Source organism: Mesorhizobium sp. L103C131B0, from assembly GCF_000502275.1.
Taxonomy (GTDB): domain Bacteria; phylum Pseudomonadota; class Alphaproteobacteria; order Rhizobiales; family Rhizobiaceae; genus Mesorhizobium.
Genome location: NZ_AYXC01000003.1, coordinates 230,687 through 460,776, shown reverse-complemented (window position 1 = coordinate 460,776; position 230,090 = coordinate 230,687). Strand labels below are relative to the sequence as shown.

General features: G+C 63.7%; 209 protein-coding genes and 5 pseudogenes (2 of these 214 running past the window's edge). 112 read left to right on the top strand and 102 right to left on the bottom strand.

Features of this window, described 5'->3' with window-relative positions; genetic code table 11:
• The 4 genes and pseudogenes from X730_RS01000000164280 to X730_RS155455 form a co-directional block, all read left to right on the top strand.
• Positions 1–239: pseudogene (locus tag X730_RS01000000164280) on the top strand (bifunctional aldolase/short-chain dehydrogenase); it begins 1,824 nt to the left of the window's first position.
• A 214-nt stretch (positions 240–453) separates the two neighbouring features.
• Positions 454–825 carry a hypothetical protein gene (locus tag X730_RS1000000165975; RefSeq protein ID WP_196814807.1) on the top strand — a complete coding sequence of 124 codons (372 nt, stop codon included), beginning with the start codon at positions 454–456 and terminating at the stop codon, positions 823–825.
• Positions 826–881: 56 nt separating this feature from the next.
• Positions 882–1,142 carry a type II toxin-antitoxin system ParD family antitoxin gene (locus X730_RS155450; RefSeq protein WP_023704832.1) on the top strand — a complete coding sequence of 87 codons (261 nt, stop codon included), beginning with the start codon at positions 882–884 and terminating at the stop codon, positions 1,140–1,142.
• On the top strand, positions 1,135–1,422 hold the full coding sequence (locus tag X730_RS155455; RefSeq protein ID WP_023704831.1) for a type II toxin-antitoxin system RelE/ParE family toxin: 288 nt from the start codon (positions 1,135–1,137) through the stop codon (positions 1,420–1,422). The genes X730_RS155450 and X730_RS155455 overlap by 8 nt, the downstream gene beginning before the upstream one ends.
• Positions 1,423–1,493: 71 nt before the next feature.
• Here the strand turns inward: X730_RS155455 and X730_RS155460 are convergent, their stop codons facing one another.
• The 3 genes from X730_RS155460 to X730_RS155470 form a co-directional block, all read right to left on the bottom strand.
• The gene (locus tag X730_RS155460; RefSeq protein WP_023687049.1) at positions 1,494–2,546 is read right to left on the bottom strand and encodes a substrate-binding domain-containing protein; all 1,053 of its coding nucleotides are present in this window, start codon (positions 2,544–2,546) and stop codon (positions 1,494–1,496) included.
• 46 nt (positions 2,547–2,592) lie between these two features.
• Positions 2,593–3,588, bottom strand: a complete 996-nt coding sequence (locus X730_RS155465; RefSeq protein ID WP_023668572.1) for an ABC transporter permease — start codon at positions 3,586–3,588, stop codon at positions 2,593–2,595.
• Between the two features lie 74 nt (positions 3,589–3,662).
• On the bottom strand, positions 3,663–5,174 hold the full coding sequence (locus tag X730_RS155470) for a sugar ABC transporter ATP-binding protein (protein WP_023825982.1): 1,512 nt from the start codon (positions 5,172–5,174) through the stop codon (positions 3,663–3,665).
• Positions 5,175–5,311: 137 nt separating this feature from the next.
• Here X730_RS155470 and mtnK point away from each other — a divergent pair, with 137 nt between their 5' ends.
• The 3 genes from mtnK to fba all read left to right on the top strand — a co-directional run bounded on the left by mtnK (position 5,312) and on the right by fba (position 9,052).
• The gene (gene mtnK, locus X730_RS155475) at positions 5,312–6,580 is read left to right on the top strand and encodes an S-methyl-5-thioribose kinase (protein WP_023820974.1); all 1,269 of its coding nucleotides are present in this window, start codon (positions 5,312–5,314) and stop codon (positions 6,578–6,580) included.
• A complete protein-coding gene (gene mtnA / locus X730_RS155480; RefSeq protein WP_023819031.1) occupies positions 6,577–7,671 on the top strand; it encodes an S-methyl-5-thioribose-1-phosphate isomerase in 1,095 nt (364 codons plus the stop codon). The genes mtnK and mtnA overlap by 4 nt, the downstream gene beginning before the upstream one ends.
• Positions 7,672–7,987: 316 nt before the next feature.
• On the top strand, positions 7,988–9,052 hold the full coding sequence (fba, locus tag X730_RS155485) for a class II fructose-bisphosphate aldolase (protein ID WP_023687044.1): 1,065 nt from the start codon (positions 7,988–7,990) through the stop codon (positions 9,050–9,052).
• Between the two features lie 161 nt (positions 9,053–9,213).
• Here fba and X730_RS155490 read toward each other — a convergent pair whose 3' ends face one another.
• The 5 genes from X730_RS155490 to X730_RS155510 form a co-directional block, all read right to left on the bottom strand.
• Positions 9,214–10,320, bottom strand: a complete 1,107-nt coding sequence (locus X730_RS155490) for an isopenicillin N synthase family oxygenase (protein ID WP_023825981.1) — start codon at positions 10,318–10,320, stop codon at positions 9,214–9,216.
• A 137-nt stretch (positions 10,321–10,457) separates the two neighbouring features.
• Positions 10,458–11,114: a methionine ABC transporter permease gene (locus X730_RS155495; protein ID WP_023668578.1), complete on the bottom strand. Its 657-nt coding sequence runs from the start codon at positions 11,112–11,114 to the stop codon at positions 10,458–10,460.
• A complete protein-coding gene (locus X730_RS155500) occupies positions 11,095–12,183 on the bottom strand; it encodes a methionine ABC transporter ATP-binding protein (protein WP_023825980.1) in 1,089 nt (362 codons plus the stop codon). The genes X730_RS155495 and X730_RS155500 overlap by 20 nt, the downstream gene beginning before the upstream one ends.
• An 83-nt stretch (positions 12,184–12,266) precedes the next feature.
• The gene (locus tag X730_RS155505; RefSeq protein ID WP_023668580.1) at positions 12,267–13,121 is read right to left on the bottom strand and encodes a MetQ/NlpA family lipoprotein; all 855 of its coding nucleotides are present in this window, start codon (positions 13,119–13,121) and stop codon (positions 12,267–12,269) included.
• 172 nt (positions 13,122–13,293) lie between these two features.
• Complete coding sequence (locus X730_RS155510) at positions 13,294–13,977, bottom strand: SDR family NAD(P)-dependent oxidoreductase (RefSeq protein WP_023668581.1); 684 nt, start codon at positions 13,975–13,977, stop codon at positions 13,294–13,296.
• Between the two features lie 213 nt (positions 13,978–14,190).
• Here X730_RS155510 and X730_RS155515 point away from each other — a divergent pair, with 213 nt between their 5' ends.
• Entirely contained in the window at positions 14,191–15,306 is a 1,116-nt protein-coding gene (locus tag X730_RS155515; RefSeq protein ID WP_023701528.1) for an anhydro-N-acetylmuramic acid kinase, read from the top strand.
• Here X730_RS155515 and X730_RS155520 read toward each other — a convergent pair.
• Both X730_RS155520 and X730_RS155525 read right to left on the bottom strand, forming a co-directional pair.
• Positions 15,303–15,722: a GNAT family N-acetyltransferase gene (locus X730_RS155520; RefSeq protein ID WP_023825979.1), complete on the bottom strand. Its 420-nt coding sequence runs from the start codon at positions 15,720–15,722 to the stop codon at positions 15,303–15,305. The genes X730_RS155515 and X730_RS155520 overlap by 4 nt on opposite strands.
• 60 nt (positions 15,723–15,782) lie before the next feature.
• The gene (locus X730_RS155525) at positions 15,783–16,961 is read right to left on the bottom strand and encodes an MFS transporter (RefSeq protein ID WP_023825978.1); all 1,179 of its coding nucleotides are present in this window, start codon (positions 16,959–16,961) and stop codon (positions 15,783–15,785) included.
• A gap of 48 nt (positions 16,962–17,009) precedes the next feature.
• On the opposite strand from X730_RS155525, the gene X730_RS155530 reads away from it, so the two are divergent.
• The 6 genes from X730_RS155530 to X730_RS155555 all read left to right on the top strand — a co-directional run bounded on the left by X730_RS155530 (position 17,010) and on the right by X730_RS155555 (position 25,075).
• Positions 17,010–17,549: an Lrp/AsnC family transcriptional regulator gene (locus X730_RS155530; RefSeq protein ID WP_023825977.1), complete on the top strand. Its 540-nt coding sequence runs from the start codon at positions 17,010–17,012 to the stop codon at positions 17,547–17,549.
• Between the two features lie 98 nt (positions 17,550–17,647).
• Positions 17,648–19,051, top strand: a complete 1,404-nt coding sequence (locus X730_RS155535) for an SWIM zinc finger family protein (RefSeq protein WP_023684463.1) — start codon at positions 17,648–17,650, stop codon at positions 19,049–19,051.
• Positions 19,048–20,481 (top strand): DUF5691 domain-containing protein, encoded by a 1,434-nt coding sequence (locus tag X730_RS155540; protein WP_023738416.1) that lies wholly within the window; start codon positions 19,048–19,050, stop codon positions 20,479–20,481. Before X730_RS155535 ends, X730_RS155540 begins: the two co-directional genes overlap by 4 nt.
• Before the next feature lie 19 nt (positions 20,482–20,500).
• On the top strand, positions 20,501–21,580 hold the full coding sequence (locus X730_RS155545) for an AAA family ATPase (RefSeq protein WP_023673899.1): 1,080 nt from the start codon (positions 20,501–20,503) through the stop codon (positions 21,578–21,580).
• A 4-nt stretch (positions 21,581–21,584) separates the two neighbouring features.
• A complete protein-coding gene (locus X730_RS155550; RefSeq protein WP_023825976.1) occupies positions 21,585–23,837 on the top strand; it encodes a DUF5682 family protein in 2,253 nt (750 codons plus the stop codon).
• 2 nt (positions 23,838–23,839) lie between these two features.
• Entirely contained in the window at positions 23,840–25,075 is a 1,236-nt protein-coding gene (locus tag X730_RS155555) for a VWA domain-containing protein (RefSeq protein WP_023687036.1), read from the top strand.
• Here X730_RS155555 and tssH read toward each other — a convergent pair whose 3' ends face one another.
• Entirely contained in the window at positions 25,076–27,850 is a 2,775-nt protein-coding gene (gene tssH, locus X730_RS155560) for a type VI secretion system ATPase TssH (protein ID WP_023709956.1), read from the bottom strand.
• A gap of 324 nt (positions 27,851–28,174) precedes the next feature.
• Here tssH and tssA point away from each other — a divergent pair, with 324 nt between their 5' ends.
• From tssA to X730_RS155635, 18 genes are all read left to right on the top strand, one after another.
• Positions 28,175–29,353: a type VI secretion system protein TssA gene (gene tssA / locus X730_RS155565; protein ID WP_023687034.1), complete on the top strand. Its 1,179-nt coding sequence runs from the start codon at positions 28,175–28,177 to the stop codon at positions 29,351–29,353.
• Positions 29,354–29,359: 6 nt separating this feature from the next.
• Positions 29,360–29,896, top strand: coding sequence for a type VI secretion system contractile sheath small subunit (gene tssB, locus X730_RS155570; protein ID WP_023673718.1), 537 nt, complete (start codon positions 29,360–29,362; stop codon positions 29,894–29,896).
• A gap of 3 nt (positions 29,897–29,899) precedes the next feature.
• Positions 29,900–31,405, top strand: coding sequence for a type VI secretion system contractile sheath large subunit (tssC, locus tag X730_RS155575; RefSeq protein ID WP_023682611.1), 1,506 nt, complete (start codon positions 29,900–29,902; stop codon positions 31,403–31,405).
• A 51-nt stretch (positions 31,406–31,456) separates the two neighbouring features.
• Positions 31,457–31,906 (top strand): Hcp family type VI secretion system effector, encoded by a 450-nt coding sequence (locus X730_RS155580; protein ID WP_023673716.1) that lies wholly within the window; start codon positions 31,457–31,459, stop codon positions 31,904–31,906.
• The gene (gene tssE, locus X730_RS155585) at positions 31,893–32,648 is read left to right on the top strand and encodes a type VI secretion system baseplate subunit TssE (protein ID WP_023673715.1); all 756 of its coding nucleotides are present in this window, start codon (positions 31,893–31,895) and stop codon (positions 32,646–32,648) included. The genes X730_RS155580 and tssE overlap by 14 nt, the downstream gene beginning before the upstream one ends.
• A gap of 3 nt (positions 32,649–32,651) precedes the next feature.
• A complete protein-coding gene (gene tssF, locus X730_RS155590; protein ID WP_023825975.1) occupies positions 32,652–34,526 on the top strand; it encodes a type VI secretion system baseplate subunit TssF in 1,875 nt (624 codons plus the stop codon).
• Positions 34,490–35,533, top strand: coding sequence for a type VI secretion system baseplate subunit TssG (gene tssG, locus X730_RS155595; RefSeq protein WP_023825974.1), 1,044 nt, complete (start codon positions 34,490–34,492; stop codon positions 35,531–35,533). The genes tssF and tssG overlap by 37 nt, the downstream gene beginning before the upstream one ends.
• Positions 35,530–37,011, top strand: coding sequence for a type VI secretion system-associated FHA domain protein TagH (tagH, locus tag X730_RS155600; protein WP_023825973.1), 1,482 nt, complete (start codon positions 35,530–35,532; stop codon positions 37,009–37,011). Before tssG ends, tagH (X730_RS155600) begins: the two co-directional genes overlap by 4 nt.
• Before the next feature lie 3 nt (positions 37,012–37,014).
• The gene (gene tssJ, locus X730_RS155605) at positions 37,015–37,467 is read left to right on the top strand and encodes a type VI secretion system lipoprotein TssJ (RefSeq protein WP_023673710.1); all 453 of its coding nucleotides are present in this window, start codon (positions 37,015–37,017) and stop codon (positions 37,465–37,467) included.
• A gap of 158 nt (positions 37,468–37,625) precedes the next feature.
• Entirely contained in the window at positions 37,626–38,960 is a 1,335-nt protein-coding gene (gene tssK, locus X730_RS155610; protein ID WP_023825972.1) for a type VI secretion system baseplate subunit TssK, read from the top strand.
• Positions 38,961–38,964: 4 nt separating this feature from the next.
• Positions 38,965–40,290: a type IVB secretion system protein IcmH/DotU gene (gene icmH, locus X730_RS155615; RefSeq protein ID WP_023825971.1), complete on the top strand. Its 1,326-nt coding sequence runs from the start codon at positions 38,965–38,967 to the stop codon at positions 40,288–40,290.
• A 1-nt stretch (position 40,291) separates the two neighbouring features.
• Positions 40,292–43,831, top strand: a complete 3,540-nt coding sequence (tssM, locus tag X730_RS155620) for a type VI secretion system membrane subunit TssM (protein ID WP_023825970.1) — start codon at positions 40,292–40,294, stop codon at positions 43,829–43,831.
• A complete protein-coding gene (tagF, locus tag X730_RS1000000165225; RefSeq protein ID WP_050588081.1) occupies positions 43,828–44,352 on the top strand; it encodes a type VI secretion system-associated protein TagF in 525 nt (174 codons plus the stop codon). Before tssM (X730_RS155620) ends, tagF begins: the two co-directional genes overlap by 4 nt.
• 5 nt (positions 44,353–44,357) lie before the next feature.
• Entirely contained in the window at positions 44,358–45,224 is an 867-nt protein-coding gene (locus X730_RS1000000165220) for a DUF4150 domain-containing protein (RefSeq protein WP_023682619.1), read from the top strand.
• Positions 45,225–45,227: 3 nt separating this feature from the next.
• Positions 45,228–45,677 (top strand): hypothetical protein, encoded by a 450-nt coding sequence (locus X730_RS155625; protein ID WP_023682620.1) that lies wholly within the window; start codon positions 45,228–45,230, stop codon positions 45,675–45,677.
• Positions 45,678–45,695: 18 nt separating this feature from the next.
• Complete coding sequence (locus tag X730_RS155630; protein ID WP_023682621.1) at positions 45,696–46,175, top strand: hypothetical protein; 480 nt, start codon at positions 45,696–45,698, stop codon at positions 46,173–46,175.
• 3 nt (positions 46,176–46,178) lie between these two features.
• A complete protein-coding gene (locus X730_RS0133430) occupies positions 46,179–47,270 on the top strand; it encodes a DUF2169 domain-containing protein (protein ID WP_023682622.1) in 1,092 nt (363 codons plus the stop codon).
• The gene (locus X730_RS155635; RefSeq protein WP_023682623.1) at positions 47,258–48,304 is read left to right on the top strand and encodes a hypothetical protein; all 1,047 of its coding nucleotides are present in this window, start codon (positions 47,258–47,260) and stop codon (positions 48,302–48,304) included. The genes X730_RS0133430 and X730_RS155635 overlap by 13 nt, the downstream gene beginning before the upstream one ends.
• Positions 48,305–48,337: 33 nt before the next feature.
• Here the strand turns inward: X730_RS155635 and X730_RS155640 are convergent, their stop codons facing one another.
• From X730_RS155640 to tssI, 3 genes are read right to left on the bottom strand one after another with little or no spacing between them, the layout of a single operon-like run.
• A complete protein-coding gene (locus tag X730_RS155640) occupies positions 48,338–49,501 on the bottom strand; it encodes a hypothetical protein (RefSeq protein ID WP_023825968.1) in 1,164 nt (387 codons plus the stop codon).
• A 10-nt stretch (positions 49,502–49,511) separates the two neighbouring features.
• On the bottom strand, positions 49,512–49,937 hold the full coding sequence (locus X730_RS155645) for a DUF6484 domain-containing protein (RefSeq protein ID WP_023682625.1): 426 nt from the start codon (positions 49,935–49,937) through the stop codon (positions 49,512–49,514).
• Positions 49,938–49,944: 7 nt separating this feature from the next.
• The gene (gene tssI, locus X730_RS155650; protein ID WP_023699764.1) at positions 49,945–52,278 is read right to left on the bottom strand and encodes a type VI secretion system tip protein TssI/VgrG; all 2,334 of its coding nucleotides are present in this window, start codon (positions 52,276–52,278) and stop codon (positions 49,945–49,947) included.
• A gap of 271 nt (positions 52,279–52,549) precedes the next feature.
• On the opposite strand from tssI, the gene tagH (X730_RS155655) reads away from it, so the two are divergent.
• From tagH (X730_RS155655) to X730_RS155690, 8 genes are all read left to right on the top strand, one after another.
• Entirely contained in the window at positions 52,550–53,569 is a 1,020-nt protein-coding gene (tagH, locus tag X730_RS155655; RefSeq protein ID WP_023687017.1) for a type VI secretion system-associated FHA domain protein TagH, read from the top strand.
• A gap of 250 nt (positions 53,570–53,819) precedes the next feature.
• Positions 53,820–55,346: a type VI secretion system protein TssL, long form gene (gene tssL, locus X730_RS155660; protein ID WP_023825967.1), complete on the top strand. Its 1,527-nt coding sequence runs from the start codon at positions 53,820–53,822 to the stop codon at positions 55,344–55,346.
• The gene (gene tssM / locus X730_RS155665; RefSeq protein WP_023825966.1) at positions 55,343–58,864 is read left to right on the top strand and encodes a type VI secretion system membrane subunit TssM; all 3,522 of its coding nucleotides are present in this window, start codon (positions 55,343–55,345) and stop codon (positions 58,862–58,864) included. Before tssL ends, tssM (X730_RS155665) begins: the two co-directional genes overlap by 4 nt.
• 157 nt (positions 58,865–59,021) lie before the next feature.
• On the top strand, positions 59,022–59,780 hold the full coding sequence (locus tag X730_RS155670) for a protein phosphatase 2C domain-containing protein (RefSeq protein WP_023692196.1): 759 nt from the start codon (positions 59,022–59,024) through the stop codon (positions 59,778–59,780).
• Entirely contained in the window at positions 59,777–62,146 is a 2,370-nt protein-coding gene (locus X730_RS155675; protein WP_023825965.1) for a serine/threonine-protein kinase, read from the top strand. Before X730_RS155670 ends, X730_RS155675 begins: the two co-directional genes overlap by 4 nt.
• An 11-nt stretch (positions 62,147–62,157) precedes the next feature.
• A complete protein-coding gene (locus X730_RS155680) occupies positions 62,158–62,619 on the top strand; it encodes a DUF1036 domain-containing protein (RefSeq protein WP_050588080.1) in 462 nt (153 codons plus the stop codon).
• Positions 62,616–65,009 carry a M23 family metallopeptidase gene (locus tag X730_RS155685; protein WP_023754014.1) on the top strand — a complete coding sequence of 798 codons (2,394 nt, stop codon included), beginning with the start codon at positions 62,616–62,618 and terminating at the stop codon, positions 65,007–65,009. The genes X730_RS155680 and X730_RS155685 overlap by 4 nt, the downstream gene beginning before the upstream one ends.
• A gap of 223 nt (positions 65,010–65,232) precedes the next feature.
• Positions 65,233–66,888, top strand: coding sequence for a caspase family protein (locus X730_RS155690; protein ID WP_023754013.1), 1,656 nt, complete (start codon positions 65,233–65,235; stop codon positions 66,886–66,888).
• A gap of 79 nt (positions 66,889–66,967) precedes the next feature.
• Here the strand turns inward: X730_RS155690 and X730_RS155695 are convergent, their stop codons facing one another.
• Positions 66,968–67,504 carry an OmpA family protein gene (locus X730_RS155695; RefSeq protein ID WP_023682635.1) on the bottom strand — a complete coding sequence of 179 codons (537 nt, stop codon included), beginning with the start codon at positions 67,502–67,504 and terminating at the stop codon, positions 66,968–66,970.
• Between the two features lie 229 nt (positions 67,505–67,733).
• Between X730_RS155695 and X730_RS155700 the strand changes: the two genes are divergently transcribed.
• Positions 67,734–68,297, top strand: a complete 564-nt coding sequence (locus X730_RS155700; RefSeq protein WP_023687008.1) for a hypothetical protein — start codon at positions 67,734–67,736, stop codon at positions 68,295–68,297.
• Between the two features lie 58 nt (positions 68,298–68,355).
• Here the strand turns inward: X730_RS155700 and X730_RS155705 are convergent, their stop codons facing one another.
• The 3 genes from X730_RS155705 to X730_RS155715 form a co-directional block, all read right to left on the bottom strand.
• Positions 68,356–69,600 carry a caspase domain-containing protein gene (locus X730_RS155705; protein WP_023695269.1) on the bottom strand — a complete coding sequence of 415 codons (1,245 nt, stop codon included), beginning with the start codon at positions 69,598–69,600 and terminating at the stop codon, positions 68,356–68,358.
• Positions 69,601–69,656: 56 nt separating this feature from the next.
• Positions 69,657–70,688 (bottom strand): OmpA family protein, encoded by a 1,032-nt coding sequence (locus X730_RS155710; protein ID WP_245261326.1) that lies wholly within the window; start codon positions 70,686–70,688, stop codon positions 69,657–69,659.
• 222 nt (positions 70,689–70,910) lie between these two features.
• On the bottom strand, positions 70,911–71,552 hold the full coding sequence (locus tag X730_RS155715) for a ThuA domain-containing protein (RefSeq protein WP_023754011.1): 642 nt from the start codon (positions 71,550–71,552) through the stop codon (positions 70,911–70,913).
• A 258-nt stretch (positions 71,553–71,810) separates the two neighbouring features.
• On the opposite strand from X730_RS155715, the gene X730_RS155720 reads away from it, so the two are divergent.
• Positions 71,811–72,455, top strand: a complete 645-nt coding sequence (locus X730_RS155720; RefSeq protein ID WP_023754010.1) for a YjbE family putative metal transport protein — start codon at positions 71,811–71,813, stop codon at positions 72,453–72,455.
• On the opposite strand, the gene X730_RS155725 is transcribed toward X730_RS155720, so the two are convergent.
• Entirely contained in the window at positions 72,452–73,855 is a 1,404-nt protein-coding gene (locus X730_RS155725) for an FAD-binding oxidoreductase (protein ID WP_023825963.1), read from the bottom strand. The two genes, X730_RS155720 and X730_RS155725, sit on opposite strands and share 4 nt — an antisense overlap.
• A gap of 225 nt (positions 73,856–74,080) precedes the next feature.
• Between X730_RS155725 and X730_RS155730 the strand changes: the two genes are divergently transcribed.
• Entirely contained in the window at positions 74,081–75,103 is a 1,023-nt protein-coding gene (locus X730_RS155730; protein WP_031196730.1) for a LacI family DNA-binding transcriptional regulator, read from the top strand.
• Here X730_RS155730 and X730_RS155735 read toward each other — a convergent pair.
• The 3 genes from X730_RS155735 to X730_RS155745 form a co-directional block, all read right to left on the bottom strand.
• On the bottom strand, positions 75,091–76,023 hold the full coding sequence (locus X730_RS155735) for an alpha/beta hydrolase (RefSeq protein WP_245261325.1): 933 nt from the start codon (positions 76,021–76,023) through the stop codon (positions 75,091–75,093). The genes X730_RS155730 and X730_RS155735 overlap by 13 nt on opposite strands.
• A 64-nt stretch (positions 76,024–76,087) precedes the next feature.
• Positions 76,088–77,236, bottom strand: a complete 1,149-nt coding sequence (locus X730_RS155740; protein WP_023825960.1) for a Gfo/Idh/MocA family oxidoreductase — start codon at positions 77,234–77,236, stop codon at positions 76,088–76,090.
• 255 nt (positions 77,237–77,491) lie between these two features.
• Positions 77,492–78,253 (bottom strand): DeoR/GlpR family DNA-binding transcription regulator, encoded by a 762-nt coding sequence (locus tag X730_RS155745; protein WP_023724284.1) that lies wholly within the window; start codon positions 78,251–78,253, stop codon positions 77,492–77,494.
• 163 nt (positions 78,254–78,416) lie between these two features.
• Here X730_RS155745 and X730_RS155750 point away from each other — a divergent pair, with 163 nt between their 5' ends.
• The 9 genes and pseudogenes from X730_RS155750 (at position 78,417) to X730_RS155785 (ending at position 87,346) form a co-directional block, all read left to right on the top strand.
• Positions 78,417–79,217 carry a class I fructose-bisphosphate aldolase gene (locus X730_RS155750; RefSeq protein ID WP_023825959.1) on the top strand — a complete coding sequence of 267 codons (801 nt, stop codon included), beginning with the start codon at positions 78,417–78,419 and terminating at the stop codon, positions 79,215–79,217.
• 3 nt (positions 79,218–79,220) lie between these two features.
• Complete coding sequence (locus X730_RS155755; protein ID WP_023825958.1) at positions 79,221–80,171, top strand: PfkB family carbohydrate kinase; 951 nt, start codon at positions 79,221–79,223, stop codon at positions 80,169–80,171.
• An 89-nt stretch (positions 80,172–80,260) separates the two neighbouring features.
• Positions 80,261–81,406 (top strand): ABC transporter ATP-binding protein, encoded by a 1,146-nt coding sequence (locus X730_RS155760; RefSeq protein ID WP_023825957.1) that lies wholly within the window; start codon positions 80,261–80,263, stop codon positions 81,404–81,406.
• A 115-nt stretch (positions 81,407–81,521) separates the two neighbouring features.
• Positions 81,522–82,845 (top strand): annotated as a pseudogene (locus tag X730_RS01000000164275) (sugar ABC transporter substrate-binding protein).
• Positions 82,846–82,984: 139 nt separating this feature from the next.
• Complete coding sequence (locus tag X730_RS155765; protein WP_023825956.1) at positions 82,985–83,881, top strand: sugar ABC transporter permease; 897 nt, start codon at positions 82,985–82,987, stop codon at positions 83,879–83,881.
• Between the two features lie 4 nt (positions 83,882–83,885).
• The gene (locus X730_RS155770; protein WP_023686993.1) at positions 83,886–84,728 is read left to right on the top strand and encodes a carbohydrate ABC transporter permease; all 843 of its coding nucleotides are present in this window, start codon (positions 83,886–83,888) and stop codon (positions 84,726–84,728) included.
• Between the two features lie 38 nt (positions 84,729–84,766).
• Positions 84,767–85,588: a sugar phosphate isomerase/epimerase gene (locus tag X730_RS155775; RefSeq protein ID WP_023825955.1), complete on the top strand. Its 822-nt coding sequence runs from the start codon at positions 84,767–84,769 to the stop codon at positions 85,586–85,588.
• Between the two features lie 4 nt (positions 85,589–85,592).
• Positions 85,593–86,318, top strand: a complete 726-nt coding sequence (locus X730_RS155780) for a ribulose-phosphate 3-epimerase (RefSeq protein WP_031196728.1) — start codon at positions 85,593–85,595, stop codon at positions 86,316–86,318.
• Positions 86,318–87,346: an ROK family protein gene (locus X730_RS155785; protein WP_023825953.1), complete on the top strand. Its 1,029-nt coding sequence runs from the start codon at positions 86,318–86,320 to the stop codon at positions 87,344–87,346. The genes X730_RS155780 and X730_RS155785 overlap by 1 nt, the downstream gene beginning before the upstream one ends.
• 78 nt (positions 87,347–87,424) lie before the next feature.
• On the opposite strand, the gene X730_RS155790 is transcribed toward X730_RS155785, so the two are convergent.
• The 3 genes from X730_RS155790 to X730_RS155800 all read right to left on the bottom strand — a co-directional run bounded on the left by X730_RS155790 (position 87,425) and on the right by X730_RS155800 (position 89,122).
• A complete protein-coding gene (locus X730_RS155790; RefSeq protein WP_023753998.1) occupies positions 87,425–87,760 on the bottom strand; it encodes a hypothetical protein in 336 nt (111 codons plus the stop codon).
• A 79-nt stretch (positions 87,761–87,839) separates the two neighbouring features.
• Complete coding sequence (locus X730_RS155795; RefSeq protein ID WP_023753997.1) at positions 87,840–88,115, bottom strand: hypothetical protein; 276 nt, start codon at positions 88,113–88,115, stop codon at positions 87,840–87,842.
• Positions 88,116–88,210: 95 nt separating this feature from the next.
• Positions 88,211–89,122: a LysR substrate-binding domain-containing protein gene (locus X730_RS155800; RefSeq protein ID WP_023699792.1), complete on the bottom strand. Its 912-nt coding sequence runs from the start codon at positions 89,120–89,122 to the stop codon at positions 88,211–88,213.
• Between the two features lie 102 nt (positions 89,123–89,224).
• Between X730_RS155800 and X730_RS155805 the strand changes: the two genes are divergently transcribed.
• The 3 genes from X730_RS155805 (at position 89,225) to X730_RS155815 (ending at position 91,419) form a co-directional block, all read left to right on the top strand.
• The gene (locus X730_RS155805; RefSeq protein ID WP_023825952.1) at positions 89,225–89,863 is read left to right on the top strand and encodes a DsbA family protein; all 639 of its coding nucleotides are present in this window, start codon (positions 89,225–89,227) and stop codon (positions 89,861–89,863) included.
• Positions 89,864–89,915: 52 nt separating this feature from the next.
• Entirely contained in the window at positions 89,916–90,524 is a 609-nt protein-coding gene (locus X730_RS155810) for an NAD(P)-dependent oxidoreductase (protein WP_023667893.1), read from the top strand.
• Positions 90,525–90,687: 163 nt separating this feature from the next.
• Entirely contained in the window at positions 90,688–91,419 is a 732-nt protein-coding gene (locus tag X730_RS155815) for an SDR family oxidoreductase (RefSeq protein WP_023753996.1), read from the top strand.
• Here the strand turns inward: X730_RS155815 and X730_RS155820 are convergent.
• The gene (locus X730_RS155820) at positions 91,370–92,302 is read right to left on the bottom strand and encodes a LysR family transcriptional regulator (RefSeq protein ID WP_023753995.1); all 933 of its coding nucleotides are present in this window, start codon (positions 92,300–92,302) and stop codon (positions 91,370–91,372) included. The two genes, X730_RS155815 and X730_RS155820, sit on opposite strands and share 50 nt — an antisense overlap.
• Before the next feature lie 264 nt (positions 92,303–92,566).
• Between X730_RS155820 and X730_RS155825 the strand changes: the two genes are divergently transcribed.
• The 4 genes from X730_RS155825 to X730_RS1000000165965 all read left to right on the top strand — a co-directional run bounded on the left by X730_RS155825 (position 92,567) and on the right by X730_RS1000000165965 (position 97,990).
• Positions 92,567–93,481, top strand: coding sequence for a dihydrodipicolinate synthase family protein (locus X730_RS155825; RefSeq protein WP_023692224.1), 915 nt, complete (start codon positions 92,567–92,569; stop codon positions 93,479–93,481).
• Between the two features lie 235 nt (positions 93,482–93,716).
• Positions 93,717–95,579: an ABC transporter ATP-binding protein gene (locus tag X730_RS155830; RefSeq protein ID WP_023695248.1), complete on the top strand. Its 1,863-nt coding sequence runs from the start codon at positions 93,717–93,719 to the stop codon at positions 95,577–95,579.
• A complete protein-coding gene (locus tag X730_RS155835; RefSeq protein ID WP_023699801.1) occupies positions 95,579–97,465 on the top strand; it encodes an ABC transporter ATP-binding protein in 1,887 nt (628 codons plus the stop codon). Before X730_RS155830 ends, X730_RS155835 begins: the two co-directional genes overlap by 1 nt.
• 360 nt (positions 97,466–97,825) lie before the next feature.
• The gene (locus tag X730_RS1000000165965) at positions 97,826–97,990 is read left to right on the top strand and encodes a DUF3309 family protein (RefSeq protein WP_023667887.1); all 165 of its coding nucleotides are present in this window, start codon (positions 97,826–97,828) and stop codon (positions 97,988–97,990) included.
• A gap of 314 nt (positions 97,991–98,304) precedes the next feature.
• Here the strand turns inward: X730_RS1000000165965 and X730_RS155840 are convergent, their stop codons facing one another.
• Both X730_RS155840 and X730_RS155845 read right to left on the bottom strand, forming a co-directional pair.
• Positions 98,305–99,486, bottom strand: coding sequence for an MFS transporter (locus tag X730_RS155840; protein WP_023753992.1), 1,182 nt, complete (start codon positions 99,484–99,486; stop codon positions 98,305–98,307).
• 102 nt (positions 99,487–99,588) lie between these two features.
• On the bottom strand, positions 99,589–99,816 hold the full coding sequence (locus X730_RS155845) for a DUF1127 domain-containing protein (RefSeq protein ID WP_023729208.1): 228 nt from the start codon (positions 99,814–99,816) through the stop codon (positions 99,589–99,591).
• Between the two features lie 252 nt (positions 99,817–100,068).
• Here X730_RS155845 and X730_RS155850 point away from each other — a divergent pair, with 252 nt between their 5' ends.
• Together X730_RS155850 and X730_RS155855 are read left to right on the top strand one after the other, a co-directional pair.
• Positions 100,069–101,586 (top strand): winged helix-turn-helix domain-containing protein, encoded by a 1,518-nt coding sequence (locus tag X730_RS155850; protein WP_031194617.1) that lies wholly within the window; start codon positions 100,069–100,071, stop codon positions 101,584–101,586.
• A gap of 529 nt (positions 101,587–102,115) precedes the next feature.
• Positions 102,116–103,612, top strand: coding sequence for an aldehyde dehydrogenase family protein (locus tag X730_RS155855; protein WP_023825951.1), 1,497 nt, complete (start codon positions 102,116–102,118; stop codon positions 103,610–103,612).
• Between the two features lie 25 nt (positions 103,613–103,637).
• Here the strand turns inward: X730_RS155855 and doeB are convergent, their stop codons facing one another.
• The 11 genes and pseudogenes from doeB to X730_RS155900 form a co-directional block, all read right to left on the bottom strand.
• Positions 103,638–104,642 carry a N(2)-acetyl-L-2,4-diaminobutanoate deacetylase DoeB gene (doeB, locus tag X730_RS155860; protein WP_023704767.1) on the bottom strand — a complete coding sequence of 335 codons (1,005 nt, stop codon included), beginning with the start codon at positions 104,640–104,642 and terminating at the stop codon, positions 103,638–103,640.
• Between the two features lie 5 nt (positions 104,643–104,647).
• Positions 104,648–105,826, bottom strand: coding sequence for an ectoine hydrolase DoeA (gene doeA / locus X730_RS155865; protein WP_023704766.1), 1,179 nt, complete (start codon positions 105,824–105,826; stop codon positions 104,648–104,650).
• Positions 105,827–105,864: 38 nt separating this feature from the next.
• Positions 105,865–106,857 carry a cyclodeaminase gene (locus X730_RS155870; protein ID WP_023704765.1) on the bottom strand — a complete coding sequence of 331 codons (993 nt, stop codon included), beginning with the start codon at positions 106,855–106,857 and terminating at the stop codon, positions 105,865–105,867.
• 232 nt (positions 106,858–107,089) lie between these two features.
• Positions 107,090–108,076, bottom strand: coding sequence for a hydroxyectoine utilization dehydratase EutB (gene eutB, locus X730_RS155875; RefSeq protein ID WP_023749754.1), 987 nt, complete (start codon positions 108,074–108,076; stop codon positions 107,090–107,092).
• A 5-nt stretch (positions 108,077–108,081) separates the two neighbouring features.
• On the bottom strand, positions 108,082–108,861 hold the full coding sequence (eutA, locus tag X730_RS155880) for an ectoine utilization protein EutA (RefSeq protein ID WP_023682672.1): 780 nt from the start codon (positions 108,859–108,861) through the stop codon (positions 108,082–108,084).
• An 8-nt stretch (positions 108,862–108,869) separates the two neighbouring features.
• Positions 108,870–109,268: pseudogene (gene ehuD, locus X730_RS1000000169220) on the bottom strand (ectoine/hydroxyectoine ABC transporter permease subunit EhuD); the annotation flags it as partial.
• A 1-nt stretch (position 109,269) separates the two neighbouring features.
• Positions 109,270–109,605 (bottom strand): annotated as a pseudogene (locus X730_RS1000000169215) (ABC transporter permease subunit); the annotation flags it as partial.
• On the bottom strand, positions 109,605–110,264 hold the full coding sequence (gene ehuC / locus X730_RS155885; protein ID WP_023667875.1) for an ectoine/hydroxyectoine ABC transporter permease subunit EhuC: 660 nt from the start codon (positions 110,262–110,264) through the stop codon (positions 109,605–109,607). The pseudogene X730_RS1000000169215 and the gene ehuC, both read right to left, overlap by 1 nt.
• Before the next feature lie 201 nt (positions 110,265–110,465).
• Positions 110,466–111,317 carry an ectoine/hydroxyectoine ABC transporter substrate-binding protein EhuB gene (gene ehuB, locus X730_RS155890; protein WP_023704762.1) on the bottom strand — a complete coding sequence of 284 codons (852 nt, stop codon included), beginning with the start codon at positions 111,315–111,317 and terminating at the stop codon, positions 110,466–110,468.
• Positions 111,318–111,381: 64 nt separating this feature from the next.
• Positions 111,382–112,167 carry an ectoine/hydroxyectoine ABC transporter ATP-binding protein EhuA gene (ehuA, locus tag X730_RS155895; protein ID WP_023682675.1) on the bottom strand — a complete coding sequence of 262 codons (786 nt, stop codon included), beginning with the start codon at positions 112,165–112,167 and terminating at the stop codon, positions 111,382–111,384.
• A 124-nt stretch (positions 112,168–112,291) separates the two neighbouring features.
• Positions 112,292–113,677 (bottom strand): PLP-dependent aminotransferase family protein, encoded by a 1,386-nt coding sequence (locus tag X730_RS155900; protein WP_023753984.1) that lies wholly within the window; start codon positions 113,675–113,677, stop codon positions 112,292–112,294.
• Between the two features lie 82 nt (positions 113,678–113,759).
• Between X730_RS155900 and X730_RS155905 the strand changes: the two genes are divergently transcribed.
• From X730_RS155905 to X730_RS155920, 4 genes are all read left to right on the top strand, one after another.
• The gene (locus X730_RS155905) at positions 113,760–114,248 is read left to right on the top strand and encodes an Lrp/AsnC family transcriptional regulator (RefSeq protein ID WP_023686966.1); all 489 of its coding nucleotides are present in this window, start codon (positions 113,760–113,762) and stop codon (positions 114,246–114,248) included.
• Between the two features lie 129 nt (positions 114,249–114,377).
• The gene (locus tag X730_RS155910) at positions 114,378–115,871 is read left to right on the top strand and encodes an NAD-dependent succinate-semialdehyde dehydrogenase (RefSeq protein WP_023753983.1); all 1,494 of its coding nucleotides are present in this window, start codon (positions 114,378–114,380) and stop codon (positions 115,869–115,871) included.
• A gap of 32 nt (positions 115,872–115,903) precedes the next feature.
• Positions 115,904–117,283 (top strand): aspartate aminotransferase family protein, encoded by a 1,380-nt coding sequence (locus tag X730_RS155915; protein WP_023682678.1) that lies wholly within the window; start codon positions 115,904–115,906, stop codon positions 117,281–117,283.
• A 9-nt stretch (positions 117,284–117,292) separates the two neighbouring features.
• Positions 117,293–118,402 (top strand): alcohol dehydrogenase family protein, encoded by a 1,110-nt coding sequence (locus X730_RS155920; protein ID WP_023753982.1) that lies wholly within the window; start codon positions 117,293–117,295, stop codon positions 118,400–118,402.
• A gap of 10 nt (positions 118,403–118,412) precedes the next feature.
• Here the strand turns inward: X730_RS155920 and X730_RS155925 are convergent, their stop codons facing one another.
• The gene (locus X730_RS155925) at positions 118,413–118,571 is read right to left on the bottom strand and encodes a hypothetical protein (protein WP_196814892.1); all 159 of its coding nucleotides are present in this window, start codon (positions 118,569–118,571) and stop codon (positions 118,413–118,415) included.
• Between the two features lie 88 nt (positions 118,572–118,659).
• Between X730_RS155925 and X730_RS155930 the strand changes: the two genes are divergently transcribed.
• From X730_RS155930 to X730_RS155955, 6 genes are read left to right on the top strand one after another with little or no spacing between them, the layout of a single operon-like run.
• Positions 118,660–119,319 carry an amino acid ABC transporter permease gene (locus X730_RS155930; protein ID WP_031196726.1) on the top strand — a complete coding sequence of 220 codons (660 nt, stop codon included), beginning with the start codon at positions 118,660–118,662 and terminating at the stop codon, positions 119,317–119,319.
• Positions 119,319–119,990 (top strand): amino acid ABC transporter permease, encoded by a 672-nt coding sequence (locus X730_RS155935; protein WP_023825949.1) that lies wholly within the window; start codon positions 119,319–119,321, stop codon positions 119,988–119,990. Before X730_RS155930 ends, X730_RS155935 begins: the two co-directional genes overlap by 1 nt.
• Before the next feature lies 1 nt (position 119,991).
• Positions 119,992–120,726, top strand: coding sequence for an amino acid ABC transporter ATP-binding protein (locus tag X730_RS155940; protein ID WP_023682682.1), 735 nt, complete (start codon positions 119,992–119,994; stop codon positions 120,724–120,726).
• A gap of 2 nt (positions 120,727–120,728) precedes the next feature.
• Positions 120,729–121,655, top strand: a complete 927-nt coding sequence (locus X730_RS155945) for an isoaspartyl peptidase/L-asparaginase (RefSeq protein WP_023667864.1) — start codon at positions 120,729–120,731, stop codon at positions 121,653–121,655.
• Between the two features lie 11 nt (positions 121,656–121,666).
• On the top strand, positions 121,667–122,458 hold the full coding sequence (locus X730_RS155950) for a transporter substrate-binding domain-containing protein (RefSeq protein ID WP_023682683.1): 792 nt from the start codon (positions 121,667–121,669) through the stop codon (positions 122,456–122,458).
• Positions 122,452–123,474: a LacI family DNA-binding transcriptional regulator gene (locus X730_RS155955; protein WP_023732245.1), complete on the top strand. Its 1,023-nt coding sequence runs from the start codon at positions 122,452–122,454 to the stop codon at positions 123,472–123,474. Before X730_RS155950 ends, X730_RS155955 begins: the two co-directional genes overlap by 7 nt.
• Positions 123,475–123,555: 81 nt before the next feature.
• Here X730_RS155955 and X730_RS155960 read toward each other — a convergent pair whose 3' ends face one another.
• The 6 genes from X730_RS155960 to X730_RS155985 are packed head-to-tail and all read right to left on the bottom strand — an operon-like array spanning position 123,556 to position 127,895.
• Positions 123,556–124,815 carry an ABC transporter substrate-binding protein gene (locus X730_RS155960; RefSeq protein ID WP_023667861.1) on the bottom strand — a complete coding sequence of 420 codons (1,260 nt, stop codon included), beginning with the start codon at positions 124,813–124,815 and terminating at the stop codon, positions 123,556–123,558.
• A 36-nt stretch (positions 124,816–124,851) separates the two neighbouring features.
• The gene (locus X730_RS155965; protein WP_023667860.1) at positions 124,852–125,280 is read right to left on the bottom strand and encodes a hypothetical protein; all 429 of its coding nucleotides are present in this window, start codon (positions 125,278–125,280) and stop codon (positions 124,852–124,854) included.
• Positions 125,277–126,332 carry an aldo/keto reductase gene (locus tag X730_RS155970; RefSeq protein ID WP_023667859.1) on the bottom strand — a complete coding sequence of 352 codons (1,056 nt, stop codon included), beginning with the start codon at positions 126,330–126,332 and terminating at the stop codon, positions 125,277–125,279. Before X730_RS155970 ends, X730_RS155965 begins: the two co-directional genes overlap by 4 nt.
• Positions 126,329–126,682 carry a TIGR04076 family protein gene (locus X730_RS155975; protein WP_023667858.1) on the bottom strand — a complete coding sequence of 118 codons (354 nt, stop codon included), beginning with the start codon at positions 126,680–126,682 and terminating at the stop codon, positions 126,329–126,331. Before X730_RS155975 ends, X730_RS155970 begins: the two co-directional genes overlap by 4 nt.
• Entirely contained in the window at positions 126,683–127,171 is a 489-nt protein-coding gene (locus X730_RS155980) for a DUF3830 family protein (protein ID WP_023667857.1), read from the bottom strand. It lies immediately after the preceding gene.
• Between the two features lies 1 nt (position 127,172).
• Complete coding sequence (locus tag X730_RS155985; RefSeq protein ID WP_023686960.1) at positions 127,173–127,895, bottom strand: GntR family transcriptional regulator; 723 nt, start codon at positions 127,893–127,895, stop codon at positions 127,173–127,175.
• A 124-nt stretch (positions 127,896–128,019) separates the two neighbouring features.
• Here X730_RS155985 and X730_RS155990 point away from each other — a divergent pair, with 124 nt between their 5' ends.
• Genes X730_RS155990 through X730_RS156010 form a run of 5 tightly spaced genes read left to right on the top strand, consistent with a single transcriptional unit; the run spans position 128,020 to position 132,743 of the window.
• Complete coding sequence (locus X730_RS155990) at positions 128,020–128,820, top strand: ABC transporter ATP-binding protein (protein ID WP_023692248.1); 801 nt, start codon at positions 128,020–128,022, stop codon at positions 128,818–128,820.
• A complete protein-coding gene (locus X730_RS155995; protein WP_023692249.1) occupies positions 128,817–129,566 on the top strand; it encodes an ABC transporter ATP-binding protein in 750 nt (249 codons plus the stop codon). Before X730_RS155990 ends, X730_RS155995 begins: the two co-directional genes overlap by 4 nt.
• The gene (locus X730_RS156000) at positions 129,563–130,471 is read left to right on the top strand and encodes a branched-chain amino acid ABC transporter permease (protein ID WP_023745643.1); all 909 of its coding nucleotides are present in this window, start codon (positions 129,563–129,565) and stop codon (positions 130,469–130,471) included. The genes X730_RS155995 and X730_RS156000 overlap by 4 nt, the downstream gene beginning before the upstream one ends.
• Positions 130,468–131,451, top strand: a complete 984-nt coding sequence (locus X730_RS156005; RefSeq protein WP_023825948.1) for a branched-chain amino acid ABC transporter permease — start codon at positions 130,468–130,470, stop codon at positions 131,449–131,451. The genes X730_RS156000 and X730_RS156005 overlap by 4 nt, the downstream gene beginning before the upstream one ends.
• Entirely contained in the window at positions 131,448–132,743 is a 1,296-nt protein-coding gene (locus tag X730_RS156010) for an FAD-binding oxidoreductase (RefSeq protein WP_023710024.1), read from the top strand. Before X730_RS156005 ends, X730_RS156010 begins: the two co-directional genes overlap by 4 nt.
• A 67-nt stretch (positions 132,744–132,810) precedes the next feature.
• Here X730_RS156010 and X730_RS156015 read toward each other — a convergent pair whose 3' ends face one another.
• The 8 genes from X730_RS156015 to X730_RS156050 all read right to left on the bottom strand — a co-directional run bounded on the left by X730_RS156015 (position 132,811) and on the right by X730_RS156050 (position 143,751).
• Positions 132,811–135,648 carry a nitrate reductase gene (locus X730_RS156015; RefSeq protein WP_023825947.1) on the bottom strand — a complete coding sequence of 946 codons (2,838 nt, stop codon included), beginning with the start codon at positions 135,646–135,648 and terminating at the stop codon, positions 132,811–132,813.
• Positions 135,649–135,651: 3 nt separating this feature from the next.
• Positions 135,652–135,981, bottom strand: coding sequence for a nitrite reductase small subunit NirD (gene nirD, locus X730_RS156020; protein ID WP_023825946.1), 330 nt, complete (start codon positions 135,979–135,981; stop codon positions 135,652–135,654).
• 5 nt (positions 135,982–135,986) lie between these two features.
• On the bottom strand, positions 135,987–138,437 hold the full coding sequence (gene nirB, locus X730_RS156025; RefSeq protein ID WP_023825945.1) for a nitrite reductase large subunit NirB: 2,451 nt from the start codon (positions 138,435–138,437) through the stop codon (positions 135,987–135,989).
• A gap of 4 nt (positions 138,438–138,441) precedes the next feature.
• A complete protein-coding gene (locus X730_RS156030; protein WP_023818582.1) occupies positions 138,442–139,239 on the bottom strand; it encodes an ABC transporter ATP-binding protein in 798 nt (265 codons plus the stop codon).
• Positions 139,240–139,249: 10 nt separating this feature from the next.
• Positions 139,250–140,140 (bottom strand): nitrate ABC transporter permease, encoded by an 891-nt coding sequence (ntrB, locus tag X730_RS156035; RefSeq protein ID WP_023682697.1) that lies wholly within the window; start codon positions 140,138–140,140, stop codon positions 139,250–139,252.
• A gap of 94 nt (positions 140,141–140,234) precedes the next feature.
• Entirely contained in the window at positions 140,235–141,563 is a 1,329-nt protein-coding gene (locus tag X730_RS156040; protein ID WP_031196724.1) for a CmpA/NrtA family ABC transporter substrate-binding protein, read from the bottom strand.
• Between the two features lie 344 nt (positions 141,564–141,907).
• Positions 141,908–143,146, bottom strand: coding sequence for a CmpA/NrtA family ABC transporter substrate-binding protein (locus tag X730_RS156045; RefSeq protein ID WP_031196722.1), 1,239 nt, complete (start codon positions 143,144–143,146; stop codon positions 141,908–141,910).
• 2 nt (positions 143,147–143,148) lie between these two features.
• Complete coding sequence (locus tag X730_RS156050) at positions 143,149–143,751, bottom strand: ANTAR domain-containing response regulator (protein WP_023667842.1); 603 nt, start codon at positions 143,749–143,751, stop codon at positions 143,149–143,151.
• Positions 143,752–144,033: 282 nt separating this feature from the next.
• On the opposite strand from X730_RS156050, the gene X730_RS156055 reads away from it, so the two are divergent.
• Positions 144,034–146,316: a mechanosensitive ion channel family protein gene (locus tag X730_RS156055; RefSeq protein WP_245261324.1), complete on the top strand. Its 2,283-nt coding sequence runs from the start codon at positions 144,034–144,036 to the stop codon at positions 146,314–146,316.
• A gap of 175 nt (positions 146,317–146,491) precedes the next feature.
• Here X730_RS156055 and X730_RS156060 read toward each other — a convergent pair whose 3' ends face one another.
• From X730_RS156060 to X730_RS156070, 3 genes are all read right to left on the bottom strand, one after another.
• Positions 146,492–147,979: an aldehyde dehydrogenase gene (locus X730_RS156060; protein ID WP_023825941.1), complete on the bottom strand. Its 1,488-nt coding sequence runs from the start codon at positions 147,977–147,979 to the stop codon at positions 146,492–146,494.
• On the bottom strand, positions 147,976–149,169 hold the full coding sequence (locus X730_RS156065; RefSeq protein WP_023825940.1) for a cytochrome P450: 1,194 nt from the start codon (positions 149,167–149,169) through the stop codon (positions 147,976–147,978). The genes X730_RS156060 and X730_RS156065 overlap by 4 nt, the downstream gene beginning before the upstream one ends.
• Before the next feature lie 63 nt (positions 149,170–149,232).
• The gene (locus tag X730_RS156070) at positions 149,233–150,681 is read right to left on the bottom strand and encodes an APC family permease (protein ID WP_023825939.1); all 1,449 of its coding nucleotides are present in this window, start codon (positions 150,679–150,681) and stop codon (positions 149,233–149,235) included.
• Between the two features lie 166 nt (positions 150,682–150,847).
• Between X730_RS156070 and X730_RS156075 the strand changes: the two genes are divergently transcribed.
• The 6 genes from X730_RS156075 to X730_RS156100 are packed head-to-tail and all read left to right on the top strand — an operon-like array spanning position 150,848 to position 157,281.
• Positions 150,848–151,603: an IclR family transcriptional regulator gene (locus X730_RS156075; protein ID WP_023825938.1), complete on the top strand. Its 756-nt coding sequence runs from the start codon at positions 150,848–150,850 to the stop codon at positions 151,601–151,603.
• Positions 151,603–152,883, top strand: a complete 1,281-nt coding sequence (locus X730_RS156080; RefSeq protein ID WP_023825937.1) for a Tm-1-like ATP-binding domain-containing protein — start codon at positions 151,603–151,605, stop codon at positions 152,881–152,883. Before X730_RS156075 ends, X730_RS156080 begins: the two co-directional genes overlap by 1 nt.
• Positions 152,880–153,542, top strand: a complete 663-nt coding sequence (locus tag X730_RS156085) for an HAD-IA family hydrolase (protein ID WP_023682706.1) — start codon at positions 152,880–152,882, stop codon at positions 153,540–153,542. Before X730_RS156080 ends, X730_RS156085 begins: the two co-directional genes overlap by 4 nt.
• 20 nt (positions 153,543–153,562) lie before the next feature.
• Positions 153,563–154,912 (top strand): aminotransferase class III-fold pyridoxal phosphate-dependent enzyme, encoded by a 1,350-nt coding sequence (locus X730_RS156090; protein WP_023825936.1) that lies wholly within the window; start codon positions 153,563–153,565, stop codon positions 154,910–154,912.
• Between the two features lie 33 nt (positions 154,913–154,945).
• A complete protein-coding gene (locus X730_RS156095; RefSeq protein ID WP_023825935.1) occupies positions 154,946–156,253 on the top strand; it encodes an aminotransferase class III-fold pyridoxal phosphate-dependent enzyme in 1,308 nt (435 codons plus the stop codon).
• The gene (locus X730_RS156100) at positions 156,250–157,281 is read left to right on the top strand and encodes a phosphotransferase (protein ID WP_023825934.1); all 1,032 of its coding nucleotides are present in this window, start codon (positions 156,250–156,252) and stop codon (positions 157,279–157,281) included. Before X730_RS156095 ends, X730_RS156100 begins: the two co-directional genes overlap by 4 nt.
• Positions 157,282–157,298: 17 nt before the next feature.
• Here X730_RS156100 and hpaH read toward each other — a convergent pair whose 3' ends face one another.
• From hpaH to X730_RS156120, 5 genes are read right to left on the bottom strand one after another with little or no spacing between them, the layout of a single operon-like run.
• A complete protein-coding gene (hpaH, locus tag X730_RS0133415; RefSeq protein WP_031196750.1) occupies positions 157,299–158,108 on the bottom strand; it encodes a 2-oxo-hept-4-ene-1,7-dioate hydratase in 810 nt (269 codons plus the stop codon).
• A complete protein-coding gene (locus X730_RS156105) occupies positions 158,102–158,977 on the bottom strand; it encodes a fumarylacetoacetate hydrolase family protein (RefSeq protein ID WP_023825933.1) in 876 nt (291 codons plus the stop codon). The genes hpaH and X730_RS156105 overlap by 7 nt, the downstream gene beginning before the upstream one ends.
• A 29-nt stretch (positions 158,978–159,006) precedes the next feature.
• The gene (gene hpaD, locus X730_RS156110; RefSeq protein WP_023667829.1) at positions 159,007–159,987 is read right to left on the bottom strand and encodes a 3,4-dihydroxyphenylacetate 2,3-dioxygenase; all 981 of its coding nucleotides are present in this window, start codon (positions 159,985–159,987) and stop codon (positions 159,007–159,009) included.
• 14 nt (positions 159,988–160,001) lie between these two features.
• Positions 160,002–161,519 (bottom strand): 5-carboxymethyl-2-hydroxymuconate semialdehyde dehydrogenase, encoded by a 1,518-nt coding sequence (hpaE, locus tag X730_RS156115; RefSeq protein ID WP_023667828.1) that lies wholly within the window; start codon positions 161,517–161,519, stop codon positions 160,002–160,004.
• 11 nt (positions 161,520–161,530) lie between these two features.
• Entirely contained in the window at positions 161,531–161,917 is a 387-nt protein-coding gene (locus tag X730_RS156120; protein ID WP_023825932.1) for a 5-carboxymethyl-2-hydroxymuconate Delta-isomerase, read from the bottom strand.
• A 201-nt stretch (positions 161,918–162,118) separates the two neighbouring features.
• On the opposite strand from X730_RS156120, the gene hpaR reads away from it, so the two are divergent.
• Complete coding sequence (gene hpaR / locus X730_RS156125; RefSeq protein ID WP_023695202.1) at positions 162,119–162,514, top strand: homoprotocatechuate degradation operon regulator HpaR; 396 nt, start codon at positions 162,119–162,121, stop codon at positions 162,512–162,514.
• A 10-nt stretch (positions 162,515–162,524) separates the two neighbouring features.
• Here the strand turns inward: hpaR and X730_RS156130 are convergent, their stop codons facing one another.
• On the bottom strand, positions 162,525–163,034 hold the full coding sequence (locus tag X730_RS156130) for a flavin reductase (protein WP_023692271.1): 510 nt from the start codon (positions 163,032–163,034) through the stop codon (positions 162,525–162,527).
• 6 nt (positions 163,035–163,040) lie between these two features.
• Positions 163,041–164,585: a 4-hydroxyphenylacetate 3-hydroxylase N-terminal domain-containing protein gene (locus tag X730_RS156135; RefSeq protein WP_023825931.1), complete on the bottom strand. Its 1,545-nt coding sequence runs from the start codon at positions 164,583–164,585 to the stop codon at positions 163,041–163,043.
• 92 nt (positions 164,586–164,677) lie between these two features.
• Between X730_RS156135 and X730_RS156140 the strand changes: the two genes are divergently transcribed.
• The 3 genes from X730_RS156140 (at position 164,678) to X730_RS1000000165955 (ending at position 166,830) form a co-directional block, all read left to right on the top strand.
• Positions 164,678–165,547 (top strand): helix-turn-helix domain-containing protein, encoded by an 870-nt coding sequence (locus X730_RS156140; protein ID WP_023699850.1) that lies wholly within the window; start codon positions 164,678–164,680, stop codon positions 165,545–165,547.
• 268 nt (positions 165,548–165,815) lie between these two features.
• Entirely contained in the window at positions 165,816–166,562 is a 747-nt protein-coding gene (locus X730_RS156145) for an IclR family transcriptional regulator (RefSeq protein WP_023825929.1), read from the top strand.
• 22 nt (positions 166,563–166,584) lie between these two features.
• Complete coding sequence (locus X730_RS1000000165955) at positions 166,585–166,830, top strand: helix-turn-helix domain-containing protein (protein WP_081731529.1); 246 nt, start codon at positions 166,585–166,587, stop codon at positions 166,828–166,830.
• Between the two features lie 68 nt (positions 166,831–166,898).
• On the opposite strand, the gene X730_RS156155 is transcribed toward X730_RS1000000165955, so the two are convergent.
• Positions 166,899–167,624: an SDR family oxidoreductase gene (locus X730_RS156155; RefSeq protein ID WP_023682721.1), complete on the bottom strand. Its 726-nt coding sequence runs from the start codon at positions 167,622–167,624 to the stop codon at positions 166,899–166,901.
• A 147-nt stretch (positions 167,625–167,771) separates the two neighbouring features.
• Between X730_RS156155 and X730_RS156160 the strand changes: the two genes are divergently transcribed.
• Positions 167,772–168,668 carry an AraC family transcriptional regulator gene (locus tag X730_RS156160; protein ID WP_023667819.1) on the top strand — a complete coding sequence of 299 codons (897 nt, stop codon included), beginning with the start codon at positions 167,772–167,774 and terminating at the stop codon, positions 168,666–168,668.
• Between the two features lie 70 nt (positions 168,669–168,738).
• On the opposite strand, the gene X730_RS156165 is transcribed toward X730_RS156160, so the two are convergent.
• On the bottom strand, positions 168,739–169,758 hold the full coding sequence (locus tag X730_RS156165) for an NAD-dependent epimerase (RefSeq protein ID WP_023834918.1): 1,020 nt from the start codon (positions 169,756–169,758) through the stop codon (positions 168,739–168,741).
• 31 nt (positions 169,759–169,789) lie between these two features.
• Positions 169,790–171,070 carry a nucleotide sugar dehydrogenase gene (locus tag X730_RS156170; RefSeq protein ID WP_023686926.1) on the bottom strand — a complete coding sequence of 427 codons (1,281 nt, stop codon included), beginning with the start codon at positions 171,068–171,070 and terminating at the stop codon, positions 169,790–169,792.
• 102 nt (positions 171,071–171,172) lie between these two features.
• Between X730_RS156170 and X730_RS1000000168115 the strand changes: the two genes are divergently transcribed.
• The 3 genes from X730_RS1000000168115 (at position 171,173) to X730_RS156185 (ending at position 174,773) form a co-directional block, all read left to right on the top strand.
• Positions 171,173–171,355, top strand: a complete 183-nt coding sequence (locus tag X730_RS1000000168115) for a hypothetical protein (protein ID WP_023667816.1) — start codon at positions 171,173–171,175, stop codon at positions 171,353–171,355.
• Positions 171,356–171,534: 179 nt separating this feature from the next.
• Positions 171,535–172,512 carry a UDP-glucuronic acid decarboxylase family protein gene (locus tag X730_RS156180; RefSeq protein ID WP_023667815.1) on the top strand — a complete coding sequence of 326 codons (978 nt, stop codon included), beginning with the start codon at positions 171,535–171,537 and terminating at the stop codon, positions 172,510–172,512.
• Between the two features lie 224 nt (positions 172,513–172,736).
• A complete protein-coding gene (locus X730_RS156185) occupies positions 172,737–174,773 on the top strand; it encodes a 3-hydroxyacyl-CoA dehydrogenase NAD-binding domain-containing protein (protein WP_023825927.1) in 2,037 nt (678 codons plus the stop codon).
• A 7-nt stretch (positions 174,774–174,780) separates the two neighbouring features.
• Here X730_RS156185 and X730_RS156190 read toward each other — a convergent pair whose 3' ends face one another.
• The 5 genes from X730_RS156190 to X730_RS156210 form a co-directional block, all read right to left on the bottom strand.
• Positions 174,781–176,052: a cysteine desulfurase-like protein gene (locus X730_RS156190; protein ID WP_023825926.1), complete on the bottom strand. Its 1,272-nt coding sequence runs from the start codon at positions 176,050–176,052 to the stop codon at positions 174,781–174,783.
• 45 nt (positions 176,053–176,097) lie between these two features.
• Complete coding sequence (locus X730_RS156195; protein WP_023667812.1) at positions 176,098–176,772, bottom strand: amino acid ABC transporter permease; 675 nt, start codon at positions 176,770–176,772, stop codon at positions 176,098–176,100.
• Positions 176,773–176,922: 150 nt separating this feature from the next.
• Positions 176,923–177,720, bottom strand: coding sequence for an ABC transporter substrate-binding protein (locus X730_RS156200; protein WP_023682726.1), 798 nt, complete (start codon positions 177,718–177,720; stop codon positions 176,923–176,925).
• A 76-nt stretch (positions 177,721–177,796) separates the two neighbouring features.
• On the bottom strand, positions 177,797–178,996 hold the full coding sequence (locus X730_RS156205; RefSeq protein ID WP_023667810.1) for a pyridoxal phosphate-dependent aminotransferase: 1,200 nt from the start codon (positions 178,994–178,996) through the stop codon (positions 177,797–177,799).
• 156 nt (positions 178,997–179,152) lie between these two features.
• Complete coding sequence (locus tag X730_RS156210; RefSeq protein ID WP_023825925.1) at positions 179,153–179,914, bottom strand: aldolase/citrate lyase family protein; 762 nt, start codon at positions 179,912–179,914, stop codon at positions 179,153–179,155.
• 121 nt (positions 179,915–180,035) lie between these two features.
• Between X730_RS156210 and X730_RS01000000164265 the strand changes: the two are divergent.
• Positions 180,036–181,137, top strand: a pseudogene (locus tag X730_RS01000000164265) (LLM class flavin-dependent oxidoreductase).
• 23 nt (positions 181,138–181,160) lie between these two features.
• Here X730_RS01000000164265 and X730_RS156215 read toward each other — a convergent pair.
• The 13 genes from X730_RS156215 to X730_RS156275 form a co-directional block, all read right to left on the bottom strand.
• Positions 181,161–181,556, bottom strand: coding sequence for a RidA family protein (locus X730_RS156215; protein WP_023753961.1), 396 nt, complete (start codon positions 181,554–181,556; stop codon positions 181,161–181,163).
• Between the two features lie 54 nt (positions 181,557–181,610).
• A complete protein-coding gene (locus X730_RS156220; protein ID WP_023753960.1) occupies positions 181,611–182,759 on the bottom strand; it encodes an acyl-CoA dehydrogenase family protein in 1,149 nt (382 codons plus the stop codon).
• Positions 182,759–183,571: an enoyl-CoA hydratase family protein gene (locus X730_RS156225; protein ID WP_023753959.1), complete on the bottom strand. Its 813-nt coding sequence runs from the start codon at positions 183,569–183,571 to the stop codon at positions 182,759–182,761. The genes X730_RS156220 and X730_RS156225 overlap by 1 nt, the downstream gene beginning before the upstream one ends.
• Positions 183,568–184,038, bottom strand: coding sequence for a MarR family transcriptional regulator (locus X730_RS156230; protein WP_023667803.1), 471 nt, complete (start codon positions 184,036–184,038; stop codon positions 183,568–183,570). Before X730_RS156230 ends, X730_RS156225 begins: the two co-directional genes overlap by 4 nt.
• Positions 184,032–184,805: an SDR family NAD(P)-dependent oxidoreductase gene (locus X730_RS156235; RefSeq protein WP_023753958.1), complete on the bottom strand. Its 774-nt coding sequence runs from the start codon at positions 184,803–184,805 to the stop codon at positions 184,032–184,034. Before X730_RS156235 ends, X730_RS156230 begins: the two co-directional genes overlap by 7 nt.
• Positions 184,802–187,096, bottom strand: a complete 2,295-nt coding sequence (locus X730_RS156240) for a bifunctional salicylyl-CoA 5-hydroxylase/oxidoreductase (RefSeq protein ID WP_023753957.1) — start codon at positions 187,094–187,096, stop codon at positions 184,802–184,804. Before X730_RS156240 ends, X730_RS156235 begins: the two co-directional genes overlap by 4 nt.
• Before the next feature lie 141 nt (positions 187,097–187,237).
• On the bottom strand, positions 187,238–187,837 hold the full coding sequence (locus X730_RS156245; RefSeq protein WP_023699864.1) for a VOC family protein: 600 nt from the start codon (positions 187,835–187,837) through the stop codon (positions 187,238–187,240).
• Between the two features lie 77 nt (positions 187,838–187,914).
• The gene (locus X730_RS156250; protein WP_023825924.1) at positions 187,915–188,745 is read right to left on the bottom strand and encodes an ATP-binding cassette domain-containing protein; all 831 of its coding nucleotides are present in this window, start codon (positions 188,743–188,745) and stop codon (positions 187,915–187,917) included.
• On the bottom strand, positions 188,738–189,616 hold the full coding sequence (locus X730_RS156255; protein WP_023686914.1) for an ABC transporter ATP-binding protein: 879 nt from the start codon (positions 189,614–189,616) through the stop codon (positions 188,738–188,740). Before X730_RS156255 ends, X730_RS156250 begins: the two co-directional genes overlap by 8 nt.
• Positions 189,613–190,461 carry an ABC transporter permease gene (locus tag X730_RS156260; protein ID WP_023825923.1) on the bottom strand — a complete coding sequence of 283 codons (849 nt, stop codon included), beginning with the start codon at positions 190,459–190,461 and terminating at the stop codon, positions 189,613–189,615. The genes X730_RS156255 and X730_RS156260 overlap by 4 nt, the downstream gene beginning before the upstream one ends.
• A complete protein-coding gene (locus X730_RS156265; RefSeq protein WP_023825922.1) occupies positions 190,454–191,461 on the bottom strand; it encodes an ABC transporter permease in 1,008 nt (335 codons plus the stop codon). Before X730_RS156265 ends, X730_RS156260 begins: the two co-directional genes overlap by 8 nt.
• A gap of 187 nt (positions 191,462–191,648) precedes the next feature.
• The gene (locus tag X730_RS156270; protein ID WP_023825921.1) at positions 191,649–193,178 is read right to left on the bottom strand and encodes an ABC transporter substrate-binding protein; all 1,530 of its coding nucleotides are present in this window, start codon (positions 193,176–193,178) and stop codon (positions 191,649–191,651) included.
• A 112-nt stretch (positions 193,179–193,290) separates the two neighbouring features.
• Positions 193,291–194,865 carry an NAD(P)/FAD-dependent oxidoreductase gene (locus tag X730_RS156275; protein ID WP_023825920.1) on the bottom strand — a complete coding sequence of 525 codons (1,575 nt, stop codon included), beginning with the start codon at positions 194,863–194,865 and terminating at the stop codon, positions 193,291–193,293.
• Between the two features lie 119 nt (positions 194,866–194,984).
• On the opposite strand from X730_RS156275, the gene X730_RS156280 reads away from it, so the two are divergent.
• Genes X730_RS156280 through X730_RS156300 form a run of 5 tightly spaced genes read left to right on the top strand, consistent with a single transcriptional unit; the run spans position 194,985 to position 201,629 of the window.
• On the top strand, positions 194,985–195,776 hold the full coding sequence (locus X730_RS156280; protein ID WP_023708108.1) for a cyclase family protein: 792 nt from the start codon (positions 194,985–194,987) through the stop codon (positions 195,774–195,776).
• 16 nt (positions 195,777–195,792) lie between these two features.
• Positions 195,793–197,364, top strand: a complete 1,572-nt coding sequence (locus X730_RS156285) for an NAD(P)/FAD-dependent oxidoreductase (RefSeq protein ID WP_023825919.1) — start codon at positions 195,793–195,795, stop codon at positions 197,362–197,364.
• Positions 197,364–197,846 carry a MarR family transcriptional regulator gene (locus tag X730_RS156290; RefSeq protein WP_023825918.1) on the top strand — a complete coding sequence of 161 codons (483 nt, stop codon included), beginning with the start codon at positions 197,364–197,366 and terminating at the stop codon, positions 197,844–197,846. Before X730_RS156285 ends, X730_RS156290 begins: the two co-directional genes overlap by 1 nt.
• Positions 197,847–197,890: 44 nt before the next feature.
• Positions 197,891–200,044: an indolepyruvate ferredoxin oxidoreductase subunit alpha gene (locus X730_RS156295; RefSeq protein ID WP_023825917.1), complete on the top strand. Its 2,154-nt coding sequence runs from the start codon at positions 197,891–197,893 to the stop codon at positions 200,042–200,044.
• The gene (locus X730_RS156300) at positions 200,037–201,629 is read left to right on the top strand and encodes an indolepyruvate oxidoreductase subunit beta family protein (RefSeq protein WP_023825916.1); all 1,593 of its coding nucleotides are present in this window, start codon (positions 200,037–200,039) and stop codon (positions 201,627–201,629) included. The genes X730_RS156295 and X730_RS156300 overlap by 8 nt, the downstream gene beginning before the upstream one ends.
• Positions 201,630–201,761: 132 nt before the next feature.
• Here the strand turns inward: X730_RS156300 and X730_RS156305 are convergent, their stop codons facing one another.
• On the bottom strand, positions 201,762–202,658 hold the full coding sequence (locus tag X730_RS156305) for a LysR family transcriptional regulator (RefSeq protein WP_023825915.1): 897 nt from the start codon (positions 202,656–202,658) through the stop codon (positions 201,762–201,764).
• A gap of 228 nt (positions 202,659–202,886) precedes the next feature.
• Between X730_RS156305 and X730_RS156310 the strand changes: the two genes are divergently transcribed.
• From X730_RS156310 to X730_RS156325, 4 genes are all read left to right on the top strand, one after another.
• A complete protein-coding gene (locus tag X730_RS156310; RefSeq protein ID WP_023667787.1) occupies positions 202,887–203,621 on the top strand; it encodes an SDR family oxidoreductase in 735 nt (244 codons plus the stop codon).
• Between the two features lie 50 nt (positions 203,622–203,671).
• Positions 203,672–204,424, top strand: coding sequence for a glucose 1-dehydrogenase (locus tag X730_RS156315; RefSeq protein WP_023667786.1), 753 nt, complete (start codon positions 203,672–203,674; stop codon positions 204,422–204,424).
• 32 nt (positions 204,425–204,456) lie between these two features.
• Positions 204,457–205,056 (top strand): NADPH-dependent F420 reductase, encoded by a 600-nt coding sequence (locus X730_RS156320; protein ID WP_023825914.1) that lies wholly within the window; start codon positions 204,457–204,459, stop codon positions 205,054–205,056.
• A 136-nt stretch (positions 205,057–205,192) separates the two neighbouring features.
• Positions 205,193–205,825: a class I SAM-dependent methyltransferase gene (locus tag X730_RS156325; protein WP_023753944.1), complete on the top strand. Its 633-nt coding sequence runs from the start codon at positions 205,193–205,195 to the stop codon at positions 205,823–205,825.
• Positions 205,826–206,094: 269 nt separating this feature from the next.
• Here the strand turns inward: X730_RS156325 and X730_RS156330 are convergent, their stop codons facing one another.
• On the bottom strand, positions 206,095–206,688 hold the full coding sequence (locus X730_RS156330; RefSeq protein WP_023686902.1) for a DJ-1/PfpI family protein: 594 nt from the start codon (positions 206,686–206,688) through the stop codon (positions 206,095–206,097).
• Positions 206,689–206,847: 159 nt separating this feature from the next.
• Complete coding sequence (locus tag X730_RS156335) at positions 206,848–207,546, bottom strand: GntR family transcriptional regulator (protein WP_023753943.1); 699 nt, start codon at positions 207,544–207,546, stop codon at positions 206,848–206,850.
• Between the two features lie 174 nt (positions 207,547–207,720).
• Here X730_RS156335 and X730_RS156340 point away from each other — a divergent pair, with 174 nt between their 5' ends.
• The 3 genes from X730_RS156340 to X730_RS156350 are packed head-to-tail and all read left to right on the top strand — an operon-like array spanning position 207,721 to position 211,278.
• Positions 207,721–208,947, top strand: a complete 1,227-nt coding sequence (locus tag X730_RS156340) for an iron-containing alcohol dehydrogenase (RefSeq protein WP_023745680.1) — start codon at positions 207,721–207,723, stop codon at positions 208,945–208,947.
• Between the two features lie 58 nt (positions 208,948–209,005).
• Positions 209,006–210,454, top strand: coding sequence for an NAD-dependent succinate-semialdehyde dehydrogenase (locus tag X730_RS156345; RefSeq protein WP_245261330.1), 1,449 nt, complete (start codon positions 209,006–209,008; stop codon positions 210,452–210,454).
• On the top strand, positions 210,451–211,278 hold the full coding sequence (locus tag X730_RS156350) for an alpha/beta hydrolase (RefSeq protein ID WP_023753941.1): 828 nt from the start codon (positions 210,451–210,453) through the stop codon (positions 211,276–211,278). The genes X730_RS156345 and X730_RS156350 overlap by 4 nt, the downstream gene beginning before the upstream one ends.
• A gap of 333 nt (positions 211,279–211,611) precedes the next feature.
• On the opposite strand, the gene X730_RS156355 is transcribed toward X730_RS156350, so the two are convergent.
• Complete coding sequence (locus X730_RS156355) at positions 211,612–212,508, bottom strand: NAD(P)/FAD-dependent oxidoreductase (protein ID WP_023667777.1); 897 nt, start codon at positions 212,506–212,508, stop codon at positions 211,612–211,614.
• Between the two features lie 129 nt (positions 212,509–212,637).
• Between X730_RS156355 and X730_RS156360 the strand changes: the two genes are divergently transcribed.
• The 3 genes from X730_RS156360 (at position 212,638) to X730_RS156370 (ending at position 215,529) form a co-directional block, all read left to right on the top strand.
• Positions 212,638–213,267, top strand: coding sequence for a TetR/AcrR family transcriptional regulator (locus X730_RS156360; protein ID WP_023753940.1), 630 nt, complete (start codon positions 212,638–212,640; stop codon positions 213,265–213,267).
• 527 nt (positions 213,268–213,794) lie between these two features.
• Entirely contained in the window at positions 213,795–214,970 is a 1,176-nt protein-coding gene (locus X730_RS156365; RefSeq protein ID WP_023667775.1) for a zinc-dependent alcohol dehydrogenase, read from the top strand.
• A gap of 10 nt (positions 214,971–214,980) precedes the next feature.
• Entirely contained in the window at positions 214,981–215,529 is a 549-nt protein-coding gene (locus tag X730_RS156370) for a hypothetical protein (RefSeq protein WP_023825913.1), read from the top strand.
• Between the two features lie 256 nt (positions 215,530–215,785).
• Here the strand turns inward: X730_RS156370 and X730_RS156375 are convergent, their stop codons facing one another.
• Positions 215,786–216,010 carry a hypothetical protein gene (locus X730_RS156375; protein WP_155922421.1) on the bottom strand — a complete coding sequence of 75 codons (225 nt, stop codon included), beginning with the start codon at positions 216,008–216,010 and terminating at the stop codon, positions 215,786–215,788.
• Between the two features lie 1,174 nt (positions 216,011–217,184).
• On the opposite strand from X730_RS156375, the gene X730_RS01000000164260 reads away from it, so the two are divergent.
• A complete protein-coding gene (locus tag X730_RS01000000164260) occupies positions 217,185–217,391 on the top strand; it encodes a hypothetical protein (protein WP_023825912.1) in 207 nt (68 codons plus the stop codon).
• Between the two features lie 282 nt (positions 217,392–217,673).
• Here X730_RS01000000164260 and X730_RS156385 read toward each other — a convergent pair whose 3' ends face one another.
• The gene (locus X730_RS156385) at positions 217,674–218,141 is read right to left on the bottom strand and encodes a hypothetical protein (protein WP_023667769.1); all 468 of its coding nucleotides are present in this window, start codon (positions 218,139–218,141) and stop codon (positions 217,674–217,676) included.
• 412 nt (positions 218,142–218,553) lie between these two features.
• Between X730_RS156385 and X730_RS0133395 the strand changes: the two genes are divergently transcribed.
• Positions 218,554–219,153, top strand: coding sequence for an EF-hand domain-containing protein (locus X730_RS0133395; RefSeq protein WP_031196712.1), 600 nt, complete (start codon positions 218,554–218,556; stop codon positions 219,151–219,153).
• A gap of 199 nt (positions 219,154–219,352) precedes the next feature.
• On the opposite strand, the gene X730_RS156390 is transcribed toward X730_RS0133395, so the two are convergent.
• Positions 219,353–219,517: a hypothetical protein gene (locus X730_RS156390; RefSeq protein WP_023667766.1), complete on the bottom strand. Its 165-nt coding sequence runs from the start codon at positions 219,515–219,517 to the stop codon at positions 219,353–219,355.
• Positions 219,518–220,527: 1,010 nt separating this feature from the next.
• Between X730_RS156390 and X730_RS156395 the strand changes: the two genes are divergently transcribed.
• Entirely contained in the window at positions 220,528–221,187 is a 660-nt protein-coding gene (locus tag X730_RS156395) for a L,D-transpeptidase (protein WP_023682764.1), read from the top strand.
• 10 nt (positions 221,188–221,197) lie between these two features.
• Positions 221,198–221,710 (top strand): OmpA family protein, encoded by a 513-nt coding sequence (locus tag X730_RS156400; RefSeq protein ID WP_023726224.1) that lies wholly within the window; start codon positions 221,198–221,200, stop codon positions 221,708–221,710.
• A 304-nt stretch (positions 221,711–222,014) separates the two neighbouring features.
• Here the strand turns inward: X730_RS156400 and X730_RS156405 are convergent, their stop codons facing one another.
• The 10 genes from X730_RS156405 to X730_RS156445 form a co-directional block, all read right to left on the bottom strand.
• Complete coding sequence (locus X730_RS156405; protein ID WP_023815136.1) at positions 222,015–222,884, bottom strand: SDR family oxidoreductase; 870 nt, start codon at positions 222,882–222,884, stop codon at positions 222,015–222,017.
• 1 nt (position 222,885) lies between these two features.
• Positions 222,886–223,050 (bottom strand): hypothetical protein, encoded by a 165-nt coding sequence (locus X730_RS1000000168110; RefSeq protein ID WP_023815135.1) that lies wholly within the window; start codon positions 223,048–223,050, stop codon positions 222,886–222,888.
• A 23-nt stretch (positions 223,051–223,073) separates the two neighbouring features.
• A complete protein-coding gene (locus X730_RS156415; RefSeq protein ID WP_023825909.1) occupies positions 223,074–224,840 on the bottom strand; it encodes a thiamine pyrophosphate-dependent enzyme in 1,767 nt (588 codons plus the stop codon).
• A gap of 10 nt (positions 224,841–224,850) precedes the next feature.
• The gene (locus X730_RS1000000168105) at positions 224,851–224,994 is read right to left on the bottom strand and encodes a hypothetical protein (protein WP_023692307.1); all 144 of its coding nucleotides are present in this window, start codon (positions 224,992–224,994) and stop codon (positions 224,851–224,853) included.
• Positions 224,995–225,072: 78 nt separating this feature from the next.
• Entirely contained in the window at positions 225,073–225,315 is a 243-nt protein-coding gene (locus tag X730_RS1000000167435; protein ID WP_023825908.1) for a hypothetical protein, read from the bottom strand.
• A gap of 175 nt (positions 225,316–225,490) precedes the next feature.
• Positions 225,491–225,736, bottom strand: coding sequence for a hypothetical protein (locus tag X730_RS156425; RefSeq protein ID WP_023825907.1), 246 nt, complete (start codon positions 225,734–225,736; stop codon positions 225,491–225,493).
• Between the two features lie 13 nt (positions 225,737–225,749).
• Positions 225,750–225,965 (bottom strand): hypothetical protein, encoded by a 216-nt coding sequence (locus X730_RS156430; RefSeq protein WP_023667757.1) that lies wholly within the window; start codon positions 225,963–225,965, stop codon positions 225,750–225,752.
• A 180-nt stretch (positions 225,966–226,145) separates the two neighbouring features.
• Positions 226,146–227,273, bottom strand: a complete 1,128-nt coding sequence (locus tag X730_RS156435) for an FAD-binding oxidoreductase (RefSeq protein ID WP_023825906.1) — start codon at positions 227,271–227,273, stop codon at positions 226,146–226,148.
• A gap of 60 nt (positions 227,274–227,333) precedes the next feature.
• Positions 227,334–228,875: an amino acid ABC transporter permease/ATP-binding protein gene (locus X730_RS1000000169075; RefSeq protein WP_023825905.1), complete on the bottom strand. Its 1,542-nt coding sequence runs from the start codon at positions 228,873–228,875 to the stop codon at positions 227,334–227,336.
• 94 nt (positions 228,876–228,969) lie between these two features.
• On the bottom strand, positions 228,970–229,812 hold the full coding sequence (locus X730_RS156445) for an ABC transporter substrate-binding protein (RefSeq protein ID WP_023825904.1): 843 nt from the start codon (positions 229,810–229,812) through the stop codon (positions 228,970–228,972).
• A gap of 213 nt (positions 229,813–230,025) precedes the next feature.
• Here X730_RS156445 and X730_RS156450 point away from each other — a divergent pair, with 213 nt between their 5' ends.
• Positions 230,026–230,090, top strand: partial view of a LacI family DNA-binding transcriptional regulator gene (locus tag X730_RS156450; RefSeq protein WP_023820868.1) — the 5' end (the start) only. Its footprint extends 1,030 nt past the window's final position; the window shows 65 of its 1,095 coding nt (coding positions 1–65); the start codon lies at positions 230,026–230,028; its stop codon lies beyond the right edge, outside the window.

The following is a 230,090-nucleotide window of genomic DNA, read 5'->3' as shown; positions in this document are numbered from 1 at the left end:
GCTCCAATGCGGTCAACGCCGACCGCATCCGCTCCGGCCTGTTGACCGACGCCATGATCGCCAGCCGTTCCGGCGCGCGCGGCGTGTCGGAGAAGGAATACATGTCGGGCAATCTGCTCGGACAGGAGGTGACGGCAGAAGACGTGGCGCAGGCCTTCCTGCACCAAGCATTGGCCGAACGCACCACCGCCGATGTGACGACGGTCGACGGTGGCAACATCGCCGCAGCGCTGCGCTAGACATAGACCTGGAGCGGTTCATCGTTCACCAAAACGACGAACCGCTCTCCCACCTGAAGGACTCCAGGCGGAGAACTGCTTTTGCAGGTCGTGCTGAAAAACTGCTCGAACTGGTCAAAATCCACTCCAATCCTTGGCCTATTGCTCGACCACTTTAGGGCGCGCCTTGTGTTTCGCATGCGAGCTCCGACCCTGATCCTTGGTGGAGTTGTCGATGGCTGCGAAGAGACTTCGTGTCGGCGTGCTGTTCGGCGGGCGCTCCGCCGAGCATGAGGTTTCGCTGCTTTCGGCAACCATGTCATGCGTACTCTGGATCGGCGAAATACGACTCGTTCCCACCTTCGTCACCCGCGAAGGCCAATGGCTGCTGAGCGATTTCAAGGACGGCGCGCTGGCGACACCGTCTGATGGGACGCAGCTTTGCCTGCCGCCGGGCGGGCATGGCGGATGCTGGCGATCCCGCCAAGGGCGCCGCATGACCTGCCTGCCATCGAATATGGTGTTCCGGTGCTGCACGCCTGCATGGCGAGGACGGCGCGGTGGCTGGTGCGCGTCGGGCGGTCATGATGCAGGGGCAGATTCCTAACAGATATTGTTAGATCTTGTTGGCTGCATTATAATGTGGGTATGAAAAACGAACCTATGCGCACCCTCACCATATCCCTTACCGCGCAGCAGATAGCTCGCCTGCAAAGCGCTATCGAAGGTGGCGGTTATGCTTCCAACAGCGAGATTGTCCGCGACGCCCTGCGCTTATGGGAGCAGCGCGAGGAATTGCGCACGCTCGAACTCCAGCACTTGAAGCGGGCCTATGCCGACGGGATGGGCAGCGGCAAGCCAGTGGCTGTCGACCACACCGAGTTCATTCGCAGCCTGAAGGCAGAACGCCGCGCCCGTGGCTAGCCATCGGCTCACACCGCGCGCTTCGCAGGATTTGCGAGACATCTGGCACACCATCGCCGCCGACAATGAAAAGGCAGCAGACAGACTGTTGATGCGCATTTTCGAAAGACTGGAGCTGGCGGCGCAGCACCCCAAGATGGGCAGCGCACGGCCCGAGTTAAGCGCAACGGCCCGCGTGCTCGTCGAAGACCGCTATATCATCATCTACGAGCCGCAGCCCGATGGTGTTATCGCTGTGGCGATTGTCCCCGGGATGCGCGATCCAGACCATTGGTTGTAGGCCGGCAGGCTTACCATCAATATGAAAAGAGCGGCCCATAGCCGCCCTTCGCATCTATCAGACGACCGATCCTACTTCGCGTTCGGGTTCGGCATCCAGGCCGGCATGGCGACATCGGCATGGGCGAATTGCGGCAGCTTGGCCGACAGGTCCTCCATGTTCTTGATGTCCTTGTCGATCAGGTCCTTCTGGGTGATCAGCGTCGGCGGCACGACGACGTTGTGGCCGGGATCTTCACCGGCGAGCAGCTGCGCCAGCGCGCGCACCGAGACCTGGCCGACGACGGCAGGGTTGGTGGCGGCGGTGGCGGCCCAGGCGCTGTCGGTCTCGCGCATGGCCGCGATGTCCGAGGTAGAGATGTCGGCGGAGTAGATCTTGATCTTCTTGTTCAGCCCCGCCTCGTCGACGGCGATCTTCACACCCTTGGCGAACTCGTCATAGGGCGCGAACATCACATTGATGTCGGGATGCGCCTGCAGCACCGAGCGCGCCTGGTTGGCGACCGAGTTGGCGATCGGGTTGTCGAGCGTGCCGAACATCGCGACTTCCTTGATGCCGGCATGTTTCTTCTTCACGTCGACCCAGGTCTCGTTGCGGCGGTCGAGCGGCGCGATGCCAGCGACATAGACATAGCCGGCGTTCCAGCTCTCGCCATTGTCCTTGACCGCCTGCTCGAGCGCCAGGCGCGCAAGGTCCTTGTCGGACTGTTCGATCTGCGGGATCTTGGGGTTTTCGACATTGACGTCGAAGGCGACGACCTTGATGCCGGCATCGACCGCGCGCTGGGCGGCGTCCTTCATCGATTCCGTCAGGCCGTGCTGGATGATGATGCCCTGCACGCCGAGTGCGATGGCCTGGTCGACCATGTCGGATTGAAGGGCGGCGTCCTGGCGGCTGTCGAGCACGCGCAGATCGATGCCGAGCGCCTTGGACTGGGACTCGACGCCCGAGAGATAGGCCTGGAAGAAATCGCCGGTCGAGAGATAGCGCACCAGCGCGATCTTGACGCCGGGCTTGTCGAACGGCGCCGGCTTGTCGGCGGCAAAGGCCGGGACCTGCATCAGCATTGTTGCGCCGGCCAATCCGAGCGCGACCTTCCCCAAAAGTCGTCTTGTGATGTTCACGTTCTTTCCTCCGTTTGTTGAACCCAAAACTGTCCCGGCAGCCATTCTATCTCCTGCCCCGGCCGGAAAGGGCGAAGGTAAAGACAAGGGCGACGACGAGAACCACGCCCTTGACGAAATCCTGCGTGTAGTAAGGCGCGTTCATCATCGTCAGGCCTTGCAGCAGGATGCCGACGAACAGCGCGCCGATGGCGGTGCCGAAGGCGTTCGGCTTGGCGGCGCCGAGCACCGCGTAGCCGATCAGCGCCGCGGCAACCGCATCGAGCAGCAGATTATTACCCGACGCGATGTCACCGCGTCCAAGCCGTGCGGCCAGCAAAATCCCGCCGATCGAGGCAAAAACTCCTGAAATGACGTAGGCCCAGATCTTGTATGCCTTGACAGGCGCGCCGGCGAGTTCGGCGGCCCGTTCATTGCTGCCCACGGCATACATCATGCGGCCGAAGCGTGTGTATTCGAGGAAGAACCAGATCAGCACGGCGAGCACGATCAGCACGACCACCGAGACCGGAATGAGGTTCGGGATGAAGAAGTCGAAGCGGTGGCGGCCGAGCGCCAGGAAGGCGTCGGAGAATTTGCCGTTGGCGACCGAGCCGTCCGGCATTGTCATACCGGTGGCGATGGAGCGTCCTTCAGTCGGGATGCGCTGCAAGCCGACGAGCAGGAACATCATGCCGAGCGTCGCCAGCAGATCGGGCACGCGCATATAGACGATCAGCCAGCCATTGATGAGGCCGACAAGGGCGCCGATGAGCAGGCAGATGAGGACAGCGACGACAACGTTCTGCTCCAGCACCACCATGACATAGGCAGCCGCCATCATGGCCGATGTGGCGACCGAGCCGATCGAGAGATCGAAGCCGCCGACAACCAGTGTGGCGGTGACGCCCAGCGCCAGCACGCCGGTGATGGCGACCGACTGGAAAATGAAGACGGCACTTTGCGGCGAGACGAACCCGTCGGCGGCGATGGCGAAATACGCGATCAGCCCGAACAGAAGCACGATGAACCCGTAGCGGATAGCGTAATCGCGCAGCGTCATTCAGCGCCCGCCGTCAATACCCAACTCAAACCCGTGCACTCCATTCCAACCCTCAGTTCTTCAATCATCGTGGCTCAGGCCGCACTGTGCAACGGCCCGCCCGCGACTTCGGCCAGCAGACGGTCGAGATCGACATCGGCGTTGCGGTGTTCGCCGACGATGGTCTGCTCGGACATCACCAATATGCGATCGGCCGTCTCCAGTGCCTCGTCGAGTTCGGTGACGAACAGCAGCGTGGCGCGGCCATTGGCGCTGGCCCTCAGCTTGGCGGCGATGTCGCGCCTGGCGGAGATATCGACGCCCTGGAACGGTTCGTCGAGAATGAACAATCGGGCGTCCTGCGCCATCCAGCGGGCCACCATCACCTTCTGCTGGTTGCCGCCCGACAGAGTGGTCATCTCGTCCTTCTCCGAGCGGCAGACGATGCCGAGATCCTCGATCTGCCGGCGGGCAATAGTGCGTTCAAGGCCGCGTTTGAGAACTGAAAAGCGCGACATGCGCTTGTGGAAGGGCAGGCTGATGTTTTCCTGGATGTTGAAGCCGCCGACGATGCCGTTTTCGCCACGGTCCTTGGCGACCAGAAACACGCCGGCGGCGATGGCTTCGCCGGTCGACGCGGGCGCATAGGGCTTGCCATATAAAGTCATCGTGCCGGACAGCGGTTTGCGCAAGCCGAACAGCGTCTCGGCGAGCGCGGTCTTGCCGACGCCGACGAGGCCGGTAATGGCAACGACCTCGCCGTCGCCGAGAGTCAGCGAGAATGGCCGGGCACCAGGGGCGATGCGGAAGGCATCGACGGTCAGGATCGGCTCGGCAGAACTCCTGGCTTCGATGCGGTCAAGATGGATCTTGCGGCCGAGCATGGCGTTAACGGCGCCCTCATAGTCGAGAGGCTTGCTGTCGAAGACGCCTGAGATGACGCCATCGCGCATCGAGACGATGCGGTCGGCCAGCCGCCTGATATCCGACATGCGATGCGAGATGTAGAGGATTGCGACGCCCTGCTCGCGCAAGCGGTCGAGCAGCGCAAACAGCCGGTCGGCCTCGGCGCTGGACAGCGACGAGGTCGGCTCGTCGAGGATCAGCACTTTCGGCTGGTGCGCCATGGCGCGCGCGATGGCCACCATCTGGCGATCGGCCAGCGACAGGTCGCTGATGCGGGCCTTGAGGTCAATGGCGAGCCCCATGCGGTCGGCCACCGCTTTGGCTTCGCGGCGCACCCGGCCGGGGTTGAACAGCAGCGGCGCGCCCTTGCCGCTCAGCCGGTCGAGCGTCAGATTGGTGGCGACATCGAGATCGGCGACGACGCCGTCATTGATGTTTTGATGCACGGTGACGACGCCTGCGCGGATCGCCTCGGCCGGCGTGTTCGGCGCGAAATCATGACCGGCCAGGTGCATGGTGCCGCCGGCATGGTCGTAGACGCCGCTGATAATTTTCACGAGGGTGGACTTACCGGCGCCATTGGCGCCCATCAGCACGGTGATCTCACCGGCATGCAGTTCGAGCGAGACGCCGCCAAGCACCTCGATATGGCCGAAGGATTTCCTCAGCCCGTCCACGCGGAACACGGCATCATTGCCCATTCGTTCCTCCCTGACTATGACGCTATGGGCTACGTGATCAATTGTCAACTCGATTGACAATTGCCAGTCAGCTTCCTAGCTTGGCCTCACCGCCATCGCTCCACTATGATTGGAGCGAGCAAGCGGGAGGGTGAGGAATGACTGCGAAATTGCCGTTTGAAGCACTGTCGGTGGAGACGCTTGCAACGCGCCTCGGTACGAACGAAGCGCTGTGCGCCAAAATCGGCAAGGGCCCTTGGAAGGTGCGCGAGGTCGGCGACGGCAATCTGAACCTCGTCTTCATCGTCGAAGGCGGCTCGGGTGCGGCCGTGGTCAAGCAGGCCCTGCCCTATGTTCGCCTCGTCGGCGACAGCTGGCCGTTGCCGCTCAAACGCTCCTTCTTCGAGTATCACGCGCTGACGCGGCAAGAGGCGCGCGCGCCGGGCTCGGTGCCGGCGATCCTCCATTTCGACGAAGCCCAGGCGCTGATCATCATGGAATATCTGGCGCCGCCGCACATCATCCTGCGCCGTGCCCTGATCGACGGCCGCGAGTTGCCAAATATCGCCCGCGACATCGGCCTGTTCATGGCCCGCACTTTGTTCCGCGGCTCTGATCTCTCCATGCCCACCAAGGACCGCAAGGCCGACCTGGCGCTGTTTGCCGACAATGTCGAGCTCTGCGGCATCACCGAAGACCTGGTGTTTTCCGACCCATATTTCGATGCCAAGCTGAACCGGCACACCTCGCCGCAGCTCGACGGCCTGGTTGCCGAACTGCGCGCCGACCGCGACCTCAAGGTCGAAGCGCAGCGGCTGAAGCATATCTTCGCCGCCAACGCCGAGACGCTGCTGCATGGCGACCTGCATTCGGGCTCGATCATGGTCACCGACACCGAGACGCGGATGATCGATCCGGAGTTCGCCTTCTACGGTCCGATGGCCTTCGATGTAGGCATGCTGCTCGCCAATTTCTGGATGTCCTACTTCTCGCAGCGCGGCCATGAACAGAAGGGCAAGCGTGACGCCATGCGTGCCTATCTGCTCGGGGTGACCAACGACACCTGGACGGTGTTCCGCGCCGAGTTCTCGCATCTATGGCGCACCGAGCGCACCGGCATGCTTTACCAGAAGAGCCTGTTCGAGGATCAGGGCGACATTCTCGCCTCGGAGCAGGCGCTCGACCATGTGCTGCACCAGATCTGGACCGACCTCTTGGGCTTTGCCGGCATCGAGGTGCACCGGCGCGTCCTCGGCCTCGCCCACAATGCCGATTTCGAGACCATCGAGGACGAGGATCTGCGAGCCTCCTGCGAGGCCAAGGCGCTGAAATTCGGCCGTCACATCGCCGTCAACCGGCGCCAGATTCACGGCATGGACGAGGTCAATAATCTGGCCGCTTTGATCGAACGGGAGAGCAGGATTTGAACGTCGGCGAGCGCCACTACCGCACCATCTGGCTGAGCGACGACCAGCGTTCGGTCGAGATCATCGACCAGCGCTGGCTGCCGCACGAGTTCCGGGTCGAGACGATCGGGAGCGTTGCCGGCATCGCCACCGCGATCCGTGACATGTGGGTTCGTGGCGCGCCGCTGATCGGCGTCACCGCGGCCTACGGCGTCGCCATCCAGATGGCGGACGATCCGTCTGACGAAGCGCTCGACGCGGTCTGGGAGACGCTGCACAAGACGCGGCCGACTGCGATCAATCTACGCTGGGCACTGGACGAGATGCGGCGGTTCCTCAGGCCGATCGTATTGGGACAGCGCGCGGAGGCGGCCTATAAGCGCGCCGCGGAAATCGCCGACGAGGATGTCGGTCTCAATCGCGCCATCGGCGAGAACGGGCTTGCCATCATCAAGGAGATCGCGGCACGCAAGAAGCCGGGCGAGCCGGTCAACATCCTCACCCATTGCAACGCCGGTTGGCTGGCGACGGTCGATTACGGCACCGCCACGTCGCCGATCTATCTCGCCGTCGAGGCCGGCATTCCGGTCCATGTCTATGTCGACGAGACGCGCCCGCGCAACCAGGGCGCCCAGCTGACCGCCTGGGAGATGGCCGGCCACGGCGTGCCGCACACGCTGATCGTCGACAATGCCGGCGGCCATCTGATGCAGCGTGGCGCGGTCGACATGGTGATCGTGGGCACCGACCGCACCACGGCCAATGGCGACGTCTGCAACAAGATCGGCACCTATCTCAAGGCGCTCGCCGCCTCCGATAATGAGGTGCCCTTCTACGTCGCTCTGCCCTCGCCGACCATCGACTGGACGGTGGGTGATGGGCTGACCGAAATCCCGATCGAGGAACGCTCCGGTGACGAGGTGTCGCTGGTCTGGGGCAAGACGGCGGACGGCAAGATTGCGCAGGTGCGGGTTTCGCCCGAAGCGACGCCGGCGGCCAATCCGGCGTTCGATGTGACGCCGGCACGGCTCGTGACAGGGCTGATCACCGAGCGCGGTGTGGCCAAGGCTTCGCGCGAAGGGTTGAAGGCGATGTTCCCCGAACGCGGATAATCTCCCCCCTTGAGGGGGAGATGTCGCCAAAGGCGACAGAGGGGGTCGGCGCGTCCTGACGCGACCTCCCAGCACCGACAGATGATGCTAGCGCTCCAGTCGAACCGCCCCCCTCTGGCCTGCCGGCCATCTCCCCCTCATGGGGGGAGATTAGCGCCTCACCGGCTGGCTACCGAATTTCGGCCATGCAACAAGAATTGCGGCCTCGATGGCCGCTGACGGTTGCGGTTCTGGCGAAATCCGGCCAGAAGCATCTAGGCCGGCAACCGGCCGGCCCGCGACGTTGCGCTTGAAACCAGATACGGGAGACTATTGGGTGGCTCGCATAACACTGAGACAATTGCTCGACCACGCCGCCGAATACGGCTACGGCGTACCCGCCTTCAACATGAACAATATGGAACAGGGCCTCGCCATCATGGAGGCGGCCGAGGAGACCAAGTCGCCGGTCATCCTGCAGGCCAGCCGCGGCGCCCGCGCCTACGCCAATGATGTGGTGCTGGCCAAGCTGATCGACGCGCTGGTCGAAATCCACCCCGACATTCCGGTCTGCATGCATCTCGACCACGGCAACAACGAAGCCACCTGCGTCACCGCCATCCAGTACGGCTTCACCTCTGTCATGATGGACGGCTCGCTGAAAGAGGACGGCAAGACGCCGGCCGACTATGCCTACAATTCCGGCATCACCCGGCGCGTCGTCGACATGGCGCATTGGGGCGGCGTGTCGGTGGAAGGCGAGATCGGTGTGCTCGGTTCGCTTGAGAGCGGCGGCGGCGAGCAGGAGGACGGCCACGGCGTCGAAGGCGCCATCAGCCACGACCAGCTCTTGACCGATCCGGAACAGGCGGTCGAGTTCGTCAAGGACACCCATGTCGATGCGCTGGCTGTCGCCATGGGCACCAGCCACGGCGCCTACAAATTCTCACGCAAGCCGGACGGCGCGGTGCTGGCGATGAACGTCATCGAGGAAATCCACCGCCGCCTGCCCAACATGCATCTGGTCATGCACGGCTCGTCCTCGGTGCCCGAGGACCTGCAGGAAATCATCAATAGATATGGCGGCCAGATGAAGCCGACCTGGGGCGTGCCGGTGGAAGAGATCCAGCGCGGCATCAAGCACGGCGTGCGCAAGATCAACATCGACACCGACAACCGCATGGCGCTGACCGGCGCCATCCGCAAGGTGCTGACCGAAAACCCGAGCGAGTTCGATCCGCGCAAATACCTGACGCCGGCCATGGCCGCGATGCGCAAGCTGTGCAAGGAGCGCTTCGAGCAGTTCGGCACCGCCGGCAATGCCCAGAAGATCAAGCCGCTGCCGGTGGCCGAGATGGCCAAGCGCTACAAGTCGGGGAGCCTTGATCCGAAGTTTGGGTGAAGTCCCCTGGCGCCTCTTCCTTCTCCCCTTGTGGGGAAGAAAGAAGAGCTATTGACATAAAAAAGGCCGGGCGCGAAAGCGGCCCGGCCAAAAGAAGGTCAAGAACCTTCAGAGGGGAACACCGCTCGGTGGAATGGGAGGAAACCGCCGAACGATAATTCCTATATGCGCGTATTCGCGGCAGATGGCGACGAACGGCTTTCTAAAACAACGCGAGATTCGGAAATTTCGTTCTCGTTTTGAAAGATTTCAGCCGGTGAGGCGTCGGTTTCCAGAAGATCGGCATAGTGCCGGCGCGCCACGTCGGGATGCGAGCGCAGGCGGCTCTTCAGCACATTGGTACCGACATTGCGAAACAGCGGATTGTCGGGATCGCTGGCCGGACCCCGCGCCTCGGCCGCCAGTTCCTCGGGCAGGTTGAGCAGCGGGATCGTGGCGTCCAGCCGGGCGCTGAAGAAGAAGGGCACCGAAATCCGCTCGACACCGGCCGGTGGCGTTACCACGCGGTGGACCGTTGCTCTCAGATACCCGTTGGAGGCCAGCTCGAGCAGTTCGCCGATGTTGACCACCAGCGTGTCGGGCAGCGGATCGACGTCGACCCAGGCACCGTCATATTCGACCTGCAGGCCCTTGCTCTCGTCCTGCAGCAGAAGCGTCAGGAAACCGCCATCCTTGTGCGCGCCGACGCCCTGGTCGTCGCCTGTGGCGTCGCGGCCGGGATAGCGCACGATCTTCATGCGATGGTTGGGCTCGGCCCGGTAGATCGGATCGAAGGCGTCTTCGGCCTGGTCGAGCGACAAAGCGAAGGCCCTAAGCAGCCGGATCGCCACCGCGGTCGCCTTGGCCTGCCATGCGAGCAGCGCCGGCTTCAGCTCCGGCAACGCCGCAGGCCACTGGTTCGGCCCCTGCAGCCGCGTCCAGGCGGGCACGCCGGGGCCTTGTTCGATGGCCGGGCGTTCGACGCCGATGTCGAGCTGTTCGCGCCAGTCGGCCTTGCCTTTGGTCAGTTCGCCGCCGGCGCGCGTGTAGCCGCGGAACTGCGAGGACTTCACCATTTCGATCGCCAGTTTGTCGGCTTCCGGCAAGGCAAAGAACCGGCGCGAGGCGTCGAGCACTTCTGCGGTATCCGCAGCCGATATGCCGTGGCCGGTCAAATAGAAGAAGCCGACATCGCGCGCGGCCGTGCGCAGGTCGAAGAGAAACGTTCGCCGTTCCGAAGCGCCCTGCTCGAGGCGGCCGAGATCAAGCACGGGTACGATCCTGGGCATGGTCAAGCTCCTTGTTTCGCTGTCACGGTGGCACGCAGGCCGGTCCGATCAAAGCAACGCGCAATCCAATCTCGGCGCCGATAGAGAAAGCCGGCGCTGCGTTTGGCAGCCTGCCGGCAAATAACGTTCGTGGCCGCTCATCCGCGCCGGTCCAGCCTGGCGACCAGCCGGTCGCCGACCCACTGGATGCCGCAAACGAGGATGATCAGCACAATGACCACGGCGACCATGACGCTGGTCTCAAAACGCTGGTAGCCGTAGCGGATGGCGAGGTCGCCAAGCCCGCCGGCACCGATGGCGCCGGCCATGGCCGAGGCGCCGATCAGCGTTACCAGCGTCACCGTGAAACCGGCGACGATGCCGGGCAATGCTTCGGGCACCAGCACCTCGCGGATGATCGTCCAGCGGTTGCCGCCCATGGCGCGCGCCGCCTCGATCAGGCCGCGATCGACCTCGCGCAGCGACACTTCGGCGATGCGGGCATAGTAGGGCGTCGCCGCAATCGACAACGGCACGATCGCCGCCCAGGTGCCGATCGAGGTGCCGACGATCAGCCGCGTCACCGGGATCAGCGCCACCAGAAGGATGATGAAAGGCACCGAGCGGAAGCCGTTGATGACGGCGCCGAGCGCGCGGTTCACCCACAGGCTTTCGGCAATGCCGCCGCGCTCGGTGGCAATCAATGCCAGGCCGAGCGGCAGCCCGAAGACGAGCGAGATGAGGCCCGATGCCGCCGTCATCAGGACCGTCTCCCAGATCGAACGCAGCAGAAGTTCAAACAGAACCGGCGACATGGCCAAGCACCTCCACCCGCGCGTCGCGGGCCTTCAGGAATGCGATTACTTTCGACAGATGTTTCGGATCGTTGCCCGCGACCGCAAGGAACAGCGTGCCGACCGGCTGCTGCTGGACATGGTCGATGCCACCATGGACGAGGCGGAAAGGCCCCGGCACCGCCACCGCAAGATCGGACAGCAGCGGACCGCGCGCGGCCTCACCTGCGACGTCGACCCTGAGGATGAGCTCGGCGCCGCCTCCGGGAGCAAGCCGGCCGCCAATCTCGGCCGGCAGTTGCGGGCGGATGCCGCCGAGCAGGCTCCTGGTGATTTCGGAACGCGGCTCGGCAAAGACCGACCACACCGGGCCTTGCTCGACGATGCGCCCGGCATCGATCACCGCGACGCGGTCGGCGATCGAGCGGATCACCTCCATCTCGTGGGTGATGAGCAGGATGGTCAGGCCGAGCTGCCGGTTGATGTCTTTCAGCAAGGCCAGGATGGAGCGCGTCGTCTCCGGATCGAGCGCTGAGGTCGCCTCGTCGGACAGCAGCAGCGCCGGCCGCGCGGCCAGCGCCCTGGCGATGCCGACGCGCTGCTTCTGGCCGCCCGACAGCGAGGACGGATAGGCCTTCGCCTTTTCCGACAGGCCGACGAGATGGAGCAATTCGGCGGCGCGCGCCAGCCGTTCGGCCTTTGGGCGGCCCTCGATCTTCAGCGGCAGCGCGACATTGTCCTCCACGGTCTTGGCCGACAGCAGATTGAAGTGCTGGAAGATCATGCCGATGCGACGCCGCAGCGGCTGCAATTCACGCTCGCCGAGCCGGCCGATCTCGCGGCCCTCGATGAAGACGTCGCCGGAGTCCGGCCGCTCCAGCCCGTTGAGGCAGCGGATCAGCGTCGACTTGCCGGCGCCGCTGCGGCCGATGATGCCGAGGATCTCGCCCTTGCGCACCGTCAGCGAGACACCGTCGAGCGCAGGCGTCGCGCCGAAGCGGCGCTTGAGGTCGACCAGGCGTACGACATCTTCCTGCCCGGCCGATATATTGACCGGACCGGATGCTTCGGCCGTGACGTGCTGGTTCATCTCACTGTCCGTTTCAACGCTCGACAAATGCGACAGCGGCCCGCTCAACAGCGGGCCGCCTGCTCCTGACAACCAGGCGCCAATCAATAGGCGCTGATCCCGGTGCCCTTGTAGACCTTGTCGAACTCGGCCTTGACCGCCTCGTTCTGGTAGGACGCGACCAGCGTCTTCACCCACGCCTCGTTCTCGTTGCCGGATTTCACGGCGATGAAGTTGCGGTAGGGGTTGTCGGCCACCGGCTCCTGGGCGATGCGGTTGTCCGGGCCGAGACCGCTCTTCAGCGCCCAGTCGGTGTTGACGACAGCCGCGTCGAGATCCTCGACCGAGCGGCCGACAATGCCGGCGTCCAGTTCCTTGATGACGACCTTCTTAGGGTTCTCGGCAATGTCGGCGGTGGTCGCCAGGATGCCGGTGCCGTCCTTCAGCTTGATCACGCCTTCGTTCTGCAGAACGCGCAACGCGCGGCCCTCATTCGAGGGGTCGTTGGGCAAGCCGATGACGGCGCCTTCGGGCAGGTCGGCAACCTTGGTGTATTTCTTGGAGTAGAGGCCGATCGGCCAGACGCCGGTGTAGCCGACGCGCACGATGTGGTACCCTTGGGTCTTGATCTGGTTGTCGAGATAGGGCTGGTGCTGGAAGGCGTTGGCGTCGATCTCGCCGCGCTCGAGCGCCTCGTTGGGCTGGGTGTAGTCGTTGAACACCACGGTCTCGACGGTCAGGCCTTTTTCGGCGGCCTGGGCGACGACGACGCGCCAGACATCCTCATCCTCGCCGCTGATGATGCCGACCTTGATAGACTTCTTGTCCTCGGCGAAGGACGGCGTCGGCTGAGCCAGACCGGCAAGCGTGACGGCCGAGGCAAAAAGTGCCGCAAGGGCAGCTCGCCGGCTGATGGCTGAAAAAAGAAGAGAGCTGGAAGCGTTTCCGCGTTCGGACATTGTCGATCCCTCGTAATCCTGAAGTCATTGCGGCGAGGTGGAATACCAAGCCTTGACGACATCATCGGCAATGCTGCTTGCCGGATCAAAGAACCGCATTTCTTCTCAAACACGAAGCCGGGAATATTCTCTCAAAGATTTCGCAATTGCGAGAACGGTCACGCCGGACCGGTCAGAATGTCTCGACAAAGGGCCGCAGCTCGACCTCGAAGCTCCAGGCGCTGCGATGCTGGCGATGGGTCGCGAGATAGGTCTGCGCGATCGCATCGGGCGACAGCTGGCTGTCCGGGCGCTCGGGCTTCGTCCCGACCGGCTCGATCTGGCCGTCGATAATGAAATGGGCGACATGGATGTTCTTCGGGAAGAGTTCGCGCGCCATCGACTGAGCCAGACCGCGCAGGCCGAATTTTGGCATGGCAAAGCCGGCGGAGTTGGGAAAGCCCTTGATGCTGGCGGAAGCGCCGGTGAAAAGAATCGAACCGGAGCCGCGCGCAAGCAGCCGCCGCGCCGCTTGCTGGCCGACCAGGAAGCCGCCATAGGCGCCGACAAGCAAGGCTTGTTTGACCGCATCGGGATCGACCTCGGCGATCGGGCCGCGCGTGCGGCCGCTGGCATTGAAGACGGCAAGGGCCAGCGGGCCTTGCTTGTCGGCGGCGTCAAACAGGCCGGCGACGGAGGCCGGATCGGCGACGTCGGTTTCGACGGCCAGCGCGCCGGTTTCCCCGACCAGCGCCGCGAGTTTGGCCGTGTTGCGGGCGGCCAGCACCACACGATAGCCTTCCGTGGTGAGAAGGCGTGCCAAAGAGGCGCTCAGGCCCGCACCCGCGCCGGCGATCACTGCGACTTCGGATGCCATGTCGTTTCTCCTTGGCGATGACGTGTTCGTCTCATAGCTGGCGTCTTGAGCGGCGAGACGCAAGAACGGCGTTGCTCGATTTTCGCTGTTCGGTAAAAAAACCTGCCGGCAGGTTCGGAGCAATCGACCGCGGCCAGGGTCTTGCCTGGCGAGACAATCCGTCCGACAGGTGATTGCGTTGGAATCGCAAACGGTGTCGCAAGGGAGTCGACCGTGGAACCAATCTGGGCCGTCGGCCTGATGACCGGCACCGTGCTTGACGGCAATATCGACGTGGCGCTGATCAAGACCGATGGCGAGCGGATCGCCGATTTCGGCACCTATACGCTGGCCCCCTACCCCGCAGCGATCCGTGCCTTGCTGGAGGAGACGCTGCGTCAGGCCCGGGTGTGGAATTTCGACGGGCCGGAGCCGGCGATCTTTGCCGAAGCCGAGGAGGCGCTGACGCGGGCGCAGTCGGCGGCGGTGAAGGACCTTGTCGAAAGCTACGGCCTGACCATGGGCGATATCGGCGTGGTCGGCTTTCACGGCCAAACCGTGCTGCATCGTGCCCCGCAACCCGGGCGGCGCGGCGATACGCGCCAGTTGGGCGATGGCGCGCTGATGCATTCCATTTTGGGCGCCAAGGTCGCCTATGATTTCCGCTCGGACGATGTGCGCGCTGGCGGCCAGGGCGCACCACTGGCGGCTGCCTACCACGCGGCGCTTTTGAGGGAAGCCGACGCCAGCGGGGACACCGCTGTGCTCAATCTCGGCGGTGTCGGCAACGTCACCTGGTGGGACGGCAAGGACAACATCGTCGCCTTCGACACTGGCCCGGCCAACGCGCCGCTCAACGATTTCATCAAGGCAAACGGCCTCGGCGAGATGGACCGCGACGGCGCACTGGGCGCGGCCGGCACCGTCGATGAAGTGCGGCTGGCCAAATTGCTCCAGCATCCGTATCTGACCAAGCCCTATCCGAAATCGCTCGACCGTTTCGACTTCGGCGCCGCCATGGCCGACGGCCTCAGCGCAGAGGATGGGGCGGCGACGCTGACGGCCTTCACCGTCTCGGCCGTCGGCAAGGCGCTCGATTTGTTGCCGCGCCGGCCGAAGCGCCTGGCGGTCAGTGGCGGCGGCCGCCGCAACCCGACGATGATGGCGATGCTGGCGAGGCGCGCCAACGTCGAGGTGGTGCAGGCCGAGACACTGGGCTGGAAAGGCGATGCGGTGGAGGCCGAATGCTTTGCCTTCCTTGCCGTGCGCGTGCTGCGCGGCCTGCCGATCAGCTTTCCCAGCACCACCGGCGTGCCGCGGCCGATGCAAGGCGGGCGGCTGGCAGGTTAGAGCTTCTTCTGCAGGAAGATGCGGCTGCGGCCGATGGGAAAGTCAGGCAGCTCGCCGAAACGCCGGTAGCCTTGCCGCTCATAGACTTTGGCCGCTGTCGGATTGAACGTGTCGATCCAGGCGTTCTGGCAGCCCCGGGCGACTGCTTCGCGCTCGTAAGCGTCCAGCATGTCGCCGGCCATATGCTGGCCGCGCAGGCGTTCGTCGACCCACAGCCATTGCACATAGAGCCAGCCCCAGGCGGTGTATCCCGAAATGCCGGCCACGACAGCGCCGTGCTCGTCACGAACGAAGACCGCGATCGGCTTGCGGCCGGAGGGGCCGACATCGCCGTCATTGAACGCCGTCAGCCGCTCGGCCAGGAAGGCGAGGTCGTCTGACGAGGGGTCGGCAGTGGTTTCAAGCGTCGTCTTCATCCGGGCGGGGCTCGCATGGCAAGCCAAGCTCTAGCGAAGGACGGGATGAGGACGCAAGCTTTACGGCTTGATGGGCGGAGGCGACCGCCATGACCCCGCTGCTGCCGCAACCAGCATCAGCACGGCGGCGACGATCGCGCAGATGGCAAAGCCGAACGATGAATAAAGCGGCCCGAAGCTGGTGGTGCCGATGAAGACGGCGAGGTAGGTGACTGAGCTGTTCAGGCCCATGATGGTGCCGCGGCGCGACGGATCGAGCGCGGTAAGGCGCATCACCAGCACGTTCAGGCCGAAATGATTGGCAAGGCCCCATATGGCGATCATAGCCAGGATCAGCACGAAATTGCTGCTTGCGAGCGCGATGGCGACATAGACGACGGCGACCAGCAGATAGGCGAAGGGCATGACGCGCCGCGCGCCGATGCGGTCGATGACGCCGTCGAGGAAGGCCGCGGCGCCGAAGCCGGCGCCATAGGCGAGCGCGGCCAGCGCATTGGCGCTGACGGGCTCGCCCAGATCCTGGTGCAGATGATCGCCGAGATAGCCGTAGACGCCGTAAAAAGCGGTCATGAAGGCGGTGCAGGCGATGAGCAGCGGCACGATCCCCGGAATGGCCAGCGCAACGAACGGCGACGGTGCCGGGCCGCTCTTCCTGACGTCGCTGAGCGAGGTCATCGACAAGGCAGCAAGCGCAATGGCGGAAAGCACCGCGACGGCGGCGAAGACGGCGCGCCAGTGCACGAGATCGGCAAGCACGGCCGACAGCGACACGCCGGCCACCATGGAGACCGTCCAGCCGGTCAGCACGACGCCGATCGTGCCGCTTTCGCGGCCGGGCGGCGCAATTGCCGCTGCACTGGCATAGATGGCCGGCATGGCGACGCCGGCGGCGATGCCGGCGACGGCCTGGGCCGCGACCAGCATGATCACCGTCGGCGCCAGCGCGCTGGCGAGAAGCCCGACCGCCAGCAACAGCAGAGCGCCCTGCAGCATGCGGCGGGCGCCGACGCCGTCGATATAGCAGGCGAGGAACAAAGCGCTGGCCGAAGTGCCGAGGCCGAAGGCAGCCGACGCGGCCATCACCGCCGGCACGCTGGTGCCGAAGGATGCGGCGACTGCCGGAGCAATTGGACCCAGGACCAGCGAGTTCGAGCCGATGACGGCGATGCAGCCGGTCAGGAGATAGGCCAGCGCCGGGATCGGCTGATGGAGCGTTGCAGCTTGATGCGCGTTCGTCATCGGGTCATAATGGCCGAACTGAATTCCGCGACAACAAGGAATTTCGATATGGACGAAGAAACAGATGGGGTTCTGCAGAACAAGGTAGCTCCCCGCGAGGTCGACGCAATCGACCGAAAAATATTAGGCGTGCTGGTCGAGGATGCGACGATCAGCTACGCCGAACTTGGCGAACGCGTCTGCCTTTCGCCGCCGGCGGCGCATGAGCGGGTCAAGCGCCTGCGGCGCAGCGGCGCCATCCGCGGCACGGCTGTGATCATCGACCCGAAGGCGGTGAAGAAGCCGCTGCTCACCTTCGTGCATATCGATACCAAGGGCTGGGGCAAGACACCGGAGCTGATGGCCGTCTCCCAATATCCTGAGGTCGAGGAAATCCATTCGGTGGCCGGCGACACCTGCATGCTTCTCAAGGTCCGCACCGAGGACACCAGGGCGCTCGAAGGCCTGCTGGCGCGTCTCTACGAAACGCCCGGCGTCACCTCGACGCGAAGCTATGTCGTGCTGTCGACCTATCTCGAGCGCCCGGTGCAGCCCGAGATCACGGCGCAATGGCCGACGCCCCGGCATATGGCCACGCCGTTGTACTGATCTGCGCTATCTTCGTCTTGCCGGGGCCACAACAATCCTTCACAAACGGCACCCTATATTGATGCCAGGCATTGATTTGGGGTGACGAGAGGCGCGGCTTGGAATTCGAACTGAAAACCATCGAGGCGCTGGCCCCCGATCAGGCGTCGCTAAGCGCCGCCTCGAAGCTCACCAAGCGCTCGAACTGGCCGCGGCTGGAGAAGAACGAGCAGCAGGCGCTGATCTGGGGCGAATGCCAGGGCTCGGGATCCAACCCCTATCGCACCGTCGTCGACACCGGCGACCACGGCTACAAATGCACCTGCCCGTCGCGAAAATTTCCCTGCAAGCACACGCTGGCGCTGATGTGGATCGCCGCCACGGCGCCGGCCAGCTTCACATCAGCCGAAACAACGCCGGAATGGGTCAATGACTGGCTTGGCCGGCGCAGGAAGAGTGCGCCCCCGCCGGTCGACGCAAAGTCTGGCAGGGGCGCGTCTGGCAAGAGCATTGGCGAGGCCTCGCAGGCAGAGGAAAGCACCGTCGATGACGCCGCCGCGACGGAGCGCCGCGAGACGGCGCAGCGCAAGCGGGCGGAAGATACGCGCACCGCGGTGGCAGGCGCGCTGGACGAACTCGACCAGTGGATTGCCGACCAGCTGCGGCTCGGCCTTTCCGCCTTTGCCGACGCCAGCAGCGAGCGCTGCCGCCGCATTGCCGCCAGGCTGGTCGACATGAAAGCAACGGCGCTTGCGGGACGCATCGACGAAATCCCGGCCCGGCTAATGGCGCTGCGCAGCGAGGAACGGCCGGACGCGGCGATCCGCGAACTCGGCAAGCTGGTTTTGCTGGCCAAGGCCTGGCGCTCGGCGCCAGACGATCCCGAATTGAAGCGGCTGGTGTCGGCATCCGAAACCCGCGACCAGGTGCTGGCCAATCCCGATGCAAGACAGGTCGACAGCCAGTGGGAAGTCATCGGCGAGAAGATCGAGACCCGCCGCGACGGCCTTGTCAGCCATTCTACCTGGCTGCTCGACCTGAAAAGCCCGACGCCGCAATTTGCGCTGCTACTCGATTTCTTTCCGGCCTCGGCCGGCCGCCGCTCTGCCGCGTTCACACCTGGCGACCGGTTCGATGCAAGGCTGGTGTTCTATCCGTCACGCCAACGGCTGCGGGCGCTGGTAGCGGAGCGCAAGGGCGATGTCGTGTCGGGCGCCTGGCCGGATTTCGGCCTCGGCATTGTCAAGGATCCGCTGGCGGCGCATGCGGCGCACCAGGACGCAGCACCCTGGTCGACCGATAGCCCGCTGATGCTGCCTGCCGGCGCGATCCTGCTCGATGAGCGCGGCACCGCCTGGTGGCAAGCGGCGCACGACCCGCAAGGGATCGCCCTGCCTGTCGCCGGAACCGTCGATCAAACCGTGCTCGGTCTCGACCTTTCGGCAACGGCAGCCCTGTGGAACGGCGCGCGGCTCGATCTGCTCGCCGCGCAAAGCGGCTTCGGGAGGCTCGATCTGTCATGAACGAGCTCGAGCAAACCGGCCTGGCGACGATGCGCGACTGCTGGATCACCGGCGGAACTGCGTTCGATCTGGCGCCAGCCGCGTGGAAGGAAATCGCCGGCGGCGCAAGCCCGGACGAACGGGAGCGGCTGTTGCTGGCCATCGCCGCGCAGGCGCTCGATGTGGGCTTAAGGCCAGCCGCGCCGAAGTCGCTGAAGCGGCGCCCGCCGCTGCCGAGGCTTGGCCTGCCGCTGCTGCCGGAGCGGTTGCGGCCGCTGTTGCGGGCTGCCTTGAAGAACACCGCCGATGCGCGGCGCAAGGCGCGCGTGGCGACGCTCGTCGCCGGCCGTGGCTACGTGCTGCATCCGATGGACTGGATGCCGTCGGCATCAGACCAGAACAGCCCTGACATCTATGCGCCGTGGATCGACTGGCAGGCCAGCGTCGAGGGGCTGAAGATTGCGCCGCAGGAGCAACTGACGGTGCAGAACTGGGATGACTTTTACCCCGCCGCGCGCCGTATCGCGTTGACCGAGATGCGCCGTCGCGATCCGGCCACGGCCCGCAGCCTGATGGAAGCGAAGGCGCCCGGCGAGCCGGCGGAAGTCCGGCTGGCACTGATCGAACTCATGCATTTCGGCCTGACGCCTGAGGACGCGCCGTTCCTGAAAAGCCTGGCCACTGACCGCTCCGGCAAGGTGCAGGAACTGGCGAGCCGGCTGCTGGCGAGGTTGGGCGAGCACGGTCGTGTTGGTGGCGGTGCCGACGATCCCGTTGCCGAACTTGCCGCCTTCATCGCAGAAGGCAAATCCGGCTTTATCCGCCGCCGCACCACCTACACCCCGGCAAAACTCAAATCCCCGGCGCAGGAAAAGCGCCGCGCCGAACTGTTCGAGACCTGCAATCTGGTCGACCTTGCTTCCCGATTTGGGGTCAGCGAACCCGATTTCATTGCAGCCTGGCAGTTCGGTGCCGACAACAATGCCGACATCCAGATCTCACGAATGGTCGCCGCGTCGGGCAGCGACGCTGCAGTAACGCAGATGGCCGACACGCTGATCGCCGAGGGTGGCAAGCCGGCACTGTTCGTGCTGCACCTGACACCGCGCCTGGATAGCCGCAGGAAGCGTGTCCTGGTCAGATTGATCCTGAAAGATACGCCGCAGTATGTTAGCACGCTCACCCTTGCCGAGGGCTTCGAAGCCAACTGGCTGGATTGGCCCGACCTGACGAACGGCCAGAGCTTGGCGGTGTTGCGTTCGGCTGTCGCCGGCAATGATGACGCGATGAAGCGAACCGTCGACGACCTGTTGGAAACTTTGGGCTTTCTGGCCACTGCGGCGACAGCGGAAAAATTGATCGAGCATGTCGTTGCGGCCGGCATGCCGCCGGCGGCAGCCTCGCTCGCTTTCCTGCGCCTCAACGCGGCCCTGACGGGAACCAACCCATGACAATCCGGAGAACAGCACCATGAACGCAGCCATCCGCCTCCCCGTCGAGCAGGCCTATGCCGCTGAACTGCAGGCGCTGGCGCGCAATGACGACAAGCAAAAACCTGCGGGATGGAGCCTCTCGCCAAAGGCCGTGCTGACCTATCTGCTCGGCGGCAAGGCAAGCGACGGCACCGTGATATCGCCGAAATATGTTGGCCGCCGCCGGCTGATGGAAACCGCGGTGGCGACACTCGCTACCGACCGCGCGCTGCTGTTGCTCGGCGTTCCCGGCACCGCCAAGTCCTGGGTGTCGGAACATCTCGCCGCCGCCATCATGGGCAACTCGACGCTAATCGTGCAGTGCACGGCCGGCACCGACGAGAACCAGGTCCGCTACGGCTGGAACTATGCGCAGCTTTTGGCCAAAGGGCCGAGCCAGGAGGCGCTGGTGCCGACGCCGCTCTACCGCGCCATGGAGAGCGGCAAGCTATGCCGCCTGGAAGAGTTGACGCGCATGGGCTCCGATGTACAGGATACGCTGATCACCGTGCTGTCGGAAAAGATGATGCCGATCCCGGAACTCAACACGTCGCTGTATGCCCAGCGCGGCTTCAACATCATCGCCACCGCAAACAACCGCGACAAGGGCGTCAACGAGCTGTCCTCGGCGCTGAAACGCCGCTTCAATGTGGTGGTGCTGCCGCTGCCCGAGGACATGGCGGAAGAGGTGGCGATCGTCTCCAAGCGGGTCGACGAGATGGCCGGCGGGCTCGACCTGCCGGTGCCGAAAAATGTCGGCGAGGAGATCGCTCGCGTGTTGACCATTTTCCGCGAGCTGCGCTCGGGCGCAACCGCCGACGGCAAGGTGACGCTGAAGACGCCTTCGGGTTCGCTCTCGACCGCCGAGGCGATCGCCACCATGGTCGGCGGCCTCAGCCAGGCGGCGTGGTTCGACAGCGGCAAGCTCGGCGCCGAAGGCCTCGCCGCCAGCCTTGTCGGCGCCATCGTCAAGGACCCGGTGCAGGACAAGGTGGTGCTGGAGGAATATCTCGAAACGGTGCTCAAGAAGCGGCCGGACTATGCCGGCTATTACGCGGCGCTGAACGCAGCGATCTGAGGTCATGAGCGACGTCGCCTATTTCGGCATCCGCCATCACGGGCCGGGCTCCGCCGACAGCCTGGTGCAGGCGCTGCGGGACTTGCAGCCGGTCGCGGTGCTGATCGAAGGGCCGAGCGACGCGTCCGCCCTGCTGCCATTGCTGGCGCGCCCGCAGATGCAGCCGCCGGTGGCGCTGCTCTGCTACCCCGAGGACGACCCGGCCGCGACAAGTTTCTGGCCGTTCGCCGAGTTCTCGCCGGAATACCAGGCGGCGGTGTGGGCGGTGGAGAACAAGGCGGCATTGCGGTTCATCGACCTGCCGTCATCGGCACGGTTCGCGGCACCGGCAACCGACGACACCGACAAAACGGCTGACGCCGACAAGCCCGAACCCAAGGACGAAACCGGTGAGGATGGCGAGCCCGCATCGCATCGCGACCCGATCGGCACGCTGGCTGCGGCCGCCGGCTATGAAGATGGCGAAAGCTGGTGGGCCGACATTATCGAGCAGAATCCGCAGCCGGGTCCAATCTTCGCTGCCATCACTGATGCGATGACGACGCTGCGCGACGGCGAAGGTGCGATCGCGCCGTTCGAGGCCAAGCGTGAAGCGCATATGCGATTGGAAATCGCCGCCGCGCGCAAGGAATTCGCCGGACCGATCGCCGTCGTCTGCGGCGCATGGCATGTGCCGGCCCTGCAGGCCGCGCACACGCAGAAGAACGACCAGGCGCTGATCAAGGGAATTGCCCGGCGCAAAAGCATCATGACATGGGCGCCATGGACCGGGCCGCGTCTTGCGCTGGGCTATGGTTATGGCGCTGGCGTCGTCGCGCCCGGCTGGTGCAAGCATCTGTGGCGCACACGAGGGCGGCGCGACGCCGCGACGCTGTGGCTGGCGACGATCGCGGCGGTGCTGCGGGCGAAGGGCCATCTGGTGTCGACCGCGTCGCTGATCGAGGCCGAGCGGCTTGCGCGCACACTGGCTGCCATTCGCGAGCGGCCGAAGCCCGGCTTCGAGGAATTGCGCGATGCCGCGATCGCGGCGCTGTTCAACGGCGAAGCGGTGCTGTGGGCGCTGGTCGAGGCCGAGCTGCTTTTGGGCGCGGATGTCGGCGAGATTCCGCCCGACACGCCGCTGGCGCCGCTGATCGAGGACCTGCAGCGCAACCAGAAGGCGGCGCGGCTGAAGCCGGAGGCGCTGGAACGCGAGCTGTCGGTCGATCTGCGCAGCGAAAGCGGACTGTTTCGTTCGACATTGCTGCACCGGCTGGACGTGCTTGGCGTGCAATGGGGCAGGCTGGCCGACGCCGGCCGCAGCCGCGGCACCTTTCGCGAAAAATGGACGCTGGCCTGGGAGCCGGAATATGCCGTGCGCCTGGTCGAGAACCTGATCTACGGCCCGACTATCGAAAAGGCCGCCAATGGCCGCCTGATCCAGATGCTCGGTGCGGCCGCGAGCCTCGACACGCTTGCCGCCCTTGTCCAGAGCGCCATTACGGCGGATCTGTCGGAGGCCGCGAGCGCCGGCCTTGTAGCGTTGGAGGCGCGCGCAGCGCACAGCAGCGAATGCCTAGAGATGCTGGCCTCGGTGCCGCCGCTTGCCGACATCATCCGTTACGGCGAGGCGCGCAAGACCGAAACCAACCGGCTGTCCGGTTTGTTGGAACGGTTGATCGTCGAAGGCGCGATCGCGCTGCCCTATGCGGTGCGCGACCTGGACGAGCAGGCCGCCACCACGCTGGTCGGTGCTGTGCGCAAGGCCGACACGGCCATCCGGCTGGTCGAGCCCGGCGAAGGCGTGCTCGATGCATGGCGCAACGGCCTGACCGGCGTGCTGGAAGGTCCGGGCTCGACGGCGCTGCTCGCCGGCTGCGCCGCGCATCTGCTCTATGAAGCCGGCCAACTGTCGGCAGAGGACGCCGCCGGGCTGCTCGGACGCAGGCTGTCGCCGGGGACGCCGGTCGCCCAGGCAGCGGGGTTCTTCGAAGGTTTCTTCAGCACTGCCGGCCAGCGGCTGATCTACGACGAGGGCCTGCGCGGCGCCGTCGATGGGTGGCTGAAATCGCTCGACGAGGACGCTTTCATCGCGCATCTGCCATTGCTGCGCCGCGTCTTCTCCAATCTGGACTCGATGGAGCGGCAGCGGTTGATCGAGGCCGTGCTCGGCCGCACCGCAAGGTTGCCGGCCGGCCTGACCCCGGCGCCGGATGGCGGCGAAGGCTGGCGCCGTCACCTGGAGCAGCTTGGGCCATTGCTGGCGGGCGGAGTGTGACAATGGATGACGAAGCCGAAGTGCCCGAACCCGGCCCAGCATCCTCCGATAGCGGGCGCGAGCGCCGCTGGCGGCTGGCGATCGGCGCCGATGACGAGGCTTCCTCCGCCCTTTCCAGTGATGACAAAAAACTGTCTTCGGCGCTCGATGCGCTTTACGGCGACGGCGCCAATGCCGATGCCGACCCGCGCAAGCGGCGCGGCGGGCTCGGCCGCTCGGCGCCACGCGTGGCGCAATGGATGGGCGATATCCGCTCCTTCTTTCCCGCCCAGGTGGTCCAGATCGTCCAGAAGGATGCCTTCGAGCGGCTGAACCTGAAGCAGATGCTGATGGAGCCGGAATTCCTCAAGGCGATCGAGGCCGACGTCAACCTCGTCGCCGACCTGATCTCGCTGCGTTCGGTGATGCCGGCCAAGACCAAGGACATTGCCCGCACCATCATCGCCGACATCGTCGCCAAGCTGATGCAGCGGCTGGAGCAGAAGACCGCCGAGGCGATCCGTGGCGCGCTCGACAAGTCGCGACGCACCAACCGGCCGCGCCAACGCGACATCGACTGGCCGCGCACCATCTCGGCCAATCTTCGCCACTACCAGCCTGAGCACAAAACCGTCGTGCCGGAAAAACTGGTCGGCTTCATGCGCAAGCAACGCCGGCTAGTCGATCTCGACGAAGTGGTGCTGTGCGTCGACCAGTCCGGCTCGATGGCGAGTTCGGTGATCTACGCCTCGATTTTCGCCGCGGTGATGGCGTCGCTGCCGGTCGTGCGCACCAAGCTGGTCTGTTTCGACACGGCCATCGTCGACCTGACCGAAGAGCTCAGCGACCCGGTCGAGGTGCTGTTTGGCGTGCAGCTCGGCGGCGGCACCGACATCAACCAGGCGGTCGCCTATTGCGCCGACCGCATCGAGCGGCCGACCAAATCCCACTTCGTGCTGATCACCGACCTCTATGAGGGCGGCAACGGCCAGGACTTGCTGCGGCGGCTTGCGGCGCTGGTCCGGTCCGGCGTCAATGTCATCGTGCTGCTGGCGCTGACCGATCAGGGCCGGCCGGGCTATGATCCGGCGATGTCGGCTTCGGTCGCGGCACTTGGCATACCGGTCTTCGCCTGCACGCCGGACCTGTTTCCCGACATGATGGCGGCGGCGTTGCGGCGCGAGGATATCGGCGCCTGGGCAGCCGGCGCCGACATCAAGCTGATCCGCGCCGAGACGGAGCCGAGCAGTCAGGCCTGACTATTCGAACGAATAGGCAAACCCGTCAGTGGAAGCGCTGACGGTCACCTTGGTCATCTTCTCGCCGTCGAGCGACCGGTTCAGCACGCCGCGGCTGAGTTCCGGCAACAGCGTGTTGGTGAGGATGGCGTCGATCATGCGGCCACCGGACTCGATTTCGGTGCAGCGCGCCTTGACCAGCGCCATGACGCCGTCGCCGATCACCAGTTCGGCGTCGTGGCTGGCGCGCAGCCGCCGCGCGATCTTGCCGAACTGATGGCGGGTGATGGCCTCGATCATCGAATCCGAAAGCGGATAGTAAGGGATGGTCACGACGCGGCCGAGGAAGGCCGCTGGAAACACCTTCAGCAGTGGAGCGCGCAGGGCAGCATCGAGGCCGTCGAGCCCTGCCCTCACCGTGCCGTTGCCGGTCCGCTCCATGATGACTTCGGACCCGACATTGGACGTCAGCAGGATCAGCGTGTTCTTGAAGTCGATGCGCCTTCCCTCGCTGTCATCCATCATGCCCTTGTCGAAGACCTGGAAAAAGATCTCGTGGACGTCGGGATGCGCCTTCTCGACCTCGTCGAGCAGGATCACCGAATAGGGTTTTCGGCGCACGGCCTCGGTGAGAATGCCACCCTTGCCGTAGCCGACATAGCCGGGCGGTGCGCCCTTGAGCGTCGAGACGGTGTGCGCCTCCTGGAATTCGGACATGTTGATCGAGATCAGGTTCTGCTCGCCGCCATAGAGCGTCTCGGCCAGCGCCAGGGCCGTCTCGGTCTTGCCCACACCGGAGGGGCCGCAGAGCAGGAACACGCCGACCGGCTTTTCCGGCGCTCCGAGCCCGGCGCGGCTGGTCTGCACGCGCTTGGCGATCATCTCCATGGCGTGATCCTGGCCGACGACTCGTTCGGACAAAGTGTCGGCGAGCTTGAGCGCCTTTTCGGTCTGGCTGGACAGCATCCGTCCCGTCGGGATGCCGGTCCAGTCCTGGACCACGGCAGCGACCGCATTGCGGTCGACCGATGGCAGGATCAGCGGCGTCTCGCCTTGCGCGGTGGCAAGCTCGGCCATGAGTTCACGCAGCCGCGCCAGATCGGCGACAGGATCTGACGGCGCAGCCTCGGCAGCCGGCGCTTCGGTCTCGGACGCTTCGGCCTTGGGCGTCTCGGCCTTGGGCACCTTGGTCTTTTCTTCGTCCGGCGCTGCCGGTTCGGCATCGGCCTCAGCTGTCGCCACCGCATCGAGCGGGACGCCGTCGCCGCGCAGCCGCGCGCGCAGTTCGAGGATCTCGGCAACCAGCGCCTTTTCGCGCTCCCAGCGCTCCTCGGCGGCGGCGAGCATGGTCCCCGTCTCAGTGAGCCCGGCCTCGACCCGCGCCTGCCGGTCAGTTACTTCGATGCCGATCGCTGCCTCGCGGCCGATGATGCCGCTTTCGACCTCGAGCGCCTGGCGGCGCCGCAAAATGTCCTCGACCTCGGCCGGCGTCGCATGCTGCGAGATCGCCACCCTGGCGCAAGCGGTGTCGAGCAGGCTGACCGCCTTGTCGGGCAATTGCCGCGCCGGGATGTAACGATGCGACAGGCCGACCGCCGCCTCGATCGCCTCGTCCAGGATCTGCACTTCGTGATGCTGTTCGAGCACGCCGGCTACACCGCGCAGCATGAGCACAGCGACCGCTTCCGACGGCTCATCGATCTTGACCACCTGGAAACGGCGGGTCAGCGCCGGGTCCTTTTCGATGTGCTGCTTGTACTCGGCCCAGGTGGTTGCGGCGATGGTGCGCAATTCGCCGCGCGCCAGCGCCGGCTTCAAGAGATTGGCGGCATCGCCGGTTCCGGCGGCACCACCGGCGCCGATCAGCGTGTGCGCCTCGTCGATGAACAGGATGACCGGCGTCTCGGATGACTGAACTTCGTCGATCACCGCCTTCAGGCGCTTCTCGAACTCGCCCTTGACGCTGGCGCCGGCCTGCATCAGGCCAACGTCGAGCATACGCACGCTGATGCCCTGCAGGGGCGGCGGCACGTCGCCCTGGGCGATGCGCAGGGCAAACCCCTCGACCACCGCGGTCTTGCCGACACCGGCCTCGCCGGTCAGGATCGGGTTGTTCTGCCGGCGCCGCATCAGGATATCGATGATCTGCCGGATCTCCGGGTCTCGGCCGACGACCGGGTCGATCTTGCCGTCATGGGCGCGCTGGGTGAGGTCTGTGGCGTATTTGGCCAGCGCGGAGTCCCCGCCCGGAGCTCGCCGCGGCGCCTCCGCGGTGGGAGCCACTGCTGCCGTGGCGCCGGCTTCGAGCGAACCGTCCACCACCTCGGCAAAGCGGGCGATGACCCCGTCGGCGTCGATCTTGTCGAATTCGCCGCTGATCTTCGCCACCAGGCCTTCCAGCACCGGCGTCTTCAGGCAGGCGAGCACGACATGGGCGCTGCGGACCTCCTCCATGCCGAATTCCAGCGTCGCCAGGTTCCAGGCCTCCTGGATGGCGTGAAAGATGTGGTCGGAAAATTCCTCGATCGAGGTGGCGCCGTAGGGCAGCTTGTCGACGGCGCGGGTCATTTCGCTGGTAAGCCGGCTGGCATCGACGCCGGCATCGGCAATGATCATCTGCACATCCGAACGCTCGGACAGCACCAGTTGTTCTATGAAATGGACGAGTTCGACGTAAGGATTGCCGCGCAGCTTGGCGCTGTCGGCGGCGGCCTTGAAGGCGCGCAGGCAGACCGGATTGAGCTTGCCAACCAGTTCCTTGCGTTTGAACCCCTGCGACGACCGGCGCTGTTCCATCGAACGTGCTCCTGCAATCTGCCCGTCGACAGCCTGCCACATAAGCAGCCGCTTGACAAAGCGCTTGATGCAGCCGGCCTTTTCCCTTTGTGGAGAGTCCCGCGCCGCCAAATGCAGACAACCACGATTTTTTCTAATCCTATGCGATGCGCTTCACATACGAGGTTGGCCAAGCACGCCATGAATTGCGCCATCCGAGACGCAGTTGCACCGACATTCATTAGCGCTCGTTAACTTTTGAGCGGATGGCGAATTGTGGGAATATGCAACCGTGTGCTAACGTTGGGTCACGTACGGTTTTAGAGCCGGTCGCCGGGGGTATCTGTGATCGATCTCGCACTCTGGCTTGCTCCGCTGGACGGTGAAAATCCGTCAGGCGAAGACTTGCGCAACGATCCGGCTTTTCATGAGCTGGAGCGGCTCACGGAGCCGCAGGTCAAGGTCGTCCATGACGGGCGCAACAAGCCAGCCGCGCAATCGACCATTCCGGTCGACTGGCCTGCCGTGCTCGGCAAGGCCGAGGAGTTGCGTTCGCATGGCCGCGACCTGCGCCTGCTCGTCATTGTCGCCCGGGCGCTGGCCAATGAAGAGGGATTGGCCGGACTGGCACAGGGCCTGACCCTGATTGCAAGGACCTTCGAGACGCATTGGGAGACGATGCACCCGGCGCTGCGGGCCAGCCCCCAACCACGCGAGGCCGCCTTGCGCCGCCTCAACGCGCTGGCCGACCTGCAGAACGGCCAGGAAGGCCTGCTGGCGAACCTCAGGCAGATGGTCTTCTTCGCGCCGCGTCCCATCGGGCCGATCAGCGGACGCGATCTCGAACAGGGTGCGCTCGACGATCGCGTCATGCTTCAGGAAGCGGCGTCGGGATTGAATGCCACGGAGAAGGCAGCACTGGTCAGCGCGCACGGACAGCTCCTGAACCGGGTGGGCAGCGGTTGTGCCGCCCATCAGGACCAGGCCGGTGAACAGATGACGGCGCTCATCGCCGGGGCGCACGCAGCGATCGAGGCGCTCGACGCGGTCGATGCGGCGCTGAATGCCCGCCTTGACAGCAACGGGGCCGCCGTCCCGGACCTGAAACGATTTTTGCAGCGCGTGCTGACGACGCTGGAACGCAATACGGCGGTCGAGACCACGGAAGAGGCAGCGACGAAGGGGGCGGCCAGCCCGGCTGCTCCCCCGGCAAGCCCGGCCGCGCCGGTCAGAAACGGTCATGGAGCCGAGACGATGGCAAGCTACGCGGAGACCGGTGCGGGGCTCCCGGACAGGATTTCCTCGCGCGACGATGTGGTGAAGTGCCTCGACCTTGTGGTCGCGTTCTACGACCGCACCGAGCCGTCGAGCCCGATCCCGCATCTCGCCCGCCGGGTGCGCAGGATGGTGCACATGGATTTCGTTGAACTGATGGAAGACCTCGCCCCGTCGGGGCTCAAGGAATTCCGGCTGCTCGCCGGCGTTCCCGACGCCAAGAAGACTGCCCAGAAGGATGAAAGGTAGCAACACATGCCAGCCGAAAGCAAAGCGAAGGTCATCGAGCGAAATCGCGCCCCGCGCGTGCAGATCGCCTACGATGTCGAAACCTACGGCAGCCCGACGACGATCGAACTGCCGTTCGTCATGGGCGTGATGGCCGACCTGTCGGGCGCATCGCAGACCAGGGAAGCGTCCAAGACGGTGCTCGACCGTTCCTTTGTCGAGACCGATGCCAACCGCTTCCCCAAATTCATGGAAGCGCTGGGACCCAGGGTCAAGGCGCGGGTGAAGAACACGCTGCCGCAGGCCGAGGGACAGGAGCGCGACGAAGAACTGGCGCTCGACCTGACCTTCACCAAGATGGGCGATTTCGCCCCCGACAAGATCGCCGAACAGGTCCCGCAACTGGCCGAAATCCTCAAGATGCGGCGCCAGCTCGAGGAGCTGCTCGGCTTCATGGACGGCCGCGTCGATGCCGAAAAGCGCATCGCCCAATTGCTGAACAACCAGCCGCTGCTTGGCCAGATCGCCGCCCAGGCGCTGTCCGACGACAAGGGTGAGGAATAGATCATGGCCGAACAGCAAAAGACCGCAGCATCCGTCGCCGAGGCCGAGGCCGTCGATCTCGGCGAATTCAGCCAGCTCTTGGAGAAGGACTTCAAGGTCAAGAAGGACGACAGCGAGAAGCTGCAGCAGCTGGTTCGCAACCTGGCTCTGGCGGCGCAGTCGCGCTCCGAGACGACGACGATTTCGTCCAACTCGATCAAGTCGATCAAGTCGTTGATCGCCGGCATCGACAAGATGCTGACGACCCAGGTCAACGAAATCCTGCACGCGCCGGAAGTGCGGCAGATGGAAGGCACCTGGCGCGGCCTCTGGTACCTCATCAACAACACCGAGACGGATCAGAAGCTGAAGATCCGGGTGATGAACATTTCCAAGGAGCAGCTGGCCGATACGCTCGAAGACTATGAAGGCCAGATGTGGGACCAGAGCCCGATCTTCAAGAAGGTCTACACCGACGAGTATTCGATGCTCGGCGGCGAACCGATCGGCTGCGTCATCGGCGCCTACGAGTTCTCCAACCACCCGCGCGACGTCGGCCTGTTGCGCAACATCTCCGGCATCTGCGCCTCGGCGCACACGCCATTCATCGCCGCCGCCTCGCCACGGCTGTTCCGCATGGACAGCTGGCAGGAACTGCCCAACCCGCAGGACCTGCAGCAGATCGTCTCCAACCCGGCCTACGCCTCGTGGCAATCGCTGCGCGAGAGCGAGGATGCGCGCTATATCGGGCTGACCATGCCGCGCGTGCTGGCGCGGCTGCCCTACGGCTCGGAGACAGTCCCGGTCAAGGGCTTCTCCTTCGAGGAGGAAGTGCAGGGCGATCACAACAAATATGTCTGGATGAACGCTGCCTTCCCGATGGGCGTCAACATCAACCGCAGCCACAAGCTCTATGGCTGGGGCACCCAGATCCGCGGCGTCGAAAATGGCGGCACTGTGCTTAACCTGCCGGTGCACTCCTTCCCGACCGATGACGGCTCGATCGCGATGAAATGCCCGACGGAAGTCGCCATCGACGACCGGCGCGAGGCGGAACTGGCCAAGCTCGGGCTGATGCCGATCCTGCACCGCAAGAACACCGATCTCGCGGCCTTCATCGGCGCCCATTCGCTGCAGGACGATGAGACGCGGGCGGGCCGCCTGGTCGACCCCGACGCCCAGTCCAACGAGCGGCTCTCCGCCAACCTGCCCTATCTGTTCCCGGTCTCGCGCTTTGCGCACTACCTCAAGGCGATTGCGCGCGACAAGGTCGGATCGTTCAAGGAACGCACCGACATGCAGATCTGGTTGACCGAATGGATCAACCGGTACGTGCTGGCCAACCCGGCCTTCGCCGACGACAAGGCGCGCGCCAAGCGTCCGCTTGCCGCCGCCGAGGTGCAGGTCGACAGCGTGGAGGGCCGGCCGGGCTACTACAACGCCCGCTTCTATCTGCGCCCGCACTACCAGCTGGAGGGCATCAATGCCTCGCTCAGGCTGGTGTCGGAATTGCCGTCCGTGAAGACCTGATTGCAGCAACCAAACCTTTGTTTGAAAGCGTGGAGAACGAAAATGCCCACAATGAAGATCGACGGTTTTCTGAAAGTTCCGGATATCAAGGGGCCCAGCACGCGCGACGGCCATGACGACGAGATCGAAATCCATGGCGTCGATTACAAGATGGTCGCGCCCTACGACCCCAATTCCCTCTCGCGCCGAGGCCGCGTGTCGATGGGCATGATCAAGTTCACCAAGCACTACGACAAGGCCTCACCCTATCTGGCCAAGGCCCTGTTCGAAAACAAGGCGCTGGACGAGGTCAAATTCTCCGCTCGGCGGACCATCGACGGCGAGAGCAAGGACTATCTGGTCGTTACCCTGACCGACGCCTCGATCATGGAATACGACATGTCGCAGGCCGATGATGAAGCCGACCTGATCCAGGAGGAAGTCTCCTTCGCCTACAAGAAGATCAAGTTCGTCTATGACGACAATGACGAAGCCGAAATGGATGTCTATGTCGGCAAGTGAGGGGCGAGCAAAGCGCCCTGCCGCCGACAAGGTACAGGCGGGCGGTTCACGGGCCAAGCGCGAGGCGGTACAGCCTTCGCTGTGGGACCGCCTCGTCAACGACCTGCCGGGCCTGAGCTCGGAGATAGACGGGCTCAGGCAGGCTCTGCAGGAGGAGCTTGGCGCAGAGCGCCTGGACGAGCTGCTGGCAGACGGACCGAGGCGCATCGACGCCGATGACGCATTGAACCCCGATCAGAAGCGCCGGCTGCACCGGCTGGCGTTTCAGAACCGGCACCGTGGCGAGCTTGAAAGCCGAGGCATCGTGGTGTCGCCCGATGTGCTGCGCGAGGCCGTGCGGCGCGACATCGAGGCGCTGTTCAACACCGAGCGTTTCGAATCCGCGCCGCTGCTATCCGATCTCGAGGCCGAGCAGATGACCGACAGTCCGACATCGCTGGCCGACTTTCCGGAGGTGCGCCGCAGCGTTGTCAATTATGGCGTGCCGTCCTTCTCCGGCCGGTCGTCGCGCGACTTCGATCGCGATGTTCTGGCACGCGAGATCCGCGCCGTGCTCGCCGCATTCGAGCCGCGGCTGAAGGAGAGCGCGACGAAAGTCACGGTCAACCTCGGCGACAAGACCGGCCTGAAGATCGAGATCGACGCCGTGCTGATCATGACGCCGACGCCCGAGCGCATGCGCCTGCGCACGACGATCAATCTCGACAACGGACTGGCGCGCACCGAGTTCAGGGAAGCCTGAGAGATGGACCGGGTCTTCGTAGAATATTACGAGGAGGAACTGTCCCACATACGCGGGCTGGCGGCGGAGTTCGCCGACATGCATCCGGCGGTTGCCCGCAATTTGTCGCTGGATACGGTGCCGTGTCCCGACCCCTATGTCGAGCGGCTGCTCGACGGCGTCGCCTTCCTCGCCGCGCGCACGCGCCTGAAGGTGGATGCCGAGCGCTCGCGGTTTGCGCGCAGCATCCTCGACGTGCTTTATCCCGATCTCGTCACGCCGGTGCCGGCAACCGCCATGGTGGTGCTGAAGCCCGGCCAGCAGGTGCAGACAATGCTTGCCGGCCACGTCGTCAAGCGCGGCACGCGGCTGGTCTCCAGCCTGCAGGCCGGCCTGTCGACACGCTGCACCTTCACCACCGCGCAGGACATGACGCTGTTTCCGATCGCGATCAGTTCGGTCGGCTATTTCCAGGACCGCAGCGCGCTTGCCGCCGCCGGCATCGGCCCGATCGCCGGCAAGGCCGGCGAAGCGGCACTTCGCATCACGCTGGCGCGGACCGGCAAAGGCAAGCTCGACGAACTGGCGCTCGACCGGCTCGACTTCTATTTCGCCAACCGCACCAAGGCGCCGCTAATCTTCGACGCCATCTTCGGAGTCTGCTCTGGTGTCGGCGCTCGACCGGAAGGCAAGACCAATCCATTGTCGCCGCTACCGCCGCCGGAGATGGTCGGCATTGCCGATGCCGAGGCGCTGATGCCGCGCACGCGGCCGACCTTCGAAGGCTACCGCCTGCTGCGCGAATATTTCATGATGCCCGAGCGCTTCCATTATGGGCGCGTCACCGGCTTGCTGCCGGTCGTGCGCAAATGCCAGGCCGGGCTCGAAATCATCTTCCTGTTCCGGCGTCCGGTGCCCGAACTCGCCGATCTGACGCCGGCGGATTTCGATCTCTTCGCCACCCCGATCATCAATCTCTTCGAGCGCGAGTGCAACATCGTCGAGCTCGACCAGCGCAAGACACGCCAGGTGCTGCATGCCGACCGCACGCGGGCGCGCGACTTTGAAATCTACCGCGTCATCCGCGTCGAAGACGCCGATGCCGAGGGACCCGACGCGGAGATACCGGAACTCTTCAGCCTTGGGCAAAATCGCGGCAGCGGCTGGGTCTATTCGACGGAGCGGCGGCCGCGCCGGCCGACCGAGGACGAGCGGCGCCAGGGCGTGACGCGGACCTCCTATGCCGGCGACGACGTCTTCCTGGCGATCTCGCGCCCGGTCCACAGTCAGGCCAACCGGCCGCTCAAGCGCGTCGACGTCGTGGCACTGTGCACAAACCGCGATCTTGCCATCCTCGACGACACGCCAACGCTGACGCTGGAAGCGGGCGACCCGGTGGAATCGGTCAGGCTGCTCGGCGCGCTGCGTTCGCCGCAGCCGGCCATCCCGGCAGCGCTGCCGACCGGCGCCGACAGCGAGTCGCGCGCCGACGATCTGGCCTGGCGGCTGGTGTCGCAGCTGGCGCTGAACTTCCTCAGCCTGGCCAAGGAAGGCCGCGGCGTCGATCCGCTGCATGCGCTGCTCGATCTCTATGCCGAACGCGGCGATCCCGGGCTTGCCCGCAATGTACGCTCGATCGTGCGCATCGATTCGCGCGCGGTGATCGAAAGGCTGGCGATCGAAGGACCAATGTGTTTTGGGCGCGGCACGGAGGTGACGCTGCATGTCGACCAGTCGGTGCTGGCGGGACAGAGCACTCTGCTGCTGTCGGGCCTGCTGTCGCGGCTGTTTGCCCGCCATGCCGGCATTAACGGGTTCGTGCGCACGCGCACGCGGTTGCTCCAGAAACAGGAGGATGTGCCATGGCCGATGACGCCCGGCAATCGCTACCTGATCTAGAGCGAGCCGCAACCCTGTCCGAGAGTTTCGACTTTTTCGAACTGCTGCGCCGGCTGGAGCGGCAAGGCGGCCTGTTCGGCCATTCCGGCCGGCCGGACCGCGAGCCGGCAAGGCTCGGCCAGAATGTGCGGCTGTCCTTCGCAGTGCAGGACGTGGTGGATTTCCGCGAACCGACGGACAAGTCGCCGGCGCGGGTGACGGTCAACAATCTCGGCCTGCTCGGGCCTGAAGGGCCGATGCCGCTGCATCTGACGCGCTGGGTGCTCGATCGGCTGTCGCAGCGCTGGTATGCGGGCGCCGAGGCGCGGCAGACGAGCGACACGACCTTCGTCGATTTCGTCAACATCCTGCAGCACCGGATGATCGCGCTTTATTATCGCGCCTGGGCGGATGCGCATCCGGCAGTGCAGGTCGAACGCGGTGTCGGCGGCCGAGTCCGTTCGATGCTGGAAGCCATGGCCGGCATTGGGCTGCCGGGCACGCAGGACGCCGTACTCGATGCGGTAAAGCTTCGCCAGGCCGCCTCGCTCGCTGCCCAAGTCGACGGCCCCGAGCGACTGAGGCTGTTCCTGGCCGAAGCCTTCAAAGTGCCGGTGGTGCTGAAGGAGTTCGTCGCGGCCTGGATGACCATCCCCAAGGCGCTGCAGACGCGGCTTGCCGGCAGCTATGCCACGCTCGGCCGCAGCGCCACCATCGGCCCGCGCAGCTTCAGCCGGCAGAGCCGCATCGAGCTGCGCATCGGCGCGCTCAGCTATATCGATTACAAGGCCTTCCTGCCGGGCGGTGAGCGGCTGAAGCTGTTGAAGCAGGCGGTGCGCGACCTGATCGGCGAGACCATCGATGTCGATCTCAGGATCGTGCTTGCGGCAAAGGCAGTGCCGCCGGCGAAGCTCGGCACCGTCCAGCTTGCCCGCACCACCTGGCTGGCGCGACCGGTCGAAAAGGGGGACGCCGACGACATGCGGTTGCGGACCATCGTCGGCTGGCGGGAAGAGGTGGCGGCATGAGCCTGCTTCTGACTCTCGAACAGGGACCACGCGCGCAAGTCACGCGGCAGGCGCGGCTGGACGAGGGCGAGCTGGTAATCGGCCGCAGCGCCGACGCCGACTGGCAGATCAACGATCCCGACATGTTCGTCTCGCGCGCCCACTGCAAGATCACCAGCAAGCAGGGCGGCTATTTCGTCACCGATACCTCCAGCAGTGGGTTGTTCATCGACGATGCCGCCAGCCCGCTCGGCGCGGGAAATACCGCGCGCCTGCAAAGCGGCATGCGACTGCGACTGGGCGACTATGTGGTGTGGGTCGATTTGCAGACGGCGAAGACCGAGGCGCCGGCCTCCAGGCCTTCAGCGCCTGCCAGTAAGCCGGCGGCGTCGCGGGCGCCGGTCAGCCTCGGCGGCGACGATTTCTTTTCGTCCACCACGGAAGAAGAGCCGGGACGGCCACGCCCTGCCAACCTGCCCGATCCATTCGAAAAGCCGGTGCCCGGCGCATTCGCGCGTGCGCGGTCCGATGAACGCAGCTCGCAGGCGTTCGACGATCCGTTCAGCCTCGACCCTGTGGCAACGCCGGTGGCCGAGACCGCCCCCGACAAGGGTGTTGGCAAGCCGCTGTTCGACGATCCCTTCGGCCTCGATTCCGCACCGCTGTCGAGAGAGCCGAGCAGATCCAGTTCCGAGCAGCCGCCGGCCTACGATGACGGGTTTGGTTTTGGCCCGGCCGAGTCCACCAGTCTCGACGCAGGCGCGACGGATGGCGGCGCAGTGGATGCGCCCTCGCCTGCCCCGGCGCCCTGGGATCTGCCGGTCCGCGCGGCCGAGGCATCGCCACAGCGGCCACCGCCAACCCCGCCTCCACCGCCACCACGTGCTCCTGTCCGGCAAGCTGCTGCGCGACCGTCGACCGGACAGGCGGACGCGGAATTGCGCGCCGCTTTCCTGCGCGGCATGGGCATGGACGAGTCCGATTTTCCCGGCGGCGATCCGGTGGCCGACATGGAAAAATTCGGCCGCGAGTACCGGCTGATGATGGAAGGGCTGATGCAGCTTTTGCGCAAGCGCGCCGAAGAGAAGGGCAACGCTCGCGTCGCTCAAACGGTGGTTGGCGCGTCCGAGGTCAACCCGCTCAAATTCCTGCCCTCGGTCGACGATGCGCTGGTAACCATTCTGGCCGAGCGCAGCCCCGGTTTCCTCGGCGCCGAAGCGGCGATCAAGGACGCGGTGCGCGATCTGGCGCAGCATCACGTTCGCGCCTGGCGCGGCGTGCAAGGCGCGCTCAAGCGCATGATCGACCGCTTTGATCCGGCGGCGATCGAGCAGGAACTGAAGTCGAGCTCGGCGATCGGCAATCTGCTGACCGGCGGGCGCGGCGCCAAGCTCTGGGAATTGTACCAGAAACGCCACCGTGAAATCGCTCACAGCGCCGAGACGCGCTTTCTGGGCGAGATCGGCGCTGATTTTCGTGATGCATATGAGGAGGACTGAGACATGATCGACAGACGCGAATTTATCCTTGCCATCGGGGCGACGGGACTGCTGACGGCTTGCCAGAGCGGCCCGCCCAAACCATCCGTCATCACAGTGAATCTTGCCGGCGGCGCCGGCATGAACCCGGGACCGGGCGGCGGCGACAGGCCGGTGACGGTGATGATCTTGCGGCTGAAAAGCACCGGCGCCTTCAATTCGGCCGATTATTTCGCCCTGCAGGGCGGTGCCGGCGCGGCACTTGGCGGCGATCTCATCGGCTCCGACACGGTTTCCGTCGGACCCGGCAAGACCGCATCGAAGACCATCACGGTCGAACCGGAAGTGGCAGCACTCGGCTTCGTCGCGCTGATCAGGGAACCCGGCGGACGCAACTGGCGCACGACCAAATCGGTTTCGCCGGGATCGAAGTTCACGGTCAATGTGAAGCTCGGCAGCGGCGGGATTTCCGCCTAAAGCGCGTCGCGTTTGAACAGATTCAGGCGACGCGCTTTAGATCTTTATTTTTATGCATGTCGTTCTCTCAAAACCGTGACCACTTTTGAGCGACATGCATTGGCGGCAAAAGTCCGCAAGCCGCGCAACATGATGAGCAGGAAGCAGAGAGTGCCGGCATGAGCGATGCAAACAGGGTGCTGTGGTCGGAGGGACTGTTCCTCCGCACCCAGCATTTCCAGCAACAGGACCGCTTCTTCGAAGCGACGGTGCGCGGCGCCTTGCAGGCCGGGCATCTGCATACGTTCGGCTTTCGAACGCTGATGCTCGATCAGGCACAGCTCGATGCCGGCCAGATCTCGGTGCTCTCGGCGCGCGGCATCTTTCCCGACGGGACGCCGTTCGCGATCCCTGAGACGATGGATGCGCCGCGGCCGCTGGCGGTGACGCCGGAGATGGGCGCGGGGCCAGTGCTGATCGCACTGCCGCTCGAACCGCCCGGCGGCGTCGGCTTCGACCCCGCTCACGCCGAGCCGTCCGGCGCGCGCTATCGCGGCCGGATCGTGTCGGTGCGCGACGCCGTGCATGGCGGCTCCGATCCAGAGGAAATCGAGATCGCACGGCCGCAGGCGCTGTTGCTGGCGCCGGGCACCGCCGTCGGCGGCTACACCGCGCTGCCGGTGGCCGAACTCAAGGGCGTGCGCGCCGATGGCGGCGTGGCCCTGGACGACACCTTCCTGCCGCCGACCTTGGTCATCGGCGCGGCGTCCTGGTACAGCCGGCTGCTGCAGGAAGTGGTCACCGGCCTCGACCAGATCGCCGAGGCGCATGGCAAGATGGTGCTGGGCGGCCCCGGGCGCAGCGTCGAAGACCTTCTGATCCTGAACCTGGTCAACGCCGCGCGGCCGCGGCTGGCGCACATGCTGGCGCAGGATGTCTTCCATCCAGCCGAGGTCTATATGGAGCTGGCTGGCTTAGCCGGCTCGATGGCGACCTATGGCTCGAGCGCAAGGCGGCTCGGCGAACTGCCTGTCTACGACCACATGGCGCCCGGACCCGCCTATTCGGCGCTGGCCGATGCGCTGCGTTCGCTGATCCTCAGCCTGCGCTACATCGAGCCGAAATCGCGCGCCCTGCCGGTCATGCGCCATGCCACCAATGTGTGGAAGATCCGCATCGACAACCCGAAACTTCTGGTGGCGAGCCGCATCGTGGTGCGGATCGGCTCCGAACTGTCGGAGGATGCCTTGCGCAAGATTTTCGTCAACCAGGCGACCGTCGGCTCGGCCAGCGAATTCGAAGGGCTGTGGAAATCACGCCTGCCCGGCATTCCGCTGAAGCCCCTGCATTCGCAACCGCGCGAAATTCCCTATGACGGCGACCGGCTGTGCCTCGAACTCGACCAGAAAAGCGAGCACTGGGCCTCGCTGCTCGAAGCGCCCGGTTTCGTGATCGGCGTTTCGGGCGTGCTGCCCAGCGAACCGCAGGTCGACTGCTACTCGGTCAACAGGTGAGATGATGAGCAGGGACGATCCATTCGGACTGTCCGAGGATCGGGAGCGGACGCGCATTCGGCTGAGCGGAGCGCCAACGCCGCGCGCCATGCCGCTGCCGGCGTCAGGGGTGACCGCGAAACGCTCCGCGCGCGCGCATCCGAACGTGCTCGTCAACGCGTTCTCGCCGCTGCTGGAATTTGCACCCGAACTCGAAAACGCGCAGCCGCCGGAGAACCCGGAAGCCCTGCGCACCAGGCTGCTCGACGAACTTGTGCGCTGCCGCGACGCCACCATGGCGCAGGGCTCCTCGCTCGAGCGCGCCGACCAGGCCGCGTGGCTGGTGGCTGCGTTGCTCGATGATCTGGCGCTGAATACGCCGTGGGGCGGAGCCAGCGCGTGGCCACGCCAGCCGCTGGTGGTGATGCTGCGCGGCGACGTCGATGCCGGCGCGCAGTTCTTCGCCCGGCTCGAAGAGTTTGAACGCCATCCCAATCGCGACCGCGAAATGCTGGAGTTGCAATATCATTGCATGGCGCTCGGCTTCCGCGGCAAATATCGCGTTCCGGGCCGCTCCGGCGACCGCTCGCTCAATGCCGTGCGTGTGGCCGCGGCGCGTTTCCTGCGCGATAGCGACGCCGAAGGCGCACCGCTTTCGCCCAACTGGAAGGGCGTGATCGCCTCCGACGAGCCGCAGCGCTTCATCGTGCCGATCTGGGTGATGGTTGCGGCAGCGGCGGTGATCGCCACGGCCATTCATATCGGGCTGTCGATGAGCCTGAGCAGCCAGGCGGTCGAGCTCTCGGCGCTGGTTCGCGCCTTGCCGCCGCCGACGCGTACGGATGTCACCCGCGCTTCGCCGAAGGTCGACGCGCCGCCGCCGGTGGCCGTGGATTTCGCGCTGCTGCCGGAATTCCAGGCGGCGGCGCCGGATGAGCTCAAGAGGGCGCTGAGCGGCACGGAGAGCGTGTCGCTGGCGCGGCTGGTCATCCAGGCCTCCAATCCCGAACTCTTCCAGTCGTCGCGAGCACAGCTGACAGACGGCTTCGATCCGCTCATCGCCTCGGTCGCCAAGGTGATCCTCGAGAACCAGGAGCTGATCGGCGATATCACGGTGGTCGGCCACACCGACGGCGTTCCCTTGCAAAAGACCAACCCACTGTCCACCAACCAGCGGCTGTCGGAAGCCCGCGCCGCGGAAATTGCCGATATCCTGGTTCAGAACGGCGTGCCTAAGGAGCGCGTGCGCTCCGAAGGCCGGGCCGCCACCGATCCGGTGGCCGACGACGGCACACGCGAAGGGCGGGCCTTGAACCGCCGAGTCGAAGTGCTGGTCGAAAAGAGGCTGTGACATGTTCATCCTGCGCTTCCTCTGGGCGGTCCTGACTTCGCGTTTCCTGTGGACGCTGATCGGCCTGGCGCTGCTGTCGCTGATCATCTGGGTGTTCGGCCCGATCGTACGGGTCGGCGACTATGTGCCGATGGCGTCGGAGACGGTGCGCATCGTCATCATCGCGCTTTTGGTGATCTTCTGGCTGATCTGGCTGATCGTCGCGCAGCGCCGCGCGATCCGCGCCAACCGCATGTTCGTCGCCGAGATTTCCGCCCCGGTCGAGGAAAAGCGGCTCAGCCCCGGCGAGGAAAACGTCGCCGCGGTTGGCGCCAAGTTCCAGGACGTCATGGTCGAGCTGAAGCGCCGCAAGCTCGGGGGCCGCAAATTCCTGCGCGAGATGCCGTGGTATGTGATCGTCGGCCCGCCGGCGACCGGCAAGACGACGGCCTTGCGCCAGTCCGGCCTCAACTTTCCGATCGACCTCACCGACGATCTGCAGGGCATCGGCGGTACGCGCAACTGCGACTGGTTCTTCTCCGAAAACGCAGTGATGATCGACACCGCCGGCCGCTATGTCCAGCAGGAGAGCCAGCCCGATGTCGACGCCGTGGAATGGCTGGGCTTCCTCGACCTGTTGAAGAAGCACCGTGGCCGCCGGGCGCTGAACGGCGTCATCGTTGCGCTTGGGATCGACGCGCTGTCCGAGGGCGACGAAGCCGTCAAGGCGCATGGCCGCAAGATCCGCAGGCGCCTGGCCGAACTCGAGGAGCGGCTGGAGATCCGCCTGCCGGTCTACCTCATGCTGACCAAGGCCGATCTGATCAGAGGCTTCGAGGCCTTCTTCGGTGGCCTGTCGACGCAGGCGCGCGAACAGGTGTGGGGGACGACCTTCCCGCTCGATGCGCGCGTCGACGCCAAGACGATCGCGGGCGAAATCACGACGCTGTCGAGGGAGCTGGAAAAGCGACTGGTGCCGCGGCTGGAAGACGAAGACAAGCTGGCCGAACGGGCCGAGATCTTCCGCTTTCCCGCACAGCTGCAAAGCCTGTCCGAGCCGATCCAGGTGCTGGTCGAGGCGATGTTCGGCGAGAGCCGCTACGAGGAGGCAGCCTGGCTGCGCGGCCTCTATCTGACCTCGGCGACCCAGGAAGGCGCGCCGATCGATCGGCTGACCGCAGCGCTGGCCTCCTCCTTCGGGCTGCCGGCACGACGCACGATGCCGGCGCAGCGCTTCGAGAAGCGCAGCTTCTTCCTCAAAAACCTTTTGACCGAGGTGATCTTCAAGGAGGCCGGGCTCGGCACTTTCGATCCGCTGGCGCAGCGCCGCCGCAGCTGGATCTGGCGCGGTGCCGCCGCTGCCTGCGCGGCTGCGGCCATACTCGCCGGCGGCCTGTTCACCTGGTCCTACTACGACAACCGCAACGCCATCGCCGCGCAAGCCGGCCAGTTCGAAGCACTGCAGGCGCCGCTGACGTCGACCGCCGCGACGCCCGCCTCGGTGCTGCAGCCGGCTATGGACGTTGCGCTGACCGCCATGGACGAAGTCGTCAATGCCAGGACTGCGCCTCCGAACAAGGCGCAGGACCTGCTCGGGCCATCGGCTTCGGCCGAGATGATGCGGGCGCAGACCGACACCTATGACCACGCTCTGCGCAACGTGTTGGAGCCGCGCATGGTGGCGTTGCTGGAAGCGACCATGTGGCGGCAGATCCGCGATCCGGACTTCATGCTGGGCGCACTCAAGACCTACCGCATGATGACCGGCCTGTCTCAGATGGACTCCGACTTCGTCGAGAATTGGTGGGTGAACGACCTGCCCGAATTCGCGCCGGCCGCGCCCTTCCCGACCGCCTATGCCGAAGAACACCAGTTGGCCGCGATCCGGCGCATGGCGGTCGACGACAGCTACATCGCGCCCGACCAGGCGCTGGTCGCCGAAGCGCTGAAAACGGTCTGCACGATCTCGCTGCCGGCGCGGGCCTACAAGCAATTGCTGGCCGATCCGGCGGTGGCCGGATTGAAGGAATGGATCCCCGCCAATTTCGCCGGGCCGAACGGCGCCAAGGTGTTTTCGCGACGCTCCGACAAGACGCTGCGCGTCGGCATATCAGGCGCCTTCACCTATGACGGCTTCCACGATGCGATCCTCGACCGGGTCGAGGATGTGGCCGCCCAGGCGGCACTCGACCGCGCCGTGTTTGCCGGCGGCTGCTCGGAAAATTCCGAGACGTCGGTGTCGGCGCTGTCGGAAGATATCCTGAAGCTCTACTATGACGACTATATCGCGCAGTGGGACAGTTTTTTGCGCGACATGCGGCTGGCGCCGCTCAGCGACCTCAACATTGCCAGCGAGAATCTGAAAGACCTTTCCAGTGCCGATTCCGCGTTGAAGCGGCTGTTGACGGCGGTGGTCCAGGAGGTCGACCTCACCCGCTCGGACGACGCGCCGGCCGGTGACGACAAGGCGGCGGCGAAGGGCGGCTCGAAACTGCTGGGCAAGCTCGGCAAACTGGGCAAGATCGTCAAGACCGGCGCCAAGCTGTTGCCGCGCGCAGGATCGGCCAGCGAAGTCGACCTGACCGGCACGTTGGTGGCCGAACACTTCAAGCCGCTCAAGAGCACGATTGCCGAGGTCGACGGCCAGCCGCCGGCGCTCGATGCCGCGGTCGTCGCGCTGACGGCGCTGTCCAACGTGCTGCAGACGGTGACCGCCAATCCCGACCCGCAGGACGCGATCAAGAAACAGGGCGGGCTTGCCGAACTGACCGGCGCCGTCGCCCGCCAGGCGCAAATCCTGCCCGACCCGGTCAACACCTGGCTGAGCGGCATTGCCGGCGACACCAGCGGGTTGACGCAGAAGGCCGTGGCCTCCGAGCTCAACGCCATCTGGCGCGCCGACATCCTGCCCTTCTGCCAGGCCGCGCTCAACGACCGCTATCCGTTCAGCCCGGACAGTGCCGTCGACGTCAACGTGCGCGACTTCGCCCGCCTGTTCGGACCGGCAGGGATGATCGACGGCTTCATCAACGACCATCTGATCGGCTATGTCGACACCTCGGCGCAGCCTTGGAAATGGCGTGCCGATTTCGGCCTCGACCCATCGGCGCTCGCCGCCTTCGAGCAGGCGCGGCGCATCCGCGACGATCTCTTTCCCGGCGGTCAGGGCCCGGTGATGGCCTTCACGCTCGAGCCGACCGACCTGTCGCCCAACGTGACCCGCGTCACGCTCAACCTCGATGGCCAGAACCTGGTCTATTTCAACAATGCGACGCGACCGCAACCGATGACCTGGCCCGGCAAGGACGGCACCGGCGTCATCTCGCTCGCCTTCCAGCCGATCGACGGCTCGCCCGAAATCATGCTCAACGAGACGGGAAGCTGGGCGTGGCTGAGGATGCTGCGCGGCGGCCGCTTCACCGGGACGTCGCTGTCCGATGTCTACAGCCTGCGGCTGGGGACGAAAGGCATGTACGCCGATTTCAAGCTCAAGGCGGCAAGTGTCGAGAACCCCTACAACCTCCAGATGTTCAAGAAATTCTCATGTCCTCCGCAGATATGATCCTGCCCGGCTTCTACGGCAAGATTCCGGCGACCGGAGATTTCGTTGCCGTAAACCTGCCGCGGACCTTCATCGACCGCTGGGACCGCTGGATGTCGATGGAGTTGCGCGAGAGGCCAGACGAGGGGGAATTGGATTCGCGTGTTTGGCGCTTCATCGTCAAGAGCGGCATTTTCGGCGACCGGCCCTGTGCCGGCGCATGGCGCATGAGCGAGGACCGCGTGGGACGCCGCTATCCGTTCGCGATCATCGGGATTGGGGCTACACCGGCACCTGACGATGCATGGTTCGACGGCGTTGCGTCAATCGTTGATGAAGCGGTCGAATTGCAGAGGACGCAGTCCTGGATAGCCGAAGGCTTGGCCAACCTTGCCGCGCCCAGCAACAGCCATGGCGATCCGAACCGGATTGGCTTCTGGCTCGACGACTGGTCGGTGCATGAGTTCGCGTTCTCGGATATTCACGACCTGGCGGCCAACGCCCTGCCGAAAATGCGCGCCCCGCGCCCTGAGACGGAATAGCTCTGATGGGCAGCACAGTCTTTGCTGAAGGCATGGGCTTCTTCCACAAAGGAAGCGGCGGCAAGGGCGTGGCGCCGGGAGATGTGTGCTTGAGCCCGCCTTCCCCGCCGGCAGGCCCGGTTCCGGTTCCATACGTCAACATGCTGTCTTCCAGCGATCTCACCAAAGGCAGTAAGAGCGTCAAGATCGAAGGCAATCCGACCGCGCTCGAAAGCTCGTCGGAGGTTGCGACCAGCACCGGCAACGAGCCGGCCACCCAAGGCCTCGGCGCGGGGGTCATAACGCACAAGATCAAGGGCAAGGGAGTGTTCAAGCTCTGGTCGTTCGTCGTCAAGGTGGAGGGTAAGGGTGTCTGCCGCCATGGCGACACCATGGAGCAGAACACGGCAAGTCCACTCCCGAACACCATCGATACCGCCGCCTTGGTCAACTTCCGCAATGCTCTTCTGGTGAAAGAGAAGAAGAAATGCACGACCGATTATTGCTACGACGATCATTACACCCAGCCAACAGGCCCGCAGAAAGCCAAGGTTCAGAACCGGCCATGCTGGGAATGCAAACGTAACCTTGACAGGTTGAAGAAACGCACGACCGGCAAGAACAAGACCGCGATCAAGCGACTGGAGGCCAAGGTCAACCGGCAAATTTCGGGGAAGGAAGCCCCGCTGATCGCCGATCACCAGCCGACGCAGAAGGCAGCGTGGTACGCGGGTGGATGCAATATAGAGATCGTCCCACAAGGCTTCAAGGATGCGATGAAAGCGCTTTACGTCAGGCCGCATTGCTCCAGCCACAGCAACAGCCAGCCGGGCCGGCAGTCGAAGGTGGACAACAAGGCGATTAGGAAGTTCATGAACGCTCGGGGGATCTAGGCTATGAGTGCAACGGGTTTTGCCGATCTCGACGCTGACTATACGGCGATAATCGATGCGTGGACCGCAGAGCTCCACGCCGTCATGCCGGCGATCGAGGAATGGTGGGGCGCACTGCAGCAGCGCCTGAACGCCTCCGGTGAGAACATAGCCAATCTGCATTGGCCCGCCGGGCTGGTGGCCCATCCACGGATTCTGGCGATCTACCGCAAGCACTACTTCAAGGTTCATGGCCTGAACCTTGAACGGTACGCCCGACAGACCGATGATGACGACGAGGACGATGAATCGAACTGGGGTGAGGATGGCGACGAAGCGGACGCCAGCGGTCCCGTGCCGCCCAATCTGCTGCTGGTCGAAATGATGTCCGAATACGACACGGAACTATTCAAGTACTTCAAGTACTTCGTCTATGTCCCGATCGGCGAGGATCCATCTCTCGAAATGTGCTGAGGCTAGAAGAAGATGGCAATGCGGATTGATCATAGTGTCGAACTCGGCCTGAACCGGCTTCTCAACGCACCCCAGGACGTTGTCGGTCCCGATCATGGAATTCGCCTTTCGCGCCGCGAGGCCTCTGCTGCCTATAGGTCCCTGTTCAAGGCCTACCTCGCTGACTTGCAGGAGACGTTCGAGGTGGCTTCCGAGATCTGGGAAGCTGGCCTCGACGAACTGGTCGATGGCGGCCTGACCGTCAATCAAGCGATCACGGCCCAGCTGGATGATGCAGCGGCCGGCCCGGCGAATCATCCGGCGGTGGTGTGGCTCGTGCGGGAATACTGGCTGCGATGCGTTGCGGTGGGGGAAACGCTGCCCGCGGCCGACCGCCTCGCGCCTGAGGTGTTCCTGCTGCAATGGGTCGTCGATGAAGGCAACAAGGAATATGTAGAACTGCTGACGGCCATGCCCTATTGGCCGATCGGGCTTGATGAAAACGGCCGGTGGTGCTGAACGATGGCCTTCGATGTCTGGCTGGAAAACAGGACACCCTTCGCCGCCGCGACGCACGTCCAATTGAATGCTGACGGCCAAGAAACTCTGATTGTCATGCTATCGGCAAGTTTCACGGCGACGGATGAAGGAAAGGAATTCCAGCCAGCGGCCGAACAGGTGCCGGTGATCTTTGGCGATGAGCCTTTTGGCGATCCGGCCCTTTCATCGACCCGCTACGAAGCGGACATCGCGCCCGTCAAGCCTGGCGCCGAGGTGATCGTGAATGGCGTCGCGCACGCGCCGGATGGAAGGCCGGTACGCGAGATGCAGGTTGGCCTGCGTGTTGGTAACTCGATCCGCAAGGTATTGCAGGTCGTCGGGGACCGGATCTACGACTCCGGCGGCTACAGCGCACCGGCGCCTTTCCGGACCATGCCGATCGTCTATGAACGCACCTATGGCGGCACTTTGGAAGACTTGCGCACGGACCAGCGCAACCCAGTCGGCGTGGGGTACCATAACGCCCGGTCTGCAGATCCTGCGGTCAGAACCGAGGCGCCCAACGTCATGTATCCGGGCGAAGCGCAAGCCCGACCTGGGGAATCCCTGAGGCCGGCGGGATTCGGGACGATTGGCCGGGGCTGGCAACCGCGCCTGGCTTTCGCCGGAACCTATGACAAGGCTTGGCTCGAATCCCAATGGCCGCTCGCTCCCAAAGACTTCGACACGCGGCATTATATGTGCGCCCCAGCCGATCAGCAGATGGCCGGCATCGGCAACGGCGAGGATATCACGGTGATCGGCATGACGGCTTCGGGCAGATGGGATTTCCGCCTGCCGCGCATCACGGCCCCGCTTCGGCTCATTTATGACGATCGTGTAGAAGAAAACGCGTTCAAGCCTGACACCGTGCTCATCGAGCCTGACTTGAAGCGCGTGACCCTTAAGGCTCGTTTGGCAGTGGTAATCCGGCGCAACGTGCCGGCGCTGCGGGAAATCGCCTTCGGCCACATTTCTCCTGTTTGGATCAATGCGCGCCGCAAGCGAAAACTCTATCTCAATCTTCTCGGCGGCGACGGGGCCCTGCGCGATCGCTCGGCGTGGCAGCCGTGAAGCGGCCGCTCTACATCTCGGTTGGTGGCGCCGTCACGCCTGCTGGATTGAACGCGCGCCAGACCATCTCAGCCATTCGCGCCAACCTGTCAGCATTTCAGGAGGTGCCTCTTTCAGAGCCGTTTCCCACCACACAGATCGTGGCACGCATTCCAGCCAAGGCGGGCCTGCGACGCAATGACGGGGTATGGCTCGCCAGCATGGGCGCCCGCGCTCTCAAGGAGGCGATGCTCGACAACAAGGCAACGCCGGACCAGACCGCTGTTCTGCTCGCGCTGCCGGAGAGTTTCCGCGACCATCCGGCGTATGAAGAGGTCGAGCGGGGGCGCCTTTTGAATGCCATTTTCGAGCGATGCGGCCTGCGCTTCAATGCCGGCTCGCGCGTATTTGACGGCGGTGCCGCAGCCAGCGCCGGACTGCTCGACTATGCCGGCGACATGCTAGAATCCGGGACCGTCGCGCAGGTGCTGCTGGGTGGTGTGGACAGCCTCGTCAACGGGACCGACATTGCGCGCTTGATGCGAGCCAATCGTCTGAAATCCGAAAACAATGCTCAAGGGGCAGTCCCTGGCGAGGGCGCTGTCTTCGTGCGCCTGACGCGAGCGCCGGGGAGCGGGCCGGCCGCAATGATTTGCGGGGCGGGCCTGGCTCAAGAGATCGACAGCGTTCTTTCCGAACGCCAGAGTCAAGGCCGTGCGATGGTGGCTTCGCTGCTTGCTGCCTTCAGCGGGTCCGGACCCAAGGAACCCGATATCGAGTTCCTTGTCAGCAATGGAAACGGGGAACGGTACAGCGGACTCGAACAACTGGTCGGTCGCTCGCGCTTCTACCGCACGCACCGCGAGATATTCCCGACAGCCTACCCTGCGATGACGGTCGGCGACATTGGAGCCGCTAGTGCGGCACTTGTTCTGATGCTGGCGGCCGACAGTTTTATAAGCGGTTACGCGCCGGGCCGCGTCGCAGCCTGCGAGCTTGCATCCGAGGGTGGCAACCGGTCGGCGATCGCGCTTACCGACCTCCGCCAACGCTGAACGGAGGGACAAGCCTTCCCTCGGCGAAAGCGATCACATCCACGCCGGGAACTTGCGTGTCCTGCGCCAGTCTGCCAGCGGCGCCTCGGGCGTGGCGATTGCCGCGCGCAACGCATCCACCCTGAGCCTGCGCATCGAACGGAACAGACGATGGTTGCGCCCGCCGCGCCCTTCGTCCCACCATGCTTCGACGCGATCGGCGGCCGGCAGCGAGCTGTCGTCGAGTTGGGCAAAGCCCTCGCCAAGAACAGCTGGATCGGCAACGAAAAGGTCGGTGTCGCCGAAGTCCACCTCGAACAGATCGCGAAGTGCTGCACCCGCTGCGGATGCCAGTTCCGGCTCGCGCATCTTCTCGATCAGCCACGGCACCACCGCTTGGTCGCCGAGCAGCCCGATCGATGCCGTGGCCGCGATGCGCAAGACAGGCTGTCCGAGACGTGATTGCAGCCAGGCCTTGCCGGCCTTCGGCGGCGTCGTCAGCAGGCGCAACTCGATCGCCGCCTGCGCATGGTCCGTCTCCGTCAGCACGATCTTGTCGATCACCGAGTGCGCGGACCGAGCCTCGCCAAGCAGGCAAGCAGCGAAGGCGGCCGCAAGACGTTCTTTCGTTGTCTCGCCGTCAAGCCCAGCCAGGACTTCCGGAAGCAGGTCGCGCCGCCTGAGCACGCCGGCGAGCCGGACGGCGCGCCAACGCACGTTCGCATTGGAATGGCTGGCCAGATCATGCAGGCGCTGTCCCGGATCGACGCGATGATGCCAGAGCGCAGATAGCCCAAGACAGCGCAGCCGCGCGTCGCGCGTGTCCAGCCACTGCGCCACGAACGGGCGCAGGTTTTCGCCCGGCGTGCGCGCGATCGCGGCAGACAGGCTCGATATGCCGGCGTCACCTAGGCTTGCGCCCGCGTCGATTGCAGAGGTCACCAATTTGGCATCGCTCCAACGCATTGCCAGAGTGCCAAGCACGAAAATCTCGCCCGGTTCGGCGTAGTCGGCGAAGCGCGCTTGAGCAGCTTCCCAACCGGCGTTGCCGGCTGCCATGAGCCCTTCGAGATTGGCTTCGAGACGCTGGTCGATGCGGCCGATATCGGTCTCGTCGAGGATTGGACCGTCGATCTCCAGACGACGTCGAAGCCACAGGAACGCCGCGTCCTCGGCGTGTTGGTCCACGATCGCCGCAATGGTCGCGATGCTGTGCATCGGCAATGCCTCAGTTAAGATGCACGGCCCCGCCGCGGATGCGGTTGGTGCCACTGGCCTGGCTGGTCAACTGGGTGCCACGAATGGTCACGCGTCCATTCTTCTCCAGAATGATCGATGCCAGGCCGCAGCGCAGTTCAATGCGCTCATCGCCGTTAATGACGACACGTTCGCCGTCGCGGACGACTTCGAGGCTCCTGCCGCGGGGCGCAGGATCGACGATGCGCCCGACCACCAGCGGCCGCGCCGGGTCGCCGCCCTCGAAGAGCAAAGCCAGTTCGGATCCGACGGCCGAAACGTCCAGCTCCGTCAGGCTGCGCGCCGCTATCGCGGTCTCGCGCGGATTGCCGACGAAGACAACCAGCGGCGCCCCGCCTTGGAAGCCGATCAGCAGGCCGATCACGACGCCGTCGATACGCTCCAGCACTTCCATGATGATGCCCTCAATTGTTGTTGATCGTGCTGCCCTTGACGATCACCTCGCCGTCGGCCTTGACGGTGATCTTGCCGCTGCCCTTGAGGGTAATATCCTTCCCATCAGCGACAATGGTGCCATCCTTTTTCATCGTGATCGAGGCCGAACCGCATTTGAGCGTGATCGAGTCGGCCGCCTCGATCATCAGATTCTTGCCGACCTTGATCACACTGTCTTCGGCTATCTGGATTCCGCTGCCTTTGCCGACCTTGAGCGCGTGCCCGCCGCCGACATCGGTTGCGTCGTCCGCAGCGATTTTTGCCGACCTGCCCTTGCCGATCTGCGACGACTGTGCCCCGCCGATGGTGAAACTCTGATCGGCGCCAACATTGACGCTTTGCGCCGCCGCGATGTTCCAGCTATCAGCCGCGCCGATATCGTGGCTCTGCGCAGCACCTACGGTGACCGACCGCGTCGCACCGATCGTGTTCGTCTGCGGACCGCCCACAGTTCGGGTCTCGGATGCTCCGACCGAATCGACCCGGGCCGCGCCAACGGTCACTGTCTGGACGATTGCAACCGTCTGGGTGTGGTTGGCACCTATGGTCTCCGTGGAGTTCGAGCCGATGTTGATCGTCTCATCGACCCCCACCGTCAGTGAGCGGTTCTTGCCCACCGTCTCGGTGTCGTTCGACCCAATATTGGTGGTCTGGTCGACGCCGACCTTGACCGTCTTGTTGTTGCCGACGTCCTCGTCGAGGTTGTGACCGACGGAGTGCTTGGCGTCGTGGTCTATGCGGTCGGACTGGTCGTGCTGGACCAGCTTCTGGCGATCATTCTTGATCAGAAGGTGATGGTCCTTCTGCGCCTGGAAATTGACCAGTTCGGAGCCGGCCTTGTCCTCGAACATCAGCTCGTTGTAGCCGCCACCGCCCTTCGACGAGTTGGATTTCCAGCCCGACTGCGTGGCGTTGCCGGGCAGCCCGTAGGGCGGCATCTGCGAGGCGTTGTAGACCCGGCCGGTGATGATCGGCAGATCCGGATTGCCTTCGATGAAATCGACGATCACTTCCTGGCCGATGCGGGGAATCTGGATGAAGCCCCAGCCGCTGCCGGCCCAGGTCTGCGACACGCGCACGAAGCAGGAGCTCTTCTGGTCCTTCTTGCCCAGGCGGTCCCAGTGGAACTGCACCTTCACCCTGGCATATTTGTCGGTGAAGATTTCCTCGCCGGACGGACCGACGACCGTCGCCGTCTGTGGCCCGCGCATGATCGGCCGCGTCGTGATGCGCGGTGGCCGATAGGCGACTGAAGTCGGCGCCACGCCGAGCACGACCTTGAAATTCTCGCCATCGGTGTCGACGCCGGCGCGGTAGCCCGGATCGAACAGCCGGTATTCGGCGCTGACGACCAGATACTCCTTGTTCTGGTCTTTGCGCGGAAAGCCGTCGAGCTTGAAGGTGCAGCCGGAGAACAGGCCGCGCACGGTGCCGACGGCGGCAATGCGCATATGCGCCGCCTGGATTTCTTCGCGCCTGATCGCCGCCAGGCTGTCGCCGCGGCCGACTTCCAGATGCGCGCCGGGGTGGCGATAGTTCTCGCCGGCAGCCTGCTTGTGGCCGAAGGGCTGTGCCGACTTCGCCATCAAATCGGCGGCGGGCTTCTCGAAATCATAGTCGGTGTGGGCATAGGCGCCGGGGCGCACCGCGCTGCCTGGAATCCAGTCGGTGATGTACTCGACGTCGCGGCGCGAGCCCTGCCCTTCGAACTGATAGAGCACCGTCTCATAGCCCGGCGCTGGCTTCAGCTTGCTCATGGCGTCGGCCAGGATCAGTGTGTGCTCACCCTCGGCATGCTCGAAGAAGTACATTATGCCTTCATGCTCGAGCAGCCGCTGCACGAAATCGAGGTCGCTCTCGTCGTACTGCACGCAATATTCGCGCGGCGGATAGGAGCCCTGCAAGCGCTTCTCGAACTTGGCGATGCCGCCATATTTGGAGAAAATCTCCTCCACGATCTCGACGGCAGTCTTGTCCTGGAAGATGCGGCAGTCGGTGGTATTGCCGAGGAACCACAGCCACGGCCTGACGACCGCCTCATAGTGAGCCAGCCGATCTTCGATGCGGGTAAGGCGAAACTCGGCGATGAGGCCGCTGAACCAGCGCTTGGGGTCGGCCTCCCCTTCGATCGAAACGGTGCCGCCCAGCATCTTCAGCGGGTCGACATCGGCATTGGTCGAGACAAATCCAACGGTGTAGGCAAGGCAGCGGCTGATCTCGTCGCGGCCGACGAGATGCGTAAAGGTCAACAGCTCGGCGCCGACCGGCGTCTGCACAAGCGCGGCGCGTTGTTCACTCGGCATGGGTCGTGCCCCTCCTGAGCGCTAGTGTGGCAGGTTCGAAGCCCTTCTTGTGTTAACGACCTCACGTTCAGGGATATTTCGCAACTTGCCACCCAAGCCATGTTGAGCCTACCACATGTTCTATGGCAGACCAAAGAGGACAAGCGGCAGGCCGTTGCTGTTTGCGCCGCTTTCGCCAGTGTGAAACGCCGCTCTCCCGCTGTGCCCGCAAGCTGCTAGACTGTGGCACATCGGATCAATGGAAACGGCAGCGGTCGACGGTCCATAGCGCATGTTCATCAGTCTGCAGATCAGCAATGTCGATGTCCTGCCTGCCGGGCTGCCGCCCGGATACGCATCGCGCGACCGCGGCTTCGAGATTGGGCGGGAGAACTGTGCCTGGACCTTGCCCGATCCGGACAAGTTCATCTCCGGCCGGCATTGCGAAATCCGCTACGAAGGCGGCGCTTTTTTTCTCCACGACGTCTCGCGCAACGGCACATTCGTCAACGGGTCGAGCCAGCGCCTGACCGACCCGCACCGGTTGGCGCAAGGTGACCGGCTCCGGATCGGCCGCTATATCGTCTCGGTATCGATCGATGACGGGAACCCAGCCTTCGGTGGCCATGGTTCGACGCAACGGCAGATGCCCGTTGGATCCTTTCCAGACCATGCCGCATCGCCACGGTCACCGACCGCGCCGCCCGCTTCGCTCTCCAGCCGGCCGCAGCAAGCCGACGAGATCCTGCGCGCGATTGCCGCCGGCGCCGGCATTCCGCCAGAGGTGCTTTTGCTGCGCCAGCCGCAGGAGGTGGCCGGCGAGATCGGCGCGGTGCTGCGCATCGTCGTCGACGAACTGGTGCTGCTGTTGAAGGCGCGCGCCGCCGCGAAAGTCCTGGCCAAGACCAGCGACCGCACCATGATCAATTCCGCCGACAACAATCCGCTGAAGTTCGTGCCCGGGACAGACGAAATCCTCGACATCATGTTCGCGCGGCGCAGGGCCGGCTATCTCGATGCCCGGCATAGCATCGAAGACGCTTTCCACGACCTCAAAACGCATGAATTCGCCACCTTCGCCGCCATGCAGGCAGCGCTGTCGCGGTTGCTTGACGATCTGTCGCCCGAGGCGATTGCGAAAAAACTGCCGCCATCCTCCTTTGCCTCGAAGAAGACGCGCGCCTGGGACGCACTGGTCGCGACCTGGCGGGCCAAGGAGGAAGCGCACGAGAACGGCATGCTGGACATATTCCTCACCTATTTCAGCGAAGCCTATGCCAAGGCCGCCAAGCAGAAGACTGGCAAGGGCTAAGCCCGCGCACCGCTGAAGACACCGTGAAGGCGACCCGAGCACGGGCCGGCCACCAAAATTGCGCCGGGTTTCCATCGCAACCTTCTGAGACTACGATCACATACGACGATTGAGCACGCGGGTACGGTTGGTCGACCTCGGGGGTCTGCGGCACATGTCATGTCACGGCGAGATAGCGTCCTGCGGTCCGCGTTCGCGCGGACATGGCGCTGTGCGTCGCGGCGCGCGGGCGTAGAGGCAGGGATCGGCGATGAGCTCGAAGGATGATCCTTTCGATCCGACCGGCAAAACCGTCATCCGCCCCAGCCGCCCCAATCCCGGCCGCAAGCAAAAGACGGTTCTCGCCCGCGATGCGCCGGCCCCCGGCAGTACGGTGATCGCCCCTGCCAGCGTCTCGGAACCCACGGTTTTCGATCCCAACGCCGGCCGCCAGCCGCCGTCCGACGTCACGGGGACGGTGATCTATCAGGGAACGCCCTTCGCCAACGCGCCGGCCGATCCGCCCGTTCACGGCTCAGCCGGGACGGCGGGGAAAACGCCATGGGATGCGCTGCTCGGCGCCAGCGATGCCGTCGATTATGGCGCGGCCAACCCGATCGTCGCTGCCGCGGCGCCCTTGCTGATACTGCTTGGGCATCTGCGGCTGATGGCTGTCGAAAGACCGGCCGAGCCGCTGGCGCAGCATGTCGCCGGCTTGATCGAGGATTTCGACCGCAAGATCGCCAGGACCGATACCTCGGAAGAGGATGCGCGCATCGCCAGCTATGTGCTTTGCGAAACCGCCGACGATATCGTCGCCAATCTGCCCGGTTCCAGCCGGGATGCGTGGGCGCAGCACGCCATGCTGCAGCGCTTCTTCCAGGTCAAACCCACCGGCGCCGGTTTTTTCCAGGCGCTGAACACGGTGCTGGCGACGCCGGAACCTCATCGCAATCTCATCGAGCTGATGCATGTCTGCCTGTCGCTTGGCTTCGAAGGCCAGTATCGCGGCCAGCCGCGCGAGAGCCTCGAACGGGTCCGCCGCGACGCCTACGAGACATCAGCCTATTTCCGCGTCCTCGGTGACGACGACATCTCGCCGCGCTGGCAAGGCTTGTCGGTCACATCGGCGCAAGGCTCCAGGCGGGTTCCGCTCTGGGCCATAGCCGCTGCAACCGCGGCAGTTTTGACCGCAGCCTTTTTCACGCTGCGCGTGCTCATCACCAATGATGGCGAGGCTGTTGCCGGCGAGTTGCTGGCGCTCAATCCGGCGACGCCGGTCACCATCGAGCGCACCGGTTTCGTGCCGCTGACCGAGGAGGTGAAAGTCGTCGCAGCGCCAACGACGATTGCGCAGGTCGATCGCATCCGCACTGCCTTGGCCAAGGAGATCGAAGGCGGCGGCGTCAGCGTCGGCACTAAGGGTGATTTCATCATCGTGGAAATCAGCAACGCCCTGCTGTTCCAGTCGGGACGAGCCGAGGTCAAGCCGGAGTTCGAGCCGGTGGCCGCCAGCATCGCGGCGGCTCTCGACGCGGAGCGCGGGCCGATCCGGATCGTCGGCCACACCGACAACGTCAAACCGAAGAAGACCAGCGCCTTCAAATCGAATTTCGACCTCTCCGTCGCACGTGCCCAGTCGGTGGAAAAGATGATCGCAGCGCATTTCAGCGATCCGTCGCGGACAAAGGTCGAGGGCAAGGGCGAGGACGAGCCCATCGCCGACAATGCAACGCCGGACGGCCGCGCCAAAAACCGCCGTGTCGATGTAATGATCCCGCGGGAGGAGATGCTGTGACCGGCTGGCTGCTGCGCATCTTCAGCGCGCTCGCGCTCGCCGGCTTTGCCGCCGCGGTCTGGTACGCCGGCCCGTTAATCCGCTTTGCCGGCGCCCGGCCGTTGGATCCCATCTGGCTGCGGGCAGCGATCATCGGCATCGTCGTCGGAACGGTGGCGATCATCTATGCAATCCGGTTCTGGCGCAGGCGCAAGGCGCAGAAGGCGCTGGAGGCCGCCATGGCCAGCGCCGAGGATGACGGCAGCGATGCAAAGGTGCTGGAAGCTCGCATGAACGAAGCAGTCGCGACGCTCAGGCAGTCGAGCGGCAAGCGCAACTTCCTCTACGACGTCCCCTGGTACATCGTCATCGGCCCGCCGGGCGCCGGCAAGACCACCGCGCTGGTCAATTCCGGCCTGAACTTTCCGCTTGCCGGGTCGGGCCAGGCGCAGCCGGTGGCGGGTGTCGGCGGTACGCGCAATTGCGACTGGTGGTTCACCGACGAGGCGGTGCTGATCGACACGGCCGGGCGCTACACGACGCAGGATTCCCATGCATGGACCGACAGCAAAAGCTGGCTGGCGTTCCTGTCGCTGCTCAAGCGGCACCGGACGCGTCAGCCGATCAATGGCGTCATCCTGGCGATCAGCCTTGCCGATCTGATGGCGGACGGAGAGCAGGCGGCCCGTGTCGCCGAGATCCGCAGCCGCCTGCAGGAAATCCACGAGGTCCTGAAGGTCCGCTTTCCCGTCTACGTGCTGTTCACCAAGGCCGACCTGGTCTCCGGATTCATGGAATATTTCGGCGGTTTCGACGAAGCACGCCGGCGCAAGGTGTGGGGCGCGACCTTCCAGACCGCCGAGCGCGGCCTGAACATGGTCGCAGAAGCGCCAGCCGAATTCGACGCGCTGGTGAAGCGCCTGACCGAAGAGATGAGCGAGCGGCTGCAGGCGGAGACCGATCCGGTCGCGCGCATCGCCATTTTCGGCTTCGCCGCGCAGCTCGGTGCGCTGAAAGGCCGGATCGTGAATTTCCTCGAGGGCGTTTTCGAGCCGACGCGCAAGCAGCTGAACGCCCCCCTGCGCGGCCTGTATTTTTCTTCCGGCACGCAGGAAGGCACGCCGATCGACCAGTTGCTGGGCAGCATAGGCCGCAGTTTCGGCAGGAATGCCCAGGCGCATCTTTCCGGCACCGGCAAAAGCTTCTTCCTGCACGATCTGTTGAGCCGCGTCATTTTCGCCGAGTCCGGCTGGGTGTCCTATGACAGGGCGGCCGACAGGCGCGTTGCGATCGCCCGCTACGCCGGCCTGACAGCGATCGCGGCCATAGCGATCGCCGCGCTTGGCGTTCTCGGCCTGAGCTTTACGACCAACAAATCGCTGGTCGCCGCGACCGGCCAGGCGGCAGGCCAATACCGCGCGACAGCCGCGCCGCTGCTGGCCAGCACGACGGTGTTGGATGCCGACCTCGAAACCGTCATCGGCGCGCTCGATGCGCTGCGCGGCCTGCCGGCCGGCTACGATACGAGAGACCAGCCCACCCCGGCCACGGCGACGTTCGGCCTCAGCCAGCGTGAGCGTATCCTTTCGGCCTCCGAGACCGCCTACCGGCAGGGGCTGGAGCGGATGTTCCGCTCGCGCCTGCTGTTCCAGCTCGAACGCACGATCGAGGCCAGGATGGCCGATCCGATGGCGCTGTACGAGCCGTTGAAGATTTACCTGATGCTGGGCGGCAAGGCGCCGAAAGTGGATGACGAGCTGGTCGTCACCTGGCTGAAGCGGGACTGGGAACAGAACCGCTATCCCGGCGCCCACAATCGCGACGGCCGCGCGCAACTGGAGAAGCATTTGCGCGCCATGCTGGCCCTCGACGATGACCAGGATCCCTCGTTCGAACTCAACCGCGCGCTGGTCGAATCCGCCCAGCGCTCGCTCGGCCGCATGAGCCTTGCCGATCGCGCCACCGCGCTCATCCAGTCGGCCACCTATGCGGCGGCGCTGGACGATTTTTCGGTGTCATCGCAAGCCGGCGCGGAGGCGCCGATGCTGTTCGAGCGCAATGACGGAAACGATCTCGCCGGCCTTCGCGTCCCCGGTCTCTACACCCATGCCGGCTTCGACTTCTATCTGGCGCAACTTGCCAGGAGCGCGCAGGCGCTGGTCGACGATCAATGGGTGATCGGCTCGAGCGGCGAGCAAGGCGGCTTCGACCAGGAATTGCTCAAGCTCGGCTCGGAACTTCTCGACCGCTATGGCAAGAGTTTTGCGGCGGCGTGGAACGAGGTGCTCGACAGGTTGAAGTTCAAGGCAATGGCCGCCGACAAACCGCAATATCTGGCGCTGTCCGCAGCGGGATCACCGAGTTCGCCGCTGATGCAGCTGTTCGAGGCGATCGCGCGCGAAACAGCTTTGACTCAAGAGCGCAATCCGGCTGCGCCGTCTCAAGACAGCGACCAGGAAATCGCCGCGCGCGCCAAGGGCCTCGCCCGCATCGGCATCGAGATTGCGGCGCGCAAATCGCAGAGCAGGGCCGGGACCGCCTTTGTCAGCACCCAGAACCAGGATCCCGGCGCCAACATCGAAGCCCAGTTCCGGTCTTTCCAGGCTTTGGTGGCCGGGGCGCCGGGGCAGCGGCCGCTCGACGCCCTGACCCAGAATTTCCGCGAAATCTATCAGAGCGTGCGGCTGGCCGCCGATGTCCCCGCCCAGACGGACCAGGCCAACGCCAATCTGCAGCTGCAGATATCGACTCTACGCGCCAACGCCTCGCGGCTGCCGAAGGCGCTGGCCAGGATGGTGAGCGCGGCGGCGGACGATTTCGAGGGCACCGTCGCCGAAACATCGACCACGCATCTCAACGAGATGCTGGAGGAGACCGTCGGCCGTCCGTGCGAAGAGATGATTGCCGGGCGCTTTCCATTCGCCCCCGCCGGTACCGACGATGTCGCCATGGCGGATTTTGCCAGATTGTTTTCTCCAGGCGGGGTTCTCGACCGGTTCTTCGCGCAGAACCTGGCGTCGCTGGTCGACATGAGCGGCCAGGACTGGGACTGGAAGCAGGACACCAGGTTCGGCCGCAATCTGGCGAAATCGACGCTGAAGAACTTTCAGCTCGCGGCACAAATCCGCGCGGCTTTCTTTCCGCTCGGCGGGCCGGTGCCGTCGATCAACATCACCTTCACGCCGCTGTCGCTGCATGGCGATGCCGACATGGCGCTGCTCAATATCGACGGCCAGGTGCTGCAGGCCACCCAGGCCGGCAACACGCCGGGACTGATTCCGTGGCCGGGCAAGACCGGTTCGGCCAGTCTCAGCCTGACGCCGGAGCTGCCCGGCCGCGAGTCCGCAATCAAGTTCGACGGTCCCTGGGCTTTGAAACGATTGCTGGACAAGGGGCAGGTCACCGCCAATGGCGATAGTTTCGAAGCGCATTTCGTCATCGGCGGACGGGATGTCGCCTACACGATCAAGACCGGGGAGGACGGCAACCCATTCACGCTGCCGGCGCTTTCCGCGTTCAGCTGTCCGAAGGCTTTCTGATGGGGAATTGCATGGCAGGACCAGCGATTGCAGGACGCAGAGACAGCGGCGGCACCACACGGTCCGTCATCAGCGGCTTAGATTTCGATACTCTAATGAATGGGGCTGTGGCAGACTGGCCAGGCACGTCAGCCAAGGCGTTGCGGAGCGTAGGCAAGTGAACGATGCCGCCTTTGAGAGCTACGGCGTGAGCCACAAGGGCTGCGTGCGTGACCACAATGAGGACAGCTTCCTGGTCGAGCCGCGGATCGGCCTCTGGGTGGTGGCCGACGGCATGGGCGGGCACGAGGCCGGAGAAGTCGCTTCGGCAAGCATTGTCGAGCATCTGGCGACGATCGGCATCGCCAGTTCGGCGCCGGATCTGCGCGCCCGCTTTGAGGATCGGCTGAACCGGGCGCATGCCGAGATCCGCCGGATTTCGCGCTCACGCGGCGTGACCATCGGCTCCACCGTTGCCGCACTGCTGGCCATGGACGGCAGGTTCGCCTGCCTGTGGTCGGGCGACAGCCGCGTCTATCTCGTGCGCAACGCCGCGATCTCGCAGATTTCGCGCGACCACACCGAGGTCCAGGAACTGCTCGACAGCGGCGCGATCAGCGCGGCCGAAGCGGAGAACTGGCCGCGCCGCAACGTCATCACCCGCGCCATCGGCGTCAACGACGAAATCGCCATCGACTTCCAGCAGGGAGAGACCCTTGCCGGCGACATTTTCATCCTCAGCACGGACGGCCTGACGGCGCATGTCAGTGACGCGGAGATTGCGGCTGCAGTGCTCTCGGCAGCGCCGCAGGCTGCCTGCGAAAAGCTACTTTCCATGGTGCTTGAGCGCGGCGGCACGGACAACGTCACCATCGTTCTGGTCAAGATCAGAGACAAAGGCAATGGCCTGTCCCGAGCAGAAGGCCGCGACCGATGAGCTCCGACGACAAGACCCGGCTATTGCCCAACATGGCGGATACCAGCGTCGGCACGCAGCTCAGCGGCATCTACGAGCTCGACGAACGCATCGCGTCGGGCGGCATGGGCGAAGTCTATCGCGGCCACAACATCCAGACCGGCGATCATGTCGCGATCAAGATCGTGCTGCCGGAATTCGCCCGCGATCAGACGATCCTGTCGCTGTTTCGCAAGGAAGCCTCGATCCTCAACCATCTGTCGCATGACGCGGTCGTGCGCTACCACGTCTTCACCATAGATCCCGGCATCGGGCGGCCCTATCTGGCGATGGAATTCGTCGACGGCCAGTCGCTGTACGACGTCATGCGCGGCGGGGCGATGGCGACTCCGGATGTGCGCAAACTGTGCCACCGGCTGGCCTCGGGCCTGAGCGCCGTGCACCAGGCCGGCGCCATCCACCGCGATCTGTCGCCCGACAACATCATCCTGCCGGGCGGCCGGGTCGAGCGGGCAAAGATCATCGATTTCGGCATTGCGCGATCGGCCGCGGTCGGTGGCGAGACGCTGATCGGCGGCAAGTTTGCCGGAAAATACAATTACGTCTCCCCCGAGCAGCTCGGGCTCTATGGCGGCGAGGTCAGCGAACAGTCCGACATCTACAGCCTGGGGCTGGTGCTGGCGGCGGCGCTGCGCGGCAAGCCGATCGATATGGGCGGCTCGCAATACGAGATCGTCGAAAAACGGCGGACCGTCCCTGATCTCTCCGGCATCGATGCCGATTTCAGGGACATCGTCGAAGCGATGCTGCAGCCTGACCCGGATGATCGACCGGCCAGCATGGCCGAAATCGCCCGGTTGACGCGCGACGACAGCGACGCGACCTTGCCGCCGGCATCGCTCGCGCCCCGGCCCGGTCTGCCGCGAACCGGGCAGACCGCAGGGCCTGTCTCGAAGATCGGGGACTCGCCGGCCCAAGGCTTCGGTTCGGCCCCGCCAAGCGGCACGGCGGAGCCGTCTTTCGTGCCGCACGTGCGCCCGGCGCACCTGTCGCAGCCGAAACCGGCTGCTGAAACTCCCAAGCGAGCAAGCACACCGCCGAAGCGTGCTACTACAGGCAGAAATCTGACGATCGCGGTGCTGGCGGCGGTGGTCATGGTATCGCTTGGAGGGCTCTATGCATCGGGTATCGTGGGATTCGGAGACCGGCCTCGCCTCACCGACACCGGCAAGCCGCTCCAACCCGAACTGACAAAGCCGATCGTCGCTGACAAGCCCGCTCCGGCCACTCCGCCGGTCGAGAAGACGGTGCCAAAGCCGCAACCAGCGGAGACTGCGGCTGAAGATCAGGCCAAAGCGCCGGTCGAGCCGCAGCCGACGCCGCCAGTCGCGTCGAGCGCTACGGCCCCGCAGCCGGCCGAACCAACCGACAAGACCGTTGCGCTGCAACCGCCATCCGGCCCGTCGAAGCCCGATGCCGCGAAGAACCCCGAGCTTGTCAGTCCGCCGGTAGAGCCCAAGGCGACAGCGCCAGCCACGCAAACACCTGAACCGACGGCCGAGGCCCCCAAACCCACAGCACCGACGCCGGAACCCACCGCTCAAGCGCCCGAGCCCAAGGCGCGGGCGCCTGAACCGACCGCGGAGCCTAAGCCGAGCCAGCCCGATATCGCCAGCGGTGAGCAGGCCGACAAGCCGGCAGAGCCCGACATTGCCATGAACGTGCCCAAGCCGGAGGTGCCGCCACCGGCCGATGCGGCCGCGGAGCGGGTCACCTGGGTACGCGCCTTCAATGGTGGTGATTGTTTTTTTGCGACGGTGACGTCGGCCGCCGACAAGGGTGTCGCGATCGAGGGCTTCGGCACGTCGGTGCCACCCTTCGAACAGTTGCTTGGGGAATTCCAGGCGAAGTTCCATGTCGAGCCGGATATCAGCGTCCGCCTTATCCAGCCCCCGCAATGCGGGATCACCGGCTTCCTGCGTTTCATGGGCGCGAGCACGGCCGACAGGCCGCAGCTTGTCCTCGACCAGACATCGGTGCCGGACGGCTCGCCGATCGACGGCACGCTGGTGACGCATGGCGGGCTGGTGTCGAGCGTGTTCCTGATCGACCACAGGGGCATCGCCTTCAACCTCGACGATCATGTTGTCGTACAAGCCGACAAGGCGACCTTCTCGATCCCGATCGGGCTCGGCGCCGCCGACAAGGCGGCAGGCAAGGCGTTGCCGCAGATCATCATGGTGATCACCGGGCCGCAGGACATAAAGGCGGCGGACTTCACAACGCCGACGCCGGCCTCGGTGCTGTTGCCCAGGATACTCGACGAGATCGGCGCCAGGAGTTCGGCATTTTCGGCGACCGCCAAATATTTCCGCCTCGGCGGGTAGCACCGACGCCGATGCAACGCCGTCGCCGTGATCCCGTCCTGCTTGCCCGGAACGTGCGGGTGAAGCTCTCCGCGAGCGCGGTCGCGACGCTATTGCTGGCGCTTCTTTCCACCGGGCAGGCGCGCGCCGAATTCACCGTCTGCAACCGGACGCTCGACGTCGTCAATCTTGCCGTCGGTCAGAAGGTCGACGATGCCGACCAGACCGATGGCTGGTGGACCATCGGCGCCAATCAATGCGTCAACGTCATTCGCGAGGAGCTGACCAACCGCTACATCTACATCTACGCGACGGATGTCTTCGGCCACGCCATCCTGGCAGGCTCCACCGACATGTGCATCGAGCGGCGGCGGTTCTCGATCCGCGGCATCGATGAATGCTGGCAGCGCGGCCATATCGCGGCGAAGTTTCTCGAAGTCGACACGCAGGAACAGGTGCGCTGGACCTTCTTCCTGACCGGAAGCGCACCGTGACGCACAGCATCGACACCAGCTTCAAGGCAAAGAAGCAGGCGCGCGCCGCGCTGCGCAGGCGCAGGATCTGGATCGGGCTGGCGGCTGGCCTGGCGACAATCGTCCTCGCCGCGATTGCCACCGGCTTTTATCTTACCGCCGACTACTGGTCGTTCGGCGACGAAGACGAGGAACTGCACGCCGTCGAAGGCTCGGACGACGTGCCGGCCGACGCATCGGTCTACGTGCCGGCCATCATCGACCTTGCCGGCGACCCGATGTGGATCACACTGGCGCCGGAGGCGGGCGCCGCCAAGAGCCGCGGGATGCCGCGCCCGACGGAGCTCGACCAGGCCGGCATCTCCCCTCAGATCATGGTTCTCTCCGACGTGATGCTGAGCGCCAGCGAAAAATTCATGACGACGATCCCCTCGACGCAGGAGGATTTCGCCTTCTTCCAGGCGCAGCGGAAGACCGCGGTCGCGCCACCCGCCGAAACCGGCGATCCGCAGAATGACCTGCAGAACGATCTGAAGCCATCGCCCGGCGCGGACGGGGCTCCGGCGGCCTCCGGCCCAGCTCCTGACCCGCAGGTCGCTCCGGGTGCATCGACGGCGGCCGATGACCCCGAGGCCGGCTGGGGCGAGACCATCGATGAGGGCGAAGCAGCACTCCCCGCCTTTCAGAAGACAGCGGTCGAAAACAACACCAGCGTTGCCAACGTCAGCTCGGAATACCAGCGCTTCGAGGCGACCCAGGACATTTTCGTGAAAATCCTCAATGACCGCAGCCTGGACAGCGTGGCGCTCGATGCGCATTTTTCCGCCGACGACGCAAAGCTTGCCGGCGAGGCGCTGAAGGCGCTGTTCGACAAGAACGGCCTGCAGCCTGGTTATGTCGTGGCGATGCGCGGCTTTAGGCCGACGCGCGAGACCACGACGATGTCGCTGATGCAGGTCTCGATCTACGCCAGGAACGTCTTTGTCGGCACGCTGACACGCAACGCGGCCGGTGCCTTCGTGTCGGGCGTCGACCCGTGGGTGCGCGAGGACCTGTTCAATTATTCGGGCGCCGAGACCGAAGGCACGCAGAAACGGCAATACCGCCTGCTCGACGCGATCTATTCGACGGCGGCCCGCAACAATGTGCCGAGCGGCATCATCGGCGAAGCCATTATGTATCTGTCGCGCGGACAGGATCTGGATGCTTTCGCCAGCGAGGACCAGCGCCTTGTGCTGATCTATTCGCAGACGCCGCGCGGCAAGAACGAGACCGACGGACGGGTGCTCTATGTCGGTATACAAGGCACGCAAAAGAGCTTGGATTGTTTCGTTTTCCAGCAGGGCGACGGCCAGTTTTCCTGCGTCTCGGGCGATGACCAGGTGCGCTCGCTGACGGTGGCCAACGGCATGGTGACGCCGGTCAACGGTGTCATGACGTCGACCTTCGGGCCGCGCAAGCATCCGATCCTGGGCGTTGTTCGCATCCACAAGGGCGTCGACTGGGCAGCACCCGTGGGGACCCCGATCGCAGCAGCCTTCGACGGCGAGATCATCTTCCAGGGCGACGGCGGCGGCTACGGCAATGTGGTCAAGATCGCCCATGGCGGCGGCCGCGAGACGCGCTACGCGCATATGTCGAAATTCGCCATTGCCAGCGGTGTCGGCACCAAGGTGAAGGCCGGCGACATCATCGGCTATATCGGCACCACCGGCCTGTCGACCGGGCCACATTTGCATTTCGAACTCTATCAAAGCGGTCAGGCGATCGATCCGCTCGGAACAGTGACCGCTGCAATCGCCGTCACTTCCAGCGATCCCGCCGTCGAAACGCTGACCGACCGTATCGTCCACGTCGAATCGGGCGGTAGCGCGCGGGCCAAGAACCCGCTGTCTTCGGCGACAGGCGCCGGCCAGTTCATATCCAAGACCTGGATCCGGATGATGAACACCTATCGTCCCGAACTGGCGCGCTCGCTGTCGACCGCAGACCTGCTCGCTTTGCGCTACGACGCCACCATCTCGCGTGAGATGGTGCGCAATCTGGCGCGCGAGGGCGAAGCCTATCTCAAGGCGCGTGGCCACCAGATCACCGCCGGCCGGCTCTATCTCTGCCATTTCCTCGGTATGGAAGGCGCCCATCAGGTGCTGGCGTCGCCGGGATCGGCGCAGTTGAGCGCCGTGCTCGGCTCGTCCGTTATCCAGGCCAACCCGTTTCTTGCCGGCAAGACCGCCAGCTACGTCGTCGACTGGGCGGAACGGAAGATGGGCCGCAAATTGCCGACGCCCGCCACCACCGATGCGGGCCAGCAGACGACGGAAGTCCGCCAGACATCGCCGGAGTTCGAAAAATACAAGCAGGCGATAACGGCACTGGTCGGCTCGACCCAAAATGCGCTCGAGCCGGGCTAGAGCGGGCAGTTTGCCCCGGTTTTCGCCAAGCCGATTGGTTTTGAGGCCGGCGAATGGTATGTTTGCGGATATTTGGGAAGGTTTTTGGGTCCTTGTGAACCAAAACTGTGGCTGGGATCACATACGCCCAACAGCCATTTTGGCAGAAGCGATACAGTCGCTGGTGAAATTTAGCATGCGCAGCCATCAATAACGCGCCCCATTGGGGCGGAGGGCCGATCCCATGAAAGCGTTTGCCGTCCTTTTGAGCGGAATTGTTCTGTTAGTGCTGACCGCGCTTGGCACCGTCCAGGCGGCGGCGCCGGATGCCGGTGGCGTCAAACGCGTCGCGCTGGTCATCGGCAACAGCAAATACGTCCATGCCGTCGAGTTGCCCAATCCGGCCAATGACGCGCATCTCATCGCATCGACGCTGCGCAATGCCGGCTTCGAGGTGATCGAGGGCGTCGACCAGGACAATGCCGGCATGCACAGCCTGATCAGCAAATTCACCGAGCAGTCCTACGATGCCGACCTCGCCGTCATTTTCTATGCCGGCCACGGCATGCAGGTCGACGGCAAGAACTTTTTGATCCCGGTCGACGCCGAACTGACGTCACCTGCCTATCTCAAGACCCGCACCGTCCAGATCGACGACTTCATGGCCGCACTGCCGCCCGACCCGGCGGTCGGCGTCATCATCCTCGATGCCTGCCGCGACAATCCGCTGGCACGCACACTGGCGGCCGCGATGCCGAAGACCCGCTCCACCGCGCTGGGCACCGGCCTGGCGCCGATCGACCCTAAATCAGAGGGCGTCGGCACCGGCGGCATCCTGATTGCCTATGCCACCGACCCGGGCGCCATCGCCTTTGACGGCAACGGCGTCGACAGCCCCTACTCGACCGCGCTCGCCAGGCACCTGACCGAACCCGGCGTCGAGATCCAGAGTGCGCTGACGCGGGTGCGCGGCGAAGTGGCCGAGACCACGCAAGGCCGCCAGCGGCCATGGCACAACGCATCGCTGGGCCGCGAGGTCTTCCTTGGCAAACCGGCCGCCGAAGCCGCACCGATGGTAAAACCGGCCGCCGATGACGCGAACGCCGCGGCAGCGCCCGCTCCTGCTCTCGTCACCAGCGAACCGCCTTCGTGGGAAGTCGAGCAGCGGCTTTGGGACGAGGCCTCGAAGCGCAACACCGCGCCATTCTACGAAGCCTATCTCGAACAGTTCCCGAATGGCCGCTTCGCCACGGTGGCGCGGCTCAACATCGATGCGCTGAACGATCCGAAAGCCCAGGAACGGCAGGTGGCAGCGCTCGATGCCGACGAAGCGAACTCGGGTTCTGCCGTGCGCACCTCGGTCGGCATTTCGGACGACATGAAGAAGGTGCTGGGCACCGAGGCGACGGAGAACGCGATCGGTCTCGATCGCCAGGGCCGCATCGACCTGCAATTGCGCGTCGAGGCGCTGGGCAACGAGCTTGGCCGCGTTGACGGCAATATCGGCGCCAAGACCCGGCAAGCGATCGGCGACTGGCAAGAGGGGAACGGGCTGCCTCCGACCACCTTCCTGACGCGCGAGCAACTGGCATTCCTGGTTATCCAGACGGATCCGATGATGGAGGCCGTGCGTGCCAAGCATGAGGCCGACCAGACCGGCGTGGACAAGCCGAAAAAACAGATGGTGCAGAAGGCCCGCACGCTGAAGCCGGTGGCGGAAAAGCCACGCAAGAAGCAGTACGCCCAGAAGCCGCGCCGACAACAGCAGTTCGTGCAGAAAAGGCGCAACCGGGAGGTCGTGCGCGAGGATGAGCCGCCGCCGCGGGACAACAATGATTTCCTGACCAAGGCGCTGATCTTCGGCACCGGCGTAGCGGTCGGCGGCGTGCTCAAGAACTGATCGATCACATCGAACGACAAAAACGCCGCGTGTCCGTTGGACGCGCGGCGTTGATGGCCGGAAAACGCAGCCGGCGACGCTACTGCGCCTTGATCCGCATCTCGACCCGGCGATTGACGGGATCGTAGGGGTCGGGGTTGCGTGGATTGGCCTCGCCGAGACCGACCGCCTTGATGCGGGTGGCTTCGATGCCGTTGGATTCGAGGAAGGCCGTCACCGACTGCGCCCTGCGCTGCGACAGCCCCTCATTGTAGGTCGCCGAGCCGGATGCGTCGGTATAGCCTTCGACGACGAAGGACAGCTTGCTCAGCCGATCGTCCTTCAGCGCCTTGGCGAATTCGTCGAGTTCGCTGCGCGCCTTGGCGTCGAGCTCGGACGAATCCAGGCTGAAATTGATCAGCATATCGAGGCCGGTCTTCTCCGGAGGCTTTTCTTTCTGGCCGGTCTTGCTCTTGCACTCGTCCTCGGTGCCGACACAAATCCCGCGTGCCGCGCCGTGATCGATCGTGCCGGCAAAGAACTTCACAATGTCTTCCGATTTCTGAAGTGGGTCGGCATAGACGTGAGTCGAGAAAAGCACGGTCGCCAATGCCAAGACTGAAATGTGCCGCTGCATAACGGTTACTCCCGTTTCGAGCATCCGATTTTCACTCAGGCCCGATCCATGGATCCGGGCCAACTCTTCCTGTTCGACAATGATCTGTCGAGATCACGGTCGGCTGTGGAATATACCAAACCGTGAGGCGTTTGTCTGTGAACAACGTCATGGACATGTGGTGGTCGACAGACTTGACCCGCGCCTCGCAGGCGGGTTGAGTGAGGGCTGGGGGAGGATAACAGCAGCGATGGTCAACGGGCTTCGATTCCAGACCGCACGCGATCTCTTCGCCGCGAACACGGCTGTCGCCCGGGACATGACGGCCGTTCCGACCGACCAACCCTCGCTCGAGTTCTGCCGCCGGCTGATGGCCGGGCGCATCCCCGAGGAAGCGATTACCTTTTGCGCCTATCTCCTGCCTGACCGGGCCGCAATCTGGTGGGGCCATGAGTGCCTGGGGCATCTGACCGAGCTGCTCGAAGAGCAGGACCTCGCAACGCTGACACTGATCCAGGAGTGGGTCGGCGACCCCAACAATGCAACCCGCCGGGAGGCTGTCGCCGGGGCGGCGATGACGCAGCAGCACACGCCTGCCGGCTGGATCGCGCTAGCGGCGCAACGGCACATCAATGGCCTGACGCCGCAGACCAACGGGTCGAGGCTGCGGCCGCTGCCGGCTGCGCATGCCGTCAATGCCGGCATACTGGCCGGACTGGCGCGGGTTGCGGTGGCGGACCGTTTCTCCGTGCTCACCGCCTTTGTCGAGATGGGCATCCATCTGGCCGAAACCGAGGCGCTGCGCCGAGCCTGATTGCTCTGGATCGTGATGAGATTTCATTGAAATCTGATCCAACCCATTGTTGGCGGTCTCATTTGCAGCCGTTTTGCGCCCATTTGCCGAGTGCCACCTTGAAGCGCGTGCCCAGCGGGTGTTGCAGGCGCAACACCGAGGCATCATTGGTGACGTAGGTCTTGGCCTGGTCGCACAGCCGCTCCTCGGTCCATTGATGACAGTTGCTGCACTGGTTGTCCCAGACGGACTTTTCCAGGCCCTCGACCGGACTGAAGTGCGGCTTGCCCTGGATGAGTTGGGCGATGCTCTTGCCGTCGATCGCCGGGTCGCCGAAATTGACCGGAACATCGAAAAGGATTGGCGCGTCCGAGCCCAGCTTCGGAATTTCCTCACGCAGCTGTTCCAGCGCCTGCTCGCCGGCGTCCGTACCCGGCGGATTGGCGGCCGCGCCGGTGCGCGCCTGCGTATCGCCTTCGGGCGCAGCCGGGCCGGAATCGCCGACGATCAGCGGCGCCTTGAGATCGACCTTGTGAAGCACGACATCGGTGGTCAGCGAAACGTTGATCCAGGGCCGCTGGCGTCCGGCTGTGGCCTTGAACACATCCGACGTAACCCGGTTCATCGCTTCGGTGATCGAGACGTTTACCTCGCCGATATGGGCAAGCAGCGCCGCCGAAAATGGCGAGTGCTCGCCCGGTCCGTCATAGGCGAGCTGGTTGGGACTGGCAGCGAAGGCGACCAGCGTGCCGGCGCCGCCATTCTCGATCGGTATTTCGGCAAGGCCGCTGCTTGCCGTGCTGTCGCCGCCAGTCTCCTTGGCAAGCACATCGGCGAGCGGGTTGTCGCGGCAGGCGTCGAGGAACACCAGCCTGATGCTGGTCTCGCGCGACATCTGCCGCAGGATGAAGTCCACCTGCACGGCTTCGAAGTCGAGCGAGGTCTCGTCCTCCAGCGCCGCATCGACAGGCAGCAGGTAATTCCTGCCCGAGACCTGCAGGCCATGACCGGCATAGAAGAACAGCGCGATATCGGCGCCACGCACCTGCCGCGCGAATTGCGCGATCTTTTCCTGCGTCTGCGCCTTGGTGAGATCGAGGCCGGAGACGATTTCGAAGCCCAGCCCCTTCAGGCGATCGGACATTGCCTGCGCATCGTTCACCGGATTGGGCAGCACCGGCGCGTTCCGGTAATGGGAATTGCCGAGCACCAGGGCGATGCGGCGTTCGGCACTGGCCGCGGTCATGGTAATGGTCATGGTCAACGCAAGCGCCAGCACGGCGAGGCCGATGCCGCGCATGAAGTTGCCGCAACTTGCAATCATGTCCAAACGCACCGGATTCCTTTTCGGTTGACGGGCCTTCTCAGTTAAGGACCGGCTCAGTTGGAGAGCGGCGTGGCGGAGAACTCGATCCGCCGGTTCAGCGCCTTGTTCTTCGGCGTATCGTTCGGCGCCACCGGCTTTTCCTCGCCATAGCCGGAAGCCGTGATCTGCGCCGATGGAATGCCCGCAGCGATGATCGCGTCGGCGACCGCCTTGGCGCGCCGTTCCGACAGGTTCTTGTTGGCCGTCGGCGAGCCGTCGGAATCGGTATGGCCCGAAACCTCGACCTTCAGTTTCGGACATTTGCCGACGACGCCGACCACCTCGGCCAGCAGCAGGCGGCTCTTTTCATCGAGCCGAGCGCTGGCTGGGCGAAAATAGACGGCGCCGGTGCGCGACAGCACCTCGAACCTGTTCAGGCATTCATCGTCGCTGAAGGACGTCTTGCCTGCATCTGTGGCGACCGGCCCGGCATCGGCTGGGGCTGCGGCCGCGACGGCAGGCGTGGCCGCAGGCTTGGCGCCATCAGCGGCGAAGACGAAGTCGAACGACACCGAAGCCGTCGGGACGATGCTGCTGACATTGGCCGCCTGCTGGAGTTTTTCGATGTTGGGCAACAGGCCGAAATCCTCGACATGCACGGCGACCGGCGCCTCCGAGGCGATCGACACCATGCTGTCGGTGATCATAGTGACCACGACACTGGCCTCAAGGTCCTTGTCGACGCCGTGCAGGCTCAGGCGAAACGGGATATGCGCGCTCATGCGCCGTTTGGTGGCGAGATCGGCAAAAGCGGCGGGATCGACTTTCGCCGTCACTTCCGCCGTCGGGAATTTGAAGGTTTCGAAGAACAGGAAGCGCATGCGGACATTGCGAAGGTCGATACCGGTGTCGACCGAGTTGAGGTCGAACGTGACCTTGGCGGCGCCATCCGATGTCAGCGTGCCCGAGAGGTTCCTGATCTTGTTGGTTTCGACAATGGTGTTCTTCTTCACCGATTGATAGGTGAGTGTCGAATTCGCCGGATCGAGCGTCCAGTTCAGCTGCGCGTTGGCCGCCTGCGGCGCAAGCAGCAACAGACCGAACACCACGACCACCAGAGCGGGCGNGCGGGCGGACGCCAGCGCTGCGACGACTTTCCATGCCTTACTAATCCGACGACCCCGAACATGCATGTCCCCCGTGACAACACATTTCAGTTGCGATGACGGCGGTCGAACGCCGTGACCTCAGCCAGCATAGAGCGTTAGCCGCGGCTTAGCGAGTAGCGGAGGCGTGATATCGCCGTTGCTTGCTCGGACAGGCCCCGGTTACCGGCTGGCCCACAACGCCCCGCGCTCGAAGATGGTGCGCATTTGCGGCACGGAAAACTCATCCGCCGTGTGGCCGAGCGCGCTGAAGAAGACGCGGCCCTTGCCGTAGCGGCGCTTCCAGACCACGGGCATGACGACGCCGTCGATGAAGTCGAGATGCTCACCGCTGAACGTCGTCGTCGCCAGCACCTCGTTGCTCGGGTCGACATGCATGTAATACTGCTCGGAATGGTAGGCGAAACCCTCGATACCCCTGACGATCGGATCGTCGCTGATGATGTCGACACGGTAGTCGATGATGTCGCCGGGGTGCGCGACCCATTGGCCGCCGGTCATGAACTGATAGTTCGGCTCGTTGCGAAAACTGTCGCCCATTGTGCCGTGGAAGCCGGCAAGGCCGGTTCCGCCGCTGACGGCGGCGGTGAGGTTTTGCAGCTCCGGTTTCTCGATCGTCGACATGGTGATCACCGGCACGATCAGATCGATGACCGGGAGCTGCGGATCGGCGAGCGCGGATGTGCCCTCTTCTGTCCGCACCTCGAAGCCATGCCCGGTCAATATCTCGCTGACGACAGCGGCGCTGCGGGCCGGCGTGTGACCCTCCCATCCGCCCCAGAAAATCAGTGCCGTCTTGCTCATGCTCGTCTCTCCTTTGGTCGGCAATATTGATAGGCAAGCGGAACGCTTTTGTCTTCCCTTCCATGATGGGCATTCTGGGACGGGCATTTCTGGTCGGAAATCACGACCCGGCGATGAATTCCGTGGATGAGGACCGATTGGCCGCGCTGGCGTCTTGTTTCAATGCCGGGCTGCACTCAAATCGGCTGTCTTCGCGTTTGCGCAGACATCGGTCCGATGCGCCCGCAACCAGCCGGAGCCTTCCGGGGAGACCGCTCTATGAGTTTCGACCAGACGACTGTCGCCGCCTATCTGGAAGTCATCACCATCAACCTTGTGCTGTCTGGCGACAATGTCGTGGTGATCGGCATGGCGGCCGCAGGCCTCGCCAAGGCGTTGCGGCAGAAGGCGATCATCGCCGGCATTGCCGCGGCGGCGGTGATCCGCATCGTCTTTGCGGTGATCGCGGTGCAGCTGCTGGAAATTCCTGGGATCATGCTGGTCGGCGGCATGCTTTTGTTCTGGGTGTGCTGGAACATGTTCCAGGAGTTGCGCTCGGCCGGCGACGGCGAGGACGTCGACACTGAAGCCGCAGCACTTGCGACGGCGCGGCCGGCCAAGGCGCTGCGCACCGCGATCCTGCAGATCGTCGTCGCCGATGTCTCGATGTCGCTGGACAATGTGCTGGCCGTGGCGGGCGCCGCCGCCCACGACATGAATGCGCTGGTGTTCGGTCTCATCCTGTCGGTGGTTCTGATGGCGGTCGCCTCGACGCTGGTGGCGGCGCTGCTTGCCAGGTATCGCTGGATCGGCTGGCTCGGTCTGGCGATCATCGTCTATGTCGCGGGAAATATGACTCTGGACGGCATCGAGCAGATGAGAACGGTCGACTTCCACGCGCTGCTCTCGCCAGCTGCAAGTTAGATCCCTCCTGGCGATCGAACGATATCGAAAATCCGCCCGGGATTGAGGATGTTGTGCGGATCGAACGCCGCCTTCAGCCGGCGCATGGCCGATATCTCGGCGTCGCTGCGCACGAGGTTCAGCCATTTCTTCTTGTCGAGGCCGATGCCGTGCTCGGCCGAGACGGCGCCACCGCATGCCGCCACGCCGCGATAGATAATCTCATAGGCGGCCGCCGGTTCCGTGGTGTCGACCTGATAGTGCAGATTGCCGTCGCCGAGATGGCCGAAGACGTAGATCTCGGCGCTGCTGTCGACGGCGTGGATCGCGGCTTCGGCGTTGCGCAGGAAATCCGCCATGGCCGCCAACGGGATGCTGATGTCGACGCCGAGCATTCCCTCGATCGCAAACAGGAATCGGTTGGCCTCTTCGCGCACATCCCATAGCGCACGGAATTCGCGCGGCGACTGCGAGACGACCACGTCGTCGACGATGCCGTCCTCGACCGCCTGCATCAGCACCGAAGCGAAACGCTCGCCGTCCAGCTCGGCCTGGCTGCCCTGGATCTCGGCCAGCACATAGACGGGCGCGCCGACAGGCAGCGGCGCCGGCGCGGCCATGCCGGCAATCATGGCGCCGTAGAGCGGCGAGAAGTTTACCTCATAGGCCGAAAGCAAGGGCCCGAGCCGCTGCTTGAGCAACCCCAGCAACGCAATCGCCGCCTCCAGCGAGCCAAGGGCGCAAAAGGCGGCAACCTCGGTGGCGGGCTTGGGATGCAGCCGCAGGCAGGCGCGAGTAACCACGCCCAGCGTGCCTTCGCTGCCAATGAAAAGCTGGTTGAGATCGTATCCCGAATTGTCCTTGGCCAGGCCACGCAACGAAGTCAGGATCGAGCCGTCGGCAAGCACGGCCTCCAGCCCCAGCACCTGGGCGCGGTACATGCCGTAGCGCAGCACGCGAATGCCGCCAGCATTGGTGGCGATGTTGCCGCCGACCGTCGCCGTGCCGCGCGCGCCGATATCGACGCCGAACATCAGGCCGGACGCATCGGCCGCTTCCTGCACCATTTGCAGCGGCGCGCCGGCTTCCGCGATGATGGTTGCCGCGGCGCGGTCGGGCGCTTCGACCGCGGTCATGCGCTCCAGCGACAGTACCGCTTCGCCCGGCTGCACGCGCGCGCCGCCGGCCAGCCCGGTGCGGCCGCCATGGACGACCAGCTTCTGGCCGATACCACTGCATAGGCGCAGGATTTCGGCGACGTCGGCGGCGTCGCGCGGACGCAAGACCAGTTCGGGCTGGCCGCCGCCCTTGCCGGAGAGGTCGTCGCCATAGCGCGGATCGATAGCATCGCCGATCACAATCGCGGCGGCATCGAGCCGACGATATAGCTGGGAAAGAAGCCGATCGATCTGTTGTGTCATGGTGCCTGGACTTTTCAGCGCTCTTTGTGACCGAGACTTTGATGCGCGACAATTTTCGCGTCAATTGAACAAATTTACGCACGGTATAATCTGTCATTGCGCGTTGAACCCACTGACGTTTCCTGTAAATTTCGTCTGCCGTTGCGTGGCGGACGCGCCGGCTGCAGGACCGTGGGCAGCGTCAAGGGATGACCGAGGTTCTGGCGCGTGCCAGACGAGGATTGAATGCCAATGACGCACAAGACGATGGAGGATTTCGCCCGCTCCTGCGGCGTCTCCAGGCCGACGCTGTCGAAATATTTCGACGATCCGACCAGCGTCAAGCCGGCAACGCGCAAGCGCATCGAAGAGGCGTTGCGGTCGTCCGACTACCAGCCCAATCTGTTTGCCCGCAACCTCAACCGCAAGCGCACCCGCGCCATCGGCATTGTCGTACCGACGGTCACCGATCCCTTCTATTCCGAAATGGTCAGCCGCATCGAGCTCAGGCTGCGCGACGAGGGCTACTGGCCGATCGTCATCTCCTCGCATGGCTCAACCGAGCTCGAAATGGAGGCGACACGTACCATCCTGTCGCTGAAAGTTTCGGGCGCGCTGATCGCGCCGCTCGGCTTGCGTTCGGACCGGCGCACGCTGGAGAAGCTGACCCAGACAATGCCGGTCGTCTATTTCGACACCTATCTTGAAGGCGGCACGCCCTTTGTCGGCAACAACAATGCCCAGAGCGTCTCGACCATCGTCGACTATCTCTGCCGCTCCGGCGACGCCCCGATCTATTTCGACATCCCGCATGTCAATCACAATTCGCCGGAGCGCCTGAACAGTTACGTCGCCGCGATGCGTCAGCTTGGCCAGGAGCCGGTGGTTATCGGCAACACCCGAGACTACACATGGGATTTCGAGCGCATCGGCTACGAGCAGATGGAACAGATGCTCGGGGCCAGCGGCCTGCCGGGCAAGACCATACTGTGTGCGAATGACCGCCTGGCCTTCGGCGTGATGGCGGCAGCCTTCGCGAAAGGGCTGAAGATCGGCCGCAAGGCCGATTGCGACCTGCGTATCGCCGCCCATGACGACCATCCGCTGAGCCGCTACACCTGCCCCGCACTGACCACCATCGCGCAGGATTTTGCCGCCATGGCGGGGCGCAGCGTCGAGACACTGCTCGCTTTGCTCAACGAGGATACGGCAAACGTCGCGCCGAAGGTCAGCCTCGACGCCGCCCTGGTGATGCGTCAGTCCGCTTGAGCCTTTCCAAAGGCAGGATCGAAGCTTCGCCACGCGGCAATGGCGGCGGCAACCGCCTGTCTCGCTGCCGGGCCGTGACGGCCCATCGAGACGAAGCCGTGGATCTGACCGGGCCAGTGTTCCAGCACGACCGGCACGCCGGCCTGCTGCAGACGCCTGGCATAGGCCTCGCCTTCGTCGGCGAGGATGTCGTGACCGGCGATGGCGATGAAGGTGGGCGGCGCACCGGCGAGGCTTTCCGCCTTCAGCGGTGAGGTACGCCAGTCGCCGATGTCGGCGGCATTGCGGACATAATGGTCGCGGAACCAGGCCATGGTCGAGGCGGTCAGGCCAAAGCCTGCGGCGAAGCGGCGATAGCTGTCGGCCGTCTGCCCGGCATCGGTGTTGGGATAAAACAGAAGCTGCGCTGCCGGCGGATTTTTGTCCCCCCGCGTGAGCAGGCCGAGCACCGTGGCGAGATTGCCGCCGGCGCTGTCGCCGGCAACCGCGATGCGGGCAGCGTCGATGCCGAGTTCGTCCGCGGCGCTTTGCATGAAGGCAAGTGCCGCTCGGCAATCCTCTATTGCCGCCGGGAATTTGTGTTCCGGCGCCAGCCGGTAGTCGACGGAAACGACGACAGCGCCTGCCTCGTTGGCGAACCAGCGGCAGATCTCGTCATGCGAGTCGAGATTGCCGATCACCCAGCCGCCGCCATGGAGATAAAGCAGCGCCGGAGCGCCTGCCGAAGGCGCGCCCTGCCCGCGATAGATCCTGAGCCTCAGCGGACCGCCGGGTCCTGCAATGATGCGCTCGCTGATCGACGCGACCAGCTCGCGCTCGCCTTGCAGGGTCGGGAAGCCTTCATTGTAGGCGCGGCGCGCCTGCTCAGGCGTTCCCGTTTCGAACGGCGGCGCGCCGGCCTGGCTGCCGAGCTCGAGCACATGCCGGGCCTCCGGATCTAGGGGCGACGGGGACGGTGGCGATGGCGTCACGGGCGAACCTCCGTCAGGCAAGCAGGGTTGCGGCTTCGTCTTCGCCAAGCAGCGGCGGCTGGTCGACCGTGCCGTTGACGGCAACCGAGCCACGGCTTTCGCCCGAAGCCAGGATCGCCTCCATGATCTCAAGCACATGCAGCGCCAGCTCACCGGAGGCGCGCGGCTTTCTGCCCGTGGCCAGCGCGCGCGCCAGATCGGCGACGCCGAGCATGCGGTAATTGGCGCGGTCGGGCGCGGAATAGGGCCAGTTGCGGGCGCCGTAGAGTTCGCTCTCGCTGGCGAAAACGGCCCAGTCGGCGCCACGTTCCGACAGCGAGACCGTGCCGCCGAACGTGTCGGGATCGGGCAGCCTGAGCGAGCCTTCGGTGCCGTGCAGTTCGATCGGATGGTTGGAGTGTTTGAACACATCCCATGAGGCGCCGAAGGTGACGGTGGCGCCCGAGCGGAATTCGAGCAGCGACATTATGTTGGTCGGCGTGCCGACCTTGAATGTCGTGTTCTTGAACGGCCCGTCGGCCGTGATCAGCCTCTCCTCCTGGCCGCGCGTCGCCATCGCCATGACGCGCTCGACCGGCCCGAGCAGGTTGACCAGCACGGTCAGGTAATAGGGACCCATGTCGAAGACCGGGCCGCCGCCGGGCTGATAATAGAATTGCGGATTGGGATGCCAGTGCTCCATGCCGCGTCCCATCATGAAGGCGGTGCCGGTCACCGGCTTGCCGATGGCGCCGTCATCCATCAGCCGGCGCGCGCGGCGGCCGGCTGCACCCAGGAATGTGTCCGGCGCCGAGCCGATCAGCAGGCCGCGCTTCGCGGCCTCGGCGACAAGGCGGCGGCCGTCGGCGGCGGAAGTTGCCAGCGGCTTTTCGGTGAAGACATGCTTGCCCGCCGAGAGCGCTGATAACGAAATGTCGAAATGCGCCGCGGGGATTGTCAGGTTCAGCACGAGGTCGATATCGGGGTCGGCCAGCAGCGCGTCAACGCCCAGGGCGCGGATGCCGTATTCCCTGGCGCGCAGCTCAGCCATGTCAGCGGAAATGTCGGCGCAGGCGCGTAGCTCGACACCACCGAAGAGCGCTGCATTGCGCAGATAGGTCATCGAGATGTTGCCGCAGCCGATGACACCGATGCCGAGCTTTGTCTCTGATTTTCCGTGCATTTCCAGCTTTCCTCCCAAGCCAAGGGCATGCTGCGCAACCGTTGCAGTTCCCACGACCCCCCGCAATCCGCTATACAGGACTTTAAATGTTGACGCGCGTAAAATTTTTATAGAGCATGTGAGAGTTCTGGCGCAGGATTGGGAGGCCGCCAGCGTGAGGAGGAGAACATGACCGGCATGAAAAACGGCCGACGGCCGCTGCGAAGCCCGTGGGTCATGCGCGCTTTCCGTCGCGCATCAGAGACCGGGATGGGTTCAGGCATAGATCACCTTGGCCCCGATCCTATCAAGCTCGCTGCGTATTGGACCGGGCAGGCCATCGTCGGTGATCACCACATCGACGGCCGACAGCGAAAATGCCTTGGACGTCCCGCTGACGCCCCATTTGCTCGAATCGGCGAGCAAGACAACGCGCCGGGCCATGCGAACGAGGTTTCGCTTCGTTCGCGCCATGTCTTCGTTCACGTCGACCACATCCAGTGACGAGTCTATCGCATGCGCTCCAACAAAGACCTGATGCGCTACCAGGCCGCCGAGAGCCGTATCGGCATCGGTGATCAGCGTGCTCACCGTGTCGGGATAGACCCGGCCGCCGATCATATGAACGTCGAGCCCGGGACGATGCATAAGATGCTGCACGATGTTCATGGCCGTGGCCGCGACCACGACATTGCTGAGCGGCGGTAACTGCATGGCAAGCTGCATCAAGGTCGAGCCACCGTCGAAGATGACCGACTGGTTGTGCTCGAAAAGGTCGAGCGCCGCCCGGGCGATGCGCTTCTTTGCGTCGAGGTTCGTTTGCATCCGCCGCGCGAACGCGGCCGTCGTCGAATCGGTGGTCCGGGTCACCGCCCCTCCACGGGTCTTGGTCAGCAGTCCCTTGCGGTCCAGTATTTCGAGGTCGGAGCGCACCGTGACCTCCGACACGCCAAACCCGTCCGACAGGTCCTTGATGCGAACCTGTCCGCTGCGTTGCACCTCGCCCAGGATCGATTGGCGTCTCTGCTCCGACAACATTGCCCTGCCCTTGCCTGCCTGCGCCGAGCAATCGCGCCGGCCTCGGCTCACCTTACGGAGAAATATGCAGATTCGAAAGCTTTCGAAAGATTGTTTTTCTTTTTTCTTTCGGAAACACTGGATCGAGCATTTTTAAATCAACCGATCAGGGAATTTTGGACTCATGAGCCTAGGAACCAAGGTGCGCCTCGCGCGCCTCTTCTCGCATCCATCGGGGAACCTCTTTGGCGGCGCGGTCGACCACTTCGTCGGCTATGGCGACGTGCGCAAAGGCGGCCTTGCCGACCTGCCGGGTGCGCTCGCACGCGTCATGGCGGGCAAACCCGACTACGTCAGCATCCAGCCTGGCACCGCGCGCCATCTGTGGCCGCAATATGCGGGCAAAGCTTCCCTGGTGATTCAGGCGGGCTGCTTCACCGCGGACGATCGCATCAGCGAGTTGATCGCAACGCCCGAGGACGCGGTGCGCGCGGGGGCCGATGCGTTGGCCGTGGCCATTCCGGTGCGCGGCGCGACGGAGGGCAAATACATACGCTGGCTGACCGATTCGGTAAATGCGGCGGCCCGCTACGGCATGCCTGTGGTGGCGCATATCTACCCTCGCGATTTCACCGACGGAGCAAAGATCGTCTTCACCCCCGACGAGATCGCCTATGCGGCGCGCATCGGCTACGAGTCCGGCGTCGACGTGATCAAGATCGGCTACACCGGGGATTTCGAGTCATTCAAAGAGACCGTCCGGACCTGCCCGGTGCCGGTTGTCATCGCGGGCGGTCCAAAGACCGATACGCTGCTCGGCGCGCTTCAGCAGACGGCGGACGCCATCCGTGCCGGCGCGCACGGCGCCGTGGTCGGCCGCAATCTCTGGGGGCACGGCGATCCGGAGAAGGCAGCGCTTGCCTTTCGCGGCGTCATCCATGACGGCCTTTCGGCGCAAGACGCCCTGGCGAAGGCGGGTGCCTGAACGATGCCCACCATCCCCTCGATCCTCGGCTTCGGCGCTATTGCGATCGACGACATCGTCTACGTCGATCAGCCATTGTCGGCGGGCAAGGGTAAGGTTCTGCAAAGTACCCGCGCCTTCGGGGGAAATGTCGCGACGGCGCTGGCCGCTGTCGCGCGGCTCGGCGGAACCGCCGGGTTCGTCGGATGGCTGGCCAGTGCCGCGGACGACGCGGTGCAGCTCGATCTCGTGGCGAGCGGTATTGAAACCGCATTCGCGCCGCGCCATCCCGACGCGCGCCCGGTGCACTCGCGGATCACCGTCGGCTCGGACGGGGAAAGGTTCATCGCGTATGACGACGATGCGATGCTGGGCACCGCTCCGGATTTTCCGGACGATATCCTCAGCCGCGCAACCGTCCTGATCGTCGATAGCTATGCGACCGGGTCGCTGGATGTCGTGGCTCGGGCTCGCGATCTCGGCCTTGCGATCCTCGGCGATATCGAATGGAGCAGCGGCCCCGCCACGGAGCGGCTGATCGCGCTCTGCGACCATCTCATTCTTCCACTTAGCTTTGCACGGACTGCCACGGGGCGCCGATCGCCTGCCGAGATGCTCGATGCCTTGTGGTTGCCATCGCGATCCGCCGTGGTTCTGACCGATGGAGGCAGGGGTGTGTACTATCGCGGCCGTGAAGAGACAGGTCTCTGGCACCTGCCCCCGCACCGGGTTGCGGTCGTCGACTCCACAGGCGCGGGTGACTGCTTTCATGGCGCCTATGCCCATGCGTTGACGCGCGGAGCCGACACCGCGGGCCGGATCGCATTCGCGGCCGCGGCGGCGGCCGTTTCGATAACGGGGCGTGGCGGGCGCGAGGCGCTTCCGACCGAGGAGCAGGTCACGCAACTCCTGGCATCGGCGAACGCGCCGTCAGCAGTCGACCTGAAAAATGCGCATGTGGATGCTGGAGCATGACCTGAAACGATCCGACGAAACATTTCGCAGGCGAACACAAGCCCAGGAGAATCATAAAAATCAGGGCTTATACTTGTGGAGGGAGGAATATGGCAGAAGTCATTCTTGAGAAGATCTGCAAAACCTACGGGAACAGTTTTCGCGCAATCGACCAGTTGAACCTGTCGGTCAAGGACGGCGAGTTCTTGATCCTCGTCGGGCCTTCCGGCTGCGGCAAATCCACGGCGTTGCGAATGATCGCGGGGTTGGAAGACATCACCAGCGGCAGCCTTCGGATCGGCGGGGTCAACGTCGTCGACATGCCGCCCAATGACCGCGACATCGCGATGGTGTTCCAGAGCTACGCGCTCTACCCGCATATGACGGTATCCGAAAACATCGCCTTTTCGATGCGGCTGGCAGGCAAGCCGAAGGCCGAGCGCAAGAAGCGCGTGGACGAGATCGCCAAAACTCTTCAGCTGACGTCTTTGCTGGACAGCAAACCCGCGAACCTGTCAGGCGGGCAGCGTCAACGGGTTGCCATGGGCCGCGCCATGGTGCGCGAGCCGGCCGCCTTTCTCATGGACGAGCCGCTTTCCAATCTGGATGCGAAACTGCGTGTGCAAATGCGCGCCGAAATCACCAGCCTGCAAAAGCAGCTCGGCGTCACGACCATTTACGTGACCCACGATCAGATCGAAGCGATGACGATGGGCGACAGAGTCGCGGTGTTGAAAGGCGGTGTGCTGCAGCAGGTCGACACACCCAAGAGGCTCTATGAATCGCCGGTTAACGCCTTCGTTGCCGGCTTCATCGGCTCTCCTTCGATGAACCTTTTCGAGGCGACCCTGAAGGGCGGCGAGCTCGCTTTTCGCGACTTCGCCGTCCGGCTGCAGGATGCAGCCTTCGTGCGCAGGCCGGCCTTGAGGTCGTATGCGGGGCGCAAGGTCGTGTTCGGGATCAGACCGGAGGATCTTTATGACAGCAGCCTTGAATCCGGTCGCAAGTATCAGACGATACCGGCCAGGGTGACCTCGATCGAGGAACTCGGCTCCGAACAGATCGTCCACATGAACATCGACGCGGTCCGGGTGGACTCCGGCGATCCGGATGCGGTGGATGATTTCGGCCTGGCGTCGAACGCGGTGGCGAGGTTCGAGCCGATCAGCGCCGTCCGCTCCGGCTCGGAAATCCGGTTGGCCGTGGATGATGCCAAGTTCCATTTCTTCGATCCCGAAACGCATCTGGCGATCTGAAGATCTGCGGAAGACCGCGGGCGGGAGCGAGGTGCCTGCGGAAGATACAAGAAGGCTTCTGAATGAACAGACGATCGTCCGCATTGTGCGGCCGATCTTGAAGAAGGAGGAGAAAATGATGTTTCGGATACGACCCGCGATGCTGAAAATAGCCGCGGCCGCATGGTTGCTTGGTGCAACCGGCGCCATGGCGGACACGACGCTGGAATTCACCCAATGGTGGGAGCCCGAATTGCCGGCGGGATCGCTCAGGGCAATCATGAACGACTTCGAGGCTGCAAACCCCGGCATCAAGGTGACGCTGGTCAGCGGTCCCTATGCGACCACGCGAGACCAGATCTCGGTCGGCGCCGCAACCGGAACGCTCAGCGACGTCGTCGGTCTCGACGGCGCCTGGGTNCACGCGAGACCAGATCTCGGTCGGCGCCGCAACCGGAACGCTCAGCGACGTCGTCGGTCTCGACGGCGCCTGGGTGAACAATCTGAACGCGCAGGGTGCGCTAGCCGACATGAACCCGATGATGGATGCGAGCGGGTTCGACAAGACCCAGGTCGCGGATATCATCAAGGTGGACGGCAAGGCGGTGATGTTTCCCGTGGCTTCGTTCGTCTATCCGGTCTTCGTCAATCTGGACCTCGCCGCCCAGGCAGGCGTCACCAAGCTGCCGTCGACCCGCGCGGAGTTTCTCGAAGCCGCCAAGAAGATGACCCATGCCGACAAGAACCAGTATGGCTGGGTGCTGCCGCTGTCGCTGCAAACGCCGTCCGGTGTCCAGAACGACCTGATGTCGTGGGTCTGGGCCTCGGGTCAATCGATGATGGTTGAAGGCAAGCCGGCTCTCGAGGGCAAGCCGGTCGTCGATATGCTCACCTTCGTCAAATCGCTGAACGACGCCGGCGTCATCTCGCCCGGCATTGCCACCAAGACCGAGCAGGAAAAGGTCGAGGAATTCGTCAACGATCGGGTCGGAATGATGATCGACTCGCTCGCGCATGTGAATCTCATCCGCAAACGCAATCCCAAGCTGAACTTCGACCTCATCCCGGTCCCAGTCGTGGCGGACTACAACGGCAAGCGCGGCCTTCCCTATGCCTCCTGGGGCATCGGCATCTCTGCCGCCTCGAAACATCAGGATGAAGCCTGGAAGCTCGTCCAATATCTGATGAGTGAAAAGGTGAATGCCAAGCTCGTGTCGCTTGCAAACGCCTTCCCGGGGAACGTCAACGCCAAGCCCGATTTCGTGACCTCGGACAAGGCTTTCGCCAAGGCTTTCGAAATCTTCAAGACCGGCTATCTCGCCAACGAGTTCACGGGCCTGCCGGTGGCTGAAGACCTGATGACCCAGTTCGACGTGGAGGCTCAGAAGATGCTTGCCGGCGAGCAGTCTCCGGAACAAGCCGCAACCAACGCTCAAAAGGGCTGGATGGCGAAATTCTGAGCGGCCCATTGCCCGTTTGCTATCTTCCACCGGGTGGCCCGGCCTCGGCCAGGCCACCCGTCAACAACGGATCGCAATTTGAGATGGACCTGTTTTTGAAGCGCACCTTCCTCCTGAAGGCACATCCCAGGGGTCGCACATGACCGGGCAGAAGCGCTCCCACCATCGACTGAAACGAGCGGTCGCACCGTATCTCTATCTGTCACCATCGCTCCTCATAGTCGGCCTTCTGATGCTGCTGCCGATGGTGACGGTGATTGGCTATTCGTTCCAGAACAGCGCGGTGCTGCGTCGCGACCCGTCCTTTGCCGGACTGAAACACTACCAGGCGATCTTTGCCGATCCGGTGTTCTGGGCCTCGCTGTGGCACACGCTCTACTTCACCTGCATGAGTGTCGTCTTCCATATGACCATCGGCATGCTCTTCGCACTCATGCTGAACAGCGACCGCATCAATCCGACGCTGCGCAACATTCTGCGCGTGCTGTACATACTGCCCTGGCTGTTCACCGCGGTAATTATCGCGGTGATCTGGCGCCTTCTGCTTGAGCCGAATGGTGTCGTGAACAGTGTTCTCATGCAGATGGGCATCATCGGTTCCAAGGTCGAGTGGTTTTCCTCGCCCGCGACCGCGCTGCACGCCGTCACCTTCGCCAATATCTGGGCGGGCTACCCGCTTTTCATGGTCAGCCTGCTCGCAGGCTTGCAGGGCATTCCCAAGGATTTCTACGAGGCCGCCGATATCGACGGCGCGAAGGCCTACCAGAAGTTGATCTTCATCACCATTCCGCAGCTGATGCCAATCATCATCAGCATCTCGCTGCTCGACTTCATCTGGACCATGCAGGTCTTTCCATTGATCTGGATAACGACGGGTGGCGGTCCGATCTACTCGACCGAGGTCCTCAGCACCTACACATACAAGCTGGCGTTTTCGAGCTACAACCTGTCGCAGGCCTCGGCGAGCGCCGTGGTCATCCTGCTGATCTCTCTCGGCCTGACGCTGTTCTACATCCGCTATCAAAAGGCTCGGTAGTCACATGAGGAAAATGCACACGCCGAAAGACAGGCTGATCACCGCCGCGCTCCATGTCGCGCTTGCCGCAGGGCTCTTTTTCGCGGCCTTCCCGATCTACTGGATGCTGAGCAGCTCGTTCAAGTCGAACACCGAAATCTTTGCCCTGCCACCAACCGTCCTGCCGAAGGCCTTCACGCTGGAAGCGTATGCGGCCATCCTGGGCGACCCGGTAAAGCTGCGCTTCTTCTTCAACAGCTACTTCGTGGCCGGAGCGGTGACCGTGCTGACGGTGCTGATCGCCTTGCTGGCGGCCTATGGGTTCAGCCGTTTCAATTTCCGCGGCAAGGGCAGCCTCAACACTCTCATCATCAGCACGCAGACGATCCCGCCGATCACGCTTTTGATCCCCTTCTTCGGGCTTGTCGTCTCGTATGGCATCTTCGACACCTATGTCGCGCTGATCCTGACCTATCTGGTGTTTACGCTGCCCTATGCGATCCTGCTGATGACGGGATATCTGAACACCTTGCCGCGCGACCTCGATGAAGCGGTGGCTGTCGACGGCGGCACCAGCTGGACCGCACTGTGGCGGGTGATCGTCCCGATTTCACTGCCTGGTATCGTGGCGACGTCGGTCTACACCTTCCTGTTGTGCTGGAACGAATTTCTCTTTGCGCTGACACTGACGAAGTCGACGTCCATGCGCACCGTCCCGATCGGCATCCAGTTGTTGATGGGGCAACACGCCTTCGAATGGAACCAGATGATGGCGATGAGCGTGCTCGGCTCGCTGCCGCTCCTGGTCATCTACCTGGTTGCCCAGAGGTTCTTCCTCGCCGGCATGACCGCAGGGTCGGTCAAGTAGGATGTCCCTCCAACGGAGGTGGATCAAGGAATGAAAGGATGACCGTGAAAGACCTGAAAGTCGGCTGCCAGACCTTTACCTGGGAAATGCTCGGCGACCGTTTTGCCGGCGGCCCGGACGATCTGCTCAAGGCGATCGCCGATGGCGGCTATGCCGGCATCGAGATCACCGACACGATGATCGGCCGCTATGCCGGCAAGCCGGCGGAGTTCGCGGCCGCGCTGAAATCATCCGGACTGACGCTCGTCTCCTTCGCCTTCGGCTCGAAGAGCGGTTTCACGCTCAGGGATGAGATCGGCGCCGACCTCGATACCGCCAAACGCTGGATCGACTTCGCCGCCGCCATTCCCGGCGCGCTGGTGTCGATGGGCTCGGCCACGATGGTTTCCTACGGGCCGCGCGACGACAAGTTTGCCATCGCCGCCGAGGTCTACAACAAAGCCGGCGAGCTCGGGCGCGAGGCCGGCGTCCAGGTCGCGGTGCATCCAAGCTCGCATCACAACACGCTGCTGTTCGACCGCGCCGACTATGATCGCATCTTCGGGCTGGTCGACGCCTCGCTCGTCGGCTGGGTGCCGGACACCGGCCACATCTTGCGCGGCGGCCAGGACATGGCGGATACGCTCACCACCTATCGCGATCGCATCCGCTATGTGCATCTGAAGGATGTCGATGCCAGCGGCACATGGGCGATGCTCGGCAAGGGCGTCTGCAATACGGCCAAAGTGATCGAGATCGCTGGTGCTGCACCCAATTTCAACGGCTGGCTGGTGCTGGAGGAAGAGTCCGAAACGGCCGCCGCCGACCCTGCCGGCGCCGTCAAAACCAACCGCCAGACAATGCGCGGCTACGGAGCCTGAGACGATGACGACGAACAAGCCCCTGTCCGGCCCCGCCGCAATTGCCGCTCTGCCGCGCAACCGGCTTATCGGCGAGTTTTCGCTGTGGTCGGCCGACCTCGCCAATATGGAGCACGATTTGAAGCGCATCGAGACCCATGCCGATGTCCATCATATCGACGTCGCCGATGCCCGCTTCACCCCTGGCTTCCTGTTCTTCCCGGACCTGGTGGCGCACATCGCCAAGCTCACCGGAAAGCCTATCCATGTCCATTTGATGGTCGAAGCCGAGATCGTCGAGGAACAGACGCGCCAGTTCGTCGAGGCCGGCGCCGACCTGATCAGCGTGCACGCCGAAAACGGCGAGACCGGTCTGCGCGCCGTGAAACTGGCGCGTGAACTCGGGGCCGAGGCCGGCGTGGTGCTGCGGCTGGAAACACCGGTCGCGGCCGTCACGCCCTTCCTGCCGGAAGTGGCGTTCGTGACGCTGCTCGGAACTTCCATCGGCGTCAAGGGCCAGAGCCTGTCGGAGCAGGCGTGTCCGCGCCTGATCGAGGCGCGCGCGCTGATGCGCAAAGCCGGCCGCGAGGCCGACATCGTGCTCGCCGCCGATGGCGGCATCCGCCACGAGACCGTGCCCTTACTGCGCGCCGCAGGTGCGCAGACCGTGGTGCTGGGCTCGCTGGCCTTTGGCGATCCCGACCTTGCCCGGCGCATGGCCTGGCTGCACGGGCTGGAGGTCGCCGCCTGATGACCAAGCTTGCGCTGGCCTTCGATCTCGGCGGCACGGCGCTGCGCGGTGCGCTGGTCGAAAGCGTTGGCCGCATCGTCGCTCATGCTTCAGCGCCGACGCTTGCCGGTGCGGGATCGGAGGCGGTGATCGGCCAGATCGTCGCTCTGGCAGGCACGCTGCTTAAGGAACACCCGCAGGCAAACGTCGCCGGCATCGGCGTCGGCGCGCCGGGACCGCTCGACCCCAAGGCGGGCATCGTGATCGCGCCGCCGACGCTGGCCGGCTGGCACGACGTGCCGCTGATCGACATTCTGGGGCAGCATTTCGGCTTGCCGGTGCGGCTGGAGAATGACGCCAATGCGGCGGCGCTCGGCGAATGGCGTTTTGGCGCCGGACGCGGCAGCGGATCGCTGGTGTTCGTGACCGTATCGACCGGCATTGGCGGCGGCGTCGTCGCCGATGGCCACATCTATCACGGCAGGCGCGGACTGGCGGCCGAGATCGGCCACATGACCATCACCGGTGAAGGCGACCGCTGCTTTTGCGGCGCCATCGGCTGCTTCGAGGCCGTTGCCTCCGGAACCGCGCTCGGCCGCCGCGCCACGCGACTGACCGCGCCGGGCGACGGCTCGCTCTTACGACGGCTGTCAAATGACGGTGACGTCTCGGCCAGGCATGTCGTAGAGGCTGCCAAGGCCGGCGACGCCAACGCTCTCGACCTGATCGAGGCGGAAGCACAATGGCTGGGCATCGGCTTCACCAACCTGCTTCATCTCTATTCGCCCGATCTGATTGTCATGGGAGGCGGCGTTTCCAACGGGTTCGACCTTCTCGCACCGTCGATCAGAGCGGTCATCCAGCAGCGGGCGATGCCGGCCTATCGCGACGTGCCGATCGTGCAGGCTGAACTCGGCGACCGCGCCGGGCTGATCGGCGCCGCCAGCCTGATCCTGTGGGAAGGCGAACCGGGTGCGCCGCTGGCGATGGCGCAGGACGACAAGGACAGAGGCGCGACCGCCGATGCCACGGAGGCACGCCATGGCTGAACTCGAGCTGCGCGGCGCGCGCGAAGATGGTGAATGGTCCAGTTTTGAATGCAGCGCCAAGGTCCCCGAAGAGGACCCCTATCCTTCGCGATTCCAGCTGGCGTATTTTCGGATCGTTTGCCGCTTGTCTTCCGACAAGCCAACAAGGAGACTCTCCTCGAGATAGCCTTGCCGGATGAGATTGGCGAAGACCTGTATTAGCTGTGAATAGCGATAGTCGAACATCTGGTCGATCTTCCGTCGCTGCTGCCGCAGAAAGTCTTCGACATCCCACATTTCGGAAGGCGTTGCCGCAACGTGGGCCCTGCTCTTGAGTTCAGCCAGTGTCTTGTCGAGCGCCACCTTCAACGCTGTGTCATAGGCAGTGCGGGCGACTTTCTTTTCGGACGGAGACCATTTCTTATCAGCGGTCATCGACTGTCTCTATCGAGTTCGCGGCGGCCGTCAGCCGGTAAAACCTGCGACGCAGGACAACCCCGCCGTTGGGACCAATCTACTTTCCGCAATGGTGATCGTTGACCTTGTTCAGCGCATTCGCGTCCGGCCCGACCCGGTCGTAAGAGCACGGGCCGGCCGCCGTGGTGATCAGCATTTTGTCATAGTAGCGCGGGCCGCCGAACAGGGCGTAGATGATGTCGCGATGGGCGGGGACGTAGCGTTCGGGTTCTGGCTGACGATGGCGATGCTTGTCCTTGGCGACAGCCGCTGTGGACAGGCTGCAGCCGACAGCGAGAGCGAGCATGCAGGTCGCAAAGATCTTGGTGGTCATCGGCAGTACCCCTTCTGACGGTTCGGAATCGCAGCATATCCAAAAGCGCCTGCCGAACAAAGGTTCCCTCGCCGGCATTGCCGCCGGTGCCGAAATCAGCCCGCACTGCGCGCGCGCCGCCGTTCGGCTGCAACCAGGAGGTCGACGAAAGCGCGCACCTTGGCCGGCCTGAAGCGCGCCGGCGGGAAGACGGCATGGATGCCACCGGACGGCAAGGTCCAGTCCGCGAACACCCGCACCAGCCGGCCGCGCGCAATGTCGTCGGCGACACTGTAATCCGGAAAGATGCCGAGGCCGATGCCGGCCAGCACGCAGGACAGCACGCCTGGTGTCTTGTCGCAGCTGACGACGGGGTTGAGTTCGGCCAGCACCGTTTCCGTGCCCCTCGAGAACAGCCATTGGCCGACCCCGCGCAACTGGGCGTTGCCGACCCAGGGCAGCGACTTCGCCTGCCTGGGGCTGGCTTCCCCAGGCAGCCTGGCGGCCAGTTCCGGGCTGGCGACGACGAATTGCTGCAGGCTGCCCAGCCGCCGCGCCAGATTGCTGGAATCGGCAAGCCAGCCGACGCGGATGCCAAGATCGATCTGCTCGTCGACCAGGTTGCTGACCGCATCGTCGAAGATCGTCTCGACCCGCATTTTCGGGTATTTTCTGATGTAGGCGGCGATGGTCGGCGCCACGACCTTCTCGCCATAATCGAGCGGCGCCGTCAGCCGCAGCGTCCCCGTCGGCTGCGCCGCTCGCTGCGAAATGTCGCCATAGGCTGCCTCCGCCTCGCGCAGGATGATCGCGGTCCGGTCATAGAACAGACGACCCTCTTCGGTCGCCGTCACGCGCCGGGTCGTGCGCCGCAACAGCGTGGCGCCAAGCTCTTCTTCGAGCTTGCCGACCTGATGGCTGACCACAGCCTTGGCAACATCGAGACGGTCGGCAGCGGCCGTGAACGAGCCGGTCTCCACCACGGTGGCGAAGTAGACGAGCCGATTGAGATTGAGGAGTTCGGTCACAGGCCACTCATTGTCTGATTTTATCAGACAGTTTGTATGATTGATCGCTATTTTTCGCAAGCGGTCCAGCTGTCATCTATCGGGCAACAGAATGAGGCCGCCATGACCAATGCAACCCTAACCTATCTTTTCGACCCGCTCTGCGGTTGGTGCTATGGCGCCACGCCGATGCTTGATCGACTGGCCGCCGGCGGGACCGCGCTCCAACTGCTGCCGGTGGGGCTTTTCTCCGGTGCCGGCGCGCGGCCGCTGGATACAGGTTTTGCCGCCCACGCCTGGGACAATGACCAGCGCATCGCGCGGCTGAGCGGACAGCGCTTCAGCCAGGCCTATCTCGACAATGTGCTCAATGTCAGCGGCACCTTGCTCGATTCTTCCGCTGCCACCATGGGCATCAACGCCGCCAGGCTGGACGACTGGCGCCAGGAACTTGCGGCACTGAAGGCGATCCAGCATGCGCGCTATGTCGACGGCCGCGATATTGTGACGGTTGACGGCGTCGCCGCGGTACTGACCGACGCCGGCATGAGCGACGCGGCAAAGCTCTTGAAAGCGCCGACGCAGCCGTTTCTGGCGAAGCATCACGACCTGGTCAGCCGCGGGCGGATGTTGTTCCAACGGCTGCATGCCAATGGCGTTCCCGCGCTGGCGGTGATCGGCCAAACGGCGCCGCGCCTGATCGGCGCCAACGCGCTGTTCGGCAGCTACGACAATCTCGTCGCTCACATCGAGGCGGCGTAATCCCAGAAATTCTCCCCAGATGAAATTCTCCCCAGACGAAAGGAAAATCCCCATGAAAATCGCACTTATCGGCGCGTCCGGCCAGGTCGGCTCCCGCCTGCTTAAGGAACTCTCCGATCGCGGGCACAGCATCACCGCCATTGCCCGGCATCCAGACAAGATCGCGGCACTTCCGGGCGTGACTGCCAAGAAGGGCGACGTCTTCGACAAGGATGGCCTTGCCGCCCTGATCAAGGGTCATGACGCGGTGATCTCCTCGGTTCATTTCCTCGACAGCGATCCCGATACGCTCATCGCAGCCGTGCGTGCTTCCGGCGTCAAACGCTACCTCGTCGTCGGCGGCGCCGGCAGCCTTGAGGTTGCGCCCGGCAAGCGCCTGGTCGACACGCCGACCTTCCCTGATATCTACAAGGCCGAGGCGCAGAAGGGCGCCGACTTCCTCGACACGCTGCGGACGGTCGACGATCTCGACTGGACCTTGCTGTCGCCTTCGGCGCTGTTCGTCGCCGGCGAGCGGACCGGCAAATACCGCATCGGCAAGGACACGCTGCTGACGTCCGACAAGGGCAGCAGCATTTCCTTCGAGGACTACGCCATCGTCATGGCTGACGAGATCGAAAAGCCGGCGCATATCAAGCAGCGCTTTACGGTCGGCTACTGAGCGCACTTCATTGACAGGCGGGCACTCGACGGAGCGGCCCGCGTCGGTTCCTATCGACGATAGTGCCATCGGAGCCTCCGATGGCACTATCGCTTTCTTCCGTTTCCACTCCTGCCGCCGGTCTGCGACTCTCGCCGGAGCGGTTCAGGACAGGAACGGAAACATGGCAGACATCGCAAAATCGAAAATCGCTATCATTGGCGGCAGCTCCGGAATGGGGCTGGCGTTGGCAAGGCGGTGCCTGGACTCAGGCGCCGAAGTCATCATCGTCAGCCGCAGTGAAGCCAGGCTCAAGCGTGCCGGCGAGGCGCTGCAGAACCCTTCCGCTTTGAGCGCCGTCGCGGCCGATATCGCCAGGGAGGATCAGGTCGCTGACCTGTTCAAGCGAATTGGCCGGCTCGACCATATTGTCAGCACCGCCGCCGACATCGAAGGCGCCTATGAGCTATTGCCTTCAGTCGACCTGAAGGCGGCGCAGCGGGTCGTCGAAAGCAAATTCTACGGGCCGCTGCTGCTCGCCAAGCATGGCGCGCCGCAGCTTTCGGCCAACGGCTCCATCACCTTCACCTCAGGCATTGCCGCCTACCGGCCGGCGGCGCGCGGCTCGGTCGTTGCCGCTGTCAACGCTGCGCTGGAAGGGTTGGTGCGGGCGCTGGCGGTCGAGCTGGCGCCGGTCCGTGTCAACGCCGTCTCGCCGGGCTGGGTCGACACGCCGATCTGGAGTTTTGTGGCCGGCGACAAGAAGGACGAGACGCTCGATGCAATGGCCAGGCGCCTGCCGGTCGGCCGCGTCGGACAGCCGGACGACATTGCCGATGCCATCGCCTTTCTGATGGGCAACGGTTTTACGACAGGGACGGTTCTGCATGTCGAGGGCGGTCATCGGCTGATCTGAGCGCAGCGAAATTCCTGGCCGCGGCCGCCAGCAGCAGTTTCAGCGCCGGCGGCTGAACCCGCCGGCGGCGCCAGACCATGACCAGCGACGCCGTGCGGGCCGACCCCGGCCACGGCAATTCGACGATCTCGCCGCGATCGAGCGCGTCGGCAACGGCCAGCCGCGGCACCAGGCCCATGCCGACACCAGTCGCCACCAAGCCCGCAATGGCGCCGATGCTGCCCGCTTCGGCGGCAAGTTCTGGCGCTGCCATCTCGGCAAAGGCAGTGTCGAACAGATGCCGGTAGACGCATCCGGTTTCCGTCACCACGAAACGCATCGCGGCGAGCGCGGCCAGGTCGTTCTGTCGCGATGCGGCCGCATCTTCGGGCGAGGCGACAAGGACCAGCGGCTCGGCCGATATCGTGCGCCTGGCCAAGCGTTCGTCCAGACCGCTCTTGTCGAAACAGAAGGCGACGTCGATCTCGCTCTCTTCGAGCTGGCGCAGCAGGGCGTCGCTGCCGGCGATTTTCAGCCGCAGACCGATCTCCGGGTGGTCGCCTCGAAAGGCCGCCAGCCATTGCGGAAGTTTGACAGTGGCAATCGTCTCCAGCGCGCCGACCGTAACCGTTCCGGCGGTCATTCCCGTCGTTGCCTCGACGGCAATACGCGCCTCCTCCGCCAGTTGCAGAATCTCTTCCGCATAGGGTTTCAGCGCGTCGCCGGCCGTCGTCAGGTCGAGGCCGTGGCGCGAGCGGATGAAGAGGACGACGCCAAGTTCGCTTTCCAGCGACTGGATCTGGTCGCTGACGCTCGACTGCGCCAGATGAACCTCCCGCGCTGCGCGGGTGATATTACGGTGCCGCGCCACGGCGAGGAAGGTCTTGAGCAATCGTGGGTGCATGCCGTTTCCGGATCTGTCTCTGTTCGACATTTCGGGCTTGGCTGGTCCACTTGCAACCCTGGTCCATTTGCAACCCCGGTCCATTTGCAACCCATTGACGCCGGCGTCATCTGGTTGCGGCAGACCGAAGGGCCAGAATTTCGCGGCAATGACCCGCAAGTTTTCCCACGGCCGGCGCGGTGGCCCAAGAGATCGCCTCTGGCAGATCGCATCGTACGTATGCTCTATGCCAAGCTGATTTCCAGCACCGATGGAAGGACCGACATGCCCCGCCCGCAAGGAACCATCGCCCCGATCCTGACGCCGTTCGAGAACGATGGCCGCATTGCCCGTGACTTGTGGATCTCACATGCCAAATGGGTGCTGGGCCAGGGCGCCCATTTGCTGTCGCCGTTCGGCACCACGGGCGAGGCACTGTCGCTCTCGCTCGACGAGCGCATGCAGGCGCTGGAATGGCTGGTTGCATCAGGCATTTCGCCGGGGCGCATGATGCCCGGCACCGGCGTCACCGCACTGCCCGAAACCGTCGAACTGTCGAAGCACGCGGTCGGCCTCGGCTGCGCCGCCGTGATGGTGCTGCCATCGTTCTTCTACACGGCCGCCGGGGACGATGGCCAGGCGCGCTACTACAGCGAGCTGATCGAAAGGGTGGCCAACCCGGCGCTGAAGATGATCCTCTACCACATCCCGCAGAACTCCGGCGTGCCGGTAAGCCCTGCCCTGACCGCCCGGTTGAGCGCGGCGTTTCCAGAGACGGTCGTCGCCTACAAGGATAGCGCCGGCGACTGGAACAACACGGCGGCGGTGATTGCCGCCGCACCCGACGTCGCGGTGTTCCCCAGCTCGGAGGCGCAACTGACCAAGGGGCTCGCCAGTGGTGCTGCGGGCTGTATCTCCGCGACCGTCAATCTCAACGCTGCGGCCATCCGCGCCCTCTACGACGCGACGATCGCTGGCCAAGACGTCACGGAAGCGGACGCCGCGATCAGGGCGTTCCGCAAGGTGATCCAGGATGCAGGCCTGATCCCGGCAATGAAGGCCGTGCTGGCGGTGCGCTCCGGCGACAAACGCTGGCTCAACCTGCGCGCGCCGCATGAGAATGCGACGCTGGAAAGCGGCAAGGCGCTGCTCACTGCGCTCGGTCCCGCAGCCGATCACATTGGCCGAGGTCACGCATGATGGCGGTTGGCGCAACCCACATGCTCGCATCTTTTCAATCGGCCTAAAGTGACGAGCCTGCCGCCTCTAACGCCGACACGGGCTTAAGCGGTCGCGGACGATCAGCCCCTTTCAGGCACAGTGCGATGGCGCCATTGGCCCTTGAACGGTCAAAATGGAGGCGTACCATCGCGGCATCTGAAACTGAGTCTTCTTCATTCGTCTGGGCTAATGTCCGGACCGGATTGGATATTCCTTGGCAAGGGACGCAACCAGCGGCGCGGCGAAGCGCGGCAAATCGTTTGCCCATGTGGCGGAGGCGTCCTGGGGCAAGGGCCTCAGCACGCTGCTGCGCATCGTGCGCATGACGCTGCGCCATCCTTGGCAAGTTGCGATCACCATCGCCTCGACCTTCATTGCCGCGACGCTGCAGCTGTTCATCCCGCGCCTGCTCGGCCACGCCATCGACCAGGCGCAAGGCGTGATGGCTGGAGGCGGCGGCGCGGCGGCTGAGCAGGCGCTGTGGACGACGGCGATCACCTTGCTCGTCGTCAGCATTCTGCGCGGCCTCTTCACCATGGCGCAGAATTATTATGGCGAGGCCGTTGGCCACCGCACCGGCTATGAGCTGCGCCTGGCCTTCTACGAGAAGATCCAGCGGCTGAGCTTCTCCTTCCATGACCGGGTGCATACCGGCGACCTGATTACGCTTGGCCTGCTCGACCTCGACGGCGTGCGCATGTTCTTTTCCACCGGCATATTGCGCGTGGTGCTGCTCGGCGTGCTGATCGGCGTCGGCTCCTATCTCCTGATCAGCACCGATCTCGAGCTCGGGCTGCTCAGTCTGAGTTTCGTGCCGTTCGTCGCCTGGCGCTCCTCGGTCACACAGCTCAGGCTGCGCAGCACCTGGCTGACGCTGCAGGAGCGGCTGTCAGTGCTGAGCCGGGTGATGGACGAGAACCTCGGCGGAATCCGCGTCGTGCGCGCCTTTGCGGCGCAGCGGCATGAGCTGGAAAAATTCGACCGCGCCAAGAAGTCGGCGCTGGAGCTTGCCGACCAGCGCGTCGACATCCGCGTCTCTAACACCAGCGCCATGAATTTTTCCTTCCTGGCGGCCATGGGCCTGGTGCTGTGGTTCGGTGGCCAGAAGGTGATCGCGGGCCAGATCAGCGTCGGCACGCTGGCGCAGTTCCTCACCTTCATGACCATCCTGCAGATGCCGGTGCGCCAGCTCGGGCTGATGGTCAACTCGTTCGCCCGCGCCTCGACCTGCGGCACAAGGCTGTTCGAACTGCTTGACGCCGAACTTGACATCGAGGATGCGCCTGATGCCAAGGATCTCGTGGTCACCGAAGGCTTGCTGCGCTTCGACAATGTCGGCTTCCGCTACGCGGGCGCCGGCGGCCGGCCGGCGCTGTCGGGCATTTCCTTCGAGGCCAGGTCCGGCGAGACCGTCGGCATTGTCGGCCCGCCGGGCAGCGGCAAGTCGACCATCGCGCATCTGATCCCGCGCTTCTACGATGTGAGGTCAGGCGCGATCACCATCGACGGGCAGGATATACGCGAGGTCACGCTGCAATCGCTGCGCAAGGCGGTCGGCGTCGTGCAGCAGGACGCTTTCCTGTTCACCACCTCGATCGAAAACAACATCGCCTATGGAAATCCCTGGGCGCGCGAGACCCGCATCGGGCAGGCGGCTGAATACGCCCAGCTGCACAATTACATCATCGGGCTTCCGGCCGGCTACACCACGGTCGTGGGCGAGCGCGGGTCATCGCTTTCCGGGGGCCAGCGGCAGCGCCTGACCATCGCCCGCACCCTGATGCTGCGGCCTTCGGTGCTGGTCTTCGACGATTCCACCGCGGCTGTCGACGCCGGCACCGAGCAGCGAATCCGCACCGCGATGAAGCGCTTCGCCAAGGACCGCGTGACGCTGATCATCTCGCACCGGCTGAGTTCGCTGATGCATGCCGACCAGATCCTGTTCATCGAGAATGGCCGCATCGCCGAGCGCGGCACGCACCAGGAATTGCTGGCGCTGGGTGGTCGCTACCGCGCGCTTTACGACCTGCAGCTGCGGCCGGACGACGATTTGCCGGTGGCGGTGGGAGCCGCATAATGTCGACACCGGGTCACGACGAAAAAGAAGACACCAGCCGGCGGCCCACCAGGGCCGTCGTCGGTTCGCACCGCGACGAGGAAGAGGTCTTCGGCAAGGTCTACGATCCGCGCATCGTGCGCCGCATCTGGAGCTTCGTGAGACCGTACCAGGGCCGGATCTTCATCTCGGTGGCCGCCGTTTTGGTGTTCACTCTGACGCAATTGGCGATCCCGCTGGTCATCCGTTACGCCATCGACCACGGCATGGCGGCGGGCAAGGCCGACAGCTCCGTCATGAACTGGGCGATCGGTGCCTTCGCCCTGATCATCCTGATCAACTATGCCGCCAGCTATGTCCAGGAAAGCGTCGTCGGCAAGGTGGCCGAGAATGTGCTGTCGGATTTGCGCCGCGCCATGTTCAGCCATCTGCAGCGCGTCTCGCTGAGCTTCATGGACAAGACCGAGGTGGGCCGGCTGATGTCGCGCCTGCAGGGCGACGTCAATTCCATGCAGGAATTCCTCGAGACCTCGGTGATGTCGGTGGGCGACATCGTGCTGCTGTTCGGCATCGTCAGCGTTCTGTTGTGGCTCGATTTCCGGCTCGGTCTGCTGACGCTGTCGACCATGCCGGCGTTGTTCATCGTGCGCCTGTTCTGGCTGCCGCGCGCCAAGATCGCCTTCATGGCCGCGCATGAGACCAACTCGATCGCCAATGGCGCGCTGGCCGAAGGCATCCATGGCGTTCGCACGGTGCAGAGCCTGGAGCGCCAGCACGTCAATTTCGACCTTTATGACGAGAAGGTGCTGGCCAATCTCAGGGCTCACCTGACCTCGGCCAAATATGCGCAGGTGATGGTGCCGATCGTCGACACGCTGACCGGCATTGCGATGGCAACCGTGATCGTCGTCGGCGGCTCGATGGTGCTGTCGCACAGCCTCGACATCGGCGTCATGGTGGCGTTCCTGTTCTATATCCAGCGCTTCTTCGACCCGATCCGCTCGCTCACCATGCAGTACTCGGTCATGCAGCGCGCCATGGCGTCGGGCCAACGCATCTCCGAAGTGCTCGACGTACCGGTCGACGTCAGCGACAGACAGGGCGCGGTGACGCTGACGCGCGACATGGACGGTTCGGTCGAGTTCAGGAACGTCACCTTCGGCTACCGGCAGAACCAGCCGGTGCTGAAAAACATCTCCTTCCGCGTCAATCCGGGCGAGACGGTTGCGCTTGTCGGCCCCACCGGTTCGGGCAAGTCGAGCTGCATGGCGCTGGTGCACCGCTTCTATGATGTCTGGTCGGGCGAGGTGCGGGTCGGCGGCCACGATGTGCGCGACGTGACGCAGGATTCGCTCGGCGATCAGGTGGCGATGGTGCTGCAGGAGCCGTTCCTGTTTTCCGGCACGGTGCTGGAGAACATCCGCTACCACAAGACATCGGCTACCAGCGAAGAGGTTGTGCGCGCCGCGCAAGCCGTTGGCGCGCACGACTTCATCGAGCATTTGCCTGACGGCTACGACACCGAGCTCGAACAGCGCGGCGGCAATCTGTCCCTCGGCCAGCGCCAGCTGATCAGCTTTGCACGCGCACTGGTGGCGGATGCGAAAATCCTGGTGCTGGACGAGGCGACGGCGAGCATCGATTCCTACACCGAGATGCTGATCCAGAAGGCACTGGTCACGCTGCTGGAAGGCCGCACCGGGCTGGTCATCGCGCACCGGCTGGCGACCATACGCGGCGCCGACCGCATCATCGTCTTACAGAACGGCGAGATCGTCGAGAGCGGAAATCACGAGCAGCTGATGGCGGCCAAGGGCCTCTATGCCAGGCTCTACAACATGAACTACGCATCGTTCGACGATATTGCCGAGGAAGACATAGGCGCGCCGGCCGGCAAGGCGACGTGAGCTGCTGCCGGTTCAGCTCGACTGGGAATGGTGCGGGGCCACTCGTCGTCGACCAATTCGGCTTCAGATGACGACACGTTTCAGCTCGCCTTCCAGCGTAAGCCCGGCGTCACGCATGCCGCGCGTTCAGGTGGAGGAGCGGCCGGCCGCCTAAAGGGCAATCCCGCGTAAATTCTGAATTCTACGCGCCGCCTGGCGCGCGATGCACGCGCAGCTTGCGCCTGAACCTCAGCAAACGCCGTCATGATGGCTTTCGTTCCTTAGCCGTCGGATGAAAATCGCCGGGGAACAGGAAGGCTTGCTGGGAGTTTAGTTCTTCGAGCCGCGCCGTGAACGGCGCGGCAGCGAAGGAGACGGCATATGGGCCTGGGTACCATTCTTATTATCATCCTGATCATCGCGTTGCTCGGCGGCTTCAGCGGCCTCGGCGGCGGCCCGTTCTACGGCACTGGTTACTATGGCGGCGGTGGCCTCGGGCTGGTGCTGATCATCGTGATCATTCTGGTTGTTCTCGGGCGAATATAGCGTCGCCATTGGCGGCCGCCGAGTTTCTACGGCGGCCGCGTTTTCGCCTGACATCGAGGTTTGAAGACATGGCAGCTGAAGACATTGCTGGTCCGGACTGGGCCGGCGTCGGCGCGAGCGAGAGCGAACGCGACGAGCTGGGATATCCTAATGGTGGCACTATCCGAAGGCGGCGGGCGTAAGCTGCAGACCCCGACACCCGCCTGGCGGCCGTGGCGTTCATCGAGGCGGATCGGACGCTTCGAGAAACCCAGGACGGCGACGAGGCGGGTCAAGGGCAGCATCGGCCTGAAGGCCGCAATGGCAGGCACGCCTTACGCCTGAACGCGGTCAACCCGCCGTAACTCCGCCAGCAGAAACACCACCAGCACGCAGCACAGCAGGCCAAGCGACAATGGCAGTCCCTGATGTCCGGTCAGTTGCATCGCCAGCCCGGCCACGGGTGAGCCGACGATGCCGCCTACCCCCCATACGAACGCGAAGGCGGCATTGCCGGCGATCAAGGCTTGACCGGTGAAACGCTCGCCGAGCTGGATCAGCGACAGCGTGTAGATCCCGAACGAGACCCCGCCCCAGACGAAGAAGAGCGGCCAGACAAGCCATGTAGCGAAGAGCAACGGCAACAGAAAACAACCGGCCAGGCAAGCCAGGACACAGAACAGCATCATCGGCTTCGAGCCAAACCGTTCGGCGGCGCGCCCAAGCACGACCTGCAGCACGGCATTGCCGGCGATGAAACAGGTGATGAGCGAAGCGATGCGCTGCTCAGTGCTGCCGAGCGCGGCACCATAGACCGCGAACAGCGAAAGCAGGACTTGCTCGAAGGCGGCAGCCGTGAAGACTGCGAACAAGAGCAGCGGCGCCAGCGCGAAGAAGCCGCCGACCGACACCGCTTCGCCCTCACGCGGCATGTCGGGCAGGCGTGGCGCGACGGCAAGCACGATCAGGCCGCAGACAAGGAAGGCCGCGCTGCCGATGATGAAGGGTGGCCATCCTTGCGTGCCGACCAAGCCTAGCGACAGCGGGCCGAGGCCAAAGCCGGCGGAAACGATGGAGGAGTATAGGCCCATGATGCGGCCTCGGCGTGCGGCGGGTGTGATCGAGACCAGCCAGGTTTCACTGATCACGTAAAGCGGATTGGCAAAGAAGCCGAGCAGGAAGCGCAACGGCATCCAGGCCCATACATCCTGCGTCCAGGCAATCGCGATCAGGACGGTTGCTGCCAGGATCGAACACACAACCGCAAAGCGCGCCGCGCCCACCCGCCGGACCAGCGCCGGCGTGAAGAGCGACGATATAATGAAACCCAGAGGCGTCATCGCGGCCGAGAGGCCGATAAGGCCCGGTGTCGTCCCTTGCCGTTCCAGGATGAAGCTGAGCAGCGGATACGTCAGCCCCTGTGCTATGGCGAACACCGTAACTGTCGCGATGATGCCGGCCATCGCGGCCCATGCGATGTGGTTCTCCGGCGGTGACGTCGCGTCTTCGGCGCTCATGCCGACTTCGAAGCAGGATCGGCACGTTCCGGCAAGTGCAAATGCCGGCAAAACGCCGCGGTACGCCCAAACAGGCGGGCGGGTCTTATCCGCGACATCAGCTCACACTTGCCAGAAGCGTTTGACGATTTCGGCCTCGACCTGGCGTCTGGTCAGACCGATATCGTCGATCAGGTGCGGATTGGTCTCCGCCATCTGCTTGAGGTCCCAGCGAAAGCGTATCCGCTCGCGCCAGGCCGCGATCATGCCCCGCGGGCCCGTCGGACGCCGGCCCGATGACACCGCCTTTTCCGGCAAGGCTGCACGAGCAGAAGCAAGGGTATCGTTCATGGCAACCTCCATTCGGTTTGAGGGGCGACAGCCCTCGGCTTGAAAGAGGTTGAATTCTGCCGCATGCGGACGGCGCCGTAATTAAGCGCAGCCAAATAGTTCTCAAAAGTTCCAAACTGGCTAGAGCACCTCGCCGTTTCATGGAAACGACGAGGCGCTCAACTCTTTGTTTTGACGCCATACGTCCGTGAAGCGCTCCGCGCTTTCCCGTGGGAAAACCGCCTTCACACCTTTCCTGGAATTGCTCTATAGATGCGCGTTATGCAGGGATCGCGCTTTGCCTTTGGTCCGTTCGTGCTTGATCCGGGTGCGGGAACGCTCCTTCGGGACCAAGTTCCCGTAGCCGCCGGCCACCGCGGACTGCAGCTGCTGGCGGCGCTCGTCGCCCGGCCCGGCGAGATCGTGGCCAAGGCCGAGTTGATGGATGCGGCATGGCCAGGCACCGCCGTTGAGGAAGGCAACCTCACCGTCCAGATTGCACAATTGCGCAAGCTGCTGGGTCCGGCCACGAACGGCGGAGAATGGATATCGACCGTTCCGCGCGTCGGCTATCGCTTCGCCGGCGCCATCGAACAGCTCGGCGACGAGAAGCGACAGGCTTTGCCGCTGCCCGCCAAACCGTCGATAGCCGTGCTGCCCTTTGCCAATTTCAGCAACGACCCCGAGCAGGAAGCCTTCGCCGACGGGTTGACCGAAGACCTGATCACCGACCTGTCGAGGATTGGCGGCCTGTTCGTCATCGCGCGCAACTCGACCTTTGCCTACAAGGGCAAGGCGGTGGATGTGCGCGAGGTCGCCAGGGAACTTGGCGTGCGCTATCTCTTGGAGGGCAGCGCCAGACGCGCCGCCGGGCGCGTGCGCATCAACGCCCAGCTGGTCGACGCGCTGAGCGGCGAGCATTTGTGGGCAGACCGCTTCGATCGCGGCCTGGAAGATATTTTTGCCGTTCAGGACGAGGTGACGGCCAAGATCGTCGAGGCGCTGCTTGGCCGGCTGCGCGCGCCGCTGCCGCGCAACCGGCCCCGAAATCTCGAGGCCTACGATCTGTGCGTGCGAGCCCGCAACCTGATCGACGTCTCGCCGGAGACGGCGCGCGAAGCGCATCTGTTGCTGACGCGCGCGCTTGCGCTCGATCCGGACTATGCCGAAGCCTATCGCTGGCTTGCCATGAACCACTGGATGGGATGGGTGCATTGGGGAGAGCCCATTGAGCCTGCCCGCGGCCTTGCCCTGGAACTGGCGCGCAAGGCTGTGGCGATCGATCCCAACGATGCCGGCTGCCACTGGGTGCTTGCTAACCTGCTTGCCTATGAGCGCAGATTCGACGAAGCGGATGTGGGATTTGCCAAGGCGTTCGAACTCGACCCGAACGAGGCCGATGCCTGGGCGACATTGTCCGACATCGCGGTCCTGGCCGGGCGCGTCGAGGACGGCCTCGACTATATCAGCAAGGCGTTCCGGCTGAACCCGTTTCCGGCAAGCTGGTACTACCTGACGCTCGGCCAGGCGCAATATGCGGCGCGCGACTATGAAGCCGCGGTCGAGACGACGCGCCGGGACGAGACGTATCGGACAAGCTCGCGCCGTTTCCTTGCGGCAAGCCTTGCGCAACTTGGCCGGATCGATGAGGCGCGCGCCGAGGTCGACCTGTTCCTTGTCGCGAACCCACATTTCACCACCCGCCACTGGGTCGAGACGGAGCCGTTCCGCGACACTGCCACGCTCGACCATTTCGTCGATGGCTTCCGAAAGGCCGGACTTCCGGAGTGACGGACCGGCGTGCTCGATCGATGCAGGCACCGTCGGTTGCGGCTCAATCTGCCAGTGTTTGCAAGTCGCGCGGCCACTGACCGATCTTGCTTCCGCGAGCAGTCATCCAACAGCGATTGCAGCGAAGCGGCGCGCGAAACCTCTGTCACGGTGAAGCCGGCTGGAACGGCCAACGATCGATCCGGCCGCGGGTGAGCGCTGGGTGGCGGCGGGCGACTACCTGTTGCGCTCTCGTCTGCAATGCCGGCATCGCGGTCGCCGTGGGCAATGATCGGCTTGCCTCGTTGAGCTTTCGACGCGCTCCGACAACTCGCGATGATTTTTCTAGATGCCGGATGATTTTCTAGATGCCGTTTGTCGAAGCATGATCTTTTCCGAAAACCGTTTCCCACTTTTCTGGATCACGCTCTAGCGGCTGGCGCGATCGGAAGTCACCCGCACAACCTGGTTATCTGAGCGCCCTTTAGCTTTCCTTGTTTGAGGTCGGCGGCGGGAGTAATAGTCGCCAAGGAATTGCGAGGAGGAAGAGATGACGCTGAACTTCGACCCGAAGGCGAAGGCCACGGCGTTGTACCATGGCGAATTCCGACCGATGTTCATTGGCGGCAAGTGGGTCGCCGCGCAGTCCGGCCAGGGCATGCAGGCACTCAATCCGGCAACAGGCGAGGTGCTGGCGACAGTGCCGCGCGGCGGGGCTGCCGATATCGACTCGGCGGTGGCCGCCGCGCGCGCGGCCTTCGAAGGCCCATGGTCCAAATTCTCGCCCTACGAGCGGCAGTGCGTGCTGCTCAGGATCGCCGATCTGTTCGAGACGCATTGGGAAGAGCTCAGCGTTTCCGACACGCTCGATATGGGACTGCCGATCACGCGCACGCTCTCCAACCGGCGCCGCGTCATCGGCATGCTGCGCTTCTATGCCGGCATGGCGACGGCGCTGCATGGCGAGGCGATCGACAATTCGATTCCCGGCGAGATCGTCACCTTCACCCGGCGCGAGCCGGTGGGCGTCGTTGGTGCGATCATTCCCTGGAACGCGCCGACCGCCGCCTCGATCTGGAAGATCGCGCCGGCGCTGGCGACAGGCTGCACCATCGTGCTGAAACCGTCCGAGGATGCGTCGCTGACGCCGCTGCTGATCGCGCAACTGATGCAGGAAGCCGGCGTGCCCGACGGCGTCGTCAACGTCGTCACCGGCACCGGGGCCGAAGCCGGTGCGCGGCTCGCCGAACATCCAGACGTCAACAAGATCGTTTTCACCGGATCGACGCTGACCGGCCAGGCCATCGCGCGGGCAGCCGTGGCCAACCTCAAACGCGTTTCACTGGAGCTCGGCGGCAAGTCGCCGATCATCGTCTGCCGCGACGCCGACATCGACAAGGCTGTTCCGATCGCGGCGATGGCGGTGTTCGTGCATTCGGGCCAGATCTGCATTGCCGGCTCGCGGCTGTTCGTGGCGCGCGAAATCCATGACGAGTTCGTCCGCCGGCTCGCCGATTTCGCCGGCAGACTGCGGATCGGCCATGGCATCGAGGCAGAGACGGAAATCGGACCGCTCATCAATGCCAGGCAGGCAGCCAAGGTGGAGGGCTATATCAGGGCCGGCAGCGACGAAGGCGCCGAACTGGTCGCCGGCGGCTCGCGGCTGACCGGCGAGCTCTACGATGGCGGCAACTTCATTGCGCCGACGGTCTTCGGCGCCGTGTCGGACCAGATGACCATCGCGCGCGAGGAGATTTTCGGCCCGGTCATTTCGGCGATGCCCTTCGACTCGCTCGACGAAGCGGTGGCGCGTGCCAATGCGACGCCCTATGGCCTGGCCGCCGGCATCTTCACGACACATCTGGGCACCGCGCACAAGCTTGCGCGCCGCGTCAAGGCCGGCTCGGTCTGGGTCAACATGTACCATGCCATCGACCCGGCGGTGCCGTTCGGCGGCACGAAGATGTCGGGTTATGGCCGCGAGGGCGGCATCGAGCATCTGCACGAGTATCTGGAGACCAAGTCGGTCTGGATCCAGACCGACTGATATTCGCGCGGCGTACTCTGCGAAATCACGATGAAACCACAAGGGCCAGGACGGCGGCGCAGTCACCGGCTTTGACCAGGCCGGGGAAATGCCGCGCCGCCAGAATGCCGGACATTTTTGCCTTGATCTCCTGCGGAGCGATGCCGGTGCGGCCGGTGGAATGGATGCGCGCCAGCACCGAGCCTTCTTTCACAGGCTCGCCGAGATCGACCATGGTCTCGATCATGCCGTCGTCCTCGGCGAAGGAGAAACAATCGCCTGACGGCATGTCGAGCCACTGAGTTCTGCCCTTCTCGACCGCACCATCAACAATACCGGCATGGCGCAGCACATTGCTGATGCCGCGCCGCGCGATCCGCACGGTCTGGGCACGCGAGGTGCCGCCGCCGCCAAGCTCGGTGCTGACGAAGACCTTGCCCATTTCCTCGGCCGCCGTGTCATACATGCCGACGGAGTCAATCTCGATCATGCGCATCGAGAACGGGGCCGAGAACGCGGCGACCGCGTCGAAGGCTTTCTGCTCCAGCGCCTTGTCGGGCACCGTGTGGGCGGCACAGAAGGGCACGAAATCCAGCGTCCTGCCGCCGGAGTGGAAATCGAAGACGAGGTCGGCGCGCGGCAGCAGTTCGCGTTGAAAGTAGTCGGCGATCTTCTCGGTCACCGTGCCGTCGGGACGGCCGGGAAAGCTGCGGTTCATATTGCCCTTGTCGATCGGCGACGTCCGCGTGCCGGCGCGGAAGGCCGGATAGTTCATCGCCGGCACGATGATCACCGTGCCGCTGACCTGTTTGGGATCGAGCGTGCGGGCGAGATCGTAGAGCGCCAGCGGCCCCTCATACTCGTCGCCATGATTGCCGCCGGTGAGCAGCGCGGCCTGTCCCTTGCCGTTGCGGATGACGCAGATCGGGATCATCACCGAACCCCAGGCCGAGTCGTCGCGGCTGTAGGGCAGGCGCAGGAAACCATGTTGCACGCCGTCCTTGTCGAAATCGACGGTCGGCGCGATCGGAGATGGGCGGAGGCTAGGCATCGGGCTCAATTCTTCACCACCAGTTTGCGCGGTACATTGGCGAGGCACTCTACACCGGTTTCGGTGATCAGGATGGATTCGGTGATTTCCAGTCCCATCGTCTCCAGCCACAGGCCGGTCATGAAATGGAAGGTCATGCCGGGCTTGAGTTCGGTGCGGTCGCCGGGGCGCAGGCTCATGGTGCGCTCGCCCCAATCCGGCGGATAGGACAGGCCGATCGAGTAGCCTGTGCGGTTGTCCTTGACGATGCCGTATTTCTTCAACACGGCGAAAAAGGCGTTGGCGATGTCCTCACAGGCATTGCCGGGCTTTGCCGCCGCAAGCCCCGCCTCCATGCCTTCCAGCGTCGCCTTCTCGGCATCTAGGAATTCCTGCGTCGGCTTGCCGAGAAAGACGGTGCGCGACAGCGGGCAATGGTAGCGGCTGTAGCAGCCGGCGATCTCGAAGAAGGTGCCCTCGCCCGACTTCATCGGCTGGTCGTCCCAGGTGAGATGCGGCGCCGAGGCGTCGGCGCCCGACGGCAGCAGCGGCACGATCGCCGGATAGTCGCCGCCGATGCCGTCGACGCCGCGCGTGCCGGCATCGTAGATCTCGGCGACCAGATCGCATTTGCGCATGCCGACCTGGATCTTGTCGACGATGCGCTGGTGCATGGCTTCGACGATGCGGGCCGCCTTGCGCATATAGTCGATTTCAGTCGGGCTCTTCACCGCGCGCTGCCAGTTGACCAGCGCTGTCGCGTCGACGAAGCGGGCGTTGGGCAGGTGCTTCTGCAACGCGGCGAAGGCGGCAGCCGAGAACCAGTAATTGTCCATCTCGACGCCGATGGTCAGCTTGCCCCAGCCGCGATCACTAAGCACGCTGGCCAAAAAATCCATCGGGTGGCGCTCGGTCGACTGCACGTAGTGGTCGGCATAGCCGACGATGTTGTCATGCGCGAGATAGGCGGTGCGCTTGGCGCCATTGGCATCCTGGCCGCGGCCGTACCAGACCGGCTCGCCCGATGGGGGCACAATCACTGCTTGGTGCACATAGAACGACCAGCCATCGTAGCCGGTCAGCCAGGCCATGTTGGAGGGGTCGCTGACAACCAGGAGATCGACGCCCTTCACCTCCATGGCTTTCCGCGTCTTGGCGAGGCGATCCGCAAATTCGGCGCGCGAGAATTTCAGGTTCGGTTGCATTGTTCTTGGTCCTCGTTTGTTGGGCCTTGCGGCCAGCATCAGCTTTCAAAAATGGTTCCGGCATTGGCCGCCCGCGCCCGGTCGCGAGCGAGCGTGGCGATCGCCGTATCCTGCACGCCGGTGCCGGTGAGGTCGGCAATGGTGATATCGCTGGGTGAGCGCCTTCCGTGCCGTTCGCCGGCGATGATCTGGCCGAGTTCGGTGACCGCGGCATCGGCTCCCATCACGCCCGATGCGATGGCGTGATGCAGTTCTCCCAGACGCCGTGTCTGCTTGGCGCTGTCGGCGACATAGAGATCGGCCATGCGCAGGATCGCCGGCGCGATCTCGTTCTTGTGTTCGGCATCCGAGCCCATGGCGGTGATGTGCTGCCCGGCAACGACAAAGCCGGCCTTGATCAGCGGCTCGGTCGACGGCGTGGTGGTGACGATGATGTCGGCGCCGATGGTTGCTTTGGCTGCATCCGGCTCGGCGCGCACGAGAATGCCGAGCTTTTCGCGCAGCGCGCCTGCGGCCGTCTGCGCCTTGACCGCATCGCGCGCCCAGATACGTGCCTCGGCGATCGGCCGCACCAACATGAGTGCTTCGAGTTGCAGCCCGGCTTGCACGCCGGCGCCGAAGATTGCGGCGACGGACGAATCCGGCCGCGACAGATGCTTCGCCGCGACGGCGCCGGCAGCAGCGGTGCGGACATCTGTGAGATAGCCATTGTCCAGCAGCAGCGCCTCGACCACACCGGTTCTTGCCGAGAGCAACACCATCATGCCGCCCCCGCTGGGCAGACCGAGCTTCGGATTATCGAAGAAGCCGGAGCTTATCTTGACGGCGAAACCGTCTATTCCAGGCACATAGGCGGACTTCACATCCACCTCGCCGCGCTGCTCGTGAATGTCCAACCGCAGAATCGGCGGCATCGCCACCGGCAATGTGGCGAGCGCGCGGAAAGCGTTTTCGACGCAGGCGACCGCGTCGAGATCGAGCGTCACGATTGTGCGCAGTTCCTTCTCGGTGAGGATCGTCATCCGGCTCATGCGACGCGCTCCGCGAAGGCGCGCACTGCGAAGGATAGTGTTCCGTCACCCCCCCCTCTGGCCTGCCGGCCATCTCCCCCGCAAGGGGGGAGATTGGACTGCACTCCTGCCTTCGCCAATCTCCAGCGCAGCAAGAACAGCGACCGCATCGAAGCTGCCGATCTCCCCCCTTGCGGGGGAGATGTCCGGCAGGACAGAGGGGGGTGGGCGGGAATTCGGCGTGGGAGAGTTTTCATGCCGCGCGCTCCGCGATTGCGTCACCCCAGACGATCTTGCGATGCGTGTTCATGTCGATATTGCGGCCCGAGAGAAGAACGACCACCGGCCCGGTCGCCTTGACCTTCCCGGCAAGCAGCGCGGCGATGCCGACCGCGCCGGCGCCTTCGACGATCTCGCGCTCCTGTTCATAGGCATGGCGGATGCCGGCGGCGATCTCGTCCTCGCTGAGCAGGATGACGTCGTCGAGCAGATCGCGGCACATGGCGAAGGTCAGCCGGTTGCCGAGACCGATGCCGCCGCCGAGCGAATCCGCCAGCGTCGGCAGTTCTTCCACCTCGACCGGGCGACCGGCATCCAGGCTCGCCTTCATCGCAGCACCACGCGCCATCGAAACGCCGATGATTTTTGTCCCGGGGCTGACGCCCTTGACGGCGGCGGCGATGCCCGAGGCGAGTCCACCACCGGAGAGTTGCACCAGGACGAGAGCGGCATCCGGGACCTGCTCGATCATCTCCAGTCCGAGCGTGCCTTGCCCTGCGATGATGGCCGGGTGGTCGAAGGGCGGCAGCATCACCAGTCCCTCCTGCGCCACCAGCCGTTCGACCTCCTGCTGCGCCTCGTCCTGACTGTTGCCGATGATGCGGACATCCGCGCCAAGCCGACGGATTTCGTCGAGCTTGTTGCCCGGCACCAGTCGCGACATGCAGATCACCGCACGCATGCCTTCGAGCTTCGCGGCATGGGCCAGCGCACGGCCATGATTGCCGGTCGACGCCGCGACCACGCCGCGCGCCTTCTCCTCGGCGCTCAGCGAAGCAATGGCATTCGAGGCGCCGCGCAGCTTGAAGCTGCCGGTGGTCTGGCGGTGTTCAAGCTTGAGGTGGACGGGGATGCCCAGTCGTTCGGAAAGGCTGTGAGATAACCCTGTCGGCGTGCGTTCGATTTTGCCGGCAATTCGCTCCCGGGCGGCACGAATATCGTTAAGGGTGACTGTCGTCATGATCGTCAATCGCGCGGCAAAGGCAGCGTCATCAGACGGCCAAATTCGGGATGCGACGTCCCGTCGCCACACAACCGCAAACAATTCCAGGCGCTGGCCTGATTGCTGGTGACGACCGGGCGGTCGATCGCCTGTTCCATCCCGGGAACCGCGAGCGCTCCGCGCAATGCGGTGCAGGACACGAACAGTGCATCGGCCTGCGCATTCGTCGCCTCACGAGCCAGGTCGGCGATCGCTGCCGGCGCAATGCGCGCCATCTCGCGATCGTCCTCGAAGCCGAGGCAGGTGAAGCTGACGATCTCAAAGCCGCGCTCGGCGAAATACGTCGCCATCGGTCTGGAGGTTTCTACGGTGTAAGGGGTGAGGATGCTGATCTTCTTGGCACCCAGCGCCTTCAGCCCGCGCACGCCTGCCATGGGCGGCGTGACCACAGGAACACCCGGCTTGGCAGACTGGATCGCCGCCTCGATCTCGGCGTCGCCAATCACCACCGAGGCCGAGGTGCAGGAGTAGCAGATCGCGTCGAGCGGCTCGTCTGGCAGGATCAGCGCGGCGCCCGCCGCCAGCTCCGGCTGCATCTTGCGAAGGTTTTCCGGCGTCGTCGGATTCTTGTAGGGAATGCGCGCGACATAGACGCCGATGCGCTCGCTCGCCACCATGCGGCGGAAATCCGGTTCGCTGGTGTGGTCGGTGGCAAGGATGATCAGGCCGACGCGCTTTTCCAGCGGGCGCGCATCGAGCGCCGGCCTTGTCGGCATCAGCCTGATTTCGGGCAGCGGTTTCATCTTGAGAATTACCTTTCGATCTTGCCGTAGCGATGTTCCAGCCAGCGCAGCAGCACGACCGAGAAGAGGCTGATGACGAGGAAGAAAGCGCCGACCAGCGTGATCGGCTCAATGTAGCGATAGTAGGTGTTGGCGACGCTCTTTGCCTGGTTCATCAGCTCCAGCACGGTGATTGCCGATAGCAGCGGTGTCTCCTTGAACATCGCGATGAAATAATTGGCCAGCGCCGGGATCATCGGTGGGATCGCTTGCGGAATGATGATGTTGGTCCAGGTCTGCGTGGCGCTCAGATTGCAGGCCTTGGCCGCCTCCCACTGGCCGCGCGGCACGTTGTCGATGCCGGCGCGATAGACTTCCGCCGTGTAGGTGCCGTAGTGCAGGCCGAGCCCGATGACGCCGGCGACCAGNGTCGATGCCGGCGCGATAGACTTCCGCCGTGTAGGTGCCGTAGTGCAGGCCGAGCCCGATGACGCCGGCGACCAGCGGCGGCAACAGGATGCCGAAATCCGGCAGCACGTAGAAGATGAAATAGAGCTGCACCAGAAGCGGCGTGCCGCGGATGAATTCGGCCGCCCAACCAACGGTGCGCGACAGCGCCTTGTTGGGCGAGCGTCGTGCTAGCGCGATGCCCAGACCCACGACAGCGGCCAGCACGGAGCCGAGCAGCGTTGCCAGGATGGTGATCTTCACGCCCTGGATCAGCGTCGGCAGGATCTCCCAGACGAAGTTCCAGTCCCAATCCATCAGACGCGCACCCCGTCGAGGCCGCGCGCCATGCGGCGTTCCAATGAACGCACGCCCCAGGAGATGATCAGCGCCAGGGCGAAATAGATGATCAGGATGGTGGTGAACGGCGCCAGCGTGTTACCGGTCTGCGAGCGCACGACCTGCGCCTGAAAGGTGAGATCGGCGAGCGAGATCAGCGACACCACGGAGGTCGCCTTGAGCAGTTCGATGGCATTGTTGCCGAAGGTCGGCAGCATGACCAGCAGCGCCTGCGGCAGGATGACATGGCGCATGCCTTGCCAGCGGCCGAGGTTGAGCGCGATGCAGGCCTCATATTGTTCGCGGCCGACCGACTGGATGGCGCCGCGTACCACCTCGGCCGCATAGGCGCCGACATTGAGGCCCAGCGCCAGCACACCCGCCTGCAGGGGGGTCAGTTCGAGGCCGATCAACGGCAACACGAAATAGGCAAAGAACAGCTGCACGAAGATCGAGGTGCCGCGGAAGAATTCTATATAGGCGGTGGCCAGCCAGCGCAGCGCAAAGAAGCGCGACACGCGGCCCATGCCGGCGAGGAAGGCCATGATCAGGGCGAGCACCGACCCCATCAGCGTCAGCTCGATGGTGACAAGCGCTCCCTGCAATATCAGGCCGAGGTAGCCGGACCACTGGGTCATTCGGGTTCCAACGTTGGCGGTTAGCTTCCTTCTCCCCGTTCACGGAGAGAAGATGCCAGTCCACCCTCCGAAGCTGCAGCGCAGCTGCTGCGGAGGACGGGCAGGCAGATGAGGGGCAGCGCTAGCATAACAGAACTTGGCGCCGCCCCTCATCCGGCCCTTCGGGCCACCTTCTCCCCGTTGAACGGGGAGAAGGAAAAATCACTTCGCCGCGCAGAGCTTGTCCCGCGTGGTCGACATCGCGGCTGCGGCCGAGAAGCCGTAGGGCTCGACGATCTTGGCGAACTCGCCGGATTTCTTCAGCTTGGCGAGCTCGACATCGAAGGCGTCGCGCAGGGCCTCATCGCCTTTCTTGAAGGCGGCGCCGTCGCAATAGACCGGCGCGCCGACCACCGGGGCGATGACTTCGAGGTTCGGATCGTTGGCTTTCTTGACGAGGTCGTTGATCGACAGGACGGGAAGCGAATAGGCATCGATGCGACCGTCCTGCAGCATCTTCAGGCCGCTCTGGCCGTCCGGCACGACGATGACGCGCTCGCGCGGCACGCCGGCGTTGAGCGCCAGCTTCTCCTCCGTGCCGCCACCGGGCGCGCCAATGGTGGCTGACGTGTCCTTGGCGACGTCCTCGTAGCTCTTGAAGCCCTTCGGATTGCCCTTCTTCACCAGCATCGCCTCGGCGTCGCACAGCACCGGCTCGGAATAGACGACCGCCGCGCAACGCTCCGGCTTCATGAACAGGCCGGCGGTGACGACGTCGAAGCGGCCGGCCTGCAGGCCGGGGATCATCGCGCCATATTCGGAGATCGAAGCGACGATGTCGGCAACACCGAGACGCTTGAAGACCTCGCGCGCCACGTCGGGCGCCGCACCCGAAACTTTGCCGTCGGCGGCGACCGCCGTATAGGGCGGCTCGTTGGCGATCGCGACGCGGGCAAAGCCCTGCGCCTTCAATTGCTCGAGCTTGCTGTCATCGGCCGAACCGGTGCTCGACGCGGCGAGCACCGCCGTCAGTGCGAGACCGGCGACGCCGGCCAGAATGCCAAGTTTCTTCATTGTTCCCAACTCCTTTGTTGTCTTCTTGGTTTTGTCTGGGGCGGTCTTCCGCCCCGCAAAGCGGTCAGACACGATGTCCGGCCGCGATGATCTTCTTCAGGAAGCCTTGCGTGCGCTCCTGCTTTGGATGGCGGAAAATCTCGTCTGGTTTGCCCTCTTCGACGATCTTGCCGCGGTCGAAGAACAGCACGCGGTCGGCGAAGTCGTGGGCAAAGCCCATCTCGTGGGTGACCAGCAGCATGGTCATGTCGGTCTCTGCGGCGAGCTTGCGCATGACATTCATCACCTCCTCGACCAGCTCCGGATCGAGGGCCGACGTCACCTCGTCGAACAGCATGATCTTCGGCGACAATGCCAGCGCACGGGCAATCGCCACGCGCTGCTTCTGGCCGCCGGACAGCTGCGCCGGCATCGACTTCGCCTTGTCAGCCATGCCGACCATGTCGAGCAGTTCCATGGCCCGCTTTTCAGCGGCGGCGCGAGGCGTGCCCTTGGTCAGCATCGGCGCCAGCGTGACGTTATCCATGACGCATTTGTGCGGAAACAGATTGAACAGCTGGAAGACCATGCCGATCTTCTGCCGCATCTTGGTCAGGTGCCGCTCGTCGGCGGGCAGCAGCTGGCCATTGCGCTCCATGTGGTAGAGCTGCTCGCCATCGATCTGGATATGGCCGCCGTCGATCTTCTCCAGCGTCATCAGGATGCGCAGGATCGTCGTCTTGCCCGAGCCGGACGGGCCGATCAGCGCCAGCTTCTCGCCGGGCATGACCTGCATCGACAGGCCGTCCAGTACCTTGAACGAGCCGAAGCTCTTCGAAATGGCGTCGACCTTGATGATGGGTGAGGACAAATGAATTTCCCCTGCTGGAGAAGCCTGTGCCCTTAACGATGCGGAACGCGCCAAATCATGTCAATTGGGAAAATAAAATCATGACAATATTTCCGGCACTGCATGATTCCAGAGCAATTCCCGCTTAGATTGCGAGCAGCAGATGCTCCGGATCGCCAAGCAGCAACTTGGTGACAACGCCGAGGCCGGCGCGCAGTTCCCCCTCGGTGGTCGAGCCGAGCGAGATGCGCACCGCCGGATGCCAGGGCGCATCCGAGATGCGGAAGGAGGTGCCGGGCGCGATCGCCACGCCTTGCAGGCGGGCCTGGGCGACGAAGCTTTCCTCGGCACGGTCCGCGGGCAGTTGCAACCAGACATGCAGCCCGTCGCGCCTGGCGCGATAACCAACCCCGCCCAGCACCTCGGCTGCGATGTCCTGGCGGCGGCGCAATGCCGCGCGCTGCCAGCGAACGAGTTCCATCGCCGTGCCGTCGGTCACCCATTTGGTGGCGATCTCGGCCACCAGCGGCGTCGCCATCCAGTTCGACACCAGATGCCGGTTGGCAACGGCGGCGACATAGCGGTCGGGCGCCGCGAGATAGCCGATGCGCAGGCCAGGTACGGTGATCTTGGTGAAGGAAGTGACGTAGAGCGTGCGCTCCGGCGCAAAGGCGGCGACCGGCGGCGGCCGGTCCTCGACCAGCGGACCCAGCACATCGTTCTCGATGATGGCGATGTCGTGCTTGCGCGCGACCGCGGCGATCTCTTCGCGCCGCCGAGCGTCCATCAGCGTCGCCGTCGGGTTGATCACCGACGGTTGCACGAATACCGCGCGAATGTCGGTGAGCCGGCAGACCTCGTTCAACGCCTCCGGGATCAGGCCATTGCCGTCGATCGGCAGGCCTTCCAGGTTGAAGCCGAGATAGCGCGCCAGCGGCACCAGCGTGTGGTGGCCGATAGCCTCGGTGGCGACAGTCGATCCCGGCGGCGCAACGCTCATCAGCGCCACGGTCATCCCGGCGGTCGCGCCATTGGTCAGGCTGATATTCTGTGCGGAGGTGTCGAGCCCACACAGTTTCAGCCATTCGACAGCCACCGCGCGGTGACGCGGGAACACCATGTTGGGCCGGAACGACAACGCCGAACTGGATGGCAGGTTTTCGGCCAGCCAGCCCAGCGCCTGCTTCAGCCGCTCCAAATGCATCGGCTCGCAGACCGGCTTCAGGATTGACAGATCGATGACCTCGCCGAGGCGCTCCGGCAGATAGGGCGGCTCCGGGTCGCGGCGCTGCGTCTGGACAAAGCTGCCACGGCCGATCTCGCCCGAAATCAGGCCGCGCCGGATCAGTTCTTCGTAGGCGCGGCTGACCGTCTGCACCGACAGTTTTAAATCGTCTGCCAGCCTTCGATGCGTTGGAAGCCGCGCGCCGTTGGCCAGCCGCCCGTCATGAATGGCGCGGGCGAACTGGTCGGCCAGCGTTTGATAGGCTGGCCGGCGGATGAGCGCAGGGTCGGGTTGCCATAATGTCATGACTTAATAGAGATCGAAATCAGTGCAATTGACAATCGAAATAATGCGCCGTCATGGTGATGCCGACAAAAAGCGGACGCCGATGACATCGAAACTCGACGCGGTCGACCTCAGGATACTCGACGCCATCCAGCGCGACGGGCGCATCACCAAGCTGGCGCTGGCCGAACAGGTCGGGCTGTCGCCGACGCCGTGCTGGATGCGGCTGCGCAAGCTGGAGAAGGCAGGCATCGTCTCGGGCTACCACGCCAGGATCGCCATGCGCGTGGTGGCGCCGGTCGCCACCGTGTTGATGGAGGTGACGCTGGCCAGCCATCGCCAGGCCGATTTCGACCGCTTCGAACGCGTCATCCGCGACATCCCCGAAATCGTCGCCTGCTGGTCGGTGGGCGGCGGCGTCGACTATGTGGTCAAGGTGATGACGCGCGACATCGACGCCTATCAGCGGCTGGTCGACGACCTGCTGGAGCGCGAGATCGGCATCGACCGCTACTTCACCTACATCGTCACCAAGACGGTGAAGGACGAAATCGTGCTGCCGATAGCCGATCTGCTGCCGGCGTCGGCATAAGCCCGGAGAGAATGTCTGTCGGGACGGCACAATAGAGAGAGTCTCTCTCCTTCAGGGCGTCGAAACAGTCTCTCTGTCTGCATGTGACGGATAGTCTTCCCGGATCGTCCGAACCGGGAGGCCTCGACCATGTCCGCGCATTTTGCCCGCTCGCATCGCCATGAGGCGCTCGACCGCCTCTCCGACCGCCGGCTGCTGCGCGAGCTTGCCTATGTCGATGGGCATTGGACCGCGAGCGAAGCGGCCGAAAGCTTTGAAGTCACCGATCCGGCCACAGGCGCGACGGTCGCGTTTGTCGCCGCGCTCGATGCGCAGCAAACGACAAGGGCAATCGGTGCCGCCGCGCGTGCCTTCCCGGCTTGGCGGTCACTGCTGCCGCAGGAGCGGTCCAGAATTCTGCGAAAATGGTTCGAGCTGATCGTTGCAGCCAAGGATGATCTGGCCCTGCTGATGACACTGGAACAGGGCAAGCCGCTGCAGGAATCGTTTGGCGAAATCGACTACGCCGCCTCCTTCGTCGAGTGGTATGCCGAAGAGGCAAAGCGCCTCAACGCCGAGAGCGTCACCAGCCATCTGCCCAAAGCGGAAATGATGGTGCGACGAGAGCCGCTCGGCGTTGTCGGCGTCGTCACGCCCTGGAATTTTCCGGCGGCGATGCTGACCCGCAAGGCGGCGGCCGCCCTTGCCGCCGGCTGCACCATCGTCGCGCATCCTTCATCCGAGACGCCGCTGTCGGCGCTGGCGCTGGCGGAACTTGGCGAGCGCGCCGGCATCCCCGCCGGTGTCTTCAACGTCATCACCGGAAAGGCTGCAACCATCGTCGGCCGCATGTGCGAAGACCCGCGCGTTCGCGCCATAAGCTTCACCGGCTCGACCGAGATCGGCCGGCTGATCGCGGCGCAAAGCGCGCCGACGATGAAGCGGCTGGTGATGGAGCTTGGGGGCCACGCGCCGCTGATCGTCTTTGCCGATACCGATCTGGACAAGGCGGTGAGCATCGCCATCGATGCCAAATTCGCCACCTCCGGCCAGGACTGCCTCGCCGCCAACCGCATCTATGTCCAGCGCCCGATCTACGATCGCTTCTGCGCCGCTTTTGCCAGGCGTATCGAGGCGCTGCGCACCGGCAACGGCCTTACCGACAAGATCGACATCGGGCCGCTGATGCATGAGCGTGCCGTCGCAAGGGTCGAAGAGCAGGTCGCCCATGCCATCGCTCGTGGCGCGCGCTGTCTCACCGGCGGCAAGCGGCATCAGGCCGGGCCGCTGTTCTACCAGCCGACGCTGCTGGCCGATGTCAGCGACGAAGCGCTGATCATGCGCGAGGAGACCTTTGGGCCGGTCGCCGCCGTCACGCCGTTCGACAGTGAGGACGAAGTGATCGCCCGTGCCAACGCCACAGAATATGGCCTGGTTGCCTATGTCGTTACCGAGAACGGCGCCCGCCAGCAGCGCCTGGGCCGCGCGCTCGACTACGGCATGGTCGCTATCAACCGCGTCAAGATCACCGGCGCGCCGATCCCATTCGGCGGCGTCAAGCAATCCGGCATCGGCCGCGAAGGCTCGCGCCATGGGCTCGAAGCTTTCGCCGATCTGAAGTACCTCTGCCTGGACGTCGCATAAGTCCGTCCGGCCATCTCTCAAGGAGTCAAAAAATGCTCGACCAATCCAACGAACTCAATGCCTGGGATCGCGACCACTTCTTCCATCCTTCGACCCATATGGGCACGCATGCGCGGGGTGAATCGCCGACCCGCATCATGGCCGGCGGCGAAGGCGTCACCGTCTGGGACAACAATGGCAGGAAGAGCATCGATGCCTTTGCCGGTCTCTATTGCGTCAATGTCGGCTATGGCCGCCAGAAGATCGCCGACGCGATCGCCACCCAGGCGAAGAACCTCGCCTACTACCACGCCTATGTCGGCCACGGGACCGAGGCCTCGATCACGCTGGCCAAGATGATCATCGACCGCGCGCCGAAGGGCATGTCGAGGGTCTATTTCGGCCTCTCGGGTTCGGATGCCAACGAGACCAACATCAAGCTGATCTGGTACTACAACAACGTGCTTGGGCGGCCGGAGAAGAAGAAGATCATCTCGCGCTGGCGCGGCTATCACGGTTCGGGCGTGATGACGGGATCACTGACCGGGCTCGACCTGTTCCATAACGCCTTCGACCTGCCGCGCGCGCCGGTCCTGCACACCGAAGCGCCCTACTATTTCCGCCGCGCCGACCGCTCGATGAGCGAGGAGCAGTTCTCGCAGCATTGCGCCGACAGACTGGAAGAGATGATCCTGGCCGAAGGTCCCGAAACCGTCGCCGCCTTCATCGGCGAGCCGATCCTCGGTACTGGCGGCATCGTGCCGCCGCCGGCCGGCTACTGGGAGAAGATCCAGGCGGTGCTGAAGAAGTATGACGTGCTGCTGGTCGCCGACGAGGTGGTGACGGGCTTCGGCCGTCTGGGCACCATGTTCGGCTCCGACCATTACGGCATCAAGCCAGACCTCATCACCATCGCCAAGGGGCTGACCTCGGCCTACGCGCCGCTGTCGGGCGTCATCGTTGCCGACAAGATGTGGCAGGTGCTGGTGCAGGGCTCCGACAAGCTCGGTTCGCTCGGCCATGGCTGGACCTATGCCGCGCATCCGATCTGCGTCGCCGCAGGTGTCGCCAATCTCGAACTGATCGACGAACTGGACCTGGTGACGAACGCCGGTGAGACCGGCGCTTATTTCCGCGCCGAACTGACCAAGGCTGTCGGCGGGCACAGACACGTCGGCGACGTGCGCGGCGATGGCATGCTGGCGGCGGTCGAATTTGTCGCCGACAAGGACGACCGGGTGTTCTTCGACGCCTCGCTCAAGATCGGGCCGCAAGTGGCGACAGCACTTGCCGCCAGCGGCGTCATCGGCCGCGCCATGCCGCAGGGCGACATACTAGGCTTCGCGCCGCCGCTCTGCCTGACGCGTGAGGAAGCCGACATCGTCGTTTCGAAAACCGCCGATGCCGTCAACAGCGTGTTTTCCAATCTCTGAGATCGACCCATGAATGCCATGACCAAGACCCTCCCCGCCACCATGGCCGCCGTGCTGCTCACCGGGCATGGCGGACCGGAAAAGCTCGTCTATCGCAGCGATGTGAAAGTGCCTGTGCCTGCCGCCGGCGAGGTGCTGGTTAAGGTCAGCGCTTGCGGTATGAACAACACCGATGTCTGGGTACGCCAGGGCGCCTATGGCACGGAGGAGGACGCTGCCGCCGTGTCGACGTGGCGGCGGCAAGGCAACACGCTTACCTTCCCGCGCATCCAGGGCACCGACACGGTCGGCACCATCGCTGCCGTCGGCGAAGGCGTTTCCCCGGGCCGTATCGGCGAACGGGTAATGGTCGATTTTTCGATCTACAACCGCGACGACGATTCCCTCGCCGACATTGACTATATGGGCCACGGTCGCGACGGCGGGTACGCCGAGTACCAGACGGTGCCGGGCGAGAATGCGCATTTCGTCGATACTGACATGAGCGACGTCGAACTCGCCACCTTCTGCTGCGCCTACCTCACCGGCGAACAGATGCTGGAGCGCGCCGGGCTGAAAGCCGGCGAACGCGTGCTGGTCACCGGCGCCTCGGGCGGCGTCGGTTCCGGCATCGTGCAGCTGGCGCGGGCGCGCGGCGCCATTCCCTATGCGGTCGTCGGCAAGGGCAAGGAGCAGGCGGTGCGCGACATCGGCGCCGAAGCGGTCATTACCCGTGGGGTTGCCGATCTTCCCGCCGCCGTGAATGAAGCCACTGGCGACCAGCCGATCGATGTGGTCGCCGATCTCGTCGGCGGCGCGATCTTCAACGACCTGCTGCGCATCCTGCGACCTGAAGGCCGGTACACCACCGCCGGCGCCATCGCCGGCCCGGTCGTGCAGCTCGATCTCAGGACCATGTATCTCAAGCAGCTGCAACTGCACGGATCGAGCCAGGGCACGCGCGCCGACTTCCGCCGCATCATTGGATACATCGAAGCGAAGAAAATCCGGCCGCTGGTCGGCGGCGTCTACAGGCTCTCCGATTTTCACAAGGCGCAGGCAGACTTTATTGCCAAGGACTTCGTCGGCAAGCTGGTGATCGTGCCGGACGCCATGTGGAACCCGAATATCCGCACATAACGCCCCTACGTCAGAGCTCGTCGTAAACGGCATCATCAACACCTTGCGGCGTGGAGTCGTCGAAACCCAGCATGCGGTTGGTGACGTAGCCGAATCCGACACCGGCGCCGGGATCGGCAAAACCGAGGGCGCCGCCCCAGCCGCCATCGCAGCGACGCGCGGCTGGCATAGGCGGCGTCGTCGAGTTGAAAGCCGGCGGCGAATTGTCGGCGCTTGAGACATAGCGCGCATGAGGCGAACCGGAATCATCGCAACGAATGCAATCCACAGGCCGGCATCTGGGTTTTCTGGCGCGCGGCGCCGAACTCACGGCCGCGGCTTGCGCGCTGTCGCTGGTAGGAAGCGTCTTCATGGGCGCGTTGGTGGCGATCGCACGCACCTCCGCCTCGGCACTGCTTCGACGGATCGCCTTCGTCTATGTCGATCTCTTCCGCAATGTGCCGTTCATCGTCCAGCTGTTCTTCTTCTATTACGGCCTGCCCGAGCTCGGCATTTACATCGATGCCTTCACCACCGGCGTCGTGGCGCTTTCGATTGCCGGCGGCGCCTATGCCTCCGACATCATTCGCGCCGGCATCCTCGCCATCGACCAGGGCATCATCGACGCCGCTGAAGTGAGCGGCCTGTCCAGGCGCAAGATCTTCACCCGCATCGTGCTGCCGATTGCGCTGCGCACCTCCGTGCGACCGCTCGGATCCGTGCTCATCAACATGATCCTTACGTCCTCGATCCTCTCGACCATCACGCTCAACGAGCTCACCGGCTCAGCCCAGATCGTGGTCTCGCAGACCTATCGGCCCTTCGAGGTCTATATGGTGCTGCTCTGTGCCTATGCGGCCCTGACCTATCTGGTCTCGCTGGGCGTCACCCTGCTCCACCGCCATCTCAATCGGGACATGATGGAGGCGGTCGACTGATGCGGTTCAGCGACTTCACCTCCTACGACCTGATCCTGCTGGCGCAAGGTCTCGGCACCAACATCGCGCTGTTTCTCGTCACCTCTCTGATCGGACTGCTGATTGGCCTGAGCTGGGCGCTGGTGCGGTTCTACCGTGTGCCGGTTCTGGCCCAGGTCGTCACCTTCCTGTCGGAGCTGTTGAAGAACTCGCCGGTGTTGGTGCAGCTGTTCCTGGTGTTCTTCGGCCTGCCGGCGCTGTTGCATATAAGGGTGACGCCGGTCACCGCAGCGACCATCACTCTGTCGGCGAACACCGCGGCATTCGTCTATGTCATCGCGGTCTCGGCGATCGAGTCGATCGAACGCGAGCAGGTCGAGGCCGCGCGTGTCTTCGGCCTGACCCGGTGGCAGGTCCTGCGCCATATCGTTTCGCCCCAGGCTGCCGCCTTCGCGGTCGGCCCGCTCGTCGCGCTGCTGGTCAACCAGCTTCAGGTGACGTCGCTGATTTCTGTCATCGGCGTCGTCGACCTGACCAAGATTGGCCACATCCTCAACATGCGAACCTTGAAGCCGTTCGCGGTCTGGACCGTCGTCGGGCTGCTCTACTATGGCGCGGCAAAGCTGGTCGCCCTGCTTGGCGAGCGTCTTGAAAACCGCCTGCGGGCGCACAGCGCCTGGCGGGGGCTTTAACATGCTCAAGATCGAAAACGTGCACAAAGCGTTCGGCGAGGTCACTGTGCTGGACGGCGTCGACCTGACGATTGCGCCCGGCGAAGTGGTCTCGATCCTCGGGTCGTCGGGGTCCGGCAAGTCGACACTGATCCGTTGCATCAACGGCCTCGAAAAGCTGAAGTCGGGCCGCATCACGGTCGACGATTTCGATGTCAGCAAGCCGAAGGAGCTGGCCGAGGCGCGCAAGCGCTCAGGCACCGTTTTCCAGCTGTTCAACCTCTATCCGCATATGAGCGCGCTTCAGAACATTACGCTCGCCCCGATCGAGGTGCTGAAGATGCCGCGCCCTGAGGCCGAGGCGCTGGCGCGCAAGCTGCTCGAGTCCGTCGGCCTTGCCGATCGGGCCAACGCCTACCCGGCGCAGTTGTCGGGCGGGCAGCGCCAGCGTGTCGGCATCTGCCGGGCGCTCGCCATGCAGCCGCGCTATCTGCTGCTCGATGAAGTGACCAGTGCGCTCGACCCGGAAATGACGGCCGAGGTGCTGGCCATCCTGGCTAATCTCGCCGCGCAAGGCACGACCATGCTGTTCGTCACCCACGAGATCGAATTCGCGCGCGAGATTTCCAACCGCATCGTCTTCCTCGACAAGGGCAGGCTGGTGGTCGATCTGCCGACGGATCGTTTCTTCGCCGCGGACGGCGGCCGGGCGCAGCCGCGGGTTGCGCAGTTTCTCTCCAGGATGCGCAAGGACTAGGAATGCTGCTGTTAGCCAACAACGAAGCATGGCCGGGATTCGAGACCTCGGTGCAAATGCTGCGCGATGGCGCCGTCAGCCTGGACGCGATGGTTGCCGGCATCGGCATGGTGGAGAAAGAGGTCAAGGTTCGCAGCGTCGGCTATGGCGGCTGGCCGAACATGCTGGGCGAGATGGAGTTCGACGCCGGCGTCATGGATGGCAATACAAGAGAGGTCGGTTCAGTCGGCGCTGTGCCAAGGACCTTGGCGGTCGCTGCCCTGGCCCAGCAGGTGATGAAGCGCCTGCCGCATGTGATGCTGACCGGCGAAGGGGCGCGGCGCTTTGCCAGCGAAATCGGTTTTGCCGAAGACGAAGTCTTGTTCGAGGACAGCAAGCGCGTCTGGTGGGAGCGGCTGCAACAGGAACTCACACCGCAACAGCTGGCGAAATTCCCCGATATCGATCTGGCGCCGCTCAGCCGTACTATCACCGATCCCGAGCGGGTCCGCGACACCACCGTCTTCCTGTCGGCGGATGCGCGGCGCGGCGTCCATGCCGCGAGTTCGACCTCGGGCTGGGCGTGGAAATATCCGGGCCGGCTCGGCGATTCTCCCATTCCCGGCGCAGGCTTTTACGCCGACAGCCGCTATGGCGCGGCGGCGTGCACCCATACCGGCGAGATGACGATGCGCTGCGCCACCGCACGGACCGTCGTGCTGGCCATGAAGCTTGGCCGATCCCTGTCGGATGCGGTCGCGCTGGCGGTCGAGGAACTGGCTGAACTCGACACCGGCTTCCTGGCCGGAGTGGTCATCCACGCCGTCGACGCCGAGCAGAACCACGAGGTGGTGAATTTCAGATGCGAGGGCGAGGTCCGCTACTGGCTCTGGAAGGATTCCATGCCCGCACCCGAATTGCGGGCAGCAAAACGCGTCACTAGAAAATAAGGAGAGGAACCATGAAAACCGTAGTGCGTGCCTTCGCCGCGCTGGCCATCGTGGCCGGTTCGGCATTTCCAGCCCTTGCCGGCATGATTGACGACATCCGCTCACGCGGCACCATTCGCATCGGCGTATCGCTCGGCGGCGAGCCGATCGGCTTTCGGGATGCACAAAACAACCCTGTCGGCTACGATGTCGATGTCGCGACGCTGCTGGCGCAAAAGCTCGGCGTGCCGGTCGAGTTCGTCGACGTCTCGGGCGATGCGCGTATTTCCATGCTGGTGTCGGGACAGATCGATGTCGCGGTCGCAAACACCTCGGCAACGCTCGAGCGGGCCAAGACCGTCAACTTCACCATCCCCTACAACCGGGCCGGGCTGCGCGTCATCGTCCAGAAGGATGCCGGGATAACCGACCTCAAGGGGCTCGCCGGCAAGAAGGTTGTCGTCGGCCGCGGCACCACGGGCGAAACCTTCCTCAAGGCAGCCGTGCCGGACGCAGAGCTCGTTTATGTCGACCAGTTCGCGCCCGACGGGGTTCTGCAGCTGCAACAGAAGCGCGTCGATGCGGCGATCGAGGATTCCTCACTGCTCGATTACCTCGCAACCAAGACACCGAGCCTGGTGACGCTGCCTGGCCTCTATTCCAACGATCCGATCGGCATCGCGGTCGCCAAGGGCGATCCCGAATTCGTCCGCTGGCTCGACATGTTCGTGTCCGACTTCATCCAGTCGGGCACCTACGAGGCGACCTACAAGAAGTGGTGGGGGCCGGGCTCCAACCCGCCGGCGCTCAACCCGCTGTGGTGACACCCACTACCGGCAACCGATCGGCGCACACTCGAGGCGCCGTCGCAACGATCGCCGATGTCGCGCGGCTGGCAGGCGTGTCGCGTGCCGCGGCGAGCCGTGCGCTGTCGAGCGGACCGCGACCGGTCTCGGCGGACAAACGCGAACGTGTCGTGCAGGCCGCCGCGCAGCTCGGCTACAAACCCAATCTCCTGGCGCAAAGCCTGACCACCAAGACCGTCAATCTGGTTGCCGTCGTGGTCAACCACATTCACGACCTTTCAGATCTCGACCTGTTCGACCGTCTGCTCGACGCAATCCAGTCGATCGGCAAGCAGGTCATCCTCATCCGCATCGGCTCGGCGGAAGGGGTCGAGGATTTTCTGCGCAACGGCGTTGCCTATCATGTCGATGCCGCCGTGGTGTTCTCCGACTTTGCCGATGCAGCGACGGTGCGGCGCATGTTTCGCTCGGACCTGGTCATCATGCTGAACGGACTGCATGACGATCTGTCACCCACCGTCATTCCCGATGAAGGCGTCGGCATCGCCGAGGCCGTGGCGGATGCGGCGGCCAAGCGCGCGCGCACGGCCAGCCTGCTGACCGGCCGTTCGTCCTCGCGGGTCGAACAGCTGCGCATCGGCCACTACCTCGAAGCGTTCCGGCATCATGGAATTGAACTGCTGCAGACGGTCCAGGGAGACTATTCCTACGAGTCGGGCTATGCGGCAGCCGCCGGCCTGACGGGACGCGGCTGTCCCGATGCGGTCTTTTGTACGTCCGACGCGATGGCCATGGGTGTTCTGGATGTCTGCCGGGCGGATTTCCCCGACAACCGGCCCAGCCGCTTCCGCCTCTATGGCTTCGACAATGTGTCCCTGACCAATTTCGACGCCTACCCGATATCGTCAATCGGCTACGACAAATCAGACTATGTGGGTCATATCGTCGGCGCCCTCTCCAATCCGCAGGTCTTCATGCCCGGCCAGCCGCCTGTCGTTATATTGACCCGGCTGATTTCGCGCTTGACCGCGTAACTAGCGCCGATGTTGGACTGCTTGTCCGGCGTCGATCTCCCAGAGCTCGAACGGAGATCGCGCCGGACAATGTACCGGCGCCTACTGCAATTTCGCCTGCAGCGCGTTGACGTCGTCGGTTGTCATTTCACCGTCGGTCGTCACCTTGCCGTCGACGATCTTCCACAGCCGGAACGGACCGGTGATGTCGCCATATTTGTCGAAGCTGACCGGACCGATGACGCCTTCATAGCGGATCGGCCTGCCGTCCTTGATCAGGCCGAGCGCCTTGGCGAACTCGTCCTTGCCGGCATAGATCGGTGTGCCGGCAGGATCGACCGCCTTGTACATGGCATCCTTGATCTTGGCTGGATCCTCGGAGCCGGCAATGGCAATGGCGAGACCGACAATGGCGCCGGCATCATAGGAACGGTCGGCTGCCGGGTTCGACGGTTCGATGCCCGAAAACTCCTTGTAGTTTTTCAGGAAATAGTCGGTGGATGCCGTCGGGCTGGTGCCGGAAGAGGTACCATAGGCATCCTTCAGATAATCGGCGCCGACGGATTCGATGAAGTCCGGGCTGTTCATGCCGTCATTGAGCAGGAATTTCTGCACGCCGCCCTGCGATATCCAGGTGCGGGCGACCGTTGCGCCGTCGACCGGCGTGCTGACGAGGTAGAGTCCGTCCGGCTCGCCTCCCATCGCCGCCGTCACTTCCGAAGCATAGCTCGACTGCTTTTCATTATAGGGCGTGTCGGAGACGATGGTGCCGCCGAGCGCTTTGTAGGCACGCGAGAATTCGGCCACCATGTTGACGCCGAAGTCGTTGTTGACATGGATGATCGACAGTTTCTTGAAGCCCTTGTCGATGGCGTATTTGGCGGCGGCCACGCCTTGCAGCGCATCCGACGTGATGGTGCGGAAGAAGATGCCGTTGGTCTTGCCGTCGCGGCCAAGGGCGGTCAGCGTCGGCGAGGACGAAGCCGGCGACACCTGCACGATCTTGGCCGGCCCGGTGACCGAGGTCAAAATCGGGATCGACACCGAGGAGATGATGCCGCCGATGATCACCGGCACCTTCTTGACCTGTACCAGCTGGGTCGCGGCATCGACCGCGATATTGCCCTGGCTCTGGCTGTCGCGCGTGTCGGTTGCGAGATCGCAGCCGCGTACGCCACCGGCTTCATTGATGTCGCGGAAGGCCATTTCGACGGACTTCGCGCCGGCCTGGCCGTATTCGCCGGCCGGACCGGTGAGCTCCATGACCAGGCCGACGGTGATCTTGCAGTCCGCTGCGTGTGCGGCGCCGGCCATCGTCACGAGAGCCAGTGCTGTGGTGATTTGAAGTATCGTCTTCTTCATTGCCGTTCCCCTTTTCTTGTTTGAACTTTTGCCTGTTCAGCCTTCCGGCGCCTGCAGCCAGGTCTCATGCAGATGCCGCCATTCGACGCCGTTTGGTGCCGATGAACTGGTGGTGAAGACCGCACTGGACTGCCGGCGACTGTGTTTGCCGGCGCGCAGTTGCGCCTCGATGTAGAAGATGACGATCGTGTCCGCGTCCTGCCAACCCGGCCTGATGTCCTCGATCGATATGGCAAAACCGTCGTCGCAAGTGGCGCGGCTTGTCCGGACATGATCTACGACCGCGTCGCGATCGAGGATCTGGCCATTCGGCGCCACCATGGTGAGGCCTTCGCCCATGACAGCCTCGAAGCGGCCGAACTCCACAGCGTCGGCTCGCGCGGCGACAAACCAGTCGACGAAGAAGCGATGCAGGTCGATGATTTCAGCGCTGGCACGCGAAAAAAGGGAAGGCTCTCCGCTCATTTCTTCCCCGCATTGAGGTTGTAATGCATGATCGAGCCGTGGCGGCCATGACGGTCGCGCTCCAGCGCGTAGACATCGCCCGCGAGGCCGGTGCCTTGTGCGATGGCGGCAGCAATCCGCGCGCGATCGTCGGCGTCGAGCGCGACGTCCATGATTTTCGTATTGGCCAGCGCATGTGCCTGGTTGCGCGCACCCACAATGACGGCCGCGACCTGCGGCTGCTCGAGCACCCATGCCGAGGCGATGGTGGCAATGTCGACGCCGTGGCGATCGCCGACCGCTTTCAGCGCCTTGAGCAGGGACTGGAACAGCTCCCAGCCGCCGAAGTCGTCGATGATCAGCTTGTATTTGACCAGCGAGCGGTTTTCGAGCGGCGTGGAGGGCTCGGCCACGCCAAGCCATTTGTCGCTGAGGAAGCCGCCCGCCACCGAGCCGTAGCAGAGGAAGCGGACACCGTTCTTAGCGGCAAGGCCCGCAAGGCTGTTTGCCGGCCGCTGGTCGAGCACTGAATATTGCAGTTGCTGGCTGACCAGCGGGATGCCCGCGGAGAGGATTTCGGCTAGCCTCGGCGTATCGAAATTGGTGGTGCCGAGATTGCGCACCTTGCCTTCCAGCCGAAGCTCGTCGAGCCAACCCATCGCCTCGACGTAACGAGGCTGGTCATAATCCCACCAGTGAAACTGCACGAGGTCGATCCGCTCGGTCTTGAGCCTGCGAAGCGACTGATCGACGATGCCCCTGATGTAGTCGCGGCTGATGCCTGCCAGTCGTTCGAGGTCCGGCACCAGCTTGGTGTGCACCTTCATCCTGGCCGCGACATCGAGACCGCGCTCGCCGGCCAGCCGCAGGCGCGCGGCGCCGATCAGTTCCTCGACGCCGGTGTAGATGTCGGCGCAGTCATAGGTCCAGATGCCGGCATCGAAAGTGGCGATGAGGTCGGTCACCGCCTGGCTGCGGTCGACGGCGCCATGCCCGCCGGCCAGCTGCCAGCCACCGCGGATGACTCGCGAGATCCCATAGCCGGGGCTGAGTTCGATGGTCCTGGCGGTCATCCCTTGTCGGTCTCCTTCGGCAGCGGCACGGCCGTGGTTTCGGCATGGCTGAACCGCCGCTTGGCAAGCCTGACGATGCGGAGCCGGCTGGCGCAATTGGGATCGGGACAGGCGATCTCGGCATCCGAGGTCATCCAGTCATTTGCATGCGTCGGGCGCTGCTTTGCCGCCAGGAGCGGCAACACGGCCGAGATCGAATAGATCGAAAAACCCTGCCCTGCCGGCAGCGAGAGCATTTCGCCCTTGAGTTCGAAATAGTCGCCGGCCCTGGCGCCGCAATAGACCGGCTTGCCCTCGGGGATGACCGCTTCGACGCGCAGATCGAAGAGTTCGAAACTGTCGTCGGCCATTCAGGCCTCCACCAGGCTGAAGGTGATGTCACAGGCGCCGTTGCGGCGGATGACGCCGCAGGCGGCGGCAAACTGATCGCGCTCTCCGGCAAGCACTTGCGCGACCACGCTGCCGGCCAGCCAGCCGATCGGGAACAGCAGCCGCGCCCCCTGCCCGTAGTACAGGCCGATATCGAAGATGGCATTGGGATTGCCGCCCCACACGCGTGGCGGCACATAGGACAGCACGATATCGCCGGGCTGCGGCGTCAGCGTTGCATTCTCCGGTGGCAAAGACTGGGCATAGGCCTGGCCGTGGAGATCGGCTGACGGAACCGGGCACGAGATTTCCGGTCCTGTCCACATCGCATGGATGCCTGGGATGATGCGTGGCTGCGCCAGATACGCCAGCAGGAAGGCGGCATTCTCCGGCGCCTTTTCGGGCAATAGCAGCGCCGTCACGGAAAGCTTCGAGCGTGGTTCTGTGATGCCGATGGCGGGCTTGGGCATGTCAGTCCTTCGCCGATTGAAGTTTGTCGCGCAGGAAGGCGAAGGGGCGGCTGATGTCGGCTACCAGCGCCTCGCGCGCCGCTTGCGCATCCTGTTTGGCAAGTGCCGCGACAATTCGACGATGATAGTGGGCGGTATCAACCTCGCCTGCCTCGGAGAAGGCATAGATGGCGACGCGGATGCAGGGACCCGATTGAAGCCAGAGGCTTTCGATCATCGGGATCAGCACAGCCGAGCCGCAGCAGCGGTAGATCTCAAAATGGAAGCTCTGGTTGAGCGTCGCTTCGCGATCGATATCCTTCTTGTGCTTCAGGGCCCGCATCTCGTCCCACTCGCCCAGCATGGCTTCGATCGATGCGATCTGGCGCGGGCTCATGCGCCTGGCGGCAAGCGCTATCGCTTCGCCTTCGATGAGGGAGCGGGCACGCAGGAGGTCGTCGATGCGCTCCAGCGTGATCGGCGGCACGCGCACGGAACGGTTGGGCAGCGCCTCCAGCGCCTTTTCCGTGATCAGCCGGCCGAGCGCTTCGCGTACCGGCATGGTCGAGGTGACCAGCGCATCGGCAAGACCACGGATGGTCAGCACCTGGTTTGGCTCGAAAAGGCCACCGATCAGAGCACGGCGCAACTCGGAATAGACGCGATCCTGCACCGTCTCGCGGCCGACCGGCGTAAGCTGGGCTGCGATCGTCTCGTTGTTCTTTTCGATGGCAGCCTTCTGCATTACCGGCATTTGCCCCGTTTTCGGCTTGCGAATGAAATTAAAGCCGAATAGCGTGATCAAAGCAAGTGTGATCACAAATCAAAAATCAGGAGGCGACAACGATCGTCTTCGGCCAGAGGGTTTGATGAGCGATGCAGCGGAGCGCCAAGGGCAGGAGACCCGTGCGCCAGTTCTGACGGCACGAAACGTCGTCAGGCGTTTTGGCGGCCTTGTCGCCGTCAACGATGTCTCGTTTGATGTCAAAGCGGGCGAAATCCTCGGCCTGATCGGGCCGAATGGCGCCGGCAAGACGACGATGTTCGATCTGTTGGCGGGCAGCATATTGCCAACCAGCGGCGATATCCTGCTCAATGGCACGCGCGTCTCCGGCGAAGCCGCTCATCTGCGTATCGGCCGTGGTCTTGGCCGCACCTTCCAGATCCCGCGCCCCCTGCCCAATCTGACGCTGATCGAAAACATCATGCTGGCGGCGCAGGGCCAAGCCGGCGAAAAATTGCTCGCCAACTTCGTCACGCCGTGGCGAGTGGCGGCACAGGAAAGAGCAGCCAGGGCAAAGGCACTCGAGCTGCTGGATTTGGTCACTCTCACCCATCTCGCGCACGAGCCGGCACGCGTGCTTTCCGGCGGCCAGCGCAAGCTGCTCGAACTCGCCCGCGTCATGATGGCCGATCCGGCGATCATCCTGCTCGACGAACCGGCCGCCGGCGTCAACGCGACGCTGCTCGAGATCATCATCGACCGCATCCGCGACATCAACGCGCACGGCATCACCTTTCTGCTGATCGAGCACAATATCGACATGGTGACGCGGCTCTGCCACCGCGTGCTGGTCATGGCGAGCGGCCAGTTGCTCAGCGAAGGCACGGCAGAGGAAGTCGCCCGCGACCCGCGCGTCATCGAGGCTTATCTCGGGGGCGCCACATGAACGAGACCGTCCTCGACGTGCGCAACCTCGAAGCCGGCTATGAGCTTGGCGTGCCGATCGTGCGCGGCGCCTCGATCACCGTCGGCAAGGGCGAGATCGTCGTCGTGCTCGGTCCCAACGGCGCCGGCAAGTCGAGCTTCATCAAGGCGATCGCCGGCCTTGTCCCGATCACCGGCGGCACCGTATTTCTGGACGGCAAGGACATCACCGCCGCTCCCGCGCACACCATGGTTCGGCTCGGCCTGGCCTTCGTACCGCAGACGGAGAACATCTTCCCGCTGATGTCGGTCGAGGACAATCTGAAGGTCGCCTGCGGCATCCTCGAGCGACGCGAAATCCCTGCCCGCATCGAGGAAATGTATGCGGCCTTCCCCGACCTCGTCCGCCAGCGCCGCACCGCCGCCGGCAATCTGTCGGGCGGACAGCGGCAGATGCTCGCCGTCGCACGTGCGCTGATCGTCCATCCTAAGGTGCTGCTGCTCGACGAGCCGTCGGCCGGCCTGTCGCCGAAATTCGTATCGATGGTGTTCGAGATGCTGGCCGGCATCCGCAGGTCCGGCGTCACCATCCTGCTGGTCGAACAGAACGCCAAGGCAGCGCTGGCCATCGGCGACCGCGCCTATGTGCTGGTCGAAGGCAAGGACCGGCACGAGGGTGTGGCGTCCGAATTGTGGAACGATCCTGTCGTCGCCGAACTCTATCTCGGCCAACGCCCGTCTCACGCCGGCAAGGAAGGCGCGGCATGAGCCTGCAATTTGTCGTCGATGGGTTGCTGACCGGCTCGATGATCGGACTTGGCGCCATCGGCGTGACGCTGACCTATTCGATCCTGCGCTTCTCGAATTTTGCCCATGGCGACTTCATGGCCTGGGGCACCTATGCGACGCTCGCCGTCGTCAGCGCCATCGGCGCGATGTTCGGCAAGGTGGCGCCCATTGGACCGCTGTCTTTCGGCTGGCCGCTGCTGGTTGCGCTGGTTGTCGGCATGACTTTCACCGCCCTGCTGGCGCTGTTGCTCGACAAGGTGCTGTTTTCGCGGCTTCGCTCGCAGGGGCAAGCCATCATCGTGGTGATGGCGAGCTTCGGCGCCTCGATGGCGCTGCGCAGCCTGCTCGAATTCACCTTCAGCTCACGGCCGACCTATTTCAGCCGCGCGATCCAGATCGCCATGCCGGTCGGCTTCGGCATCCGCATCACGCCCGATCAGATCGCGCTTCTGCTGCTGACCGCCGTGCTGGTGCTCGGCGTGCATCTGTTGATGACACGCACGCAGACCGGCCGCTCCATGCAGGCGCTGAGCCAGAATGCAGCGCTGGCCCGCATCGTCGGTATCGATGTTGCCTCCGTTGTGCGTGTCACCTGGATCATCGGCGGGGCGCTGGCCTGCGTGGCCGGCGTGATGATCGGCATTCTGGTGCAGATCCGCCCGTTCATGGGCTTCGACATGCTGCTGCCGATGTTTGCAGCAGCCATCCTCGGCGGCATCGGCAGCATTCCGGGCGCTGTGCTCGGCGGCTTGATCATCGGTCTTGCCGAAGCCGGTGCGGTGCAGCTGATCGGCGCCGAATGGCGCGCCGCAATCTCCTTCATCATCCTGATGGCGGTGCTGTTCGTTCGGCCGATCGGCCTGTTTGGTGTGAGGGAACGCTGATGGACCTGCTCGGCTACGGCGCCTTCTTCCTGACCACCGCACTGATCTTTTCGCTGGTCACACTGGGGCTCAATCTGCAGTGGGGGCTGACTGGCCTTTTCAATGTCGGCCTTGCCGGATTCGTCGCCATCGGCGCCTATACATCGGCGCTGCTGACGACCCCGGACGATGCCGCGCGCTTCGGCGGCTTCGGTCTGCCGATCCTGGTCGGCTGGGCGGGCGCCATGGTCGTCGGCGGTATCGCCGCAGCACTTACCGGCATGGCCACGCTGCGTCTGCGATCCGACTACCTGGCGATCACCACCTTCGGCGTCGCCGTCGTCGTGCAGCTGGTCGCGCTCAACGCGCAGAAACTCACCGGCGGCCCGTTCGGCATCGGTTTCATCCCGCGCCCGTTCGGCGGCCTTGCCGAAACGCCGCTGCTGTTCAACCTGTCGAACCTCGCCGTCGTTTCGGCTGTGACGCTGATCGCCTATCTCGCTCTGGAGCACCTGTCGCGCAGCCCCTGGGGCCGCGTGCTCAAGGCGCTGCGCGAGGACGAGCGAGCGGCGATTTCGCTGGGCAAGAGCGCGCGCTTCTACCGCGTCCAGGCCTTCGCCGTCGGCGGCGCTATCATGGCGCTGGCCGGCGCTTTGCAGGCGCATTTCACCGGCTTCATCGCGCCCGATAACTATCTGCCGATCCTGACCTTCCAGGTCTGGGTGATGCTGATCGTCGGCGGCTCGGGCAGCAATGCCGGCGCCGTTGCCGGCAGCATCCTGGTCTGGGCGATATGGGCGGGGTCGGGCACGCTGACCAGCGTGCTGTTTGCGCCCGGGCAGCAAGCACGCGCGGCCTCACTGCAGATCGTCGCCATCGGCGTCATGCTCTGCGTCATCCTGCTGATCCGGCCTAACGGATTGTTCGGCGACCGGCCGCGCCGACCGAAGCCCGGCACACAGACAAAGGCGGCGGCCAACGAGAACGAGGCCGGATCATGAATGCCATGATCCGGCAGCAAGCGTATGGCGTTTCGCTCTGGCATGCCGTCAGCCGCAACCGCCGCGACCGGGGCGCGCTGCAAGGCGGACTCGACGTCGATCTCGCGATTGTGGGCGGCGGCTTTTCCGGCCTGTCGACGGCATTGCATGCCTCTGAGAAAGGGCTTTCGGTCGCGGTCCTCGAAGCCGAATTCATCGCTTGGGGTGCGACCGGCCGGAATGCCGGCTTCGTCGTTCCGAACTTCGCCAAGCGGGATCCAGACGACATCATCGCCGAACTCGGACCCGAGCGCGGCGGGAGGCTGATCGATTTCGCCGCGGGAAGCGCTGACCTCGTCTTCGGCCTGATCAAGCGGCATGGCATCGAATGCGACGCTGTGCAGAACGGTTGGATCCAGCCGGCGCATTCGTCCGCCGCGCTGGAAAAGACGCGATCGCGCGCCGAGCAATGGGCGGCGCGGGGCAGGCCGACCGTAACGCTCGATGCCAAGGCGGTCACGACGCTCACCGGTATCGGCGGCTACGCCGGCGGTTGGATGGACAACTCGGGCGGCGTCCTCAATCCGGTCGAGTATGCGCGCGGCCTGGCCGACGCCGCGGAAAAGGTTGGCGCACGCATCTTCGAGCAGACGCGTGTCACTTCCATCGACCGCACGCCGGATGGCTGGGCCTTGAAGACTGCGTCCGGCACTGTGCGAGCGGGCAAGGTCTTGGTCGCCACCAACGCCTATGGTGGAGAGCTGAACCCGACACTGGCACGGACGTATATCCCGCTGAAAGTCTTCCAGATCGCCACTGCGCCGCTGTCGCGCGCCATACGCGCGCGCCTGATGCCCGGCGGCCAGGGCGTTGGCGACACCAGGCGCAACCTGTTCACGTGCCGCTGCGATGGCCAGAACCGGCTGATCAGCGGCGGCATGCATGTCGTCGGAGCCGGCGCCGAGACGCGGGTGCCGCAAACAATCTGGCGACGGCTCGCCAGGCATCTCGATTTGCCTGACCTGCCGCCGCTTGCCTACAGCTGGACAGGCGTGGCGGCGGTGGGGCCGGATTTCCTGCCGCGTCTCATCGACCTCGGCCCAGGCCTGATCGCAGGCTTCGCCTGCAACGGCCGCGGCATCGCCATGACCACGGCAATGGGCAAGGTGCTGGCCAACTGGGCGAGCGGAACGGACGCCCGCGATCTGCCGCTCCCCTTCGCGCCGCCAGCGCCGATCCCGCTGCACAAGCTCGTGCGCTATGCACCGAATATGCTGCTCCCCTGGAGCATCCTGCGCGACCGGCTGGATTAGACAGCCACCACCTTCCGCAATCGATGACCATGGTGGCCCAAGAGGATATCGTCAGATCCAGCCGCACCTACTCCGCAGCCTGAACCCGATTGGCCTGGATGACCGCCCGGATCTCGGACCGGCAGGAGCCGCAATTTGTGCCGGCCTTCAGGGCGCCGCCTACGGCTTCGACTGTCGTGCACCCGGCCGCCACTGCCGCCACGATCTGGTTGACCCCGACGCTGAAACAGGAGCAGACGGTCGCGCCCGCATCGGGCCGATCGGCGCCGGCGCGACCGGCGACGATCCTGAAGCGTTCGCGCTGGCTGGTGTGAACCTCCTGGAGTTGCTGTGCCGCCCAACCCCGCGAAACCGCCACCGGTCCCGACGCGATAAACAAAGCCCCGGCGAGGTGCTGGTCGTCAAAGGCAGCAATGCGATGCTGGCCGGTATCGCGGTCGTGATAGGCGAGCATGTCGGCTACGGGAACATCGAAAAGCGAACCAGCAAAACCAGCCCAGTCGATGTCATCGCCGGCAAAGGCAAGCTCCACCCGCCAGCCGCCCTTGCATTTGGCCACGGCCCAGTAATCTGCTGCGAGCGCCACCGGCTTGCGGCGCACCACAGCGAAGCCGAAGGCTCTCGCGGCGAATTTCTCGATACGGGCGCCGACATGTTTCAGCGCAGGTTGGCCGGAAACCGGATCGGTCAGAGGCGCGGTCAGCGTGTCGAGGCGGCCCTTTGCCGAAAACTGATCGGTCCAGTGCATCGGCGCAAACACGCTCCCCCGGCGCTGGCGTGCCGTCACCAGCGCGCGCACCAGCACATCCCCGCGCAGGCTGGAGACGCGCACGATGTCGGCGTCGCCAATGCCGTGATGCGTGGCATCCGCCGGGTGGATCTCGACGAAGGGCTCGGCCATGTGCTGGGAGAGACGTGGGCTTTTGCCAGTGCGGGTCATCGTGTGCCAATGGTCGCGAACACGGCCGGTGTTGAGGATCAGCGGATAGTCCGGGCTGGTGCGTGTCTCGACGATGGGACGAATGGCGATGAAGCGCGCCTTGCGGTCGGGATTGTAGAAATTGCCGTTGGCGAAGAAGCGGGTGCTGGAAGGGTCAAGTCCCGCTTGAACACCCCCCTCTGTCCTGCCGGACATCTCCCCCGCAAGGGGGGAGATTGGCAGCTTTGACGCCGGCATATCTTCTGCATCGTTGGTAATTGGCGAAGGCCGAGGCGACGGCTGATCTCCCCCCTTGCGGGGGAGATGGCCGGCAGGCCAGAGGGGGGTGGCTGGGCTCGGCGCCGGCCATTGGAACGGAGCCAATTCTTCATAGGCGTCGGCATCGATCGCACCATAAGCGCCGATATCGAAATCCCGCGCGCCGTCATTCTCGAAACCCGACAGCGCGGCGTGTTCGGCGAAAACCTCCGCCGGCGTCACATGCGCAAACGCCTCGCCAAACCCCATCCGCTTGCCCACCTCGGCAATGATCTGCCAATCCGGCCGCGCCTCGCCGGGCACCGCAAGAAAGCTGCGCTGGCGCGAGATGCGGCGCTCTGAATTGGTCACGGTGCCGTCCTTCTCGCCCCAGGCGGCGGCGGGTAGCCGCACATGGGCGTGACGCACGGTGTCCGTGCTCGCCAGCACATCCGAAACCACGACAAACGGGCAGGCCTTGATCGCTGCCTCGACGGCATCGGCATCCGGCATCGAATCGACCGGGTTGGTGGCCATGATCCACAGTGCCTTGATGCGGCCGGCGGCGATCGCCTGAAACATCTCGACCGCCTTCAGACCGGGCTTTTGGGCGACGGCCGGCGCATTCCAGAAACGCTGCACGCGGTCGCGGTGCTCGGGGTTATCGATCTCCATATGGGCAGCCAGCATGTTGGCCATGCCGCCGACCTCGCGGCCGCCCATGGCGTTGGGCTGGCCGGTCACCGAAAACGGCCCTGCCCCAGGTTTGCCGATGCGGCCGGTGGCGAGGTGGCAGTTGATGATGGCGTTGACCTTGTCGGTGCCCGAAGACGACTGGTTCACTCCCTGGCTGTAGACAGTGACGGTTTTCGCAGTCGCGGCGAACAGGTTGTAGAAGCGGGTGAGCTCGTCCTCGCTCAGGCCGGTGGCGGCGGCAATGCCGGCAAGGTCGAGCGCCGATGCGGCGAAGAGAGCTTGGCCGAAGCCGGTCGTGTGTGCGGTCACATAGCCGCGCTCGAGCGCGTTGTGCCGGCCGAGCCAGGCGAGCAGTCCGGTGAACAAAGCAACGTCGCCATCCGGTGCGATCGCCAGGTGCATGTCGGCGATATCAGCGGTCATGGTGCGGCGAGGATCGACCAGCACGACCTTCATCTCCGGTCGTTTTTCCCGGGCCGTCGCGATGCGCTGGAAGAGCACGGGATGGCACCAGGCGAGATTGGAGCCGACCAGCACGATCAGGTCGGCGAGCTCGAGATCCTCGTAGGTGCCGGGCACGGTGTCGGAGCCGAAGGCGCGGCGGTGGCCGGCAACCGAGGAGGCCATGCATAGCCGCGAATTGGTGTCGATGTTGGCCGAGCCGATGAAGCCCTTCATCAGCTTGTTGGCGACATAGTAGTCTTCGGTCAGCAACTGGCCGGAGACATAGAAGGCGACGGAGTCAGGACCGTGCTCGGCGATGGTTTGCGAAAAGGTCGAAGCGACGCGGTCGAGCGCCTCGTCCCAGCCGGCACGGCGACCGTGGATTTCGGGGTAGAGCAGCCTGCCGTCGAGGTCGATGGTTTCGGCCAGGGCCGAGCCCTTGGAGCAGAGCCGGCCGAAATTCGCTGGATGGTCGGGGTCGCCGCGAACGCTGACTTCACCGTCCGCGGCGACTTTCGCCAGCACGCCGCAACCCACCCCGCAATAGGGGCAGGTGGTCCTCACCTCGCGCGCTTCGCCAAGTTCCATGCTTCAGGCCGCGCGGCTGGCCAGCGCTTTCAGCGCAATGAACAGGTGCTCGCCCTCGATGCGCACAGGAATGGTGCGCACCGCGCCCTCGTCGGCGCCGAGCGCCTTGCCCGTCTCCAGCGAAATGACCCAATTGTGCAAGGGGCAGGTGACGGCGGTGCCGTGGACGATGCCTTGGCTCAGCGGCCCACCCTTGTGCGGGCAATGGTCGTCGATGGCATAGACCTGATCGTCCTGCGTGCGGAAGACGGCGATCTTACCCTCGGGTGTGTCGACGCAGCGCGCGCCGCGGCGGGGGATGTCGGAGAGTGAGCCGATCGATATCCAGTCCATCTTGATCACTCCGCAGCCTGCGCAAACCCGACAGAAGCCATTGGCCGGAACTCGTGCTTGTCCTTGCCGGCGACGCGTTCCGACCACGGGTCGACCTGGGCGAATTTCTGGCTGAAGACGAAGCGTTCGTAATAGGCCTTGCGCTTGGCACCGTCGTCCATGATCTGGCGCTTGATCTCGGGGATGCCGATGCGCTTGGCCCATTTGTAGATGCGCTCGAGATAGCGGCCCTGCTCGCGATACATCTGCGTCAGCGCCACGACATGCTCCAGCGCCTCGTCCTCGGTCTTGACCAGGCCAAGCACTTCGGTGCCCTTGATGTCGAGGCCGGCGGCGCCGGCGAAATGGATCTCGTAGCCACTGTCGACACAGATCACGCCGACATCCTTGCAGGTCGCCTCGGCGCAGTTGCGCGGACAGCCCGACACCGCCATTTTGACCTTGGCCGGGGTCCACGAGCCCCACATGAATTTCTCGATGCGAATGCCGAGGCCGGTCGAATCCTGCGTGCCGAAGCGGCACCAGTCGGAGCCGACACAGGTCTTCACCGTGCGCAGGCCCTTGGCGTAAGCATGGCCTGAGACGAAGCCGGCCCGGCCGAGATCGGCCCACACCGCCGGCAGATCCTCCTTGCGGATGCCCAGCATGTCGATGCGCTGGCCGCCGGTGACCTTGACCATCGGTATCTCGAACTTGTCGACGACGTCGGCGATGGCGCGCAGTTCGGCGGCGTTGGTGACGCCGCCCCACATGCGCGGCACCACCGAATAGGTGCCGTCCTTCTGGATGTTGGCGTGGACGCGCTCATTGATGAAACGCGACTGGTAGTCGTCGGCATAGTCATCGGGCCAGTCGCAGACGAGGTAGTAGTTGAGCGCCGGCCGACATTTTGCGCAGCCGCAGGAGGTCGTCCATTCCAGCTCCTGCATGACGGCGGGAATGGTCTTCAGGCTCTTGGCGATGATCAGCCGGCGCACCTCGTCATGGCCGAGCGTTGTGCAGCCGCACATCGGTTGCACGGCGGCCGGGTTGTATTTGTCGCCGATGGTCAGCACCATCAGCTTCTCGACCAGCCCGGTGCACGAACCGCAGGAAGCCGATGCCTTGGTGTGGGCGCGCACGTCGTCGAGCGAAGCCAGGCCCTTGGCCGTGATCGCGCCGGTGATCTTGCCCTTGCAAACGCCGTTGCAGCCGCAGATTTCCGCATCATCCGGCAAGGCTGCAACGGCCGCCATAGGGTCCAGCGGGGCACCCCCCTGGTAGGACTGGCCGAAGATGAGCGTGTCGCGCATCTCCGATATGTCGGTCTGCTTCTTCTTGAGATCGTTGAACCAGGCCCCATCCGCCGTCTCGCCATAAAGCACGGTGCCGATGATGCGGTCGTCCTTGAGCACAAGGCGCTTGTAGACGCCGGCGGCGGCATCGCGCAGCACGATCTCCTGGCGGTCCTCGCCTTCGGCGAAGTCGCCAAGCGAGAACAGGTCGATGCCGGTGACCTTGAGCTTGGTCGGCGTGTCCATGTGGACGAAGGCCGCTGCCTCGTTGCCGGCCAACTGGCTCGCGGCAACACGCGCCATCTCGTAGAGCGGCGCGACCAGCCCGTAGACCTGGCCGTTGACCTCGGCGCATTCGCCGAGCGCGTAGATGTCGGGGTCGTTGCTGCGCATGCCGGCATCGACGACGATACCACGATTGACGGCTATGCCGGCCTCTCTGGCCAGCGCCGCATTCGGCCGGATGCCGACCGCCATCACCACCAGCGTTGCCGGGATAATAGTGCCGTCGGCAAGCTCCACCTGCCCGACCTTGCCGTTGCCGGTGATCGCCTGGGTGTTGGCCTTGGTGATGACCTTGATGCCGCGCTGTTCCACCGCGCGCTGCAGGAGATAGCCGGCGGCGGGGTCGAGCTGACGCTCCATCAATGTCGGCATGACATGCAGCACGGTGACGTCCATGCCTTGGGCGTTCAAACCTGCTGCCGCCTCCAGCCCGAGCAGGCCGCCGCCGATGACCACGGCCTTGGCGCGCGACTGGGCGGCAAGCATCATGGCCTGAACATCGTCGAGGTCGCGATAGGTCAGCACGCCCGGCAGATCGTGACCGGGCACCGGAATGATGAAAGGCACCGATCCGGTGGCGATGACGAGCTTGTCGTAAGGCTCGGTGACGCCGTGGTCGGAGGTGACGGTCTTGGCCGCCCGGTCGATGGCGACGATCTTGTGACCCTTGTAGAGGGTGATGTTGTTGGCGATGTACCAGCCGTCGCCGTGGATGATGATTTCCTCATAGGCCTTTTCGCCGGAGAGAACCGGCGACAGCATGATGCGGTCGTAGTTCACCCGCGGCTCGGCGTTGAAGATGGTCACGGTGTAGCGGCCCGGCGCCTGTTCGAGCAGATGCTCCAGCATGCGCCCGGGGGCCATGCCGTTGCCGATGATGACGAGTTTTTCGGTCATGGCGTTACTCCGCGGCTTCGACGAAGCGGTGACGTTCATAGAGGAACTTCAGCACCGCTTCGCGGCAGCGCAAAAAGGTGCGGTCGGAAGAGAGTTCGACGCGGCGACGCGGCCGCGCCAGCGGCACCGCAAGCACCTCGCCGATGGTCGCCGCTGGACCGTTGGTCATCATGACGATGCGGTCGGACAACAGCACCGCCTCGTCGACATCGTGGGTGATCATGATCGTCGTCGAGCCGAGCCGGGAATGGATGTCCATAACCGCATCCTGCAGATGGGCGCGCGTCAGCGCGTCGAGTGCCCCGAACGGCTCGTCGAGCAAAAGGATCTTCGGCTCCATGGCAAGCGCCCGGGCAATGCCGACGCGCTGCTTCATGCCGCCCGATATTTCGGCCGGCCGCTTGTCCTTGGCATGGGCCATCTGCACGAGATCGAGATTGCGCATGATCCAGTCATGTCGCTCGGTCCTGCTCTTGGAACGGCCAAAGACTTTCGACACCGCCAGGCTGATGTTTTCGTAGACGGTGAGCCATGGCAGCAGGCTGTGGTTCTGGAACACCACGGCGCGCTCGGGTCCGGGGCTGTCGACCTCCTTGTTTTCAAGCAGCACGGCGCCGGCGGAAACCTTGGTCAGCCCGGCGATCAGATTGAGCAAGGTCGACTTGCCACAGCCGGAATGGCCGATGATGGAGACGAATTCGCCCTTGTCGATGGTCAGCCTGATGTCCTTGAGCACCTCGCTGACCTGACTGCCGCGGGCAAAGGATTTGTCGATATGGTCGAGCTTCAGATAGGCCGTCATCGCCCTCTCCTCACTTTGCCGTTGTGCCGCGGGTGACGAAAGCGCCGACCGCAGCGACCAGGCGGTCGAGGCAGAAGCCGGTGACGCCGATATAGGCGAGCGCGACGATGATGTCGGGCAGCCGCGACGAGTTCCAGGCGTCCCAGATGAAGAAGCCGATGCCGACGCCGCCGGTCAGCATTTCGGCGGCGACGATGGCGAGCCAGGACAGGCCGATGCCGATTCTGAGGCCGGTGAAGATGTAAGGTGCAGCTGCCGGAACCATGATCTTGACGAAAAATTCGAACTGGTTGAGCCGCAGGATGCGCGAGACGTTGCGGTAGTCTTCCGGAATGTTTCGCACGCCGACGGCGGTGTTGATGATGATCGGCCAGATCGAGGTGATGAAGATAACGAACAGCGCCGACGGGCTGGAATCGCGGAAAGCAGCCAGCGACAGCGGCAACCAGGCCAGCGGCGGCACGGTGCGCAGTATCTGGAACACTGGATCGAGGCCACGCATGGCCCAGATCGACTGGCCGACCAGGGCGCCGAGCGCGACGCCGACGATCGCCGCCAGGCCGAAGCCGATGGCGACGCGCTGCAGAGAGATCAGCACCCGCCACGCAAGGCCGATATCCTGCGGGCCGTTGTTGAAGAACGGATGCGCGATCAGGTCATAGGCCTCGTTCCACACCTGGCTGGGCGGCGGCAGGCTGGCGGTCGGCGACGAGCAGGCGATCTGCCACACGACCAGCATGAAGGCGATAACGATGACCGGCGGCACCAGGGCGGTGGCCAGCCTGCCGGCGATCGCGATCGGGTCGAAGCGGCGCCGCGCTTTGGCGGTGAAAGCGATGACCGCGGCAGGCTTCGCGGGGAACGCCTTCACCGTGGTTTCCTCAATGGCTTGGATGGACATGTCTGAGTATAACTCCGGGGTCGATGCGGGCGACAAGCGGCGAAGCGCCGTTGCGCTGGGGGCGACAAACGGCGCAACGCGCCGTTTGCGCCGGTCAAGCCGATGCCTTGATCTTCAGGCTGTCGAGATAGGCCGACGGGTTGGCCGGGTCGAAAATCTTGCCGTCGAAGAATGTCTCGACGCCACGCGACGACGAGGCCGGAATATCGGCTGCGGCAACGCCGAGATCCTTCGCCGCCTCGCGCCAGATATCCTCGCGATTGACCTGATCGACCAGCGTCTTGATGTCGGTGGTCGGCGCGAATTTTCCCCAACGGATGTTTTCGGCGAGGAACCAGCTGTCGTGGCTCTTGTAGGGATAGGAGACGCCACCCTTCCAGAATTTCATGTAGAGGTCAGTGCCGGTGGCCACGCGGCCATTGCCGTAGTTGATGTCGCCCTTGAGGCGGCCGATAATGTCGGCGACAGGCACGTTCATCCATTGCCGCTTGCCGATGATGGCGGCCATCTCGTCCTTGTTCTCCGTGGCCTCACACCATTGCTGGGCCTCCATGACGGCCATCACGATCGCCTTGGTGGCGTTCGGGTATTTGTCGATGAATTCGGCGCGGAGGCCGAGCGCCTTTTCGGGATGACCCTTCCACAGTTCGCCGGTGGTGGCGGCGGTGAAACCAACGCCCTGGTGGACGAGCTGTTCGTTCCACGGTTCGCCAACGCAGAACACGTCCATGTTGCCGACTTTCATGTTGGCGACCATCTGCGGCGGCGGCACGACAATGGTCGAGACGTCCTTGTCGGGATCGATGCCGCCGGCGGCCAGCCAGTAACGGAGCCACAAATCATGGGTCCCGCCCGGGAACGTCATGGCGGCCTTGATTTCCTTGCCGGCCGCCTTCTTGGCGGCGAAGGCGTCCTTCAGCTTGGAGGCGTCGAGGCCGACACCGGTGCCGGCGTATTCCTGCGCAACCGAAATGCCCTGGCAGTCGTAGTTGAGCCGCGCCACGATAGCCATCGGCATCGGCTGGTTGTTCTGCGTCACCTTGCCGATGTGCATGAGATAGGGCAGCGGCGTCAGGATGTGAGCGCCGTCGATGCCGTTGGCTTCGCCGCCGAGCATCAGATTGTCGCGCGTCGCGCCCCAGGAGGCCTGCTTGAGCACCTCGACGTCGGGCATGCCGAACTTGGCGAACAGCCCCTTCTCCTTGGCGATCATCAGCGGCGCCGCGTCGGTCAGCGCGATGAAGCCGAGCTTGGCGCCGGTGACCTCCGGAGCGGTCGTGGCGGCATAGGCGCCCGAGGGGAAGAGCTTGCGGGCCGCCACGAACAGGCCGGCCGTCATGGCGCTGCTGACAAGAAAATCGCGGCGCGTCACATCCTTGAGCGATGTTCCCGTCCCGATCCATTTCCCTATTTTTTCTTTCATCGTGATCTCCGGTTGAACGCGAGGGCTTCGTCGAGTGGCCCAAAACAAAAAAGCCGCCGTCCAGGCCTCGCGCGTCCGTACATCCGGGATCGCGTCGTTGTCCTGAGCGGCAGCTTTGCCTGTGGCGCCCGCCATTGGACGCCTGTTCCGTGACCCGCGAAGGGCCTGACTAATTCAAAGCAGGAACCGTGCCAGTTTTGGGTGAAACGAAAAACCTAAATGAAATCAACATTACGCGCCAGATGCCGGCACGCGAGGCGACATCGCAAGCAGATCAAAGATTGTTCACTACAGCAATCGCACGCACATTTTTTGTGCAATGCACAAGAATGGCGCGAGAATGATCAGGCTTCCGCGCGAGCCGCTTTCTGGCGCCCTATGTAGCCGTCGATCTCGTCGGGGTCGAAGGTCTGACCGTCGAAGAAGCCGTCCGGCCCAAGCACCAGGCCTGCCCCGGTCGCACCGACAGCCGTGGCGACCTTAAGCGCGCCCTCGACCTTCGCATTGGCGCCGGGAAGTGCAACGCCAAGCGGCTTTAGCGCCGAGCGGTAGAGGTCGGGACGGTAGCAGTCACGGGCGATAACAAGGTTTTCCGGCGTGTGCTCGACATGCCCCCAGCGCACCATCTGCGTATAGAACCACAGCGCATGGCTCTTCCACGGAAAGTTCGCCGCCTTGTCGAAGGGCAGGAAGAAGTCGTCGACATCCAGTTCGGCGCCGCCGCCCAGTTCAAGATGGCCGGTCAGGATCGGCATCTGGACAGCTGGTGGTAGGCCGAGGAAGCCAGCTTGAGCCATCACACCAGCCAGTTCGGCGCGGTTGCCCGGATCCTGGCACCAGCGCGCCGAATGATGCAGCGCGCGCAGCAATGCTGCCAGCGGGACCGGGTTCTCCTGCGACCAGGCCTTGCGCACGCCGATCACCTTCTCCGGGCTGTTGCGCCACAGCAGCGCTTTGACGGTGACGATATGGCCGGTGCCGGCGGCGACCGAGGCGCTGTTCCAGGGCTCGCCGACGCAGTAGCCGTCGATCCGCCCGGCGGCCAGCGCATCGGCCATGAAGGGCGGTGGCACGATGACGATCTCGATCTCGCGCTCCGGATCGATGCCGCACCCGGCAAGCCAGTAGCGCAGTTCGTAATTATGCCCCGAATGCGGGTGCACCACGGCAAAGCGCAGCGGATCGCCGCCAGCCCTGGCGCGCTCGCGAATGAACGCACGAAGGGCTGCGCCCGCCCGCGCGGGCTCGAGATCGGGTATGGCGCCGTGTGCCGCCATGCCTTCCCAGACGGCGTTGGAGATGGTGACGCAATTTCCGCCAAGCCCGAGCGAAAACGGCACGATGGTCTCGGAAGCAAGCGGCGTCAGCCCGAGATTGCAGGCGAGCGGCATCGGCCCCAGCATGTGCGCCAGGTGGAAATGGCCGATGGCGATGCGGTCGCGGATGTTGGCCCAGGAGGTCTCGCGGTGCAGTGTGAGATCGATGCCCTCGCGTGCGGCAAATCCAAGCTCACCCGCCGCAACCAGCACGGCACTGTCGAAGAGCGGCATGAAGCCGGCGGTGATCTGGTGCTCGGCGCTCATGCTCATTCGTCCTCCGACGGCCCGAGCAGCCCGGCGGCAGTCACCAGGCTCTGGGCAATGTCGCCGATCTTGCGGTTCTGGTTCATCGCCGTCTTGCGCAGCAGCGTGTAGGCGGCCTCTTCGGTCAGGCCGCGCGACTTCATCAGGATGCCCTTGGCACGGTCGATCACCTTGCGGCTCTCAAGCTCGCCTCGAACCTCTTCCAGCTCGCGCGCCATGCGCGAGAAAGCGTTGAAGCGGCTGACCGCCATGTCCAGAATCGGCTTGACGCGCTCTTGCCTGAGGCCGTCGACGACATAGGCCGAAACGCCGGCATCGACCGCCGCTTCGATCGATGCCTGGTCCGATCGGTCGACGAACATGGCGATCGGCCGCTTCACCGCACGCGACAGCTGGAACATGTTTTCCAGCATGTCGCGGTTCGGGTTTTCCAGGTCGATGACGATGACGTCCGGCTCGATCTCGGCGATCCGCCGCGCAATGCCGGTCACGTCGTGGATGACGGTGACCCGCTCATGGCCGGCCTCGCGCAAACCTGCCTCGATGATCGCGGCGCGGATACGGTTTTCGTCGATGACCAGGACGGCGAGTGAGCTGCGGACCATGCGCGCATTGTGGGCAAGGTCGCAAAATTGTGCAATGCGGCATGGTAACAGGCTCCCGCCGCGGAGCAACCGACGACCGACAATGACCCGGTCTAGGTGGTCGGGACAAGGAATGCAGCGCAACGCTGGCACTGGTGATGACAGCCTTGCCGGTCGCCTGGTGCCCTACCCAACGGTCTAGGTGCGATGAGACTTGCACCGCAACATCGGCTTGTTAAAGGTGGGGGCAACGACGGACATAGCTGTCCTTGCTCGCCGATCTGACCGGAAGGTTACCGCACGATGCTGCTCATGAAACGACGATTGGGAGCCAGCAAGCTGGCGCGCCCGGCACGGCGTCTCGGAGGCCTGACGACGATGTTTGCCCTGATTGCCGGGCCGCTCATCCTTGGCATCGCCCTCCTGCTGGCTGGCCCGGCACAGGCGCAGTCACCGGCCGCCGTCGCGCCCGACAAGGTCAAACAGCTGTTCGAGCTTCTCGACGATCCGTCGGTGAAGGCCTGGGTGGCCGAGCAACGAAATCCGGCCGCTGGATCAACGGAAGCGCCTGCCGAGACTAGCGCTCCGCCGGCCGACGCCGTGGCCGCACCGGGCCAGATGAATACTATGGCATCCTCGACGCTCGATCGGATCAAGCATCACATCGAAAAGATCGTGCGAACCTTGCCTTCGCTGCCGGACCAGTTCGCGCGCGTCCGGGCCAATACCATGGACGATATGTCCAGCAAGGGCCCCGTCAGCATATTGGTGCTGATTGCGATCTTTATCGCTGCCGGCCTGGCGCTCACCTGGGCAATATACAAGCTCACCCGTCCATTTCGTCTTTGGATCATCGCGCAACCCAGAGATACGCCCATCGGGCGGGCCAAGAAGATCGGCGGCCGCACGCTTTATTCCAGCATGATGATCGGCTCGTTCGCGCTGGGCAGCGCCGGTGCGTTCATGCTGTTCGACTGGCCAGCGCTCATCCGCGAGATTGTGCTGACATTTCTGATGGCTGCGGTCTTTACGTGGGCTGTGCGCCTATACGTGATGGCCACACTCGTCCCTTCTTTCATGGAGGTCGAGCACGCCATCGAGGTTCGTGCCCTGCCGATCACCGACGGAGCTGCTGACCATTGGGCTTATTGGCTGCCCCGGATCGTCGGCGTTTTCGCCTTCTTCGCCGCCGCGTTTGTCCTCTTGCCGGGTCTCGGCATAGACCAGGACGGAATGATGGTCCTGTCCGTCGGCGCCGATTTCATATTGCTGTTGCTCTTCCTGCTGGCCATTTGGCGTCGGCCAAGAACGCAGCGAGACGGCGCGCGCCACAGCGGTCACACGGCAGTGACATGGTTGTTGACGGCTTATTTCGTCGTTCTGTTCCTCGAACGCATTGCCGGCCTCTACACATTCTTCTGGTTTACCTTCACCGCATTCTTCCTGCCTTTGGCAATTGTGCTGACAGAGCGCGGGGTTAATTTCGTCCTGCGGCCCGGTTCGGAAGATGCGGGCCGGCCGACGATCCCGGCGGTGACGATCGCTGTCATCGATCGCGGTATCCGGATGATTTTCATCCTCGCGGCGGCTTACCTTCTCGCACGCGTACTGGGCCTGGACATGCAATCCATGCGCGGCAGCGATACGACCACCATGCTCATATTGCGCGGCTTGATCAACGTCGTGGTCATTGCCCTTGCTGCCGATTTCGGCTGGTCGATCATCAAAGCCTTGATCGAACGAAAGCTGGGCGTCGCGATACCGCAAGCGGTGGTGAGCGAAGAAGACATCCTCACCCTCGATCCGCATCAGGCGCGGCTGCACACGCTGTTGCCGATCATCCAGAACATTCTGCTAGCAGTGATCATCGTGATGGCGGTGCTGATGATGCTCGCTTCGATCGGAATCCAGATCGGCCCGCTGATCGCCGGCGCCGGCGTCGTCGGCGTCGCCGTGGGTTTTGGCGCGCAAACCATCGTCAAGGACGTGATCTCTGGCGTGTTTTATCTGCTCGACGATGCTTTCCGTGTCGGCGAATACATTTCATCGGGCAGCTACAGGGGTACGGTGGAGAGCTTTTCGCTGCGCTCGGTGAAGCTGCGCCACCATCGTGGTCCGCTGTTCACGATACCTTTTGGCGAACTCGGCGCCGTGCAGAACCAGAGCCGTGACTGGGTCACCGACAAATTCAACATCACCGTTGGCTATGACACCGATATCGACTTTGCTCGCAAACTGATCAAGCGAATTGGCCTGGAACTGGCGGAAGATCCGGAGTTCAAACACTGGGTGATCGAACCGATCAAGATGCAGGGGGTGCAGGAGTTCGGCGAGTACGGCATCGTCTTGAGGGTCAAGGTCACGACCAGACCTGGAGGCGCCTTCAGCATGAAAGGCAGGTTCTTTTTGCGCCTCCGCCAAGCCTTCAAGGAGCAGGGCATCGAGCTCCCATTCCCGACCGTCCACGTCCAGGGGCTGCAAGACCCGCATGGGACAGAGAATGCGCCTTTGGAGCCTGAATTACGAATGGCCGTCGCCCAGTCGCACACCAATCGGCGCAGAAAAAAAGCCGGCACAACGGAGTAGGACGCTGTGATACCCGCCGGTCGCAACACGGCTTTCCGCGCAAAGCCTGGACCCGCGACACCACGCTAGTCGAGCTGCCGATAGCGACGACGCGATCGCCGCCAACCAGCACCAGCGTGGCGTTCTGAGGCCAAGCTTGACGAAAAGAGCAGATATGCTGGCCTTTCCGCGAGGCTCAGAGCGCAATCCAGGCGGTCTTGAGGTCAACAAATTTCTCCAGCGCATGCAGCGACTTGTCACGGCCGAAACCGGACTGTTTGACGCCGCCAAGCGGCACGGTGATATCGGCTCCGCCATAGGTGTTGACGTGGACGACACCGGCGTTGATGGCGCGCACCATGCGATGGGCCGTGGAAAGATTGGCGGTCCACACCGCCGAGGCAAGTCCGTAGACAGTGGAGTTGGCGAGATGCACCGCCTCCTCCTCGGTCTCGAAGCGCATCACGCCGAGCACCGGTCCGAACACCTCCTCGCGCGCCAACTGCATCTCTTGCGTCACGTTCTCGAAGATCGTCGGCGCCATGTAGCTGCCGCCGGTCTCGGTCAGTATCCGTTCGCCACCGGCGACGAGACGGGCGCCTTCGGCTTGCGCCATGGCGACGAAGCCGAGATTCTTGTCCAGCTGTTCGGCGCTCGATACCGCACCGATGTCGCTGGCGAGATCGAGCGGGTCGCCGACCTTGAGCCGCGTGGTTGCCGAGACAAGTTCGTCCATGAAAAGATCATAGACCGACGACTGGACGAGCAGACGCGAGCCCGCCACGCAGACCTGGCCTGAATTGCGAAAGATGCCGTTGGCCGAGACGACCGCCGCCTGCTTTAGGTCCGGAGCGTCGGCAAAGACGATGTTGGGCGACTTGCCGCCAAGCTCGAGGAAGACCCGCTTCAAATTGGAACGGGCGGAGTATTCGAGCAGCCGCCGGCCGACCGGCCCCGATCCGGTAAAGGCGATGGCGTCGACATCCATATGGAGGCCAAGCGCTTCGCCGGCGACAGCACCATGCCCGGTAACGACGTTGAACACGCCTTCGGGAAGTCCAGCCTCGCTTGCGAGTTCGGCCAGCCGCAGCAAGGTCAGCGAGGCGATCTCCGGCGGCTTGACGACGACGCTGTTGCCGGTGGCCAGTGCGGGCGCAATCTTCCAGGCGCCGATCATCAGCGGGAAGTTCCACGGCACGATGACGCCGACGACACCGAGTGGCTCCCTGTGGATCAGCCCGAGCACATTGTCGGCCGTCGGCGCGATCTCGCCATAGACCTTGTCGATCGCCTCGGCGTAGTAGCGGATGGTGCCGGCCGCCGACAGCGGCTCGGCCTTGTAGGCCATGCCGATCTCGGTGCCGTTGTCGCGCACGCCAAGCACGGCCAGCTCATCGACATGTTTTTCGATCAGCTCGGCAAATTTCATCAGCACCTTCTTGCGAAAGGCAGGGGCGGCGCGCGACCATGAACCCTTCTCGAATGCTTTTCGCGCCGATCGGACCGCGCGATCGATGTCGGCGGCATTGCCGTCAGCGATGCTGGCAAAAGGGCGGCCGTCGATCGGCGAAATCACCGCCAGCGTCGCGCCGCTCGTCGCTGCAGCCTGTACGCCGTCGATAAACAAGCCCCGCTCGCCGATCTCCGTCTTGCGCAGCGCGTCGATGGCATTCTGGCTGATCATTGGTGGCGGACTCCCAGGGAAACATACAACGTGGTTGGCGCGCGGAATTCCCAGCCGCGAAACACCGGCACCTTGCCTGGCACCAGGCTGAGATCGGGGAAGCGCAGGAGCAGCAGCCTTAACGCAAGGCACATCTGCTCGCGCGCGAAAAACCGGCCCGAACAGAAATGATGACCAAAGCCGAAGGCGGCATGATTGCCTTCCCTGCGGTTGATGTCGAAGCGGTCTGGATCGGCAAAGCGGCTCTCGTCGCGGCTTGCCGAGGAGACAAGTGCAGCGACCGCGGCGCCGGCAGGGATGGTTACGCCGCCAAGCTCGACCGCCTGCGTCGTCTGCCGCGTCTGGGTTCCGATCGGCGCCACCCAGCGCAAGCCTTCATCGACAGCCCTGGGCACAAAGGTCTCGGGATCGGCGAGCACCTGCCGCAATTGTTCGGGATGCGCAAGCAGGCCGGCGAGGATCGAACCGGCACCATGTCCGGGCTCCTGCATCCCGCCAAGCAGAATGACCTTGATGCTCGGCATCAAGAAATCGATCGGCCGCGTCGTGCCTTCCGGCATGCCGTCATGCAGCATATGCGACAGCGCCGAGCCGTCGGGGGCGCGCGCCAGTCTATCCAGAGTCGGCCGGATGGCTGCGCCGACCTCGGCGCTGATCGCGTCGGCGATCTCTTGCCGCTTCGGGTCGTTCTCGAAATTGATGGCGCCCTGCGCAAGGCCATAGAACCAGCGGCGTAGCGTCGGCATGTCGATGTCGGCAAGGCCAAGCGAGCGCGCCAGGCTGAGCGTCGACACCGGCTCGAAATAATCCGCCATCAGCTCGGCGGAGCCTTGTTCGGCGATCCGGTCGAGAAAAGGTTCGGCAATCGACCGTACGAGATCGCCGGCATAGGCGGCGACGGTGCGCGGCCGGTATTTCGGATCGACGCCTTGGCGCAGCTGTCTATGCGTTTCGCCGTCGGTGGTCAGGATGGTCGGCTTGCCGAACGAGCGTTCGACCGGAGACGTACCGACGACGGCGGAGAAGATGTCGGGTGACTTTGCGACGGTCTCGACGTCCTTCCAGCGGGTGACGAACCAGAGATTGACCGCCGGCACGAAAGCGACAGGCGCACTGCGCCGCAGTTCCGCATAGATCGGATACGGATCGGCTTCCAGCGCCTCAACGGTGATGCTCTCGGCAAAGCTCAACGCCGTTACTCCCTTGCGATGGAAAGGGGCGGCGCCGAACGCGCTACCCCCTTGTCCTTTGTCCTAGTCCTTCAGCGGCACGCCGAGATTTTCGAAGGCAACCGGATCCCGGCTCTTCAACGCACCGGCAAGCAGCAGGCCGACCACCGCGGCAATCAGCACCAGCCCCGGCAGCAACACGCCAAGGAAGCCACCGGCCCCGGACAGGCCACCGAAATTAATGACGATCAGGTAGATGATGACGACGAAAGCGATGAAGGCCAGCCCAGGCAGGATGGTGGTCTTCAGCGCATTCTCCTGCGCCGACGGGTTGGCGCGGAAGTACATCACCACGGCGAGCGAGGCCACCGCCATCATGACGATGACTCCCAGCGTCGCGACATTGGTCAGCCAGGAAAACAGCGCCAGAACCGGATCGAGGCCGAGTATCGCGAACAGTCCGATGACGATCGCTGCCAACACGCTCTGGATGACGGAAGCGACATGCGGGCTCTGGTGCACTGAATGCGTCACGCCGATCGCTTCAGGCAACAGCTTCTCGCGGCCCGAGACGTAGATGTAGCGGGCAACCGCGTTGTGGAACGCCAGCACGCCGGCAAACAGGCTCGACACGAACAGGATGCCCATGGCGTGCGACAGCATGGTTCCGGCGTAGCGGTCGGACAGGCCGAACAGGAAAGTCGTCGGATCCTGAAGCGCCTGCAGTGCCGGCAACAATTTGTCGACGCCGGCGCCGACCGCCATCAGCCAGGCCGTGACCATGTAGAAGACGCCGATCAGCAGCACGGAGAAATAGGTGGCGCGCGGAATGGTCACCTTGGGGTCGCGGGCTTCCTCGGCATAGATCGTCGTCGCCTCGAAACCGATGAAGGCGGCGAAACAGAACAGGATGGCGATGGCGGGCGAGCCGCTGACGATCTGGCTCCAGCTGAACGGCGCCGCCGAGAGGCCGCTGTCGCCACCGGTCTTGAGGATGGCGAGGTCTAACACCAGCACCACGATGTATTCGCACAGCACCAGCACCGTCAGGATCTTGGCCGAGAGGTCGACCTGGCGGTAGCCCAACACCGCGACGATGGCGACGGCGATGAAGCTCCACACCCACCAGGGCAGGTCGATGCCCCAGCCGGCGAACAGGCCGGCGGTCGCGGCCCCCAGCAGGCCCATGACCCCGATCTGCATGGCGTTGTAGGACAGGATCGCGATGATTGCGGTTGCGCCGCCGGCAAAACCGCCGAGCCCGCGCGCGGCATAGGCATAGAAGGCGCCGGCATTGCCGACATGGCGCGACATGGCGACGTAGCCGACCGCAAACAGCAGCAGCAACACGGTCACGATAAGATAGGTTCCGGCAAAGCCCGCCCCATTGCCCATAAGCATGCCGAGCGGCGTGCCGCCGGCGACCGCGGTGAGCGGCGCCGCCGCCGAAATCACCATGAAGGTGATAGCGCCGACGCCAAGACTGTTCTTGCGCAGCCTGTTGGCGGGCGCCTGTTCCGAAACTGCTGACATTTGTCCCTCCAGTCTTACGAACCCCTGGGTTCGCGGCCGCTCGGCCTGTTCCCTGAATGCCATCGGTTCATTATTTGAACCCTTATTTTGAATATAGACTTGCAAAGAATGCGGATGCCTGTCAAGTTAATTCACACATTAAGTTTCTATCCGAGCGGGAGGCTGGATGGGTACGGTCGGCAAGGCGATTTCACTTCTGGAGCTGTTCACGGCGGACGAGCCCGAGCTCGGACTTTCCGATCTCGCGCGGCGGTGCGCCTTGGACAAGGCGNTGATGGCGCTGGGCGGCCATGGCTTCGTCGAGCAGGATGCCGGCACGCGGCACTATCGCCTCGGCGCCGGCCTGTCGCGGCTGGCGCGTATCCGCGAAGCCTGCTTCCCGTTCCTGCAAACGGCAATTCCCGTGGCGCAGGATTTGGCGGGTTCGACAACCGAGACGGTGCATCTGTCGGAATTCGGCGTCGACAGGCTGATCACCGTTTATGTCGAGCATTCAAGCTGGGCAAACCGGGTGAACATCGATGTCGGCCAGCTTCTGCCGCTGCATTCCACCGCCTCCGGCATCGCCTATCTCGCCTTCGCCGACAACGCGACCGTGAAAGCATGCCTGACAGGTTCGCTTGAGGCCTTCACCGATCATACCCTCGTCGAGCCGGCCGCCATTTCAAAGTCGATCGGCGAGGCGCGCGACCGCGGCTATTCGATCTGCGGCCAGGGCCATGAGGACGGCGTGATCGGCGTCGCGGCTGCAATCCGCGCCGCCAACGGACTTGCGCTGGGGAAAATTGCGGTGGCAGCCCCGAAGGCCAGGACGACACCGGCTGCGATCGTGGAACGAGGGCTTGCGGTTGTGACCGCGGCACGGGAGATTTCGATGCGCCTCAATGGCGAAAACCTGCAAACCCTGAGGAGGCAGGCCTGATGTCTGCAGATATGGCGCCCCGCATCCTGGTCATCGGCACGGGCGATACCAAGACCGACGAACTGCTGTTCATGAAAGCGTGTATCGAGGCATCCGGTGGCCGCGCCGTGATGATGGATGTCAGCGTGCTGGGCGCCCCCGCCTATAGTCCCGATCACGACAAGCATGCCGTTGCGCGGGCCGCTGGCGTGACGATGGCCGAAATCGTCTCGAGCGGCGACGAAAACACCGCCATGACATTGATGGCCGTCGGCGCCGTTCAGCTGGTGCGCCAGCTTCACCAGCGCGGCGAGATCGACGCCTTCATCGCCATCGGTGGTTCGATGGGAACCGATTTGGCGCTCGATGTCGCGCTGTGCCTGCCGCTCGGCGTGCCGAAATTCGTCGTCTCGACCATCGCCTACTCGCATCTCATTCCGCCCGAGCGCGTCGCGCCCGACCTGATGATGATCCTGTGGGCAGGCGGGCTCTACGGCCTCAACACCATCTGCAAGCTGGTCCTTTCCCAGGCCTGCGGCGCGGTGGTCGGTGCGGCGAGGATCGTGCTTGCATCCCGTGCTTCGGCCCCGGCGGTCGGACCGACCATCGGCATGACTTCGCTGGGCAGCAGTTGCCTGCGCTATATGAAGACGCTGAAGCCGGCGTTGGAGCAGCGCGGCTATGACGTCGCAGTCTTTCACACCACCGGGATGGGGGGCCGGGCCTTCGAATCGATCGCCAGCCAGGACCATTTCTGCGCGGTGTTCGACTTCAGCCTGCAGGAGATCACCAATCATCTTGCCGGTTCGGTCGTCAGCTCCGGCGCCGACCGGCTCGAGAATGCCGGCGCCCGCGGCATTCCGCAGATCGCAGCCCCTGGCGCCGTGGACATGGTCGACTTGCCGACCTGGCAGGCGCTGCCGACAAAGTTCGCGCAGCGGCCATTCCATGCTCATAACAGGTTGATCGCCTCGATCACCGTCGATGCCGACGACCGCCGTGAAGTCGCCAGGACCATCGCCGCCAAGATCGGCGCGTCGAAGGGGCGCTCCGCTTTCATCCTGCCCTCCGGCGGCATCCAGGAATGGGATGCGCAGGGCGAGCCGCTGTACGAACCCGAAGCCCTCGCGGCGTTCACCGATGAGATGCGCAAGGCCATTCCCGCCGGCGTCGAGTTCCACGAGATCGACGCCCACATCAACAGCGACGAGTTCGTCGGCAAGGCGCTCGAAATCTTCGACCGCTGGGTCGAGGAAGGCATCATCCCGCGCGGCATGCCGGCCAAGGGAGTGGCTGCGTGAGCGCTGTTCCTGCCCAGGCGCTCGTCCTCGATTTCGGCGGCGTCGTCACCCGGACCCTTTTCGAGACCCATGCCTTGACCGAACAGGCGCTCGGCCTCGCGCCGGGAACGCTGCAATGGCACGGGCCGTTCGACCCGGATTCAGATCCGCTGTGGCGCTCCATGCAGGCCGACGAGATCAGCGAGCGCGATTATTGGCGCACCCGCACCAGCGAAGTCGGCCGGCTCGTCGGCGAGGACTGGCAGGCGATGGAGACATTCGTCCAGCGCGCACGCGGAGCCGAGCCGGAAAAGATCGTGCGGCCCGAAGCCGTCCGCGCCATCCGGACCGTGCATGCGGCGGGATTTCGCCTGGCGATCCTGTCCAACGAGCTAGATCTGTTCTATGGCGCCGGCTTCCGTCAGCGGCTGCCGCTGCTCGAGCTGTTCGACACCATCGTCGACGCCACCTATACCCGCATCCTCAAGCCCGATCCGCGCGCCTATGCCTTGGTGACCGAGGCGCTCGGCCTGCCTGCCGGCGCCTGTGTGTTCGTTGACGACCAGCAGCGCAATGTCGATGGCGGCCGTGCCGCCGGCATGCGCACCGTTCATTTCGACGTCGCGCGGCCGGCACTTTCCTATGCCGAGGCCCTCGGCCATTTCGACCTCATCTCCTGAGACATTTGCGGAGCCTTGCGATGCGCGACATCAATTTCCTCACCGAGAAAAACGCCAAGCCGATCTGGCATCCGATGGCACACCCGGCCGAGATGCGGGCCAACCCGCCAAAGGTGATCATGAAAGGCGAAGGCGTGATGGTCACCGACATCGACGGCAACACCGTGCTCGATGCGGTTGGCGGCCTGTGGAACGTCAATCTCGGCTACTCCTGCGACCCGATCAAGAAGGCCATCGCCGACCAGCTCAGCGCCCTGCCCTACTATTCCGGGTTTCGCGGCACGTCGACCGGCCCGTCGATCGAGCTCGCTTACGAACTCAGCGAATGGTTCGAACCGGAAGGCATGGTGCGGACCTTCTTCACCTCGGGCGGCTCGGATTCGGTCGAAACCGCACTGCGGCTCGCCCGCCAATACTGGAAGATCCGCGGCCAGGGCGACCGGACAAAATTCCTCGCGCTGAAGAAGGGCTATCACGGCACCCATTTCGGTGGCGCGTCAGTCAACGGCAACGCCAATTTCCGCCGCAACTATGAGCCGCTTATGCCCGGCGCCTTCCACATTCCCGCACCCTGGACCTTCCGCAATCCGTTCGATGAGACCGATCCGGCGCGGCTAGCCAAACTGTGCGCCAAAGCGCTGGAGGACGAGATCGCCTTCCAGGGCGGCGACACCATTGCCGCCTTCATCATGGAGCCGGTTCTCGGCGCCGGCGGCGTCATCGTTCCGCATGACAGCTTCATGCCGCTGGTCCGCGAGATATGCGACCGCCACGAAATCCTGCTGATCGCCGACGAGGTGGTCACGGGCTTCGGTCGCACCGGCGCCTGGTCGGGTTCGCGGCTATCCGGCGTGAAGCCGGATTTCATGACCATCGCCAAGGCGATCACCTCGGGCTATTTCCCGCTCGGCGCCACCTTGATCGGCGCCAAGGTCGCCGACGTCTTCGAGGCCGACAAGACCAGCTTCGGGGCGATCGGTCATGGCTATACCTATTCCGGCCATCCTGTCGGCTGCGCGGCAGGGCTGGCTGCACTTGCCGAGACCAAGCGGCTTCGCCTGGACGAGAACGCAGCCGCGCGCGGCATCGAGCTCGCGGCGACGCTGGAGGGGCTAAAAGCCAAGCACGCGATCGTCGGCGACATCAGGTACAAGGGCCTGATGGCTGCGCTAGAGCTGGTCTCCGATCGCACGACGAAAAAGCCGGTGGACAAGAAGACCATGGCCGTGGTTTCGGAAGCCACTTATGACGCCGGCGTCATGCTGCGCGTGTCCGGCAACAACATCATCCTGTCGCCGCCGCTGATCATCGGCGCCGCCGACGTGGCAAAGATCGGCGAGGCCATCGATGCAGGTCTGTCGAGGGCCTGATAGACCCGCTGACGCAATGGAGTTTGGTACGCAATGACCCAATCTGAGAAGAACCCGAGCGAGGAAGCGCTCGTCAAGCGGCGTGCCCGCCTGCTCGGCGCGAAATCGCAATTGTTCTACGACGAGCCCGTGCACCTGGTGCGCGGCGAAGGCGTCTGGCTCTACGATGCCGACGGCCGCAAATATCTCGATGCCTACAACAACGTCGCCCATGTCGGCCATTGCCACCCGCATGTGGTCGAGGCCTTGTGCCGTCAGGCAAGCCTGCTCAACACCCACACACGCTATCTGCACACCGCAATTCTCGACTATGTCGAGCGGCTGACGGCGACCTTCGATGCAAGCCTCGCCACCGCAATCCTGACCTGCACCGGCAGCGAGGCCAACGACATCGCGCTGCGCATGGCGCAGGCCGCCTCCGGCAATATGGGCATCATCGCCACCGACGCCACCTATCATGGCAACACGGCTGCGGTTTCGCAGCTCAGCACGCGCATGCCTCCGATCCGCGGCCGCGCCCCCCATGTCAGGCTGGTGCCGGCCCCCGACAGCTATCGCCATCCCGATGCGATGGCCAATGGCAAGGCCTTTGGCGACGCCGTGCGTCAAGCGATCGCCTCGCTGGCACAGGATGGCATTGGCCTGTCTGGCATCATCTTGTGTCCGCTGCTCGCCAATGAAGGTTTCCCGGCTCTGCCCACCGGATTTTTCGACGACGCCTTGGGGGCCGTGCGCGAAGCCGGTGGTCTGGTCATCGCCGACGAAGTGCAGCCCGGCTTCGGCCGCACCGGCAGCCATTTCTGGGGCCATCAGCGCGCCGGCTTCGTCCCCGACATCGTCACCATGGGCAAGCCGATGGGCAATGGCCATCCGATCGCGGCCGTGGTCACCACCAAAGAGATACTGGCGACCTTCCGCGACGCTTTCCGCTACTTCAACACCTTTGGCGGCAACCCGGTCTCCTGCGCAGTCGCCAATGCCGTCCTCGACGTCATCGAACAGGAAAACCTTGTCGCCAACGCGCAAGACGTCGGTGCCTGTGCGCTTGGCCTGCTGCGCCCGCTGGCCGATCGGCATGAGTGCATCGGCGAGGTCAGGGGGGCCGGACTGTTCTTCGGCGCCGAGCTGGTCCACGACCGCGACACGCGCGAACCGGCGCCCGACATTGCCGAGCAGGTCGCCAATCGCATGCGCCATCGCGGCGTGCTGATGGGCAAGACCGGCATCCACGGCAATGTGCTCAAGATCCGCCCGCCCATGCCGTTCTCGCGCGACAATGCCGACTTCCTGATCGGCCTGCTGGACGAGGTGCTGGGCGAAGTCGGGGGAGTGCCGGCGTGAATTCTGTTTCCACCCAATGCGAGCCCGAAACGGCAGCCGATGTCACGGAGCTCGCCAGGCGTGCGCTCGAACATTGGGGCGTCCGCAACTCTGAGCCGGAACTTCTGAAGCACCGCGAGAACGCCGTCTTCCGCGTGCGGCTGCCGGATGGCCAGCCGGCAGCCATGCGCATCCACCGGCTCGGCTACCACACGGACGCCGCGCTGCGTTCGGAACTGCAATGGATGGGCTTCCTGCAATCCGCCGGCGTCGCCACGCCGTCTTGCGTCGCAACACAGGCCGGCGATCCGTTCGTGCTTGTCAGCACGGCCACCTCGGCGCAGCCCCGGCAGGCCGATTGCCTGAGCTGGCTGGAGGGCCGCGCCGTGGGCGCACGCGGCGTGCCACTGGCCTACACGGCCGACCAGTCGATCCAGATCTTCACGGCGATCGGGCGGACCATCGCCCATATGCACAATGTCACTGCCTCGTGGACGCCGCCCGCGGGCTTCGCCCGCCATGCCTGGGACTTCGACGGCTTCTTCGGTGCGAACCCGGTCTGGGGCCGGTTCGAGACCTCGCCCTTTCTCGATGGTCCTCGCCGCGCGCTGGTCTTGCAGGCGCGCGACAAGGCAGTGAAGGCGCTGTCGGAACATGAGCGCAGCGCGCGCAATTTCGGCATCATCCACGCCGATCTGGTGCGCGAGAACGTGCTCATCCATGACCGTGCCGTACGCATCATCGACTTCGACGATTGCGGCCATGGCTGGCACATGTACGACCTTGCCGTCGCCCTCTACCAGAACCGCGAGGAGGCGATCTACCCGCTGATCGAAACCGCTTTGCTTGACGGCTACCAGCAAGAGCGTGCGCTGACCCCGCAGGACATCGCCGCATTGCCTCTATTCGCCGCCTTGCGTGCCTTCGCGTTTCTTGGCTGGGTGCAAAGCCGCGTCGAAGGCGACATCACCAGGGATGTCGGCTTGCGCATGTCGACCATCGCAGCCGATGTGGTGATTGACTACTTGCGCGGCGAACAGCCCAACTGACGAGCCTATGAGAGCCGTCAGCTCTTGGCGAAATGGATACTGACCGTTCCCGAGCTGCCGAAGTCGGCGACGATCGTATCGCCGGGCCGCGCCTCGACCGGGCGCACGAACGATCCGGACATCACCACCTCGCCGGCCGCGATGGACATGCCGTAGCGGGCGAGCCTGTCCGCCAGCCAGGCAATGCCCATCGCGGGATGGTTGAGCACGCCGGCGCCAAGCCCGGTCTCCTCGACCTCCGCATTGCGCGAGACGATGGCGCCGATCCAGCGCATATCGGCTTCATCGGGTCGTTGCGGCCGGCCGCCGATGACAATGCCGGCATTGGCGGCGTTGTCGGAAATCGTATCGAAGAAAGTGCGCGCCTTCTTTGTCTCGGCATTGACGCGTTCGATGCGCGTGTCGAGGATTTCGAGCGCCGGCGTGATATAATCGGTGGCGTTGAGCACGTCGAAGATGGTCACGCCTGGGCCCCTCAGCGGCGCCTTCATGACGAAGGCTATCTCGGCCTCGACGCGCGGCTGGATGAAGCGGCCGACGGGTATCGTCGCGCCGTCGTTGAAGAACATGTCGTCGAACAGCACGCCCGAATCCGGCGTGTCGATGGCGAGCGCATATTGCATCGCCTTCGATGTCAGGCCGATCTTCCAGCCCTTCGGGGTCAGCCCGGCATCGGTCTTGCGTTTCACCAGCGCTGCCTGGACGCGATAGGCATCCTCCATCGTCGCGTCGGGAAAATCGAGGCTGAGCAGACGGATCTGGCGGCGCGAACGCTCGGCTTCGAACAGCCTTGCCGCGGCATCTTCAGCTTGCTCGGGGGTCACGATGCTACCTCGTCGACGACGCCGTTGCGGAGCACGCCGATGCCGTCGGCTTCGACTTCGATCACGTCGCCCGGTTTCAGCCAGATCGGCGGGTCGAAGCGGGCGCCGGCGCCGGTCGGCGTACCGGTGACGATGATATCGCCTGGCACCAGCGTGGTGAAGGTGGAGACATAGGCGATGATCTTGCGGAACGAGAAGATCATCCGGCTGGTGCGGTCCTGCTGGCGCAATTCGCCATTGACGCGGGTGGTCAGCGCGATGTCGGCAATCTGCGCCTCGTCGGTGAACGGCACCAGCCACGGACCGAGCGAGCCGGTGCGGTCGAAATTCTTGCCCTGCGTGACGTTGAACTTGGCGTGCCGTACCCAATCGCGAATGGTGCCTTCGTTGCACAGGGATAGTGCCGCGATATGGTCAAGCGCATCCCTCTCGGCGATGCGTCGTCCACCCTTGCCGATGACGATGACGATCTCGCCCTCATAATCCAGCTGCGGCGATTCCGGCGGCCGCACCAGTGGCGCGTGGTGGCCGACGAAGGAGCGAGGGAAGCGGATGAACAGCGACGGGTTCGAAGGCGCGGCCTGGCCGTCTTTGTACTCTTCGTTGCGGTCCGGGTAGTTGACGCCGACGCAGATGATCTTTTCCGGCGACGGCACAGGGATTTCATAAGCGATGGCGCCGACTGGAAAATCGACGGCGTAGGCTTCGGCCTCTTCCGCCAGCCGCCGTAGCACGCCGGCCTCGATCACTTCGCGCAGCGTCGGCCACTGGCTGTGCCGCGCCGACAGGTCGACGACGCCCTTATCTGTGACCACGCCATAGCGCGTCTTGCCGCCGACGGTGAAGGTGGCGAGCCGCCCATGTGCAGTCATCCCGGTCTCCGTCAGGTTCGCGTCTGTGGTCACGGTGCGATGATCGGCGACGCCGTCAAATCCGGTTGGCGTGCGGCCGCGCCGGCAAAGGTGCTGCCCTCCTCGAACCAGCTTTTCGGCGCCGGCGCGCCCCATAGCGTCTGGCGCTGCGGGTCCTTGAGGTCCCATTTGATCGGCTCCAGATCCGGATCGACCGTCTGGTAGTCCGAGCAATAGATCTCGATGCGGTGATTGTCCGGGTCGCGGACATAAAGGAAGAAGGCGTTGGAAATGCCATGCCGGCCTGGGCCGCGCTCGATGTTTGCGAGGTAACCGGTCGTCGCCATCAGATCGAGCAGGTCGATGATGTTGAGCGGTGTCGGCACCCAGAAGGCGACGTGATGCAGGCGCGGACCCACACCGTTGGTGAAGGCGATGTCGTGGACACCGCCCTTGCGGTGCGTCCAGGCCGCCCACAGCTTTCCGCTACTGGCATCCTCGGTGTATTCGGTGACGCGGAAGCCAAGCTCGTTGTAGAAGGCGACGGACTCGTCGACATTGGGCGAGAAGCAGTTGAAGTGGTCGATGCGCAGCGGCTTCACGCCCTTGTAGAGCGCATATTTCTGATGAATCGGCGGCAGCCTTTCCATTTGGGCAAAGAACTCGAGCGGAATGCCGTGCGGGTCGCGGGTGCGGAAGGTGCGCGACTGGTACGGTCGCTCGACCCACTCGACCGGCAGGCCTTTTGCCTTGAAGAAATGCTCGGCCTTGTCGAGATCCTCATCCGAAAAAACCTTGAAGCCGAGATCGCGGGCTTCGGCGCTGCCGGCCTTCTTCAGCACGATGCAGTGGTGTCCGCGCTCTTCCAACGCCCTTAGATAGATGGCTTCCGATGTCTCGTCGGTAACCTGCAGGCCGAGCGTGTCGACATAGAAGGCGCGGGATTTCGCAAGGTCGGTGACCGCCAGTTCGACATGGCTGAGGCGCACGATGTTGAAGGCGGGATAGAGGTTTGGTTTGGGCAGTGGCATCCGATGTCCTCCGGTCAGCCGCCGAGTTTCTGGATCGCGTGCGCTGAAGTGGCGAAGGCGATGTTCTTCGTCTCCATGTAGAAATCGAAGGAATGGTCGCCGCCGTCGCGGCCGATGCCGGAATTCTTGACGCCGCCAAACGGCGTCGGCAAATGCCGCACATTCTCCGAATTGACCCAGATCATGCCGGCGTCCAGCGCATCGGTGAAGCGGAAGGCGCGGGTAACATCCGACGTCCAGAGATAGCCGGTCAGGCCGTATTGGGTGTCGTTGGCCAGCGCCAGCGCTTCGGCCTCGTCCTTGAAGGAAATGGCAGTCAGCACCGGCCCGAAAATCTCTTCCTGGGCAATGCGCATCCTGTTGGTGGCGCCGGTAAACAGCGTCGGGCTGACATAGCAGCCACCGCCCGGACCGGCGAACTTGCCGCCGCCGGCGGCTACCACCGCACCTTCCGATTTGCCGATCTCGATATAGGACAGCACCTTTTCCTCGTGCACCGGATGGATCAGCGGACCGACCACCGTTTTGGGATCGAGCGGATGGCCAACCTTGATGCGCTTTGCCTTCTCCGCGACCAGATCCGTGAATGTGTCGTAGACCGAGGCTTCGACCAGCAGCCGCGACGATGAGGTGCAGCGTTCGCCGTTGAGCGAGTAGATCATGAACACGGCCGCATCCGCCGCACGTTCGAGATCGGCGTCGGCGAAGACGATCACCGGGTTCTTCCCGCCCAGTTCGAAATGCACGCGCTTCAGCGTATCGGCGCCCTGTTTCATGATCATCGAGCCGGTGCGGCTCTCACCGACAAAACCGATCGCCTTGATGTCAGGGTGCTCGGTCAGCGCCTTGCCGGCGTGCTCGCCGAGGCCGTTGACCAGGTTCCACACGCCTTTCGGCAGGCCGGCCTCCTCGGCGATCTCGACCAGCAGGCGAGCGGTCAGCGGCGAAAATTCGGCCGGCTTGTGGACGACGGTGCAGCCTGCCGCCAGCGCCGGCGCGATCTTCCATGTCGACAGCATGAACGGCGTGTTCCACGGCGTGATGATGCCGACCGGGCCGATCGGCACGCGCGTGGTGATGTTGACCTGGCCTGTCGTGCGCAGCGTCTCGCCGTCGCGCGCTTCCGGCGCGCGGTCGGCGAAGAAGCGGAAATTCTCGGCGCCGCGCAGCGCGGCCTTGGCCATGAATTTCAGCGCCTGGCCGGTGTCCATGCACTCGACGAAGGCGATCTCCTCGGCGCGCGCTTCGATCGCATCGGCTATCTTGTGCAGCAGCTTCTTGCGCCCGTCGCCCGGCATGGCGGCCCAGGCCGGGAACGCCGCCTTTGCCGCCTTGGCGGCGCGGTCGATATCGGCGGCACTGCCACGCGCGACCTTGGCCAGCGGCTTGAGATCGACCGGCGACATGCTCTCGAAGGTCGAGCCATCCACCGCCGGCACCGCTTCGCCGCCGATCTGGTTCAGCACGCCGTCGCGCTTGAAACGGGCCAGATAGGCCTCGGCCTTTTTCAGATTGCCTTCGAGGTCGGACATATCAGCTTCCGTCACTTGCCGCGCAGTCGCGGATGGATTGCGTTTTTCTTCCAGCTCAGGACCGGGTCGATCTCCCTGATCTCCAGGGAAAGAGCGAAATGCGGGGTCTCGAACAGGGGGCCAAGGTATTCGCTCACCGCGGCGAAGACCGCCTCCCCGGTTCGTTTCTTGTCCTGGGCGCTGCGCCCGGTTCCAATGCGAAACGACATGTCGAGGAAAGCGTTTTCCGGCAGGCTGTCGGCGACGGCATAGGCTTCCGCGCGGAAGGCCCGCACCCGCACCGCGCCGGTTTCGAACAGCCCGGTGCCGAGCACGGTACGCAACACCAGCGCGCACAATTCGCTCATGTCGACCTTGGCATCGAGGTTGGCCGAATACTCGATGGAAAAGTGAGGCACCGCGTCTCGTTCCCCGGATTGTTCCACTGCTGTAGTTAACGCGTTAATTACATGCAGCATCACTGAAGTCAAGCCTTGCATCCAAGTTGAGGCGACGATACGGGATGGAAAGGTCAGGTTTTGGCGTGCGGTCCCGCCGACCGCCCGCATCATTGGGGACGCTGCTTCTTGCTGCCTGAAAACACCCGTCGTTCTCTGCCGATGGCGCTGCTCCATGCCCGCGAAGTGGTGATGGCGCGGTTTCGTCCAATGCTGGCGGCGCATGACGTGACCGAACAGCAATGGCGCGTGCTGCGCGTTCTGAGCGAGGCCGGCCCTGTCGAGGCGACGGAACTTGCCGATCGCGCTTCGGTGCTGCCGCCCAGCCTGACACGCATCATCAAGACGCTCGAGGGCCGAAAATTCATCACCCGCAACAAGGCGGAAGGCGATGGCCGCCGTGTCGTGCTGACGATCGCCCCGGCGGGTTCCGCCCTTATCGATGCCTTGTCGCCGGAACGCCTCGTCATCTACCGCGACATCGAACAGCGCTTCGGACATGAGAGGCTCGAGCAATTGCTCGATCTGCTGGAGAGCCTGATCGCCGGCGAGAACTGACTGCTCCCGCTCAGCCGCCAAAGCTGCCAAGCCGCGTCGGCTGCGTGTAATTGCGGTCGACATAAAGCAGCGCCGAGCCGCCGCTGCCGTGCCTGACGTCGATAACGCGGCCGATCATGACATTATGCGTGCCGACTATGTGCACATCCTCGATCTCGCAATCGAAATTGACGATCGCATCGGACAGCGCCGGCGTGCCTGAGGCCAGCGTTTGCCAGCGCGCCGCCGAATAGCGTGCCTCCATGTCCCTGGTCGCGCCGGCGAACTTGCCGGCCAGGTGCATATGGTCATGCGTCAGCACGTTGACGCAGAAGCGCCGGTTGGCGAGGAACATGGCGGCCTGCGTCGAGCGGCCGTTCATGCACACCAGCAGTGTCGGCGGTTCGTCCGACACACTGCACATGGCGGTGGCGGTGAAGCCGCCGCGCCCGGCCGGACCATCTGTCGTGACGATGTTGACCGGCGCGCAGACCCTTGCCATGGCGTCGCGGAAATCGGCCTTCGAAATCTGCGTGGCCATCTGACATCACCCGGCCGTAGAAGCGAGCGGATTGAGCCAGGTATCTCCCGTCCAGCCGTTCTCGTCATAGTCGGCCATGCAGGTGTCGACCAGTTCTTCCATGGCCTTCAGCCGGCCGCCGCGTTCGGCGCCCTTCAGCACCTGCAGCCGCACCTCTTCCGGCGCACCGGCATAGTTGAGTTCGTAGAGCGCGTGGCGGCCGCCGAACTCGGTGCCGGTCGCGTCCCACAACAGTTTCATGATCTTGATGCGCTCGACATGGCCCATGTCGTTGGAACCGCGCACATATTGCGCAAGGTATTTGTCGATCTCGGGATTGTTGAAGTCGCGCACTGATGACGGCAGGTAGATCAACCCAGAAGCGATCACCCGGCGCACCGTGTCGATGACGCGCGGATAGGCTTCCGACATGAAAGTCCGGTAGGCAAGGGCTGCTTCCAGGTTGGGCAGGACAGCGCCATTCGCCCAGGGGATCGGATTGTAGGCCATGGCGTTGGAGAAGCTCCAGAACATGTGCCTGAGCGCGATCACCTCGCCCAGCGCCGCCTGGTTGCCGCGGAAGGCATCGCCGCCGGTGGCGCGCAGCGCCTTTGCCAGCAGGCCGGCGAGGAAGTCGAGCTTGACGGCAAAGCGTGTGCAGCCCTGGAAGCAATAGCCATGCATGAAGCCCGAAGCCGGATGGAAGGACAGGATTTTCTGCGCCTCGCGCAGCACCAGCACGTCCTCCCAGGGGATGAAGACATTGTCGAGCACCAGGATGGCATCGTTCTCGTCGAAGCGCGACGACAACGGATAGTCGAACGGAGCCGCCGCCGTGTTGGCCGTCTGCTCATAGGAGACGCGGCAGAACATCTTTACCCCCGGCGCATTCATCGGCACGATGAACATGACCGACAGCGACGGATCTTCGGTGACCGTCGCCGAACTCTGCGCCAGGAAATTGTAGTGGGTCAGCGCCGAGGACGTCGCCACCACCTTGGCGCCGGAGACATAGATGCCGGCGTCGGTCTCCTTGGTGATGTGGACGAAGACATCCTTCACCTGTTCGGCCGGCTTGTGGCGGTCGATCGGCGGGTTGACGATGGCGTGGTTCATGAACAGCACGGCTTCCTGCGCACGCTTGTGCCAGGCGAGCGCATTGTCCTTGAACGGGCCGTACCAGTCGGCATTGGCGCCGAGCGTGTTCATCAGTGCCGCCTTGTAATCGGGCGTGCGGCCCATCCAGCCATAGGACATGCGTGACCACTCGGCGATCGCGGTCTGCTGGGCCGCGAGTTCGCCGGAGGATTTGGCGACGCGGAAATATTTGTGGGTGTAGCCGCCCGAAGCGGTATCGGTAGGCGAGGTCAGCGTGCCCTGCCGCTTGGGATCGTGCAGCGCATCATAGAGGCGCGCCAGCGACCGCGCCGAATTGCGCATCGCCGGATGGGTGGTGACATCGGCAATGCGCTCGCCGTTGATGTAGACCTCGCGGCCGTCGCGCAAGCTCTCCAGATACTCGGCCCCGGTGAACGGGCGCCCATTGTCGGCACGAAAGTCTTCCGATCGCATGATGTTCCTCCACTTATGGCATCAACTCTAGCGCTCCTGGCAAGGATCGGTTAGGACGTAACGGCAAAACCGATTGGACTTTTTCCGGCGCAATGAGCCTCAATTCCATTCCTGATTTCTTTGTCTATGGCGAGCCGGTGCGGCCGCTCGATGTCGGCTTCCTGCATGTCGAGACGGTGCTTGCGCGCAGCAACATTCATCTCGGCCAGGTTGCCGCGCACAAGCATCCGCAAATGGGCCAGATCACCTACTGGACCAGCGGCTCCGGCACCTACCGCATCGAAGACCAATCCTGGGACTTTTCGGCACCGGCCGTCAGCTTCGTGCCGAGCACCATCGTGCATGGCTTCTCGATCGGGCCCGGCACCGACGCCATCGTCGTTTCGGTCGCCGATGATGCGCTTGCGGCAATAGCCGCTCACAGCCTGCTGCCATTGGACCGGCCGGTCTTTGCCGATAGCCTTCCTCAGCACGTCGCGTGGAAAAGGCTGGCGGCGGTGCTGGAGATGATCGCCGCCGAATATGCCGAGGCGCAGGCCGGCAGTGACAAGACCCTGCCGGCGCTGATCGCCGTCGCGCTCTCGCACATCGCGCGCCTTGGTCCCGAGGTGAAGGATGCCACCGGTTCTTCCGATGCTGCATTGGCGCGCGGCTTGCGCCGTCTGGTCGATGCGCATTTCCGCGACAACTGGCCCGTCGACCGCTACGTCGGGGCGCTGGCCACGACACCGCATCTTCTCGACAAGGCCGCCCATACGGTGCTTGGCAGCGGCGTCAAGCGGCTCATGGGCGAGCGACGGTTGCTGGAGGCCAAGCGGTTGCTGCTGTTCACCGTGCGCACCGTCGAGGACATCGCCTACGAAATCGGCTTCGAAGATCCGGCCTATTTCTCACGCTTCTTCCGGGAGCGGGTTGGCCAGGCGCCCGCCGCCTGGCGCCGCGCGCAGCTGGGGCAGAGTTGAAGCTTCCGCGCCGGCCAGGATCAGGCGTTTGGGCCGACACGCCGGCCAGGCGCAGCGCCGCCGAGTTGATCCACCTGTTGATAGGTGTTGCCGCGCAGCATCACCCCGCGCACGGCGCGGCGCATCGAGATTGATGTCGCCGCGAAACTTGCTGGTGTTTTTTGTCGCTTCCAAACGGTTCGTTATTTGAACCACCATTTTATGTGCTATGAGCGGACTGCAAGGTGGATTGGCTTCCGTCCCATGCGAAGTATCTTGAGGACGCACGATGAGCACAGTCGGCAAAGCGATATCGCTGTTGGAACAGTTCACGCTCGGCGAACCGGAGATCGGCCTGTCCGAGCTCGCCCGCAAAACCGGCCTCGACAAGGCGACGGCGCGGCGCCTGCTGATGGCGCTGGCCGACCACCGCCTGATCGAACAAGAGCCGGCAAGCCGCCGCTACCGGCTCGGCGCCGGCCTGTCGCGGCTGGCCCGGTTTCGCGACGCGCATTTTCCCTTCGTGCGCGTGGCAGCACCTGTGGTTCGCGAGCTGGCGCTGGAAACCGGCGAAACGGTGCATCTGTCGGAATTCAGCGCCGGCGCACTGCTGACGGTCCATGTCGAGCTGTCGGCAAAGGCCAACCGGGTCAATGTCGATGTCGGCCAGGTGCTGCCCTTGCACGGCACCGCCTCCGGCATCGCCTTTCTCGCCGCTTCGCCTCGGGAAGCGGCCGAGGCCTATGTCGACAAGCCGTTGCCGACCTTCACGCCACACACGGTGACGCAGCCCGACAGGCTGATGAAGGCGATCCGGCTTGCCGCCAAGCGCGGCTATTCCTCGAGCTCCCAAGGCTATGAAGAAGGCGTGCACAGCATAGCCGCGGCAATCCTCGGCTCCGATGGGCGTCCTCTCGGTGCGCTCGCGGTGGCCTCGCCTGTGTCACGCGCCGATGACAGCATGGCGGCCAGCCAGGGCGAAGCGGTGATCCAGGCGGTGCGGCTGATTTCAGCGCGCCTGGCCGGCGAAGCCTGACATCTCTACCGTCGCAGGGGAGATGATTAGCGGGTTAAGTTCCCAGCGGCGCACCGGCCTTGCCGCGAGACCGGAACGCTTCGTCTGGGACAGGCGGCTGGAGCGCAGCAAGGAAGAATTGTTGTCGCCCGCCCGAGCGTCGCCCACGATCTCGGAAATCGCCTTTGCTTGCGGGTTCAATTCGAGTGCGCATTTTTCGCGCGCGTTCGAGAGCCGGTACGATGTGGCCCGCGGGAGTTGCGCCAGAGGCTGGGGGCGGGTGCATTAAGGGGTGGGCCGTTTGCCGATCTCGGAGAGCGCCCTAGCTCGCCGAAAGCCGGCATCCGGCAGCAAGTTCTACATATTGGCAGCGGTTGGCCGCACGATCACTTCGTTGACGTCGACGCCATCGGGTTGATCAAGCGCAAAACGGATCGCCCGTGCAATGGCGTCCGGTGTGAGCGACTTCTGCCGCCATTCTTTCAGAGCCGTGGCGACCTGAGGATCGCTGATATCGTCGCCCAGTTCGGTTGCGGTCACTCCGGGGGAGATGATCGTGGCGCGGATGTCGTCATGCTCCTGCCGCAGCCCCTCGGTGATTGCCCAGACGGCATATTTCGTGCCGCAATAGACCGCCGCGGTGGGCAGCACGATATGCGCGCCGACCGAGGCGACATTGACGATATGCCCATTCTTCTGGGCGACGAAGCGCGGCAGCACCGCGGCGATCCCGTTCAGCACGCCGCCGATGTTGACATTGATCATGCGAGACCACTCATCGCGCTTCAGCGCGGCAAGCGGCGACAGCGGCATGACGCCGGCATTGTTGACCAGCACATCGATCTGCCCGAATTCGGCATGAGCGGCATCGGCAAAGGCGTCGAAATTCGCCGCGTCAGTCACGTCGAGTTCGCGCCACGCGACGCCTTTGCCTATTTCTGCGGCCAGCGCCTTGAGCCGCTCGGTGCGGCGGGCCCCGATGAACAGTCTGGCGCCGGCACCGGCAAGTTCCCGAACCGTCGCTTCGCCGATGCCGCTGGAGGCGCCGGTGATGAGTACAACCTTGTCTTTAAGTCCCGTCATGATCGTTCCTTTTTCGCTGCGGCGACGGGGAGATAGATGGCGCGAACCGGCAAAGGCCGGTAGCGTGATCGTCCAAAGAGTTTGCACGATCCTCCAAATGAACTCGAAATGCCTTGCAACATTTCGCGCCATGAAGATTTATGCGGCATGGAGAAAATCAATGAACTCGCCGAGCTGATCACCCGCTTTGCGCCGAAATCTGGCATGGCCGGCACTGCGGTGCCGCGGCTGTCGCTCATTCGCGCCAACCAGCCCAGTGCACCCGTGCCTGCGGTCTACGAGGCGTCGCTTTGCATAATCGCCCAAGGATCGAAGCGCGTCTCGCTGGCCGACCAGAGCGTGGTCTATGACGCATCGAGCTACCTGCTCGTCTCGGTCGACCTGCCGCTGGTCGGGCATGTGTTGGAGGCGAGCCCGGCGGCGCCCTACCTCTGTTGCAAGATAGATTTTGATTCCACCGCGCTGGCCGAACTGCTTGTGAAAGAAGGACGTGCATCCCCCAGCAGGGATCTGCCGGTGTTAGCTGCCTATCCAAGTGACCCCGACCTGATTGATGCCGCCTGTCGGCTTGTCAGGCTGCTCGATCGCCCCGAGAGCGTCACCGTGCTGGCGCCGCTGATCGAACGCGAAATCCTTTACCGGCTCCTCACCGGACCGCACGGTGACACGCTTCGCCAGATGGCGTCGGTGGACAGCCACCTGAACCAGGTCAGCCGCGCCATCGCCACGATCCGCAATCATTTCCAGGCACAACTGCGCATCGAAGAGATTGCGGCGGCATCAGGCATGAGCGCGTCGTCCCTTCATGCCCATTTCAAGGCGATTACGCGCATGACCCCGCTCGAATACCAGAAGCAGCTGCGCCTGCAGGAGGCGCGAAGGATTATGCTTGCCGGCGGCGCAAACGCAGGCACGGCCGGGTTCGCGGTGGGCTATGACAGCCCTTCGCAGTTCAGCCGAGAATATCGTCGCCTGTTCGGTGCGCCGCCCCGGAAAGATATTGACCGCCTTCAGGCAACACCCAGTTCGGCTGCGGCTTATTGAGTTTTCCGAGCGGCATGCGCCAGCCATGGCTGGTCAGGAGCCAGCCGCCTCCAAGTGGCGAAGCGTCCGATCATGCTCGGTAGAACTCCCGGTACCATTCGACAAAGCGCGGAACCCCTATTTCGATCGGGATTTTGGGCTTGAAGCCGGTCGCCTCCTCGAGCGAGCTGACATTGGCGAAAGTTGCCGGAACGTCGCCTGGCTGAAGTGGCCTGAGGTTGCGGTTTGCCTTGCGTCCCAGCGCGTCTTCGAGCACCTCGATCAATCGGTTCAGTTGAACGGGCGAATTGCCGCCGATGTTGTGAATCCTGAACGGGGCGTTGCTGGTCGCTGGGTCTGGCGCGACACTTTTCCACTCAGGATTGGGTGTCGCGGGTTGCTGCATGACGCGGATAATACCTTCGACAATGTCGTCGATATAGGTGAAATCCCGCTGCATGTTGCCATAGTTGAAGACCTCGATCGGCTCGCCGGCGAGGATAGCCTTGGCGAAGATGAACAGCGCCATGTCCGGCCGCCCCCACGGACCATAGACGGTGAAAAAACGCAGCCCGGTGGTCGGCAGTCGAAACAGATGGCTGTATGTGTGCGCCATCAGCTCGTTCGCCTTCTTGCTTGCGGCGTAAAGGCTGAGCGGATGGTCCGCCGGATCGTGCACGGAAAACGGCATGCGGGTGCTGCCGCCATAAATCGAACTCGACGATGCATAGACCAGATGGCCGACGGAGGCCTGCCGGCATCCTTCCAGGATGTTGACAAAGCCGCTGAGGTTGCTTTCCACATAGGCGTGCGGATTGCTGATCGAATAGCGTACGCCGGCTTGCGCCGCGAGATTGACGACAACCTCCGGCGCGGCCGAGAGGAAGAGCTCCGAAATACGGTCCCGCTCCGTGAGATCGGCATGCTCGAAACAAAAATTCGAAAACGCTTTCAGCCGCTCGAGACGAGCCTGCTTCAGGCTGACGTCATAATACTCGTTCATGGAGTCGAGGCCGATAACCTGGCGTCCTTCGGCAAGCAGCCTCAGGCAAAGATGAAACCCTATGAACCCGGCTGCGCCGGTGATCAGTATCGGCCTGCTTGATGTCACTGCATATCCTAGCGTTAATTTCAGGCGAGCTTTACAAGCTCCAGTATTTTATGTTGTCGGGAACTTCATTGGGCTTGATGGCCGACTTGACATCGAACAGTGTCCCCCCCGGCCTGATCATTTGAAAAAGACGCGCTCTTTCGTTGGTGAGATATTGCCTGTGAGGCACCGCCAGAACAAGCGCCTGCAAATCGTTTATCTCATCGAGCGGCAGGATTGTTTCGCCGTGATCACGCCGAGCGGTTTCGACATCGGCAAGGGGATCATGGACTTTGGGGACAATTCCGAACTGCCTTAGTTCCTTGACCATGTCGAAAACGCGGCTGTTGCGCAAATCCGGCACGTCCTCCTTGAATGTCAGCCCGAGAATGCCGACAGAAGCCCCTTTGACGGGCGTGTCAGAACCAATCAGCCGTTTGACAACCTGCTGGGCGACGAAGGCCCCCATGCCGTCATTGATGCGACGTCCGGCGAGGATGATCTGCGGATGGTAACCTTCGGCCTCGGCCTTGGCGGTCAAATAATATGGATCGACGCTGATGCAGTGGCCGCCGACGAACCCCGGTTTGAAGGGAAGGAAGTTCCATTTCGTCGACGCAGCATCAAGAACATCCTGCGTCCGGATATCGAGCCGCTCGAAGATCATTGCCAGTTCGTTCATCAGCGCGATGTTCAGATCGCGCTGGGTGTTCTCGATAACCTTCGCTGCCTCGGCCACCTTGATCGACGGGGCGCGGTAGACGCCGGCATCGATGATACGGCCATAAACGTTCGCGACGCGCTCCAGCGTCTCGTTATTCTCGCCGGAGACGACTTTGACGATCTTTTGCAGCGAGTGTTCTCGATCGCCGGGGTTGGCGCGTTCGGGCGAATAGCCGAGGGCAAAGTCGCGGGGATGTCGCAGGCCGGAAACCTGCTCGATGATCGGCCCACAGAAATCTTCGGTCACACCTGGATAGACTGTCGACTCAAAAACGACGACGGCGCCTTTGCTCACCGCCTCGCCGACGAGTTCGGACGCCAGTTTCAAAGAAGCTAGATCGGGAGCGCGATTTGCGTCGATAGGGGTTGGCACGGCAACGATGAAGAAAGTAGCGCCTTTCAACATCTCCCGGTCGGTGGTCAGCCCTATCGAGGTCTCCTTGAGCGCCGTTGCGTCAACTTCCCCCGTACGATCGACGCCGCCACGCAATTCCCCGATCCGACGCTCGCTGATGTCAAAAGCTATGGTGCCGGGGAAAACCTTCCCAAAGGCAATGGCTACCGGCAGGCCGACATAACCCAGGCCGATAACTGCAATGCGTTCGGACATCCGTGGGGTTCCTCGAGCCACCTGTTGAGCCGACGTGCTTGTATGGCAGGCTGTTGGCCAATTCAACGATGCTCTATCGCGAAGAGGAATGTCTCACGAAAAATGGTCGTTGCCATTTTCATGTTGCCATCCGCCGATGCCATCGATGTTGTGGATAAAATCCAGCAGGACCGGGTTTCGAGCCACTCTCTGCTGCGGATTGGGGTGAACCGTCAGGTTCTGCCGGCCATCTACGCAGCGGCGGCCCTGACGACAGGGCTGATATTCTCTGCTGCCAATCCATAGGCCACTATCGGCCTCAATCGTGCCTTCTGATCAAACCAAATGCCGGGATCGGAATTCGCATCGGCACCGAGCGGATCTGCGAAATTTCAGTTTGGTCCTTGTGCATTGGCTGCGGACACGTCGTATCCTGCGTGTGGCGACCGATATCTGGTCGATCAGCATTTGCCTGGGAGCAGAAATTGGCCAGACTCTATGACAGCCGCAGACGCATTCTCGTTACCGGGGGCGCAGGGTTTATCGGCTCGCATCTTATTGACCGCCTGTTGGAACGAGGCGACGAAATCTTGTGTGTCGACAACCTTTTCACCGGATCAAAGCGCAATATCGACCATTTGGCCAAGCATCCCCGCTTCGAATTCATGCGCCATGACGTGACCTTTCCGCTCTACGTCGAAGTCGATGAGATTTACAACCTGGCGTGTCCGGCCTCGCCTGTTCACTACCAGTACGACCCGGTTCAGACGATCAAGACCGCCGTGCACGGCGCCATCAATGTTCTTGGATTGGCAAAGCGGCTGAAATGCAAAGTCTTTCAGGCCTCCACCAGTGAGGTCTATGGTGACGCGTCTGTGCATCCGCAGCCCGAGAGTTACTGGGGCAATGTAAACCCGATCGGGCCGCGCTCATGCTACGATGAAGGCAAACGCTGCGCCGAAACGCTGTTCTTCGACTATCACCGACAACATGGCTTGTGGGTCAAGGTCGCGCGGATTTTCAATACGTTCGGGCCGCGCATGCACCCGGCAGACGGCAGGGTTGTCTCAAATTTCATCGTGCAGGCGCTTCGTGGTGAACCGATAACCATTTTCGGCGACGGCTCACAGACAAGGTCGTTTTGCTACGTCGACGACCTGGTGAGCGGCATGCTGCGCCTCATGGATACGGGGCCGGAGGTGACCGGTCCAGTAAACATCGGCAATCCAAGGGAAGTAACGATCAGGCGCTTGGCCGAACTGACGACGCAGATGACCGGATCAGGTTCGGATATAATTTACCGCGATCTTCCGCAAGACGATCCGCGGCACCGCCAGCCCGATATCACCCTTGCCAAAAGGCTTGTCGGCTGGGAGCCGACGGTGACTTTAGAAGCCGGGCTGCAACAGACGATCGACTATTTCAAAGCCCTGCTGCCGAAGGTTTCCACAAACTCGCCTTGACCCGGCACCGCAGTGCAACCGTCAAGTCTGACCGATCACCGTCGTGGTAGCGACGCCTTTTGCAGTCGACTCCGGTAGGCTTGAAGTTTTTCGAATTCTAATTATTTTAAGCTTGAAATTATTTTGAAGATCCATGGCGCTTCATCCGTCCGAGCCGGGACACCGGCATTTGGCGGAGAGCAGAAGGAGGAGGAAGATTTGCCGTTGTTCCGGAATAAAACTCCATGAACACAGCACGATTTTCCGAGAGTGTCACAGGCAAGATCGTCGATGGCGTTCTCATCGTCACGATCGAAAATCCGCCGGTCAACGCGCTGTCCCTCCATGTCAGGGCCGGACTGATGGCTGCGCTTGGGCGTGCGGCGTCGGATGAAGTGTCTGCCGTGGTGCTGACCGCCATTGGGCGCACCTTCATCGGTGGCGCCGATATCAAGGAATTCGGCAAGCCCGCTATCGGGCCCACACTGCCTGACGTGATCGAAGCGATGGAGAGCTTCGCCAAACCGATCGTCGCGGCAGTAGGCGGCGCGGCGCTCGGCGGCGGCTGCGAGATTGCGCTGGCCTGCCACTACCGGGTGGCCAGCAAGGCGGCCAGCTTCGGCCTGCCCGAGGTCAAGCTCGGGTTAGTGCCCGGGGCCGGCGGAACCCAACGCCTGCCCCGCCTCATCGGCACGGTCGCCGCAATTGACCTGATCGGCACGGGTCGGCCCGCAAATGCCGACGAAGCTCTCGCTCTCGGTCTGATCGATACCATTGCGGACGATCTTCCCGAAGGCGCGCTCGATGTCGCCCGCCGTCTCGTTGGCCAACCGCTGCGGCGCACGGGTGCGCTTTCCGTCCCGCGCTCGCAACCTGAGGCCGACGCGGCAGCCGCAAGAAAGGTGCTTTCCCGCAGCCGTGGACAGATCGCGCCTGCAGAGGCCGTGAGACTGGTCCGGGCCGCGTCCACGGCCAGACTTGAGGACGGTCTTGTGCACGAACGCGCGACCTTCCTGCGCCTCCGGGATTCTCGCGAGGCGGCAGCGTTGCGCCACGTCTTCTTTGCCGAGAGGCAAGCCAGCAAAGTCGACAGGCTGGAGGGTATCACGCCTCGCAAGGTCGAGACCGTCGGTATCGTCGGAACCGGCCTGATGGGTGCAGGCATCGCGGTCTCGGCCTTGAATGCCGGCTATCGCGTAATCGGCATCGAGCAGAACGACGACGCCGCGGCAAAAGGATACGAGCGGATCGCCGGCCTTCTCGACAAGTCGGTCCAATCCGGCCGACTCACCGATCATGCCCGCAGGGAGGCGCTGAGCCGGTTTGAAGCGGCCAGTGACGCCGGCAGGCTGGTGCAGGCCGATCTGGTCATCGAGGCAGTGTTCGACGATCTCGCGGTAAAAACCGAACTCTTCCGGAAGCTTGATCGTATCGTCCGCCCCGACGCCATACTGGCGACCAACACCAGCTACCTCAACCCCGACGAGATCGCCTCGGCAACCGCCCGGCCCGAACGGATCGCCGGCCTGCATTTTTTCTCCCCGGCCAACGTCATGCGGCTCACCGAAGTGGTGGATTGCGCGGCGACGGCGCCCGATGTGCTCGCCTCGGCTATCGCGTTCGTCAGGAAACTCGGCAAGCTGCCTGTCGTGTGCGGCGTTACCGAGGGTTTCATCGGCAACCGCCTCTATTCGGCCTACCGCCGCGAGGCGGAGTTCATGGTGGAGGATGGCGCAGCACCGGAAGAGGTGGATGCCGCGCTGGAGGCCTGGGGCTTCCCGATGGGGATCTTCGCGGTCAACGACATGGCTGGGCTGGAGATAGCCTGGGCGCGGCGCAAGCGACAGGCGGCGATGCGCGATCCGCAAGCACGTTATGTCGAGATCGCCGACCGGCTGTGCGAGGCCGGCCGCTTCGGCCGCAAGACCGGGCGCGGCTGGTACGATTATTCCGAAGGCGAGCGCAGGAGCGACCCGCAAGTGGCGGCGCTGATCGAGGCCGTTCGGGCGGCCAAGGACATCGTGCCGCGCCGCTTTTCGTCCGATGAGATCGTCACGCGCTTGCTGGCGGCAATGGCCGACGAGGGCAAGGCATTACTCGCCNGCCGCTTTTCGTCCGATGAGATCGTCACGCGCTTGCTGGCGGCAATGGCCGACGAGGGCAAGGCATTACTCGCCGAAGGCATCGCGGCGCGTGCCTCCGACATCGATCTGGTGATGATCAACGGCTATGGCTTCCCGGCCCACAAGGGCGGGCCGATGTTCCGCGCCGGAGAGGTTTAAGGACCAGCTACGACAGCCTTGCGATGACGGCGCGCAGTGCCTCGCCGAAACGCCTGACCTCGTCGACCGTGTTGTAATGGACCAGCGAGGCGCGGATGGCGCCGCTGTCCATCGACAGGTTGAGACGCTTCATCAGCCGTGGCGCGTACATATGGCCGTCGCGGATGCCGATCTGCATCTCGGCCATTTCCTCGACGATCCGCTGCGGCGACAGCTTGCCGATGTTGAAGCAGAAGGTCGGCACGCGCTCGTTGATGCGGGCTTCCTCGGCGACGCCGTAGATCGTGGCATTGCATCCCTTGAGCACGGCGAGCATCTCGCGCGCCAGGAGCATTTCATAGTCGCGGATGACGCCCATGCCGGCAACGATGTTGTCGCGCCGCGAGCGGTTGTTGGAGGGCGCCAGATTGCGGCCGATCAGTTCCAGGTACTGCACCGCGGCATCCATGCCTGAGACGTTCTCGTAGATGAAGGTGCCGGCCTCGACCTTGTAAGGCGGCTCGTCGGGGATGAAATCCTCGCGGAAGGTCGGCAGCCGCTTCAGCGTTTCGAAGCGGCCCCACAGAAAGCCCATATGCGGCGAGAAATTCTTGTAGCCGGAGCAGACGAGATAATCACAGTCCCAGGCCTGCACGTCGATCAGCCCGTGCGGTCCGTAATGCACGCAGTCAAGGAACACTTCGGCGCCGGCCGCATGCGCGATCGCGGCCACCGAGGCGACATCAACGATCGAACCGATCGAATGCGCGGTCACCGTGCAGGCGACGAGACGGGTGCGATCGGAAACCAGCGGCTTGAGGTCGTCGACATGCAGGTTGCCGTCCTCGCGCATGCGCCACCATTTGAACTTGGCTCCGGCGGACTCCAGCGCCAGCCACGTGGCGATGTTGGCGTCGTGGTCCATGTCGGTGATGACGATCTCGTCGCGCTCTGTGTCCCTGGCCAGCATCTGGCCGATGCCGAGGCTGACCAGGCGAATGAATGAGGTGGCGTTCATGCCGAAGCAGATTTCCGACGGACTGTAGGCGTTGATCAGCAAGGACACGCTCGTCCGAGCATCCGCAACCGATTGGTCGACCGTGACCGAGCGCCCATAGCGACCACCACGCTGCACATTGTGCGAGACCAGGTGATTGGTCACCGCGTCGAGCACGCTCTGCGGGATCTGCGCGCCGGCGGCGTTGTCCATGAAGATGAAATCACCAGCGCGCTGCAAGGCCGGAAACATGGCGCGGATGGTGTCGACCGGAAAGCCGCCGGCGGCTTGGGAATTGCTCAACTGTATCTCCTGCGAATGGCTTGGGAAGCGGGACGGTTGATGAGGTCAGCGCGTCTTCTCGGTCTTGAAGCGGTCTTCGAGCAGGCTGACGAGGCGGACCATGGGCCAGAGGAAGATGAGATAGACCAAAGCGGCGCCGATCAGCGGCGAGGGATTGGCATAGAGCGATTGCGCGTTGGTCGCTTCCTTCAACAGTTCAGGCAGCGCAACGGTGGAAGCGAGCGACGTGTCCTTGAACATCGAGACGCAATTGCTGGTCATCGGCGGGATGACGACGCGGATCGCCTGCGGCAGCACCACCTTGCGCAAGGTCAAAAGGAAAGGCAGGCCGAGCGCCTGTGCTGCCTCGAATTGGCCTTTCGGAATGCTCTCGATGCCGGAGCGGAACACTTCTGCTGAATAGGCCGACATGATGATGGCGAACGCCGTCACGGCGGAGGCCCAGGACGACAGACGGATGCCGAGGAAGGGCAGCGCATAATAGATCAGGATCAGCACCACCAGCACCGGCAGGGCACGGAAGATGTCGGTGTAGCCGACCGCCAGCCAGCGCAGCGGCTTCGGCGCATAGAGCCGCAACAGGCTGATCCCCAGGCCAATGGGAATGCCGATGCCGATACTCAAAATGCCGAGCAGCAGCGTGTTCAGGAAGCCACGCAACAGCGCCGGCAGGCTGGACATGATCACGTCAGGATTGAAGAAGGTGTCGATCAGCGACATGGGAGCGTTCCCGAACCCCAGAGCAAAGGATGCTCAAGCTAAAACCAATCGACCTTGCCTCCGATGAGGCTATCCGTGTGGCAGCAGGCGCCGGAGCGTGAAATGAATCGTGCCGGCCTGGGAGCCGGCACGATTTAAGTGCATTGCCGGTCAGGCCTTGGGCAGCGGCATTTCCTTGACCGTCGAGGAATCGGCTGGCGCGTCGCTGCCGAACCACTTCTTGTGGATCGCGGCCAGCGTTCCGTCCTTCTTCATCGCGGTCAGCGCGTCGTTCAGCTTGCCGAGCAGCGGATGGTCCTTGCTCATCATCAGGCCGTACTGTTCGCCGGTCTTGATGCGCTGCTTGACCTTGAGGTCCTTCATCTTGGTGAAGGAGTATTCCATGCCCGGAATATCGCTGACGGCGGCGTCCACGCGGCCCGCGCTGAGGTCGAGCAGCAGGTTCTGCTGCGTGTCATAGCCCTTCACGTCGCTGTAGCCGTCAGCCTCCTGATGCGCCTTGACCCAGGTCTCGCCGGTCGAGCCTGAAAGCACGCCGACGATCTTGCCCTTGAGGTCGGCCTCGGTGTTAACAGCGCTATCGGTCTTCGTCGCAATGCCCATGTCGGAGTCATAATAGGGCTGGGTGAAGGACAGCGTTTTCAGTCGCTCCGGCGTGATGGTGATCGAGGAGATCGCGACATCGATGCGGTTGGAACTGACAGCCGCGAACAGCGCCTGGAAGCCGAGGTCGGCAATGTCGGTGGTCATGCCGGCACGCTTGGCCGCTTCGTTGACGATGTCGACTTCAAAGCCCTCGAACGTGCCGCTCTCGTTCTTGTATTCGAAGGGCGGATTGGTCGGGTAGGCGCCGACATTGAGCACATCGGCGGCAAAGGCGGTGGCCGGGCCGGCAGCGATGCCGATCGTGGCGGCGAGAAGAAGCAGGTTGCGACGAGTGAAGCTCATTTTGTGTTCCCTCTGGTTGTGATCGGGCGGGTTTGCTCCCGCACGGTTTGTTGCCGTCCCACCTCCCAGCGGGGCGTCAATTCATGGCGGCGACCATGCGCTCGAGCGCGGTCGCTATCTGGTCGCGTTCACGGCACACGCACATCCGCAGGAAGGCCGCTGCCGAATTTCCAAAGAGGTGGCCGGGAGCCAGCCCGACGCGCGCCGTCTCCAGTATCCTGGCGCAGGCCTGCCGGGCGTCGCTTTCGCCGTCCATGGCAAAGAAGGCATACATGCCTCCGCGCGGTTTCGTCGGCAGGATGATGCCGGGAATCTGGGCCAGCCTGTCATAGGCAAGGTCGAGGCCGGTTTTGATCCGCTGCCTGATCTCCTCGACCAGCGGCTCGCCTTGGCGGATGGCGGCGACAGCGCCTGCCTGGATAGGCGCGGCGGTGCCGCTGTTGATGTACTGCGTCATGGCGCCAAGCTGGTCGGCCACCCCCGACGGATGCGTCAGCCAGCCGATGCGCCAGCCGGTCATCGCCCACGCCTTCGAAAAACTGTTGACCGACAGCACCCGGTCGCCATCCTCGGCGATCTGCAGGATGGAAGGAGCAACATTGCCGTCGAAATAGAGCCGGCCATAGACCTCGTCGGAGATGATCCAGATGCCGGTGCGCCGGCTGAAGTCGAGCAGCGCCTGCATCTCCTCGCGCGACGCGGTCCAGCCGGTCGGGTTGGACGGCGTCGACAGGAAGATCGCGCGTGTGCGCGCATCGCAAGTGGCGAACAGCCGGTCGAGATCGAGATGCCAGTCGCCCTTGAAGTCGAGCGAAAACGGCCTTGGCTCGCCGCCGATCAGATGGATGGCGTTGTGGATGTTGGGCCATTGCGGCGCGACATAGACGACGTTGCTGCCGGTATCGACCAGCAGTTCCAGCGCCAGGTACAGCGCCTGCATGCCGCCGGGCGTGACCGTGGTGCGCGCAATCGGGATCGTCCGGCCGTGAATGCGCGTTTGGTATTCCGACAGCGCCTCGTTCAGTAGGGGGTGCCCACGCATGTTAGGGACGTAGAACGTCTGGCCTTCATCGAAGGCGGCCTTCGCCGCGTCGCGGATGAAAGCGGGCGTCACCATGTCGCCTTCGCCGTACCAGAGCGCGATCACGTCGCCCAGTTCTCGGGCGCGCACGGCAAGGTTGGCAATGTTTTCGGTGTGCAGGTCACGGATCTGGGCACGTACGCCGTCGAAAGCATAACGCGCGCTGGACGATGACTGGGGCAGTATGAACGACAAGGACTGAAACCCCTCCCACCCGGAGCACCGCGACGGACTGCCCGGCAAGCCCCACCGGCACGACAGTCGCCATCGAGTTTGGATGCTATCCAATGTGCTGCGCTTTTCAAGGAAAAAGTTTTAAGCTTAAAAAGTTTTTGCCCGATCCGGCCCGTCTCACCCCAGCACGGCGCGCGCAGCGGTGCAGTTGGCCGCAGCGCCGGCGCCAAGAAACATGGTATCGCTGGCCAGGACGAAGAAGCTCGCGCCGATAGCGGCCCACTGGCTGATCGTCTGTGGGTTGGCGCAAAATATGCCCGACGTCCTGCCGTGCGCGACAGTCGCGCGGATGATCCTTGTGATCGCCTTATTGAGCTTGTCCACGCCTTTCGGCCCGATCGCATCGATCGACACGGAGAGATCGCCGGGGCCGACGAAGACCACATCGACACCGTCGACGGCAGCGATCGCCTCGATGTTGGCCAGCCCCTCCGATGTCTCGACCTGGACCGCGACGACGATCCTGTCATTGGCCGCGGCCAGATATTCGGGGATGCGATAGCCATAGCCGGCCGCGCGGCCAGGCCCGACGCCGCGCTCGCCCAGCGGCGGATAGCGCGAGGCTTTCACCGCCGCCTCGGCCTGAGCAGCGGTCGAGACGCGCGGCACGAGCACGCCTTGTGCGCCGCTGTCGAGCGCCGCCTGGATAGCTTCCGGCGCATGACCGGGAACACGCACCATGGCCGGCACGCGATGCACGTCGGCCGCGCGCACCATGGTTTCGATCGTGTCGCGCGCGATCTGGGCATGTTCCCAGTCGATGCAGAGGAAGTCGAGGCCGGCGAGCGCCATCACTTCGACGGCGACGGGATGGGGAATAGCGGCGAAGGAGCCGACGAGATTGGTCTTGCCGATGCACTTCTGACGGAACGCGCTCATATTCATCCCCTTTTTCCCCTCCAAATTCATATCCGCAATCGGCGGCGAGGCGAAGCTATTTCAGGCTTGAAATATCTTTGCGCGGGCCTAGCGTGTCGGTCTCCCGCCACGAGTTCCCATGATGATCAAAACGCATCCCCTGCACGGCTCGAACAAACTGAAGCTCGGCGTCTTTTCGACCAATGCCGATGGCGGTCTGGCCATCACCGATGTGCCGGAACGCTGGACGGCAAGCTGGCAGGACAATCTGACGGCGGCCCAGATCGCCGACCGCGCCGGGCTGGAATTTATGCTGCCGATCGCGCGCTGGCGTGGCTTTGGCGGCCGCAACAAGGTGCGCGAATGGTCGTTTGAGACCTTCACCTGGGCGGCAGCGCTGGCGGTGGCCACCGAGCAGATCGGCCTGTTCATGACCGTGCATGTGCCGCTGGTGCATCCGCTCTATGCCGCCAAGGCGCTGGCAACTGTCGACCATATCAGCTATGGCCGCGCCGGTCTCAACATCGTCTGCGGTTGGAACCCGAAGGAATTCGGCATGTTCGGCACGCCGCTGGTCGAAAAGGGCTACGACCAGGCCGCCGAATGGATCGAAATCCTGGAAAAGCTTTACGCCTCGGACCAGCCTCTGGACTACGAGGGCACCTACTATCGCCTCAAAGAGGCGGTGAGCCGGCCGGCCAGCGTGCAGCAGCCGCGACCGGTGACGATGAACGCGGCTTTCGGTGGCCCCGGCCGCGATTTCGCCGCCGCCCGATGCGATTATCTGTTCACGACCTTTGCGGAAATGAGCGACGCCGGCAAGCATGTCGCAGACATCAGCGAACGGGCCGACAAGGTTGGCCGCAACGTCGGCGTCTACACGGCGGCGCATGTCGTCTGCCGTCCAACCGTGGAAGAGGCGCAGGCCTACTACACGCGCTATGCCGNGCTATGCCGTCGATCTGGCCGACCACGATGCGGTCGATGCTCATATGGCAGGCAAGAAGGAGTTCTCGCAGTCGCATGACTCGCATGCCTATGACCGCTACCGGCAGCGTTTCGCCGGCGGCGCCGGCACCTACCCGCTGGTTGGAACGCCAGAGACGATTGCCGCCGAGATGGCGGCAATAGCCGGGCATGGCTACCAGGGCATCGCGCTGTCGTTCGTCAACTACACCCAGGAATTGCCCTATTTCTGCGACCATGTGTTGCCGCTGCTGAAGCGGGTGGGGCTGCGCTGCTGATCAATCAGAGAATAACGAATTCGTTAATCCGGAATAACGGCGGTGGCCTGAATCTCGATTTTGGCGCGATCTTCCACCAGCGCCACCACCTGCATGGCGGCCATCGCCGGAAAATGCCGGCCGATCACCTCGCGATAGGCTTCGCCTATACCCTTGAGATTGCCGAGATATTCGGCCTTGTCGGTGAAATACCAGGTCATCGCGGTGATGTGCCGTGGCTCCGCGCCGGCTTCCGCCAGCACGGCGACGATGTTTTGCAGCGTCTGCCGCACCTGGCCGGCGAAATCGTCGGTCTCGAACTGGCACTGCCCGTTCCAGCCGACCTGTCCGCCCACGAAGACGAGCCTGCCGCGCGCAGCAATGCCGTTGGCGTAGCCGACCGGTTTCGCCCAGCCCTCCGGCTGCAGGATCTGGTGCATTTTCAAGCCTCCCCGGTATTCTTAAAGATCAATCTCAAATCAAATACATCGCCGTCAGGCCGCGCCCATCACCTGCCGTGCGATCACCACCTTCTGCACGTCGGAAGCGCCCTCATAAATGCGCAGCGCGCGGATTTCGCGATACAGGCTCTCGACGATGTGGCCTTTGCGGACACCGTCGCCGCCATGCAGCTGCACAGCCTTGTCGATCACCTCTTGCGCCTTGTCGGTGGCGAACAGCTTGGCCATCGCCGCCTCGCGGGTGACCCGCCCGGCGCCCATGTCCTTGGTCCAGGCAGCGCGGTAGACCAGCAGCGCCGCCGCATCGACGTCCAGCGCCATGTCGGCGATATGGCCTTGCACCATCTGCAGCTCTGCCATCGGAGCGCCGAAAAGTTTGCGCTCGGCCACCCTGCTGATGCTTTCGTCCAGCGCCCGGCGGGCAAAGCCGAGTGCCGCCGCGCCGACCGTCGAGCGGAACACGTCCAGCACCGACATGGCGATGCGGAAGCCGTCGCCTGGCTTGCCGATCAGCGCCGAAGCCGGCACCCGGACCTGATCGAAGGAAAGCCGCGCCAGCGGATGCGGCGCGATCACCTCAAGGCGCTCGGCGATGCCAAGCCCCTTGGCGTCGGCGGGCACGAGAAAGGCGGAAAGTCCCTTGGCGCCCGGCGCCTCGCCGGTGCGGGCAAAGACGACGTAGAGATCGGCGATGCCGCCATTGGAAATCCAGGTTTTCTCTCCGCTGAGGATATAGAAGTCGCCATCGCGGCTCGCCGTCATTTCGGTGTTGGCGACATCCGACCCCGAGCGTGGCTCCGACAGCGCGAAAGCCGAGATTGTCTTGCCGGCCCTGGTCTTTGCCAGCCATTGCTGCTGGTCGGTCGTGCCGAACAGGCTAAGCGCGCCGGTGCCGAGCCCCTGCATGGCGAAGGCAAAGTCGGCCAGCCCGTCATGGCGCGCCAACGTCTCGCGCGTGATGCACAAGGTGCGGACATCGAGCGGTCCCGGATTGTCGGTATCGAGCGCCGTCGGCTTCAGCCAGCCGTCGCGGCCAAGTTTGGCCACCAGTTCGCGGCAGGCGGCATCGACGTCATGGTGATCGACGGGCAGGTTCCTGGCGCACCAGGCATCAAGGCGTTCGGCGAGTTCGCGATGCCGGTCTTCGAAAAACGGCCAGCGGAGGAAACTCCTGTCTGCCATCAATTGCCCTCGAACACCGGTTTTTCCTTGGCCACGAAGGCCCTGTAGGCGCGCTCGAAGTCACGCGTCTGCATGCAGATCGCCTGCGCCTGCGCTTCTGCTTCGATCGCCTGGTCGAGGCCCATCGACCATTCCTGGTTGAGCTGTGTCTTGGTGATGCCGTGCGCGAAGGTCGGACCCGAGACGATGCGCGCCGCCATCTCGAGCCCGTCGGCCTCGAGCACTGCGGCATCGACAAGCCTGTTGTAGAAGCCCCAGCGCTCGCCTTCCGCCGCCGTCATCGTGCGGCCGGTGTAGAGCAATTCGGCGGCACGGCCCTGGCCGATGATGCGCGGCAGGATCGCGCACGCGCCCATATCGCAGCCGGCAAGCCCGACGCGGGTGAACAGGAAAGCGGTCTTGGCCTCCGGCGTGGCGATGCGGATGTCGGCGCTCATGGCGATGATGGCGCCGGCGCCGACCGCGACCCCGTCGACCGCCGCGATGATCGGCTTGCCGCAATTGAGCATCGCCTTGACGAAATCGCCGGTCATGCGGGTGAAGGCGAGCAATTCCTTCATGTCCATCTTGACCAAGGGGCCGATAATGTCGTGGACATCGCCGCCCGAGGAGAAATTGCCGCCATTGGGCAGGAACACCACGGCGTCGACGTCGTCGGCATAGACGAGATCGCGGAACGTGTCGCGCAGTTCCGCATAGCTGTCGAAGGTCAGCGGATTCTTGCGCTCCGGCCGGTCGAGCCGCACCTTGGCGATCCTGTCTTCGACTTCCCAAAGGAAGTGCTTCGGCTTGAGGCCGGCCATCGAACTCATTCGCGTCCCTCCCAGTTGCTGCGGAACGAGGTCAGCATGCCGGTCAGCCGGCGCGCATCCTCCTCGCTGACCTTGGCCAGCAATTCTCCGATCCAACCCTCATGCGCCGCGGCCATTGCGGCAAAAGATTTGGAACCCTCGTCGGTCAGTCGCACCATGGATGTGCGGCGATCGCCATTGCGGCGCGCGCGCGCGACCACCCCTTCCGAAACCAGCCGGTCGACAATGCCGGTGACATTGCCGTTGGATACCAGCAGGAAGCGCGACAGATCGCTCATCAGCATGCCTTCCGGCGCGCGGTAGAGGGCGGCCATGACGTCGAAACGCGGCAGTGTCGTATCGAATTCCTTCTTCAGGCGCTCGCGCAGCTCGGCCTCGATCGTGCGCGAGGCGCGCAGCAGCCTGATCCAGAGACGCAGCCGGTCCTTGCCGGGTCCCGACGGCGCGGGCAATGGGCCGGCTACCATGTTTCGCCTCCTGAGATCGAAATCGCTTGTCCGGTAATCGACGCAGCCGCATCGCCGCACAGCCAGAGCACCGTCGCGGCAACTTCCTGCGGCTGGATGAAACGGCCTTGCGGGTTGGTCGAGGCAAGGCTCGCCCGCGCCTGCTCGACTGAGCGGCCGGTCTTTTCGACGACGCGCTGAATGGATTCCGCCAGCATGTCGGTCTCTACGAAGCCCGGGCAAACGGCGTTGACGGTCACGCCGGATTTCGCCGTCTCGGCCGCCAGTGCCCGCATCAGCCCGACCACCCCATGCTTGGCCGCCACGTAGGGCGCGACATAGGCGTAGCCTTTCAGCCCTGCGGTCGAGGCGACGAAGACGATCCGGCCCGCCTTGCGCGCGGCCATGCCGGCCAGCGCCGGCTTCACCGTCAGGAAGGCGCCGGTCAGATTGACGTCGAGCGTCCGCTGCCAGTCGGCAAGCGAGGTCCTGTGCGTCGGCGTGCTGCCGGCCATGCCGGCATTGGCGACGACGATGTCGAACGGGCCGCGCACGGCTTCCGCTTGCGCGTAGAGCGAAATCATCGCCGCCTCGTCGGTGACATCGGCTGACATGGCGTGGATGCGGTCGTTCTCGCCGGCCAACTTGGCAAGCTCGGCGTCGCGCCTCCCGCATATGGTCACCTCTATGCCGACCTCGGCCAGCACGAGCGCGATGGCCCGGCCGACGCCGGAGCCGCCGCCAGTGACCAGCGCATGTTTGCCTGAAATCGCCCAGGCCGTCGTCATACTTTCAGCCCCGCCGCCGCATCGCGCTCGGCCAGCCGGTAGATCTGGTCGCGTCCGGGCAGATAGGGATCCGGCCATTTGACACCACGATCACCGAGCGTCACGGCCGCATGCAGCGTCCAGTAGGGATCGGCGAGATGCGGCCGTGCCAGGGCCACCAGGTCGGCGCGGCCGGCCATCAGGATCGAATTGACATGATCCGGCTCGTAGATGTTGCCGACCGCCATCGTCGCCATGCCGACCTCGTTGCGGATGCGGTCCGAGAACGGCGTCTGGAACATTCGGCCATAGACAGGCTTGGCGGCAATCGAGGTCTGGCCTGCCGAGACGTCGCATATGTCGACGCCGGCTTCGTGCAGCATCCGCGCGATCTCCACCGCATCGGCCGGCGTCACACCTTCGATGCCGACCCAATCATTGGCCGAAATGCGCACCGAGATCGGCTTTCGCGTCGGCCAGGCGGCGCGCACCGCATGGAAGATTTCCAGGGGATAGCGCATGCGATTTTCCCGCGAACCGCCATACTCATCCGTGCGCTGGTTGGTGACCGGCGTGATGAAGGACGACAGCAAATAGCCATGCGCGGCATGGATCTCGAGCATGTCGAAACCGCAGCGATCTGCCATCTCGGTGGACGCGACGAACTGGTCACGCACCTCGTCCATGTCGGCGCGGTCCATGGCTTTCGGCACCTGATTCTCAGGCGACCATGCAATCGCCGAGGCCGCCATGACCGGCCAATTGCCCGAGGCGAGCGGCACGTCGGTGCCCTCCCAGCCGACACGGGTCGAGCCCTTGGCCCCGGAATGGCCAATCTGCGCGCAGATTTTCGCCTCGGTCTCGGCGTGGACGAAATCGACAAGCCGCTTCCACGCCACCTCATGTTCCGGCGCATAGAAACCGGGACAGCCGGGCGTGATGCGTCCTTCCGGGCTGACGCAGGTCATCTCGATATAGACAAGCCCGGCGCCGCCCTTCGCACGCTCGGCATAGTGGGCGAAATGCCAGTCGGTCGGGCAGCCGTCGACGGCCTTGTACTGCGCCATCGGCGAAACGACGATGCGGTTGTTGAGCTGCATGTCGCGCAGCTTGAACGGCGCGAACATCGGCGCCCGGCGCTGCCTGTTGCCGCCTGCCCCTGCCTGGTGCTGGAACCATTCCTCGGCGCTCTCAAGCCATTTGGCATCGCGCAGCCGCAAATTCTCGTGGCTGATGCGCTGCGAGCGGGTCAGCAGCGAATAATTGAACTGCACCGGATCGAGGCCGAGATAGCGCTCGACCTCCTCGAACCACTCCAGCGAATTGCGCGCCGCCGACTGCAGCTTCAGCACCTCGGTGCGGCGCGCATCCTCATACTTGCGGAAGGCGGCGTCGAGGTCCGGTTCGGTTTTGACATATTCGGCCAGCGCCACCGCGCTTTCCAATGCGAGCTTGGTCCCGGAGCCGATCGAGAAATGTGCCGAGGCCGCCGCGTCGCCCATCAGAGCCAGGTTCTTGTAGGACCAGCGTTCGCACAGCACGCGCGGGAAATTGATCCAGGCCGAACCTCTGATGTGATTGGCATTGGTCATCAGCGCGTGGGCGCCGAGATGTTTCTCAAAGATGCGCTCGCAGACGGCGATGGATTCCTGCTGCGACATGGCGCCGAAGCCGAAGGCAGCCCAGGTCTGTTCGCTGCACTCGACAATGAAGGTCGCTGTCTCGCTGTCGAATTGATAGGCGTGCGCCCACACCCAGCCATGCTCGGTCTTCTCGAAGATGAAGGTGAAGGCGTCGTCGAATTTCTGGTTGGTGCCGAGCCAGACGAATTTGCATTTGCGGGTGTCGATGTCGGGCTTGAAGACTTCGACGAAGGTGTTGCGCGCCCTTGAGTTCAGCCCATCGGCGGCGACGACCAGATCATGCGTCTCCATATAGGGCTGAGGGTCGGCGATATCGCTCTCGAACATTAGCCTCACGCCAAGTTCGCGCGCGCGTCGCTGCAGCAGGACCAGAAGCCGCTTGCGGCCGATGCCACAGAAACCGTGGCCCGACGAGACCGTGCGCACGCCGTCATGGATGACGGCGATGTCGTCCCAATAGGCGAAATGCTTCTTGATCCAGACAGCGCTGACCGGGTCGTTTTTGGCAAGGTTGTCGAGTGTTTCGGCCGACAGCACGACGCCCCAGCCGAACGTATCGTCGGCGCGATTGCGCTCGAACACCGTGATCTCGTGGGCGGCGTCCCGCAGCTTCATTGAAATGGCAAAGTAGAGGCCGGCTGGTCCGCCACCGAGAACCGCAACCTTCATCCGTGCGATCTCCTCTTCGCTTGCTGCATATCAAGTATCGCGCCGGAGATAAAATATTTCAAGCTTAAAGTTTCATGTTGGAACGATTGCTGGACACGGGTGGCGCGCCTGCGGGCTGGCCCCGCAAGCGCGCTCTGGAAATCACTTGTCCGGGTTCTTCGGGCTCCACAGCACAGTCTCGGCACCCTTCTCATAGGCCATCCCATCGGGATAGCTGATCGCCTCCAGTTGCAATCCCCATGGCGCCTGGAAATAGAGAATGGTCTGGCCGGCCGCCGGACCTTCCTTGACCGGCAGCGGACCCATCCGCGTCTTCACCCCCTTGCCGTCGAGATAGGCTTTCGCCGCGGCGACATCATCGACATACATGGCAATGTGGAAGCCGCCGATATCGCTGTTCTTCGGAGTCAAATCCTTCTGGTCAGGCGCGGTGTACTTGAACAGCTCGATGTTCGATCCATAACCGCAACGCACCATGGTGACCTGCTCGATGACAGCCTTCGGATCGACGCCCAGAAGATCCTGCATGAAGGTGCCCTTGTCATCGGCGAACGGACCGAACGACATCGCCTTCTTGCAGCCGACGACTTCGGTGAAGAAGTCGACTGCCTGCTTCATGTCGGGCACCGTGATGCCGGTGTGGTCGTGGCCGCGCATGCCGGGGATCGCATCGGCCGAAGCCGTTCCCATCGAGCAGAACAGGATCGCGGCAAGCATCGTGCCGCGGGCTGCGTAATTCATATTACCCTCCGTTCGCGGGCTGATTTTGCCCTCATGCACGTCCGAAGCCCGCTGTTCGGCGTGGTGGGTGAACAGTCCTATGCCGGCGCTTTCGTTGCTGGCCGCAACCAGTCCGCGTCGATCTCAGGCAGTGGGATGGCGGCAAGCAGGTCGCGCGTGTAGGTCTCCCTGGGATTGTCGAACAGCGCATCGGTGGCGCTCGCCTCGACGATCCTGCCCTCGCGCATGACGATCACCTGTTGGCAGAGCCGCCGGATGACCGACAGGTCGTGGCTGATGAAGGCGACCGTCAGCCCCATCTCCGCGGCCAGTCTCTCCAAAAGGGTGAGGATCTGCGCCTGCGTCGATACGTCGAGGCCGGAGACGATCTCGTCGGCCAGCACGAATTTCGGCGAAAGCGCCAACGCGCGCGCAATTCCGACGCGCTGGCGCTGCCCGCCCGACAGTTCATGACGATAGCGACTAGCGAAGCTTTGCGGCAGGCCGACGCGATGCAATGCCTCGGCGACGCGTTCCCTAAGCCTGTCGCCAAGCCCATTCTGCTTGAGCGGCGCGGCAATGATGCCGGCGATGGTGCGACGCGGGTTGAGCGACGACATCGGGTCCTGGAAGATCATCTGCAGGTCGCGGCGCAGAGGTCGCAGCTCCGCATCCGGCAGATGGGCGATATCGCGGCCCTCGAAATGGATGCTGCCGACGCTCGGCTCCAGAAGTCTGACAAGCGTGCGGCCGAGCGTCGATTTTCCGGACCCGGATTCACCGACGATGCCGGTCACCGAACCTCTCGGCAAATCGAAATCCAGGCCTCTCAAAATCTCGGCCAGCGGCGCGCGCCCGATCAGCGGCTTGCGGGCCATGTCGGGCAGCGCCACCTTCAGCCCGCGCACGGAAAACAGCGGCTCAACCATGCGGCCCTCTCCACGCCTGGTCGGAGGCGGCGATCTCCGCAGCGAGTCCTGCCAGCACCGTCTCATCCACCGGCTTCAGCGAGGCAAAGGGATCCGTGTAGCGCGGCGTAGCGGCCATCAATGCCCGCGTATAGGGATGCTCAGGCGCGGCGAAGAGAGCGGCTGTGTCAGCCTCTTCCACCACCTTGCCGGCGTAGAGCACAGACACTTGCTGGCTGATCTTTGCAACGACGCCGAGATCGTGGGTGACGAACAGGATCGCGGTGCCATGCTCGCGCTGCAGCTCGGCGATCAGTCGCAGGATCTGCTTTTGCACGGTAACGTCGAGCGCGGTTGTCGGCTCGTCGGCCACGATCAGCCGTGGCTCGGCGGCGAAGGCGGCGGCGATCAGCACACGCTGGCGCATGCCGCCGGACAGCTCGTGCGGATAGCATTTCAGCACCCGGTCGGGATCGCGGATCTGCACCTCATCCAACAATTGCCGGATACGCTTGTCCGCCTTGTCACCGTTCCAGCCGAGAATGCGCACCAGCCGGTCAGTCATCTGCGGACCGATGCGGCGCGACGGGTTGAGCGCAGTCAACGGATCTTGCGGGATCAGCGCCGTGCGAGCGCCGATCAGCGTGCGCCTTGCCTTGGGCTGCAGCCTGCCGAGGTCTTCGCCTTCGAGCTGCATGGCGCCTTCGACGATGCGCACGCTTGACGGCAGCACACCGAGCACCGCCTTGCCGATCATCGTCTTGCCGGCGCCGCTCTCGCCAACAAGAGCACGCACCTCACCCGGCTGCACGGAGAGCGACACCGAGCGCAGCACGCGCTGGCCGTTCGGCAGCACGGCGCTCAGATTGGCAATATCCAGGCAAGCGCTCATCGCAGCACCGGATCGAAGCGTGTCTTCAGCGCCTCACCGAACTGGCTGAACGACAGCACGGTGAGGATCAGCGTGACAAGCGGAAACACCAGCACCCACCAGGCCTGATGGATCGACAGCCGGCCCTCGGCGATGATGCCGCCCCAGGTCGGATCGTCGGTCGAGATCGACAGATTGACGAAGGACAGGATGGCCTCCACGATGACGGCGATGCCCATCTCCAGCGACAGCAGTGCCACGATCGACGGCACCACATTGGGCAGCACCTCGCGCAGCATGATGCCGATGCGGCCATAGCCGGCGATGCGGGCGTTCTCGACATAGTCCATGCGCGACTGGCCCATCGCTTCGGCGCGGATCACCCGGCAAAAGCGCGTCCAGTCGATTGTGACGATGGCGAGGATGACGGAACTGAGGCCGGTGCCGAGCACCGCGACCAGCAGGATGGCGAACAGCACCGGCGGGAATGCCATCCAGACGTCGACGATGCGTGAAATGATGCGGTCGGCCCAGCCGCCGAAATAGCCGGCGACCAGTCCGAGCGTCGAGCCGACAAGGCAGGCGGCGATCGCCGCCGCGAAAGCGACGATGAAGGCGATACGGCCGCCGAAGATCAGCCGGGAGAGGAGATCGCGGCCGAGGCTGTCGGTGCCCAGCCAATAGCCGGATTCCGCACCACTCATCCAGAATGGCGGCAGCCGTTCCAGCATCAGGTCTTGCGCCAGCGGGTCCTGCGGTGCGACCAGCGGCGCGAAGATCGCGGCCAGCAGCGCCAGCAGCAGCCAGCCGCCGGCCAGCCACAGCCTCGGGCCCAGTCCGCGCCGGGCGATGCGTGCCTCATCCATGGCGCAGCCTCGGATTGAGCAGCGCATACATCATGTCGACGCCTAGATTGATCAGCACGAACAGCAGCGCGAACACCAAAACAATGCCCTGGATCAGCGGCAGGTCGCGGTTGATGACGGCATCGATCGCCATGTTGCCGAGCCCTTCGTAGGAAAACAGCCGCTCGACGATGACCGTGCCGCCGACAAGGAAGGTGAACTGGACGCCGACGAGAGTCAGTGTCGGCAAGGCAGCGTTCTTCAGCGCCTCGCGCAGGATAACCTGCGTTTCCGAAAACCCCTTCACCCGCGCCAGCACGACATAGTCGAGGTCCAGCACTTCCTTCAGCGACTGTTTCAGCAACTGCGCGATGATTGCCGCCAGCGGCAATGCCAAGGCTACTGCCGGCATCAGCATGTGTTTCAGCAGATCCCAGGTCAGGTCGAAGCGCAGCCGAAGCAAGCTCTCGAAGAAATAGAACTGGGTGACGAAGGGCAGGTCGAGCTGCGGCGACACGCGGCCGGAAATGTCGAAGATCGGCACCAGCACGCCAAACAAAAGGATCAGCACGAGGCCCCACAGGAAATCGGGAATGGAAAGGGCGGCGCCGCTGGCGATATCGATGCCGGCTTCGACCGCCGTGACGCGCTCGCGCGCGCCGAGGACCGCCGTCGTGCCGCCTAGCGCCATCGCCATGATCAGCGCAACGATGGCGAGTTCCAGCGTTGCCGGCAAGCGGTTGAAGACGAGGCTGAGCACATCTTGCCGGAGCGAAATCGAGGTACCGAAATCGCCCCTGACAACACCGGACAGCCAGATGAAGAATTGCTGCACGATGGTCTTGTCGAGCCCGTAAAGTGCACGCAGCCGGTCGATGTCGGCATTCGTCGCACCGGGCGGCAGCATCATGGCGATCGGGTCACCGGGCGCAACGCGGATCACGACGAAGACGACGACGGCCACGCCGAACAGCGTAATCAGCATCGTCAGCAGACGGATCAGGAATCGTTGCAGGAGCATTCTGGTGTAGGCCCAGTGCGTTTCTAACGAAGAGCCCCCTCATCCGTCCGCTTCGCGGCCACCTTCTCCCCGAGGGGAGAAGAGGTCACGGACGGCTGAGCTGGTCTCTTCTCCCCAGGGGGAGAAGGTGGCCCGAAGGGCCGGATGAGGGGGCCACCCAGCGAAGAATGGCGCCCACAAGCCGATATCAGGCCGGGGTCATCAGCGCCGGCAGCAGCGCGCCGGACACATGCTGCACCACGTTGACGCCCTTGGCATGCACGATAGGTTGCGCATACTGAATCAGCGGCAGCACATAGGCCTGCTCGGCGATATACTTGTCGACAGCCTTCCAGCCGGCGATGCGCTTGGCCTCGTCCTTCTCGCCCCAGAGCGGATTGATCATGTCGATCAGGTCCTGGCTGTCCCACACCGAGTGCGGGCTCGGCCCATACATGGCAAAACCAGTCGACGTCGTCGGGTCGCCGATGGCGTTGCCCCAATTGTAGAAGGCGGCCGGCGCCAGCTTGTCGGCGGCGCGCAGTTCATAGTGCTTGGCGATCTCGTAGACCTCGATCGTCGCCTCGATGCCGACCTTACGCCACATGCCGACGATCGCCTGGATCATCTCATAATCCTTGGGCTTGAAGCCCTTGGTCGTCTGGATGGTGAACTTGACCGGTTTTTCCGGCGAATAGCCGGAAGCCGCGAGCAGCTCCTTGGCCTTTTCCGGATTGTGCTCGACCTTGATCGAGGCGTCGAAGGCCGTGTACTCCGGGGTCTCCAGCGCAGCGATCGGTTGGCCATAGCCGCGCAGCAGCCGCTTGACCAAAAGCTCCTTGTCCACAGCCATGACGGCGGCCTGGCGGACGTTCTTGTCCAGCATCGCTTCGATGTCGTTGAAGAAGATCATGCCGATGTCGGAAACGGGCTTGCACGAGCCGGCAAGCCCGTCCTTGGCGATCAGCCGGTCATACTCTTCATAGGGGACCTCCAGCGTCACCTGCGAGGAACCGGATTCGATTTCGGCAACGCGGCTCGCCGCATCAGTGACGAACTTGATCGTCACATTCTCGAAGGCCGGCTTGTCGCCCCAATAGTGCGGGTTGGCCTTCAGTCGGAGGAAAGCATTTCGCTCGAATTTTTCCACCATGTAAGGGCCGGTGCCGATCGGCGCCTTCTCGAAACCTTCGGCGCCGACCTTCTCATAATAGGCCTTCGGCAGGATGTAGCCGGTCAGGAACGACATCCATTTAAAGTAGACCGGATCGAACTGCACGACGTCGCCGGTGATCTTGTTGCCGTCGATCTTGAAATTGTTGACGTTCTTCCAGACGAACTGGATCGGATTGCCGGTCTTTTCGTCGCCCGCCCGCTGCAGCGACCAGACCACGTCCTCGGGCGTGAAGGGCGAGCCGTCATGCCAGGTCACGCCTTCGCGCACCGTCATCGTCACCTTGGTGCGATCCTCGTTCCAGCCCCATTCGGTGAGCAGGCCAGGCGCAAAGGACAGGTCCGGCTTTTGCGGAATGAACTGGTCGAACACTGACTGGTAGAGGCCCTGGATCGTCGGGTTGACGGCCGAGGGTCCGGTGGTCGGATCCCAGGACGGCAGGTTGACGTTATAGGCGATGGTCAGCTCGCCCGCTGCCGCCTTGGCGATCTCAGGCAGGCCGATCGCCGCCACCCCAAGTGCCGCGGCACTGTATCCCAGCAATTCTCGTCTGTTGATTGTCATGGTCGTTCCCCTTGTTGGTTTTGTTGTCTTTGCGCGGCACTATCAGTTTATCGATCCGGGCTTCGTGGGCAGCAGCGCCTTGCCTCTCGTCGCCTTCATGAAATCTTGCGAGCTACCTCCCGCCAAGCTGTTGTGCGAGCATGAAGCCAGAGGCCGCGCCGGTGCCGGCGCCGGGCCATGTCGCGGCGCCCGTGAGATGCAGATTGCCGACCGGCGTGTTCCAGCCGGCATAACCGCGCGCCGGGCGGAACAGGAAATTCTGTGCCAGATGGTGGCTGCCGCAGACCTGGTCGCCACCGACGAGATTGGGGTTCTCACGCTCGAGGTCGATTGGCGAGAACACTGCACGGCCGAGGATTTTCGGGCGCAGTCCGGGTGCGTATATTTCGATGATGTCGAGCACGCGCTCGGCGTAGGCATCCTTGACCTGATCCCAATGCGCGGGCGCGATCCTGCCTGCCGCATCGCCCAGGATTTCGGCAGGCAGCATGCGCACCTGCACCCACAGCACATGTTTGCCCTGAGGCGCGCGCGACGGATCGATCGCGGTCGGCTGGCCGACGACCAGCACCGGTTCGTCCGGCAGCATGCCCGCCATCGCCTGCTGATAGGTGCGCGACATCGCGTCGAGCGACGGCGACAGATGCACATAAGCGAACTGCCGAAGCTCCGCGCCGGCGCGCCAATCGGGCAGGTCGTCGAGCGCCAGATGGATCATCATCGTGCCCGGCGCGTGCCGGAATTTCTGCATCGCCGTGTCGAAGCCGGCGTCGCCGGAACCGTTGGGCAGCAACTTGCCGGTCAGCGCCCTGGGCGCGACGCCGGCAATCACTGCCTTGGTGGCCGTATGTGTCTCACCTGAAGCGAGTCGCACGCCCGATGCCTTGCCGCCGGCAACGGTGATCTCGGCAACTTCCGCCCCGGTGACGATCGTGCCGCCCGCCGAGGTGACCATACCTGCCAGCGCCCGGATGATCGTGTCGGCGCCGCCCTTGCCTAGCACCATGCCAAAGCTCTGGTTGGCGATCGATTCCAGATAGGGGAACACGGCGCCGCCGGCGGTGTCGGGTGCGAAATCGAGATGCATGCCCCAGGTGGCAAGCGTTGCCCGCACATAAGGCGACTCGAAGGTCTCCTCCAGCCAGGCGCGAGGTGACGACAGCAAAAGCCGGCCGGTATCGAGCGCGCCTGACATGCCCTTCTTGCGCCACAGGTTCCAGGCGGTGCCGGCAAGCGCGCGGGCACTCATCGGCGATCCCAGCAGCCGGAACAGATGCTCGGCCTCAGCAGGAAAGGCGGCAACGAGCTTGCGCCACGTCGCGGCATCGGCGGCGGAGAACGCGGCCAGCCGCGTGGCAGTCCTTTCCAAGTCATTGCTGACGCCGAACCAGCGTCCGTCCGGAAAGGCGCTGGCGAAACAGTCGGCGACCGGCGCGAACTCAAGACCCTGCGCTTTCAATTCATTTGCATATTTCCGGTGGAAGGCGGAGCCGGCAAACAGGCTCAGATTCATTGCACCGAAATCGTGCCGGAACCCTGGGAGGGTGTATTCGTGGGTCTGGACGGCACCGCCGATTGCTGCGCTGCGCTCGAAAATCCCGGTTTTCCAGCCTTTCAGCGCCAGATGCGCGGCGCATGCCAGACTGTTGTGGCCCGCCCCGACAAAGATGGCGTCGAACTCGCTCACGCCCCGTTCCCATTTCCTTTATGCTTAAAGATAATTGCAGATGCATATGTTTTCGTCTAGTAGGATATTAAGGGCCGAGACGAGCCTTGATCTTCACCAGAAAGAGGGAACTTCAGACCATGGACACGCAAAAACTCCTCGGCGAAGTCGCCGGCCAGCTGCTTTCAGGCGCCATCAGGGTGGTCGACCTCTCTGCGCAACTCGGACCCGACACGCCTCTTATCAAGCTGCCGCCGGAGCTTGCCGTCGACACGCCAAAGGTCGAGATCCATAACATCTCCCGTTATGACAAGAACGGCCCGTGGTGGGCATGGAACTGGCTGAAGCTTGGGGAGCATTCGGGCACGCATTTCGATGCGCCGCAGCATTGGATCAGCGGCAAGGACTATCCGGACGGCGCCACCGACACCATTCCGGCGCAGAATTTCATTGGTCCGGTCAATGTCATCGACTGCTCGAAGGAAGCCGCCGCTGACCACGACTTCCTGCTCACCGTCGACCACATCAAGGCGTGGGAAGCCAAGCATGGCGCCATCAACGCCGGGGAGTGGGTGGTGATGCGCACCGACTGGTATAAGCGCAATGGCTCGGAAGCCGAATTCCTCAACGCCAACGAAACCGGCCCACATACGCCAGGTCCGACAGCCGAAGCCATCCAGTTCCTGATCAGCAAGGATATCAAGGGCTGGGGCTCAGAGACGATCGGCACCGATGCCGGCAAGGCAGGCGGGATGGAGCCGCCATTTCCAGCCCACACGCTGATGCACAAGGCGAACCGCTATGGCCTCGCCAGCCTCTGCAACCTCGACCAGTTGCCTCCAAAGGGCGCCATCCTGATCGCCGCACCGCTCAAGATCGAGCATGGCACCGGCAGCCCTATCCGCGCGCTGGCGCTTGTATCCAACGGCTAGGTGAAAGCACGCCAAGGTGAGCCAGCCGGATCACATCATCGTTGGCAGCGGCATCAACGCGCTGGTCTGCGCGGCGATGCTCGGCGGCAAAGGGGCGCGTGTGCTCGTCCTCGAGCGCAATGACCGCATCGGCGGCTGCGTGCGTACCGAGGAGATCACCGCTCCCGGCTTTATCCATGACGTGATGGCAACCACCTTCGTGCTGTTCATCACCTCGCCGGCTTTTGCGGCGTTGGGCGGCGATCTCGCCAGGCACGGGCTGGAATTCTGCCACACCGGCACGCCAACCGGCGTGCTGCGGCCGGACGGCAGTCATGCAGTGCTCACCACCAACCGCGCCGCCAATGTCGCGGCAATCAATGCGATTGCCGCCGACGATGGCGACCGGTATGCGGACGATGTCAGCGGCATCGAGCGCAATGCCGGCCTGTTGTTCGGCCTGCTCGGCGGCAGCCTGTGGTCCTATCCGACGGCGAAACTGCTGGCCGGCGATGCCTGGCGGCGCAGCCCACGCGGCCTTGCCGCCTTTCTCGGCGAAGCACTGGTGCCGGCGCGCAGCTGGCTGGAAAGCACCTATCGGTCCGAGACAATCCGCGCGCTGTGGGCGCCCTGGGTGCTGCACGCCGGGCTCGGACCGGAAGACGCCTTCTCAGGGCAGATCGCCAAGGTCATTGCCTTCGCGCTGGAAGCGGCCGGGGCGCCGATCGTCAAGGGTGGAGCGAAGACCCTGCTCACCGCCTTCGAAGCTCTGATAAGGGAACGTGGTGGCGACATCCGCACCGGCGCCGATGTCGCCTCGATCGTCCAGAGCGGTGGCCGCGCGACCGGCGTGCGGCTGGCGTCGGGCGAAACGATCACTGCCAACAAGAGCGTCATCTGTTCGGTCACGCCGACGCAGCTTTACGGCCGGCTGGTCGGCAGCGAAGCTCCCGAAGCCGATGTCGAGGCGACACAGAAATACCGCTACGGCAAAGGCAATTTCCAGATCCACTATGCGCTGAACAAGCCGCCGGCATGGCGCGGCGAAGGCCTCGACAAAGTCGCGCTGCTGCACCTGACGCCGGGGCTCGACGGCGTCTCGAAAGCCTGCAACGAAGCGGCGCGCGGCATGCTGCCGGACGTGCCGACCATCTGTGTCGGCCAGCCGCATGCGCTCGACCCATCGCGCTGCCCGCCTGGCAAAGCAATACTGTGGCTGCAATTGCCCGAAGCGCCACGTCACATCAAGGGCGATGCTGCCGGCACGCTGCAGGCGCCCGCCGACGGACAATGGACCGAGGCGTTGCGCGAAGCCTATGCGTATCGTGCCGAAGCCATCCTGGCCAGCCATATCGATGGCTTCAAGGATAGCGTCATTGCGCGCCGCGCCTATTCGCCGGCCGATCTCGAAGCGATGAACATCAACCTGGTCGGCGGCGACCCCTATGGCGGCTCGTCGACTATCGACCAGTCGTTCCTCTGGCGGCCGTTCAAGACCAGCCGCAACCATCAGACCGGCATCAAGAACCTCTACCATATCGGCGCCTCGACCCATCCAGGCGCGGGCCTCGGTGGCGGTTCCGGCTTTCTCCTGGCGGGGAGGCTGTGATGGAGCAGAAGGTTCTGGAAAAGCGCCAGCGCATCTCGACCCTCGGCCAGATCGGCCTGCAGCAATTCGCGCCCTATCTGATGAACCGCATCATGGGGCGCTACAACGCCACCTTGCGCGACGATTTCCGCAAGCAGGGCCTGACCATTCCGCAGGTCCGCACGCTCGCCGTGCTGTCGGTCACCGACGGTGTCACCGTCAACGACCTCTCGGTCTACACCGTCATCGAGCAGTCGACCTTGAGCCGCACGCTCGACACGCTGGAAGGGCAAGGCTTCGTGCGGCGCGAGCAAGGCGTCACAGACAGCCGCATCCGCCATGTCTTCCTGACCGATGACGGCCGCGCCGAGTTCGCGCGCGCCTGGCCGGCAATGCATGACGCGTTCGAGGCGATGTTCGACGATGTCGACGACGCCGAATACGCGGCGCTGATCGCCACATTGCAGAAGATGCTGAAGAACATTCGCAAGCACGACATCTAGACGTTAGGCGCCGGCCGCACCGCCGGCAACGGAAGGTTGGAAAAATGGCCGAACGCTCTTTTGCCAAGGAAGTCGAAAAACTCAGGCTCGGCGCCGGCGAGGAATTTGCGGGCGAAGGCATTCTCGCCATCACCAAGGCGCTGCTGCAATGCGGCGTCGGCTATGTCGGCGGATACCAGGGCGCGCCGATCAGCCATCTGATGGACGTGCTGGCCGACGCACAGGAGATTCTGGGCGAACTCGGGGTGCATTCCGAGGCGAGCGCCTCGGAAGCCACCGCCACCGCCATGCTGGCGGCCTCGGTGCATTACCCCATTCGCGGTGCGGCGACCTTCAAGTCGACCGTCGGCACCAATGTCGCGTCCGACGCACTGGCCAACCTCGCCTCCGGCGGCGTCACCGGCGGCGCGCTGATCATCGTCGGCGAGGATTATGGCGAGGGTTCCTCGATCATGCAGGAGCGCAGCCATGCCTTCGCCATGAAAAGCCAGGTCTGGCTGCTCGACCCGCGCCCGAACCTGCCTTCGATCGTCAAGGCGGTGGAGGATGGTTTCGAGCTGTCCGAAGCGTCCAATACGCCGGTGATGCTGCAGGTGCGCATCCGCTGCTGCCACGTCCACGGGCACTTCATAGCCAAGGACAACAAGCGCCCGCCGATGACGGTGGCCGATGCGCTCGACGCGCCGCGCCGCGACACCGGCCGCATCGTGCTGCCGCCCGCCTCCTTCCTGCACGAGAAGGAGAAGGTGCAAAAACGCTGGCCGGCGGCGGTCGATTTCATCGCGAGGAACAAGATCAACGAGTTCTTCGGTTCGGACCATGGCTCGGTCGGCATCGTCATGCAGGGCGGCATGTACAATTCGGTCATCCGCGCCTTGCAGCGGCTCGGCCTTGCCGACACCTATGGCGAGACGGATGTGCCGCTCTACGTTCTCAACGCCGTCTATCCCCTGATCGATGACGAGTTCCTCACCTTCTGCGAAGGCAAGCAGACGGTGCTCGTGGTCGAAGAGGGCCAGCCCAACTACATCGAGCAGGCCTTTGCCGCCATGCTGCACAAGGCCGGGCGCGGCACCAGGCTGGTCGGCAAGGAGTATCTGCCGATGGCCGGCGAATATACCGGCCAGGTCATGCTGGACGGCATCGGCGCCTTCCTGCGCGCCGAGGCCCCGCATCTCTTGCCGGGTGAGGTGCGCGCGCCCAACAAGGTCGGCGACGGCGTTGACGCCGCGGACCTGATCAACGTCGTGCCGGGACGTCCGCCAGGCTTCTGCATCGGTTGCCCGGAGCGGCCGATTTTTGCCGCGACAAAGCTGGTCGAGCAGGAACTCGGGAACCACCACATCGCATCCGACATCGGCTGCCATTTGTTCTCGATCATGCCGCCTTTCGAGCTCGGCGCCACCACCATGGGCTACGGGCTGGGGCCGGCATCGGCATCGGCGTTCAATTCGCCCGACGCCAAACGGCGGTCGATCTCTTTCGTCGGCGATGGCGGCTTCTGGCACAATGGCCTGACCTCCTCGATCGGCAACGCGGTCTTCAACAAGAACGACGGCGTCATCGTCATCGTCGACAATTTTTACTCCGCCGCCACCGGTGGGCAGGACATCCTGTCGTCGCGTGCGGGCAACAAGACCAAGTCGACCAAGCATCCGATCACCGAGGCGGTGAAGGGCATGGGCGTCAAATGGCTGCGCCATGTCGACCGCACCTATGACATCACCAAGATGCAGGACACGTTACGTGAGGCGCTGACGACGGACGAAAAGGGTCCCAAGGTCATCGTTGCCTCGTCTGAATGCATGCTCAATCGCCAGCGCCGCGAAAAGCCGCTGGTCGACAAGGCGATCAAGGGTGGGACTCGCGTCGTCAAGCCGAAGTTCGGCGTCGATGAGGATATCTGCACCGGCGACCATGCCTGTATGCGGCTGTCCGGCTGCCCGTCGCTGTCGGTAAAGTCGCTCGACGATCCGTTGCGCGACGATCCGGTGGCATCGATCGACCAGAGCTGCGTCGGCTGCGGCAATTGCGGTGAAGTGGCGGATGCAGCGGTGCTGTGCCCTTCCTTCTACCGCGCCGATGTCGTGCACAATCCCCGCCGCTGGGATCGTTTTCTGGAAGGCACGCGCCGCGCCGTGATCGGCCTGCTGCAGCGGCGCCGTGAAAGCCGCAGGTTGACGTTCGCCGATGCTTGACCAGGCTTCGCCCTTGCGCCCGAAATCCGATGCCGCCGATACCGAGCCGGTGATCAAACTCGCTTTGCTCGCGGTCGGCGGCCAGGGCGGCGGCGTGCTCGCCGACTGGATCACCGATGTCGCCGAGCGCAATTCCTATGTCGCGCAATCGACCTCGGTCGCCGGCGTCGCCCAGCGCACCGGCGCTACGATCTATTACGTCGAGATGGCCCGCGACACCGGCCGGCTGCCGGTCTTTGCCCTTTCGCCTTCGCAAGGCGATGTCGACATATTGATCGCCGCCGAGCTGATGGAAGCCGGCCGCGCCATCATCAGGGGCTTCGTCACGCCCGATCGCACCACGCTGATCACCTCCTCGCACCGTATCGCCGCGGTGTCGGAAAAGATCGAGCCGGGTGACGGCCGGGCCTCGTCTTCCAAGGTACGCGCGACGGCGGAAGCTGCATCGAAACGCTTCATCGCCTTCGACATGGAAAAGATCGCCGCGGACAATGGCTCAATGATCTCGGCCAGTCTGCTTGGCGCGCTGGCCGGCTCCGACGCATTGCCGTTCACGCGTGAAAGCTATGAGCAAGCGATCGGCGCCGGCGGCCGGGGTGCGAAAGCCAGCCTTGCTGCCTTCGCCGTCGCCTACGACCGCGCGCGCGGTACGACGGCCCCCGCGCCAGAGCCGGCAGAACCGGCCACGGTCGACCCCGCTTCGGGCGCAGGGCGCGTGAGCGGTCCGCAGAACCTGCTGCAGGGTTGGCAGGCGCTGGCCGCCCGCATCGACCTGATGCCCGCGGCGGTGCGCGACATGGCGCTCCGGGGCCTGAGAAAGGTCGTCGACTACCAGGACATCGCCTATGGCCGCGACTATCTCGACCGGCTCGACCAGGCGGTCGCGCTGGATAGCGCTGAACATGCCCATGCATTGTCCATCGCTGCCGCCAAGCATCTGGCCAACGCGCTGTGCTACGACGACATGATCCGCGTCGCCGATCTCAAGACACGTTCGACGCGTGACCGGCGGGTGCGCAAGGAGGTGGGCGTCAAGGACGGCTCCATCCTGCAGGTGACCGAATATTTCCATCCGCGCATCGAGGAGTTCTGCGGCACCTTGCCGGCGGGGTTGGGCAGCTACATCGAGAACCGACCGAAACTTGCCGGCTTTCTCGACCGGCGCATCAATCACGGCCGGCGCATCCGCACCGACAGCTTTGCCGGCTTTGCGGTCCTCTGGTTCATTGGCGGCCTGCGCCGCTGGCGCCGCCGCCTGTTGCGCCACAAGGTGGAGACGGCGCATCTGGAGCGGTGGTATGCATTGGCACTTGGATATGTGCCCCAGGATTACGCGCTCGCCGTCGAAATCCTGAACTGCCGCCGGCTGATCAAGGGCTACAGCGACACCCACGTCCGCGCCCAGTCCAAATTCGATCGCGTGCTGTCGGCGCTCGATCTGGTCAAGGGCCGCGATGACGCTGCCGACTGGATCAGGCGGTTGCGCGAAGCTGCGCTGAAAGACGAGAAAGGCGACATGCTCGATGGCGCGGTGAAGACGGTGGCATCGTTGTCTGATCATGGTGTGGGAGGAGGTCGAGCTTAGGCTGGTACCTCTACGCTACTGCCGCCGTTTCCCTACTCCCACTGGATTGCGGATTGAACACGCCGCTTCAAGCGATCGCAGCTCGGCTTCCACCCGGATTGCGGGAAGCGTTGCCGGCCGACCTGCCGGGCGTCAGTCGCGCGATATGGACAGCCCCGCGAGAAGCGGAGCGTACGCGGCGAGCCTGCGGGATACGAACTCCGTGAAGAGCCGCACCCGCTTCGTCTTGCGTGTCTCGCCTTGCGTGAGAAGCCACAGTGTCCCATGCATGGGCACGTCGATCCCCGGCACCCTCACCAGCAGGGGGTCGGCATCTCCGACGAAGCACGGCAGTTTCGTTATCCCAATCCCTTGGTGCGCCGCGATGATCTGCGTCTCGGCGTCAGGTGTCCTGAACGGTACTCCCGTCACGTGAACTTCTCCCTCGCGCGCCCAGTCCGGAATTCCATGATTGTCTATGCCTATCCACCGGATGGGATCAGGCGTGCCCGCACGCCACGCGGCTAGTCGATCGCGAGACATGTAGACGCCGCTGAACAGCTCCGGTCCCTTCAGGCCGTGAAGATTGAGCGGCAGGGTCTTGCGGTCGGCGACAATGCGGATCGCGACGTCGGCCTCTCGGTTGGTCAGATTGGCCAGCTCGCCGGACGACAGGATTTCCATCTCGATGTCGCGATGTAGACGCGCGAAGTCGGCGAGATCCGGCATGAGCAGGTGTGTGGCGAGGAACGGTGGAAGCGTCACCCGCAAAAGCCCGCGCGCGCTCTGGTCACGACCGAAGACTCGCGTCTCCAACTGGTGCGACGACGCTTCCATCTGGGTCGCGAGATCGAGGACCTCCTCGCCCGCAGCCGTCAAGCGGTAGCCGGAAGGCAGCTTTTCGAACATCTGCGCCCCGAGGCGTTCCTCGAGCTGAGCGATGCGCCGCAGCACGGTCGAGTGGTTCACACCGAGGTGTGCGGCGGCAGCACGCACCGAGCCTACGCGCGCGGCGGCAAGAAAGTAGCGAACGTCATCCCAGTCGATCATGGTGCATTCCTGCGCAGCGAAGTGCGGCTTGCAAAGCCCATACTAACACGATCAGCCGTAGTTCGTGCGGTCGCCGCGGCGTTCAATCATCTAGCTGGATCGTTTTCGCACCAGCGATGTGCGCGATTGCGCACTCACCGCCCGACTTCGGCGAACCCATCTTGAGGCTCTCGCGGGACTTTCCCGTACAGCCAAAGATACGAGACGGCGAAACGAAGGATGCATGACATGAACAGACTGAATGGAAAGACCGCTGTAATAACTGGCGGCGCTACGGGCATCGGTCGCGCCGCAGCCAAGCGCTTTATCGAGGAGGGCGCCTTCGTCTTCATCTTCGGCCGCCGGCAGGAAGCGCTCAACGCCGCCGTGGCTGACCTTGGGCCTAGTGCCCGCGCGGTTAAGGGCTCGGTCTCGGATGAGGCCGACCTCGACCGACTCTACGCTGCGGTGAAGGCCGAGCGCGGAAGCCTGGATATCGTCTTCGCCAATGCCGGGGCGGGAAGTCCGCTTCCGCTCGGGCAGATCACCGCCAGGCACATTGACGAAACCTTCGACACTAATGTGAAGGGTACGATCTTCACGGTCCAGAAGGCGCTGCCGCTGATGAGCCAGGGCGGTTCGATCATCCTGACCGGCTCGAGCGCCGGCACCACGGGCGCTCCGGGGTTCACTGCCTATAGCGCGAGCAAGGCGGCAGTGCGCAACCTGGCGCGGACCTGGGCGGAGGACCTGAAGGGCACCGGCATCCGGGTAAACGTGTTGTCGCCCGGGGCGACGGCGACCGAACTCGCGAAGGAGGCGTTGGGCGAGGAAGGCCAGAAGGCCTACGGCGCGATGACTCCGCTCCAGCGCATGGCCAATCCGGCGGAGATCGGGGCCGTGGCCGCCTTTCTCGCGTCGCCGGACAGCAGCTTCATGACCGCCAGCGAAGTCGCCGTCGACGGCGGCCTGGCTCAACTCTGACCCCCAGCGCGGTCCGTACCTGGGCCGCGCGCAACGAAAGACAAAGAATTATGAAAAAACTCGAAGGCAAGATCGCAGTCATCACGGGCGGAAGCAGCGGGATCGGATTGGCCACAGCCAAGCGCTTCGTAGAAGAAGGAGCGCACGTCGTGATTACCGGGCGAAGAGAGAAGGAGTTGAAGGAGGCCGCAGCCTTCATCATGAAAAACGTTACGACGGTCGTGGGTGACGTGTCGCTCCTGGAAGATCTGGATCGCCTCTATGCCGTCGTGAAGGTGAAACATGGTCATATCGACATTCTCTTCGCCAACGCCGGCGCGGGGACGATCGCACCGCTCGCCGTCGCTACCGAGGCACATTTTGATCAGACCTTCGATGTGAACGTGAAGGGTCTGTTCTTTACGGTGCAGAAGGCCCTTCCCCTGTTCAAAGACGGCGGTTCGATAATCCTGAATTCTTCAGTGTCGAACGTGTTGGGGCTTCCAGGGTTTAGTACCTACGCCGCGAGCAAGGCGGCTGTACGCAACTTCGCGCGCGCTTGGACACTGGAATTCAAAGACCGCAAAATCCGCGTCAATGCAATGAGTCCGGGACCAATCGAGACGCCGGCCTTGGAGACAACGACTGGCCTTACCCCTGAGCAAGCCGAGCAAGCGGCCGCCCAGTTTGCGTCACAGATCCCAATGGGTCGCAGGGGCAAACCAGAGGAAATCGCGGCTGCCGTAACGTTCCTCGCCTCCGATGAAAGTTCTTTCGTCACCGGCGTGGATCTCGCCGTCGACGGAGGCATGGCGCAAGTCTGACCCCGGCATTAGCACCAGATCGGAGAAGTACTATGAACTATGCAATCGTAGGATTCGGCAATATCGGACAAGCCCTTGCCAAGGCGTTTGCCCGAAACGGCATCGAAGTTTCCGTTGCAACCACACGCGACCCGGAAAGCTTTGCCGCCGATGCGGCCGCGATCGGACCCACGATCATCCCCAAAAAACTGGCGGAAGCCATCAAGGCGGACATCATCTTTTTGGCTGTCCGCTTCGAGGCGCACCCGAATGTCGCGAAGGCGCTTCCCACATGGCAGGGGAAGACGATCATCGATGTGACCAATGCCTATGGCGTGCCCCCTGAGGAACTGGGAGGACAACCTTCTTCCAAGTTCATCGCGCATGCCTTCTCTGGCGCAAAACTGGTCAAGGGCTTCAACCATCTGGTCGCCCCGGTGCTTGATCAGGATCCGGCCGTACATGGTGGCCGGAGGGTCGTGTTCCTGGCAAGCGACGATGACGCTGCCGCAACACAGATTGGGGAGCTTGCGGAAAATCTCGGTTTCGCGCCGATCAAGCTTGGCGGGGTGTCGGAAGGTGGCCTGCTGGTCCAGGCGCGCGGAGACAGCTGGGGTCATCTGATCTTTAAGGACTTGGTCAAGTTCGACTGACGAGCACGACGTCCACACCCGCAAAGAGACGACGCAGGCGATCGGAGCTCGGATCGGATCAAGCGCGATCCGATCCGAGCAAATGGAGAAATCACTATGTGCACCGAGAAGAATATCCACTCCTAAGGAGATTTCGATGTACGACCAATCCAAGGTATCCGAGTTAATCCGGTTCGCACGAATCGAGGCGGGCTCCACCGTGATCGAAGTCTACCCTGGCGACGGAGACTGGACGCGCCTCTTCTCCGACATCGTCGGATCAGAGGGGCGGGTCTACAGCTTTGTGCCGGCCGAAGTCGCCCACCTCAAGAACGATCCGGTCGGCCTCATGCGGACGCTCGCGAAGGAGCCGGGCCGAGAGAACGTCGAAGCCGTCTCGGCGGACCTCGTGGCGATGCCGGAGATTACGCAGCCAGCCGATGTCGTGTGGTTGCACCTGTTCTACCACGATCTTCACACCGCCTTGATCCAGAAGAAGGGTGCGACGGCGGCCGACTTCAATCGAGCTGTCTACAAGCGGCTGAAACCCGGTGGGTCCTACGTCATCGTCGATCACGCCGCCGCAGCTGGGTCGGGCACGAGCGACACCCAGTCGCTGCATCGGATCGACCCTGCATTCGTCCGCGAGGAGGTGGAGGCGGCCGGCTTCGTACTGGACGCGGAAGGCACCGTGCTCTTGAATAGGGATGACCCGCACTCGATCAAGGTGTTCGATCCATCGATCAAGGGCGAGACCGATCGCTTCGCGTTCCGGTTCGTGAAGCCCTGACAGCTCCCGGGCGCCGACTTCATGTCGACCGCCCCATTGAGTCCACCAACTCGGGTTCGGACCCGTCAAGCTGGGAAAGGTCAACGAGGATGGCGCGCTGTGCACGCACGCGATGCGGCAGCGCCTTGAAGGCGTCCGAGGTGATGATGGCCACAGGTTCTGGAGCACACCTGCCGCAGGTTCCTGATCTGAACCTGATGAAATGACGGAAGTCGCCGCGCCGTTTAGGGAGCCGGCGCATCCCCTCAGGATGCGCCGGGACAAACGGTTCAAGAATGGTGGATTTCCGTTCCCAGCACCTTCAGGCATTCACGGATGAATGCCGCAAGCGCGGTCCAGCCTTTGGCTGAAACCATGGTCCCATCGACATAGGCGTCGGTGGGAGACAAATCGATATAAGTGCCGCCGGCAAGCGTCACCTCCGGCTCGCAAGCGGCGAGCGCCGCCACCTTCTTGCCGCGCACGACGCCGTCCACCGCGATCAGAATCTGGACGCCATGGCAGATCGTGAAGATCGGCTTTTTTGCCTCGTGGAAATGGCGCACCATCGCTTGTATCCGCTTGTCGGTGCGGATGTATTCGGGGCCACGACCGCCGGCGCAATAGACAGCGTCGTACTGGCTCAGCTGCCTCTCGGCGTCGGCGAAGGTCTTGTTGATCAGCGCATTGTGGCCGGGCTTTTCGGTGTAGGTCTGATCGCCCTCGAAATCGTGCAGCGACGTCTTGATCATGTCTCCGGCGCTTTTGTCGGGGCACACGACATGAACGGTGTGTCCCACCGCTTCCATCGCCTGCTGATAGACGAAGATTTCATACTCCTCGGTGAAATCACCGGTCAGCATCAGGATTTTTTTGGCTGGCATGTCTTTTCCTCTCGGCTTGTTTCAGGGGGAGGTGCACTGCGCGCCTCCTTCCCGGTATCGAAATCGGCTCAGAACGGGGAGTAGAATTCGTAGGCGGCAGGCTGGGCGAACAGCGGCGCGCCGCGCTTGAGGGTGCCTCGGGCAAGCAGCATCGCCAGGCTACTCGAACGCAGGCAGGAGCCTGTCCCGCGAATTTTCGATGTGCGCACGCATGCCTTTTTCGGCGGCGTCCGGATCGCCCGCGGCAAAGGCAGCGAGAATAGCCTCGTGCTCGTCGAGCGCCTCTTCGGTCACCCTGGAGTGATACATCAGCCGGAAGATATGGAAGTGGGTATGCTGGTGATTCAGTGTCTCGCGAATGAGTTCGTTTTGGGCGAACTCGACGATCTTGTCGTGGAAGATCGCATCCTGACGGGCGAAGTTCGAATAGCGCAGGCGTTCGTCTTTCCCCACCCGTCGGGCCATGACGCCAGCCGCCTCCTGCAGCGCGGCAAGGCGCTCGCCGTCCATTGTTGCGGTGGCTTTGGCCGCGGCGGCAGGTTCAAGCAATAGACGCAGCTCGTAAAGTTCGTCGAAGCGCCGGCGGGTGATTTGTGGGGCGGCGCGATAGCCGATCAGGTGGGTTTTCAGAACCAGCCCTTCCCCCTCCAGCCTGCCAAGCGCTTCACGAATGGGGGTATGTGAGACGTTGAATTCCTTGACGAGATTGTCGACGGTGATGCGCGATCCCGGAGCAATCCTCAAGGACATGAGCTGCGCGAAGATTGCTTCGTAAACGTCGCCGGCCAGACTGTTGGCGCGCTGGATACGACCCCTGGCACGGGCTTCATTGTCAACCGTCAGGTCCGTGTTCTGCATCGTTTGCCTCTTGACAGAACCACCCACTAACACGATGCTCCGCGAAACTCAATCCTATATCCTATACGATTTTATTAGAGGGCATCGCATGATCATGACCTGCAGCGCCGAGGTCGGCCTCTGGCACGAAGCCAAGCCTGTCGGCTTCCAACCCGTCTTCGCAGGATCTTGTGCATGAGCTTGTTTGCAGCGGCGCGCCTGCCGAGCGAGATTCTGTTCGGCAAAGGCCAGCGCCATGTCCTGCCTGCCATCGCCGCCAAATATGGGCGCCGCGCGTTCGTCTGTACCGATGAGCGCTTCGCGGCGACGTCGCAGTTCGCCGAGATTCTCGCTGGCTTGCACAACGCGGCGATCGAGACGTTGGTCTTCGACCGAACGCTGCCGGATGTGCCGCGCGACAGCGTCGCCGCCTGCATTGCGCAAGCGAAAGATTTCAAGCCGGACATGGTGATCGGCATCGGGGGCGGCAGCTGCCTCGATATGGCCAAATGCGCTGCACTTCTGCTCAGCCATGGCGGCAAGCTCGAGGACTACTATGGCGAGTTCAAGGTACCCGGCCCTACCCTTCCGGTGATCGCAGTGCCGACGACGGCTGGAACAGGCTCCGAGGTGACCCCCGTCGCCGTGATCTCCGACCCGGATCGGACGCTGAAAGTGGGTATCGCCAGTCCGCATCTCATCGCAGCAGTGGCGCTTTGCGATCCGGATCTGACGGTGACCTGTCCACCGTCCTTGACGGCGATCGCCGGCGCCGACGCGCTGACGCACGCAATCGAGGCCTTCACAGCGGCCAAACGCGGCGCGGACCCTCATTTGCCGCAACAGCACGTGTTCATCGGCAAGAGCGCTCTGACCGACCATTTCGCGCTTCTGGCCATCAGGCTGCTCGGCCGCAGTCTCGAAAAGGCATATCGCGACGGATCGGACGAGGATGCGCGAGCCGACGTCATGATGGGAGCGCTGGCCGCCGGTTGCGCCTTCGGTACGGCGGGAACGGCCGCCGCCCATGCGGTGCAGTATCCCGTCGGCGCGCTTACCCACACCCCGCATGGCCTGGGAGTGGCCACCATGCTGCCCTATGTGATGACCTACAATCTGGCCGCAGCAGCCGCGGAGATTGCGGAAGTCGGCACTGCTCTTGGCCTTTCCCTTCAGGGCGGCGGCGCCGATGCCTTGGCGCACGCCACCATCCGTGAGGTGAGCCGGCTGTTTGGCGCCATCGGCATCACACCGACATTGGCCGAACTGGGTCTTCCCGAAGACAAGATCGACTGGACGGCTGAGCAGGCGCTGGGCATCGACCGGTTGATCAAGAACAATCCCCGCCCGTTCGACCTTGCCGCGATGCGACAGCTGGTCAGGGCTGCCTATGACGGCGACATGTCCGCCACCATGATGTGACCGACCAGGAGTTCATCCAATGAACATTGCCGCAGGCATATCCGACGAGGATCAAGATATGTTCGACTACGCCACGGTCTCGCACGGTCTCTACATTGGCGGACGCTGGCGGCCTTCATCGGAGGGTCGCGTGATCGAAGTGGTCGATCCCTCGACCGAAGCCGTGATCGCTGCGGTTCCCGACGCCACGCTCGCCGACGCCACCTCCGCCGTCGACGCGGCCGCGAAGGCGGCGGCCGGCTGGCGCGAGACCCCGCCACGCAGGCGATCGGAAATCCTGCGACGCTGCTTCGAACTGATGACGGAACGGGCGGAGACGTTGGCCGCGCTGATCTCGCTGGAGAACGGCAAGGCGCTGCGCGATGCGCGCGGCGAAGTCGCCTATGCGGCGGAGTTCTTTCGCTGGAACGCCGAGGAAGCGGTCCGCATCAACGGCGAGTTCGGCCTTGCGCCCTCGGGCGCGAACCGGATCATTGTCGACTACCAGCCCATCGGCATTTGCGTGCTCATCACACCATGGAATTTCCCAGCCGCCATGGCGACACGTAAAATCGCTCCGGCGCTGGCGGCCGGCTGTACGGTGGTCCTGAAGCCCGCCAGCGAGACACCGCTGACGGCCTATGCGCTTGCGGCGCTCTACGAGGAAGCCGGCGTGCCGCCCGGCGTCGTCAACGTCCTGACGACCTCGACCCCCGGACCGGTGACGGCGGCCATGCTGGCCGATCCGCGCGTGCGAAAGCTGTCCTTCACCGGCTCGACCGGCGTCGGGCGCGTGCTGCTGGCCGAAGCCGCAAAGCACGTCATTTCCTGTTCCATGGAGCTTGGCGGCAACGCACCCTTCATCGTCTTCGACGACGCCGACCTGGAAGCAGCCCTCGACGGTGCGATGGTTGCCAAGATGCGCAACGCCGGCGAAGCCTGCACGGCCGCCAACCGGCTTTACGTCCAGGCCGGCATCCATGATGCTTTCGCGGAAGGCTTGACCAAACGCATGGCGGCACTCAACCTGGGCCCGGGCACAGACTCAGACACAGAATGCGGGCCGATGATCACCAGGAAGGCTGTGCACAAGATCGACCGGCTTGTGCAGGACGCCGTTGCCCGCGGCGCCAAAATCCTGTGTGGCGGCGGCGTATCTGAAGGCAGAGGCTTTTTCTATCCGCCAACGGTGCTCAAGGACGTGCCGGCCGACGCCGCCATGCTCCACGAGGAGATATTCGGTCCGGTGGCGCCGATCATGCGCTTCGACAGCGAGGCGGATGTCATCGCCAAAGCCAATGACACCGAATACGGTCTCGCTGCCTACATCTATACGCGCGACCTGGCCTGGGGGATGCGCGTGGCATCGAAGATCGAGTCCGGCATGATCGCGCTCAACCGCGGCCTGATGTCGGATCCGGCGGCGCCTTTCGGAGGTGTCAAGCAGAGCGGGCTGGGCCGCGAAGGTGGCCAGAAGCATGGCGTTGCCGAGTTCATGGAGGCGAAGTACATCGCCGTGACCCTGTGAGCGGACATCCCGCCAAAGATCCGTTTCGCATTCGCGATCATGTGGTCGAGTTCGACGACATCGTCGCCGAGATCGTTCGCAGAAGCGAGGAGACCAGGGCGAACGTTCCCATGGTCGCCGATGTCGCCTACGGGGCTGACGCCACCGAAACCATGGATCTGTTCTTTCCCGAGGGCAAACGGGACCGCCTGCCGGTGCACATGTTCATCCACGGGGGCTATTGGCGCATGTTCTCCAAGCGCGACTATTCCTACGTCGCCGAGACCGTTACGAACGCAGGTGCGATCGCGGTCATTGTCGACTACGCGCTGATGCCTACCGTCCGGATGGCCAGGATCGTCGACCAGGTGCGCCGCGCCAAGCGATGGGTATTTGACAATATCGCACACCATGGCGGCAATCCCGGCCTGCTGACCGTTAGCGGTCATTCCGCCGGTGCGCATCTGGCAACAATGCTTTTCGACGGTGACGAGCGGCCTTCCGGCATCAAAGCTGCGCTGCTGCTTGGCGGCCTTTACGACCTGAAGCCATTGCAGATGTCGTTCCTTGGCGCCGAGATCGCGATCACCGACGAGGAGGCCCGCCGATTCTCGCCGATCGACCACAGTTTCGATCCATCCGTGGGCGTAGATATCTCGGTCGGCGCCGATGAAACGTCGCCGTTCCACAGCCAGGCCGCACTCTTCACGGACCACCTTGACACACAGGGACTGACTGTTTCGCGCATCACCCTTGGTGGGGCCAATCACATGAGCAGCGTCCGTGACCTTGGCTTGGCTGGTACCGAGGCCGCGTCACTGCTGGCCCGCGTCGTGGCCGCCTGAGACTTCCGCCAGAAGCGCTGCTGGGCGCGACCGTTCTTCGCAGTAGCGTCGCAGCATCGAGGTGCCGACCGCGGTGGCGAATCTTCCGCCACCGGTCCCCATACCGTAAGCCCGCCGGCGATGTCGACGTCGACGTGGTTCATGCTTTCCAGCGTGATTGAGCTTGATAACCGATGTCGGCGATCGCCGTCATGCAGGCAGCCCAGTTGAGTTCTCAAGGCTGGCCGGCCAAAGACGCCCCTCAGGGGAGAGCGGGCCGACGTTCCGCAACACCGGCCCGCAACCTTCAGAATACGATAGCCCGCGGCACCCCGGAGAAGGGAATCTGCGCTCTCACACCAGCATCGACTGCTGGGCGAAGATGCCCGCCATCGCGCCGTGCGATATTGCCAGGGTGACCGATGGCGGCGTGAGGGGGTTGGCGAGGTCGCCCGCGGCGTAGATGCCGGGCATGCTGGTTTCGCGGCGCTCGTCGACCTTGAGGATTACGCCGAGGGGCGTATCGACCGTGGCGAGGCCCAGTGATTCATGCAGGCTTGCGGACGGCTTGTTGCGCGGATGCGCGAACAGGATGTCGACCGCGACCTTGGGGCCGGTATCGAGCTTGACGGTGGCGTTATGCCCCCCGTGATGGGCGATCTCGCTGATCCGGCCGTCGACGACAGGTATGTTGCGGCGCGCCAGACCGGCCCGGATATCGGGCGGAATGTCGTGACCATCGGCAAAGACCGTCAACCTGTCGGTCCAATCGTGGAACAGCCTGACCTGATTCATCGACTGTGGGCCGGACCAGACGAGGCCCCAATGCTGGCCGGCGACTTCAAAGCCGTCGCAATAGGGGCAGGGCACGATGGACGTGCCCCAACCTTCGGCAAAGCCCGGAACATCAGGCATCTGGTCGGCGACGCCATAGCTCAGGATCAGGCGGCGCGCGCCGAGGCTTCCGCCATCGCCAGTGAGGACGGAGAAATCGTCGATGGCGCCGGACAGGCTGTCGGCCCGGGCATTGACCAGCTTGATCGTGGGATAGCGCGCCAGCTGCCGCCGCGCCTCGGCCAGGATGTCCAGCGGTGGCTTGTGATCGTGGCCGAGCAGGCCATGCGAGTGGCCGGCGAAGCGGTTGCGCGGCAGGCCGGTATCGAGAACGGTGACCTTACGGCGGGCACGGCCGAGTTGCAGGGCACCGGCGAGACCGGCAAAGCTGCCGCCGATGATGATGACGTCATCCATAATGGGCTCCGTGTTGTGGATGAGGGGCTGGTTGGACCTGGTTGAAACCTACCCATCGGCTTGCGCATTTCAGAAACTACATGGTATCGTAATCCAAGAATTAGGATACTGTCAAGGACTGGAATTGTCGTGACCGAAAATAGCCAGGGCCGGCGCGGCCGGCCCGCCAACGAGGCGCTTGGCCAAACGATACTCGACGCTGCGTCCGAACTCTTTGTGGAATTGGGTTTTCAAGCGACCACATTGGACAAGGTCGCCCAGCGGGCGAAGATATCCAAACTCAGCATCTATCGGCACTTCGAGAACAAGGAGGCGCTGTTCAGCGCGGCGATGGCGGCCGGCTGCCATCAGTTGTTTGCGCCACAGGCCCTTCTTGAAGGCGTCGGCGGTTCGGTCGAAGATCAGCTCATGGCGGTGGGATCGTCCCTGCTTCGCACGCTGTTGAGATCAGACGTCCGCAGTTTCGAAGCCATGGTCATGGCCGACCAGACGAATCCAAGGTCGTTAAGCAAGCTCCATTTCGAAGCCGGCCCCGCCCATGTCATCGCCCAAATCGAGGTCCTGTTGCGTCAGTTGCACGCGAAGGCGGTTCTGAACGTGCCCGATCCTCTCCGGTCCGCCCGCTTGTTTGCCGCGCTTTTCAAAGGATCCGATCTTTTGATTATCGCACGCTTCGATCAGGCGAGAGCGGCGGACGACAACGAAATCGAATCCTATTGCCGGTCGGCCGTCGCCATGTTCATCGCTGCGCACGGCTAGCACTCTGCCCTGCCCGCTAGTCATTGTATTTCTGCGAAATACTCCGCTAGAGCCGCCGTCGCGATGGCGCCCATCCACCTCATGTCGATCGCGTCGGGGTCGGACTGCGCGCCCGCCGGTGAGCGGCATCTCCTACCTGCTCCGGTCACAGCGCTGCTTCGGCCGACCCTGTGCGGGCGAGGAAGAGAATGCCGGTTATGGCCCGCGAGAATCGAGCAGATGGGGTATCAGCCGCCGCGAAGGACACCTGCGGACGGAACCTTCTTTGGTACACTTGAGTACGTCCATTCGTGGCTCGGGCTCCAGCGGTTCGTGCCCCGACGCGCCTGGGAAGGCCGCTGGTGCCCGCGACAGATCCTTCCAAGGTGCAGGTCTGGAATGGCCCAAAAATTCTCTCGAGCTCCCGGAACATCGGTCCGCCCCTGTGGTTCGACAAGCAGCGGCACAGTCGATCCAACCAGGCATCGGCCCGCTTAGGACAGGCGCGAGGTCCCTACCCACAGATCTTGCGAAAATAGGAGCAAGCTATGCGAGCGTTGGTCTGGCACGGCAAGGAAGACATACGCTGCGATCAGGTTTCGGACCCGGGAATTGAGGATGAACGTGACGCGATCATCAAGGTGACGAGTTGTGCGATATGCGGCTCCGACCTTCACCTCTACCACAACTATGTGCCAGCCATGCTGCCCGGCGACATCATGGGCCACGAGATGATGGGAGAGGTCGTCGAGGTCGGCAAGGGCGTCAACGGCGCTCTGAAGGAGGGAGACCGCATCGTCGTGCCGTTCACCATAATCTGCGGTGAGTGCGACCAGTGCAAGCGACAGAACTTTTCGGTTTGCGAACGCACAAACCGCAAGAAGAATCTCGGTGACAAGGTGTTCGGGCACACCACCGCGGGTCTGTTCGGCTACACTCATTTGACCGGCGGCTATCCCGGGGGACAGGCGGAATACATGCGTGTGCCGTTCGCCGATGCCACGCACGTAAAGGTGCCTGACAGCCTTACCGACGAGCAGGTTCTCTTCCTCGGCGATATTTTTCCTACCGGATGGCAGGCGGCGGCACAGTGCGACATTGAGCCCAACGATACGGTTGCGGTGTGGGGCTGCGGCCCAGTCGGGCAGATGGCCATACGCAGCGCCCTGCTGCTCGGCGCGAAACAGGTGGTGGCGATCGATTGCCTGCCGGAACGGCTTTCCATGGCCGCGGCCGGCGGCGCCATCGCCATCAATTTCGCCGAGGAAAGTGTCGTCGAACGACTGCGGGAACTCACCGGCGGAAAGGGCCCGGAGAAGTGCATCGATTGCGTCGGCATGGAAAGCCACGTCTCGCTGGCCCAGCCCGATACCGTCTACGATCGCGCAAAGCAGTTGATGCTGATGGAAAATGATCGACCGCACGTTCTGCGTGAGATGATCTATGTCTGCCGGCCGGCCGGCGTGATCTCGATCCCCGGCGTCTACAGCGGGCTGGTCGACAAGATTCCGATGGGACAGGCAATGAACAAGGGGCTCACCTTCCGAATGGGGCAGACCCATGTCAACCGTTGGACCGAGGATCTGTTGCGCCGCATCGAAGATGGCCAGATCGACCCATCCTTCGTCATCACCCATACCGTGGGGCTCGAGCAGGGACCCGAGATGTACAAGGTGTTTCGCGACAAGCAGGACAGCTGCATCAAGGTTGTATTGAAACCGTAGGGAAATCGTCATGAACGTGATTGCCAAACTTACCAACATCACCCGATCGCCTGGCGATCCCAAAGTGCTGAAGACTGGGCAGAGTGCGGTCGGGGCATCCGATGGCCTTGCCCGCAAGCTCGGCTGGTTCAGCATCGCGCTTGGCGTCGCCGAGCTGGTTGGCGCCGAGCGGATTGCCGGCGCGCTCGGCATGCGCGGCAAGGAAGATCTGATCCGCGCTTATGGGGCGCGGGAAATAAGCAGCGGCATACTCTCGCTTTCAGTGGACAAGCAAGCTGGGCTGTGGAGCCGGGTGGCCGGCGACGGCCTGGATATCGCGACATTGCTGACAACGTATCGGCCTGGCAACCCAAAGCGCGATAATGTAGGCCTTGCGCTTGCCATGGTCGCCGGCATCACATTGCTCGACATCATCGCTGCGAAAAGCGTGACCGCGCGCCACTCTCGGAGCGGGACCAAGCCACGCGACTACAGCGATCGAAGCGGCTTTCCCGGAGGCACTGCCGCAGCCCGCGACCGTGCCCGCTCGCAGCGCAGCCAGGAGGCCGGCGCAGCCTGATAGAGATTGCCGAACCCCTGGCGCCATGCGACCTGGACAGGTGGCATCTCGTCAGGCCCTAACGCCAGAGGTGGTAGCTCTCGGCGAGCCGAGTTTGCTGGAACAGAGTGGACCGTCGCGCGGCCGTTCTCGCCGTCTCCTGGGTCACCGCCGCGCATGGGTTGTGTGGCCGGTGCGTTAAAGGCACGAAGCAAGCAGCGATCCGACCGGCGTCGAGCCTTCCATGTCTCTTGCCTTGGCAAGGTTCCGGCGATCCTCAGGCCGAGCCGCGTTCGGGAAGCTCGGTCTCTTCCGCCACCCCTTTCCGCAGGTCTCGGCGCAAGCGTTCCGCTTCGTCGGAATTATTATCGTCGTCTGTCCGCTCGAGTTCGCGATCGATTGTCTCGCGCGACCCCTCTGCCGGATCCTGTTGCGGAGATGTGTTCGGGCCGGTTTCGATCTTGCCGTCGCCGGGAACGGTGCGGTCGCGAGACTTCGTCATCTTCAGCTTCCCTTTCATCTGTCATCTGCCTCGGCATCTCCGATGGCATGAATTTTGGCCGCTTCCTGCCGAACCGGATCGTCGACGCTTTGTTCCGGGAAAGCCCCCGCAGGTTCGTGCTGGTCGGCCCGGGGCATTGGTCGATGCCCATGCCGGGAAGCATCCTATGCCAACGAGGTCGGCGGCAGCCTCATCGATGTCGTTATCAACATGTGGGCTGTTTCGGCCCGGACACGCGAGCACGCCAGGCCCGCGGCGAGTTTTCGAACCGAAGCAGATGCGCAACGTAACAACTGGATGTATACGGAAAAGGCTGCCTCATCCACATCGCGCTTCGGGAGGGCCGGCGGCATGCTCGCCTGGGCGGTCCGGCAGCTGGTAGCGAACTGGTCATAGGCCTTTGCAAAGCCGCGTCGATGAAGCGGGTGCGGTAGCGCTGGTCGGTGTAGCGTCGAGGCATCTGTCAATCGGAGACAAGCGCGACCACTTTTGGGACTTCACTGTTTTTTCCACCGGGACTCGACATCTCACTATCATAGTTGATTGTGGCTGCCGGTGACCCTGCGTAATGGATAGCCATTCCAACTCTCCAACAGGAAAACGGTATGTTGTATCCGGGTCGGTTTTTGGGGCCAAGCGAGATTGAGATGCTCGCCCAGGTTTGTCACACGGTCTGCAAAGAGCGCGCCCTACCTCTTGCTTCGCAGAACGGAGAGCGCATAGCTGCGCATATACTCAGGCTGTTTATGAACGGCTTGATTGAGCAGAATGAACTGCTCGATGCCGAGAGGAACTGGGCTCTTCGGCTTGACCGTTCGGTCCAGCAGACGATGTCACCTACGCGCACATGAGAGGCCGCGGGACCCAGTTTGGTTCTTACAGCCGAACACCCGCCGCTATCTGAGATATGTTGCGGGGTTTTCTTCGCCGCGGAGTGATCCGACACAGTGCGGAAATCATGGCAATCCTGTTCGCAGTGATTCTATTGATACGCGTAATCGCAGTCGCATTCTTGGTCGTCGGAAAGCCGCCAGGGCCAGTTGGGAACAAACCTGACGTTTAAGCGTTTGTAGAGCCCTTCCACCGGGCAACTCACCGAAATGCTTCTTGCCGTGCATGATGCGATGTCGACGGCCGTTTTGGCGGCAGGAGCGCCAATGCGGAAATAGTAGGCGTGGTCGACCTCACCAACAAAGCTGAGGTCGACATCGGCATCACCAGCTTGGGAAGAGCCATCCAGTTCGTGGCCAACGCCTCGGTGCTTGGATACGACATTCGCGGCGCCATGGTCTTCTATGGCGCGCCCGGTACCCCGAGCCTAAGGGCGAGAGAGTGCGAGCGCTTGTGGGCGCAGTTTGGCGGCGCGCTTCTACAGCCGTAGCTCTATCAGGACGTTCGCCCCGCCCGTTCTTGGTATGAACGCGTACGGAACTGAGGCGCTACCCAGCCGCAGCGGGAATGGCTCAGTGGTAGCTCTAGCTGGCGACCGCACTAAGCAGCTTTTCGGTGATGGGCTTTGAGCGGCTGAGCCAGCGTGAGAACGTTCGGCTGCATATCTGCCGGTGCCTGCTTTCATGTGACTGGGCGAGGCTATTGGGGAGCCGGGTTGACCACTGGCCCTTAGCCGAGGGAAGCACAGTACGGCAACCTCGCTCTTTGCTGGCTAACATCCTTCCGCTCTCAGGGACCGGACCATGCGCACAACAACAGGGTCATACGGTTTCTTTTCGGATTTCCGATAATTCATTGTGAAAAGCGCGGCACGCTGGTTGCAGACCATAATTGCACGGACGTAGCGAATCTCGCCATTCTTGACCCCGGAGTAGCTGGCCCATTTCGGGGCTAGGCGCCGATAGGTCAGTCGCCAACCGGCCTTTTCGTCCTCGATCATGCGATGTTCGATCTCGGCGCGAAAACTTGCTTTGCCCAGTCGCGCGCCCCAAACGACCAGAAACGCGTCTCTTGGGCCCTGAAAAGCCGCGCCCTGCTCCGAATTCTGGGTCAGGACGAAATTCGGAGGAATATCGAAACTAAAGCCAAGCTGTCGGACGCCGAAGGGCTGCCACGCCTCGGCCTGAAGCAACGTGGTCCAAAAGAGAAAAACTGTAAGTCCCAGCAGGAGGCGTCGCATTGCTCTGATTTAGCGCTGGCTAACATGGTGTCCAGACGGACAGAGGTCCGTGACATAAAAAATATGCATCATGGCCGCGCAGCATATGGACGCGGGATTCGCGATTGACGGCGTGCGGTCGAAACGGCTTCCGTCCCACGAAAGGAGAGGACGCAGAGGGAATTGGTGCGTCGGTATGATCGACTGGCAGAAAATTGGCGAGGCCGAATGTCCAACGTTCATTGCCCGCAAAAATGGGCGCCGGTTCCTCTTGTGCCTAGGGAAGAGGAGCCGAATTATTCCCTGGCGAAGACCCTGATCTACCTCAGACGGGGGCATGCCTCAGTAACTTCGCCGTGACCTGATCCCTTCGGGGAACAATCACATCGAGCTCCAGTTTGGCCTTCAAGCGAAAGCACTGATGGAGCATGCCATGAGATTTCCACACAGCACGACGGCCGCGGCCGCCGTTTTCATTGCCCTGACCTCCCCCGCACTCGCCCAGACAAGCGGAACACCATCACCCTCGACACCTGCACCCGCTCCGGCAACCGAACCGCCGACCGCCGGACAGTTGCCGGATGCGACCGGACAAGCGGATGGACCAACACGCGAAATGATCCGCCAGATGGTTGAGCAAGCTGTCCGTGACCGACTGCAGCAGGATCGCGGTTCCGAAGAGGGTTTCCGCGAGGAAGATAGTCGCAACTATCAAGGCGATCGCAACGAGGATGCTGACCGCCACGATGAAGATGGCGACCGTTGGCAGAACCACGGTGACCGCGATCGTGGACACAGAATGGCTGGACGCTGGCATCATCAGATGATGCGCGGTGCCGGCATGCGACTGATGTTCGGGCTGTTGGACACCGATGGCGACGGATCGGTGTCCGAGGACGAGGTTCAACGCGCGGTGGGCAGGATGTTCAGTAGCGTTGACGAGAATGGTGATGGCAAGATCGATGTGAACGAGATCCAGTCCTTCATGCATGGCTCCAGCATGCATGGCACTGATAGCGAGGACACGCCGTAGCTGTCTTCAAAGGGAATGCCCTCCCTCGGACAAAGCGGGCGCGTGGCGGCCGATCCCGAAGCGGTGTCTCTTGGCTGTTAGGCGCCCGGCCAGCACCCTTTAGGCTTGAGCTATTCCCGCAGTCCCGCGAGACGCCAGCCGTGACAAAAAAGGCTTCGCATTGCTGATCGAGGAACGATCGAAGCCGACCAACGCAAGGTCACTCGGGCGCTCGGTCTTCCAGCAGAACGAAGGATGCGGCGATCAAGTCGTCGCCATTGATACGTCCTTGGCTGTCCTCCAACATAGTTGCAACCTTGTGGAAGGCCATCATTTCACCCGCGTCAATCTGCGCTTCACGCATCTTGGCTGTGAGATCAGCCACGCGATTTCCTAACGAATGTGATTTTGCAGTCTCGCAATTCGACATGATTAGTCATCCTTTGCCTTGGGGTTTCACGCTGCCGAACGCAATGCTTCAGCGGATGTTCCGAATTTGGCCATCAGTCTTATGGGATAGGACTTGCGTCTGATTGCGGTTGGAAGAAGCCCGAACGGCGGAACACGCAGCCGGACGCCGAATTGGAAACCCACCGTCGATCGAAGTCCCTTGTCGCCGGTTGAGATCCCGCCATCTTCACTGTCGAGAGGGTGGCGGGATCGCCTTCCGAGGAGCGAGCGCATATGAGGTAATAGATATTTGGCAGATGTACTCACGGCCATCCTGCTCGCTTCTTTTGTCTGCGCATGTTCATTCTTTTCGGGAAACCCCATCTCTCCAACAACACGCAACAACCGCGTTGCTACCCACGATTGATGCGATGACAACTGCATCAACAAAGCAAAGCCTCTTCGCCTAAGGTGCGATTGCCGCGGGCTTTTTCGACTTGAAGGTCGTCCAACGCGCCCGGTGGTCAGGCCATGGCGTTCAGCGGGAGCCAGGTAGACTCATCGCGAAAATCCCGCAGCGAGGCATGTCGCAAGTCCTCCTCGCCGCGTGCGGATACTGGAATCCGCCTGGCTCGTTGTGACAGGCATGCGAAGATGAGTGTCGGCGCATGGGCGCGGAAAAACCCGCCAGCGTGAGCCAGCGGGCCTTGTGATGGGATGGCCCGCGCGTGCGGTCAAGGCTGCGCGGGCCGACCATGATGAATGAGGGGACATCTTGGTCACCGGCACGACCGATGAAGAACGAGCCGGGTGTGACAAAACACCCTTGGAGCGAGAATGTTCCCGTCCGCACAAAAAAGCCCGCCGGCGTGAGCCGGCGGGCAGCCGCTATTTTGCCGTCAAGCGGACAGACCGCTTGCGGCCCACCCACTGCAGCATTTTCCACTTTGAGCCGGAATCATTCTCAACTATGGTTCGCCAGGCTTAAGGCATGGGGGATTGCCGATGGTTTTATCACGCAGGGGTGTCGTGCTCGGCGGTCTGGCGCTGGTCGCGGTCGGTGGAACCAGCAATATTGTTCAAGCCGCGGGGGCAAAATCCTTTTTCGCCGGTACCGCCAGCGATAACGATTTCGTCTATCGCAAGACCAACTTCGCCAAGATCGACAAGAGATGGCATCGCCAGATCGTCAAGTATTTCAGCAGCGAGCCGGTCGGCACCGTCGTGGTCGATACCCGCCACCACTTCCTCTACCTCATCATGGAAAACAAGACTGCCATCCGCTACGGCGTCGGCGTCGGCAAGGAAGGCTTCAAATGGTACGGCCGCGCGACGATCGATCGCCGCGCGCTGTGGCCGCAATGGGTCCCGCCCCCCGAAATGCGTGAGCGCAAACCGGACCTGCCGCCCATGATCGCAGGCGGCGCGTCCAACAATCCGCTCGGGCCGCGCGCGCTCTATCTGTACCGCGACGGCGCCGATATCGGCTACCGCCTGCATGGCACGCTGGAGCCATGGAGCATCGGCACCGACGCTTCCAGCGGCTGCATCCGCATGTTCCCCGAAGACATCATCGACCTCTACCAGCGGTGCCCGATCGGCACCGCGGTGGAGGTCCTGCCGCACATCGCCGACCAGGCGCCCGCTTCCACCACTGTCGAATGATTGGCGCATCATGAACCGCATGATTGAAAACACGCGCCGGCTGCTCGCCGCCGGCCTGCTGGTTGTGGCCACATCCTGCTCGACCAGCAACACGCTGGCCCCGTCGACGCCCGACGTCACCAACGCCGAGATTGCCGGCTTCCAGAACGTGCAGCCGGGCAGCGAGGAGGATTTTATCCTCAATGTCGGCCGCCGCACCTACTTCACGAAAGGTTCGGCCGCGCTCGATTCTGTCGCCAAGGCCACCCTCGACACCCAGATCGCCTGGTTGACAAAGCATCCGCGCTGGCTGCTCAAGCTGCAGGGTTTCGCCGACGATCCCGGCGCAAGTGAAACGGCGCTGTCACAGCAGCGCGCCGATGCGGTGATGGACTACCTCGCCGCCGGCGGCATAGACCGGGACCGCATGTGGGCCAAGGGCTACGGCAAGGACAGGCTGGTCCGCGACTGCCCCGACTCCGCCTGCAGGTCGCAAAACCGCCGCGTTGTGTCTAATTTGCGCGATGAGAGGGACGAGTCGTAGAGGCTGCTGTTTTGCTGGTCGCCAAATCAGTCTCACAACGCGATGGCGGCATGGCTGCAATGCGCCTATCGGGGACATTCACCCAGCGTTTGCCCCTCCCCGAAAGCTGACGCTCCGGTTGACCCGGAATGAAGTCAGCTTCCCGTCTACTAACCTCCGGTTCAGGGTCTGGTGGGAGGCTTCGGCATCCGCCTCGACCAGTTTGCGGACGTGGCGGTTGTCCGCGATCCTGATCGGCATGAGCCTCGCCAGATGTCAGTGTGCTACCGGGAGTGGGCGCCGTGGAGCTGGCAGGTACGCTCGCTCAAAGCATCGGCCGTCCACCGGTGACCTCGTAGAGTGCGCCGGTGGTGTAGCTCGACCCTTCCGAGGCAAGCAGCACATAGGTCGCTGCAAGCTCTGCCGGTTGCCCGGGACGCTTGAGCGGTGTGTTCTTCCCGAACTCCTTGACCTTCTCAGAGGGCATTGTCGACGGGATCAGCGGCGTCCAAATCGGCCCGGGAGCGACCGCGTTTACCCGAATGCCGCGTTCAGCTACCAGTCCTGCAAGTCCGGCGGTGAAGTTGGCGATCGCTCCTTTGGTAGTGGCGTAGGCAAGCAGTGCCGGCGAGGGACTGGTCGCGTTGATTGAGGATGTGTTGATGATGGTCGAGCCGGGTTCCATGTGCTTCACTGCTTCCTGGGACAGATAGAACATCGCATAGACATTGGTGCGAAAGGTGAGATCCCATTCCTCCGCGCTGATGTCCTCCAGCTTCTCGAACGACGCCTGGTGGGCTGCATTGTTGACGAGGATGTCCAGGCGCCCGCATTCATCGATAGCTCGCTGCACAAGCGACCGCGCGAAGATTTCGTCCGAGATGTCGCCGGGTGCGAGCACCGCCTTGCGCCCCGCTTCCTCGACCAAGCGCGCCGTCTCCTGCGCATCTTCGTCCTCTTCAAGATAGGAGATCATGACGTCGGCGCCTTCGCGTGCAAACGCGATAGCCACCGCCCGGCCGATGCCCGAGTCCGCGCCGGTGATCAGCGCGACGCGGTCCGTCAGCTTACCGCTGCCGCGATAGCTCTCCTCTCCGTGGTCGGGCCGTGGATCCATCTCGTCGGTATAGCCGGGCATGTCCTGCTGCTGTTCGGGAAGCGGCGGCTGAGGATATTTCTGCTGGGCATCCTGCATGTCAGCTCCTTTTTTGGCTGGAGTTGCGGTTGTGTCGATCCGGTTCCGTGATCGGTCCCTTGGCGGCTTTCGAGCCACCGCCCCATTCCTCGGCCTTGCACGCTTGGTCGCCGCCCATGAGGTCCGGCGAACCGCGATTTGCGGTGCCGCTGTCGGTCTTGTTCAACTCGTGCTCCTTCTTGCGTGTCGTCAGTCTTTCTCTGCGGCGGTAATCATCGACCTCAGCGGCTCTTGCGCCACATTCGCCTCGATTTCCACGCGTCCGGGGGTATCCGGTAGCGCCTTGCGGAAATTTCTCGCATAATCCGGTGGCATCTTCGGTGGCATCATCGGTTCGAACGGATCGACCACGGCCTCGATGACCACCGGACCCTCAGCAGCCAGGGCAGCGTCGAGAACACCTTCCACCTCCTCGGCGCGAGAGACGCTGTAGCCGATGCCGCCCATGGCTTCGGCGGCCATGGCGAAGTCGATGGGCTGGAGTTCGCAGGCGAATTGCGGGTTGCCGAGAAACATCATCTGCTCCCAGGCGATCTGATTGAGCATGCCGTTCTTGAGCACGAGCACCTTGAGTGGGATCCGGTGCCGAACTGCCGTCGAGAACTCTCCGAGCTGCATCGCGAGACCGCCGTCGCCGACGACCGCGAAGACCGGCCGGCCGGGAAAGGCCAGGCCCGCGGCGATCGCGTAGGGCAGTCCGCATGCCATCGAGGCCAGCGCGCCCGAGACGCCGAAGGCCTGCCCGTCACGCAGTTCGATATGGCGGGCCGCCATCTCGGTGTTCTGGCCGGAATCGGCAACCAGGATCGCATCATCGGGCAATCGTTTCCCAAATGCGCGTGTAACCACCTGGGGCTTGAGCGAAGTGGCGGCCTTTTGCTCCGACTGCGCCATCATCTCGCGCCAGCGTCGCATGCCCGCCTGCGCCTTCTCGAGGAAGCTGCGATCATCCTTGCGCTTCAGGCGCCTGTTCAGCAATCGCAGCGTCACGGCGGCATCGCCGGCAAGGCCGGCCTCAACGGGATAGCGCAGGCCGATGCGCTGCGGGTCGCGCTCGATCTGCACCCCGCGCGCCTGTCCCGGCTTCGGGTAGTATTCGATGTAGGGAAAGGTCGAGCCGACGACGAGCAGCGCGTCACATTCCTCCATGATTTCCTGCGACGGCAGCGTGCCGAGAATTCCGATGCCGCCAGTCGTCAGCGGGTGATCGTCGGGCAAGGCAGCCTTACCGAGCAAGGCCTTTGCGACGGGGGCACCAAGCAGCTCCGCCGTCTCTTCCAACTCGTGCCTGGCACCAAGCGCGCCCCGACCGGCGAGGATCGCGACCTTCGTCGCCCCGTTCAGGATCTCGGCGGCTTTCGCAAGTTGTTCTTCGTCGGGAAGCCTGCTTCCTTCGAACCAACGATCCGGCGTATGCGACGGTTTGTTGCGCTTCGAGCGCTTGGCTTGGTCGAGCGTGTGCTCCTGCACATCGCTGGCGATCGACAGATGCGCAACGCCGCGACGTGCCAGCGCCGACCTGCAGGCGAGACCGGCCAGGCTTTCCATATGCGCCGCGTCGGAGACCTGCGCGTTGAAGACGGCGACATCGCTGAAGACGCGCGTCAAGTCGACATCCTGCTGGGTGAAGGTCTCGATGAGGTCGTGGAACTGCATGCCGGTAATGGCGAGCACCGGCGCTTGGTCGAGCTTGGCATCGTAGAGTCCAGTCAGGAGGTGTGTGCCGCCAGGGCCGGAAGTTGCGAGGCAGACACCGAGCTTGCCTGTCCATTTTGAGTAGGCGCACGCCATGAAGGCCGCGGATTCCTCGTGCCGCACCTGAATGAAGCGGATGCGGTCCTGCCGCCTGCGCAGCGCCTCCATGATGCCATTGATGCCGTCGCCCGGCAGGCCAAAGATGATATCGACGTTCCAGTCGATCAGCGTCTCGATGAGGATGTCCGCGGCGGTCGGCATGTCTTAGTCCTTACCGCGATGCGGATCCCGCCGCCTGGCTGCTCTTGTTCGCGGTCTTGTCAGTCTTACGCTGGTCCTTGTTGCCGCCGCGATTGCCGCCATGCAACTCGTCGGAAGTTTGAGCGGTCTTGCCGTCTTCCAAATTATTGGCCATGCGCAAAGCTCCCTTCATCCGGCCTGCCTAACCAGAAAGTTGGTGAGATGTTCCGTGCCCGAAGGCAAGGCCGCCTATTCAGGTGCCGAAGGCAAACGTGTCAGTACCACCCGATGAGGCGCTGTTCGGCAGCCAGCGGCTGAACAGGCGAGGTGCGATCGAACAGACGAAGGCATCGAACTGCTGCGAGGCCGAGGATTGCATGTAGTGGCCGAGGCTGCCTGATCGCCAAAAGCGCTCGCGGCAGAGCTGGCCGATGTTCAGGTCGCGTCTTCGCAGGTCCCTATAGCCAGAGCGCAACGCCGCCCGGACCGTCCCCATAGGCGAACTCCTCGCACCCCTCGTCGACGAATTTCCCGCGCGGGATTCCGCCTAAGTGGCGAAAGGACTCGTTCGTCGCGCACACCGCGGCGGGCGATGTGCGCCTCGACCATGCGGTGCCTGGCGTGCCGGTAGTCTGGCATGGCTCCTCGATAGCTTTAAAAAGACGGCAAGCTTAGTCGTCCTGCCTGCGCTTGTGGTGCTTGCTCTCCTGGTTTTCGCCGCGGATCATCTGGCGATCGTCCTTGTCGGCCAATTCCACGCCCTCGTCGCGTAGATTGGCGCTGTCTTGCCGCGCCTCCCGCTCCTGCTTGGATCTCTTCAGCTCATCCTCGGCATTGAAATCGTCGCCGGCATTGCTGGTGTTCTCGCGCTTTTCGATGATGCGCAGCTGCTGCTCGTGGGTCTTCCGGCCGGCCATGGCAAGGTGCCTCCTACTTGTTCGTGCGTCCGGTCTGGTCAGGGTTGATGCCGCCCTGAGGCGTGACGTCGTTCTCGACATCGCCTTCGAACGTATTGTCCCCATCGAGAGCATCGTTCTCGTCGAGCATATCGCCGCCCTTGACCGCGCCCTTCGAGGTGCCGATTCCCGGGTTGTCTCGCAGATCCTTGTCCGTGGGCTGTTTAGTCTTGGGGTGTTGGTTGGTCATGGAATTTCTCAGCGCTGGTTGAGCTTGGACGAAAGACGGTCCTGGCGCTGTCCAACTTCAACGTGGAGAAAATGTTCCGGTGTCAGGTTCGGTGCGCGTAAGCGGCCAGGCGGCCGCCGTCTCGGCTAGCGAAACTCCAGGCATGCCACATTACATCCCATTCCGAGGCGAATTGGCGGGCTAAAGTGAAAATCGAGACGGTCGAAAGCTTGCAAGGAGTGGGTGCTCTGTTCCGGTGGCGATCTCGGTTGCAAGCAGTTCGCCGGCAATCAAGCCAAGTGTTGCGCCGCTGTGGCTGAAGGCGACGTAATACGCCTCGATCTCCCGCAACTGGCCGAAGACCGGCTCGCCGTCTCCGGGGATTGGCTTGGGCCCGACACCGTAGCTCTCCAATTCCAATTTCGGATGACCGTCGAGAACATTCGACGCTTCGTCGAGAAGCCCCTGGATGGTCGATGCTTTTACGCGATAAGTCCCGTCCGGATTGACTACCACCTGTTCTTCCGACCAGGCAGAATCGAGCGCGAGGGCGCCATCAGGCGTCGGCCGGATGGCGACGCGCGGCGTGTTGAGCACGGCGTGTAGCGGCAAGTCGACTGGCTTGGTCCTGACCAGCAGCGCGATTGGTGTCCCATCGGCAATACGCTGACCGGCCACGGCAACCATTCGCGGCACATCCGCACCGGTCGCCAGAAGCACCGCGTTGGCGGCGAAGCTGACCCCGCTGGTGGTGGTGACGCCGGTGGCGCGGCCGTTGGCGACGGTGACGGTAGCGCGTCCGGCCTCGGTGACCACCTGGCCGCCCCGCTCCACGAATTCCGCGATCAATATCTCGATCAGCGACGGCAGGTCGACCCAGCCCTCGCCCGGGTTGAAGATCGCGCCTTGAGGCGTGACAGCGCTTGCGCAGACACCCGGCGCGACCAACCTTATGGCGTCCGCGGACAGATGCTGAGCATCATAGCCGATACGTTTTTCGTGAGCGAACACATCGGCGATCTCGTTTGAGGCATCGTCCGCATCCCACGTCAGACCACCGTCGAAACGCAGCCAGGCGGCATCCGGGTATCGCGCCGACAAACTGCGGTAGCGGTCGATACCGATCATGCGCAGGCGATGATATTCAGCCGAGCGCCTGCGCGCCGAATTGATCCAGGCGAGCGAGCGGCCGGAAGCTCCCTTGGCGAGCGGTCCATCATTGACCAGCACGGTCTCGATGCCGAGCCTTGCAAGATGAACGGCCGAGGAGACGCCAAAAATGCCGCCGCCGACAACAACGACCTTGGAAACCTGATGTGATGCAGCCATGAGATATCTTTCACTGGTGGAGGTTGGTTTGGGCGGCCGTCTTGAAGGGCTCATGCGTGATCAAAGCACTTCGGCAAGGAAGTGCTTCAGACGTGGGCTTTTCGGCGTGTCGAAAATCGCGGCAGGCGTGCCGGCCTCGATGATGCGGCCTTCATCCATGAAGACGACCTGATCGGCGACCTTGCGGGCGAAGCCCATTTCATGCGTCACCACGACCATTGTCATGCCGCGCCGGCCGAGATCCGCCATGAGGTTGAGCACACCCTTCACCAGTTCTGGATCGAGTGCGCTCGTTACCTCATCGAACAAGATGACCTCCGGGTCCATCGCCAATGCACGAGCGATTGCCACACGCTGCTGCTGGCCACCGGAAAGGCTCCCTGGACGATGGTGTTTGCGGGTCGCAAGCCCGACGTCGGCAAGGCGTGCCTCGGCGATGCGCTCAGCTTCCTGTACAGGGAGCCCCTTTACCTTGGACAGCGACAGCATGACGTTTTCGAGCGCGGTGTGGTCGGGAAACAGATTGAACTGCTGGAAAACCATGCCGACACGCCGGCGCAGTTTTTCAGGCTTCATCGCCAGGATGCTCGCACCATCGAGCAACACCTCACCGCCCTTGGGCTCGACCAGGCGGTTGAGGCAGCGCAGCAGGGTCGACTTGCCCGAACCTGATGGGCCGATCACGCATGTGACCGTGCCAGGCTTGACAGCCAGGCTGACGCCTTTGAGAACATCGAGGTCGCCATAGGCCATGTCGAGATCGGTGATGGCGAGACTGCCGCCCTTGAAGCGGGGCAGCGCTGAGCGGGCATCAGAGCCGGCCTCCGAAGGTGCACTGCCGGTGGCGCCCTCCAGTTCGCTCACTTCGGCCAGGCCGCTGATGACGAGGCCGGCCTTTTGCTTTCCGACCCGCAGCGAGTTGTCGATGTAGTTGACCACATGGGTCAACGGCACGGTGATGATGAGATAGAACACGCCGGCCAGAAGCAATGGCGAGAGGTTTCCGGTGACCACTGCCTGGTCCTGACCGACACGGAAAATCTCGCGCTCCGAGGCGAGCAGACCGAGGAAGTAGACAAGGCTTGAATCCTTGACGTTGCCGATGAACTGGTTGACGAGGGCCGGCAAGACGCGGCGGATGCCTTGCGGTATCACGATCAGGCGCATGCCTTGGCCGTAGCTCATGCTGAGCGCCCTGCAGGCCTCCATCTGCCCGCGCTCGACGCTCTGGATGCCCGAGCGGAATATTTCGCCGATATAGGCGCCGGCGATCAGGCTCAGCGCAAGAATGCCGAGCGGAAAGGGCGAAGGGCCGAAGATTTCACGGCCGATGCGGGCAAAACCCTGGCCTATCAGCAGGATGGTGACGATCGCCGGCAGCCCACGGAATATATCCGTGTAGACCCGCGCCGGAATGCGCAGCCAGCGCGATTGCGAGATGCCCATGACCGCCAGGATCATGCCGAGGATGACACCCAGTACCGTCGACGCGGCGGCGAGGATCAAGGTGTTCTTCAATCCGATGGTGATCATGCTGGGCAGCACGTCCGCCATTGCGTGCCAGTCGAGGAAACTGCGCCGCAGGTTTTCGAGCCAGTTCATTCGCCCCCCTTTTGGTTGCGCTATTTACATCGTCCGCATCAAGGACGGAGGCGTAATCCGGCCGCCGGCATGAAAGCCAGCGGCCGGGTACGGTCTACTTCTTGGGAAGATACTGGTCGGGCATCGGCGAGCCGGGGAACCACTTTTCATAAAGCGTTTTCCAGGTGCCGTCCTGCATGGCCGCGTGAAGGGCGGTGTTCAGCGCATTGCGGAGCTTGTCGTTGCCCTTGCGCAGGACGAAGCCGGCCGGCGCGTCAAAGGAAGGAATATTGACCGCGATCTTCAGGTTCGGATAGCGAACGCCATAGTCCTTGGCAGCCTCGTAATCGAGGAAGTGGGCATCCACGGTTCCGTTGTTAAGCGCCGAAACGGCGGAGTTGTTGTCGGGGAATTTGACGAGATCGGTTCCGACAAAATTCTTCGCCGCGTAGATTTCCTGGAGCGTGCCTTGCACGACGCCGAGACGTTTGCCCTTGAGCCCGTCCGCCGACGTGATCGCCTTGTCGGCGGTAAGCACGGAGAGATAGCCTGCGATATACCCGTCGGAAAAGTCGACGGTCTTCTTGCGTGCTTCCGTCGTGCCGATTGCCGCGACCGCGACATCGAAGCGCTCGTTTGCAACCGAAGGCATAAGCGCCGAGAATTCCTGGCCGGTGAAGATCACCTGGTCGGGCTTGAATCCAAGGCGGCTCGCCACGTTGCGGAACAATTCGATGTCGAAGCCGGTGAACGACCCATCGGCCTGGGTGAAAGCGTAGGGTTTGGCATCGCCCATGGTTCCGACGCTGATGACCTTCGCATCAATGAGGCCATAGGGATTGTCATCCGCGGCGGCCGCTCCTGAAACCAGCCCGGCGCCGACGCACATCGCCATAAGAGCCATTGCGCCGGTTCTGACCGGGCACATCAACGACTTGAGAATTTCTTTGCTGCTCATGTCTTTCTCCACTCTGAAGGTCTGTTCTTCTTGGTATTTGCGTCGAGCCGCCATCTGGCGCGCCGACATGCCCTTGCCGAAATCACGGTCCGTCACGCCTCTCGGCTCCACTCCTTTTAAAGAGACCGGTCTCATATTGCGTGAGACCGGTCTCTTTGTTAATCGTTATCGCCACGTTGACCTGCCGTCAACAACTCTTGTAGTCGTCATCCGATGAAAAGAACCGCCCCCAAGACCCCGTCGATAACGGTCAGCGACGTCGCCCGCGCGGCCAATGT

Excerpts from the sequence above, each read along its gene's own strand:
- X730_RS1000000165975 (WP_196814807.1), top strand. The coding sequence starts at position 454 with ATGGCTGCGAAGAGACTTCGTGTCGGCGTGCTGTTCGGCGGGCGCTCC.
- X730_RS155450 (WP_023704832.1), top strand. The coding sequence starts at position 882 with ATGCGCACCCTCACCATATCCCTTACCGCGCAGCAGATAGCTCGCCTG.
- X730_RS155465 (WP_023668572.1), bottom strand. The coding sequence starts at position 3,588 with ATGACGCTGCGCGATTACGCTATCCGCTACGGGTTCATCGTGCTTCTG.
- X730_RS155470 (WP_023825982.1), bottom strand. The coding sequence starts at position 5,174 with ATGGGCAATGATGCCGTGTTCCGCGTGGACGGGCTGAGGAAATCCTTC.
- mtnK (WP_023820974.1), top strand. The coding sequence starts at position 5,312 with ATGACTGCGAAATTGCCGTTTGAAGCACTGTCGGTGGAGACGCTTGCA.
- X730_RS155490 (WP_023825981.1), bottom strand. The coding sequence starts at position 10,320 with ATGCCCAGGATCGTACCCGTGCTTGATCTCGGCCGCCTCGAGCAGGGC.
- X730_RS155495 (WP_023668578.1), bottom strand. The coding sequence starts at position 11,114 with ATGTCGCCGGTTCTGTTTGAACTTCTGCTGCGTTCGATCTGGGAGACG.
- X730_RS155500 (WP_023825980.1), bottom strand. The coding sequence starts at position 12,183 with ATGAACCAGCACGTCACGGCCGAAGCATCCGGTCCGGTCAATATATCG.
- X730_RS155505 (WP_023668580.1), bottom strand. The coding sequence starts at position 13,121 with ATGTCCGAACGCGGAAACGCTTCCAGCTCTCTTCTTTTTTCAGCCATC.
- X730_RS155510 (WP_023668581.1), bottom strand. The coding sequence starts at position 13,977 with ATGGCATCCGAAGTCGCAGTGATCGCCGGCGCGGGTGCGGGCCTGAGC.
- X730_RS155520 (WP_023825979.1), bottom strand. The coding sequence starts at position 15,722 with ATGAAGACGACGCTTGAAACCACTGCCGACCCCTCGTCAGACGACCTC.
- X730_RS155525 (WP_023825978.1), bottom strand. The coding sequence starts at position 16,961 with ATGACGAACGCGCATCAAGCTGCAACGCTCCATCAGCCGATCCCGGCG.
- X730_RS155530 (WP_023825977.1), top strand. The coding sequence starts at position 17,010 with ATGGACGAAGAAACAGATGGGGTTCTGCAGAACAAGGTAGCTCCCCGC.
- X730_RS155540 (WP_023738416.1), top strand. The coding sequence starts at position 19,048 with ATGAACGAGCTCGAGCAAACCGGCCTGGCGACGATGCGCGACTGCTGG.
- X730_RS155545 (WP_023673899.1), top strand. The coding sequence starts at position 20,501 with ATGAACGCAGCCATCCGCCTCCCCGTCGAGCAGGCCTATGCCGCTGAA.
- X730_RS155550 (WP_023825976.1), top strand. The coding sequence starts at position 21,585 with ATGAGCGACGTCGCCTATTTCGGCATCCGCCATCACGGGCCGGGCTCC.
- X730_RS155555 (WP_023687036.1), top strand. The coding sequence starts at position 23,840 with ATGGATGACGAAGCCGAAGTGCCCGAACCCGGCCCAGCATCCTCCGAT.
- tssH (WP_023709956.1), bottom strand. The coding sequence starts at position 27,850 with ATGGAACAGCGCCGGTCGTCGCAGGGGTTCAAACGCAAGGAACTGGTT.
- tssB (WP_023673718.1), top strand. The coding sequence starts at position 29,360 with ATGCCAGCCGAAAGCAAAGCGAAGGTCATCGAGCGAAATCGCGCCCCG.
- tssC (WP_023682611.1), top strand. The coding sequence starts at position 29,900 with ATGGCCGAACAGCAAAAGACCGCAGCATCCGTCGCCGAGGCCGAGGCC.
- X730_RS155580 (WP_023673716.1), top strand. The coding sequence starts at position 31,457 with ATGAAGATCGACGGTTTTCTGAAAGTTCCGGATATCAAGGGGCCCAGC.
- tssE (WP_023673715.1), top strand. The coding sequence starts at position 31,893 with ATGTCGGCAAGTGAGGGGCGAGCAAAGCGCCCTGCCGCCGACAAGGTA.
- tssF (WP_023825975.1), top strand. The coding sequence starts at position 32,652 with ATGGACCGGGTCTTCGTAGAATATTACGAGGAGGAACTGTCCCACATA.
- tssG (WP_023825974.1), top strand. The coding sequence starts at position 34,490 with ATGGCCGATGACGCCCGGCAATCGCTACCTGATCTAGAGCGAGCCGCA.
- tagH (WP_023825973.1), top strand. The coding sequence starts at position 35,530 with ATGAGCCTGCTTCTGACTCTCGAACAGGGACCACGCGCGCAAGTCACG.
- tssJ (WP_023673710.1), top strand. The coding sequence starts at position 37,015 with ATGATCGACAGACGCGAATTTATCCTTGCCATCGGGGCGACGGGACTG.
- tssK (WP_023825972.1), top strand. The coding sequence starts at position 37,626 with ATGAGCGATGCAAACAGGGTGCTGTGGTCGGAGGGACTGTTCCTCCGC.
- icmH (WP_023825971.1), top strand. The coding sequence starts at position 38,965 with ATGAGCAGGGACGATCCATTCGGACTGTCCGAGGATCGGGAGCGGACG.
- tssM (WP_023825970.1), top strand. The coding sequence starts at position 40,292 with ATGTTCATCCTGCGCTTCCTCTGGGCGGTCCTGACTTCGCGTTTCCTG.
- tagF (WP_050588081.1), top strand. The coding sequence starts at position 43,828 with ATGATCCTGCCCGGCTTCTACGGCAAGATTCCGGCGACCGGAGATTTC.
- X730_RS1000000165220 (WP_023682619.1), top strand. The coding sequence starts at position 44,358 with ATGGGCAGCACAGTCTTTGCTGAAGGCATGGGCTTCTTCCACAAAGGA.
- X730_RS155625 (WP_023682620.1), top strand. The coding sequence starts at position 45,228 with ATGAGTGCAACGGGTTTTGCCGATCTCGACGCTGACTATACGGCGATA.
- X730_RS155630 (WP_023682621.1), top strand. The coding sequence starts at position 45,696 with ATGCGGATTGATCATAGTGTCGAACTCGGCCTGAACCGGCTTCTCAAC.
- X730_RS0133430 (WP_023682622.1), top strand. The coding sequence starts at position 46,179 with ATGGCCTTCGATGTCTGGCTGGAAAACAGGACACCCTTCGCCGCCGCG.
- X730_RS155640 (WP_023825968.1), bottom strand. The coding sequence starts at position 49,501 with ATGCACAGCATCGCGACCATTGCGGCGATCGTGGACCAACACGCCGAG.
- tssI (WP_023699764.1), bottom strand. The coding sequence starts at position 52,278 with ATGCCGAGTGAACAACGCGCCGCGCTTGTGCAGACGCCGGTCGGCGCC.
- tagH (WP_023687017.1), top strand. The coding sequence starts at position 52,550 with ATGTTCATCAGTCTGCAGATCAGCAATGTCGATGTCCTGCCTGCCGGG.
- tssL (WP_023825967.1), top strand. The coding sequence starts at position 53,820 with ATGAGCTCGAAGGATGATCCTTTCGATCCGACCGGCAAAACCGTCATC.
- X730_RS155675 (WP_023825965.1), top strand. The coding sequence starts at position 59,777 with ATGAGCTCCGACGACAAGACCCGGCTATTGCCCAACATGGCGGATACC.
- X730_RS155680 (WP_050588080.1), top strand. The coding sequence starts at position 62,158 with ATGCAACGCCGTCGCCGTGATCCCGTCCTGCTTGCCCGGAACGTGCGG.
- X730_RS155690 (WP_023754013.1), top strand. The coding sequence starts at position 65,233 with ATGAAAGCGTTTGCCGTCCTTTTGAGCGGAATTGTTCTGTTAGTGCTG.
- X730_RS155695 (WP_023682635.1), bottom strand. The coding sequence starts at position 67,504 with ATGCAGCGGCACATTTCAGTCTTGGCATTGGCGACCGTGCTTTTCTCG.
- X730_RS155700 (WP_023687008.1), top strand. The coding sequence starts at position 67,734 with ATGGTCAACGGGCTTCGATTCCAGACCGCACGCGATCTCTTCGCCGCG.
- X730_RS155705 (WP_023695269.1), bottom strand. The coding sequence starts at position 69,600 with ATGATTGCAAGTTGCGGCAACTTCATGCGCGGCATCGGCCTCGCCGTG.
- X730_RS155715 (WP_023754011.1), bottom strand. The coding sequence starts at position 71,552 with ATGAGCAAGACGGCACTGATTTTCTGGGGCGGATGGGAGGGTCACACG.
- X730_RS155720 (WP_023754010.1), top strand. The coding sequence starts at position 71,811 with ATGAGTTTCGACCAGACGACTGTCGCCGCCTATCTGGAAGTCATCACC.
- X730_RS155725 (WP_023825963.1), bottom strand. The coding sequence starts at position 73,855 with ATGACACAACAGATCGATCGGCTTCTTTCCCAGCTATATCGTCGGCTC.
- X730_RS155730 (WP_031196730.1), top strand. The coding sequence starts at position 74,081 with ATGCCAATGACGCACAAGACGATGGAGGATTTCGCCCGCTCCTGCGGC.
- X730_RS155740 (WP_023825960.1), bottom strand. The coding sequence starts at position 77,236 with ATGCACGGAAAATCAGAGACAAAGCTCGGCATCGGTGTCATCGGCTGC.
- X730_RS155745 (WP_023724284.1), bottom strand. The coding sequence starts at position 78,253 with ATGTTGTCGGAGCAGAGACGCCAATCGATCCTGGGCGAGGTGCAACGC.
- X730_RS155750 (WP_023825959.1), top strand. The coding sequence starts at position 78,417 with ATGAGCCTAGGAACCAAGGTGCGCCTCGCGCGCCTCTTCTCGCATCCA.
- X730_RS155755 (WP_023825958.1), top strand. The coding sequence starts at position 79,221 with ATGCCCACCATCCCCTCGATCCTCGGCTTCGGCGCTATTGCGATCGAC.
- X730_RS155760 (WP_023825957.1), top strand. The coding sequence starts at position 80,261 with ATGGCAGAAGTCATTCTTGAGAAGATCTGCAAAACCTACGGGAACAGT.
- X730_RS155765 (WP_023825956.1), top strand. The coding sequence starts at position 82,985 with ATGACCGGGCAGAAGCGCTCCCACCATCGACTGAAACGAGCGGTCGCA.
- X730_RS155770 (WP_023686993.1), top strand. The coding sequence starts at position 83,886 with ATGAGGAAAATGCACACGCCGAAAGACAGGCTGATCACCGCCGCGCTC.
- X730_RS155775 (WP_023825955.1), top strand. The coding sequence starts at position 84,767 with ATGACCGTGAAAGACCTGAAAGTCGGCTGCCAGACCTTTACCTGGGAA.
- X730_RS155780 (WP_031196728.1), top strand. The coding sequence starts at position 85,593 with ATGACGACGAACAAGCCCCTGTCCGGCCCCGCCGCAATTGCCGCTCTG.
- X730_RS155785 (WP_023825953.1), top strand. The coding sequence starts at position 86,318 with ATGACCAAGCTTGCGCTGGCCTTCGATCTCGGCGGCACGGCGCTGCGC.
- X730_RS155790 (WP_023753998.1), bottom strand. The coding sequence starts at position 87,760 with ATGACCGCTGATAAGAAATGGTCTCCGTCCGAAAAGAAAGTCGCCCGC.
- X730_RS155795 (WP_023753997.1), bottom strand. The coding sequence starts at position 88,115 with ATGACCACCAAGATCTTTGCGACCTGCATGCTCGCTCTCGCTGTCGGC.
- X730_RS155805 (WP_023825952.1), top strand. The coding sequence starts at position 89,225 with ATGACCAATGCAACCCTAACCTATCTTTTCGACCCGCTCTGCGGTTGG.
- X730_RS155810 (WP_023667893.1), top strand. The coding sequence starts at position 89,916 with ATGAAAATCGCACTTATCGGCGCGTCCGGCCAGGTCGGCTCCCGCCTG.
- X730_RS155815 (WP_023753996.1), top strand. The coding sequence starts at position 90,688 with ATGGCAGACATCGCAAAATCGAAAATCGCTATCATTGGCGGCAGCTCC.
- X730_RS155820 (WP_023753995.1), bottom strand. The coding sequence starts at position 92,302 with ATGCACCCACGATTGCTCAAGACCTTCCTCGCCGTGGCGCGGCACCGT.
- X730_RS155825 (WP_023692224.1), top strand. The coding sequence starts at position 92,567 with ATGCCCCGCCCGCAAGGAACCATCGCCCCGATCCTGACGCCGTTCGAG.
- X730_RS155835 (WP_023699801.1), top strand. The coding sequence starts at position 95,579 with ATGTCGACACCGGGTCACGACGAAAAAGAAGACACCAGCCGGCGGCCC.
- X730_RS1000000165965 (WP_023667887.1), top strand. The coding sequence starts at position 97,826 with ATGGGCCTGGGTACCATTCTTATTATCATCCTGATCATCGCGTTGCTC.
- X730_RS155840 (WP_023753992.1), bottom strand. The coding sequence starts at position 99,486 with ATGAGCGCCGAAGACGCGACGTCACCGCCGGAGAACCACATCGCATGG.
- X730_RS155845 (WP_023729208.1), bottom strand. The coding sequence starts at position 99,816 with ATGAACGATACCCTTGCTTCTGCTCGTGCAGCCTTGCCGGAAAAGGCG.
- X730_RS155850 (WP_031194617.1), top strand. The coding sequence starts at position 100,069 with ATGCGCGTTATGCAGGGATCGCGCTTTGCCTTTGGTCCGTTCGTGCTT.
- X730_RS155855 (WP_023825951.1), top strand. The coding sequence starts at position 102,116 with ATGACGCTGAACTTCGACCCGAAGGCGAAGGCCACGGCGTTGTACCAT.
- doeB (WP_023704767.1), bottom strand. The coding sequence starts at position 104,642 with ATGCCTAGCCTCCGCCCATCTCCGATCGCGCCGACCGTCGATTTCGAC.
- doeA (WP_023704766.1), bottom strand. The coding sequence starts at position 105,826 with ATGCAACCGAACCTGAAATTCTCGCGCGCCGAATTTGCGGATCGCCTC.
- X730_RS155870 (WP_023704765.1), bottom strand. The coding sequence starts at position 106,857 with ATGAGCCGGATGACGATCCTCACCGAGAAGGAACTGCGCACAATCGTG.
- eutB (WP_023749754.1), bottom strand. The coding sequence starts at position 108,076 with ATGACGACAGTCACCCTTAACGATATTCGTGCCGCCCGGGAGCGAATT.
- eutA (WP_023682672.1), bottom strand. The coding sequence starts at position 108,861 with ATGAAACCGCTGCCCGAAATCAGGCTGATGCCGACAAGGCCGGCGCTC.
- ehuC (WP_023667875.1), bottom strand. The coding sequence starts at position 110,264 with ATGACCCAGTGGTCCGGCTACCTCGGCCTGATATTGCAGGGAGCGCTT.
- ehuB (WP_023704762.1), bottom strand. The coding sequence starts at position 111,317 with ATGAAGAAACTTGGCATTCTGGCCGGCGTCGCCGGTCTCGCACTGACG.
- X730_RS155900 (WP_023753984.1), bottom strand. The coding sequence starts at position 113,677 with ATGACATTATGGCAACCCGACCCTGCGCTCATCCGCCGGCCAGCCTAT.
- X730_RS155905 (WP_023686966.1), top strand. The coding sequence starts at position 113,760 with ATGACATCGAAACTCGACGCGGTCGACCTCAGGATACTCGACGCCATC.
- X730_RS155910 (WP_023753983.1), top strand. The coding sequence starts at position 114,378 with ATGTCCGCGCATTTTGCCCGCTCGCATCGCCATGAGGCGCTCGACCGC.
- X730_RS155915 (WP_023682678.1), top strand. The coding sequence starts at position 115,904 with ATGCTCGACCAATCCAACGAACTCAATGCCTGGGATCGCGACCACTTC.
- X730_RS155920 (WP_023753982.1), top strand. The coding sequence starts at position 117,293 with ATGAATGCCATGACCAAGACCCTCCCCGCCACCATGGCCGCCGTGCTG.
- X730_RS155925 (WP_196814892.1), bottom strand. The coding sequence starts at position 118,571 with ATGCCAGCCGCGCGTCGCTGCGATGGCGGCTGGGGCGGCGCCCTCGGT.
- X730_RS155930 (WP_031196726.1), top strand. The coding sequence starts at position 118,660 with ATGCAATCCACAGGCCGGCATCTGGGTTTTCTGGCGCGCGGCGCCGAA.
- X730_RS155935 (WP_023825949.1), top strand. The coding sequence starts at position 119,319 with ATGCGGTTCAGCGACTTCACCTCCTACGACCTGATCCTGCTGGCGCAA.
- X730_RS155940 (WP_023682682.1), top strand. The coding sequence starts at position 119,992 with ATGCTCAAGATCGAAAACGTGCACAAAGCGTTCGGCGAGGTCACTGTG.
- X730_RS155945 (WP_023667864.1), top strand. The coding sequence starts at position 120,729 with ATGCTGCTGTTAGCCAACAACGAAGCATGGCCGGGATTCGAGACCTCG.
- X730_RS155950 (WP_023682683.1), top strand. The coding sequence starts at position 121,667 with ATGAAAACCGTAGTGCGTGCCTTCGCCGCGCTGGCCATCGTGGCCGGT.
- X730_RS155960 (WP_023667861.1), bottom strand. The coding sequence starts at position 124,815 with ATGAAGAAGACGATACTTCAAATCACCACAGCACTGGCTCTCGTGACG.
- X730_RS155965 (WP_023667860.1), bottom strand. The coding sequence starts at position 125,280 with ATGAGCGGAGAGCCTTCCCTTTTTTCGCGTGCCAGCGCTGAAATCATC.
- X730_RS155970 (WP_023667859.1), bottom strand. The coding sequence starts at position 126,332 with ATGACCGCCAGGACCATCGAACTCAGCCCCGGCTATGGGATCTCGCGA.
- X730_RS155975 (WP_023667858.1), bottom strand. The coding sequence starts at position 126,682 with ATGGCCGACGACAGTTTCGAACTCTTCGATCTGCGCGTCGAAGCGGTC.
- X730_RS155980 (WP_023667857.1), bottom strand. The coding sequence starts at position 127,171 with ATGCCCAAGCCCGCCATCGGCATCACAGAACCACGCTCGAAGCTTTCC.
- X730_RS155985 (WP_023686960.1), bottom strand. The coding sequence starts at position 127,895 with ATGCAGAAGGCTGCCATCGAAAAGAACAACGAGACGATCGCAGCCCAG.
- X730_RS155990 (WP_023692248.1), top strand. The coding sequence starts at position 128,020 with ATGAGCGATGCAGCGGAGCGCCAAGGGCAGGAGACCCGTGCGCCAGTT.
- X730_RS155995 (WP_023692249.1), top strand. The coding sequence starts at position 128,817 with ATGAACGAGACCGTCCTCGACGTGCGCAACCTCGAAGCCGGCTATGAG.
- X730_RS156000 (WP_023745643.1), top strand. The coding sequence starts at position 129,563 with ATGAGCCTGCAATTTGTCGTCGATGGGTTGCTGACCGGCTCGATGATC.
- X730_RS156010 (WP_023710024.1), top strand. The coding sequence starts at position 131,448 with ATGAATGCCATGATCCGGCAGCAAGCGTATGGCGTTTCGCTCTGGCAT.
- X730_RS156015 (WP_023825947.1), bottom strand. The coding sequence starts at position 135,648 with ATGGAACTTGGCGAAGCGCGCGAGGTGAGGACCACCTGCCCCTATTGC.
- nirD (WP_023825946.1), bottom strand. The coding sequence starts at position 135,981 with ATGGACTGGATATCGATCGGCTCACTCTCCGACATCCCCCGCCGCGGC.
- nirB (WP_023825945.1), bottom strand. The coding sequence starts at position 138,437 with ATGACCGAAAAACTCGTCATCATCGGCAACGGCATGGCCCCCGGGCGC.
- X730_RS156030 (WP_023818582.1), bottom strand. The coding sequence starts at position 139,239 with ATGACGGCCTATCTGAAGCTCGACCATATCGACAAATCCTTTGCCCGC.
- ntrB (WP_023682697.1), bottom strand. The coding sequence starts at position 140,140 with ATGTCCATCCAAGCCATTGAGGAAACCACGGTGAAGGCGTTCCCCGCG.
- X730_RS156040 (WP_031196724.1), bottom strand. The coding sequence starts at position 141,563 with ATGAAAGAAAAAATAGGGAAATGGATCGGGACGGGAACATCGCTCAAG.
- X730_RS156045 (WP_031196722.1), bottom strand. The coding sequence starts at position 143,146 with ATGAGCGCCGAGCACCAGATCACCGCCGGCTTCATGCCGCTCTTCGAC.
- X730_RS156050 (WP_023667842.1), bottom strand. The coding sequence starts at position 143,751 with ATGGTCCGCAGCTCACTCGCCGTCCTGGTCATCGACGAAAACCGTATC.
- X730_RS156055 (WP_245261324.1), top strand. The coding sequence starts at position 144,034 with ATGCTGCTCATGAAACGACGATTGGGAGCCAGCAAGCTGGCGCGCCCG.
- X730_RS156060 (WP_023825941.1), bottom strand. The coding sequence starts at position 147,979 with ATGATCAGCCAGAATGCCATCGACGCGCTGCGCAAGACGGAGATCGGC.
- X730_RS156070 (WP_023825939.1), bottom strand. The coding sequence starts at position 150,681 with ATGTCAGCAGTTTCGGAACAGGCGCCCGCCAACAGGCTGCGCAAGAAC.
- X730_RS156080 (WP_023825937.1), top strand. The coding sequence starts at position 151,603 with ATGTCTGCAGATATGGCGCCCCGCATCCTGGTCATCGGCACGGGCGAT.
- X730_RS156090 (WP_023825936.1), top strand. The coding sequence starts at position 153,563 with ATGCGCGACATCAATTTCCTCACCGAGAAAAACGCCAAGCCGATCTGG.
- X730_RS156095 (WP_023825935.1), top strand. The coding sequence starts at position 154,946 with ATGACCCAATCTGAGAAGAACCCGAGCGAGGAAGCGCTCGTCAAGCGG.
- X730_RS156105 (WP_023825933.1), bottom strand. The coding sequence starts at position 158,977 with ATGACTGCACATGGGCGGCTCGCCACCTTCACCGTCGGCGGCAAGACG.
- hpaD (WP_023667829.1), bottom strand. The coding sequence starts at position 159,987 with ATGCCACTGCCCAAACCAAACCTCTATCCCGCCTTCAACATCGTGCGC.
- hpaE (WP_023667828.1), bottom strand. The coding sequence starts at position 161,519 with ATGTCCGACCTCGAAGGCAATCTGAAAAAGGCCGAGGCCTATCTGGCC.
- hpaR (WP_023695202.1), top strand. The coding sequence starts at position 162,119 with ATGGCGCTGCTCCATGCCCGCGAAGTGGTGATGGCGCGGTTTCGTCCA.
- X730_RS156130 (WP_023692271.1), bottom strand. The coding sequence starts at position 163,034 with ATGGCCACGCAGATTTCGAAGGCCGATTTCCGCGACGCCATGGCAAGG.
- X730_RS156135 (WP_023825931.1), bottom strand. The coding sequence starts at position 164,585 with ATGCGATCGGAAGACTTTCGTGCCGACAATGGGCGCCCGTTCACCGGG.
- X730_RS156140 (WP_023699850.1), top strand. The coding sequence starts at position 164,678 with ATGAGCCTCAATTCCATTCCTGATTTCTTTGTCTATGGCGAGCCGGTG.
- X730_RS156145 (WP_023825929.1), top strand. The coding sequence starts at position 165,816 with ATGAGCACAGTCGGCAAAGCGATATCGCTGTTGGAACAGTTCACGCTC.
- X730_RS1000000165955 (WP_081731529.1), top strand. The coding sequence starts at position 166,585 with ATGATTAGCGGGTTAAGTTCCCAGCGGCGCACCGGCCTTGCCGCGAGA.
- X730_RS156155 (WP_023682721.1), bottom strand. The coding sequence starts at position 167,624 with ATGACGGGACTTAAAGACAAGGTTGTACTCATCACCGGCGCCTCCAGC.
- X730_RS156160 (WP_023667819.1), top strand. The coding sequence starts at position 167,772 with ATGGAGAAAATCAATGAACTCGCCGAGCTGATCACCCGCTTTGCGCCG.
- X730_RS156170 (WP_023686926.1), bottom strand. The coding sequence starts at position 171,070 with ATGTCCGAACGCATTGCAGTTATCGGCCTGGGTTATGTCGGCCTGCCG.
- X730_RS1000000168115 (WP_023667816.1), top strand. The coding sequence starts at position 171,173 with ATGGTCGTTGCCATTTTCATGTTGCCATCCGCCGATGCCATCGATGTT.
- X730_RS156195 (WP_023667812.1), bottom strand. The coding sequence starts at position 176,772 with ATGTCGCTGATCGACACCTTCTTCAATCCTGACGTGATCATGTCCAGC.
- X730_RS156200 (WP_023682726.1), bottom strand. The coding sequence starts at position 177,720 with ATGAGCTTCACTCGTCGCAACCTGCTTCTTCTCGCCGCCACGATCGGC.
- X730_RS156210 (WP_023825925.1), bottom strand. The coding sequence starts at position 179,914 with ATGAGCGCGTTCCGTCAGAAGTGCATCGGCAAGACCAATCTCGTCGGC.
- X730_RS156215 (WP_023753961.1), bottom strand. The coding sequence starts at position 181,556 with ATGCACCAGATCCTGCAGCCGGAGGGCTGGGCGAAACCGGTCGGCTAC.
- X730_RS156220 (WP_023753960.1), bottom strand. The coding sequence starts at position 182,759 with ATGGCAGACAGGAGTTTCCTCCGCTGGCCGTTTTTCGAAGACCGGCAT.
- X730_RS156225 (WP_023753959.1), bottom strand. The coding sequence starts at position 183,571 with ATGAGTTCGATGGCCGGCCTCAAGCCGAAGCACTTCCTTTGGGAAGTC.
- X730_RS156230 (WP_023667803.1), bottom strand. The coding sequence starts at position 184,038 with ATGGTAGCCGGCCCATTGCCCGCGCCGTCGGGACCCGGCAAGGACCGG.
- X730_RS156235 (WP_023753958.1), bottom strand. The coding sequence starts at position 184,805 with ATGACGACGGCCTGGGCGATTTCAGGCAAACATGCGCTGGTCACTGGC.
- X730_RS156240 (WP_023753957.1), bottom strand. The coding sequence starts at position 187,096 with ATGAAGGTTGCGGTTCTCGGTGGCGGACCAGCCGGCCTCTACTTTGCC.
- X730_RS156245 (WP_023699864.1), bottom strand. The coding sequence starts at position 187,837 with ATGAATTACGCAGCCCGCGGCACGATGCTTGCCGCGATCCTGTTCTGC.
- X730_RS156250 (WP_023825924.1), bottom strand. The coding sequence starts at position 188,745 with ATGGTTGAGCCGCTGTTTTCCGTGCGCGGGCTGAAGGTGGCGCTGCCC.
- X730_RS156255 (WP_023686914.1), bottom strand. The coding sequence starts at position 189,616 with ATGAGCGCTTGCCTGGATATTGCCAATCTGAGCGCCGTGCTGCCGAAC.
- X730_RS156260 (WP_023825923.1), bottom strand. The coding sequence starts at position 190,461 with ATGGATGAGGCACGCATCGCCCGGCGCGGACTGGGCCCGAGGCTGTGG.
- X730_RS156265 (WP_023825922.1), bottom strand. The coding sequence starts at position 191,461 with ATGCTCCTGCAACGATTCCTGATCCGTCTGCTGACGATGCTGATTACG.
- X730_RS156270 (WP_023825921.1), bottom strand. The coding sequence starts at position 193,178 with ATGACAATCAACAGACGAGAATTGCTGGGATACAGTGCCGCGGCACTT.
- X730_RS156280 (WP_023708108.1), top strand. The coding sequence starts at position 194,985 with ATGGACACGCAAAAACTCCTCGGCGAAGTCGCCGGCCAGCTGCTTTCA.
- X730_RS156290 (WP_023825918.1), top strand. The coding sequence starts at position 197,364 with ATGGAGCAGAAGGTTCTGGAAAAGCGCCAGCGCATCTCGACCCTCGGC.
- X730_RS156295 (WP_023825917.1), top strand. The coding sequence starts at position 197,891 with ATGGCCGAACGCTCTTTTGCCAAGGAAGTCGAAAAACTCAGGCTCGGC.
- X730_RS156300 (WP_023825916.1), top strand. The coding sequence starts at position 200,037 with ATGCTTGACCAGGCTTCGCCCTTGCGCCCGAAATCCGATGCCGCCGAT.
- X730_RS156305 (WP_023825915.1), bottom strand. The coding sequence starts at position 202,658 with ATGATCGACTGGGATGACGTTCGCTACTTTCTTGCCGCCGCGCGCGTA.
- X730_RS156310 (WP_023667787.1), top strand. The coding sequence starts at position 202,887 with ATGAACAGACTGAATGGAAAGACCGCTGTAATAACTGGCGGCGCTACG.
- X730_RS156315 (WP_023667786.1), top strand. The coding sequence starts at position 203,672 with ATGAAAAAACTCGAAGGCAAGATCGCAGTCATCACGGGCGGAAGCAGC.
- X730_RS156320 (WP_023825914.1), top strand. The coding sequence starts at position 204,457 with ATGAACTATGCAATCGTAGGATTCGGCAATATCGGACAAGCCCTTGCC.
- X730_RS156325 (WP_023753944.1), top strand. The coding sequence starts at position 205,193 with ATGTACGACCAATCCAAGGTATCCGAGTTAATCCGGTTCGCACGAATC.
- X730_RS156330 (WP_023686902.1), bottom strand. The coding sequence starts at position 206,688 with ATGCCAGCCAAAAAAATCCTGATGCTGACCGGTGATTTCACCGAGGAG.
- X730_RS156335 (WP_023753943.1), bottom strand. The coding sequence starts at position 207,546 with ATGCAGAACACGGACCTGACGGTTGACAATGAAGCCCGTGCCAGGGGT.
- X730_RS156340 (WP_023745680.1), top strand. The coding sequence starts at position 207,721 with ATGAGCTTGTTTGCAGCGGCGCGCCTGCCGAGCGAGATTCTGTTCGGC.
- X730_RS156345 (WP_245261330.1), top strand. The coding sequence starts at position 209,006 with ATGTTCGACTACGCCACGGTCTCGCACGGTCTCTACATTGGCGGACGC.
- X730_RS156355 (WP_023667777.1), bottom strand. The coding sequence starts at position 212,508 with ATGGATGACGTCATCATCATCGGCGGCAGCTTTGCCGGTCTCGCCGGT.
- X730_RS156365 (WP_023667775.1), top strand. The coding sequence starts at position 213,795 with ATGCGAGCGTTGGTCTGGCACGGCAAGGAAGACATACGCTGCGATCAG.
- X730_RS156370 (WP_023825913.1), top strand. The coding sequence starts at position 214,981 with ATGAACGTGATTGCCAAACTTACCAACATCACCCGATCGCCTGGCGAT.
- X730_RS156375 (WP_155922421.1), bottom strand. The coding sequence starts at position 216,010 with ATGACGAAGTCTCGCGACCGCACCGTTCCCGGCGACGGCAAGATCGAA.
- X730_RS156385 (WP_023667769.1), bottom strand. The coding sequence starts at position 218,141 with ATGCGACGCCTCCTGCTGGGACTTACAGTTTTTCTCTTTTGGACCACG.
- X730_RS0133395 (WP_031196712.1), top strand. The coding sequence starts at position 218,554 with ATGAGATTTCCACACAGCACGACGGCCGCGGCCGCCGTTTTCATTGCC.
- X730_RS156395 (WP_023682764.1), top strand. The coding sequence starts at position 220,528 with ATGGTTTTATCACGCAGGGGTGTCGTGCTCGGCGGTCTGGCGCTGGTC.
- X730_RS156400 (WP_023726224.1), top strand. The coding sequence starts at position 221,198 with ATGAACCGCATGATTGAAAACACGCGCCGGCTGCTCGCCGCCGGCCTG.
- X730_RS156405 (WP_023815136.1), bottom strand. The coding sequence starts at position 222,884 with ATGCAGGATGCCCAGCAGAAATATCCTCAGCCGCCGCTTCCCGAACAG.
- X730_RS156415 (WP_023825909.1), bottom strand. The coding sequence starts at position 224,840 with ATGCCGACCGCCGCGGACATCCTCATCGAGACGCTGATCGACTGGAAC.
- X730_RS1000000168105 (WP_023692307.1), bottom strand. The coding sequence starts at position 224,994 with ATGGCCAATAATTTGGAAGACGGCAAGACCGCTCAAACTTCCGACGAG.
- X730_RS1000000167435 (WP_023825908.1), bottom strand. The coding sequence starts at position 225,315 with ATGGGGACGGTCCGGGCGGCGTTGCGCTCTGGCTATAGGGACCTGCGA.
- X730_RS156425 (WP_023825907.1), bottom strand. The coding sequence starts at position 225,736 with ATGGCCGGCCGGAAGACCCACGAGCAGCAGCTGCGCATCATCGAAAAG.
- X730_RS156430 (WP_023667757.1), bottom strand. The coding sequence starts at position 225,965 with ATGACCAACCAACACCCCAAGACTAAACAGCCCACGGACAAGGATCTG.
- X730_RS156435 (WP_023825906.1), bottom strand. The coding sequence starts at position 227,273 with ATGGCTGCATCACATCAGGTTTCCAAGGTCGTTGTTGTCGGCGGCGGC.
- X730_RS1000000169075 (WP_023825905.1), bottom strand. The coding sequence starts at position 228,875 with ATGAACTGGCTCGAAAACCTGCGGCGCAGTTTCCTCGACTGGCACGCA.
- X730_RS156445 (WP_023825904.1), bottom strand. The coding sequence starts at position 229,812 with ATGAGCAGCAAAGAAATTCTCAAGTCGTTGATGTGCCCGGTCAGAACC.